The following is a 180,767-nucleotide window of genomic DNA, read 5'->3' on the forward strand; positions in this document are numbered from 1 at the left end:
CCGGTTTTCTCTGTGAGTATCTGCTCGTTCGCAGAGCGCGGCAGTGGTGGTCCGGGGTGCTGCGGAGGCGGGGGACGCCAAGGGATAAAGAGCTTCGGCCAGCCTTTCCTAACTTTGGTTTGGCTGGCCTAAAAACCCTTAACAAAGGCTTTCCTTAGTGGTTTCGCCCACTTCTTGAAAACTTGTTTTCTTTTTAAGAAATGGTACTTTATAAGTACGTTTCTCGGGGTTTTGTGGCTTTAGTCCTGTGGGGCCACCGGAGAAACTTCGGGAGCGTGCTCTGCGCGCTCGACGGCAGAAAGGACACAGCGCAGCAATGAAGGGGACCGTCCAGCTCGACGAACGTCCAGACACGGCACAGCGCACCAGCGACCGCAAGATCCGCAGCGGAGGGCTCGCCCAGCGGCTCAACGCCCTGCGCGCGGGAGTGCTCGGCGCGAACGACGGCATCGTGTCCACCGCGGCCGTCGTCGTCGGCGTCGCCGGGGCCACCACGGATGCGGGGCCGATCCTCATGGCGGGCCTTGCCGCCGCCGTCGGTGGAGCCGTGTCCATGGCACTCGGCGAGTACGTCTCCGTCAGCAGCCAGTGCGACAGTGAACGCCATCTCATCGAGCAGCAGAGCCAGGCCCTCCGCAACGACCCGGAAGGGGAGCTCCTCGCCCTGGCCCGCAGCTACGAGGAGCGCGGCATCTCCGCGGCCACGGCGCGGCGCGCCGCGGAAGAACTCTTCGCCAGCAACGCGCTCGAAGCCCAGATGCGCGAGCGGCACAACATCGACCCGGACGAGGTCACCAGCCCGTGGCATGCCGCAATCGCCTCGTTCCTCGCGTTCGCGGTCGGCGCGCTGCTGCCGCTGCTCGCGATCCTCCTGCCCTCCCCCGAGCTGCGGGTGCCGGTCGCGTTCGGCGCGACCCTCCTCAGCCTGGCCCTCACCGGCGCGATCGCAGCCGGGATCGGTGGCGGCTCCCAACTGCGCGCGGCAGCTCGGGTGACCCTCGGCGGTGCCCTGGCCCTCGCCGTCACCTACGCGATCGGCTCCCTCATCGGCACCACCGGTCTCGTCTAAGGGCCAGCCCGGCGCCTGCCGCACGGGGGCGCGCTCCGCGGAAGGCTCGCACGATCGTAAGCTCAGTACGGCATCGGAGCCGTAGTGAGAGGAGAGGGGAGACGATGGACGTGCGAGCCCACATCGAGGCGCACCGGGACGAGTTTGTCGCCACACTCAGCCAGTGGCTCGCCATCCCGTCGATCTCCGCCGACCCTGCCCACCACGATGACGTGCGCCGCTCCGCCCAATGGCTGGCCGACCACTTCACCCAGACCGGTTTCCCGACCGTAGAAATCTGGGAGACCCCCGGAATGCCCGCGGTCTTCGCCGAATGGCCCGCCGCCGACCCGGAGGCCCCCACCGTCCTCGTCTACGGTCACCACGACGTCCAACCGGTCGACCCAGTCGACGCGTGGCACACCGACCCGTTCACCCCCACCGTGCGCGGAGACCAGCTCGTCGGCCGCGGCGCTTCCGACGACAAAGGACAAATCCTCTTCCACACCCTGGGACTCCGCGCCAACCTGGCCGTCTCCGGTGCCGACGCCCCGCCGGTCACCCTCAAATTCCTGATCGAAGGCGAGGAAGAATCCGGCTCCCCGCACTTCGCGGACCTGCTCACCCGCCACCGCGCCCGGCTGGCCTGCGATGTCATCGTCATCTCCGACACCACCATGTGGAGTGCGGACACCCCGTCGATGTGCATGGGCATGCGCGGCCTCACCGACTGCCAGATCGACGTCTACGGCCCCCGCACCGACCTGCACAGCGGCTCCTTCGGCGGCGCCGTCCCCAACCCGGCGCGCGCCCTCGCCGCCCTGCTCGCCGGACTCCACGACGCCCACGGCCGAGTCGCCATCCCCGGCTTCTACGACGACGTCGTCGAAGCGTCCCAAGCCGAACGCGACACCATCGCCCAACTGCCCTTCGACGAAGCAGCCTGGCTCGCCAACGCCGGCAGCGACGCCACGGTCGGCGAAGCCGGGTACAGCATCCTCGAACGGGTCTGGCTGCGGCCCACCGCCGAAATCAACGGCATGTGGAGCGGATACATCGGGGAAGGCAGCAAGACGATCGTGCCGCGGTCTGCCCACGCCAAACTCAGCTTCCGCCTCGTCCCCAACCAGGAACCGGCGCGCATCCAAGAACTCGTCCGCCGCTACGTCCACGACAACCTTCCCCCCGGAGTGCGGGCGGACGTCCGCTTCAGCGGTGCCGGAGTGCGGCCCTGCGCCTCCGACCTGGACTCGGTGGCGGTGCGCGCTGCCCGCGACGCGATGGCCAAGGCGTTCGGAACCAAGGTCTACTCCACCCGGGAAGGTGGCAGCGGCCCCGAAGCGGACCTCGCCGACATCCTCGGCGCCCCCCTGGTCTTCGTCGCGGTGGGCCTCAACTCCGACCGCATCCACGCTCCCAACGAGAAAGTCGAGATCCCGCTGCTGCTCAAAGGCGCCGAAACCGTCGCCTACCTGTGGGACTCGTATGCCACCGTGCTCCGCAGCGGGGACCGGGCATGACCGGGCGGCCCTTTACTCCCGCCCTCGCCCGCAGCACCCTCGACCGGGCCGCAGACCGGCGCCGCGACGAACGGTGGCTGGCCGACGCCTGGGCCGACGCCCGCACCCGGGTCCTGCTGCTCGACCACGGGGACCCGCAGCGGCACGGCAGGCGGAACCCGGGCGGCATTCCCCTCCGCTTCCTCGTCACCGCGTCCACTCCCACCCCGGAACTGGTGTTCTGCAGCCCCGAGCAGGCACCGGAAGGGGAACGCTACCTGCTCGGCGAGGACTCGGACGGCACCGTCTACTTCGCGGTCCGCCTCAAACCCGGGAAAGAACTGCCCGCCGCGCCCGGCACGCAACCGGTCTCCCTCCGCCGGGTGGGCGCGCTGTTGAACGCCCGCGACGCGGGCCTGGCCACCCACGCCGCGGCACTCGCCCACTGGCACGCCGAACACGGGTTCTGCCCCCGCTGCGGCTCACCCACCCGGATCGAATCGGCCGGACACGTGCGGGTCTGCGACAACGACGGCAGCGAGCACTTCCCGCGCATCGACCCGGCTGTGATCATGCTGGTGCACCGGGAGACCGATGCGGGCGAACAGTGCCTGCTCGCCCACAACCCGGCCTGGCCGGAAGGCCGCTACTCCGTCCTGGCCGGGTTCGTCGAACCCGGGGAATCCTTGGAACACGCGGTAGTCCGCGAAGTCGCCGAAGAAGTAGGCATCCTCGTCACCGACCCCGTCTACCTGGGATCACAGCCGTGGCCGTTCCCGCGCAGCCTCATGGTCGGCTACCTCGCGCGGGCCGTCGGCAGCGCGCCGCGCACCGACCACGAGGAGATCGCCGACATCCGCTGGCTGACCCGCCACGAACTAGGGGAAGCCGTCACCCGAGGCGAAATCCTCCTGCCCGGACCAGTCTCCATCGCCCACCAGCTCATCGAGCACTGGTACGGGCAGCCTCTGCCGCCCGGCAGGTGGGCCAGCCGGTAGCGGCACCGGAAACGGCCTGCGGCCGCTCAACTAGCGCGCTTCGGGGGCCACGCCTGCACCGCTGAACCCTCCCGAGCCAGTTCTTCGGGGAGCGCCACCAACGGATTCCGGGTGCTCTCCACCACCTCGTGCGCGAGCGCGGCGACCTTCTTCCCCCGGCAGCGCGCGGCACGGCGCAACCGTTCGAACGCCGTGCGCGGGGCGATCCGATGCCGTTCCGCGAGCACCCCGATCGCCTGCTCGACCACGACCCGGGTGCGCAGCGCATGCTCCAACTGCTGCACGGTCACCCGGAGCCGCTCGGTCTCCGACGAGTCAGGGGTGGCGCGGGGCGGAGTGGGGAGGTCAGTCGGCGGGGTGCCACCGGCGAGCAGATCGGCGAGGATCATGGCGTTGAGCAGGTCAGGAAGCTGCTCTTCGGTGCCGTCGACCCGCCAGCCCTGCGGCGCCCGACGGATCAGGGTGCCCCGGTTGTGCCCTTCACAGTCGTGTCCACGGCGAACCGATGTGTGTACTCCCACGCCTTTTCTCCCCCGTCCCTCTTACGGTGCGGGGTTGCCGTCCCCCGCACGGGGGACGGCAACCCTCCCTCACGACTGGGCTGCGAGTTTCTGCTTGACCTCGGCCAGCGACGGGTTAGTCAAGGCCGTGCCGTCGGCGAAAACCACGGTCGGAACCGTCTGGTTGCCGCCGTTGACCTGCATCACGAACTCCGCTGCCTTCGGGTCGCGTTCAATATCGACCTCCACGACAGGGATGCCTTCCCGGTCAAGCTGGCTCTTCAGTCTTTTGCAGAAGCCGCACCAGGGGGTCGTGTACATGGTGATCTGCGCGCCAGTGGAGGTCGCCATAACGATGCAGCTCTCCTTTACTCTCCATTGGTCGTGTCGAGGGCTTCGATTGCCCCAACACAGATCACCATGTTTCGCTTCCCTGAGCGGTCCGTATGCCCTCTCTGACGCCGCCAGCCGCGCCGAAGTTCCGGCAAAGTGCAGCCGAACATCTGCGGCCTCCCCGGACCGCATCCCGTGAGGAGGGGGAAGGCACGGGGATACTGGAGAGGCTGACCAGCCGGGTGAGCACACCGCAGGACGCCGGGAGGCCCGGGACCCGGCCGGAGGAAGGGAGAGGCGTTCATGGGGCCAGCAGAGTCCGGCGAACCATGGGGGAGAATGCCGTCCGCCGAGGAGATCCTGCGTGGTCTCGACCCTGAACAAGAGGAAGCGGTCCGAGCCGTGCGCGGCCCGGTGTGCATCCTCGCCGGGGCAGGAACCGGGAAGACCCGCGCAATCACCCACCGCATCGCCTACGCCGTCGCCACCGGGGTCGTCCCGGAACAGCAGATCCTCGCCGTCACGTTCACCACGCGAGCCGCCGGGGAGATGCGCGGGCGACTGCGTGCCCTCGGCGCGCCCCGCGTGCAAGCCCGCACCTTCCACGCCGCGGCCCTGCGCCAACTCTCCTACTTCTGGGCGGATGCGGTCGGCGGCCCCAAACCCACCCTCATCGACAGCAAGATCAAAACCGTGGCCGCGGCCGCACACTCCTGCGGCTTCCAAGTGGACCGGACCGAGCTGCGCGACCTCGCCGCCGAAATCGAATGGGCGAAAGTCACCCAGACCCGGCCCACCGACTACGAGACCGCCGTGGCCAAAGAGGGCCGGACCCCCCCGATGCCGCCCCGCGACGTCGCCCGCGTCTACGAGGCGTACGAGGAGCTCCGCAGCGAACACAACCTGCTCGACTTCGAGTCGATGCTGGAGCTCACCGTGGCGATGATCCACGAACGGCCGGACATCGCGGAACGCATCCGCAGCCAGTACCGCTACTTCGTGGTCGACGAGTTCCAGGACGTCAACCCGCTGCAGAAACTCCTCTTGGACGCCTGGCTGGGGGACCGCGACGACATCTGCGTGGTCGGCGACCCCAACCAGACCATCTACACCTTCGCCGGGGCCACCCCCAGCTATCTCACGGGTTTCCCCGAGGTCTACCCCCACGCCACTGTCGTCCGACTCGTCCGCGACTACCGGTCCACACCCCAAGTGGTGCGGGTCGCCAACGCCGTGCTCCGATCAGGCGGCGCCGCGGCGCTCTCCCCCGACTACCGGATGGAGCTTGTCGCCCAGCGGCCGGACGGCCCCGAACCTACCTACACCGAGTACGACGACGACCTCGCGGAAGCCACTGCGGTCGCCGAGAAGATCACCGGGCTCATCAACGCGGGCACCCCCGCCCGGGAGATCGCGGTCCTGTTCCGCACCAACTCCCAGTCCGCCACCTACGAGCAGGCGCTCGCCGACGCCGGAGTGCCCTACACCGTGCGCGGCGCCGCCCAGTTCTTCGACCGCCCCGAAATCCGCGCGGCCCTGCACACCCTGCGCGGCGCCTCCCGGGCCGATGACGGGGAATCGCTGGTCACCACGGTCCGCCACCTGCTCCAGCCGCTTGGCCTTACCGAACAACCGCCCGAAGGCCGCCAAGCCCGCGAAAAATGGGAGTCGCTGGCGGCGCTCGCCCAGCTCGCCGAGACCATCGCGGCCCAGCGCCCAGAGGCGCGTCTCGCAGACTTCGTCGCGGAACTCCACACCCGCGCCGCCACCGAACACGCGCCCGGATTCGACGGGGTCACCCTCGCCTCCCTGCACGCGGCCAAAGGCTTGGAATGGGACGCGGTGTTCCTGGTCGGGCTCACCGAAGGCCTGCTGCCGATCATCTACGCCGAAACCCCGGAACAGGTGGAAGAGGAACGCCGCCTCTTCTACGTAGGGGTGACCCGAGCCAGGGAGCACCTCCACCTGTCGTGGGCGCTGGCCCGGTCCCCGGGAGGCCGCCGCACCCGCACGCCCTCCCATTTCCTCGACGGGTTGCGGCCCGCCGCTGCGGCACCGGCGCGGCAGCACCGGGAACGGCACCGGAAGAAAGACCGCATGGTGCGCTGCAGGGTCTGCGGCGCCACCCTGCTGGAAGCCGTGGAGCGCACCCTGGGACGCTGCCAGGACTGCCCGGCCAGCGTCAACGAGGAGCTGCTGGAACGGCTGCGGCACTGGCGGCGTGAGGCGGCCGCACTGCAGAAAGTGCCCGCCTTCGTCATCTTCACCGACGCCACGCTGCAGGCGATCGCGGAACAGGAGCCGTCCACCGCCGCGCAACTCGCCCGCATATCCGGTGTGGGGGAGCGAAAACTGAGGCGCTACGGTGAAGCAATCTTGACGCTCTGTGCGGGTGGCACACCCGAGCAGGCCATCAGTGGACTCAGAGAGGAGACACCGTGAGCGGACCACCGGACCACGAGGGCAGCCCAGCGATAGGGGCCGGGGAAGAAGGCCTCCGGGAACTGCTCGACATCCTCGACTTGGAGCAGATCGAGGTGAACATTTTCCGCGGCCGCAGTCCTGCCGAAGGGCCGCAGCGGATCTTCGGTGGACAGGTCGCCGGCCAGGCGCTGGTCGCCGCGGGACGCACGGTGGCCGAAGACCGATTCGTCCACTCGCTGCACGCCTACTTCATCCGCCCCGGGGACCCTTCCGTGCCGGTGATCTACGAGGTGGACCGGGTGCGGGACGGAAAGTCCTTCACCACGCGGCGCGTCACCGCCATCCAGCACGGCAAAGCGATCTTCACCCTGTCCGCGTCGTTCCACCGGACTGAGCCGGGCCTGTCCCACCAGGTCCCGATGCCGCAGGTGCCGCCCCCCGAAGAGCTGCCCACCATGCAGGAACGCCTCATCCACGTCCTCGGACGTGTGCCCCGGTCAGCGGAATGGCACCCGTTTGAACGGCGTCCCGTCGGGCCGCTCTCCTACGAAGTGCAGCAAGACCCGTCCCTCATCCGCACCGAGAACCCGATCTGGATCAAAGTCAACGGGAAAGTGCCCGACGACCCGCTGCTCCAGGTCTGCCTGATGACCTACGCCTCGGACATGACCCTGCTGGACACGGTCCTCCTGGCGCACGGCCGCACGTTCTCCGGGGTCTTCATGGCGAGTCTCGACCACGCCATGTGGTTCCACCGGCCGTTCCGCACCGACGAGTGGCTGCTGTACGCCCAGGAGACCCCGGTAGCGAGCGGGGCGCGCGGCCTGGCCCGCGGACTGGTCTTCACCCGCACAGGAGAACTGGTCTGCTCGGTCGTGCAGGAAGGGCTGATCCGAATCGTGGACGACGCATAGCCCGCACCGCAGGAAAAGACAGGGCATTGACGGCCTAAACCGGACACTATCCCAGGTCAAAAATAGGTTGCTGATTTTCGGTAGCCCGTTCTAGTCTGAAGGCATCGTTCAGCGTCCGTCACGGGAGGAATCCTCGTGACCACACTGCGAAGGAGGTGCTCCGATCTCATGGCATCGCTGACCGCCGGCCTCGAACTGCCGTTGCGCGACGCCTGGGGCATCGCCGATAGCAGTGATACGCGCGCGAATGTGTGGAATGCGTCCGGCCGGATCTCGACCATCGGAGAACCGACAGAGTCGGGAGCGCTTTTGATCAAGCACCGCCGAGGTACGCAGCAATTCGCAGAAGCCCGGCGCCCCGGGGGCGCGGTGGGGAAGTGTCCACTGATGAGACGTCCGGTCTGAGTATTCAGGCCGGGTAGTCCTCCCAGTGGCCGCGGATCCCCACACACGGGGCCGCGGCCTTTTTCGTGTTCCGAGCTCTCCCAGAAGAAAACCGCAGAGCTTGCGGAACTGTGCAGGTCAAGGCCCCGAGAGTGCTGGGCCACAAGCCCAGTCTCCTGTCGCCTACCGCGTTGAAAACCAAAAAGAGAATTTCAGGGAGGACGCCGATGCTCGCGTCGGTCCTTGGGTCCCCGTGGTTGGAGGGAGTCGAGATCCCCTGCCGCTCCCAGCCCGATCTTTTCTTCGCTGAGTCCCCGGCTGAAGTGGAGGCAGCCAAGGCGCTGTGTGTGGACTGCCCGGTGCGGGAGCAGTGCCTTGCCGGTGCGCTCGAACGCCGGGAGCCCTGGGGGGTGTGGGGCGGTCAGTTGCTGGTGAGCGGCAAGGTGGTCGCCCGCAAGCGTCCGCGTGGCCGTCCGCGGAAGAACCAAACCGAGCCGATCGCCGCATAATCTCGACCCTTCTCCCTGTACCACGACACCCCTGAGTCAACCGCGAAAGAGGACCACCATGGCGCTGTACCGACGTGACCAGGCATTGCAGGCAGGCACCGACCCCCGGCAGCGACGGCAGAGCTATCTCCTCGGGGCACGCCAGCTCCGTGCCCGACTGCGGGAGCAGCGCCGCCGGGAAAGGCCAGCCTCACGAATACCGGAGTCGCGCCGGTGTTGACACCACCGGTGTGAGCTGATGAAACGGGGGTGGCCGTGCGCCGCCCCCGCCCTTTTCCCCGCGGATTCAGAAAAAGGAATTTCCGGCGCATCCGAAATGTGGCCGGAAGTGGCCGCTGGAGAAGGGAACGGAAAACGCCTGATGAGGCGTACCTCGTGATCGTGTGCGCAGGTCTGCCGCAGTGCAGAGCACCAGTCCAAGGGGGCAGCTTGACCTCCCCTGTGACGTCAGACACTGCTGGGCTACCGTCGCAACTGTGCCACGAGAACCGCAAATTGAGGTGCGTCGAAGTTCCCGCCGCAGGCGGATCGTCTCGGCCTACCGCAGCGGGAACCGGACAGTCGTGCTGCTTCCCACAGGGCTCTCCCACACTGAGGAACAGAAGTGGGTGGACCTCATCCTGCAGCGGTTGCGGAGCAGAGAAGCATACCGCCACCCCAGCAACCTGGCATTGCACACCCGAGCAGTGGAGCTCGCTGAACGCTACCTAGACGGGAAAGTCCGCCCTTCAAGCGTCCGCTGGGCGGACGACCCGAGGATCCGGTGGGGCGCCTGCAAGCCGGCCGAGAAGACGATCCGGATCGCGCACCGCCTGGCAGGCATGCCCGGCTGGGTCCTCGACTACGTGCTCATGCACGAACTCGTCCACCTCATCGTCCCCGGCCACGGACCAGAGTTCTGGAGACTCGTCAACCGCTACCCGCACAGCGAACGGGCCCGCGGCTACCTGGAAGGATTCACGGACGCTCCGCGGCTGCTCACCGCAGAACACTCCCACACCACCGAACCCGACGAGCACCCCGCACACGACTGACCCCGCACAGACCCCGGCGGCACCCAGGACCCGCACCCTGCCCGCCAGCGACGAAGAACGCACCCCTTTTCCGGGACAGAGCTGACCTGATTTCTCACCGCAGCCAAGAAACCCCGACATGCCGCTGCACGTGGCCGCGCACAGGATCATCCGGCCGTACCCAGACCGGTGAAAAGGATTGGGCGGCCGGATACCCAGCGGGCGCACCACCGGAGTGTCCGAAGCTGCGCTACCGCAGCGGCGGCGGATAGCCGCCCGGACGCGGCACCGGAGGATGGTGGACCGCGCTCCCGGAAATGCTGCGTAACTCCGGAACGAAACGGCGCACATAGTCGCCGCTGGGGTCGTAGCGCTCCGCCTGCCGGTACAGATTGATCCGGCGCGCTGGCCGCGGCACGCCCCCGGTGCCCGCGATCTGCTGCCAGTTGCCGTAGTTGTTCGCGACATCCCCGTCCACCAGCAGGGAGTAGAAGTGGTCCGCGCCCCGCTTCCAGTGGATGCGCAGCACCTGGGTGAGATAGGTGGCGGTCAGCATCCGGATCCGCCCCGGCACGTACCCCTCCCACAGCAATTGGCGCATTCCCGCATCCACGATGGGAACACCCGTCCTGCCCGAACACCACGCCGCAAACGCGGAATCGTCATCCCGCCACTGGATGGGCCGCGGCCGATAGTCGGCCCGGGGCAACCGCGGGAAAGCCTGCAGCACCTGGTGGTGGAAGTCGCGGAGCGCCAACTGCCGCAGGAGCAGCGCACCCCGAGGGTGCTCCCGCGCCACGAGCGCCACCTCCAACGGGGAAAGACAACCGAAATGCAGATGGCAGCCGAACCGGGAATCCTGGTTGGGCTGGGCAAGCCACGCGCGGATCCGCTCCCGCGCGGTACGAGGTCCGCCCTGCTCCCGCTGCGGGGCGAGCACCCCCGTCCCCAGCCGGATCAGTTCAGCGCCGGGCAGCGGCCCCGGCACCAGACCCTCCGGCAGCCTCACCCGCTCCGGGGCGGGCCGCGGGGACCGCCACTGCGCGGCACGCCACGCGTTCAGATACGGGGTGAAGATCTGGTAGTGGTCGCCGTGCGCGGGGCGCAGCGCTCCCGGCGGCACCACGGTCACCCCCGGGAAAGTCCGCACGTGGGCCCCCGCAGCCCTCACCGCCTCCGTCAACTGCCGGGCCCGCCGCACCGCGGCCGCGCTCACATCCGCGCTGAGATACACCGCTTGTGCCCCGGTCTCCGCCACGATACGGACGGTTTCGGCGACCGTGTCCCCCTGGCGGACGACAAGCTCGCCGCCGCGCTCCCGCAGCAGCCCGCGGAGCTCGGCCAGCGCCTCGAGCAGATAGGCGATCCGATTGCGTGCCGAGACCCGCACCAGCGCCGGGTCGACGACGAACAGCGGCACCACCCGGTCCGCTTCGGTGACTGCGGCGTGCAGTGCGGGATGGTCGGACACCCGAAGGTCACGGGTGAACAGCACGACGGTGGTGGACACGATCCCTCCCCGGAGAGCGGCATCCCAATGCGCTCACCCAGTGAAGGCCAATCCCCACCGTCGGAATCAAGGCTCTATCACGGACTGTGGATAATCCGCCGCTGAACGTAGTCGGAGCCTACCCCGCTGCTGCCGCGGCGCGGACCCGCTGGACCGCTGCGGCCACCAGAGCGCGGCAGGCGTCATCAGACGGCTCCGGAAGCGCGGTCACCTCGAACCAGGCCAGACCATCCGACTCAGCCGGATCCACCACGGGCTCAGCGCCAGGCGGTGCGACCGCCACATACTGCACGTCCAGGTGCCACGACCCGCCGCCGCACGGCACCGCATGCCGGTCCAACCGCACCGGCGTGGGCAGCAGGCGGAGACCCGCGATCCCCGACTCCTCCGTCGCCTCCCGCAGCGCTGCCGCAGCTAGCGAAGAGTCCCCAGGCTCGCAATGTCCCCCCAACTGCAGCCACAGCCGTATCTTGCGGTGCAAGGTGAGCAGCACCCGCTGCCCGGTAGCGTCCACGACCGCGGCGCTCGCCGTCAGATGACCGGGCAGGCACGACCGCCACATGGCGTCCGGGTAGCGGTCGAGATGGTCCAGGTAGGCGCGGCGCAGCCGCTCTTGGTCCGCATCCGGGGCGGTCCAGGACGCCAACACCGCGCGAGCGTCAGCGTGCAGGCTCAACGCTCGCCCTTGTCCTCGTCGTCTCCGTCCCGCCGCTCCTCGGACGGCTCCTCGGTCAACTGGGACAGGTCCAGGTCAGGAGAGGACGCGGAGCCGCGGACGAAATCGTCGGGCGCGTCCAAATCCTCCCCGGACGGCATGAGGTCGGGGTGCTCCCACACGGCGTCGCGGCCGTCGATCCCCCGCGCCTCGGTGAGGGCCTGCCACAGCTTCGCGGCGTCGCGCAGCCGGCGGGGCCGCAGCTCCAAGCCCACCAAGGTGGCGAACGTGTGCTCCGCGGGACCGCCCGAGGCCCGGCGCCGCCGCAGCGCCTCACCCAGCGCGGCAGCCTGCGGCAGCCGCTGCGACACCGCCGCATCCACCACGGTGGACACCCAGCCCTCGATCAGCGCCAGCGCGGTCTCCAAACGGGCCAGCGACGCCTTCTGCCTGGGAGTGTCCTCGGTCTGGAACAGCCCTTGGCCTTCCAGGCTGGACAGCGCCTCCTGCAACGACTCGGGGTTGGTGAGGTCGATGTGGCCCAGCTGCTTCTCGAAGCCGCTGATATCGAACGACATCCCGGCCGCATACTCCTCGACCAGGGCGAACAGGTGCGAGCGCAGCCACGGCACGTGCCGGAACAGCCGGTGGTGGGCAGCCTCCCGGGCCGCCAGGTACAAGCGGACCTCGTCCAGCGGGACGCCCAGCCCTTCACCGAACTCCCGGACCCCCTCGGGCAGCAGGACCGCGCGGCCTTCACCCGCCAGCGGCAGCCCCACATCGGTCGACCCCACGACTTCGCGGGCCAACTCCCCGATCGCCTGCCCCACCTGCTGGCCGACCAGCGCCCCGCCGATCTGCCGGAACATGCCCAGCAGCGGACCAGCGACCGCCGCCATCTCCTGCGGCAGGTTCTGCTCCATGGTCTCCACGACCCGGCCGGTCAGCGGTTCGCACAGCTTCGTCCAGGTCGGCACCGTCTTCTCGACCCACTCGGACCGGCTCCACGCCTCCATCGTGTGCAGGCCCGACGGCAGTGCGGTGACCTCGTTCAACCAGAGGTCCGCCAGCCGCAGCGCCTCCTGGACGCGCGCGTAGTCGACCGGGCCGATGCTCGGATCGCCGTGCTGGGAGACGACGTGCCGGGCAATATTCGTGGCAGCAGCCCAGTTGATCCCGCTCGCGCCGGAATCCTGCCCCGATCCAGAAGTCGGCTGCGCGGCGGACATCATGTCGGCGAACTGACGGAGCATCTGGGCGAACTGCTGGGGGTCCCCGAACGGGAAACCGCCCGGCGGCATGTGAGGGAAACCACCGCCGGAACCGCCTTGACCGGCTCCCGAACCGGAATCGTTAGGGCCACGACCGGATTCGTCGTCCGGGCCGTTCGACATGCTGAAACCGAAAGGTAGGTCGTTCACGATCAGACCTCGGGCAGGATAGGAACGTCTCCACTGTCACGTTAGCTGGGAGCCGCCCGGAGTGAATACTCAATCTGGCCAGGTTCGCCCACAGCACAGCCAAATGTCCGAAGGCCTGGTCGTCGCAGTGACAGGCGCGGCCTCCGGCGTTGGCCGTCTACTGGTAGAACGTCTGCTCACCGGGGAGGGTTCCAGAAAAATCTCCCGAATTATCGGCATCGACTCGCGCCGGGGAGACATTCCAGGAGTGTCCTGGCACGTCGCGGACGTGTGCGATCCGCGGCTCGCCACCCTGCTTGCGGGGGTGGACGTCCTCGTCCACACCGCCGACGACCGCTCCCTGGAGACTCCGCGACGGCAGCGCCGCACCCACAACATCCGCTCCGCACAGACTGTGCTGACTGCCGCCGCCGCGCAGCGGGTCCCCCGAGTCATCCTCATCACCAGCACCATGGTCTACGGGGCCGACCCCAACAACGAGGTTCCCCTCGACGAGACCCTGCCGTTCCGCAGCGAAGTCGACACCGGCCTCGTCGGCGACTTCGTCGAAATCGAAGAACTGGCCGCGCTGGCCCGCAGAGCCCACCCCGGACTGTCCGTGACCGTGCTGCGCCCCGCACCGCTCGTCGGCCCCGGCATGGACACCCTGCTCAGCCGGCACTTCTCCGCCCCCCGGCTGCTCACCGTCAAAGGGTGCACCCCCAAATGGCAGTTCTGCCACATCGAAGACCTCGCCAGCGCCCTGGACTTCGTGGTGCGTGCGGAGACCGAAGGCAAAGGCGGCGCCCTCGCCGTGGGCTGCGACGGCTACCTCGACCACGCCGAAGTCGAAGAGATCGCCCAACTGCGCTCCTTCGAACTCCCCGCCAACCTGGCGTTCGGCACCACCCAGCGGCTGCACCGGCTGGGCATCACCCCTGCCCCCGCCAGCGAACTGAAATTCCTCGTCTACCCGTGCGTCGTGGACTGCGCCACCCTGCGGAACGCGGGATGGCGCCCGGCCTACGACAATGTCGCGGCGCTGCGGGCCCTCCTGGAGTCCCGGTCCGGCACCCCCGCACTCGTCGGACGCAACCTCGGCCGCAAGGAGGTCACCATCACCGCAGCAGGAGCCGCCGGCGCGGTCGCCGCGATCGGCACCGCCGTCGCCGCCCACCACCTCCGCAAACGGCGCAAGAACTGAGCGGCACGACTGCGCCGCCGGTTCCGGGAGGGCACGGAAACGCGGCCCGTTGGTACTGTCTGGAGCGTGGAAGCCATCGCGCTCGCGGAGATCCGTACCACTCCGCTGTCCGTCGACGAAGTCCTCGCGGCCGTCAAAGACGACCGGGCAGGAGGGACCGCCTTCTTCGTGGGGACCGTCCGCAACCATGACCACGGCCGCGACGTGGCCGCGCTGTCCTACTCGGCGCATCCCACCGCCGAGCAGCGGATGCGCGACGTCATGGAGAAGATCGTGGCCGATACGGCCGACGGCACCGTGCACCGGGTCGCGGCCGTGCACCGGGTCGGCGACCTCACCGTAGGCGACCTGGCAGTGGTTGTCGCCGCGGCAGCCTCCCACCGGGAGGAAGCGTTCACGGTCTGCCGACGGCTCATCGACGACATCAAAGCAGAAGTGCCGATCTGGAAGCACCAAACATTCACCGAGGGCGACAGCGAGTGGGTGGGCGCTTACTAACCCCTGATCCAGCACCAGAGTCACAGCGGAAGGCTGAGCCGCATAGGCTTTCCGCCATGGTCCGTCGTGCGATGACTCTGCTCACGTCCGCCGTCCTGCTCGTCGGATTGACGGTGGCGGCGCTCGCGATCCCCGTCCCCTACGTGGTGGCCTCTCCCGGCCTGGCATTGAACACGCTCGGGGAAATCGATGGGGAACAAGTCATCCGGATCGAAGGGCAGCCGGTCTACGAGCACGACGGGGCGCTGTCCATGGTCACCGTCCAGTACTCGGGCGGACCGGACTCGCGGATGAACCTGTTCACCACCTTGAGCGCCTGGCTCTCCCCGACCCAGGCGGTGCTGCCGGAAGAGGCGATCTTCCCGCCCAACACCAGTGCCGAAGAGGTCAGCCAGACCCAGGCGGCCCAGATGGACAACTCCCAGGACGCGGCTGTTGCCGCGGCCCTCAACGAGCTGGGGATCGACTACGAGACCACCGCGACCGTGCACGCGGTCAACGAAGGCTACCCGGCCGAAGGCGTCCTGCAGTCAGGCGACGTCATCGTGGAGGTCGACGGCAAGCCCGTCGCCGACAAGAACGAGGTGGTGGCAGCGGTCAAAGACCGCTCGCCCGGGGATACGGTCCGCTTCCTCATCGAACGCGACGGCCAGCGGGAAGAAGTCGAAGTCGGCACGGTCGCTTCCGACAGCGGAGACCCCATCGTCGGCATCACCGTCGAAGACACGATGGTCTTCCCGTTCGAAGTGCAGATCAGTGTCGGCCGGGTGGGCGGCCCCAGCGCGGGAATGATGTTCGCGCTGGGAGTGATGGACCGCCTCGACCCGGAAGGGCTCACCGGCGGGCACCGGATCGCCGGGACCGGCACCATCGACCCGGAAGGCAACGTGGGCGGGGTCAGCGGAGTCCAGCAGAAGATGATCAGCGCCAAGCGGGAAGGCGCCGAATACTTCCTCGTCGCCGCGGAAAGCTGCGACCAGACTTTCGACTCGCCGGTCACCGGCCAGATCGAAGTGGTCAAAGTGGAGACACTCAAAGACGCCGTGGCAGCGCTGGAAAACATCCGCGAAGGCAACCTCGACGACCTGCCCCGTTGCTGAGCCGGGCCCCGCACCCGACTCAGCGCGCGCCGCAGGGCTCTGGGCTCAGTGGCCCTCTTCGAACGTCAACGTGAGGGCCGACGTGAGCCCGGGAATGAGGTCTTCCCCGTTGAGGACCTGGTCGTCAGAGTCGTAGCTGCGCATCCGCAGCGCCGAGTACCGGCTGCCGTCCCGCAGCACGCCCGCCACCATGCGGACCTCCTCGGCCCCCGGCTGCGCCTGGGCCCAGGCCGCGGTGTCCCCGTCCCGCGGCGGGTCCAGGGTCTCATCCGAGCCTCGGACGACCAGGCGCTCCATGACCAGCGCGCAGCCCGCCACAGTCTCGGGCCACATGATCCTGCCCAGCACCTCTTCCAAGGGCATGTCGCTCGGCAGCGGCTCCTGCTCCACGGGGGTGAGCCCGGAAGGGTCCGCCTCTTCGCTGATCCCCAGCAGTTCGGCAAGGTGGGGTTCCCGTTGCACCAGTTCTGCCGTGGGCACCAGGGCGTACATCCGGACGGGCTGGTCCCAGCCCTGCTTGGCGGCGTGGCGCTCCAGGCCCAGCACGGCTTCCCGAAGGTTGAAAGACACGATTTCTCCTGCCCTTGGAACGGTCTTGTGGGGAAAAGGATCGGCACGCACGCCCCCGCAACGCAAAGTAAGGTTCGGGGTGAAGGTTGTCCCAGGGAACCCGGTTTTCCTCGCGGGCGGGGTGTCGAAGCCGTCTCGGTGAGGTTTCGACGCAGTGAAGCGGGAACCCAACGAGATCCCGATAAGTTGCCACTGTAGTAGGGGACACCATGTCCGCATATTCGATCAGCACCAAGTCACCCGGAGTACAGGGACGGCCCTACGTTCTGTCCCGTCCCCTGCCGTGTCCGGGGACCCGTGCCACGATAGCCAGTAGGAACGAGGGGGAGGCGTGAGCTTCCGATCGCCAGGCGCGCCCACTGCGCGCATGCCCCGACGGTCCCGGTTGCTCGCGCCGGTCGGCGCAGCCGTGGTCGTCATCATCGCGGGCATCATGTTCGCCGCGAATTTCTGGACCGAGTACCGGTGGTTCGGTTCGGTCGGCTACACCACGGTCTTCTGGACGGAGCTGCGCACCCGGGCACTGCTTTTTGCCGGGGGAGCGCTGCTGATGGCCCTCGCCGTCGGCCTCAGCGTCTACTTCGCTTACCGGACCAGACCCGCCTACCGGCCGTTCAGCCTGGAACAGCAAGGGCTTGACCGCTACCGGTCCTCTATCGACCCTCACCGCAAAGTCTTCTTCTGGGGGCTTGTCGGCGGGCTTGCACTGCTCACCGGGGCCTCTGCGACCGCGGAGTGGCAGACTTTCCTGCAGTTCGCCAACGCCACGAAGTTCGGAGCCCAAGACGCCCAGTTCGGGCTGGACATCTCGTTCTACACCTTCACGTACCCGTTCCTCCAGGTGATCATCGGCTACCTGTACACGGCCGTGGTCATCGCGTTCATCGCGGGTGTGGTGGTGCACTACCTGTACGGCGGGGTGCGGCTGCAAGCCCAAGGGCAGCGCGTCACCCCGGCAGCGCGCGTGCACCTGTCCGTCCTGCTGGGCGTCTTCCTGCTGCTGCGGGCTGCCGACTACTGGCTGGAGCAGTACGGGCTGGTCTTCTCTAACCGCGGCTACACCTTCGGCGCGTCCTACACCGACGTCAACGCGGTCCTGTACGCCAAGATCATCCTGTTCTTCATCGCGCTGGTGTGCGCGGTGCTGTTCTTCGCCAACATCTACTTCAAGAACGCCAGGGTGCCGCTGGTCAGCCTGGGATTGATGGTGCTCTCGGCGATCCTCATCGGCGGGGTCTACCCGGCGATCGTCCAGCAGGTCACCGTCTCCCCCAACGAGCAGCGGCTGGAACGGCCCTACATCCAGCGCAACATCGAGGCCACCCGGGCCGCGTACGGTATCGACGGCGCCGAGGTGATCGACTACGACGCGCAGACCGAGCTGACCACCGCGGAGCTGGCAGCGGAGGCCGAGACCATTCCCAGCGTGCGCCTGGTGGACCCGGCCGTGGTCTCGCAGACTTTCCAGCAGCTCCAGCAGGTCCGCGGCTTCTACCAGTTCCCCCAGGTCCTGGAGGTCGACCGGTACACCACCTCGGACGGCGAGACGGTGGACACGATCGTGGCAGCCCGGGAACTCGACGGTCCCCCCAGCCAGGAGGACCGGTGGCTGACCCGCCACCTGGTCTACACCCACGGTTTCGGCATGGTCGCCGCCGCGGGCAACCAGGTGGACTCCGAGGGGCGTCCAGTGTTCCTGGAGTACAACATTCCGCCGACCGGTGAACTGTCCCAGGTGGGGGAGGGCTACGAGCCGCGCATCTACTTCGGCCGCGAAGGCGCCGAGTACGTGATCGTCAACGCCGAAGCCGAGTACGACTACCCGGTGGACCCCGACACGCCGGAGGTTCCCACCACCGAAGACGCGGTCGTTCCGACCCCTTCCCCGTCGCCGGAGGCGGACGAAGCTCCAGCACCTGCCGACAGCCGCGAGGAAGGCTCCGCGCAAGAGCAGCAGGACCAGGAAGGCCAGGACGGCGGGGAGGACGCCCAGGGCACTGAGGAGGAGCAGTCCGGCCAGGGCAGCGGCCAGGCCAACAACTACTACGACGGTAAAGGCGGCGTGCAGCTCAAGAGCTTCTTCGACAAGCTCATGTACGCGCTCAAGTACCAGGAGATCAACATCCTCCTCAACAACGCGATCAGCAACGAGTCGCAGATCATCTACGTCCGCGACCCTGCTGAGCGGGTGGAGAAGGTCGCTCCTTTCCTCACCGTGGACGGCAAGGCGTACCCGGCGGTGGTGGACGGCCGGATCGTGTGGATCGTCGACGCCTACACCACTTCGGACCGGTACCCCTACTCCACGCCGATCGACCTGGCCCAAGCCACGACGGACACCTTCACCGAGAGCACCACGGCGGTCAACGCGCTGCCGGGCAACCGGGTGAACTACATCCGCAACTCGGTCAAGGCCACCGTGGACGCCTACGACGGGACCGTGACCCTGTACGGCTGGGACGAGGAAGACCCGGTCCTGCAGACCTGGTCCAAGGCGTTCCCTGGAGTGGTCACCAGCAAGGACGAGATCAGCGACACGCTGCTGTCCCACCTGCGCTACCCGGACGACCTGTACAAGGTGCAGCGGGAGATCCTGGAGCGCTACCACATCACCAACGCCGACGCCTTCTACGGCGGCCAGGACTTCTGGACCGTGCCCAACGACCCGAAGCCGCAGGCGGGCAACAACCCGGAGCCGCCCTACCGCCAGACCATCCGCTTCCCGGGCGACGACACGCCGACGTACTCGCTGACGTCGACCTTCGTGCCCCGGGGCCGGGAGAACCTGGCGGCGTTCATGGCCGTGAACAGCGACGCGTCGTCGGAGGACTACGGCCAGATGCGCATCCTGGAGCTGCCGCGGAGCACCGCGGTCCAAGGGCCGGGGCAGATCCAGAACACCTTCCAGTCCTCGGCTGAGGTGCGTGAAGTGCTGCTCCCCTTGGAGCAGAGCTCGGCCCAGGTCACCTACGGCAACCTGCTCACCTTGCCTTTCGCTGGCGGTCTGCTCTATGTGGAACCGCTCTACGTGCAGGCCGGGGGCAGCGACGCCTCCTATCCGCTGCTGCAGCAGGTCCTGGTCGGCTTCGGCGACCAGGTCGCTATCGGCAGCAACCTCCAGGAGGCGCTGAACAACCTCTTCGACGGGGACGAGGCCCCCTTGGAGGAGCCCACCACAGACGGAGAGGCCCGGGAGGAAGAGGAGCAGCCGCAGGCGAGCAGCGACCTCGCCCAGGCGCTGGAGGACGCCGCGGAAGCGTACGAAGAGGGTCAGGCAGCGCTGCGGGAAGGCGACTTCGCCGCCTACGGCGAGGCCAACGAGCGGTTGAAGGAGGCCCTCGACCGCGCGAAGGCCGCATCCGGAAGCAACGAGGAGAAGGACGAGTAGCCGGCTGCCGCGCTGCTGAAGCCGGGGTGCCGCGGGAATACGTGCGGCACCCCGGCTGTTGTCATCAACGACAGCAGAAAGCGGTGTGACACAGACGGCACGGCGCCGATTTGGCGCTGCTGGGAGATCACGCTAGCCTGTAAAGCGACAGCGACGCGGGGTGGAGCAGTTCGGTAGCTCGCTGGGCTCATAACCCAGAGGTCGCAGGTTCAAATCCTGCCCCCGCTACTAGATGCGCTAGGCATAGCCGTGGTCCCCACCGAGTGTGGGGACCACGGCGTTTCCGGGTCCACCTACCGGGTCCGTGGGCAGGACACGGCAGTGGGCCCGGGCCACACCGGTCGCACGTCCCCCAGCCGGAAGGGGTCAGCACGGCAGGGGATGCCGCAGCCGGAACCCAAGGCCCCGGCGCGCGGTCGTCGCAGACCGATGACACCGGGATTCTGATTTGCTTTCCCTAGCAACCGTGTCTAGGGTTAAGAACAGACCGACGCGGGGTGGAGCAGTTCGGTAGCTCGCTGGGCTCATAACCCAGAGGTCGCAGGTTCAAATCCTGTCCCCGCTACTACGCCATGAGGCCAACTGTGGAAACACAGTTGGCCTCACGCGTTTCTGGGGCCCCTCACCAGTGCCGCCGCTGTCTGAACCCTGCTGCGGCTGCGGGCTCACGTCCGGCGCAGCGGAATGGGGCCGCCGTTGAGCTGGGTGAGCACGGCATCGTGCAGCAGCCCGTTGCTGCACACCAGCGCTCCTCCGTCGGTGAACGGGCCGCCGTTCAGGCTCGTGGCCCGACCGCCCGCCTCCTCCAGGATGAGCGGCAGCGGGGCCGCGTCCCACAGCGACAGCTCCGGTTCCATCGACAAGTCCACGGCGCCTTCCGCGACCATCACGTGGGACCAGAAGTCGCCGTAGGCGCGCGTCCGCCACACGGAGCGGGTCAGGTCCAGGAAATAGTCGAGGCGCCCCTGCTCTTCCCAACCGGTCAGCGAAGAGAAGGACAGGGAAGCGTCCTCCAAACGGGACACGGCAGATACCCGGCAGCGCGTGGCCTTGGCGAGGCTGCGGCCGCTCCACGCGCCACCGCCCTTCGACGCCCACCAGCGGCGGTTCAGCGCGGGCGCCGACACCACACCCACCACGGGCTGGTCGCCTTCCAGCAGCGCAATCAGCGTGGCCCACACGGGCACGCCCCGCACATAGTTCTTGGTGCCGTCAATCGGGTCCACCACCCAGCGACGGGCGCTGTTCCCGCTCGTGCCGTACTCCTCCCCGACAACGGCGTCCCGGGGCCGGGCCCGGGAGAGGATGGAGCGCACCGTCTCCTCCACCGCACGGTCGGCTTCGGTGACCGGCGTCAGGTCGGGCTTAGTGTCGACCTTGAGGTCGAGGGAGCGGAAAAGCCGCAGGGAGATGTCGTCTGCCGCGTCAGCGAGCACATGCGCGAGACGCAGGTCATCATCAAAGGCCGCCATGGCCGGTAACGCTACCGTTCTTTCCTGAGTGGAGGCTATGTTCGCTCCGCGTGGCGCGGCGGGAACTCAGCGTTCAAGCTCGCCTTCGCGGCTGGCGAGCAGGCGGCGGAACGAGGTGACCCGGGCCGGGTTGAGCTCTCCCCGAGCCAGCCATTCATCGAGGGCGCAGCCGTCGCCCAGATGGGAGCAGTGGTCCGGGCAGTCAGCCACGGCGTCGTCCAGGTCGGGGAAGGCCGCGAGCAGGTCGTCCGGGGTGACGTGTGCCAGCCCGAAGCTGCGCACCCCCGGCGTGTCGATGATCCAGCCGTAGTCCAGTTCACTGCGGTCGATGCGGCCTTCCCGCGCCGCGTGCAGTCGCTCCACGCTTTCGGCGCTCGCCGGAGCGCCGATGGGGAGCGCCACCGCCGACGTCGACGTGTGCCGTCCCCGACCCGTGACCACGTTGACGTCGCCGACCGCGCGACGCGCCTCCGGCACGAGCAGGTTCACCAGAGTCGACTTCCCCACCCCTGAGGGGCCGACGAGCACGCTGATCCGCCCCATGAGCTGTTCGCGCAGCGCAGAGAGGTCGCCGTCCCGGCGGGTCACCACCCAGCGCAGCCCGAGGGGAGCATAAATGTCCAGCAGGGCATCGGGGGAAGCCAGATCGGACTTGGTGAGGCACAGCAGCGGATCCAGCCCGGCCTCATAGGCCGCCACCAGGCAGCGGTCGATGAACCGCGGCTGCGGGTCCGGGTCGGCCAGGGCTGTCACGATGACCATCTGGTCCGCGTTGGCGACAATGACCCGCTCCACCGGGTCCGTATCGTCAGCGGTCCGGCGCAGGACAGAGGAGCGCTTCTCTACCCGGACGATCCGGGCCAGGGTGCCCGGCCGTCCGGAAAGGTCACCGACCAGGGCGACGATGTCGCCGACGACAATGCTGCCCCGACCGAGTTCGCGGGCCTTCATCGCCACCACGGAGAGGTCGCCGACCAGGCACTGGTAGCGGCCGCGGTTCACCGCGGTCACGAATCCCAGTCGCGCGTTCTCGTGCTTGGGGCGTTTCCGGGTACGCGGCCGGGAGCCTCCGCGGGCGCGTACCCGGACGTCGTCCTCGTCGATGTCGAGATAGCGGCCGTCTCTCAAGAGAGAACCTCGCTCCACAGACGGGGAAAGTCCGGAAGGGTCTTGCCTGTCGTAGCGATGTTTTCCACCTCCACTCCAGGCACCACGAGTCCGATGACCGCCCCGGAAGTGGCCATCCGGTGGTCGTCGTAGGAGTGGAAGACACCGCCGTGCAGGGGGCGCGGGCGGATGACTAGCCCGTCGGGAAGCTCTTCTGCGTCCCCGCCTAGGCGGTTGATCTCGCGGACCAACGCTGCGATCCGGTCGGTTTCGTGCCTGCGGAGGTGCGCGATACCGGTGAGACGGGACGGGGTGGACGCGAGTGCGGCCACGGCCGCGATGGTCGGGGTGAGCTCTCCGACGTCGCGCAGGTCAGCGGTGAGTCCACGGATTTCCCCGGTGCCGTGCAGGGTCAGCCCTTCGTCGGTGAACTCGACACGGCCGCCCATCTCGGCGAACAGGGTGCGCAATGCGTCCCCCGGCTGGGTGGTGTGCCGCGGCCAGCCGCGGACCGTGACCCGCCCACCGGTGACCAGGGCGGCAGCCAGGAAAGGGGCAGCATTGGACAGGTCGGGTTCGACCGTGATCTCGGTGACCCGGATCGGTCCCGGCGCGACCCGCCACACGTCGGGGGTGTCCGTGTCCACTTCCACCCCGGCGTCGCGCAGCATCTGCACGGTCATGTTCAGGTGGGGCTGGGAAGGAACCGGGGGCCCCACGTGCCGCACCTCCACGCCCTTGCTGAACCGGGCTCCGCTGAGCAGGAGGGCGGAGACGAACTGGGACGAGCCGGAAGCGTCCAGGGTGACCGTACCGCCGGGGAGTTCACCTCGGCCGCGGATCACCATGGGAAGGGCGCCGCGACCCCCGTCGTCGATCTCCGCGCCCAGGGTGCGCAGCGCGGCGAGGAGGGGACCGACGGGCCGCTCCCGGGCGCGCGGGTCGCCGTCGAAGGACACCTCGCCACGGGCCATGGCGGCCAGCGGCGGCACGAACCGCATCACTGTCCCGGCGTTGCCCACGTCGATGGCTGCGGGGCCCTGCGGCGGTGTCGGAGTCACCTCCCAGTCCCCGTCTGCTTCGTGCACGCCGATACCGAGCGCCCGCAGCGCGCCCACCATCAACGTGGTGTCGCGGCTGTACAGGGGGGCGCGCACCACGCTGGGAGTCTCCGACAGCGCGGCCAGGATCAGCGCGCGGTTGGTCATCGATTTGGAGCCGGGCAGGCTGACCGTGGCGTCCACAGGACGGGACACGGTCGGGGCAGGCCAGTGCGACGCGGTTTCAGCCATGCTTGAAGGGTATCCAGGAATACGGTGTGCCGGGGAAACGCGGACGTCACGCTGCGGATACGGAACGTTGCCGTGCCCGCGGGGCCGCGAGCGGCATGCCGCCGGCGAGGGGCGTTGGCTGCCCGTCCCACAGCTCCTCACCGGACGGGTCCTGGCCAGGCCCCTGCTGGCCGGGCAGTCAGGTCCCGTCCGGCCAGCAGCGGGAGGCGCCCCGTGCGGCACAGCCGAGGGTCAGCGCCGCGGACGCGGGATCGGCACGGGAAGCGGACTGGCCTGTCTGCGGCCGCGCGGGCGCTGAGGCATGGCGCGGAGGTGCTGGACCATTCCGGTGGTCTGCTGGCGGTGCTTGCGGGAACACCGTTTCCGTTTCGGTTCGGTGGCCGACAGGACGAGCGCCCCCAGCAGGCTGAGGTCTTTAGCCGTGGCAGCCCGGTGCCCGCCGAGGTCGTCGGGGCGCCCTTCGCGGAAGGTCCGCAGCTCGGTGAGCACGGTCGGCACCGACTGCACTGCCAGCAGCGCGCAGGCGGTGCGGGGCGCGCGGCCGAAGCACAGGAGCGCGCCGCCGAGTACGCCGATGATGCCGTGGAGACGGGCCAGGGCCTCCGGGGCGTTCGGCACGCTCGGGTAGCGCAGGGCCAGGTTGCGGATGAGCGGCGCGAGCTGCTGGGCCCGCGGGGTCGGGTCGCGCAGGACGCTGACTCCGTCCATGACGAACGGGACGCCGAGGAGGCGTCGGGCCTGGGTGCGTAGTATTCCCACGATGTCTCTCCTTGACAGGGGCAGGACAGGATCCTGGAATGCCCACCGGGGTGGTGGATACCGCTCTACCCGCCTCTGTCGGGAACATCCGCATCCAATCGCCGGGTCATGACAGAGATTGCCTGGGTTTTGACCCAATGTCACCGGCCAGCCCTAAGCTGGGAGTATGTGCGGTCGGTACGCGTTGGGACGCAAAAAAGAAGAGATCCGGCGGGTTTTCGGCCTGCCTGAGTCGGAGGTCGACGCGCCCGGCGCGGACGAAGCCCGGCGTTGGCCGCCGCGGGAGGAGCTCGCCCCCGACTACAACATCGCCCCCGGCAAGCACGCCTATGCGGTACTCGGCCGTGCCCCGGGCGAGCCGGTCTCCGGGGCGGCCGGGCCCCGTCATCTCGTCACACTGCGGTGGGGGCTGGTGCCGTCGTGGGCGAAGGACAGCAACGTCGGCTACCGGATGATCAACGCCCGTGCGGAGACGGTGACGGACCGGCCGGCGTTCCGCGCCGCGTTTGCGCGCCGCCGCTGCCTGCTGCCGGCCGACGCCTACTACGAATGGCAGTTGCTGCATACCTCCGGCGAAGCCCAGCCGGGCACGTCCCCGGTGACCGACCCGGAGCACCGGTCGCGTAAAGCGAAGACCCGCAAACGCCCGTTCGCGGTCCGCTACGCCGACGACCGGCCGCTCGCCCTGGCAGGCATCTTCGAGCGGTGGCGGGACCCGGCCGTCCCCGAAGAAGACCCGGCCGCGTGGCTGTGGAGTTTCGCGATCATCACGACCGAGGCTGCACCGGAGCTCGCCCACATCCACGAGCGGATGCCGGTGGTCGTGGGGGAGGAGGACTGGGCCACGTGGCTAGACCCGGAGGCAGACCGGGATGACTTGCTGTCTGTGCTTGACGCCACACCGGTGGAGGATTTCACGGTCTACCCGGTGGGAACCGAGGTGAACGCGGTGCGGAACAACGGTCCGCACCTGCTCGTTCCGGTGTCCGCGGAATCCGAAGGAACTTCGGAGACGCTGTTCTGAACCTGGTCTTGGTGAGCTTTTTACCAGGATTTTTCCTTCCGTGGTGAGCTGTGGAAACCGTGGCCACGGAATGCTTTCGGCGGCGTGGAAACGGTGGAATCCCGTGCAGAGGACCAGTAGGGTTGCCCACGCCTGAAGAAGTGGCGCCGGGCACTGGTGCACCCAGGTACGGAACCGGTATCCGGGTGCCGCCTCAGGCGGAACGCGCGGCCGGTTCCGGTCTTTCAGCGGTAGACCGGAACCGGCTACGGCGCGGCACTCACTCGGGTTTGCGGGCGCTGGCCACCAGGTGCATGCTGACGTCCTCCCCGGACTCTGCAGCTTTCAGCTCCATTTCCACCAGCCGGTTCAGGGCCCGGGGACGCTCGGCGAGCACTTTCTCCACGGTGGACGCCGACAGGACGGTGCGGGGCCTGATCCATTCGACGTCCAGTCCGGCCTCGGTGAGGAGTTCCCGGAGCTGTTCACTGGTGAAGCACCGGGTGATGGTGCCGTCCGGCCAGGGGACGAGGAGGACGTCGGCGTTGGGCGCGTAGCTGAGTTCGGGCCAGCAGTCCTGTTCCGCGAGGACCGACATGCCGAGCACGACCGAGTCCACGCACAGCAGGACGCGGCCTCCCGGACGCAGGACCCGCGCAATCTCCGCCAGGCACGCCTCGGTGGCGAGCTGGTGGGAGAGCATCCGGTTGTCGGCGATGACGCCGTCGAAGACCGCGGAGGCCACGCCGGACAGGAGAGCGGTGTCTCCCACGACCTGGCTCAGCCGTCCGGGACGGCGCTCGGAACGGACCGGGGCATGGCCGTTGACGAGGGACAGGGTCCGTTTTGGGGTGGAGTCTGCCGTGGGGAGCAGGACGAGAACGTCGTGCCCGGCAGCGACCGCACGTGACGTGGCCCGATACCCGGGGCCGGAAAGGTCGAGGAGACGTCCTGGTTCTCGGGGCAGCCAGCGGGAGAGCTGGGCGGCGGCGACCGCCCAGTAGAACCTCCAGTAAGCCGATGGAGAGCCAGCCGTGACGAGATGGCTCGCGGTGAGTCGGGAGATACTCCGGTCTGCCGGGGAGTCGGCTGGCAGCGGCGATGTCGCAGGCTGGGGTGCGGAACCGGTGAGACGCACGCACACTCCTCTCCTGTCCGGTGGGCATGGGTGCCCGACCCCAGGCGACCGCGCCCTGCTTTCCGGGCTGGCCCGCTGAGCGGACCGTGGCGGACGTCGTCTGGGGACTAACCCCACTTTCGCACGATGTATCCGTCAATGCAGCTCACAACGGGAGATTCCTGGAGATTGCGTTGCGGTTGCGGGCTCTCGGGTGGACCGCAACTGTTCAGGAATCAGTCCGTCGTTGATGTTGTTCCTATTCATGTGATCGGGAAACGTCCCTATCTGCATGAGCGAGGTAGGGCACACAGTGGGAGTGGTTGATGCCGGCCTCCGTGGGAACCCTGCTCCGGGAGCGGTCCGTGACTGCGACGGGGATGGCACGTGTGCGGTTCGAACCGCTCCAGCCATATGGTGAGGTTGCGGTTGCCACCGGGGAGAACCGTGCAAGGAGGCCGACGGGGTTGAGTCAGAGTCAGGAGACCATTGAGGACCGGGCGGCTCGGTTCGAGCGAGACGCCATGCCGCTCCTGGACCAGTTGTACTCGGCGGCGTTGCGGATGACCCGCAATCCGACGGACGCGGAGGACCTCGTCCAGGAGACGTTCACCAAAGCCTTCGGATCGTTCCACCAGTTCAAGGAGGGGACGAACCTCAAGGCGTGGCTCTACCGGATCCTCACCAACACCTTCATCAACTCCTACCGCAAGAAGCAGCGCGAGCCGCGGCAGGCCGGTACGGAGGACATTGAGGACTGGCAGCTTGCCCGGGCGGCCTCCCATACCTCCAGTGGCCTGAAGTCTGCTGAGGCCGAGGCACTAGAGCACCTCCCGGACACCGATGTCAAACGGGCGCTGCAGGAGTTGCCGGAGGATTTCCGTATCGCGGTCTACCTCGTGGATGTCGAGGGCTTCGCCTACAAGGAGGCCGCTGAGATCATGGACACTCCAATCGGCACCGTGATGTCCCGACTGCATCGTGGCAGACGTCAACTGCGCTCTTTGTTGGAGGAGTACGCGTTGGAGCGCGGTTTCCTCTCTGTTGCGGAGAGGGAGTCCGTGGGCGCGGTGAATGGTGGGAAGGACCAGCGATGAGCGGTGAGGAACCGTACGCCACTCCGTGCAGCGAGGTGCTAGACAAGGTCTACGCCTATCTTGACGGTGAGCTCGAGGAGGCCAATTGCGCTGAGATCCGGCGGCATTTGGACGAGTGCGCCCCCTGCCTGCGCGAGTACGGCCTGGAGGAGGCGGTGAAGAAGATCGTGGCCAAGTGCTGCGGGTGCGATCCGGCGCCGGCCCAGTTGCGGGCCCGGCTGATGGAGCAGTTGGCTCAGGCTCGGGCTGCCATGAGAGGGCGGGAAGCCGTGGCTGAATGATCGCTGATCTTTCCGGAGTGACGGGAAGAAAAGCTGGGGGGTCACACGGAAATTCCGTGTGACCCCCCAGCTTTTGTTATTTTATGGCTGCTTTGTGGTGATTTCTGCAATGGCTCCGTTGATGACCATTTTGGGGGATATTGTCCGATGTTGCGGAGCGTGTTTTCTCTCTTTGCTTGAGGGTGCTGAGGCGTGGCGCAAACGATCCAATGATCTTTGACCTAAAAGTTACATTTGATTACTCATAGTGATTGTCCATGGTGGTGCTGGGAGTAGTCGGCGTGCCGGGATGGCGTACTGGAGGGAGTTTGGTTCGCTTGTTTTCGGCCTCTCTGTGATTGCAGAGAGTTACATTGCGAATTACTAATCAGATTAGTAATTCCGCATTTTGGAAAAGAAACGCGCTTCTCTGCTGTCGAAGGGGATGAGTTCGTGATGATTGAATGTATCGCGCCGTGATTAGCGTTAAACTGGCCGCCACATCCCCTTCAGGCAGGAAATTTCATGCCTTCTTTTACAGTGCGAAAGCATGGGGGAACGAGAAAGGCGGGGATAGGTATGTTCTGGTTGTTCAACGGTGTCATGATGCACTTGGCTGCCCTAGCCATGTTTGTTACCACGGTTACCGGATGGACCTGGTGGTAGATCCGGATCTCTGCAACCATGGCGGAATGGTCGGCTGCAGAACGACGAGAAGGAGCGGGAATTGCGTGCCCTACCCGTGGCTGCGCGGTTGTACGTGGGTCTTGTCGCGCTCGGTGCCGCCACCGCCATACTCCTGGGAGTGTTCCTCGGACCTATCACCGAGGTTGACCTAGGAACCCTCCTGCTTCTCGCGATCCTGTTCGTGATCGCGGAATCCATTGCCACGATGGTCGACAGCGGCAAGACGGGGATTTCGCCGGCCTCGGCGGCCTCGCTTGCCGCTGTTGTCCTGGTGGGGCCGGTGGGCGCCGCCATCGTCGGTATCGCCTCAGGGCTGGTCATCCGAAGACAGAACCTCGTCAAGCGGCTCTTCAACGGAGCACAGTTCGTCATCGCCGGATACGCCTCGGGAACAGTGTTCCAACTGCTGGGCGGAAGGATGGGCGTCCCGGAACCGGAGATGTTCCCGTGGATCCTCCTGCCCTTCACCGGTGCGGTACTGACGTTCTCGCTATGCAACACCCTGCTGATGGCCGGGCTGATGTGGTCGCTGGGGGAGCTGCGGCTGAAGCGCCCCCGCCACATGCGGTGGCGGCCGCTGGCCACCCTGGAGCTCTCCTCGATCGGCTACGCCATGCTCGGCCTGTTCATCGCCGCGATCTGGGGAGCGGTCGGCCCCTTCGCCGTGCTCCTCGTCCTGCTCCCGTTGTTCATCGCCCGCTGGGCGTTCGACCAGTACGTCTTCCAACAGCGCGCCCATGAAGCCACCCTGGCCACGCTCTGCCAGGCCGTGGAGACGAAGGACTACTACACCCGCGGACACTGCATGCGCGTGGCGAAGGCCGCCGCCATGATCGCGGAGGAGCTCGGCATGTCGGCCGAGCGCGTCCAGACGATGCGCTACGCAGGCATGCTCCACGACATCGGCAAACTCGGCGTCCCCACCAAAATCCTGCAGAAGGCCGGAAAACTCACCGAGGAGGAGTACGCGGCGATCCAATTGCACCCCATGCGCGGCTACGAGATCGTGCGCGAGATCGACTTCCTCGACGAGGCGCTCGCCGGCATCCTGCACCACCATGAACGCATAGACGGCGGAGGCTACCCCAAAGGCCTGGCGGGCGAGGACATCCCCGAGGCGGCCCGACTGGTCTCGGTGGCCGACGTCTTCGACTGTTTGACGTCCACCCGCTCGTACCGGAAGGCGTGGAGCACGGAAGCCGCCATCGCAGAGCTGCGCCGGTGCGCCGGCACCCAGTTCGACCCCCGGATGGTGGAGGCACTGGTCCGCGCCGTGGAACGCGAAGGCTGGGAGGTTCCCGACCTGGTCGAGCCGGTCGAGGACGCGTGCGAACCCTGCACCGCCCAGCCGGTCGGCGCCTCCGAAGCCGCCCCTGAAACAGTCCCGACAGGGGCTGCGCAAACCGCCGCAGACGGTGATACTCAGACCGACACTAACCTCACGGTCGGAGTCGTGGAAGAGACAACCGGATGATGAACAGCGCGCCGACCGTCGCGTCGCACATCCCCCAGCGTGCCCGCCATGGCAGACAGTGGCGGGCGGTCGGCTGGACCCGGCCGCTGCTGATCGGAGCGGCACTGGTCAGCACAGCGGTCTCCCTGCTGTGGACTGCGGTGAGCGGTTTCGAGCAGCCGCGGGTCGCCCTGGCTTTCGGGGTGCTGGTCGCGCTCGGTGAGTTCGCACGGATCACCCTGCCCGGAGGCCGGGAAGCCGCGCCTATCGCCACCGCCTCCGCCATGTCGTACGCCTTCCTCTTCACCATCATCGGCGACCCGGTCTCGCTGCCGAGTCCGCAGGTCGTCGCGGTGGTCGCGGTCGGCATGGGCTTGGGCGAGCTGCCGCACATCCTGGTGGGCCGCCACCCTCAGTGGGGCGACCTCGCCCGCAGGTTCCTCAACATCGCGGTGACCACCCTGCTGTTCCGGCCCCTTATCGGGCACATCGACCTGGACGGTCCGCTGTGGTGGCTGAGCCTGCTCCTCATGGCCGCGATCGTGGTGGTGGTGTGGCTGGCCGACTCGGTGGCCGCCGCGGCGATCCGTGCCGACCGGATGCGGACCCGCTTCGGGGTCACCCTGCGCGACGAGATGCGCGCCCAGGTCGCCATCGGTATGGCCGTGGGAGCCTCGGCCATCCTGATGGCGCTCTCCGTCCACGTCATGGGGTTGACCACCTTGCTGGTGTTCACGGCCCCGCTGCTCGTCACCCAGGTGGCTTTCCGGAGGTTCGCGCAGATCCGACGCACCTACCTGCAGACGGTGCGGGCCCTGTCCCGGGTGACCGAGGTCGGCGGCTACGTGGAGGCCGGGCACTCCCGCCGGGTCAGCCGGCTGGCGCAGGGGATCGGCCGCGAGCTGGGCATGTCGGAGTCCACGCTGCTGGAGCTGGAGTATGCGGCGCTCATGCACGACATCGGTCAGCTGTCCCTCCGCGACCCCATCCCCAGCGGCGCCACCGTGCTGGCTTCCCCCCGGGAACAGCGCAGCATCGCCGAACTAGGCGCGGCGATCATCCGGGAGACCGGGGTGCTCGACGGTGTAGCGGAGCTGGTGCGCCGCCAGTGCGAGCCCTACCTCGGCGACGGCGAGGCTGGACCGCCCCCGCTGGGCAGCCGGATCATCAAAGTAGCCAACGCGTTCGACGACCTGGTCGGAGGTTCTACCGACCAGGAGCGTGTCGACGCGGTGCTGCAGCGGCTGCGCATGGACACCGGGCACGAATACGACCCGGTGGTGGTGGAAGCGCTGGCAACGGTGCTGCAACGTCCAGACTTCGACTGGCGGTCCGGCTGACAGCCCGCCGCCCAGACAAGGCGGGCTGGGAAGCAGCCTCGCCCCGCTGATCCGACGGGAGCGGGGTGCCCAGGGCGGGCCGCTGCGGGAAGCACTATCCTCAGCGCCGAAGCCGAGCCCTACCGGCAGGGACGGCAACAGACCACGAGAAAGGCAGGCCATGGCGATCGACCCCGGACTCACCGGTACCGCGGAACTGACGGTCACCACGGCGGACACCGCCGAGGCACTGGGCAGTGGAGACGTCCCCGTCTTGGGCACTCCGCGCGTGCTGGCGCTGGCCGAAGCCGCCACGGTCGCCGCACTCGACGGCCGCCTCGAGGCCGGCCACACGTCGGTGGGGGCCGAGGTGCACCTCAAGCACACCGCTCCCACCCCGGTGGGAGCGCAGGTGGTGGCCACGGCCCGCCTGGTCCGGGCCGAAGGGAGACGGCTGGTCTTCGAGGTCTCCGTCACCCAGGAGGGCCGGCAGGTGGCCGTGGGAACCGTGGAACGGGTCGTGGTTCCCCGGGAGCGCTTCCTGTCCGGGCTGCGCCCCGGGGAGTGACTCCGGCGGGGCCTAGACCCCCATGGTCTTGCGCGGGTAGACGTTCTCCGGGTCGGTGACGATGTTGACGAGATAGGGCACGCCGGAGTCGAAGGCCCGACGCAGCGCCGGACCGATCTCCGCGGGGTCGGTGACGAGCTCCCCGCCGCCGCCCAGCGCGGTCACCACCTGGTCGTAGCGGGTCTGCGGCGCCAGGTCGGCGAGCACGTCGTAGCCGTAGACCAGTTGCATCGGCGCTTTCTCCAGGCCCCAGATGCCGTTGTTGCCGCACACCATGACCACGGGCAGGTTGTGCCGGACGAGAGTGTCCACGTCCGCGAGCGAGAAGCCCAGCGCCCCGTCGCCGAACAGCGCCACCACCTGGGAGGAGGGGCGGACCAGTCGGGCGGCGATCGCATACCCCATGCCGGTGCCCAGGCAGCCGAACGGTCCCGGGTCCAGCCAGTTGCCGGGGCGGCGCGGCTGGATGTACTTGCCCGCGTAGGAGACGAAGTCGCCGCCGTCGCCGATCACGACCGCGTCGTCGTCGAGGATCCGGTTGAGCTCCCCGTAGATCCGTGCAGGGTGGATCGGGGAGGCGTCGCTGTCGAGGACTTCGCGGTCTTTGGCCGCGGTCGCCGCAGCGGCTTCGGCCACTTCTGTCCGCCACTGGGCGACCTCGCGCTTGGGCTTCGCCTGCTCGGCGAGGGCGCGCAGGATGGCCGACAGGTCGCCGGAGACCGCTCCCGCCAAGGTGAGGTGCGTGGCGAGCTGTGCGGGCGAGTCGGTGATGTGCACGGTCCGGGCCAGGGGAGCGCCGTCACGGCCGCCGAACAGGCCGTGGTTGAGCCGGAAGTCCAGCGGGGTGCCTACGACGATGACCAGGTCAGCGCGGCCCAAGGCGAGCCCGCGGGCCCGGGTGGCCAGCAGCGGGTGGCCGGCGGGGAGCACACCGCGGCCCTGGCCGTTGGTGACGACCGGGACGCCCAACTCCTCGGCTGCCTCCAAGGCGGCCTGCTCGGCGTGGTCCAGCCACACGTCAGAGCCGTACACCAGGACCGGCCGTTCTGCTTCGCTGAGCAGTCGGGCTACCGCGGCCACCGCGTCAGGGTCGGGGGAGCGGTCTTCCGCAGCGGCCTGTCCGGTGACGGTGATCTCGGCCTGGTCGTAGAGGCGGTCCATCGGGATGTCCAGGAACACCGGGCCCCGGTGCGCCGTGTTGGCGAGGGTGAACGCCTCGTCGAGCGCGGGGCCGATCTGGGCGGTGTCGTGGACCGTCCACGCGCGTTTGGTGATGGTGGTGAACAGCGGGGACTGGTCCAGTTCTTGCAGGAGGCCCTGCCCCCAGCGGTTGTCGGGCGCCCGGCCGCCGACGACCACCAGGGGGGAGCCGTTGAAGTGCGCGGTGGCTATGCCGCTCACCCCGTTGGTCACCCCTGGGCCGGCGGTGAGGGCCGCCCAGCCAGCCCGCCGCGTGAGTTTGCCGACGGCTTCGGCCGCGAAGACCGCGGTCTGCTCGTGGCGGACGTCGAGCAGGCGCATCGGAGGGTCAGCTTTGACCGCACCGTCGTAGATCGGGAAGATGTGCCCGCCGGAGAGCGTGAAGAGGGTGTCTACGCCGTGGTGGCGGGCGACCTCCACGGCGTGGTTGCCGCCGTGGCCGGTGAGTTTCCCGGAGAACGAGGGGGAGCCCATGGGCCGTCACGCTCCTTGGTTGTATCGCTGGTTAGGGCAGGGGGAGCCGCCCCACCCACTAAATTACCAACGAGTAGCACGAGTGGGTGAGGTGGTTCACACGTGCCGGTCCATGGGGAAGTGCGGGTCAGGCCCCTACGTCCGCTCCTTCGGCGGGCGGAGCCGGGTGACGAACTTGTACCGGTCGCCGCGATAGAGCGACCGTACCCACTCCACTGGATTGCCCTCGTCGTCAAAACTGTGCTGGCAGTGCAGGACCAGCGGCAGGCCGACGTCCACGCCGAGCAACTGCGCTTCTTTCGGGGTAGCCAGCACCGTCTCGATAGTCGCTTCCGCTTCCGCGAGGTGCACGTTGTAGACGGTCGCCAGCGCTTCGTAGAGCGAAGCATGCCGGTCCAGGCGGCGGCGTAGCCCGGGAAACCGGCGTGCGGGCAGGTGCGCGGTTTCCACAGCCATCGGCTCGCCGTTGGCCAGCCGCAGTCGTTCGATGCGCAGTACCCGGCCGCCGAGCCGGATCGCCAGCAGCCCGGCCAGCTCCTCATCCGCGTTGATGTAGCCCACGTCGAGAATCCGGGTGTCTGGCTGGAGGCCGTGCGAACGCATCTCCTGGGTGTAGCTGGTCAACTGCAGGACCTGGGTCACCTTCGGCTTGGCGACAAAGGTGCCCTTGCCCTGGATGCGCAGCAGCCGTCCCTCCACCACCATTTCGCTGAGCGCCTGTCGCACCGTCGTGCGGGACGTGCCGAATTGGGTCGCCAGCGTCCGCTCCGGGGGGACCGGGTTGCCCGCGGGCATCGTCTCGATCAACTGCAACAGCTGTTTTTTGACCTGGTAGTACTTCGGAACCCGGGGACTGTCCTCAACAGTTCGTTGACCCGTCACGTTGTTTTCCTCCACCACTCCCCGCCAGTTCGCCATTGGACGCATCTTCGCAGTGCCGGCGGTCCGGCACTGCGCCGGGCCGCCCCAACAGCGGCGACTGGTCTAGTCCAATGGTAGAAAAGTGCACCTCTTGAGTATGCCCTCACTCATGGGATGATTTGTGAGTGCCTCACCTCAGCGATCTCATCCGACGGTATACGGCGCTCAGCACCGCAGACCTGGAGTGGCTCCACGCCCTGGTTTCCGACTGGCAGTTGCTCGCTGACCTGTCGTTCGCAGACCTGCTGCTGTGGACGCGGCTGCGCGAAGACAACGGGTGGATCGCAGTCGCCCAGATGCGGCCGACCACCGGTCCGACCGCATACCAGGACGACCTGGTGGAGACGATCCTGTACGACGCGCCCGCTACTCCGGGCGAGGAGGACCCCGTGCCCCCTCCGATGCGGAGCAAGCGTGCGCTGATCGACCGGGCCTGGCGGGAGGGCCGGGTCTGCCGGGAAGGCGACCCGGACTGGTCAGGCGGAGTCCCGGTCCGGGAAGAGACGATCCCGGTGCGCCGGGAGGGGACCATGGTGGCGGTGATCCAGCGGAGCACCAACCTCAGCGCCGCGCGGACTCCCAGCCGTCTCGAACTCACCTATCTGCAGAGCGCGAGCGACCTCGCGCAGATGATCGCTGAGGGCAGCTTCCCGTTCAGCGACCAGGGCCCGCTCATGGTCCGCTCACCCCGGGTCGGGGACGGCCTGCTCCGCCTGGACCGTGAGGGCCGGGTCATCTACGCCAGCCCCAACGCCCTGTCCGCCTACCGCCGCCTCGGGCTCGCCACCGACCTCGTCGGCACGTCGCTGGCCCGGACCACCGTGGAACTGGCAGACGATCCCGACCCTCGGGACGAGTCCTTGAGCTGGACTGCGGGCGGCCGGGTCCCGCTCGAAGCCGAAGTGGAGGCCCGCGGCACCACCGTGCAGCTGCGCGCCATCCCGCTGATCGTCGGCGGGGAGCGGATCGGAGCCCTGGTCATGGTGCGGGACGTGACCGAGCTGCGGCGCCGGGAACGCGAACTGATGACCAAGGACGCGACGATCCGCGAGATCCACCACCGGGTGAAGAACAACCTGCAGACGGTTGCGGCCCTGCTGCGGCTTCAGGCCCGACGGCTGCAGAACCCGGAAGGGCGGGCAGCGCTCGAGGAGGCGGTGCGCCGGGTCGGCTCCATCGCGATCGTGCACGAGATGCTCTCCCACACCCCGGACGAGACGGTGGACTTCGACGACATCGCCGACCGGGTGATCGAAATGGCGGCGGAGGTGTCGTCCACCGACAAGGCGGTTGTGGGGCTGCGCCGGGTCGGTAACTTCGGCATGCTGTCCGCGCTGGTGGCGACCCCGCTCTCCATGGTCTTGGCAGAACTGGTGCAGAACGCGGTCGAGCACGGGTTGGAGTATGGTCCCGGCACTATCGAGGTGCGGGTACGCCGTCAGGCGCCAGCGCCGGGACCAGACGACGGTCGTCGAAGTACCGGACGACTCATCATCGAAGTCGTCGACAACGGAACGGGGCTACCCGCGGACTTCGACCTGGAAACCAGTAGTAGCCTTGGACTGCAGATCGTTCGGACCCTGGTGACGGGCGAACTCGCGGGCCGGATGGAAATGACTCCCCAAGAGGGCGGCGGCACCAAGGTCCTGTTGGATCTGCCGGTAGACCATGAAGTGCAGTACTACAACTGAGACAAGGGGGCAGATCAGACCGCGGTGCTCAACCGGGCAGCGGGACGCAGGGCGCGGCGGCGCTTGAGCGCGCGGCGCTCGTCCTCGCTCATGCCGCCCCAGACACCGCCGTCCTGGCCGGTTTCCAAGGCCCACTCAAGGCAGGCGGTGCTTACGGAGCAGCGACGGCATACTTCCTTGGCTTCTTCAATCTGAATCAGTGCCGGGCCAGAATTGCCGATGGGGAAGAAGAGCTCGGGGTCTTCGTCACGGCAGGCAGCGTGGTGGCGCCAGTCCATGCGGGTCACTCCTCACGGTGAGGCGGTCGGGGCGTCGGACTTGTGAAATACTTCACGAAGTAGGGTGCTCGGATCCGTCGCAAGTGGCGTATTGGACGGGTCCCGCTACCTTCTTCGTGCGCCCCACACGGGCGGCTGCCGTTGGTTCCGGCAGTCGCTGGGCGCGGACATCCCTGAAACACGACAGCCGGGCCTGGGCACCAACGGTTAACACGCCCGTAACGTGCGGCGGTACTTTGAGCGTGGCAGGGTTAAGAGAAGCTTTCAAGAGAGATGGAGCACTAAAGCGCGATCAAGGGTGTCGCGTACGTCACAAGTGCCCTGAACTGGGCTTTTATGTCGCCTTAAGCTACGATTCGTAACGCCTTCGGAACCGATCGGAAATTGACCTGTTGTCGGTGTCCGAGGTATTCTCCGTCGATTTGGAATGGTCTGGGGTGTTGTGACCGGATTGTGAACTCTGCGCAGTTGTGCCAGGTGCGGTAGCCGCGGCCCCGCGGCGGCACCCCTTTCGCGGAGAACATCATCCGCAGCACGTTGGCGGTCGTGATCGTGTCCACCCTGGTCAACGCGAACACGTCCAGGTCCAATTCGAAACGCGACCGAGGAGTCGGCTGCACCGGCGACGGCCCCGCATACGTCCACGGCGTCGTATTCGTCACCAGCACGAAAAACAGGTTCCGCACCGGAGGACGCCCCGGCACCTCCACGCTCAGCGAAGGATCCCCGCCCATCCCTCCGCGCAGGAACAGGCTCAACGCGATGGCGGTGTACAGGGCGGGGGTGGCCCGTCGCCCGCGCTGCCGCTGCCGCTCCACCTCATGGACCACCTCCGCGTCCCAGCCGAACCCCGCACAGAACGTGAAGTAGCGTCCGTCATCCGGTCCGTCGATGTGCCCCAGATTCACCGTGCGGCGTGACCCGCTGTGCAGCGCCTCCAAGACCGCGCCGGTGGCCTCCACGGGGTTGGCGGGAAGGCCCAGGGCACGGACGAACACGTTCGCGCTGCCCCCAGGCAAGGCAGCGTAGAGCGGGCGCTGCTTCGCAGGAAGCGCGAGAATCCCGTTGACCACCTCGTTCACGGTCCCGTCACCGCCGAAGCTGACCACCAGGTCATAGCCCTCTTCAGCGGCCCGCTGCACCAGTTCCCGCGCATGGCCCCGATACTCCGTCAACACCGTGTCCACCGCCATGTCGCTGGCGAGCGCACGGACAATGACGTCGCGCGAGCGGGGGGTAGCCGTTGTGGCCTGAGGATTCCCGATGAACAACGCGCGCACGCCGCCAGTCTATTGACCCTGCCGTCCAGCACGGTAGTGGACCGGAGACCGGTGCTGCGCGCCGAAGGTCCCGCAGAACAGGGGACCAAAGAGGCAGGTTACAGTGAAGCCGTGTCTCGACGACCGATCACCCTTCTCCTCGCGGCAGTGTGCGAAGGACTCCTCGGAGTGCTGCTGTTCATCCTCGGCGGCTACGTCCTGGTCAACACACTGCTCGGCAACGCGACCGACGTGAACTTCGCGCTCCCTCTCGCCGTGTTCGCCTTCGGCGGCAGCGCTGCGCTCTGCTATGTCGCCTGGGGCCTGTTCCACCTCAAGGAGTGGGCGCGCACCCCCATCGTGCTCACCCAGCTCTTCGCACTGGTGATCGCCTACTACCTGTGGACCAGCGACCAAGTCCACCTGAGCCTCGGGCTGGGGGCGTTTGCGGTCCTCACCCTGCTCTTCGTGCTCGCCCCGCCGACGACCGCCACGCTCTTCCCCCCGGAGGGCGCGGCGAAGAAGCAGAGATGACGAACCCGCGTCACCGCGGTGACGCGGGTAGGTCGTAGGCAAGGTCAGTCGTCAGCGGTGAGCGCCTGACGTAGCTGGGCGAGGGTGCGCGCCAGCAACCGGGACACGTGCATCTGCGAGATGCCGAGCTCCGCGGCGATCTGCGACTGGGTCATGTTGCCGAAGAAGCGGAGGAGCAGGATCTTCTTCTCCCGCGGCGGCAGACGCTCCAGGAGCGGCTTGAGGGACTCCCGGTACTCCACGCCCTCGAGGGACTCGTCCATGATCCCCAACGAGTCAGCGACCGCGGGAGCGTCCTCATCACCGTTGTCTGGCGCGTCGAGCGAGACCGTGGAGTAGGCGTTGGCCGACTCCAACCCTTCGAGCACCTCTTCCTCGGACATCTTGAGGTACTCGGCGAGCTCGGCAACCGTGGGCGCCCGGCCGTGCCGCTGGGACAGTTCGCTGACGGCCTTGGTCAGCGAGAGCTTGAGCTCCTGGAGACGGCGCGGAACCCGTACCGCCCACCCCTTGTCCCGGAAGTGCCGCTTGATCTCGCCGACAATAGTGGGAGTGGCGTAGGTGGAAAACTCCACCCCGCGGCTCAGGTCGAAACGGTCGATGGACTTGATGAGCCCGATCGTGGCCACCTGGGTGAGATCGTCGAGCCACTCACCCCGATTACGGAATCGCCGGGCGAGGTACTCCACGAGAGGGAGGTGCAGTTCGACGAGTTCATCCCGGATGCGCTGGCGCTCCGGCGAGTCTGGGTCGAGTTCTCCCAGACGTTCGAATAGCTCCCGCGCACGGGCCCGGTCAGGCGTCGAGTGTTCTGTTTGCGCCGTCAGAGCGGGCCCCCTTTCACTCACACCGACTCCACCGGGTTGCGGCGCTTGTACAGGACGATCGATACTCGGTCATCAGAACCGACGACAGCGTCCACGTCACCGGCCAGCGCCGAGAGTACGGTCCACGCGAACGTGTCGCGTGCCGGTAGTCGCCCGTCTGAGGTGAGCACCGAGACACTGATGCGCATCCCGTCCCCGGTGAGTTCGAACTCCGTGGTCAGATCTGTACCGGGTAGCGCCTGGGTGAGGAGCATCGCGCACGCCTCATCCACACCGATGCGCAAGTCCTCGATCTCATCCAGGGTGAAATCGAGGCGGGCGGCGAGTCCAGCCGTGGCTGTGCGGAGCACGGAGAGATAGGCGCTGTCCGCGGGCATGCGGACGGTCACCGTGTCTCTTACACCCATGGCGTCCGCCGTCGGTACAGCGGTGTCGTTGGTCACGTCCCTCCTTAAGGGAAGCGAGATTGCCGCTTGTAAGCAATCTATCTTGTTCCCCCCTGGTCCGTGCCAGGTGCACACTGATCTGTGGCGACCACGGACGGTGACAATCGGGAGGGTACTGCCGAAACCGCACGGGAAAGCGAAAATTTTTGCGATATCAGTGTCCGGACGTCCGTGAGCGGGGGAATTGCTGCTCCGGGCGCGGCCGGGACAGCGGCAGCAACCCCCCGCAGACAGCGGAAGCCTGCCGGGTGCTTCCCGCTGGGTCACTGCTGGCCGAGGGCGGTCAGCGCCTCCCCGGTGAGCCGGTAGACCGTCCACCCGTCCATCGGCACCGCGCCAAGCGACTTGTAGAACTCGATCGCGGGCGTATTCCAGTCGAGCACCGACCACTCCAGCCGACGGTAGCCGCGGGCTACGCAGATCCGCGCCAGTTCGGTCAGCAGCGCCTTGCCGTAGCCGCGCCCCCGGAACTCAGGGCGTACGTACAGGTCTTCCAAGTAGATGCCGTGGCGTCCGGTCCACGTGGAGAAGTTGAGGAACCACAGGGCCATGCCCACGACCATCGGGGAACCGTCCTCGGCGGTGTGCTCGGCGACGTGCGCGAAGACCGCCGGGTTCGGGCCGAACAGCGCGGCAGCGAAGTCCTCTTCGGTGGCTGTCGCGGACTGGGGCTCCTTCTCATACTCCGCTAGTTCGCGGACCAGCGCGGTGATGACGGGAACGTCGTCAGGCCGGGCCGGACGGATCACAATAGACCTCGCAGCGGATACTCGGGAAGGACGATCTGACCACGCGGCCCCGCACCAGGGGTGATGCGGAGGGCGGCCGCGGGCCGCGCGGACCCCGCACGACGGGGCGGGCGGCGCGGCACAAGAAAATCACGCTGGGACACGATACCCGAGCGTTCTCCCGCAGAATGCCCCGATGCCCTTGCCACCAGGCGGTTCCGGGGCGGACGCGGACCTAAGGTGCACCCGGTGCAAAGCCCACTTGTGGGGTGAGAGATATCAATGGTCCCCTCCTGGCATAGGTCTCCGGGACACCGTTGTGAGATGATGAAGCCACGGGCCACCCCCCGTACCGCTGGCAGCGCTTCCGCACAACCGTTGCGGAGAGTCTGACCGCCGCAACCGATCAAGCCGATCGGTGTGGACGTGTCCCACAAACCGCATCTTCGACCCTCTCCGCTCGCTGCTTCCCATCGCACACTGTCCCCGTCAACGTGGATGGGGACGCGCACGGATTCATTGAGGGGTTTCTACGTGACCAGCGACCGCAGTTCCCGGCTTGACGACGATCCCGCATTTGCTCTCCACCGCGGGGGCAAGCTGGAAGTCCGCTCCACCGTTGAGGTCAACGACCAAAAGAGCCTGTCCCTGGCCTACACCCCGGGTGTGGCGCGTGTCTGCACCGCCATCGCGGACGCCCCAGAGCTGGCGGATACCTACACCTGGAAGAACAACGTTGTCGCCGTCGTCACCGACGGTACGGCCGTGCTCGGCTTGGGGGACATCGGCCCGGAGGCTTCCCTGCCCGTCATGGAGGGCAAGTCGCTGCTGTTCAAGCAGTTCGCCGGGATCGACTCGGTGCCTATCGCGCTCGCGTGCACTGACGTCGACGAGATTGTCGAGACGGTGGTCCGCATGGCCCCGTCCTTCGGCGGCATCAACCTGGAGGACATCTCCGCGCCCCGCTGCTTCGAGATCGAACAGAGGCTGCGGGAGCGACTCGACATCCCGGTCTTCCACGACGACCAGCACGGTACGGCCATCGTGGCGCTGGCCGCGATCCGCAACGCGGCCCGGGTCACCGGCCGCGAACTCAGCGACCTGCGCGCGGTTGTCTCCGGCGCAGGGGCGTCCGGGATCGCGGTCTCCCGCATGCTGATCCGGGGCGGGATCGGCGACATCGCGGTGGCCGACAGCAAGGGCCTGATCTACGAGGGGCGGCCCGGGCTCAACAAGTACAAGGCGGAACTGGCGGCCATCAGCAACAAGGCCGGTCTGCAGGGTTCCATCGAGTCCGCGCTGGCCGGAGCAGACGTGTTCGTGGGCCTGTCCGCGGGCGAAGTGCCCGAGGAGGTCGTCGCCACCATGGCCGATAACGCCATCATCTGCGCGATGGCCAACCCCAACCCTGAGGTCCACCCCGATGTGGCCCGCAAGTACGCGGCGGTCGTGGCGACCGGGCGCAGCGACTTCCCGAACCAGATCAACAACGTGCTCGCCTTCCCGGGTGTCTTCCGCGGGGCCCTGGACGTGCGGGCCACGCAGATCACCGAGAACATGAAGCTCGCGGCGGCCACCGCGCTGGCCGACTTAGTGGGCGACGATCTCGCCCCCGACTACATCATCCCCAAGCCGTTCGACGAGCGGGTCGTCCCGGCGGTGGCTGCCGCAGTGGCCGACCAGGCCCGCAAGGACGGCGTGGCCCGGGCCTAACCGGAGGGCCGGAGGAGAGAGCGTGCGGCCCTGAGGCAATCCCTCAGGGCCGTTCCCGCGCCGGCGCGGCTCACTCCGTGCTGCGCGGTGTCTGCTCCTTGTCCGCGTTGTCTGTGGCGCGCGACGCAGAGTCCGTCGGCGGGGGTCCCCAGCGGGCAGCGTCGCGGCGGATGATGTCGAGCGTCTCGTCCAGGATGCGGCGCAGGTCCGCGATCGCGGCCTCGCTGATCCCGCCGGTTTCGCGGATGATGTCGCGGACCCGGTGGGTGAAGTCGTGCAGGATCCGTTCGAACCCGCTGCCTGCGGCGCGGTCCTTAGGCCCTTTGGGCCAGACCCAGCCGAAGGTGTGGGCGAACTTCTCCCACTCGCGGTTCCACGCAAACCCGTGCTCGCGCTCCCTGTCCCGGCGCTCCTCCTGCTCGTCAGCGGCCCGGCTCCAGACGTCGTCGGCACCGGTCTTCGCGCTCTCCTGCCGCTCCGAGCGGCTCCGCCGCGTGTGCTGGGCGGCGGCCTTCAGCTCTTCGCGCAGGTGGCTGATGGTGTCGCGGACGTCGCGCTGGACCGCCTGGGCGATGTCCCGCACCGATTCGGTGATCTGCCGTTCCAGGTCTTCGAGGTCCCGTTCCCGTTCCCGCAGTTCTGCGCGGCCCTTGTCGGTGAGCCGGTAGACCTTGCGCCCGTTGACCTCTTCGTGGGTCACGAGCCCTTCCTCTTCGAGGCGGGCCAGGCGCGGGTAGATGGTTCCGGGCGACGGCGAGTAGATCCCCAGGAACCGGTCCCGCAGCAGGCTGATGATCTCGTAGCCGTGCCGGGGGCTTTCGTCCAGCAGTTTCAACAGGTACAGGCGGAGTCGGCCGTGGCCGAAGATGGTGGTCATGCGTCCCCCTTCGGGATCGCGGCTGGCGTGTCGGCAGCCCGGCGCAGCAGCGAGGTGGCGCCGGAGACAGTGGTCGTGGTGATCGTGGCGGGGTCGATCCCCGGGCCGATCGTTCCGCTGAGCCGGGTGAATCCGCGCGTGCTCTGCCGGTCCAGGCCGAACGCGGAGTCCAGGCGCCCGGTGGCGGAGCGCAGCTCGACCGTGGCCGAGGTGTCGGCCGGCACCCGGAGCGCGATCTCACCGGAGATGCTTCCCAGAGTGACCCGGGCTGCAGGAGCCAGGTCGATGTCGGCGAGGAGTTCCCCCGAAGCGGTTTTGGCAGACAGTTCGGAAAGCTGGCCGCCCGCGATCTCCAGGTCGCCGCTGACGCTCTTGTAGCCGAGCCGGCCAGTGAGGTTGCGGGCCTCCACATCTCCGGAGACCGTGTTGATCTCCGTGTCCCCGCCTACCCCGTCCAGGGTGATGTCTCCGGAACCGTTGCGGATCTGGGTTTTCGCGGTCAGTTGGGCCACCACGATCGAGGCGGTGGCCGCGGTGACCTCGACCGGGCAGTCGCGGGGAATGCGGAGGTTGATGGTGGCGCTGCGCCGCGGCAGGCCGCGGTAGCTGCCCAACTGGATGGGGCGCAGCCGTTCCAGGAGCCCGTCCCGGGTCAGGTCGGCGTAGGTGATGGTGAGGATCCCGGCTTCGTGCGAGACGAGGAGCGGCTCCCCGGAGATTTCGGAGATCTCGAAGGTCGCCGGGTCGTCGGTGGGCAGGATGTTGACGTGGCCGCCGACGACGCGTACCCGCAGGGCCACGATCCCGTCCAAGGTATGTGTGGTTGGTCGGTCGATGGTCCACCGTGCCATCGCGGTCCCCTTCTCATCGGCGTCTCTGAAAACACGATATGTCGCGATGGCGGTGCTCTCAAGATATGTCGTGAAATACCAGGGGGTTCCCTGACCCGCCCTCAGGGAGCTCCCTACCCCGGCTTCGGAACTACCCGCATGAGCCCGGGAACACGTAAGGCCCCGGCCGAGTCGGTCCGGGGCCTTACGTCGACGATGTCGCGCTACTCGTCGTCTTCGTCGCTGCGGGCCAGCCACGTGGCCAGCCGGTCAACAGCGGTCTCGAACTCCGGGTTCAAGTCGGTGAAGATGCGCAGTTGCTCGGCGAGCCACGCCAACGTGACTTCCTCCTCACCGCGGCGCTTCTCCAACTCCTCGATACCGCGATCGGTGAAGTACATCGGTACCTCGCCTCTACTCGGTCGGCGGGAAGACCGTGTTCACCAGGGCCTGCTGCTCCACCTCGTGCCGCTTGGCGGAACCCGTGGCAGGAGAGGAGCTCGCCGAACGCGAGATCCGGGTGAACGGACGGTCGAGCTGCTCGGCGAAGACCAGCGCCACAAACGGCCACGGCCCCATGTTCGCCGGCTCCTCCTGCACCCACAGCACCTCGCCCGCGTTGGGGAACGACCGGAGCTGCTGGCGGATCTCGTCGATCGGCAGCGGGTAGAGCCGCTCCACCCGGATGATCGCGGTGTGCTGGTCACCGGTCCGCTTCCGGGCCGCGTCCAGCTCGTAGTAGATCTTGCCCGCGCACAGGATCACCCGCCGCACGTCCTCCGGAGCGATGCCGCTGGTGTCCGGGATGAGCGGACGGAACGATCCGGAGGTGAACTCCGACACCGCCGACACGGCCGCCTTGTGCCGCAGCATCGACTTGGGCGTGAACACGATCAGCGGGCGCCGGTACGGCGACTTCACCTGCCAGCGCAGCAAGTGGAAGTAGTTCGCCGGCGTGGTCGGGATGGTGACCGTCATGTTCTCCTGCGCGCACAGTTGCAGGAAACGCTCGATGCGCGCCGAGGAGTGGTCCGGCCCCTGGCCCTCGTAGCCGTGCGGCAGCAGCAGGGTCACGCTCGACTTCTGGCCCCACTTCTGCTCGCCCGAGCTGATGTACTCGTCGATGACGGTCTGGGCGCCGTTGACGAAGTCACCGAACTGGGCCTCCCAGGCCACCAGGGCGTCCGGACGCTCCAAGGAGTAGCCGTACTCGAAGCCCAGGGCCGCGTACTCGCTCAGCAGCGAGTCGTGCACGTGGAACTTGGCGGTGCCCCGGTCGAAGACCTTGAGCGGGGTGTACTCCTCGCCCGTCTTGCGGTCCACGAGGACGGCGTGCCGCTGGCCGAACGTACCGCGGCGGCTGTCCTGGCCGACCAGGCGCACCGGGTGGCCGTCGATCAGCAGCGAACCGAACGCCAGCGTCTCGGCCATCGCCCAGTCGATCGCGTTCTCCTCGACCATGCGGACCCGCCGCTGCAGTTGCGGCAGCAGCCGCGGATGCACGGTGAAGCCCTCGGGGAACGTGACCTGGGTCTCTGCCACCCGCTTGATGACCTCTTCGCTGACCGCGGTCGGGGTCGCGGAGTGGTCGATCGGGGCCTCGGTGAACACCTCGGGCTTGATGACCGAACCCGGTTCGATCGGCTTCTTGGCGGCCTCGCGGGTCTCGGCGAAAGCGCGCTCCAACTGCTCCTGGTAGTCGCGCAGCGCCTCCTCGGCCTCCTCCAGCGTGATGTCGCCGCGGCCGATCAGCGCCTCGGTGTACAGCTTCCGGGTGGACCGCTTGGCGTCGATGATGTCGTACATCAGCGGCTGGGTGAACGAGGGGTTGTCCGCCTCGTTGTGCCCGCGCCGCCGGTAGCAGACCAGGTCGATGACGACATCCTTGTTGAACTCCTGGCGGTAGGCGAACGCCAGCCGTGCCACCCGCACCACAGCCTCCGGGTCGTCCCCGTTGACGTGGAAGATCGGCGCCTGCACCATGCGGGCCACGTCCGTCGCGTACACGCTGGAGCGGCTGTCCTTGGGCGAGGTCGTGAACCCGACCTGGTTGTTGACGATGATGTGGATGGTGCCGCCGGTGCGGTAGCCGCGGAGCTGCGACAGGTTGAGGGTCTCGGCGACCACACCCTGGCCCGCGAACGCGGCGTCGCCGTGGATCAGGATCGGCAGGACCGTGAAGCCCGTGGCCCCCTTGTTGAGGATGTCCTGCTTGGCCCGCACGATACCTTCGGCGACCGGGTTGACCGTCTCCAGGTGGCTCGGGTTGGCCGCCAGGCTGATCGCGATCTTCTCGCCGGTGATCGTGGTGAAGGTGCCCTCGGTACCGAGGTGGTACTTGACGTCACCCGAACCGTGGGCGCTGCGCGGGTCGAGGTTGCCTTCGAACTCGCCGAAGATCTGCGCGTAGGACTTGCCGCAGATGTTGGCCAGCACGTTGAGGCGGCCGCGGTGGGCCATACCGATGACGACCTCGTCCAACTGGGCTCGAGCCGCCTTGGTGATCACCCCGTCCAGCAGCGGGATCAGCGATTCTCCGCCCTCCAGGGAGAAGCGCTTCTGGCCCACGTACTTGGTCTGCAGGAAGGTCTCGAACGCCTCAGCGCTGTTGAGCAGCTTCAGGATGTGCAGTTGCTCTTCCCGGCTGAGCTTCTCCGGCTCCCGCTCCACCCGGGCCTGGATCCACTCCCGCTCCTCAGGGCTTTGGATGTGCATGTACTCAATGCCCACGGTGCGGCAGTAGCTGTCCCGCAGGATCCCCAGGATCTCGCGGAGCTTCATCACCGGCTTGCCGCCGAAGCCTCCGGTGGGGAACTCGCGGTCCAGGTCCCACAGGGTGAGGCCGTGCTCGAGGACGTCCAGGTCGGGGTGGCGGCGCTGCTTGTACTCCAGCGGGTCCGTGTCGGCCATCAGGTGGCCGCGCACCCGGTAGGCGTGGATGAGCTCCTGGACGCGGGTGGCCTTGTCAAGCTGGTTGTCCCGGTTAACCGAGATGTCCTGCACCCAGCGGACCGGCTCGTAGGGGATGCGCAGCGACTCGAAGATCTCGTCGTAGAAGCCGTCCTCGCCGAGCAGCAGCTGGTGGATCCGCCGCAGGAACTCTCCGGACTCCGCCCCCTGGATGATGCGGTGGTCGTAGGTGGAGGTCAGAGTCATGACCTTGCTGACGGCGAGCTCGTTCAAGGTCGCCGGAGAAGCGCCCTGGAACTCGGCCGGGTACTCCATAGCACCCACGCCCAGGATGGTGCCCTGGCCCGGCATCAGCCGCGGCACCGAGTGCACCGTGCCGATACCGCCCGGGTTGGTCAGGGTGATAGTGGTGCCCTGGAAGTCGGCCACGGTCAGCTTGTTGCTGCGCGCCTTGCGGACAAGCTCCTCGCAGGCGGACCAGAACTCCTTGAAGTTCATGGTGTCGGCAGCTTTGATGTTCGGCACCACAAGCTGCCGGGAGCCGTCCGGTTTGGCGAGGTCGATCGCCAGCCCGAAGTTGACGTGCTTGGGCTTGGCCACGGCGGGCTTGCCGTCGATCTCGGTGTAGGAGTAGTTCATCACCGGGACCGACTCCAGCGCCTTGACCATGGCGTAGCCGATCAGGTGGGTGAAGGAGACTTTGCCTCCCCGCGCGCGCCGCAGGTGGTTGTTGATCACGATGCGGTTGTCGAACAGGAGTTTCACCGGCACCGCGCGCACGCTTGTGGCGGTAGGCAGGGTGAGGCTGGACTCCATGTTCGCGGCGGTACGGGCCGATGCACCACGCAGCCGTTCCTGGGACACCGCGAGTGCATCGTCAGAGCCGTCGGGGGTGGTGGCTGTGGCGGGCCGGGCGGCCGCCTTCGATGCCGCGGCTCTGACCGCGCCGCCAGCACCGTTGCCGGCTACGGTGCTCTTAGCAGGGGAGGTTGACCCGTCGGCGGCGGTTCCGGACTTGTAGTCCGCGAAGAAATTCCACCATGCCTTATCAACTGAGTTGGGATCGGCGAGGTACTTTCGGTGAAGCTCGTCGACCAGCCACTCGTTGGGGCCGAAATCTGTCAGGGGTTGAGACGCCTCAGACGACACGGCGGAGATCGCCCTCTTCCGCAGCTCGTTTGTGTATGGGTGGTGAGACGGGTGTCCAGTCAGAGGGATGTGGCTGTACTCCGTATGACTGCACTAGGGCATGCCCAGCAGACCGTCTCGTGGTAACAGGCTACTTTGCCAGAGGCGCCTACGGCACCTCTAGCAGGGTGCCACGCTGGGATATACCTAACATTTATTCACAAATCAAGGGTAGCCCCAGATGGACAGGTCAGCAGCCACGTGCGGGGAGCGGATTCGGGCGGCGTTGTGTCCAGGATCCCCGCCTCTAATGGCGGCTAATCTGTGATCTGATTCACATTTTTGCACAGGGTGGAAGAGCTGGTCGGATCAGCCTCTGCGCGAGCCCGCCTCCGCTGCCAGAAGAGTGTCCTCGCCGGCCGGGAAACCCTGGATTCGGGACGGAGCCGGGCAGCAGAAGCATCCGGGAAACCCGGATAAAGACCCTCTTTCTCGGATGCGCTGCCCGACAGCGCATGCCGGACCGCGGACAGTGCGCTGCCCGCCCTATCGAGCCGCGACGATCGTCCCACAATCCGCATCCCGCAAACAACGGCGGAACATCGCGCGGTGGTTCATCCCCGACGCGACACCATCGGCCCTGCGCCCCGCCCACGTCTGCGGTGCAGCCCGCACCACCCCGGCAGCGCAGTCGTCGCCCTGGCCCGGCGGTCCACCACCTCCACCTTGCGGAGACAACGAAAACGGGTTGCTCGGTCACGAAAACACCGGAGAGATCCCGGCAGCACGGTGAAAACGGCAGTGGTGCCCGAAAGAAAAGCACGGATCGGTGTGTTTCGCTGCGTTTCCCCCTACTTGAGAGGGCTCCGCTCTTAGCATGCTGCCACGGAGGTGGGGGCATGAAGATACGAGAATTCGGTGAGTTGGAATCCGCCATTATGGACGCCCTGTGGAAAGCGGACCGTCCGCTTTCCGTGCGCGAAATACGCGAAACCATGACCTACCGGAGGAATATCGCCTACACGACCGTCATGACCGTCGCGAACATCCTCGTCAACAAGGGGATCCTGGACCGCGAGAAAGTGGGGAGAGCATGGCGGTACCAGCCCCGGGAAAGCCGTGAGGAGCACACAGCGCGCATCATGAGCGAAGTACTGCACTCCGGAGGAGACCGCGGGGCCACCATGATCCGTCTCATCGAACAGTTCAGCGACGAAGAGATGACCCGCCTGCACGAAGCGCTCTCAGAAATGCGAATACGGCGGGGGATCGCCTCATAAACTCCCGTGCGGGATAGCAGAAAACCTCACGGTCCTCTCCGGAAACGGAGGAAAGCGGATTAAGGTAAGGCCGTGAGTGAACCCCTAGTAGCGCGGATGGCCGCATTCGGCGAGACCATCTTCGCTGAGATGACGCGGCTTGCAGAGCACACCGGCGCGATCAACCTGGGGCAGGGCTTCCCGGACACGGACGGGCCGCCCTTCCTCCTCGCGGAAGCCGCCCGGTACCTCACCGAAGGCGTCAACCAGTATCCCCCCGGGTACGGGCGGGAAGAACTCCGCACCGCCATCGCCGCGGACCGGCAAGAGCGCTACGGCCTTGCCTACGACCCCGCAACCGAGGTGTACATCACTGTTGGAGCCACCGCGGGCATTGCGGCGAGCATCCTCGCCCTCGTCGAACCGGGCGACGAAGTGGTGCTGTTCGAGCCCATGTACGACTCCTACTCCGCGGTGATCGCGCTCGCCCACGGAGTGCGCCGCCCGGTTACGCTCCGGCCGTCCCCCGACAACGGCAGGTACACCTTCGACCCGGACGAACTGGCCGCCGCGATCACCCCCCGCACTCGGGCGATCATCGTCAACACCCCGCACAACCCCACCGGCACCGTGTTCACCGCCGACGAGCTGGCGTGGATCGCCCGGCTGTGCCGAGAGAACGACCTCGTCGCCGTCACCGACGAGGTCTACGAGCACCTGACCTTCGACGGGACACCCCACCTGCCGCTCGCCGCCCTCCCCGGCATGGCCGAGCGCACCCTGAGCGTCTCCTCAGCAGGGAAGACCTTCTCCGTCACCGGGTGGAAGATCGGCTGGGTCACCGGACCCGAACCCCTGGTGCGTGCCGTGGCCACGGTCAACCAGTACCTCACCTTCACCGCCAACGGCGCCCAACAGCTCGCGGTCGCCACCGCGCTGCGCCACGGCATGGACTGGGTCTCCGAGCAGCGCGACGCACTCCACGCCAAACGCGACCGGTTAGTGGCCGGATTGGCTGCCGCAGGATTCCAGGTGCACCCGCCCCAGGGCACCTATTTCGTGATGGCGGACATCCGCCCGCTCGGCTACGACGACGGCCTCACCTTCGTCCGCACCCTTGCCCGCCGCGCCGGGGTCGTGGCCATACCGGCTCAGGTCTTCTACGCCGACGAACGCCACGGCCGCCACCTGGTCCGGTTTGCTTTCTGCAAACGCGACGACGTGCTGGACGAGGCAGCCGCTCGGCTCCGCGCATGGGGCGACCGGTAGCGTACCCGCTCAAAGGAGCACCAGCAGTGCTCCCCGGGAACGGTTGACAACAACGGGAGGATCGCCGTGACCACACCCATGCCCGACCACCTCCTGCGCGTGGCCGAGAACACCAAAGGCTTCATGCCCACCGATGAAGGACTGGTCCTGTACGAGACCGCGCTCGCCTACGCGCCCCTAGGACCCGTGCTGGAAATCGGCACCTACTGCGGGAAGTCCACCGTGTTCCTCGGCGCAGCCGTCCAACAGGTCGGCGGGGTCGTGATCACCGTGGATCACCACCACGGCTCCGAGGAACACCAGGTCGGCTGGGAATACCACGACCCCTCCCTCGTGAACCCCACGACCGGCAAACTGGACACGCTGGGCGCCTTCCGGGAAACCATGGCCGCGGCTGACCTGGAAGACCACGTGATCGCGATCGTGGGCCACTCCGCTGCGGTCGCGCGCCTGTGGAACACCCCGCTCGGCATGGTCTTCATCGACGGGAGCCACACGGAAGAAGCCGCCCAAGCCGACTACACCGGCTGGAGTCCGCACGTATGCGTCGGCGGAGCCCTAGTCATCCACGACGTGTTCCCTAACCCTGCAGACGGGGGACGGCCGCCCTATCACATCTACCGGCGGGCGCTGGAGTCGGGAGAGTTCGTCGAAGAACGAGCCCACGGTTCCTTGCGCGTCCTGCGCCGCAAACGGTGACAGGCGTCCCAGCGGGAAGAAACCGGGCACGGCACTCCGCCCCGGAATGGATTTCTGCAGATTTCTCCCGAAACTGGGGGAGTCTGCGGTGGTATACACAAAAGTGCACCAGGCGCACGTCTCGTCCGTGCGTGCGGCGCTGGGAAGAAGAAGCCGCGTGGCCGGGACACGGGCCGCGCTGAGGGCGCTGACGCTAAGACCGTGGCGGGGACGAGAACGGCTGACCACCTCCACCGTGCTTCGTCCTAGGGTTTACGTACCATCCGGGTGAGACCTTCCGCAGCAGCACCTGTTCACTGCGCCGGACCAGCACGCTGCTCACGGACGGGTGAGGGAAACCGTTGAACGCTTGGGCTGGTGGGCCAATGAGAACAGAGCACGGTGACTTCGTGCACTTGCCGACGATGCACTGTATGAGAGGTGAGGTGTCGCTTCCTGTCCTACAGGAGCCCGGATTTTCTTCGACCTGACCATAAGCACATCCCCGGAAGTCCGCAGGAGCGGACGGGGGGCGGGTCCGTCAGTAAGGGCCGGTATCGTAAGGCGTGAGGGAGCAGGCGGCCCCCAGTAACGCCTGTCTCAAAACGACCCTTTCGTGAACCCATCGCCCCCGTCTGCGCGTCAAACCGTTAGCGCTTGCAATGTGTGGGAGCGACGATGCCAGGGGGCGACGAACTGAGCGAGAGCAGTAGAGGCGACACCACTCCGCGCCCTGAGACCGAGGAAGCGACTGTCGCCGATTCTTCCGTAACGAACGACGATGTGAGCGTCGACGAGTCTGGCGTTGACGCTCGTGCTGACGATGTCGACGACGGGAGCGAACCCGAATGGTTCGCTTCCGCTGGGGAATCCCCTTACCTCGAGGCCAGCGCGTTCAAAGACAGCGGCAGTTTCTTTAGAGACAAGGTTGCCCGCAGCCTGGCCGAAGAGTACGGGATCGATCTCGACGACGCCGGAGACCAGGCCGCGGACTCCGCAGCCAGTAGCGGAGCAGACGGCCAGCAGGCCCAGGACGCAGACACGCATGCCGGGACCGCGTCTCCCGCCGAGGACACCGACCAGGCTGCAGCGGCTGCGGCTGGTGCAGAGGAGGACGAGGAGGCGACGGAGCAGCTCCGCCCGGCTGATGCTGTGGGCGGCGATTCTGGTGGTCTTGATGAGGCCACGGTGCAGATAACCCCGACAGATGCGGCGGATGCGTCTGCGGTGGACGAGGAAGGGACCACTGAACGGCTCAGCCCGCCGTCCTCCTCCGGCCCCGGGGCAGACGACGAAGCCACCGAACAGATCAACCTGCCGTCGTCGGCCGCGGCGGACGACGAAGAGACCACGGAGCGGCTCAGTCCGTCTGCTGCGCGAGCGGGAGACGACGAGGCCACGGAACGGCTTGATGTGCCAGCCTCCTCTGCCACGGTGGATGCGGAGGAGACGACGGAGCAGCTCCGCCCGGCTGATGCTGCGGGCGGCGATTCTGGTGGTCTTGATGAGGCCACGGTGCAGATAGCCCCGGTAGGTGCGGTGGATGCGGAGGAGACCACCGAACGGCTCAGTCCGTCTGCTGCGCGAGCGGGAGACGACGAGGCCACGGAACGGCTTGATGTGCCAGCCTCCTCTGCCGCGGTGGATGCGGAGGAGACCACCGAACGGATCAGCCCCGTCACCCCCACCGGTCACGGCAGCGGCGAAGAGACCACGGTCCAGCTCTCCCCGGTAGAGGCAGCGCAGAGCCAGGCCGCACCCTCCACGACCGACCCCTCCGAGAGCACCAAGCTCGAAACCACCGCGGTCCTCCGCGAGAACCTGAAATCGCGGCTCCGGAAGCGCCCCCTCCGTCCGCGGTTCCGGAAGTCGGCTGCTGCCGCAGGCGGTGTGGGACCCGCCAGTCCGCCTCCCCCCACCGCCCCGTCGGGAACCTCGCACTCCAGCGGCCCCGCGGAGAAGAAGGCACCAGCGAAGAAAACCAAGCGGAAGAAACCGTTGTGGTGGCGGATCACCCGCGCCGGACTGATCGTCATCGTGCTGCTCGTGGGGCTGGTGACCGGCGCATTCGCCTACGCCTACTCGATGTTCGAGGTCCCCGACGCAGCCCAGGCCGACGCGACTGCGCAGGGCTCCATCTTCTACTACGCCGACGGATCAGTCCTCACCGAACGCGGCGTCAACCGTAAACCGGTCTCCCTCGACGAGGTTCCCGAGCACGTCCAGAACGCCATCCTCTCCGCGGAGAACCGCGGGTTCTGGGACGAGCCGGGCGTGTCCATCACCGGTACGGCGCGTGCGGTGTGGTCCACCGTCACTGGAAAGCAGCTCCAGGGCGGATCCACCATCACCCAGCAGTTCGTCCGCAACTACTACGAAGGGCTCAGCCAGGAGCAGACCATCGAGCGCAAACTCAAGGAGATCATCATCGCGCTCAAGGTCGACCGCTCCCAGAGCAAGGAGTGGATCCTGGAGCAGTACCTCAACACCATCTACTTCGGACGGAACGCCTACGGCATCCAGGCGGCCGCGGAAGCCTACTACGACAAGGATGTCGGCGACCTCACGCCGGATGAGGCGGCGTTCCTCGCCGCAGCCATCCAGCAGCCCACCAAGTTCGGCTTCGCGGACAGCGACACCACTCCTGAGATGGAGAGCCGCTGGCAGTACGTGGTCAACGGCCTGGTGGACATGGGGTCGATCACTGAAGCCGAGGCGGCAGAGTACAAGTTCCCCAAACCCCTGCCGGAACGGCCGCAGGACAACATCGACCTCAGCGGCTACAAGGGCTACATGTTCCAGCAGGCCATGAAGGAGCTGGAGGAGCTCGGCTACACCGAGGACAACATCAACCGGGGTGGCTACGAGATCCACACCACCTTCGACCCCAAGCTGATGGAGCTGGCCTACGAAGCCGTGCAGGAGACCGTGCCCATCGACGACCTCCCCGAAGGGGTGCGGGTCGGGCTCAGCGTGGTCGATCCGAAGACCGGCGGGGTGCTGGCCTTCTACGGCGGAGAGGACTACTTCGAGAACCAGTACGACAGCGCGTTCCTCGGCACCGCGCAGGCAGGGTCGGCGATGAAGCCGTACGTGCTGGCCGCAGCCCTCAAGGAAGGGTTGAGCCTGCACACGGTGGTGGACGGCCGCGGCCCCCGGTACATCAACGGCACGCGGATCCAGAACGCGGGCAACGCCCCCGGTGGTCCGATGAACCTCATCCAGGCCACCGCGGTCTCCAACAACCTCGGCTACATCGACCTCGCTCAGCGGGTCGGACTGGAGAAGGTCGCGGAAACCGCCTACGCCATGGGGCTGCCCGAAGGAAGCATCGACCTGGTGCCGGTGCTGCCGTTGGGCGCCAACAGTGTGAGCCCCACCGACCAGGCGGGCGGCTACGCGACTTTCGCCAACGGCGGCGAACACATCGAGACCCACGTGGTCGCTTCCATCATCAACAAGGAAGGTGAAGAGGAACGCCCCGAGCCGAAACGCAACCGGGTGCTCACCAAGGAGCAGGCAGCAGACGCCACCTACGCAATGCGCCAGGTGATCACCTCCGGTACCGGAACGGCCGCCAACATTGGGCGTCCGGCAGCGGGCAAGACCGGGACCACCGACGGAAGCGTGGCCGCCTGGTTCGTCGGCTACACCCCGCAATTGTCTGCCGCGGTGGGCATCTACAGCGGCGACAACCAGAGGTTCTACGTGCCGGGCTGGGGCACCCTGTCCGGCGGTACGCTCCCGGCGACCGTGTGGCGCACGTTCATGCAGAAGGCGCTGGCGGACAAGCCGGTGGAGGACTTCCCGTCGCCCTCGTTCGGCGGATCCGCGCAGAACTGGGCGCCCCAGCCGGAGCCGAGCACGCCTGCGGACACCCCGCAGGACCAGGGCCCGAACCAGGACGGCCTGAACCCGGCGCCCGAGCCTGAAGTACCGCAACCGGCTCCCGAACCTGTGGTGCCTGAGCCTGTGGTGCCCGAACCGGTTGTTCCGGAACCCGTGGTGCCCGAGCCGGGAGGCCCGGATCCTGGTTTCCCGGGAGGGGGGCTACCTCCGTCAGGCTGATCAGGGGTGGGGGCCGTCTCGACAGTGGGGCGGCCCCCACCCTTTCACGTCAGGTCAGCGGCTAGGCGAGACCGGCTTCCGCGGGGAGCACGACCGGCTGGTCGCAGCACCCTTCGGCGCTCTGCTCCGCAGCCCTGGGGATACGGGTGAAGACCTGGGAGCCCGGCGTGGCCCCGCACAAGGCGTCCACCGCCAGGATGACCGCCGCCGTCGTCCACGTGCTGCGTTCCACCGGCCACCGCACGTCTTCGACGAACTGGTAGCCCGTCCAGTAGGCGCCGTCGTCCGGGTCGCGGAGGTGCTGGATCGAGGCGAGCAGTTCAGCACCGCGGTCCCGGCTGCCGATCGCTGCCAGGGCGAGCACCAGTTCGGATGTTTCAGCCCCTGTCACCCACGGCTGGTCGCTGACACAGCGGATGCCGAGGCCGGGGACGACGAACGTGTCCCAGCGCTCCGCGATACGTTTCTCCGCTCGGGCGCCGCGCATCGCCCCGCCGAGGATCGGGTAGTACCAGTCCATGGAATAGCGGCTGCGGTCAGCGAACACGGTTTCGTGTTCGCAGATCAGGTGGGCGAGGCGGGCAGCAGCCAGCTCCCAGTCCGGCTGGGGGTGGTCCAAGTGGTCGGCGAGCGCGATTGCGCAGCGCAGCGCATGGTGGATGCTCGCGCAAGCGGTGAGCAGCGCGTGGTCGCCGGGGGACCCGTCGGCGTCCCGCGCCCAGAGGATCTCGCCGCGTTCGGTGCGCAGGCCGAGCACGAAACCGATCCCGGCACGCACGGTGGGCCAGAGCCGTTCGAGGAACGCGTCATCCCCGGTGACCAGGAAGTGGTGCCAGACGCCGACGGCCAGGTAGGAGGCGTGGTTGGCTTCCCGCAGCGGGTTGACGACAGTGCCTTGCCGCAGTTTTGCGGGCCAGGACCCGTCCGGGTGCTGCACTGCCGCCAACCAGTCGTAGGCGCGCACCGCTGCCGTGTAGTGGCCGACGGTGGACAGCGCCATGGCGCATTCGATGTGGTCCCACACGTCGAGGTGCCCGCCGGGGAACCACGGGATCGCCCCCGAAGGCTCCTGGGCGTGGAGCAGGTAGGCGGCGCTGCGCGCGATCTCGTCGGCCCGGAGGACACCCGGCAGCTCGGGAAGGTCGTGCCGGTTCATCCGGTGTCCCCATCATTCCGGGGTTTACGCAGGTAGACCACGACGCTTTTGCCGATCAGCGGGTTGAGGAGGCGTTCGGTGACCCGGGTGATGCGGGGGGCTTTGAGCATGTCCCACACCAGAAGGTTGTGGTAGGCGCGGACGAGCGGGTGGGAGTCGTTGGTGGTGCCCACCGCGCATTTGAGCCACCAGTAGGGGGAGTGCAGGGCGTGCGCGTGGTGGTGCGGGCCGATGATGAACCCCGTGGCTTTGAGTTTGGCTTCCAGTTCCGCACGCGTGTAGATGCGGATGTGGCCGCCTTCGACGGTGTGGTACTCCTCGGACAGCGCCCAGCAGATCCGCTCCGGGAACCAGCTCGGCACGGTGACGACGGCGATCCCCCCGGGGCGGAGGACCCGGTACATCTCGGCCATGGCAGCGGTGTCGTGCGGGATGTGCTCCATGATCTCGGCCGCGATGACCCGGTCGAACGTGTTGTCGTCGAAGGGCATGGCGAGCGCGTCCCCGCGCACCGTCTCGGCGGTGGCCTCAGCGGGGGCTTCTCCTTCGGCGCGCATGGCGGCGAACATGGCGGAGACCGCAGCCAGGTCTTCCGCGTTCTGGTCGAAAGCCACCACGTCGGCGCCCCGGCGGTAGACCTCGAACGCGTGCCGGCCGCCACCGCAGCCCAGGTCCAGAACCCGGTGACCGGGGCCGACAGGAAACAGGGTGAAGTCGATGGTGATCAGGGAAGGCTCCTTCGGGTCGGTGTACCTGCGGTGTTCTGCGTCACACGCGTCTGGGGTGCGTTCCCCGGCCCCGGCTACGAGGCCGCGGCGGAGCGGTCTGCCCGGCCGCGCTGCGCAGCGTCGAGCGCGGCGGCGTAGTGGCGGGCCGTGTTCTCCGCCACGGTGCGCCACGTGAACTTTTCCTGGACGCGCCGCCAGGCGGCCTCGCTCATGCGGGCGCGTGCCGCGTCGTTGTCCAGCAGTTCGGCGATGGCCGCGGCGAGCGCTTCCGCGTCACCAGGCGGGACGAGGCGGCCTGCCCCGTCGTCTCCCACCACTTCGGGCAGGGCGCCCGCTCGGCTGGCGACGAGCGGCGTCGCCGTGGCCATGGCTTCCACTGCGGGCAGGGAGAAGCCTTCGTACAGCGAGGGGATCACCGCGATCTGGGCGCTGGAGAGAAGGCAGGCGAGCTCGGTCTCGTCGATCCCGCTGACGAAGGTGACACGGTCGTGCAGCGACAGTTCGTCGACGAGCTGTTCGGTGGGGCCGCCCGGCTGGGGTTTGCTGACGACCGTCAGTTCGATGTCCCGTTCGGTGGCGAGTTTGGCGACGGCCCGCAGCAGGACGGCGACGCCTTTGAGTGGACTGTCGGCGCTGGCCACGCAGACGATCCGGCCGGGTACGCGGGTGATGTCGGGGCGCGGGTGGAAGACTCTGGTGTCCACCCCGAGCGGGACCACGTTGATCACCGAGGGGCGGACCCGGAATTCGCGGGCCACGTCGTCCGCAGAGGACTGGGAGGGCACCAGGATGGACCGCAGCCGCCGGGCGACCCGGCCCTGCATGGTGACGAAGCTGTACCAGCGGCGTTTGGACCAGCGCTGCCAGCCGGTGGCGGACTCCAGTTCGATGCGGCGGTCCACGGTGATCGGGTGGTGGATGGTGGTGACGGTGGGCAGGATCGCCTGAATGCCGAGGAGGCCGTATCCCAGTGTCTGGTTGTCGTGGACCACGTCGAATTCGTGGCGGCGGGCCCGCAGTTCCCGGAAGGCGCGCAGGGAGAAGGTGAGCGGTTCCGGGAAGCCCGCGGTCCACATGGTCGCGACTTCCAGCGCGTCGATCCAGTCCCGCCATTCGCGCATCGGCGGCGCCTGGAAGGGGTGCTCGTCGTTGTACAGGTCCAGGCTGGGGACCGGGTCGAGGGTGACACCGTCGTCGAGCACGGGGTAGGGCTGGCCGGACAGGACGCGCACATGGTGTCCGAGCGCGGCGAGTTCGCGGGAGAGGTGCCGGACGTAGACACCTTGGCCGCCGCAGTGGGGCTTGCTGCGGTAGGAGAGCAGGGCAATGCGCAGAGGACGGTCAAGAGGCATGGGAACCCATCACAGGCGAGGAGGCGCGGGTCAACCCGCGGGTAGCGGGCTGGTCCGCGTACTCACGATGGCGGTGGAGTCGCTCAGGGCAGCGGGGACGTCGGGCGGTTTCGGGATGCGGTGCGGTTGCTTCTCGTTCCGACATTGTTGATAACCCACCTGTCCGTCACCCGCCTCGCATATTACCCACCAGTTCGCTTGCGGATCTTTTCCGGGGGTACGGGACCACCGGCCGCCGCAGGGGCGAGCGTATTCATTCGATCACACATAGCGACGACTGTCGGGGATTTTCCGGGAGGAACCCCGCACATGCCACACGGGGGCGGCCTGGACCTCCAGGCCGCCCCCGTGGAGATGCGGGCGCGTCAGCGGTTGCCGTGCAAGCCGAGGAGCCCCAGGACTCCTTCGAGGAGCGAGATCACGCCGCTTCCCGGGCGGCGCGGCGGCGGGTCTTCCTGGGCGGGCTGGGCGGGAGCCGGTGCCGGCGCGGGGGCGGCAGGCGCCGTGGGAGCAGGCTGGGGCTGACTGGCCGGTTCCTCGCGCGGTGCCGGGGCAGGCTGCTGCGGAGCAGGCGCGGGAGGGTCGACCGTTGCCGCGTCTTCGCTGGCAGGAGGCGCTGGGTCGGGCTCTGCTGGCGGGGCGGCGGGTTCGGCAGTGTCGTCCTCGACGCTGTCCGGTGCCACCGGTTCGACGGGTTCTTCCGGTGTGGGCTCCAGTGTCGGCTCGGTGAGTTCGATGGAAGGCACCTTGCCCGTGTCCGGGGCGGCGCTCGCGGGGACGTGATCGGACATGGGGGCGACACTCACCCCGTCCACCGGGGGCGGGGTCCCGGCCGCGGTTCCGTTCCCGGGCCGGTTCGTGAACGCGCCCAGGCCCCACAGGCTGAATGCGACCAGCGCGGTGACGAGACCGGCGGTGGCGGGAACCAGCCAGCCGGAGAGCCGGTGCGGCTCCCCTGCAGTAGCGCTGTCCGTGGTTCCGGGCTCGACGGCAGCCGGGGAGGCGTTCGCCTCAGGTGCGGAGGCCGCGGGGACGGCCGCGTCGGCCTGGACGGGCTCGGCTGCCTCCGCTTCCGCGCCGCGCGCCCCCGGCAGCGGGAAGCCGTTGGCTCCGAGCGGGCAGAGCAGGGCAGCAGCCTGCTCCCGCCGCGTGATTGCGGTGGCGTCCGAACAGTCGGCGATGACTCGGGCGCGCAGGGAACGCGGCGGGCCGGGCAGCGCGATAGAGCTCACGACCAGGGGAATGTCCGCGATGAACCACCGGGATCCTGGACTGCCGCCGGGCTGCTGCTCGGTGAGCAGGTCTGCGGCCTGCTGGGCTGCGGAGCGGCAGAGGTCGCTCACCGTTTCAGGGTCGAGGCCGAGGACGGCAGCGATCTGGGTGTGGGTCAGCCCGTGCCGCAGGGAGAGCTCCAGCAGTTCCCGCTGGCTGGGGAGGAGGGCGCTCAGCGCGGCAACGAAAGGCTGCTGCTCACTGTGGACGGTGAGGTGCGCATACGCGGGCTGCGCGGCGAATCCATGCCGCTCGCAGGCGGCCCGGGCGAGCGCGAACAGCCAGGCCCGGAACAGGTCAGGATCGGACAGGCGGGGGAGGAGTTCGACGGCAGCCAGGAAGGTTTCGTAGACGGCTTCCGCCGCAGCATCCTCCTGCTCGGCGCCGAGCAGGGTCCAGCAGTAGCGGTAGAGCGCGGGTGCGAAAGCGTCGTAGCACCGTTCGTACCCTTCGCCCTGCCGCAGCAGCAGGGCGAACGCGTGGTCTTCGCTGATCTGCTGACGCTCCGGTCTCTGCGGCGCTGTCAAGGCCCCTCCGCTTGGATCGTTTCCCCTCACGCCTTCAGGTGTTACGGTCCGGCTCTAACCGCGGAAACTGAAGGTTGTTTGAGACGGTAGCGGACAAGGGCGGCATTGTCTTGGTTTCGTGGAATATTTGCCCAAAAAGGATGATGCGGGGGAGTGCCGCGGAAAAGCCAGTGGGATCCGGACGATTTCCACCGGATCCCACGTGGCTGGAGGGTTTTATTCGCCGCCGCGCGACGGTGAACCGATCGCGATCATGCGCTCCACCGAGGCGCGGGCCCGGGCTGCCACATCCTCGGGAACGGTGATTTCCGTGGTCCCGTCCCGCAGGGACGCCAACAGCTTTTCCGCGGTGATCATCTTCATGTAGTGGCACTCGGCGCGCGAGTTCACCGGTTCGAACACGGTCGACGGGTTGGCGGCGCGCAACTGGTGCAGCATGCCGGTCTCGGTCGCGATGAGGACCTTGCGTGCGGTGGTCTTCTCAGCGGCGCGCAGCATGCCTCCGGTGGAGAGCACTTTGACCCGCTCTTCAGGCACCATGCCGGAGGAAGCCAGGTAGAGCGCCGAGGTCGCGCAGCCGCATTCGGGGTGCACGTAGAGTTCGGCGTCGGGCTCGGCTTCGACCCGCTGCCGCAGGGTGTGGCCGTCGATCCCGGCGTGCACGTGGCATTCGCCCATCCACACGTGGATGTTGTCCCGGCCGGTGACCCGTTTGACGTGGGCGCCGAGGAACTGGTCGGGCAGGAAGAGGATCTCCCGGTCTTCGGGGATGGACCGGATGACGTCAGCCGCGTTGGAGGAGGTGCAGCAGATGTCGACCTCGGCTTTGACCGCGGCGGTGGTGTTGACGTAGGCGACCGCGACGGCGTCGGGGTGCTCGGCGCGCCACGCCCGGACGTCTTCGGCGGTGATCGTGTCCGCCAGGGAGCACCCGGCCGCGGGGTCGGGGAGCAGGACGGTTTTCTCCGGGGAGAGCAGTTTGGCGGTTTCCGCCATGAAGTGCACGCCGCAGAAAACGATGGTGCTCGCCTCAACGGTGGCTGCCAGGCGGGAGAGGGCCAGGGAGTCACCGGTGTAGTCGGCGACGTCCTGGATTTCGGGGCGCTGGTAGTTGTGCGCGAGGATGACCGCGTCGCGTTCCTTCGCTAGGCGGCGGACCTCGGCGGCCCACTCCTGTCGGGTCATCGTGTCCGCGGAGGTGGTGACCGTTGCCATGTCGGTGCTTCTTCCTTCAGATGGACCGGGGAACTGCCCGTTCGGGCAGGTGGGGTTCCGGTGGGTCGGCTAGTTTTTGTCTCATAGGCAAAAACTCAAGGCAGCCTAACATGATTCCCAATGGACAAAAGGAAGCGGGGGTGGAGTATGGACGGGGTCGGAGCAGATCCCGCGAATCTCGCCCAGGTGCGGCACCCAACTGAGAACACGTCCGGGACCGCCCACGAGGTGCTCGCTGTTGTCTTCCAGATCCGCCAGGACCGCCTCTGCGTCCTCATCTGGCAGCGCGGCCGTCCCCCCTACGAAGGGCTGTGGGCACTGCCCGGCGGCAGGCTCGGCGCCACCGAAGGCCTCGGCGAGTCGATCCGCCGCCAGCTCGCGCAAAAAGTCGACGTGCGGGAACTCGCCCACTTGGAACAGCTGCAAACCTGGGGCGACCCGAACCGCCACCCCCTCGGCCGCGTGGTGGCCACCGCTTATCTAGGGCTCGTACCCGCCGGGATCGACCCGCTCATTCCAGACGACACCCAGTGGTTCCCGGTGACCGACCTGCCGCCTATGGCCTTCGACCATGCGGCCATGGTGGGCGCGGCCCGGCAGCGGCTGCGCGCCAAACTCTCCTACACCAACATCGGATTCGCGCTCGCCCCACCGGAATTCACGATATCCGAGCTCTCCCGCTACTACCGGGCTGCCTTGGGGCACGACGTCACAGCCACCAACCTGCGGCGGATCCTGCTCCGCCGGGGGCAGATCGAAGAGACCGGGAGAAGCGTGCCCTCGGGACGGCTCGGAGGCCGCCCAGCCGCACTCTTCCGCTTCCGCACCCGCACGCTGGAGATCACCGACGCTTTCGCGGTGCTCCGCCCGCCGACGTGACCCCGCCACGCCTCGCCCCCACCAAGCGTGGGAAAAGCGTTGTGTTAGCGTCCCCTTTGTGATGATTCGCAGCGTGGTTTTCGACGTCGGCGAGACCCTCATCGACGAGACCCGGATCTTCGGCCGCTGGGCTGACCGGCTCGGAGTCCCCCGCCTCGCCTTCTTCGGCACCCTGGGCGGGGTGCTTGCCGAAGGCCGCCCGATGCTTGACGCCTTCCGGCTCGTCAAACCCGATTTCGACCTGGAAGCCGAACTCGAGGCGTGGCAGCGGGACGAACCCCACTCGCTGCGAGAGAACTTCGACGAGGCCGACCTCTACCCTGATGCCCGCCCCACCCTGGAACGCCTGCGCGGACTCGGCCTGCGGGTGATCATCGCGGGCAACCAGCCTCCCCAAGCCGCGGACGCGCTGCGTGCCATGGACCTGCCGGCGGAAGGCATCTACGTCTCCGCCCAATGGGGAGTGGCGAAACCGGAACGGGAGTTCTTCACCCGCGTGATCGACGTAGCCGGGGTGCCCGCCGAGGAGATCCTCTACGTGGGCGACCGCGTCGACAACGACGTGATCCCGGCCCGGGCGTCCGGGCTGCGCACCGCCCTGGTGCGCCGCGGCCCCTGGGGCTACCTGCACGCGGAACGCCCCGAAGCCGCCCAAGCCGACGTGATCGTGTCCAGCCTGACCGAACTCACCGAGTGGCTGACCGTGCGGCTCGCCCGCCCCTAGCAGCAGGGACGCCTGCCGTGGGTCCCGGCGCACCGGCCGAGCCGGGACAAGCGGGGACGCCCGCCCCGGCTGATAGCCAGCGGCCAGTGCGCCGCCCTCAGCCCAACGTCCGGTAGCGGCTGGTGTAGCGGATCAGCGGGCCGTCCGCCCCGCCCGTCACCGGGGGAAGAGCCAGCACCGAGGCGAGGTAGATCGTGTGGTCCCCGGCCACGACCCGCTGGCTCACCTCGCACTCCAACGCGGCAACCGCGGTGGTCAGCACGAGCGCGCCGGTGTGCTCCCCCCGCTGGTGCGGTTCAGCGGCCAGCAGCAGGCGCGCACTGGGGCGCCCCGCGGCAGCGAACCGGCCCGCAAGAGCTTTCTGCCGGGCGCTCAGCACATTCACCGCGAACCGGCCGCGGCGGTCGATCACCTCGGCCAGATAGCTGGTCGACGTGATGCTCACCATGACGAGCGGCGGCTCCACGGAGATCGACGCGAACGCGGTGATCGTGCTGCCGATGTCGTCCCGGCCGTCCGCCACCGTCACCACCGTCACCCCGGTGGCGAAATGGGCCAGCGCCTCGGTGAACTCCCCGGCACTGATCACCGGATCTCCCACGTGCCCGGCATCACCAGCGGCCCCGCCGCCGGCAGGCCCAGACGTGCCGACAGTTCCGCCAGCGGCCCCCACCCGCTCAACCGCAACTGTGCCTGAGCGGTCCGGTCCTCACTGGACTCCGCCGGAATCAGACGCTCGAGCGGACCCAGCTGGGGGAAGTGCCGCACCGGAGCGGACGGAGGCAGCCCACCCCGGTCCCGTGCGATGCGGATCGCGGTCTCCAATCCGCCGACCTCGTCCACCAGGCCCCGCTCGCACGCGTCCTGACCAGTCCAGATCCGGCCCTTGGCCACCTCGTGGACCTGGTCGCGGGTCATCTTCCGGCCCTCAGCGACCTTGCCCACGAAGTCGTCGTAGATGTGGTCGAGCATCGTGTTGACGCGCTCCCACTCGGACTCGCTGAACGGGCGGTTCGGGCTGAACATGCCCGCGTGGTTGCCACTGTCGATCCAGTCGCTGGTGACCCCGAGCTTGGCGAGCATGGTCGACAGCACGGCCTTGCCGACCACCACACCGATCGACCCGGTGATCGTCCCCGGCTGCGCGATGATGACGTCAGCACCCGCGGCAATGAAGTAGCCGCCCGACCCGGCGACGTCGCCCATCGACACCACGACCGGGGTACCCGCCTGGCTGGTCAGCACCACTTCGCGCCAGATCACATCGGACGCGGTGTAGGAGCCGCCCGGGCTGTTCACCCGGAACACTACGGCGCGGACGTTCGGGTCCTTGCGGGCCGCGCGGAACGCTGCGGCCACCGTGTCCGAACCCATGACTGCGCCCCCGCCCAGCGGTGAGCGGCGGCTCCGCCCAGTGACGATCTGCCCCACCCCGGAGATGAGGGCCACATATCCGCTGCGCTGCGCGACCGACACGCGGTCGGCCAGGGACCGGGTCCGCTGGTAGCGGGAGACGTACTGCAAGTGGGCGGGAGTGCCGTCGGCGGAGTAGCGGTCCAGCAGGTCGGAGTAGATCTCGTCCCGGTAGGCGACCTTGTCGACGAGGCCCGCTTCCACCGCCTCGGTGGCGAGGAACGGCCCCTGGTCGATGAGCTCGCGCACCCGCTCCTCGGACAAGTCACGGCCGCTGCTGATCCCCGCCACCAACTGCTCGGTGAGGGATTCCACGATGCGGCCGCTCGCCTCCCGGTGCGCGTCGGTGAAACCGCGCTCCGTGAACATGTTGAGCGCGGTCTTGTACTCGTGCCGGGCGCCGCCCTGGTAGTCGACACCGAGCTTCTCCAGGGCCTCGGCGAAGAACAGGTTCTCCACCCGCAGCCCGGTCAGCCCCACCGAACCGGAAGGCAGCAGCGCGATCTCGTCGAACGCGGTGGCCAGATAGTAGGGGAGCGAACCGGGGCCGAACTCTCCGAACGACTCGCTCCACGCCACCGTGTGCTTGCCTGCCCGGCGGAACATGGCTACGGCCTGGCGCAGCTCCTGCACCAGGGCCATGCCCAGCGACTGGGAGCCGATCTTGACGATCAAGGCTTTGACCCGGGGGTCGTGGGCCCCGCGCCGAATGCCTTCGACGATGTCGAACAGCCGTTGCCGCCGCATCGCCATGATCTGGCTGAGGGGGTCACCCGGCGGTTCGTCAATCATCCCCTCCGTCAGGTCCAATTCCAGGACCAGCGGGGCAGTGCGCCGACGCCGGATTGTGGTCAGAGGGTCGAACAGCTTTGCGGCATCCACCATGCCCCTCAGCCTAGACGAGCATTTCCCCTCAGGGATTCCCGCGCACAAAACGGAAATCCCGCCTGTCCGTTACCGGTCACCCGTGCATGGCGCGGACCAGGGAGCCTCGGGAGTCGTCGTTGTCCAGCGACCACAGGCTCAACCCGCCCAGCCCCAGGTCTTTGGCGTAGGCGGCTTTCATCCGGATGATTTCCGGGTCGTCGTAGCTCCAGAACTCGTTCCCGTCGTACAGCCACAGCGCCCCGTACTCCCGGTCGCGGAACCGCCGCCCGGGGCGGCGCGCCAAGGTCTTGTAGTCTTCGTCCCCCGGCTCCCAGGTGCCGGGGGCGACTTCCCGGGCTCGTTGGTAGAGGCCGTTGCGGCGGCCGCGGGGCACCCCGCGCCAGCCCCGACCGAAGCCGGGCACGCTGATCACCAGCTTCTCCGGGGGAACCCCCATTTCCAGGTAGGTAACTACGCCGACGTCCAGGCTGAGTTTGCGGGGCGAAGGGTCATCCGGGGGCGTGTACAACTGGGACGCGTGGTTCGTGGTCAGGTCCCAGTCGCCGTTGAAGTCGTAGCCCTGGACGATCCCGAAATCCAGGTAGTCGAAGAGCTCCGGTTCGATCCCTGCCGCGGCCCGCTCCGGGTCGGCGGGCAGGTAGGCGCTGATCTCCACGGGGCGGCCAGTCCGGGCCGTGAACGCGTCCAACTGGCGGCGGGTCTCGGCGACGAGCAGCGTGTAGTTGCGCCGGTCTTCTGCCCGGACCACGTTGTGCTCGTGGCCCGGGGACCCTGGCCACTCCCAGTCGAAGTCGACATAGTCGAAGATTCCCGCCGCCACCCCGGGGCCGCCCTGGGGCTCGCCCGGCAGGATGGGGAGATTGCCGTCGAAGTAGAGGGAGACCAGGGAAGAAGCGAACGCGGCCCGTGACGCGGGGGTGCGTGCGGCGTTGGAAAAGTAGCGGGAGGCGTTCCAGCCGCCGAAGGAGATCCCCACCTTGAGGTGCCGGTGCCGTTTCTTCAGTTTCCGGAGCTGGTTAAAGTTTCCGGCCAGGGGCTGTTCATAGGAATCGCCCCGGCCGTCTACGCTTTGCGCAGTGCTGAACCGACATTGGTAGTCCGCCCAGGCGTCCCCGGTCGCCTCGTCGGTCATGACACAGACGCCTTTCTCGTCCAGCTCGCCGAAAGCGTAGGTGAGGTGGGTGAGTTTGGCTGCCTGTCCGCTGGAGTGGACGTCACGGAGAAAGTAGTGACGGTCGTAGATACCCCATTGGGGAAAGTAGCCGATGATACGCACCGGGGGTCCTCTCGCATCTGGGCGGTCGGTGTCACAGAGTGTGGCGCAGAACGTCAGATTCGCCCGCTATCGTCGTTGAGGTCAAGCGTGTAGAGAAGGGAATCGCATGTCCGGCATCCCCAGCCGATCGCGGTTCGAAGCCCCTCGGAGACGTCTCCCCGTCCGCCTGATGGCGGCTTTGGCCGCCGGAGCCCTGGCAATGACGGGGTGCAGCGACGACTCCGACTCGGCCTCGTCGGAGCGTCCCCCCGTTCCCGAACCGGAGGCCACCTACGGCGGTGTCCTCGAAGCTGCCGAGGCGCCCGCACCCGCGGGGTTCACCCAGCTCAACATTGAGGGCGTCAAGATCAACGCGCCCCAGGGGTGGGAGGTCGACCAGGGGGAGGGAATGCTGTGCATGCGGCCCCCCGGTCAGGACACGTGCGGCTACGGCGCGGTCGAGGTACGGCCCAAAGCCGCCCAGCGGCACCCCGACAACTGGCCGAAACGAGACAGTTCCTTCCACAAGGACGACGGGTGGGCCGCGGATCCCACGACCTGCCGCAGCCTCACCACCGCCGAGGCAGGCAACGTCGGCATCAAAGAGTCCACGCTGCACCTGATCGGCGACGGGCTGACCACCCACGCCGACGGGCTGAAGTCGCACTACTCCACCTGGAAGGTGACGTGCGAGAACGACGACACCTTCGAGGTGCGGCTGTGGTTCCTCCCGGAAAGCGACGTCCTCGTCTACGTCTGGTCGGTGGACCAGCGCTACGACAGCCTCTACCTCACCATCGCCGAGTCGATGGACGTCACCGAGTACAAGCAGCGCATCAGAGAAGAAGAGGAACGGCGCAACAGAGACCGGGACCGGGACAACGACCGGGACCAGGACCAGGGTGACAACCAGGACGACGACTGACGGGCATGCCACCGCTGGAGGTCTCCGGGACGGGAGGCGGCGGGCAGCCCGGACGCGGACAAGGGACGCGCCCGGGGCTCACGTCCCGTCGAACACCAGCCAGGACACCCCCAGCGGCGGGTAGGTCACCAGAGCGGAAGCGGGCTGGCCCTGCCACGGCGTCTCCTCGGAGGCCTCGATGATCCCCGGCTGCGAGACGCCGCTGCCGCCGTAAAGCACGGCGTCCGTGTTGAGGATCTCCCGCCACCGGCCCGCATAGGGCAGGCCGACCCGGCGCTCCGGGTGCGGGCGGCCGCTGAAGTTCACGAGGCAGGCCAGGACCGACCCGTCGTCTCCCCACCGCAGAAACGACAGCGTGTTGCCGCTCGCGTCACCGCCGTCCAACCAGGTGAACCCCTCCGGGACCGTGTCTTGGCTCCACAGCGCCCGCGTGTTCCGGTACAGCCGGTTGAGGTCGGCGACGAGCCGGCGCATCCCGGCATGGTGGGGGTAGCGCAGCAGCCACCACTGCACCCCGGCGTCGTGCGACCACTCGTCGCCTTGGGCGATCTCGTTGCCCATGAACAGGAGCTGTTTGCCTGGGTGCGCCCACATGTAGGCCAGGAGCGCCCGCAGGTTCGCGCAGCGCTGCCACTCGTTCCCCGGCATCTTGTACAGCAGCGACCTCTTGCCGTGCACGACTTCGTCGTGGGAGAGCGGCAGCACATAGTTCTCGCTGTAGGCGTACACCATGGAGAAGGTGACTTCGTTGTGGTGGTACTGCCGGTGGACGGGGTCGTGCTGCAGGTAGGACAGGGTGTCGTGCATCCACCCCATGTTCCACTTGAACCCGAAGCCGAGCCCTCCCGTATCGGTGCTGCGGGTCACCCCGGGCCAGGCGGTGGATTCCTCGGCGATCATCGCGATTCCGGGGTTGCGGCGGTAGGCGGTGGCGTTGAGCTCCCGCAGGAAGTCGATGGCATCCAGGTTCTCCCGCCCGCCGTAGGCGTTGGGCTCCCACTGGCCGGACTCCCGGGAGTAGTCCAGGTAGAGCATGGAAGCCACCGCGTCCACGCGCAGCCCGTCGATGTGGAACTCTTCCAGCCAGAACAGTGCGTTGGCGACCAGAAAGTTGCGGACCTCGGTGCGGCCGTAGTTGAAGATCAGCGTGTCCCAGTCGGGGTGGATGCCGCGGCGCGGGTCCGGGTGCTCGTACAGGGCGGTGCCGTCGAAGCGGGATAGCGCCCAGTCGTCTTTCGGGAAGTGCGCGGGCACCCAGTCCAGGAACACCCCGATCCCCGCCTGGTGGAGGCGGTCGACCAGGTACCGGAAGTCGTCGGGGGAGCCGAACCGGGCGGTGGGCGCGTAATAGGAGGTGACCTGGTAGCCCCACGAGCCGCCGAACGGGTGCTCCGCGACCGGCAGGAATTCCACGTGCGTGAACCCCAGCTCGCGGACGTAGTCCACGAGCTGGTCGGCAAGCTCCCGGTAGGACAGGCCGGGCCGCCACGAACCGAGGTGCACCTCGTAGATGCTCATCGGCTTGCGGTGCAGGTCAGCGGCGGCGCGCTGCGTCAGCCACTCGTCGTCCTGCCAGGTGTAGCGGGAGGTGAACACCACGGACGCGGTCTCTGGCGGCGCCTGGGTGGCGAACGCCACCGGGTCGGCTTTCTCCCGCCACACTCCGTCGGCGCCGAGCACCTGGTACTTGTACCGGGTACCGTCGCCGACCCCGGGGATGAACAGCTCCCACACCCCGCAGGAGCCGAGCGAACGCATGGGGTGCCCAGTGCCGTCCCAGTGGTTGAAGTCCCCAATCACCCGTACCCCGCGGGCGTTGGGCGCCCACACGGTGAACGCGGTCCCTTCCGTGTCGCCCAGGACAGAAGGGAAGCGTTTGGTGTGCGCGCCGAGCACGCGCCACAGTTCTTCGTGCCGCCCTTCCTGGATGAGGTGGATGTCGAGCTCTCCGAGAGTGGGCAGGTGCCGGTAGGGGTCGTCCACGGTGAGCTCGGTGCCGTCGTCGTAGCGCACCACCAGCCGGTAGTCGGGGACTTCGGCACCCGGAACCACCCCGGCGAACACGCCTTTGTGCAGGTGGGGAAGTTCGACCCGGCTGCCGTTGGCGAGGAGCACGTGCACGGAGCGGGCGAGCGGGCGCAAGGCACGCACCCACACCCCTTCCGGGCCGGGATGCGCGCCGAGCAGGGCGTGCGGGTTGTGGTGGGTGCCAGCGACCAGGGCGTCGATTTCAGCGAGGAGTGCGTTGGTCATCGGATATCCGTACCGGTTGCAGGGTTGCGGGCAGGACAGGCCAGCGGGTTGGCGGACTGCAGGCCGGGCGGTCACCCGGTCAGCGCCGTGATCGAGTCCAGCGGAATACTGATCCAGTGCGGCCGGTGGCGGGCCTCGTACAGGACTTCGTAGACCGCCTTGTCGTATTCGAACGCGCGCAGCACCACCTGGTGCAGGTCCGGATCGATCCCGCCGCCGCGGGTGTATCCCGCGCAGAACGCTTCCCGGTTGCGCTGCGCCCACGCCCGTGCCGCGGTGACCAGGGCGGGGTTGTCGGTGCGGCCGACGAGCTGGTACCGGGCCGCGTAGTCGAAGGACCGCAGCATGCCGGCGACGTCCCGCAGCGGGCTGCTGAGCTTCTGCCGTTCGCTGACCGGCACCGCGGGTTCGCCTTCGAAGTCCAACAGCACCCATCCCGCGTCGGTGCGGACCACCTGGCCCAGGTGGTAGTCCCCGTGGATGCGTTGGACCGGCAGGTCGGTGCTGGTGTTGCCCAAGGCTTCGAACGCCGAGTACAGCGTCTCCGCGTACGGGGCAAGCTCCGGGACTTCGTCCACCGCGGTGTGCAGCCGCGCCATCATGGTGGCGGCCAGGTGGGCTTGGCCTTCCGGGCTGAGCACGCCCGTGGGCAGGACCCGGGCCAGGTCTCGGTGGACGGCAGCGGTCGCCGCCCCCAGCCGTTGGGCTTCCCCGGCGAAGTCGCCGCCCGCCTCGCTGGGCGCCAGCTCCGGGGAAGCGTAGAGGTCGCGCACGCTGGTGGCGGCCAGCACCCACCCGTCGGTGGCGCTGCGCAGATACGTCTGCAGCATCGCCAGCGTCGTCGGCACGGTGCGCCCGCTGGCCGGGTCGACCAGGTCGACGTCGATCCAGCCGTGCGGCCGCGCAATGTGCGGCGAGTCCACTGTGGCCAGCGCAGACGTCAACTCCAGGTCGGGGTTGGTCCCGGGCCACAGCCGCCGGAACATTTTCAGCACGTACTCTTCGCCGTAGACGAGGCTGGTGTTGGACTGCTCCCCGGTGATGACGAGGCTGCGCAGCCCGGTGCGCACCTCGGTTCCGGGGGCAGCGCGGAAACGCACCGCGCCGACGTCCCGGTTCTCCGCGATCCAGCTCAGCAGGTGCCCGGTCATGGCCGCGTCGTGCGCGGCGTCGTAGACGACCACGGGTGCCGGACTGTCCAGGTCGGCGGGGGCCGGGCAGGTGCCGATGACAGCGTGGACGAGTTCGTCCGGGACCGCTCCAACGGCTCTCATCCCGAGAAGTACCTGGTAGCGGTCGGTTCTGCTGCCTTGGACGACCTCGGCTACGAGCAGGCGCAGCCCGGGAAGGCCGGGCAGCAGGATGTGGTCGGAGTCGATTCGCAGCGTGTCGATAGCCGTCCCCTTGCCCGCGAACCAGCGCTGGGCGGGCAGCCACGTAGCCAGGAGCTCCTCGAGCTGAGTCATGACAGATCGATCCGTTTCTCCTCAGGACCGCTGGGTCGGGTCGGACGCGGGACGGTCTGCCGGAGCAGGAGGCTGCGGGGCTGCGGGGACGGTGGTGACGGGCTGGGCGAGCGGCTGCTCTTCGGCGACGGGCGGAAGCTGGAACCAGTAGAAGCCGTGCCCGGGGAGAGTCAGCAGGTAGGGCAGTTCCCCGATGGGCGGGAAGTGCACTCCCCCCGTGCATTCGATCGGGGTGATCCCTTCGAAGCGGCGGAGGTCCAGTTCCACCGGTTGGGGAAACCGGGACAGGTTGTTGACGCACAGCATCCGGTCGTCGCCGTATTCGCGCACGAACGCGAACACGCTGGGGTTGCTCGCGTGGAGTTCGGTGAAGTCCCCCGTCCCGAACACCGGGTGCTGCTTGCGGATCTGGATCATGTTGCGGGTCCAGTTCAGCAGCGAGTTCGGGTTGTTCTGCTGTGCTTCGACGTTGATCGCCTGGTACCCGTAGATCGGGTCCATGATCACCGGCAGGTAGAGGCGGCCCGGGTCGCAGCGGGAGAATCCGGCGTTGCGGTCCGGGGTCCACTGCATGGGGGTGCGCACGCTGTCGCGGTCCCCCAGCCAGATGTTGTCGCCCATCCCGATCTCGTCGCCGTAGTAGAGCACCGGGGAGCCGGGCAGCGACAGCAGCAGCGCGGTGAACAGTTTGATCTGGTTGAGGTCGTTTTCCAGGAGGGGTGCCAGCCGGCGGCGGATCCCCATGTTGGCGCGCATCCGCGGGTCTTTGGCGTATTCGGAGTACATGTAGTCCCGCTCTTCATCGCTGACCATCTCCAAGGTCAGCTCGTCGTGGTTGCGCAGGAAGATCGCCCACTGGCAGTTGCGCGGAATAGGCGGGGTCTGCGCGAGGATTTCCGAGATGGGGTAGCGCTGTTCGCGCCGGACCGCCATGAACATGCGCGGCATCAGCGGGAAGTGGAAGTTCATGTGGCATTCGTCGCCGCCGGATTCGTAGTCGCCGAAGTAGTCGACGACGTCGGCGGGCCACTGGTTGGCTTCGCTGAGCAGGACCCGGTCGGGGTAGAGCCGGTCGACTTCGGCGCGGATGCGTTTGAGGAACTCGTGGGTCTCCTTGAGGTTCTCGCAGTTCGTGCCTTCCCGCTCGTACAGGTAGGGCACGGCGTCCAAGCGGAAACCGTCGATGCCAAGGTCCAGCCAGAACCGCATCACTTCGAGGATGGCGTCCTGGACGTCCGGGTTCTCGAAGTTGAGGTCGGGCTGGTGGGAGAAGAAGCGGTGCCAGTAGTACTGTCCGCGCACTTCGTCGTAGGTCCAGTTGGACTGCTCGGTGTCGATGAAGATGATGCGCGCGTCGCTGTAGCGTTCCGTGGTGTCCGACCAGACGTAGAAGTTGCCGTACGGTCCGTCGGGGTCGTGCCGGGAGGCTTGGAACCACGGGTGCTGGTCGCTGGTGTGGTTCATGACCAGGTCGGTGATGACCCGGATGCCCCGCTGGTGGGCTTTTTCGACGAGTTCCACGAAGTCGGAGATCCGGCCGAACTCGGGCAGGATCTTCATGTAGTCGGAGACGTCGTAGCCGCCGTCGCGGAGCGGGGACTCGTAGATCGGCAGCAGCCAGAGGCAGTCGATGCCGAGCCACTGCAGGTAGTCCAGTTTTTCGATGAGGCCCCGCAAGTCGCCGGTGCCGTCCCCGTTGGAGTCGTAGAAGCCGCGGACGAGGACTTCGTAGAACACCGCGTGCTTGTACCAGTAGGGGTCGCGCGGCTTTGCGTGGGTGAACGTGTCGGGAACGGACCCGGTCGGCGTCGGGCGGGCACCAGGAGCCGGCTGTGTGGTCATCGACTTCTCCACCAGGGTTGGCTGTCCACTGTGTTCTCGCAGGACCCCGGGTGCGGGGCCGGGGTCTTAGGCCGGGGCGACGGTGAATATGTGAGCGGTCTGCACGTGCGGGTCGAGCCGGACGTAGTTGGCCTCTACCCAGTGATACGAGTGCCCCGACAACTGGTCTGTGACGGTGATGTGGTCGCCGGGGGCGAAGCCGAGCGCAGGCATGTCCAGCCACACTGTCGCCTCCCGTGTGTGGTGGGGGTCGAGGTTCGCGACGACCAGGATGGTGTCGTCAGCTCCGTGGTTGGCTCCGGCCAGCCGTTTGGAGTAGCAGATGATTTCCGGCTGGTCGGCGTAGTGGAACCGCAGGTTGCGCAGCTCTTGGAGCGCGGGATGGCTGCGCCGCAGGGAGTTGAGTTTGCGGATCAGCGGGGTGATGGTGATCCCGGCGGCCTCCGCTGCCTCCCAGTCGCGGGGCTTGTACTGGTACTTCTCCGAGTCGAGGTACTCTTCGCTGCCGGGTTTGAGCGCGCGGTTCTCGCACAGCTCGTACCCGGAGTACATGCCCCACGTGGGGGAGAGCGTGGCGGCGAGGATCGCCCGGACTTCGAAGGCCGGACGTCCCCCGTGCTGCAGGTAGGCGTGGAGGATGTCGGGCGTGTTGACGAAGAAGTTCGGGCGCATGTACGCGGCCGCTTCGCCGGTGAGCTCGGTGAGGTACTCCTCCAGCTCCTGCTTGGTGTTGCGCCAGGTGAAGTACGTGTAGGACTGGTGGAATCCGATCTTGGCGAGGGTGTGCATCATCGCGGGCCGGGTGAACGCTTCGGATAGGAAGATGACATCGGGGTCGGTTGCGGCGATGTCGGCCAGGAGCCGTTCCCAGAACGCCACCGGTTTGGTGTGCGGGTTGTCGACGCGGAAGATGCGCACCCCGTGGGACATCCAGTACCGCACGATGCGGCGCACTTCGGTGAAGATGCCCTCCGGGTCCTTGTCGAAGTTGATCGGGTAGATGTCCTGGTACTTCTTGGGCGGGTTCTCCGCATACGCGATCGACCCGTCGGCGCGGACCGTGAACCATTCGGGGTGTTCTTTGACCCACGGGTGGTCGGGCGACGCTTGGAGGGCCAGGTCCATGGCGATCTCCAAGCCGAGTTCGCGGGCGCGGGCCACGAAGGCGTCGAAGTCGTCGATGGTGCCCAGGTCCGGGTGGATCGCGTCGTGCCCGCCTTCGTGGGAGCCGATGGCCCACACGGATCCGGGGTCGCCCGGCTGGGCCACGGTCGAGTTGTTCCGTCCTTTGCGGAACGAGTAGCCGACCGGGTGGATGGGCGGAATGTAGACGACGTCGAACCCCATGTCGGCGATGGCGGGCAGCCGGCGGGCGGCGGTGGCGAAGGTCCCGGAGCGGGGTTCGCCGTCCTCGGTGTCGAGCACCGCGCCTTCGGACCGTGGGAAGAACTCGTACCAGGAGCCGAAGAGTGCGCGTCGGCGGCTCACCATGACGGGGAAGCGCTGCGACCGGGTGACGAGTTCCCGCAGTGGACGTTCAGCGAGCTCGTCGCGGACCAGGTCGGACAGGGCGAGGTCGAGGCGCTCGTGGGCGGAGCGGGACCCGTCGCGCATGGCTGCGGCGATCTCGGCGAGCGCGGGGCGTCGGGGCACCCGCCGGGCGGCGCGCTCGAGGAGACGCGCACCTTCTTCCAGCATCAGCTCGACGTCTTGGCCGGCAGGGATTTTGATGCGGGCGTCGTGGCACCAGGTCGCGTACGGGTCGCTCCACGCTTCGATAGCGAAGTGCCAGAGTCCTTCCGAGGTGACGGTGACCTCGGCTTCGTAGCGGTCCGTGCCCGGGGCGATCTCGCGGAGCGGGACGAGGGGCTGGCGCTGGCCTTCGGGAGTGTAGAGGACGACACCTGCGCCGAGCGCCTCATGCCCTTCACGGAACACGGTTGCGCGCACGGGAAAGGTCTCGCCGACGACGGCTTTGGCGGTGCCGATGTCGACGACCGGTGAGACGTCAAGGATGGGAAATCGTCCGATCACGGGTACACCATCGAAAGGTTGAGGTATGGGTGTTTTCTGTGGATTGGCATAGATGGTGAGGGACAACGGTGAATCGTGAATAGTGGAAGAGAGTAAAAATCTCTAAAAGGAGTATTTTGTGAGGAATCTGGATGAGTTGTCCCGATCGTTGCTGTCGGACTGAATTCCCCGTTCTCCGGCAGTCCGCAGCGAGGTATTTCTGTGAGGCTAGTCACAGGGCGATCGGGTGGACAAGAGGGACACTCGGAGGCGAGAGAAACAAAGACCAGGGAAGGGGCAAGAGGGGCACGGTGCTCGAAGTGCCCCACGCCACCTGCAGGTTTGGTGCAAACTAGGCGGGACAGTCGCGAGGAGATGAGAAACTCCTCGTCGCGGATACCAAGATCAGACTTGGAATTCTCGAAGGATTAAACCGCTTCTCCCAATGCGCCCCAATCCGCAGGGAAACCTTTGGCAAAAAATCCTTTTTCGGGGATTGGTTCACGGGGGAGGAAATGAAGACTACGCGTCTGCGGTGCAGCGGCGTGGAAGGCTCGCATACAGCCGTTCTGTTCGTTAGCCTCCCGATTCGTGAAGGCTATTCGTAGGTTTACCGTCCGTACCGTTCTGCCTGACGAGCTCGCTGCATTGTGCACCCTGGCCGCCAACCTGCGGTGGACGTGGCACGCCCCTACGCGCGCCGTATTCGCTGCGGTGGAGCCCCGCCTCTGGGAAGCCGTGGGCCGGGACCCCATCCGGCTGCTCGGAGAAGTCACCCCGGAACGGCTCCGGGGGCTCGCCGCCGACGCAGAGTTCCGCGCCCGGCTCGACGCAGCCGCCGCCGACCTCGACCGCTACCTCACCGCTCCGCTGTGGTACCAGCAGCTCACGGACAGCTCCGACACCCCGCCGCCGGCAGCGATCGCCTACTTCTCCGCCGAATACGGGCTCGACGCCACCCTGCCCCAGTACTCCGGCGGTCTGGGCATCCTCGCGGGAGACCACCTGAAAAGCGCCAGCGACCTGGGCATCCCCGTGATCGGCGTGGGACTGCTCTACCGGCACGGCTACTTCTCCCAGACCCTGTCGCCCGACGGATGGCAACTGGAGCGCTACCCCGAGATCGACCCGCACTGCCTGCCGATGACCCGCCTGGAGGACCGCGGCACCCCGGTGCGCATCACCGTCGACCTTCCCGAGAACCGCACGCTGACCGCGCACGTCTGGATCGTGCGGGTGGGCCGCGTGCCGCTGCTGCTGCTCGACACCTACCACGACGACAACGACCTCGACCTGCGCGGTGTCACCGACCGCCTCTACGGCGGCGGCACCGAGCAGCGGCTCCGCCAAGAACTGCTGCTCGGCATCGGCGGACTGCGCGCGGTCCGCGCCTACTGCCTGCGCACCGGGTATCCCGAGCCCGAGGTCTTCCACATGAACGAAGGGCACGCGGGATTCCTCGGCCTGGAACGGCTGCGCGAATACATCGAGACCGCAGGACTCGACTTCGACCAGGCGCTGGAAGCCACCCGGTCCGGAACCGTGTTCACCACCCACACCCCGGTGCCCGCCGGAATCGACCGGTTCCCCAAGGAACTCGTGGAACGCCACTTCAGCGGCCCGGTGGCGCTGCCCGGGCTCCCCGTGGAACGGGTGATGGCGCTCGGCGCCGAAACCTATCCGGGCGGCGACCCCAACGTGTTCAACATGGCTGTCATGGGTATGCGCCTCGCCCAGCGGGTCAACGGCGTCAGCGCCCTGCACGGCGCGGTCAGCCGGGAGATGTTCGGTGGACTGTGGCCGGGATTCGACGTCGACGAAGTGCCCATCACCTCCATCACCAACGGCGTGCACGCTGCGACCTGGATGGCAGAAGAAGCGTGGGACGCGGCACAGGCCATGGGCCTCGGCCTGGAAGAGCTCGAAACCCCCGCAGGCTGGCAGCGGCTGGTGGAACGGGACGCAGAAGAGCTCTGGCGGATGCGCCGCGCCCTGCGCGAACGGCTGATCATCGAGGCCCGCAAACGGCTCCGCGCCTCCTGGCGGCAGCGGGGGGCCACCGACGCGGAACTCGCCTGGATCGACGAGGCACTCGACCCGGAGGTGCTCACCGTCGGTTTCGCCCGCCGCGTGCCCTCCTACAAACGGCTCACCTTGATGCTGCGCGACCCGGAACGCCTCACCGCGCTCCTGCGCCACCCGGAACGCCCCATCCAGATCATCATCGCGGGCAAAGCCCACCCCGCTGATGAAGGCGGCAAACGGCTCATCCAGGAGATGGTGCGGTTCAGCGACGATCCTCGGGTGCGGGACCGCATCGTCTTCCTGCCCGACTACGACATGGCGCTGGCCGCGCTCCTCGTGCAGGGCTGCGACGTGTGGCTGAACAACCCGCTGCGTCCCCTGGAAGCGTGCGGCACCTCAGGCATGAAGTCCGCGCTCAACGGCGGACTCAACCTGTCGATCCGCGACGGCTGGTGGGACGAGTGGTTCGACGGCTCCAACGGGTGGGCGATCCCCACCGCGGACGGCGTCGACGACCCGGACCGGCGGGACGACATCGAAGCGGCAGCCCTCTACGAGCTGTTCGAGGAGCAGGTCGCCCCCTTGTTCTACGAGCGGGACGACCACGGACTGCCCCGGCGGTGGCTGGAGACGGTCAAGCACACCATGGTCTCCCTGGGACCGAAAGTGCAGGCCACCCGCATGGTCCGCGAATACGTCGACCAGCTCTACCAGCCAGCCGCGCTCGCCATGCGGCGGCTCGCCGCAGACAACTACCGCGGAGCCCGGGAGCTCGCCGCCTGGAAACAGCGGGTGCAGCACGCCTGGCCGGGGGTGCGCATCGAACACGTCGAAACATCGATGAACGGGGACACCCCGCAGGTCGGCGGGGAACTGGAGGTGCGCGCCACCCTGGTCCTGGGCGGGCTCGACCCGGACGACGTGTGCGTGGAGGTCGTCCTGGGACGCGTCAACGACGACGACGAACTGATCAACCCGACCACGACCGAACTCGCGCCGCTGCCCGCCTCGGACGTGGTCTACCCGCTGGTGCGCTTCGGCGGGACCGTCCCACTGGACCGCGCGGGCACGTGCGGGTACACGGTCCGCATCCGCCCACGGCACCGGCTCCTCACCCATCCCGCAGAAGCGGGGATGGCCGTGGTAGCCGAACCCACGATGGGTATCGGCACCCTCGTGCCGCACTGACCAGGACACCCGCACCGCAGCGGCAGGCCGGGTACGGCGACCCTGGTGCGGTACCCGGCGGTTGTCCCCGGGGCAGCGGCAGCCGCGGCCGCCGTCTCGGGGAGACCGCCTGGCGGCGGGCACCATCGCAGCCGAAAAAAGGGAAGGGAAGCGGCCGCAACCGGCCACCGCGGCCGGAGAAGAGCTGCGTCGACCCGTGGTACGGCGGGGAGCGGCGCACCCCGGATCCGGGGCGGGTTGACGCGCGCCGCCGTCCTGCGGCCATAATGAGGCCCGACAGCACAACCAAACGACAGGGGAGCGCCTCTAGCGCTGAGAGTGCGGCACAGCCGCAGACCCTTACTACCTGATCTGGGTAATGCCAGCGAAGGAAGTCGTGGGAACCGCCACCGGTGGCGTGGTCTCGCGCACCGGTGCTTCTGGTGCGTGTCATAGCGGCCGGTGTGCGCTCTTGGCCAAGAGCCCTCCGTGACTCCGCGAAGGGACGTGACCAATCATGAGCCCGGCCGAGCCGCAACCCGGCCAGGATCGTCAATCCCTCCTCCACTGGCGCACCGTGGACATCGTGGTGGCTGCCGTCATCGGTGTCGCCGTGGGGATCGTCTTCTGGGTGTGGAGTGTCCTGTGGAACGCCACCACGGGACTGTTCGCGTTCTTCCCTCCGGCCCAGGCCATTCTCTACGGCATGTGGATGGTCCCCGGTGTCCTCGGCGGACTCATCATCCGCAAACCCGGGGCCGCCGTGCTGACGTCGATCGCCGCCGCCTCCCTGGAGATGCTGCTGGGCACCGGGTGGGGCGTCTCGGTCCTCATCTCCGGCGCCCTGCAAGGACTGCTCAGTGAACTGGTCTTCCTCGCCTTCCGCTACCGCAGCTGGGGCATGGGGGTGGCAGTCCTCGCGGGAGTGGCCGGCGGGATCTCCCCCGCGATCCGGGACAACCTCACCTACCATGTCACCTGGCCCCTCAGCTACCAGGTCGTCTACGGGGTACTCGTCCTGATCAGCGCCGGCCTCATCGCCGGGGCGGGCTCGCGTGTGCTCACCACGCGCTTGGCCGCCGCCGGAGCGCTGTCCCCCTTCGCCTCGGCGCGGGGATAGGCCGATGGGTACCGGAAACCGCGACGGTCACGGCGCGCGGGTGGAACTGTCCGGCTGGGGCTGGCGGCACGCCGGCCGCGCCGACTACGCCCTGCGTGGCGTCGACCTGGTGATCGAACCAGGGGAACGCGTCCTGCTGCTGGGCGCTTCCGGGGCAGGGAAGAGCACCCTGCTGCACGCGCTGGCGGGACTCACCGGGCCCAACGGCGCCATCACCGGCGAAGAGGAAGGCCGGCTCCTCGTCGACGGGAAACCCGCGACGAGCCAGCGCGGCCGGATCGGCCTGGTGGCGCAGGACCCGGAGAGCCAGCTCGTCATGGCCCGCGCCGGGGACGACGTCGCGTTCGGCTTGGAGAACCTCGGCGTGCCCCGCGAACAGATCTGGGCACGGGTAGACGAAGCCCTCGCCCGGGTCGGCTTCCCCTATGGGCGCGCCCATCCCACCGCGGCCCTCTCCGGCGGGGAGAAGCAGCGCCTGGTGATCGCCGGGGTGCTCGCCATGCGCCCCCGGCTGCTGCTGCTCGACGAACCCACCGCCAACCTCGACCCGCCCGGGGCACGCCTGATCCGCGACGTGCTGGCCCGGCTGCTCGCCGACACCGGGGCCACCCTGGTACTCGTCGAACACCGGGTCGCCGACGTCGTCGACCTGGTTGACCGGGTCGTAGTCGTCGAACCGGGCGGGGGAGTCATCGCCGACGGTGCTCCCCGCACGGTGTTCGCCCGGCACGGGACTGCCCTGGCCGAGCGGGGCGTGTGGGTCCCCCACGCAGACCCCGTCCCCTGCACCACGCCGGCCCCGGGAGGCCCCGTCCTCATCGAAGCGGCGGACTGCACTCTGGGCACTCCGCGCACCCCGGGGCGAAGACGGCCGAAAACCGTCCTCAATGCGGTGGACGTCACCGTGGCTGCGGGGACCGCGACCGCGCTCACCGGAGCCAACGGCGCCGGAAAATCCACCCTGCTCACCGCGCTAGCGGGACTGGCGAAACCGCAGTCAGGACAGATCCGCCCTTGCGGGCCGCTCGCCGCAGCCGACCCGCGTCCGCTGGTGAAATGGCCGGCGCGGCAACTCGCCCGGCACGTCGGTACCGTGTTCCAGCACGCCGAAGACCAGTTCGTGACCGCCACCGTGCGCGACGAGCTCCGGTTCGCGCCGCTGCGCCTGGGCATGGGCGAGGCAGAGACCGCGGCCTGGGTGGACGAACTGCTGGAACGGCTGCGGTTGACCCACCTGGCCGACAAGCACCCCTACACCCTCTCCGGCGGGGAGAAACGGCGGCTGTCCGTGGCAACCGCGCTCAGCTCCGGCCCGGCCCACGCCCCCGACGTGCTGGTGCTCGACGAGCCCACGTTCGGCCAAGACACCCGCACCTGGGTGGAACTGGTGGAACTGCTGGATGCGCTGCGCGGCCAAGGCCGGGCGATCGTGCTCGCCACCCACGACACGCTGCTGCTGCGCCACCTCGCCGACGTGGAACTGCGGGTGGCGGACGGCTCGGTCACGGAGACAGCGCGCACCGGGATGGAGGAGAGCCGGTGAACCTCACCTCTGCCCCTGCGGGCCGCGCCGCACCCGGCAACGGACAGCCGGGCGTCCGGTCCTGGCTGCTCGGCATCAACCCGGCCGCCAAACTGATCGCGGCCTGTGTCATCTCCTTCGGCCTCATCCCCGCCGTGGACCCGGTCACCGGCGGGATCGTCCTCGCCGTCACAGCCCTGCTGCTGCCGTTCAGCGGGATCAACCGGGCCACCCTGCTGGTGCTCAGCGTCCCGTTCTGCCTCATGGGGCTCTCCACATGGGTGGTCAACCTGCTCTACGGCGAAGAAGGCCTGTGGGGGGCGTCCGGCGCGGCAGTGCGCATCCTCGCGATCGCCCTGCCGGGGATGCTGGCCGCGGTCAGCAGCGACGCCACTGACCTTGCGGACGCGCTCGTGCAGCGCCTCAAAGTCCCGGAGCGGCCCGCGATGGGGGTGCTTGCCGCGCTCCGGCTGGTCCCGCTGCTGGCCGACCAGTGGCGTACCGTCACCCTCGCCCGGAGGGCCCGCGGCCTGGAAGCCGGGCGCAACCCGCTGGCTGCGCTCTCCATCTTCTTCGGGAAGCTGTTCGCGCTGCTGGTCCGTGCGGTGCGCACCGGCACGCTGCTGGCGACAGCAATGGACGCCCGCGCGTTCGGCACGGGGCCGCGGTCGCACGCCCGGGTCAGCCGGTGGCGTCTCGCTGACACGGTGCTCGTCGCGGCCAGTCTGCTGCTGCTTGCCGCCGCCTACACGGTCTCCGCCCAGCTCGGCACGCTGCGGCTGCTGTTCACCTGATACAGGCAAGGATGCCCTGGGGTCACCGACCAGGGCATCCTCCTGTGCCGTGCATTCTGCCCGGGGCCTGCCCGCGGGAGGAGGCCGCCGTGCCCCAGATGGTCTTTTTTGGGGCACCTCAGGGCGAGCGTTGACGTTCCCGCTGAGAAGCGCCCGGATGGGAAGCGGCAAGGGCGGGGCGCTGCCCAAGCCGGGCACGGCGGAGTGATAGGGAGAGGGACAGACAACAGTCCACATCGGGAAGTGGAGAGGGAGAACCCATGGGGGAGTTTGTTCGGGTCGAAACGGATGCGGACCATCCAGCCGTCGCCGTCATCCGGCTGGACCGGCCGAAGATGAACGCGCTCAACACCCAAGTTCAGCGGGAACTCGCGGAAGCCGCCGCCCAGGTCAGCGAAGACTCGGCGGTCGCCGCCGCCGTCATCTACGGGGGAGAGCGCGTGTTCGCCGCCGGAGCCGACATCAAGGAGATGGCGGACATGGACTACGCGGCAATGGCCGCGCACTCCCGCACCCTTCAGGACTGCTTCACCGCGGTGGCCCGCATCCCCAAGCCCGTGATCGCCGCCATCACCGGGTACGCCCTGGGCGGCGGATGCGAGCTCGCGCTGTGCGCCGACTTCCGGGTCGCCGCGGACAACGCCAAACTCGGCCAGCCTGAGATCCAGCTCGGCATTATTCCTGGCGCGGGCGGCACCCAGCGGCTGCCGCGCCTCATCGGCCCGGCGAAGGCCAAGGACCTGATCTTCACCGGCCGGCACGTGGATGCAGCGGAGGCCTTGGAGATCGGTCTCGTGGACAAGGTGGTGCCCGCCGAAGAGGTGTACGCGACAGCGGTGGCCATGGCAGCCCGCTACGCGAACGGTCCGGCGCTCGCGCTGCGCGCCGCCAAACAGGCCATTGACGCCGGGCTCGAAGTCGACCTGGACACCGGGCTGGAGATCGAACGGCTGCAGTTCTCCGCGCTTTTCGCTACGGAAGACCAGAAGACCGGGATGCGGAGCTTCATGGAGCACGGTCCCGGCAAGGCCACGTTCTCTGGGAGGTAGGCCACTGATGTGGCAACTGACCGAGTATCCCGCCGCGGAGCGGACCGACCTGCTCGCCGCCCCGGTTGCCGCCGCGGTGACCGAGTGGAAGCACGACACCCCGGTGGACCGGCTCCGGGTCGCCGCTATCGACCCGGAACTGGCTGACACCGCGAACTTCTGCGCGGCCTACGGGGTGCCGCTGGACGCGTCGGCCAACTGCGTCATCGTCGCGGCCCGGCGCGGCGGGGAGACCCGGTTGGCGGCCTGTGTGGTCCTTGCCACGACCCGCGCCGACATCAACGGGGTGGTCCGCCGCCACTTGGGGGCGCGCAAAGCGAGTTTCGCCCCCCAAGAGGAGGCGGTGCAGCAGACCGGGATGGAGTACGGCGGGATCACCCCGGTGGGACTGCCCCCGGAGTGGCCGATCCTCATCGACTCCGCCGTGGTCGCCCAGCCCGAGGTTGTGGTGGGCAGCGGGCTGCGCCGCTCTAAGCTCATCCTTCCGGGAGCGGCCCTCGCCGAACTGCCGGGCGCGGAAGTCCTCGACGGTCTCGCCCGACCGGCGTGACAGGGAGGCGGGATCCTCCCGCCTCCCTGTCACTCAGAATAAGAATCCTTCTACTGTGCGTACTGTGTGCAGGCTAGAAGCGGGGGACGGCAGCATGGTGGTTCAACCGTAACCTTGACCGGAACCTCACTTCGACTTTTTCCGTCATACTCATTGAGTCGCTTCACCAAAGACGTGGGGTCAGCACGAACGCCCCGTTTGCGGCCGTGCGTGATCCGACTAGCGTGAGAAAACTGCGGTGGTACCGCTCTCCGTCAGTCTGGTGTCACCGAGAAGCTGTGTCGTCGGGCCTGTGCGGTCACGGCTCCGAAGCGGTCGGGTCAACACCGCACAGTCCGGTGGATCCCGGCCGAATAGGCTGCACCAAACGGTGTTCGAGGGGATGAGATCACTATGGCAATGGCGGCAGGTTTCCCCGATGGTGAGGAGCTGCCGGAGTACATCGGCCCGTACAAGATCCGCCGGCGCATCGGCCAAGGCGGTATGGGCGTTGTGTATCAAGCCGTAGACCCTCAGGACCGTCTGGTCGCGGTCAAGGTGCTGCGTGCAGAGGTGGCGGGGGATGATATCGCCCGTGCCCGGCTGGCCCGCGAGGTCATGACCATGCGGCGGGTACGCAGCCGCAACGTGGCCGAGGTCATCGACGCCGACACCACCGCGCCGCTGCCCTGGGTCGTCACCGAGTACATTCCGGGCCCCACGCTGGACTCCACGGTGACCAACCACGGCCCGCTGCGCGGACGGGCCCTCACCCGTGTCGTCACCGGGTTAGCGCGCGCCCTGCGGGACATCCACGCGGCCGAGATCATCCACCGCGACCTCAAGCCCGGCAACGTGATCATCTGCAACGGCGAGCCGATCATCATCGACTTCGGTATCGCGTACGCGGTGGACGGCTCCAAACTCACCCAGACCGGCACGTTCGTCGGCACGCCCAGCTACCTGTCCCCCGAGGTGATCGAAGGCTCGGACCTGAGCCCGGCCACGGACATCCACGCCTGGGGTGCGACGGTCGCGTTCGCCGCCACCGGCAACCCGCCGTACGGCGCGGGCGCGTTCGAAGTGATCTTCTTCCGCATCCTCAACGGAGAGATCAACCTCGACGGGGTTCCGGAGCCGCTGCGCCCGATCGTTCAGGACGCGGTCCAGCGCGACCCGCGGAAGCGTCCCACCGCTGAAGAGCTGGTGGCCCGGACCGAGCAGCTCAACCTCGACTTGCCGTGGATGGAGGACGAGTACCGCTCGTCGGGGATGACGGGCCTGCACACGGTCTCCGCTGACCTGCCGACGAGCACCCCCCAGCCTGCCCCGCCGGAGCCCGAAGAGAACCAGGCCACTGCGGTAGCGGAGGCTGCCGCCCCGGACCGCACCATGGTCGCCCCCGAAGGCTTCGGTGACGACGAGGAGGAGCAGCAGGACAGCGGGCGCCGCTACGACCACTACTACGACGCCACGCTGCGCCCCGAAGAGTTCCGCGACATCCTGACCCCCGTCGACTACGAAGGGCGGAATCGGGACTCTGCCGACTACGACGACGAGCCGCCCAGTCTGCTGGAGCGGTTCCGTGCCTACCGCAGGGGCGAGGACCGGCTCTCCGACTACTTCTCGGACGACGAGGACGACTACTACGACGAGTACGAGGCAAAGCGCCTGCCGTGGGTGATGGTGGTCCCGGTGGCGTTGGGGATCGTCGGGCTCACGCTCATGATGCCGACGATCGGTCTCATCCTGGGGACTCTCGCTGTCACCGTGCTCGGCGGTCTCGACCTAGCCCGCCGCGAGCATGCCCGCCGACTGCACGAACGCGGGCCGCGCAGCTCCGACAACGTGGTGATCGCGTTGAGCATGCCGTGGGCGCTGCTCCGCACGCTGGGCCACGCCGCGCTCTACGGCCTTGGCTACTTGCTGGCCGGAATCGTGGTGGGTATCGCGATCGGAATGGTCAGCGGCAATAGTTCCGCCAACGTCGTGGGCTCGTGGGCACTCGGCGTCGTGGTGTTGATGAATTTCTTGTTCGGCCCGCATGCCCGGGGTGCGCAGCGCCAGTCGCGGTGGCTGGTCAGCAAGATCACGATCCGCAACCCTTACGTCTACTGGGGCACCATCATCGCGATCAGCCTGCTCGCCCTGTTCCTGGTGGTATTTGGTGTCCAGTTGGTGCCAGCATGGGACCCCATTCCCGGACCTTCGGAGTGGTTTGGCTCCTGACCTGGTCATAGCCTTCCCAATAAGGGTGCCTGTTCGCGGTCGCGCCTCATGCTACTAGCCAGTAACATTTGGTGGGGAGACAAGAACACCACACGCCGCGGCAGCGGTCGGTGCTAACACCGACCCGGCTCCGAATTCTGTTCGGCTGTTTGGCACTCTTGGGGAGAAACCACGGACGCGCCCGCGTCCCGACCGTTCACCAGAACGGTGCAGACAAGGGCAGGGAGGTCGACCACCGACATGAATATTGTCGTCTTGGTCAAGCAGGTCCCGGATACCGAGACCGAACGCAAGCTCGACCCCGCGGACAGCACGGTAGACCGTGCTGCCTCCGACGGTGTGATCAACGAGCTCGACGAGTACGCCATCGAGGAGGCGCTCCGGCTCAAGGAGAAGCACGGCGGCGAGGTCACCATCCTCACCGTCGGCCCGGAGCAGGCCACCGACTCGATCCGCAAGGCGCTCTCCATGGGAGCGGACAAGGCGGTCCACGTCTGCGACGACGCCCTGGCCGGCTCTGACGCGCTGCAGACCGCCTACGCGATCGCGCAGACCCTGGGCACCCTCGAATACGACCTGGTCATCCTGGGCTCGGAGTCCACCGACGCCCGAACCGGTGTGGTGGGTGCCGCCCTGGCCGAGTACCTCGGCCTGCCGCAGCTCACCCTCGCGAACAAGGTCGACGTCGACGGCACGTCGGTGAAGATCCAGCGTCAGACCGACGACGGCTACCAGGTGGTCGAGGCCACCCTTCCGGCCGTCATCTCGGTGGTCGAGAAGATCAACGAGCCGCGCTACCCGTCGTTCAAGCTGATCATGGCCGCCAAGAAGAAGCCGGTCACCAAGCTCAGCATTGCCGAGGCGGGGATCGACGCGGACAAGGTCGGCCTGGCCAACGCCACCACTCAGGTTGTCGACTTCGCACCGGCTCCGCCGCGTACCGCGGGCACTGTCGTCAAGGACGAAGGCAACGGCGGCGTCCTGATCGCCGACTTCTTGGCCAGCAAGAAGTTCGTGTAGCGGCGAGACGAGAGAGGGGAAGAGAACATGGCTGAGGTCCTCGTCCTCGTCGACCACGTCGACGGGCAGGTCAAGAAGGTCACTCTGGAGCTGCTGACCGCGGCTCGCCGGATCGGGGAGCCCGCGGCGGTGGTCGTGGGAGAGCCCACCGACGAGCTGAAGGCGAAGCTCGGCGAGTACGGCGCGGAGAAGATCTACACGGCTCCCGCTGAGCTCGACGACTACGTGGTGGCGCCCAAGGCCGAGCTGCTGGCCAAGCTCGCCAACGACAAGTCCGCTGCCGCCGTCCTGGTCTCGGCTACGCCGGAGAACAAGGAGATCGCCGGCCGCACCGCGGTCAAGCTGGGCTCCGGTGTCCTCACCGACGTGGTGGACATCAACTCCGAGCTGGTGGCTGAGCACTCCATCTTCGGTGGCTCCATCATCACCCACGCGAAGGTCACCAAGGGCGTTCCCGTGGTCGCCGTGCGACCCAACGCCATCCCGGCCGAGCCGTCGGCTGGTGCCGCCGCGGTGGAAGCCGTCGAGATCGAGCTGTCCGACGCCGCCAAGGCCGCCCGGATCACCGACCGGGTCAAGCAAGAGAAGGGTGCCCGCCCCGAGCTCACCGAGGCCGCGATCGTAGTCTCCGGCGGCCGCGGTGTGGGTGAGGACTTCTCCGTGGTGGAGAACCTCGCGGACGCGCTCGGCGCCGCCGTAGGTGCCTCCCGGGCCGCGGTTGACGCCGGGTGGTACCCGCACGCCTTCCAGGTCGGCCAGACCGGTAAGACCGTCTCGCCCAACCTGTACATCGCTCTGGGCATCTCCGGCGCGATCCAGCACCGGGCTGGTATGCAGACCTCCAAGACGATCGTCGCGGTCAACAAGGACCCCGAGGCTCCGATCTTGGAGATCTCCGACTTCGCGGTCATCGGTGACCTGCACAAGGTCGCCCCGCAGTTGACCGAGGAGATCAACAAGCGCAAGTAAGCGCACCGCACTGATTGCGGTGGCCCCTACCGGAGTTCCGGTGGGGGCCACGCTGCTGGAGCGGGCAGTCGAGGCGGGTGAGGCACGCTTCCGTCCGCAGCACCGGGGAAGGCCGGGAAGCAGACCCCTGCGCCGGGTTGGCCGCCCCGGACCTGTCCGGGCATCCCGGCCGTATCCTGAAAACGCCATGGTTTATCTCGATCACGCCGCCACGACCCCGGTACGTCCCGAGGTGCTCGCCGACCTCACGGACGCGTTCGGCCTCCTCGGCAACGCGTCCTCGCTGCACGAAGCCGGACGGCATGCCCGGCGAGTGGTGGAAGAAGCCCGGGAGACCCTTGCCGAAGCGATGGGCTGCACCCCGCACGAGGTCGTGTTCACCAGTGGCGGCACCGAGGCCAACAACCTCGCGCTCAAAGGCCTCTACTGGGCGCGGAACGCCCAAGATCCGACGCGGCAGCGCATCCTCGTCAGCGCGGTCGAACACCACGCGGTCCTCGACCCGGCGCGGTGGCTGGCCGACCACCAGGGGGCCGTCGTGGAAGAACTGCCCGTGGACTCCTACGGGCGGCTCCACCCGGACACCCTGCGGGAAGCGATCGAACGCGACCCCGCGAGCGTGGCACTGGTCTCCGTGATGTGGGCCAACAACGAGGTCGGCACCCTCCAGCCGATCCCGGAGCTCGCCGCGATCGCCGCCGAGCACGGCATCTGGTTCCACACTGACGCGGTCCAAGCCGTGGGCCTCGAAGACATCGACTTCGCGGCGAGCGGCGTGTCCGCGCTGACCCTCACCGGGCACAAGCTGGGCGGGCCTGTGGGGGTGGGGGCGCTACTGCTCGCCCGCGGCGTCGACCCGGTCCCGGTGCTCCACGGCGGCGGCCAGGAGCGCGACGTCCGCTCCGGGACCCTGGCCACCCCTCTGATCCGCGGGTTCGCTACCGCGGTGCGGCTCGCGGTAGCCGAGCGGGAAGAGCACGCAGCTCACCTGGCGGACCTGCGTGACGAGCTTGTCGCCGCGGTACGCGGAGTCGTGCCCGACATCCGGGTCAACGGGCATCCCACCGAGCGGCTCCCCGGCCACGCCAATATCGGTTTCCCCGGCTGCGAAGGGGACGCGCTGCTCATGCTGCTGGACGCCCAAGGCATCTACTGCTCTACCGGGTCAGCGTGTTCCGCTGGCGTCTCCCAGGCCAGCCACGTGCTCCTGGCGATGGGCGCCGACCCGGACACAGCGCGGGAATCGCTGCGCTTCTCCCTGGGCCGCGGCTCTACTTCAGCCGACATCAAAGCCCTCGCGGACGCGATCGGCCCGGCCGTGGCGCGCGCCCGGCAGGCGCGGGCCCGCCGCCGCGCCTAACCGCAGCGCGTCCTTCTCCTCGGCTGCTTCCGCGACTGGCGGGGCGCACGCGTCCGGCACGCGTGCACCCCGCCAGGGCGGGCATCAGCGCCCCAACTGCTTGCGGATGGGTTTGAGGAGCTGCTCGATAATGCGCCACTCAGGGTCCAGTTCACTGGTGACGGAGGCCTGGCCTTCCGACCACTCCCGGGCAGCCTTCTCGAACTCGGGGAAGATGCCCGACTCCGGGTCGAGGTAGAAGTGGAAGACCCGCTGACCGCCGAGAGTCTGCACCGCGAACAGGGCACCGTTGGCGCCGAGCATTTCCCGCAGCCGCAAGGCGTAGGACTCCAAGGCCGCCGCTGAGGAGCCCGTGGGCAGGCGGTCCTTGTCTGCCTCCGTGTAGGAGGCCACCACTTGGACGTACAAGGTGAGCGCGGGATAGTCGCGGCGGTGCAGGGGATGGCGTGCCGACAACTGCATGGCGCCCCGCAGCGGAATCCGCCCCTGCAAGGTGACCCATCCGCCTCCCCCGCTCATCCCGGAGAGCTGCCGGACCACGGCAGGCACCGACGTCGGGGGGAGCGGGTCGAGGGGTTTCTCCACGAGCGGCTTGACCGAGTCGACCCAGCGCACCATGTCGTCTTCGCCGACAGCCAGCAGCATCACATGCTCGGCGACCTCGCGCTGGGTCTCCTCCGGGAGGAACATGAAGTCAGGGTGGTAGACGCCCGCCTCGATCTTCCCGGTGGCGTGGTTCACCCGCATCGACACCGAGACGTGCGACAGGTCGAGCTCGTGGTCGTGCCACGTGATCGTGCGGGACAGCTGGGCGTGGTCGGCGGGACGGGCCGGGAAGAACGTCCACTCGGCGTCCTCCGGCGCGGCGCGGTACCAGCGTTCCGCGAGCACGCGGGCCTCGTCGTCGTCCCCGGCCCGCAAGGTTAGCGCATATGAGGCGCGTGCGGAGGCCGGTTCGGCGTCCAGGCTGGCCAAGAGCGCTTCCGGGCTGTCCAGGGACTCGAACGGGGAGGAGGCGAGGTTGGTGGGCGCGGGTTCAGGTGCGCGCGACACCTCCCAGGTGAGGGAGGGGTGGATACGCTGCACCCTCTCATCGAGCTGCTGGGCGACCTCGGCGGGAACCGGGGCCCCTTCGTCGATGGACGCGGCCAAAGCGCTGCGGAGCTCACCCCACCCGGACCAGAAGTCGTCGATGGCGACAGCGGACTCGTCGGAGCGGCGGCGACGGAACAGAGCCATACCCTGATTTTCGCAGAGTCTCGCGGTGTTCTCGCCGGGAACACCGCGCTGCCGCCCCTGGTTTCCTTTTCCGGTAAGAGGGGTGGGAAAGAACGTTTAGGCTGGAAGATGTTATGACTCTGCGAGTATTGGCCGCCATGTCGGGCGGCGTGGATTCCGCCGTGGCCGCCGCACGGGCCGTCGAGGCCGGGTACGACGTCACCGGCGTGCACCTGGCGTTGTCGTCCAACCCCCAGTCGTATCGGACGGGGGCACGTGGCTGCTGCACGATCGAGGACTCTCGGGACGCCCGCCGGGCTGCCGACGTGATCGGTATCCCGTTCTACATCTGGGACATGGCCGAAGAGTTCGACCGCGACGTGGTGCAGGACTTCGTCGCCGAGTACGCGGCCGGCCGCACCCCCAACCCCTGCCTGCGCTGCAACGAGAAGATCAAGTTCCAGGCGGTGTTGGAGCGGGCTCTGGCTCTCGGCTTCGACGCGGTGTGCACGGGGCACCACGTGCGTTTGGAGAACGGCCGGCTGCGGCGGAGTGTCGACGCGGCCAAGGACCAGTCGTACGTGCTGGCGGTGCTCACCCGCGAGCAGCTCGCCCACGCCATATTCCCGTTGGGTGACTGCACGAAGGAGGAGGTGCGGGCCGAGGCTGCGCGACGCGGGCTCACCGTGGCGGACAAGCCGGACAGCCACGACATCTGCTTTATCGCGGACGGGGACACGAGCGGTTTCCTGGAACGCCGGCTCGGCAGCAACCCGGGTCCCATCGTGGACGAGACCGGCCAGGTGGTCGGCGAGCACCGGGGAGCGCACGCGTTCACTGTCGGCCAGCGCCGCGGGCTCAACCTGAGCGGTGCCCCCCACCGCCGGTATGTCCTGTCGATCGAACCGGTGAGCAACACGGTGCGGGTGGGGCCGCGCGAGGCGCTCAAGGTGGACCGTATCGTCGGGGAGCGTCCCGTGTGGTCGGGGTGTGAGCCGCCGGAGGAGTGGACGCCGTTCCTCGTCCAGCTGCGGGCCCATGGCGAGGTGTACTCCTGCCGGGCACGGCAGTACGAGGGGCGGGTCGAGATCCTGCTGGACGAGCCAGCGCTCGGCGTGGCGAAGGGGCAGGCAGCGGTGTTGTACGACGGCGACGTGGTGATGGGCTCGTCGACGATCGCTGAAACCTCCCGGGTGGAGCAGGCGGCAGCGAACCACGCCGAATGAGCGGGGCGAAAGTCCTAAAAGTTCTTTTCGTCCGACTCTGTCGCTTTAAGTTAGGTAAGGCATAGCATAGTTCTCCCTGGGAGTGTTGGGAGGGCTTTGCATGCCGTACGAGTTCCTGGAGGGCCGTCCCTTCTGGGTGGTCTACCTCTCCCTGCTCGGCATCGTCTTCGCGAGGGCACAGGCCACCTATTGGCTCGGTCGCGGGCTCGGCGCCGGAGTGCACCGCTCCCGCCTCGGCCAGCGCATCGGACCCCGTCTGGAGCATGCCGAAAACCTCATCAACCGGTACGGCCCTCCCGCGGTCACCCTCTCCTTCCTCACCATAGGAATCCAGACCGCGGTCAACCTCACCTCCGGGGCGATGCGCATGCGCTTCGTCCGCTACCTGATCGCGATGTTCGTGGGCTGCCTGGCCTGGGCCGCGATCTACAGCCTCGGCGGAATGGCAGTCCTCGCTGCCTGGTGGGGACTGTTCCTCCACTCGCCGTGGGCGGCCACAGCGGCGGCAGCAGCCGTCATCGCCGCGGTAGTGGGCGTGAAAACCTGGCGGAAGCGGCGCAGCGCGGCGGCACCCGCAGGCCTATCGCCGACGGCACCGGCCCCCGCACCGGTGCAAGCGCAGCAGCCGGCAGAGTCGGCGCCGCAGCACGCCGAAGCCCCCACCCTGCCACCAGCGCCGTAGCCCCTGTGCCGGGGACGCGTCCAGCCGGACCCGCAGCCAGCGGGACGATGCCCTCGGCGGCCCTCGACACCGTGCTCCGGCCCGGGCCGCCCCGCGGCGACCGTGCCGCGGCTGCGCGGCCCCAGGGCCTGGGCAGACCGCACGCCTGCGAGCGGTGCACTACCGCACCGCCACAGCCGCAGACCACGCGGAACCCCGCACGGTCGGGAAGATTCCCAGTGCGGGGAAGCGAGTCGTCTACTCTGATGCCTCGTGAATGAGGAGCAGCGCCATCCCTGGCAACCGGGGGCCTACACCGGTATCGGATCCTGGCCCGGCACCGATCCGGGCGAAGCCATCCGCACCATCCTCGGGGAGCTTCCCCACCTGCCGCACCTCCCGGAACTCCCGGGACGCGGCCCGGGAGCCGACATGATCGGCCGCACCGGGGCCCTGCTGGTGGAACTGCCGATCGAGGTGCAGCCCTCAGGGTGGCGGGTCACCCAGCGGGCAGGCCGCGACCTGACACGGGCCCGCAGCTTCCTCTCCTGGGACCTCGACGCCCTCGAAGAGCACACCTCCGGCTATACGGGTCCGCTGAAAATCCAGGCGACCGGGCCGTGGACCATGGCGGCCTCGGTAGAGCTCCGCAACGGCGAGAAGATGATCGCCGACCTCGGAGCAGTCGCGGACCTGTGCGAATCCTTCCGCGAAGGACTGCTCGCCCACCTTGCCGAAGTGCGCAAACGGGTCCCTGAAGCGACAATCCTGGTCCAGGTCGACGAACCGTCGCTGCCCGCCGTGCTCACCGGCTCAGTACCCACCGCGAGCGGATACGGGCGGCTGCGCGCCGTGGACCGAGTCCTCGTGGAAGAGCGGCTGCGCGCCCTGTTCTCCGCGATCGACACCGCCGGAGGGTATCCCCTCGTGCACTGCTGCGCCCCCCGAGTCCCCGTCGACCTGCTGCGCCGGTGCGGGGCCCGCGCCCTCAGCCTCGACGCCACCCGGCTCACCCGCGAATCCGATGAGGCCATCGGCACGGCAGTGGAGTCCGGGGTGGGACTCCTCCTCGGCGTAGTACCCGCGGTCGACAGCCGGATGTCACCCCCGGTCGATACGGTCGAACCAGTACGTGAACTGTGGCACCGCATCGGTTTCGACCCCGAACACGCGACCCGTGACGTGGTCATCACCCCCGTGTGCGGGCTTGCCGGAGCATCCCCCCGGCATGCCCGAGCCGCACTCGACCTGTGCCGCGAGGCCGCTCGGGTGCTGCGTGAGGAACCACGGCCCCGGCAGTGAACGAAAGGACGCGTGCGTGAGCGCACCAGACCCGACCTTCTCTGACGACGTCCCCGCTGACGTGCGGGAAAGGCACGCCCGGCTGAGCCAGGATCTCGACGACTACAGCTACCGCTACTACCTCGGCTCGCCGATCATCTCCGATGCCGAGTACGACCAGTTGATGGCGGAGCTGCGGGACCTGGAAGCCCAGTACCCGTCCCTGGTGACCCCTGATTCGCCCACCCAGAAGGTGGGCGCGCCCATCAGCAACGAGTTCGCTCCCGTAGAGCACCTGGAGCGGATGCAGAGCCTCGACAACGCGTTCAGCGACGCGCAGTTGGAGGCGTGGGCGCACCGGGTCAGCGCGGAAGTCCCGGTTGACGCGTTCCTGTGCGAGCTCAAAATCGACGGTCTCGCCGTGGCCTTGGTGTATGAGAAGGGGCGCCTGGTGCGTGCCGCCACCCGGGGAGACGGCCGGATCGGGGAGGACATCACCCTCAACATCCGCACCATCGACACGGTGCCGCTCCGCCTGGACGAGTCCCGCTATCCCGCGCCCGAACTGCTTGAGGTGCGCGGTGAAGTGTTCCTGCCGGTCAAGGCATTCGAACAGCTCAACTCCCGGCTCGCTGACGAAGGCAAGCCCCCGTTCGCCAACCCCCGCAACGCCGCGGCCGGGTCCCTGCGGCAGAAGGACCCGCGGGTCACCGCGTCCCGGCCGTTGAGCATGCTGGTGCACGGGATCGGCGCGCACCGCGGGGTGACCATCACCCACCAGTCGCAGTCCTACGAGCTGCTGGCCGCATGGGGACTGCCGGTCAGCGACCGGGTCCGGGTGGTCTCCACCCTGGACGAGGTGCGCGAATATATCGCCTACTACGCGGAGCACCGCCACGACCCCGAATACGAGATCGACGGGGTCGTCGTCAAAGTCGACGATGTCTCCCTGCAGCGCCGCCTCGGCTCCACCAGCCGGGCCCCGCGGTGGGCGATCGCCTACAAGTACCCGCCCGAGGAAGTGACCACCAAGCTGCTCGACATCAAAACCAGTGTGGGCCGCACCGGGCGGGTGACCCCCTATGCGGTGCTGGAGCCGGTGAAGGTCGCCGGATCCGAAGTCGAGTTCGCCACCCTGCACAACGCCCAGGAAGTGGCCCGCAAAGGCGTGCTGATCGGCGACACCGTGGTGGTCCGCAAAGCCGGGGACATCATCCCGGAGGTCGTGGGCCCGGTGGTGGAGAAGCGCACCGGCACCGAGCGGCCGTTCGTGATGCCCACCGAGTGCCCCGAGTGCGGCAGCCCGCTCGGCCAGCAGAAGGAAGGCGACGTCGACCTGCGCTGCCCCAACACCCGCTACTGCAAAGGGCAGTTGCGGGAGCGGCTCGCGTTCATCGCCGGACGCAAAGCCCTCGACATTGAAGCCCTGGGCTACGTGGCGGCCACCGCCCTCACCCAGCCGTTGGAGCCGGCCGAACCGCCGCTGCGGGACGAAGGCGACCTGTTCAACCTGACGGTTGAGCAGTTGCTGCCGATCCGCACGCTTGTCCTCGACCCGGACACCGCCGAGCCGAAGATCGACCCGAAGACCGGCAAACCCAAGGTGGTGAGCTTCTTCGCTAACCAGAAGGGCGAGCCGAAGAAGATCGTCGAGAAGCTGTTCCAGCAGCTGGAGGAAGCGAAGAAGCGTCCGCTGTGGCGCGTGCTGGTCGCCCTGTCCATCCGGCATGTGGGCCCGCGCGCTGCCGAGGACCTTGCCCGCCACTTCCGCTCCTTGGATGCTATTGCTCAGGCCAGTGAGGAGGAGCTGGAGGCAGTCGAGGGGATCGGTCCGACCATTGCCCGGTCCATCGTCGACTGGTTCTCCGTGGACTGGCACCGTGAGATCGTGGAGAAGTGGCGGGCCGCAGGGGTCCGCATGGAGGAGGAGGGCGCCGACGATGGTCCCCGCCTGCTGGACGGCATTACCACGGTGATCACCGGCACACTGGAGAAGTACAGCCGGGACGGAGCGAAGGAGGCGGTGCAGAAGCTCGGTGGCAGGGTCACCGGGTCGGTGTCCAGGAAGACTGACTTCGTCGTGGTCGGAGCAAACCCCGGTTCGAAGTACGACAAAGCTGTGAAGCTGGGGGTGCCGATCCTTGACGAGGCAGGGTTCGAGGTGTTGCTCACTCAAGGTCCGGAAGCGGCCAGGGCAGCCCGTCTCTCCGAGGATGAATCCGTCCTGAGCTGAGCATTCCCGGCCAAAAAGTCGGTCTGATCACCACCAGGACCTGATGTCAGTCTGCTAGGGGAGTAATACGATACGCGATCGAAAGGTCACCGCTGCGGTGTCGTTTGAAGCGGAAAGGGACACCCGCCACAACCATCGGTTTACTGAAAGTCTGCAATCAGCGACACTTGGTGACGAAACGGCGTAAGCTGACCAGCAGCGGTCCAAGCCGTTCGCGACCGTTTTCCGGGTCCGGACATGTCCGGAAAACCGTCGTGTCAGAACCCGTGCGGGGCGCGAAGGGCGGAGGGGAATTCGGCCGTCCGCGCGTTCCACGAACCATCCCGAGGACGTCATGAAAGATCCCACCAGCACCCGGGATGTCGGCCCCCGGGTCGGGACGCCGCTGTGGCTGTACTTCGCCAGTACCACGGTGGCCGGTTGCGTTCTCCTCGTCGTGTCCCTGATCTGGCTGGGGGCTGACCGACTCCAGGTGTTCGCTACCGAGCCGCTCGTGTGGGTCCTGCTGTGCATGGTGATCATCGGAGAGTTGCGTCCTATCGCCGCGCAGCGGCCCACGGGCGGGAACGCCCCTACGTCCCTGCCGTTCTCCTTCGCCCTCGTCATCTACCACGGCCTGCCGATCGCCGGGCTGGTCCAGGCCGTGGGCTCCCTCCTGGCAGGGGTCACGCGCGGACAGGAGCCGCACCGCATCGCGTTCAACATCGCCCAGTACACGCTGAGCTTCGGGGTCGCGGACGCTGTCATCCAACTGGCCTACCCCCGCACCCCCCTCGTGCCGTGGGTGCCGCAGGGGGCGGGGCTGGTGATGGTCGTCCTGGCCGCGGGCGCCTATTTCGTCACCAACCTGCTGCTGGTCGAGTGCGCGGTCGCCATGCACGAGCGCATCCCGCTGCACCGGGTGCTGATGAAGGACCTCGGCTACCGCCTCTTCGTCGCCGGGGTCCTCCTCAGCTTGGCGCCGCTCGTCGTCATCGCCATGGCGCACTCGATCTGGCTGGTGCCGCTGTTCTTCTTCCCGCTTGCCGCGCTGTACAGCAGCGCCTCCCTGTCGGTGAAGCGCGAATACCAGGCCAACCACGACGAACTCACCGGCCTGGCCAACCGCAAGCTGCTGATTCTGCGCACCCAGGAGGCGCTCAGCGAAGCCCAGGAGCGCCGGCAGTGCGTCGGACTCCTCCTGCTGGACCTCGACCGTTTCAAAGAAGTCAACGACACCCTGGGCCACCCCACCGGCGACCGGCTGCTGCAGACCGTCGCCTACCGCCTCACCCACAGCGTGCGCCCCGGAGACCTGGTGGCCCGGCTCGGCGGGGACGAGTTCGCGGTGCTGCTGCCCCAGGTGCGGGACGCGGCTTCGGCCCGCGAAGTCGCGGCGCGGCTGCGGGTCGCTTTGGCGGAACCCCTGCGCCTGGACGGGATGGACTTCGACCTGGAAGCCAGCATCGGCATCGCGCTCTACCCCGACCACGCCCCCGACTTCGAACTGCTGATGCAGCGCGCCGACGTGGCCATGTACGTGGCCAAGGAACAGCGCACCGGGGTGGAGCTGTACGCTCCGCACAAGGACCGGAACTCCGCGGCCCGGTTGAGCCTGTTCGGGGAACTGCGCCGCGCCCTCATCGAAAACGAGCTGGAGATGTTCTACCAGCCGATCGTCGCGCTGGCCGATGAGCGCGTGGTCGCGCTGGAAGCCTTGGTGCGCTGGCGGCACCGCCGGAGGGGGATCCTCCCGCCGGAGGAGTTCGTCCCCATGGTGGAACAGTCCTATCTGATGCGGAGCTTCACCCACGAGGTCATCGAGCAGACGTGCGCGCAGGCTGCCCGCTGGTGGAGCGAGGGCATCACCCTGCCCGTGGCGATCAACCTGTCTGCCCGGGAGCTGCTGGACCCGACCCTGCCGGAGAGCATCGAATCCGGGCTGCGGCGGTACCGGCTCCAGCCGAAGGCCCTGCGGCTGGAGATCAGCGAACGCGCCCTGGTCTCGGACGCGGAAGCGATCATTCCCGCCATCATGTCCCTTGCGGAGCTGGGAGTCACGGTCGCGTTGGACGACTTCGGCACCGGCTATTTCACCTTGGCCCGCCTCAACGGCCTGCCCGTCGGGGAAGTCAAGGTGGACGGGTCGTTCGTCCGCCACGTGATCGATGATTCCGACAGCAAGGTGGTCGTAGAAGCCGCTGTGGACCTGATGAACACGCTGGGACTGCGGGCTATCGCCGAAGGGGTGGAGAATGCGGAGCAGGTCGAAGCGGTCCGCGCCCTCGGCTGCTATGCGGCCCAGGGCCGGTACTTCACCCCGCCGCTGGATGCGGGTGCGGTCACCGGATGGCTGCTGGAGCATGGTGACTTGGCGATCTCGCCGTCGGCGAGCAGCACCGGGACATCCTGGCCGCACAGCGGAATGAGACCACCGACCACCCCGCAGCAGCCATAGGATTGACCTGTCCGAATCTGCCGAAGGAACGGTTTGCAATCCATGTCCGCCATCACCCGTGATGAGGTCGCGCACCTCGCCCGGTTGGCGCGGCTGGCGCTGCCCGAGGACGAGCTCGACCAGCTCGCTGCCCAGCTTGATGTGATCATTTCCGCTGTGGCCAAGGTGCAGGAGGTCGCCAAGGGCGACATCCCACCGACCTCGCACGCTCTGCCGTTGACCAACGTCTACCGTCCTGACGAGGTCAAGCCCGGCCTCACCCCCGACCAGGCGCTGGCGGAGGCTCCAGCGGTGGAGGACGGCCGGTTCCGGGTCCCGCAGATCCTGGGGGAGGAAGGATGACCGAGCTGCTCAAGCTGAGCGCTGCTGAACTCGGCGCGGCCATCGCTTCAGGGGAGACCTCCGCGGTCGAAGCCACCCAGGCCTACTTGGACCGGATCGCGGAAGTCGACGGCCAGATCCACGCGTTCCTCCACGTCGCCGCCGACAAAGCGCTGGAACAGGCCCGCGCGGTGGACGCCCGGCGCGCCGCAGGGGAGAAACTCGGCCCGCTGGCCGGGGTGCCCGTGGCGCACAAGGACGTGTTCACCACCAAGGACATGCCTACCACCGCGGCGTCGAAGATCCTCGAGGGCTGGCAGTCGCCCTACGACGCCACGGTCACGGAACGTCTCCGGGACGCCGGGCTCGTCATTCTCGGCAAGACCAACCTGGACGAGTTCGCCATGGGGTCCTCGACGGAGAACTCCGCCTACGGTCCCACCCGCAACCCGTGGGACACCGACCGGGTGCCCGGCGGGTCGTCCGGAGGCTCCTCTGCCGCAGTAGCCGCTTTCGAAGCCCCGCTGGCGACCGGAACCGACACCGGCGGCTCCATCCGGCAGCCCGCGGCTGTGTGCGGCCTCGTCGGCGCCAAACCCACCTATGGCACGTCGTCGCGCTACGGTCTGATCGCTTTCGCGTCCTCGCTCGACACGCCCGGGCCGATCGCCCGCAATGTCCTGGACGCGGCTCTGCTGCACGAGGCGTTCTCCGGGCACGACCCGCGCGACTCTACGTCGGTGAACGAGCCGGTGCCCCCGGTGGTGGAAGCGGCCCGACGCGCCGACGTTTCCGGAATGCGCATCGGCGTGGTCAAGGAGCTGTCCGGCGAGGGCTACCAGCCGGGTGTGATGCAGCGTTTCACCGAGGCTGTGGAGCTCTTCGAGTCGCTGGGCGCCAAGATCGTCGAAGTGTCCTGCCCGAGCTTCACCGCCGCGCTCGCGGCGTACTACCTCATCGCGCCCAGCGAGTGCTCGTCCAACCTGGCCCGCTTCGACGCCATGCGCTACGGCCTGCGGGTCGGCGACGACGGGACGCGGAGCGCCGACGAGGTGATGGCGCTGACCCGCGCCCAAGGGTTCGGTCCCGAGGTGAAGCGCCGCATCATCCTGGGCACCTACGCGCTGTCGAGCGGCTACTACGACGCCTACTACGGGTCGGCGCAGAAGGTGCGCACACTCATCAAACGGGACTTTGAAGCCGCGTTCCAGCAGGCTGACGTGCTGGTTTCGCCGACGACGCCGACTACGGCGTTCCGGCTGGGCGAGCGCATCGACGATCCGATGGCGATGTACCTGGCCGACCTGTGCACGATCCCGACGAACCTGGCGGGGAACGCTGCGCTGTCGGTGCCGTGCGGGCTCGCTCCGGAAGACAACATGCCGGTGGGCCTGCACATCATGGCGCCGACGCTGGCCGACGACCGCGCCTACCAGGCGGGTGCGGCCGTGGAGGCGGCCCTGCGGGACAAGTGGGGCGGCGACCTGCTGTCGCAGTGCGCCTACGCGGTCTAAACACGTCCTGAAGCCGCTGCAGCGCCTCCGGGAGCCTCCCGGAGGCGCTGTGTGTTGTGTGCGGGGCACGGCACCCCGCACACAGGAGGAAGGCCCCCGCCGCGGCTGCGGCAGGGGCCTTCGCGTCAGGTAGCGTCTCTCAGCAGAGCGGAGACGGATCAGGCGTCGTCAGCGTTGCTCTTGCGCTTGCGGGCCAGGTACATTGCGGCACCGCCACCGCCGACGGCGACGACCGCAGCGGCGATCAGACCGCCGAGCGCAGCACCGGTCACGGGCAGGCCGGGCTTGTCGTCAGCCGGAGGAGTGGGCTTCGGCGACTCCGTGGCAGGCGGGGTCTCGTCGTCGCCCGGGGTCGGGGTCTCGTCATCGCCCGGGGTCTCGTCATCGCCCGGGGTCTCGTCGTCACCCGGGGTCTCGTCATCGCCCGGGGTCTCGTCGTCCGAGGGGGCGGGAGCGGTCCAGGTGACCTTGACCTCAGCGCTGGCGGTGGTCTCGGCCTTGTCTGCGGTGATCAGGGTCTGGGTGGGCGGGTCGCCCTGCAGGCCCTTGAACAGGCGGCCGATCTCCACGGTCGCGGAGACGGAAGCGCTGACGGTGGCCTCGCCGTCCGCAGTGCCTTCCGGCACCAGCACGCTGAACTTGTCCTCGTTGCCGACCTCGGTGACCGGGTTGCCCTCGAGGTCAACGGTCTGGACGCCCTCCGGGCCGTTCAGGGTCAGCGGCACCGAGCTGGCGGTGGTGGAGACCGTGAACTCACCGATAAGGCCGCCGGACTCACCCGAAGCCTCGTTGGGGCTGATGGTCAGCGAGGCCGGAGCCTGCTGGATCTCGGTGGCGTTCTCGATGAGGTAGTTGTAGAGCTTCCAGACCTTCTTCGGGGTGCCCTTCTCCTTCAGGTTGACACCGTTGCTGAAGTGCCAGATCGCGGCCTGGGTGGCGGAGAGGGCGTCCTTGGCGGTGAGGTCCTTGATCCCGGTCCGCTCGCTGAGCTGGTCCGCGGAGAGCTCGGGGTAGGAGTTCTGGAGGATCCAGAGGACCTTGCCCGGCTGGGAGTTGGCGAACTCGCCCTCACCGGGGTATTCGCTCCAGTCCCCCTCCTCGTACTTCGCCTTGGACCGGATGGGGGTCTCGAAGTCGATGCAGTAGGCGGGGATCTTGGTGCCGTCGCTGAGGGTCAGCTGGAAGAGGACGGTGCCGACCGAACCGCGGTCGAACGACAGGGTGTGACCGCTCGCGACGTTGCCCGTGTACTGGGCGTCGGCACCACCGGAGTAGTGGTCAGCGAACGCGGGTGCGGCCGACATGCCGAAGGCGAGGAACGCGGCGGTCGCCGTACCGGCGACAGTGACCAGCGCGCGCCGCACACCGCGGGGTGTACGGGAGGAAGAGTCTGTGGTCAACAAGTCGTATCCCAGAGTTGTTGAGGGGGTGGACAGGCGATCCGACCGTGCGGGACGCCGCGTGCGGCCAGGGGTCGCACGGGGACCGCGTTTGAGGAAAGCAACTCGATCGTTGGTGCTTCGATGCGGGTGCCCGGTCGCAGCAGAGAGTGGACGTGTGGCGTCAGGCCGCTCACCAGACCACCGGCACCAAAGCCGCGGGCGGTGGGTATCACCGCACGGCAGATAATAGCCGTCTTTATCCGATCTTTCTACGGTAGGAGAAAACCCCGGAAGTGCTTTTGGTTCTTGAGGTATCAACCATGAGGTGATATATGCACACAAACTTCCGCGGGTTTTTCTTTTCCCGCGGCGACCTGCGGTAATAGGAGTAATGAACCGGACATCTCCGGCGTGGGTCATCAATTTTTATGATGCCGGATAGTCTCCAGGGGAAGAGGACGCGCAGAACAGGTGTCCGGATTACCTAAAGTTGATGATTTTTCTGGGGAAAGCGGAAAGCTCTGGTCGGTCTCGGTCACCTCACTGTGTGTGCCGTCTCACGTGCGGGAAACGTCAGCGCCGCCTACGCCAGGTCACCAGGATCAGTACTGCGCCGAGGCCCAGCAGTGCCAGCGCGCCGGCCAGGACAGCACCCAGCCAGGTGCCGGTGAGGGGCAGGTCCGCTTCGATGCGCTTGTCCTCGGCGACGATCGGCGCGGCAGGCTCAGCAGGCGGCGTAGGGGCAGGCGCTGAGGCGGACTGCTCGGGGGCGGGGGCATCCGAGGGCGATCCGGAAGGAGACGCGGAGGCGGCGGAATCAGGCGCGTTCCAGCTCACGCGCGCCGCGACAGTCAGGGCAATGGTCGCCGTATCAGCGACGACCAAAGGCTGGGTCTGCACCCCGTCCTTACCCGTGTAGACCAGGCCGGGCAGGATTTCTGCCTGGTCGGTGCGCGCATACACGGTGGCCGTGCCCTCCTCGACGTCTGCGGGGAGCGCGAGGAGGATTTCATCGCCGTCACGGGCTTCAAAGACCGGGGAGCCGTCGGCGTCGACCAGCGCGGCTTCTCCAATCCCGTTCACGGTCAGCCGTACCGGTGCGTCACCCGTGGTGTGCACGGTCAGCGGGCCCAGCGAGGACGACGTCTCCCCGACGACCTCGGTCGGGACGAGCCCTAGCGGGGCGTCGGGTTCGGCTACGGGAGTCGCATGGTCCAGCAGGTACCGGTAGAGCGCGTGCACGTGTGCGGCACCGGAGTCCCCGAAACCAGGCGGACGCAACTGGATGCCGTTGCTGAAGTGCCAGATCGCCGCTTGGGTGCCCGCGATCGCCTGTTCGGCGCTCAGCCCGTCGATGCCGCTGTGCTCCGCCACTTCCTCCAACGGCAGCACAGGGTAGGAGTTGCGCACGATCCAGACGATCTTGCCGGCGTGGGCGGCCCCCGGAAGCTGCGGCCACTCCGCCATGGTGTAGGCAGCCGTGTAGTCGACGTTGCGGCTGACGTCCACGCAGTAGGCGGCCACCGTCGTGTCGTCGTCCACTCGGAGTTCGAACAGCGTGGTGGTGGCGGATTCCCCGTTGGTGAAGTGGACGTTCTCGCCAGGGGTCCCGTTGCGGTCGACACGTGCAATAGACGTGGACTCCGCGGCCGCGGGAAGCGAAGGCCCCCAGCAGGCGAGGAGGATGGCTGCGGTGGCGGCGCACAGTCCGGATCGCACGCGGGACAGCAGACTCGGCACGATGTCTTCCAGGCGAAAACAGCGGGTGGCGGGGAAGTGGCTCCCGGCGCGAGCTCAGGGCTGGCTGGCGCGGGGTCGGAACGGTCGAAGGAAAGCCTAACCTCTGGGGCGGGACCCGCTGGCGGTCCCGGCGAAACCGCTGAACAATCGTACGCTTCCCGTAATATCCCAGAAGCCTTCGCCGATGCGGCCCTAAAAAGTCATCCCTGTGTTCGGCCCTCGGTAGGCTCGGAAGGTGCCCGTCGGTGCGCTGCCCGGACGGCGGGCCACGAGGTGCTCAACGACAAGTGACCTGTTCGGTGGGGCAGCACCGGACGGGAACGGTTCGAAACGAAAAACAACGGAAGCGGGTTGTGCGGCGATGGGTAGCGCGGTGACGAGTGACCACTCCGCCAAGGGCGGTGCTACGGCGCTGATGCCCTACGACGAGGTACTGCGCGGGTACGAGCCGGTACTGGGATTGGAGACCCACGTCGAGCTGGGTACCCGCTCGAAGATGTTCTGCTCCTGCGCCACTACTTTCGGCGCCGAACCGAACACCCAGGTGTGCCCGGTGTGCCTGGCGCTGCCGGGTGCGCTGCCGGTGGTCAACAGCGCGGCAGTGGAGAGCGCGATCCGGCTCGGTCTTGCGCTGAACTGCTCTATCGCCGAGTGGTGCCGGTTTGCCCGGAAGAACTACTTCTATCCGGACATGCCGAAGAACTACCAGATCTCGCAGTACGACGAGCCGCTCTGCTACGACGGGTACCTCGACGTCACGGTGGACACCCCGGAAGGGCCGCGCGAGTTCCGGATCGGTATCGAGCGCGTCCACATGGAGGAGGACACCGGTAAGACGTCGCACGTGGGCGGGGCTGACGGCCGGATCCACGGCGCCGAGTACTCCACCGTCGACTACAACCGCGCGGGGATTCCGCTGCTGGAGATCGTCACCAAGCCGATCGAGGACGCCGGGGAGTGGGCTCCCCAGGTGGCCCGCGCCTATGTACGGGAGCTGCGTGACCTGATCCGCGCCCTGGGGATCTCCGACGTGCGCATGGAGGAGGGTTCGCTCCGCTGCGACGTCAACGTTTCGCTGAAGCCGCGCGGGAGCACGGAATGGGGCACCCGGACTGAGACGAAGAACGTCAACTCGCTGCGTTCGATCGAGCGGGCGGTCCGCCACGAGATCGAACGGCAGGGCGGGGTCCTGTCCGCGGGCGGCCGCGTCGTGCAGGAGACCCGGCACTTCCAGGAGAGCACGGGAACCACTGTGGCGGGGCGCAGCAAGGAGGAGGCGCAGGACTACCGCTACTTCCCCGACCCTGACCTGGTGCCGGTCGCGCCCGACCGCGAATGGGTGGAGCAGCTCCGCGCCACCCTGCCGGAACTGCCTTCCGCGAAGCGGCGCCGGCTCAAGGCCGAATGGAACCTGACCGACAAGGAGCTGCAGGACCTCGTCAATGCGAACGCGGTCGACCTGGTCGAGCAGACTGTTGCCGCGGGCGCTCCCCCGGCTGAGGCGCGCAAGTGGTGGTTGAACGACCTGTCGCGGCGGGCCACGGAGACCGGTGTGGAGCTGAGCGAGCTGCCGATCACCCCGGCCCAGGTCGCCCGGGTCGTGGAGCTGGTTGCCGAGGGGTCGCTCACCAACAAGCTGGCCCGGCAGGTGGTCGACGGGGTGCTCGCAGGAGAAGGCGAGCCGGACGAGGTGGTGGAAGCCCGCGGGCTGCGGGTGGTCAGCGACGACGCTGCCCTGGGCGCGATCGTCGACCAGGCGATCGCGAACAACGCGGACGCCGCCGAGAAGGTCCGCAACGGCAAGATCGCCGCGGTGGGCGCCCTGGTCGGTGCGGTCATGCGGGAGACCAAGGGCCAGGCGGACGCGGGACGGGCACGGCAGCTCATCCTGGAGCGGCTGGGGGTCTCGGGCTGACGGAGGAGTGCTACGGCACGGGCCTCCACCGGGGATGACAGACATGTTGATCACCAAGAGTGATCAACATGTCACATATTCTCGCTATGCTCTCAACCTCCCCGTGACCTTGGTTGACTAGCGTGAGACAACCTGAAGAAGCCGTGAGAAGACCTCGCACCCCTATCGGGAGCGTGGTCTGCCTGGCCCCGCGGCCTTCGGGTGCGCAAGGTCGGGAGAGAGCGACGCAAGCCCGGCAGACCACCTGGACGTAGGTCCTGTCAGTGCACCGGGGCGCATCCCGGGACGTGAGCCCGAAGGACTCCACTGCCGTCAACGGAGGGGTGCCCATGGCTGCGGTCAACACCACCAGGAAAAGCCTCCGCAGAAGCGGAAGCGCCCTTCAGGGAGCCCTCCAGGCGAGGAGGGCGCCATGAAGGGCGGGACACGGGTATGGCTGAGCGCGATCCTGGGCTTGTTCATGAGCTACGTGTTGGGCACCCTCGTCCGTGTCGGTGAGGTGCCCTTGACTGTATGGGCGGGGACGTGGCCCACAGCGGTGGCGGCCGCAGGAGCGGCAGCTGCACTGCTCTACGCTGCCCGCGCCCGGATGCGCGTCGAGGGTGCGGACGGCGACGTCCCGGACAGTGCCGGGGCGCTGCGGCTGTTCGGGTTCGCTGCCCTGGCCTGGTGTGCGGGGTCAATCACTTACGGGGTCACCGGCCTCCTCAACGCGGGCGCGTTCTCACTGACCTTCGGCGACCTGTTCTCCCTGGTGGCGCTGCCCCTGTTCACGGTGGGCTTCCTGCGGTTCGCGCCGCTGCCGCGACGCCCCCGGGCCCTGGTCCGGCATGTCACAGACAGCTACGTGTGCGCCGCCGCGGTGTTCAGCACCGTGTGGCTGGTGCTCTTCCAACCGCTCTACCAGGAGCTGGGCGGCAATGCGGGGGCCATGGCGTTCGCGCTGGTCTATCCGGTCACGGACATCGCCGTGGTGTGCCTGCTGGCGCCCCTGGTCCTCACCTCACCGCACAGCACCCGGCGCGCGGTGCTGCTCGCGATGGGCGCGTTCGTCACCATCTGCGCTGCCGACCTCATCGGGGCGGTGGGCCGACTGTCCGGGGAGGCGGTCGCGGGAGGAATCGAGTACCCGGTGCGGCTGCTGGGCTTCCTGCTGCTGGGCGCGATCCCGGCAGTGGTGAAGCGGAAGCCGGGAACGGCGCCCCGGCGGATCACCGGACGCGGCCTCTACCGGGTCGCCCCGGAGATCGCCGCGGTCACCGCGTTGAGCACGGCGGCCGTGGTCATCACCATTGCCGGGCTGCGCGCGGAAGGCATCGCCCCGGTGCTCCCGCTCACCGCGGGATCCGCGGTCCTCGTCCTCCTGGTGCGCATGGTCGGCTTGATGGACGAGACCACCGTCTTGGCGCGAATCGTGCAGACCCGGGAGCGACACCTGCACGATCTGGCGGAGCACAGCGGCGACATCATCGTGATCCTGGAAGAGGACTGCCGGATCTGCTACATGAGCCCGGGGGCGGGCGCCATGTTCGGGTACCGCGACGGCGATCCGCTGCTCGCGGAGCCGGTCACGTCGCTCGTCCACCCCGAGGACCTGCCCGACTTGGCCGCTGCCGCCGCCGAGCTGCGGAACGGGGCGGAGAGCGCGCGGGTGCGCGCCCGGGTGCGTGCCGCCGACGGCACCTGGCGGCACACCACGTCCACCGTCTCGGTATACGAACGCCCCGGTGAGCCGGTCCGGTTCCTGTTGACCACGCGCGACATCAGCGCCCAGGTGGAGCTGCAGAAGCAGGTCGACCACCTGACTTTCCACGACGGGGTGACCGGGCTGCCGAACCGCGCCTACCTCGAAGAGCGGGTCCGGGAGGTGCTGAGCGGGCACGCTGAGGCGGAGGGCGGCCGGGAACAGCCGGAGGTCGCCGTCATTTTCCTGGACCTGGACGGGTTCACCGCGGTCAACGACTCTGCGGGGCACGCGTTCGGCGACTACCTGCTCGCCCAGGTCGGACACCGGCTGCGCGCAGTTTTGGACACGGGTGACACGCTGGCCCGGTGGGGCAGCGACGAGTTCGTGGCGCTGGTGGAGGACCGTCCGCGGGCCGACAGCGTGGTCGACTTGGCCGAGCGGATGATCCAGGTGATCGAGGGCGAGCCTTTCCCGGTGGCGGACCGCGACGTGATCGTGACCGCCAGCGTGGGGGTCGCGTTCGCGGAGCCGGGGATCGACGGGGCGGAGCTGCTGCGCAACGCGGACATGGCGATGGCGCGGGCCAAGGAGCACGGCGGCGGCCGCGTCGAGGTGTACGCGGCGCACATGCACGCCCAGGTGGTGGAGCGGCTCGAACTGCAGACCGAGCTGCGGCAGGCGCTCGCGGAGCACGCGTTTGTCCTGGAGTACCAGCCGGTCGTCAGCTTGGAGACTTCCCAGGTGACCGCGGTGGAGGCGCTCGTGCGGTGGCGGCGGGCGGACGGGTCGCTCGTGCCCCCGGAGGAGTTCCTCGGCCCTGCTGAGGAGTCGGGGCTCATCGTCCCGCTGGGCGAGTGGATCCTGCGGGAGGCCTGCCAGAAGGTCGCGGTGTGGCGCGCCACGACAGGGTTGGACATCGGCTTGTCAGTGAACGTGTCGGCCCGGCAGGTGCTCTCCGCGGGGTTCGTGCAGAGCGTGGAGGAAGTGCTCGCGGAGAGCGGGCTCAACGCGGAAGCGCTGACCGTGGAGGTCGACGAGGAGGTCCTGCTGGAGAACCCGGTGGTCGCGGCGGAGCACCTCACCAAGCTGCGCGAGCTGGGGGTCCGGCTGGCCGTGGACGACTTCGGGATGGGCCACGCGTCCCTGTCCCATTTGCGGCGGCTGCGCGTGGACGAGATCAAGATCGACCCGTCGTTCGTCCGAGACTTGGACGCCGATGAGACGGTGACCCTGTTGACGCGGACTCTCATCCGCCTGGGCCAGGACCTGGGGGTGCAGGTGGTCGCTGAGGGGATCGAACACCCGTGGCAGTTGCGGCGGCTGCGGGAGATGGGGTGCGCCTACGGCCAGGGGTTCCTGGTGGGACGGCCGATGGACGCTGCCGGGGTGGAAGCCTTGGTGGGCGGCGAAACGAACGCCGCCGCGCTGTGAGATTCCCGGCACAGTCCGTCCACGGCGGCCGGAGAATGCCGGCGCTTACCCCAAGAAAGTCCAGGTCAGACGGGTGTGGGGGAGAGGGTGCCCATCAGGCGCCCCCGGTTCGAATAGCGGAGTGTGTATCTCACATTGTGAGACGAATGGGCGTTCTGTTTGACGTGACACCCTCAGCTCGGTCATTGTTGTTGACGTGCAGAGCAACTTTCTGATTCTCGTACTTGGTCAGCGCGCAGCCCGCTGACCGAGTCGACGCTGCGCGCTCCCCTCAACCGCTACGCGGTGGGGGTTTTTTTGTTGCCAGTCACGCGTTACCCGCCCTCTCCGAAGGATCTAGTGATGACCGAGCAGATGACCGGAGCCCAATCGCTCATCAGGGCGCTGGAGCATGTCGGCGTCGATGTCGTGTTCGGAATCCCTGGGGGGGCGATCCTCCCCGCCTACGACCCGCTGTACGACTCCACCAAGGTGCGCCACATCCTCATGCGCCACGAGCAGGGGGCCGGGCACGCAGCCGAAGGATATGCCTACGCCACGGGACGACCAGGGGTGTGTATCGCCACCAGTGGCCCCGGCGCGACCAACCTGGTGACCCCGCTTGCAGACGCCTACATGGACTCGGTCCCCGTGGTCGCGATCACCGGGCAGGTGGCCAGCCCGGCGATCGGCACCGACGCGTTCCAGGAAGCCGACATCTGCGGCATCACCATGCCGATCACCAAGCACAACTTCCTGGTCCGGGACCCCTCCAAGATCGCCAGCACCATCGCCGAGGCCTTCCACATCGCCTCCACCGGCCGTCCTGGCCCGGTCCTCGTGGACATCGCCAAGGACGCGCTGCAAGCACAGACCCGCTTCGAATGGCCGCAACGGCCCGAACTGCCCGGCTACCGCCCCGTCACCAAACCGCACGGTAAGCAGGTGCGGGAGGCGGCACGGCTGATCGCCGAAGCCAAACGCCCCGTGCTCTACGTCGGCGGCGGAGTGTTCAAATCGGGTGCGTCCAAAGAACTGCGTGTACTGGCTGAACTGACAGGGATTCCGGTCGTCACCACCCTCATGGCACTGGGCACCTTCCCCAGCAGCCATCCCCAGAACCTCGGCATGCCGGGAATGCACGGCACCGTCGCCGCGGTCGGCGCCCTGCAGCGCGCCGACCTGATCGTGGCGCTGGGCGCCCGGTTCGATGACCGGGTCACCGGCAAGCTCAGCTCGTTCGCCCCCCACGCCACCATCGTGCACGCCGACATCGACCCGGCCGAGATCTCCAAGAACCGGTACGCCGACGTGCCGATCGTGGGCGACTGCCGGGAGGTCATCGCGGATCTGATCGTGGCGGTCCGTGCCGACCAAGCCGCCGGACGCCAGGGCGACTACACCGCGTGGTGGGAGCAGCTCAACCGAATGCGCGAGACCTACCCGCTGGGCTACACCGAGCCGGAGGACGGTTCGCTCGCCCCCCAGTACGTGATCAAGCGCATCGGCCAGATCGTCGGCCCCGACGCCACCTACGTCGCCGGAGTGGGCCAGCACCAGATGTGGGCTGCCCAGTTCATCGACCACCAGCGTCCCGGCTCCTTCGTCAACTCGGGCGGCGCCGGAACGATGGGCTTCGCCATCCCCGCGGCCCTCGGCGCCAAGGTCGGCGACCCCGATCGGGTCATCTGGGCGATCGACGGCGACGGCTGCTTCCAGATGACCAACCAGGAGCTGGCCACCTGCGCGATCGAAGGCATCCCGATCAAGGTTGCGGTGATCAACAACGGCAACCTCGGTATGGTCCGCCAGTGGCAGACCCTGTTCTACGACGGCCGCTACTCCAACACCAACCTGCACACCGCGCCCACCCCCGAAGACGGGAAGGTGCGCATTCCGGACTTCGTCCGCCTCGCAGAGGCGTACGGTTGTGTCGGGCTGCGTTGCGACCGCGCAGAAGACGTGGACGCCACCATCGAGAAAGCCATGGCCATCAACGACGTGCCCGTGGTGATCGATTTCACGGTCCACCACGACGCAATGGTCTGGCCGATGGTCCCGGCTGGAGTCAGCAACGACGACATCCAGTACGCGCGCGACATGGCGCCTGAATGGGACGACGAGGAAGAATAGGAGAGGTTGACGAATGAGTCTGCACACGCTGTCCGTCCTGGTGGAGGACACGCCTGGAGTGCTCGCTCGCGTAGCCTCCCTGTTCTCCCGTCGCGGCTTCAACATCCACTCCCTCACGGTGGGACCCACCGAATATGAGGGGCTGTCCCGCATGACAATCGTGGTCAACTGCGACCGCCATCCCCTGGAGCAGGTGACCAAGCAGCTCAACAAGCTGGTCAACGTCATCAAAATCGTCGAGATGGACCCCGAGGCGTCGGTGCGTCGGGAACTGCTGCTCATCAAGGTCAAAGCCGATTCGAGCAACCGTTCCCACGTGCTGGAGACGGCCCAGTTGTTCCGCGCCAACGTCGTCGACGTGAACCCGGACGTGGTGGTCATCGAGGCCACCGGGCAACCGGAGAAGCTCCAAGCGCTGATCCGTAACCTGGAGCCGTTCGGGATCAAGGAACTAGTGAAGTCGGGAGTGGTGGCTCTCGGCCGCGGTCCCAGGTCCATCACTGACCGGTCGCTGCGCGTGGTCGAGCGCAGCGCCTGACCCTGTATCCCGGGGATTCCCGCCGGGGATTCCACAAGTCCCGGCGCGGCGGCGTCCGGCCCGGTTCCGCCCGTCGCGTCGTACGGACGACAGATCTCTCAGCAAGGAGTTAAGCCGAAGTGGCAGCACAGATGTACTACGACGACGACGCAGACCTGAATATCATCCAGGGGCGTACCGTCGCCGTCATCGGCTATGGCAGCCAGGGGCACGCGCACGCGCTGTCGTTGCGGGATTCCGGCGTCGACGTGCGGGTCGGGCTCCCCGAGAGCTCGAAGAGCCGGGCCAAGGCCGAAGAGGACGGCCTGCGGGTCGTCACACCGGCGGAGGCGGCCCAGGAAGCCGACCTCATCATGATCCTGGTGCCCGACCACATCCACCGCGACCTGTACGCCAACGAGATCGCCCCGCACCTCAACGAGGGCGACGCGCTGTTCTTCGGGCACGGTTTCAGCATCCGCTACGGCCTCATCACCCCGCCGGAGGGTGTGGACGTGGCGATGGTCGCCCCCAAGGGCCCGGGCCACCTGGTGCGCCGCCAGTTCGAGGCCGGCCGCGGCGTTCCCGTGCTGGTCGCCGTGGAGAAGGACGCCTCCGGTTCGGCCTGGGACCTGGCCCTCTCCTACGCCAAGGCCATCGGCGGCACCCGCGCCGGTGCGCTGAAGACCACCTTCAAGGAAGAGACCGAGACCGACCTGTTCGGCGAGCAGGCCGTGCTCTGCGGCGGCGTTTCCGAGCTGATCAAGGCCGGCTTCGCCACCCTGGTCGAGGCGGGCTACCAGCCTGAGGTGGCCTACTTCGAGTGCCTGCACGAGATGAAGCTCATCGTCGACCTCATGTACGAGGGCGGCATCTCCAAGATGTACTGGTCGGTGTCGGACAACGCCGAGTACGGCGGCTACACCCGGGGTCCGCGCGTCATCACCGAGTCCACCCGCGAGGAGATGCGCAAGATCCTCCAGGAGGTCCAGGACGGCACCTACGCCAAGGAGCTGGTGGAGGAGTTCGACAAGGGCCGTCCGAACTTCCTCAAGCGGCGTGAGGCCGAGCAGGGCGAGCAGATCGAGAAGGTCGGCACTGAGCTGCGCTCGCTGATGAGCTGGCTGAAGAACTGATCCGGCTACGGCAGTCGCTCACGGGTCCCGGGTGTGTGACACTCCGGGACCCTCCTCGCGTGGAGGGGTGGTCCACACCAATCCCGGGACAGGGGGTCGGTTAAGCTGGATTCCTGTCACGGTAGAGCCACCCAGCGCTAGACTTCTCCTCGTTCTGGCGCCTGGCCGGAGCCGACGCCGGCAATGTCGTGGCTGCGACCGCAGTCGAACCCACACGCACTCCCTCTAAGGAATTCGTTGTGCCCAAGCCAGTCGTCCTGGTCGCGGAAGAACTTTCGCCCGCAGGAATCGCGCTGTTGGAAGAGGACTTTGAAGTCCGCCACGTCAACGGCGCCGACCGTTCCCAGCTCCTTCCCGCGCTCGCCGGAGTCGACGCGCTGATCGTGCGCAGCGCCACCAAAGTGGACGCTGAGGTGCTGGCCGCGGCGCCCTCCCTCAAGGTTGTGGCGCGTGCGGGCGTCGGACTGGACAACGTGGATGTCGAGGCCGCCACCAAGGCGGGCGTGCTCGTCGTCAACGCGCCCACCTCCAACATCATCAGTGCAGCGGAACAGGCCATCAACCTGCTCTTGGCCACGGCCCGCAACACTGCTGCTGCCCACGCGGCCCTCGTGCGCGGCGAGTGGAAGCGTTCCAAGTACACCGGCGTCGAACTGTACGACAAAACCGTCGGCATCGTGGGCCTGGGACGGATCGGCGTGCTCGTCGCCCAGCGGCTCCAGGCGTTCGGCACCAAGCTGATCGCCTACGACCCCTTCGTGCAGCCTGCCCGGGCCGCGCAGCTGGGGGTGGAGCTCGTCGAGCTCGACGAGCTGCTGGAGCGCAGCGACTTCATCACGATCCACCTGCCCAAGACGAAGGACACGATCGGCCTGATCGGCGAGGAAGAGCTGCGCAAGGTCAAGCCGACGGTCCGGATCATCAACGCTGCGCGCGGCGGGATCGTGGACGAGACGGCCCTCTACCACGCGCTCAAGGAAGGTCGTGTGGCCGGCGCTGGGCTGGACGTGTTCGCCAAGGAGCCTTGCACGGACAGCCCGCTGTTCGAGCTGGAGAACGTGGTGGTGGCTCCGCACCTGGGGGCCAGCACGCACGAGGCGCAGGAGAAGGCCGGGACCCAGGTGGCCCGGTCCGTCAAGCTTGCGCTCGCCGGCGAGTTCGTGCCGGACGCGGTCAACATCCAGGGCAAGGGCGTGGCCGAGGACATCAAGCCGGGGCTGCCGCTGACGGAGAAGCTCGGCCGTATCCTCGCCGCGCTCGCCGACGGTGCGATCACCCGGGTCGAGGTGGAGGTCCGGGGCGAGATCGTCGCCCACGACGTCAAGGTGATCGAGCTGGCCGCGCTCAAGGGCCTCTTCACGGACATCGTGGAAGAGGCTGTGACCTACGTGAACGCGCCTCTGGTAGCCAAGGAGCGCGGTATCGAGGTGAGCCTGACCACCGAGGAGGAGAGCCCCGACTGGCGCAACGTCATCACGGTGCGGGCCATCCTCTCCGACGGCCAGCGCGTGTCGGTCTCGGGCACGCTGACCGGGCCGCGCCAGTTGGAGAAGCTTGTCGAGGTCAACGGCTACACCATGGAGATCGCGCCCAGCGAGCACATGGCGTTCTTCTCCTACCACGACCGTCCCGGTGTGGTCGGCGTAGTCGGCCAACTGCTCGGACAGGCGCAGGTGAACATCGCCGGCATGCAGGTCAGCCGGGACAAGGAGGGCGGTGCGGCGCTGATCGCGCTGACCGTGGACTCGGCGATCCCCGACGAGACCCTCGAGACGATCTCCAAGGAGATCGGCGCCGAGATCAGCCGCGTGGACTTGGTTGACTGACCGGCAGCAGCGTGCCAGGGCCCGCTCCTTCGGAGGGGCCCTTTTCTTATGCCGGGCATCAGGGTGCTTTGTCCGGTATGGCGCTATTTTCCGGGCCCTGGACCGCCCTTTTAGTTGGGCGTCCGATATTCTGTCTTCCTAGCAGATAGCGTTGCGTGCCTGCTGGGCGACGGACCACGAGAACCGCCCGCGGCGCGAACGGTGTGCCACTACCTCACCCAGGACGTTGGCACTGCGGACCGGTCAGGTGATCCCACCGGAGGCGTTGTCACGCCGGACCCGGCCCCACTCCTCAAGCCCGGGAGTCCGGCTTCTCCACGCTCACCCATCGGGGCGTATGCCTGAACCCGATGGGTTCCCGGATCAGGAATCGAGGACTGACCATGGACGAAACCACGACTGCTGAAGCCAACGAGGCACGCGAAGCCGTGCAGCGCGCCCTGGACCGTCGGGACAACGGCGGCCCCACCGGCCACTGAGGGCCCGGTCCGTGCGCGGCCGACTCCCACTGGGCGGCGCGCCCTCCACCCGGGGGAAGGGTGCTGACCTCACCGACAACCCGCCTGCTTCGGTACTCTTGTCTCATCCCTGTTGTCGCTCGTCTCAACTCATGAGACACCGGGTCGCGTGTCCGCCGCTGGGAACCCGGCGTGTCGGCCGCACCGTGAAGACACCATCAGACTGAAGGCAGGCAAGGCTCCCTATGTCCGCTCGTACTGTGAAGCTGGCCGTGATCCCCGGTGACGGCATCGGGCCCGAAGTCGTTGCCGAAGGGCTCAAGGTCCTCTCCGCCGTCGCCCCCCGGCACGGACTCACCCTCGACACCACCGAGTACGAGTTGGGTGCCCAACGGTGGCATGCCACCGGTGAGGTCCTGCCGGACGCGGTCGAGGAGGAGCTGCGCCAGCACGACGCCATCCTCCTTGGAGCGGTCGGCGACCCCACGGTGCCCAGTGGAGTCCTGGAGCGTGGCCTGTTGCTGCGGTTGCGCTTCAACTTCTCGCACTACGTCAACCTGCGGCCGGTCCGGCTCTACCCGGGGGTGACCACCCCGCTGGCCGGTGTCGCACCCGAAGACATCGACATGCTGGTCGTGCGCGAGGGAACTGAGGGCCCCTACGCCGGCATGGGAGGCGTGCTGCGCAAGGGCACCCCCCACGAGATCGCCACCCAGGACAGCGTCAACACTCGTCTCGGTGTGGAACGCGTCGTCCGCTACGCCTTCGCCAAAGCCGCTGAGCGTCCCTGTCACAAGCTCACCCTGGTCCACAAGGACAACGTGCTGACCTACGCCGGCGAACTGTGGCAGCGCGTGGTCCGCGAGGTCGGCGCCGAATACCCCCAGGTCGAAGTCGACTACCTGCACGTCGACGCAGCCACCATGTTCTTCGTGACCCAGCCGCGGCGCTTTGACGTGGTGGTCACCGACAACCTCTTCGGCGACATCATCACCGACCTCGGCGCGGCCGTGGCCGGCGGTATCGGCCTGGCCGCTAGTGGCAACATCAACCCCGAGGGCGACTTCCCCAGCATGTTCGAGCCGGTGCACGGATCCGCACCCGACATCGCAGGACAGGGCAAGGCTGACCCCACGGCGACCATCCTGTCTGTCTCCCTCATGCTGGAACACCTGGGCTACGCCGACGCAGCAGCACAAATCGACCAGGCGGTAGCCGAGGACCTGCAGGAACGTGCTAAGAACGGTGGAGTCCGCTCCACCACCCAGATTGGCGACGACATCGCTCAGCGAGTAGCGGAGCAGGGCTAGGCGGACACCACCGCTCATGCCCTGCTGTTCACGCGCGGCGCGGCTGAGCACCAGTACCCCTTGATGCGACGGGCGCGCCCAGGGCGCGCCCGTCGCCGTGTCCACGGTTTTGGGTCTGGCTCTGGCTCCGGGTGCGTCGTTTCCGTCACACTAGAGTCCTCGGGACGGCAGCGTCGCCGTTCCGACGTATCCGAGAGGATCGGCAGCACATGAGCAACGGCACCACCACAAGCGGGTTGACGTTCGATATTCGACTCTCCACCGAGCGGAAGACCCCGCAGGAGCGAGAGGCGATCCTGGAAAACCCCGGGTTCGGCAAAGTGTTCACCGACCACATGGTGACCATCCGCTACACCGCAGACCGCGGCTGGCACGATGCCCGACTCGAGCCCTACGGGCCGCTGTCGCTGGACCCGGCCACCTCAGTCCTGCACTACGCCCAGGAGATCTTCGAAGGGCTCAAAGCGTACCGCCACCCCGACGGCAGCATCGCCTGCTTCCGGCCGGAAGCCAACGCCGCACGGTTCAACTCCAGTGCGAAGCGCATGGCGATGCCGGAACTTCCCGAAGAACTGTTCCTGGGGGCGATCGACACCCTGCTCACCTACGACGGCGACTGGGTCCCCACCCAGGCTGACACCAGCCTGTACCTGCGCCCCTTCATGATCTCCACCGACGTCGGCCTGGGCGTCAACAGCCCGTCCAGCAGCTACCTGTTCGTGCTGATCGCTTCCCCGTCCGGCGGCTACTTCGCCAACGGGGTCAAACCGGTCACCGTGTGGCTGTGCGAGGACTACACGCGGGCTGCGCCCGGCGGAACCGGTGCGGCCAAGTTCGGCGGCAACTACGCGGCCAGCTTCCTGGCCCAGGCCCAAGCCGTCGAACAGGGCTGCGACCAGGTCGTCTGGCTGGACGCAGTGGAACACCGCTGGGTGGAGGAGATGGGCGGCATGAACCTCTTCTTCGTCTTCGGTTCCGGAGAGAACGCCCGCCTCCTCACCCCTGAACTGACCGGCACCCTCCTGCCCGGCATCACCCGTGACTCGCTGCTGAAGCTCGCCCCCGACCTCGGCTACCCGGTGGAAGAGGGGCGGATTTCTACCGACGAGTGGCGGGAGGCCGCGGCCAGTGGAGAGCTCACCGAGGTGTTCGCCTGCGGTACTGCCGCCGTCATTACCCCCGTCTCGCACGTGAAGAGTCGGCAGGGCGAGTTCCAGATCGGTGACGGCACCCCCGGCCCCATCACCATGCGCCTGCGGGAGGAGCTCGTCGGCCTGCAGTACGGCACCCGCCCCGACTCCCACGGCTGGATCCGCAAGTTCGGCCGCTAATGGGCGCGGGTGAGCGAACCGGCCATAAGCCCAGCACACCGGTGTGACGATCCTGGGGTTTCCCGAGCTACCCCCGCTCGGGAAACCCCAGGTGCATGTGGGGCCTGGGTGCACCCAGAGAACAAGATGTGGCACACTTGGTGCTATGCCGCCTCAGGCGATCATTATCGTGAGGCGCGCTGGCTGAAACGGACCCCGCCAGCGCGCAGACCTCTCGTGTCCACGAGAGGTCTTTTTTGTTGGCGGGAGCGGGTCGGCCACCAGGTGACACAGACCAGACCCGGGAGTTCCCACATGCTGGACGACAGTTTCCACGTATTCGACACGACCCTGCGTGACGGCGCTCAGCGCGAAGGCATCAACTTCACCGTCGCCGACAAACTTGCGGTCGCGAAGCTGCTCGACGAGTTCGGTGTGGGTTTCATCGAGGGCGGCTGGCCCGGCGCGAATCCGAAGGACACAGAATTCTTCCGACGGGCCCAAACAGAACTGTCCCTCAAACATGCGCAGCTCACCGCGTTCGGCTCGACCCGGCGGGCGGGAACCACGGCTGCGAAGGACCCCCAGGTGCTCGCGTTGCGCGACTCCGGGGCGCCCGTCGTCACCCTCGTGGCGAAGAGCGACGACCGGCACGTCGAACTGGCGCTGCGCACCACGCTCGAGGAGAACCTCGAGATGATCGCGGACACGGTCTCCTTCCTGCTGGGCCAGGGACAGCGCGTCTTCGTTGACTGCGAGCACTTCTTTGACGGGTACCGGCACAACCCCGAATACGCACTCCGTGTGGTGCGCACCGCGGCCGAGGCGGGGGCCTCCGTGGTGGTGCTGTGCGACACCAACGGCGGCATGCTGCCGTCCGACGTCTTCCAGATCGTCAGCGAAGTCCGCGAAGCCACCGGGGCCCGGCTGGGCATCCACGCCCAGGACGACTCGGGGTGCGCCGTGGCCAACACGCTGGCCGCGGTCGACGCGGGCGCCACCCACGTCCAGTGCACCGCCAACGGGTACGGGGAGCGGGTCGGCAACGCCAACCTGTTCTCGGTCGTCCCCGCCTTGGTGCTCAAACGCGGCCGCAATGTGCTGCCCGAAGGCTGCCTGCGCGAGATGACCCGGGTGTCCCAGGCTATCGCCGAGATCGCGAACATCGCTCCAGCCACCCACCAGCCCTACGTCGGCATCTCCGCCTTCGCCCACAAGGCCGGGCTGCACGCTTCTGCGATCAAGGTGGACCCGGACCTCTACCAGCACATCGACCCGGCGCTGGTCGGCAACGACATGCGCATGCTGGTCTCCGACATGGCCGGGCGGGCCTCGGTGGAGCTGAAGGCGAAAGAGCTCGGCGTGGACTTGTCCGGCGACCGCGAGACCCTGGGCCGGATCGTGGAGCGGGTCAAGGACATGGAGATGGCCGGGTACAGCTTCGAAGCGGCCGACGCCTCCTTGGAGCTGCTGCTGCGCGAAGAGATCGGCCAGCCGGTGCGGTACTTCGAAGTGGAGTCGTGGCGCACTATCTCCGAGCGGCGCCCCGACGGGTCCAGCGCCAGCGAGGCCACGGTGAAGCTCTACGTCAAGGGTGAGCGGGTGGTGGCAACCGGGGAAGGCAACGGTCCGGTCAACGCCCTGGACCGGGCACTGCGCTCGGCGCTGGAGAGCGTCTACCCCGACCTGGCCACGATGGAACTAGTCGACTACAAGGTCCGCATCCTGGAGGGCACGTCCGGAACGGACGCGGTCACCCGGGTGCTCATCGACTGCAGTGACGGGCAGGGCGAGTGGACGACGGTCGGAGTGGGTGAGAACGTCATCGAGGCGTCGTGGACGGCGCTGGAGCAGGCCCTCACCTACGGGCTGCTGCGCCGCGGCTACACCCAGCAGTGACGTGGCGGGCAGCCGGGACAGGGCGCTGCCCGGCTGCCCTTGCCGCGCGGGCGGCCCCTGACCCTGGTCAGGGGCTCACCCACCCGTTCTTCTCACACCCCTGCAGCCCGAACGTCTGCTGCTGCATGACTGGCGCGGGTTCCCCGGGGGCAGGGCAGTCCACGTGGCCGTAGCCGAGCGCGTGGCCGACTTCGTGGTTGATGACGTAGGCGCGGTAGGTCTCCAGGTCGCCGTCGAAGTGCGGCACGCCGGACACCCAGCGGTTCTGGTTGATCATCGCGCGTTCCCCGGAGAAGCAGGAGACGTAGCCGTTGGTCTGCAGTGGCGCGCACTGCTGGTCTACGGTCTCGGGGGAGGCGAGGGTGACCCGGAAGTCCACTGGTTCTTCGTCGACCCGCTGGAAGGCCAGCGTGCCGTCGTGGGTCCAGCTTCGGGGGTCGCTGAGCACGTGCTCGACCGCTGCAGCGAAGTCGGCGGGGTCTCCGGGAAGCCCTTCTTCGACCTCCACCAGGTAGCGCAGGAGCGTGCCTTCGCCGACGACCTCCCCGTCACCTTCGACGACCCGCAGTTCTCCGCTTGCGCTGGGCACCTCTTCGACCACGGAGCGCAGCAGCGGGGGTGCCGGGGACGGCGAGGGCTCCGGCGTCATGGGAGAACTGCTGCCCTGCGAGGTGGCGGGGACCACGGATGCCGGGTCCGACGGTTCCCACGGGAGCACGTTGGCCGAGACCATCCCCACGCCTGACAGCGCGACAATCAGCCCCGCGATAGTCCCCACTGGCAGTTGACGCCGTCGATGTCGACCGGTACGGCGTGGTCGTCCTGCCTTCTGCGCAGTCATGGACACGATCGGCCTTTCTCAAGAATCGCAAATTCCATCATTGCAGATCAAAAGGGGTGCGGGGGAGAAGAAAAGGGATGAAGGGGGTGGGCGGCCCCCGGTGAAGAACCGAGGGCCGCACCGGGATCAGTCCTGGGCCTGGACGTGCTGGACGACTTCGAAGGACCAGAGTTCACTCGCGGACGCGGCCGGGCCGCCCTGGCTGCTGCGGCGGGAGTCTTCAGAGGCCTGGGCGTGTCCGCGCTGGAAGGCCTCGCTGTTCAGCCAGTTCTGGTAGTCCTCTTCGGAGCGCCAGCGCGTGTAGACGATGTACTTGTCGGTCCCGTCGACGGGACGCAGCAGTTGGAACTCCTCAAAGCCGGGCTGGTTCTCCACGAGGCCTGCGCGCTTGGCGAAACGCTCCTCCAGGGTGGCGCCGGCACCGGGAGGAACCGTCAGCACATTGAATTTCACCACACTGGCCATGGTGATACCTCTCGTTGATGGTGGGTTGGGTTCCGGCCCACGAAGCCATAGGCCGGACTGCGGCCCAACCTAATGCAGGGATGGGAGAGGACCGTTTCGGGGCAGTCTTTCTCGGCGTTTCCGGGTGCTAGGGCGACGTGACCGACATCGCCGGAATAGGCCGACCCGTGCCCCTTGCGGCTGGGGCACGGGTCGGCATAAAAGCGGCGCCCGCCCACGGGGAGTGGACGGGCGCCGTCTCCGGCTAGGAGGTGCTGATCAGTTCCTCGTCGAGGTTGTCAGCCGTTGCCTCACTCCGCTTTACAGAGGCGGGTAGGCGTTGGCCAGCAGCTCGCGGAACTGGGCAGAGAACCAGTGGCCGGAGATGGGGGCGTTGGGCAGCGCACCCGAGGGGTTGTTGCCGTTGCGGGCGTTGCCCTGGTAGGTCGGGTCGCACATGCGGTCGAAGCCCTTGCCCTCGTTGTTCGGGATCTCCTCGCTGGCGCCGTCGGACTCACCCGGGGGCTTCACCCAGACGTAGGCGTCAACACCGGGAGCCGGGTTGACCGTGGGCCGCTCGCCGAGGCCCGCACCGGCCTGGTTGCACCAGTTACCGGGGTGGATACGGCGGTCGATACGGCTCTCGTCAACGTAGGTGTTGAGGTCGGTGGAGGAGCTCGGTCCGGTCGGACGGTCCGGGCCACCCCAGCCGTTGCGGGAGGTGTCGATGAGCATACCGATGTCGGACCGGAAGCCCTTGGCGATCAGGGCCTGACGCAGGTCCTGGACGAAGGAGAGCTCGTCGACGTACTGGTTCCAGTCAACCCACTTGGACTGGCGGATGAGCTGGCCGTTAACGGTGCCGTTGACGTCCAGGTACGGCTCCACAGTGGCCGAGTAGTTGGCCGTGTTGGAGATGAAGCCGTGCACGTAGTCCACGGTGGAGCCGGAGGCGTTGGCGGCCTCGTAGAAGATGTCCACCGAGGGGCCGAAGTTGGAGTCCCAGCCGATCCAGCCGTGGTGGGCGGCGTCGATGTAGTTGTAGACGTTCGGGATCTCGCCCAGCTTGCGGAGGGCGTAGCCGACACCGTTGACGTAGCCGCCGTTCTGCTTCATGTAGGCGCAGAGCTCGGTGCCGCCGCTCCCGCCCACGTTGGTGACGAGGTTGGGCAGGGAGTCGATCTCGATGATGGCGACGATCCGCAGGTTCTCGTAGTCTGCGAAGTCCCACATGATGTCGGCGATCGGGTCGATGTACTCGCTCTTGTAGCGGTCGAGTTCATCGGGACCCAGCTCACCGTTGGAGGCCAGCGCGGCGCAGTCGCGGCCGGGCAGGTTGTAGATGACGACCTGGATGGTCAGCGGGTCGCCACCGGACTGGCGGACGGCCTCCTCCAGGTGGTCGCGCAGACCCATGGAGCCGGTGGTCGGGCTGTCGTTGCCCTCGATGGCGCCGATACGGTCCAGCCAGACAGCGGTGGACTCGTTGGCGACCGCGGAACCGCCCGGCTCAGCGGCGGCCTTGGCCGACCAGACCGGGTTCACGTACAGCTTGGCGCCCTCGAACGGGTTGTCGACCTTCTCGCCGGGGTTGGTGGGCGGGTTGGTCGGGCCGCCCGGCTCATCCGGGTCTGTGGGGCTGGGGGAAGGGCTGGGGGAGGGGCTGGGCTCGGGGTCGGGGTCGTCCGAGCCGTCGCAGGTAACCCCGTTCAGCTTGAAGGAGGAGGGGATGTCGTTGCTGCCCGAGTAGGAGCCGTTGAACCCGAACTCAACCGTTCCGTTGGCCGGGATGGAGGCGTTGTACGGGGCGTTGCTGACCGACACGTGCTGCCCGGACTGGGTGTAGGTCCCGTTCCACAGGTTGGTCACCTGCTGGTTGCCGGGGAAGTCCCACTCCAGGGTCCAGCCGTTGATCGCACTGCCGAGGTTGGTGATGGTGACGTTGGCGGTGAACCCGGTACCCCAGGAGTTGACCGTGTAGTCCACCGAGCAGCCGGCGGCGTTGGCCGGAGCAGCGAACGCCACCATGGAGGCGCCAAGCGCCAGTCCAGAGGCGGCTGCCAGGCCGCGCCGCATCCACGAACGTCTGTTCGTGGCACGAACTTTACTCATATCGGTGTCTTCCTTGGTTGGAGGATGTTCTCTCGCAAGGGGATGGTCGAGAACCGGACGCTGCAGTGTTCAGCCGACCGGTCGGCGTGGTTGCGCGGACGACGGCCGGGCGCCCCGGAGGGGAGCGGGGGATGGTGAACACTGCTGCCTCCGTTTGAGCGCTGGGAGAGTGGCGTCGGACGGTTGGTTGTGTGGGAGTTCTCCCGAAGGCTGGGAGCGCTCCCACTTAGGGACTTAAAGCAGGGTCGAAAATGCGTGTCACACGACGAGCCCTACCGTGACGCCATTCACGTCCCAGTGTGACTAGCGGCACGGGAGCGCTCCCAAGAGAGAGTAGCCACTTCATGACCGGTTGTAAATACCGCGTTAAATGGGCTTTTGTGACGGGGGTCGGAAACAGGCCGTGGCGGAGCCATCTCGCGGGGTGCTTTCCCCCCTCCGACAGGACGCGCAAGGATGGTGACGGAACGGAACAGGAAACGGTCTCAGGGCTCGCGCAAGAAAAACGGACCGAAATTCGGTTCTCGGTAGCCTGGGGGAACTAACCGCACCTGAAATGATGAGGGGGAATCCCGTGCGTATCGCGAGATTCTCGGCCGGTGATGACGTAGGTTTCGGCTTGGTCGATACCGACGATGAGGGCAACCAGTTCGTCACCCGGATGAAGAGCCACCCGTTGGTGGGGCCGATCCAGCTCACCGGAGAACGCACCAAACTCGAAGACGTGCGGCTGCTCTCCCCGATCCTGCCCACCAAGATCGTGTGCATCGGCAAAAACTACGCCGACCACATCGCGGAGATGGGAGGCAGCGCTGAGGACGAACGGGACCCCAAGGAGCCGGTCGTCTTCCTCAAGCCCTCCACCGCCGTGGTCGGGCCCAACGACCCCGTCTTCCACCCGAAACTCTCCTCGCGGGTGGACTACGAGGGAGAACTGGCTGTGATCATCGGCCGGCTCTGCCGGGAGGTGCCGGCCGAACGCGCCAAGGACGTCATCTTCGGCTACACCATCGGCAACGACGTCACCGCCCGCGACCTGCAGCAGGCCGACCACCAGTGGACCCGCGCCAAGGGGTTCGACTCGTTCTGCCCGCTCGGACCGTGGATTGAGACCGGGCTCAGCGTTGAGGAAGCCTCGCAGCTGCGCATCACCACCACCGTGGACGGGGAGGTCCGCCAGGACGGCAACACCGGGCAGATGATCCACAGCATTCCCGAGATCATCTCCTACGTGAGCTCTTTCATGACGCTCCTGCCGGGGGATGTGATCCTCACCGGCACCCCCGCAGGGGTCGGACCGGTCCGGGTAGGCCAGCGGATGACCGTGGCGATCGACCGGATCGGGGAACTGAGCAACCCGGTGGTGGCCCGCGACTGAGCCGCTGCCGGCCCGCAGCACTGCGGGGAGGCGCACCGTCGTGCGGTGTGCAGGAAGCCCGCACCGACACACCGCATCCGCAGGAGCAGCCGGGGCCGCGCTGTCCGTGGATGCCCCTCGCCGCCGCAGGCCTCACACGCGTCGGACCCGTGGCCCCATCGTGCCTTGCGGAGGCACCCGTCTGGGCCACGGGTCCAGGGCGACGACGCCGACTAGCTGTAGGAGGCGCGGTAGGAAAGCCGCCGGAGCAGGACCTCCGCGGGACCGCGCTGGCCAGCCCGTTCCTGCAGGTAGGAGAGGAGCGCCGTGACCAGCCACACCCCGGTGGCGAACAAGGCCATGGTGGCGCTGTGCAAGTGGGCGCCCAACCCCAGGCCCCAGGCCGTCAGGACGGGGGCGCAGAGCACCGACTGGGCGAGGTAGCACGACAGAGAGCGTTTGCCCACCGCGGTGAGAGCCGTGAGCACGGGGCCGCGGCTGGTGCGGCGGCTGAGACGGTGCGCGATGAGGCCGAACAGGGCGACGTAGCCTAGCCCGGTAGCGATCCCCGTCGTCGAAGCGATCGAGGCCACTGCGACGCTCTCCTCCGCAGACAGGGACAGGATGCCGACGTGGTCCAGAGCGTGCAGCAGTCCGGTGAGCCAGCCCAGCGGGATGCCCACGGCAGCGGTGATGCGCAGTAGGCGCAGGTGGTTGCCGGGCTCCTCCAGGATGCGGCGGCGGGCAGCCCAGAAGCCCAGCAGGATCGCGATCGGGACACTGATGGTCAGCAGTCCTTGGCCGACCACCAGGAAGGCCCAGACCTGGATCCGGAGCACCATGGAGGCGAGGTAGTTCTCTTCGGCGTTGAGCTCACTGGACGGGAACCACGAGGGGGAGCCGGACTCTGCGGGCTCTGCGGGCGCGGCGCCTTCCGGCGCGACGATGAAGGCCAGCACGGACAGCGCGGTCAAGGCCGCGAGGAGCCCGGTGAAGATGCCGGACCAGACGAGCAGGGTCCGGTCGGTGCGGCGGAGGAAGAGCCAGCCGAAGATGAGACCGGCGAAGCCGTAGGCGCCGAGGACGTCCCCCAGCCACAGCAGTGCGGCGTGGACGAAGCCGAACACCAGGAGCCACAGGTTGCGACGGCGTAGCAGGGCGCGTACGTCCCGCTCCGTAGCTCCAGCGGCCCGCTGCCGGAGCCACAGTTGCACCATGCCGTAGCCGAATAGGAAGGCGAATATGGGGTAGGTACGAGCGTCCACCGCGGTGATGAGCACGCCTTGCACGATCCGGTCGAGGAGCGAGCCGTCGGAGGGGTGGATGCTCAGCTCGCCGGGGCTCGCGGCCCACAGGTACCAGGTCGAGTTGGCGAGCACGATGAGCAGCAGCATGAAGCCGCGTGCCAGGTCGGGCGCCAAGGCGCGCTCCCCGGGGCGGACCGGGCCTCTCAGCGACGGGGGAGCAGGCTGGGCGGGAGCGGTCGACTCCCGGGGCTCGTGGGTACCCGCGTCGTCGGATGTCGGTGGTCCGGTGGGGTCGTGTCCGGTCATGATTCCCCTTCCCCCGTCGGTCAGACGGCAGCTATTGTCTCCGAGCTAAACGGACATAGCGGGCGCACGTTCAGAAATCCATTTTTATATAGATTGCGGCGGCGTGTCCCGGTCTAGGGAAGCCTTCGCGGAAGACAGCGGCCGCTTGGAGCGCTATCGATGCTGGTCACAGCGGTGCAGTGGGACGCTGGCGCAGTTCTGATTGCGGAGGAGAGAAAACAGGGAAACCGAGGAGAAAACGATTCTGTTGCGCCTGCGGATAACCGAGAGGCCGCAGCGTTTTCTTGATGTTTTCTGACAATTTCCGTTCCGGTGCCCCGCTGGCACCACGTGTCACCTACTCCGAGACAGGAGCGGTGGCCAACGACCGCGGCCGCGGCATCCCGACGCTGAGGACAGGCCCAGCCCTGGCTTGCGGGCCGCCGCACCGCCCGGAGGCGGGACACCGCGGGCAGTTCGTTGCATACCGGCGCGGGCGACGCCCCTCGATAGGCTGAACTCCGTGACTGACAAGGCTATTCGTACCCGCTTCGCGCCCTCTCCGACAGGGATGTTCCACGTGGGCGGCGCGCGTTCGGCGCTGTTCAACTGGGCGCTCGCCCTGCAGCAGCCGGAAGGCAAGTTCGTGCTCCGGATCGAGGACACCGACGCCGCGCGCAACCGCCCCGAATGGACCGAGGGCATCCTGCGCGCCCTGTCCGCGCTGGGAATCGACGAACGCGACCCGCACTTCGAAGGGCCCTACTTCCAGTCGGCCTACGCCGACAAGCACCGGGAGGTCGCAGAGGAGCTCTACCGCAAGGGCCGCGCCTACTACTGCGACTGCACCCGGGAACAGATCCAAGAGCGGCGGGGCAACCCCCACCTCGGCTACGACGGGTACTGCCGGGACCGAGGGCTGGAGCCGGGGCCGGGCCGGGCCCTGCGCTTCCGGGTACCCGAGGGCGGGCCCACCGTCGTGGACGACAAGATCCGCGGCCGGGTGGAGTTCGACCACAGCGCGATCGAAGACTTCGTGATCGCGCGCTCGGACGGCTCCCCGCTGTTCGTCCTGGCGAACGTGGTGGATGACGTGGAAATGGCCATCACCCACGTGGTCCGCGGCGAAGAGCACCTGTCCAACACGCCCAAGCAGCAACTGCTTTGGGAGGCGCTGGGCCAGACTCCGCCGGTCTGGGCCCACCTGCCGGTGATCGTCAACGAGAAACGGCAGAAGCTGTCGAAGCGCCGCGACAAGGTAGCGCTCGAGGACTACCTCGCCGAAGGCTACTTGCCCGAGGCGATGGTCAACTACTTGATGCTGCTGGGCTGGGGCCCGGGCGACGACCGGGAGATCATGCCGTTCTCCGAAATGGTGCCGCTGTTCCGGCTGGAGGACGTCAACAGTTCGAGCGCGTTCTTCGACGAGAAGAAGCTGCGCGCGTTCAACGGCGAGTACATCCGCGCGCTCGACACGACCGAGTTCGTGGAGCGGTGTGCGCCCTGGCTGGGATCGGAGAAGGCGCCCTGGCCGGCGGAGAACTTCGACGCCCAGGTGTTCGAGGCCGTGGCGCCGCTGGCTCAGACCCGGATCTCGGTCCTCAGCGAGATCGTCTCCTACGTGGACTTCCTCTTCCTGGACCGCCCCGTGGAGGACGAGAAGAGCTGGGCCAAGGCCATGAAGCCGGGGGTGGGTGAGGAGATGCTCACCGCGGCCTTGGAGCGGTTCTCCGACCCGAACCTGGAGTGGCGGGCCGAGCCGCTCAAGGCTGCCTTGGAGGAGGTTGCCGCGGCACAGGGGCTCAAGCTGGGCAAGGCCCAGGCGCCGGTCCGTGTCGCCGTCACTGGACGCACGGTGGGGCTCCCCCTGTTCGAGTCGCTGGAACTGCTGGGCCGGAGCCGGGTCCAGGAGCGTCTCCGCGCGGCGTTGGAGAAGCTCAAAGCTGCTGGTGAGTGAGCCCGGGGTGGGGCGGTGGAGCGCCGCCCCACCGGCTTTGCCGGGTATCCGTTCGCACCTGCGCAAAATGTTCGCTAGAGTTATGCATGGCCGCGGGGAGCGGATCCAAAGGAACCGGTCCCTCGTGAGCACTGGGGTATGGTGTAATTGGCAGCACGACTGATTCTGGTTCAGTTAGTCTAGGTTCGAGTCCTGGTACCCCAGCGGTGGTCCTCCTCGGAAGATTTTCCGCGTTGAACCTCCACCACGGCTTTGAGTTGTCCACGGCCCCCGTCGTCTAGCGGCCTAGGACGCCGCCCTCTCAAGGCGGTAACGCCGGTTCAAATCCGGTCGGGGGTACTCGACAGAAGAGACTCTCACGCGGAGTGGGAGTTTTTTTCTGCGATGGGGACCTCGAGTCCCGCGGAACACTGCCCCGGCAAGACCGACGGTGCCGTTCCAGGACGCTCTCAGCCCGCAGCCCCCGTCGTCTAGCGGCCTAGGACGCCGCCCTCTCAAGGCGGTAACGCCGGTTCAAATCCGGTCGGGGGTACCACACGGGGAAGCCCCGCCTCACGTGAGGCGGGGCTTCCCCGTTTTCTCCCTCCCTGCCTCTCAGGTGGCGCAGGAAGCCGCACCTGTGCCGCGCAGCCGGGTCTCGGGACGTGTGAGGGCGCGTCCACCGGGCACAGGCCCGAAGAGCGCAGCGCGACACTGGAGAGGGCACAGCCATGGGGAGACGAGTGTGGGCAGCAGCGGCCGTGCTCCTACTGGCCGCGGGATGCACCACGGATACGGGGCAGGCCCCAGGCCCTGCGACCCCGTCCGCCGCACAGTCCACGGAAGGCCACGCCAGCGTGGGGGAGGCGACCACGGTCGCCTCCGGGCTGCACGTGCCCTGGGCGGTGGCGTTCCTCCCCGACGGCGCGGCACTGGTTTCAGAGCGCGATTCGGGGCGCGTCCTCCGAGTTGCTCCGGACGGCGCCGTCGCCGAGGCGGGGACCGTACCGGGAGTCGTCCCGCAGGGGGAGGGCGGTCTGCTCGGGCTCGCGGTCTCCCCGGACTTCGTCACAGACTCGCTGGTCTACGCCTACCTCACCACCGAATCAGACAACCGGATCATCCGCATGCCCTACGACCCGGAACGCGGATTCGGCACGGCAGAGGTCGTCGTGGACGGTATCCCCAAAGCCGACCTGCACAACGGCGGGCGGATCGCGTTCGGCCCCGACGGGACGCTGTACGCGGGAACCGGTGACGCGGGCCGCCCCGAGCTGGCCCAGGACACGGACTCCCTGGCCGGGAAGATCCTGCGGATGACCCCGGACGGCGCGCCCGTTGCCGACGCCCCTTTCGGCAACCTCGTGCACAGCTACGGGCACCGCAATGTGCAAGGACTGGCCTGGGATGAGGACGGCACCCTGTACGCCACCGAGTTCGGGCAGAACACGGTCGACGAGGTGAACGTGATCGTCAAGGGCGGCAACTACGGGTGGCCGGAGGTGGAGGGGATCGGCGGTGCTCCCGAGTACACCGACCCGGTGGTCACCTGGAGCACCGAGGAGGCGTCCCCCAGCGGGGCAGCGATCGCGGGCGGGGCGCTCTGGGTGGCCGCACTGCGCGGCGAACGCCTGTGGCGGGTACCGCTCACCGGGGACGCCGCAGAGCCGGTCCGGGCCCCGGAAGCGCTCCTCGTCGGCGACTACGGCCGGCTGCGCGCGGTCGAAGCTGAACCGGGCGGGCAGGCGATCTGGGTGACGACCAGCAACCGGGACGGCCGGGGAGACCCGGACGCCGACGACGACCGGATCCTGCGCCTTCCGCTGGACACCGGGTCGTAGTCCTTGGCCGCGGCCGGTCCAGGCAACCCGGGTCAGGTGTGGCGCAGCGCTTCGCTGATCTTGTTTGCGGCCGCGAGTACAGCGGGGGCGTGCAGCCGGCCTGGGGAGCGGGTCAGCCGTTCCAGCGGACCGGAGACGGAGACCGCGGCGATGATGCGCCCGCTCGGCGCGAAGACCGGCGCGGACACGGAGGCGACCCCCGGCTCCCGTTCGCCTACACTCTCTGCCCACCGGCGGCGGCGCACCTGGGCCAGGGTCGCCGCGGTGAAGTGCGCGCCGCGCAGCGTGCGGCGGATCCGCTCAGAGTCCTCCCAGGCCAGCAGGACCTGGGCGGCTGAGCCCGCGGTCATGGGAAGCTCACTGCCCACCGGGACCGTGTCGCGCAGTCCGCTCATGCGTTCCGCGGCGGCCACGCACACCCGGACGTCCCCTTGACGGCGGTACAGTTGCGCGCTTTCCCCCGTGTGGTCGCGCAACTGGGCGAGGATCGGGGTGGCGACGGCCAGCAGCCGGTCCTCCCCGGTGGCGATGGACAACTCGGTGATCCGGGGCCCCAGGATGAAGCGCCCTTGGCTGTCCCGAGCGACCATGCGGTGCCGCTCCAAGGCAACCGCCAGCCGGTGCGCTGTAGGCCGTGACAGTCCCGTGAGCCGTACGAGCTGGGCGAGGGACGCGGGACCGGATTCCAGGGCGGTGAGGACGGACATGGTCTTGTCCAGCACACCTACCCCGCTGGATGGGCTAGAGTTGTCCATGGCTTGATATTGCCGTCTCGCTATTTGGAATGCAAATCCGCCAGCCCGTACGTGCGGACCGCGCGGGGAGGATGTCCGCGCCGGTCGCCGAGGGGATCGGCGTACGGCGGCGAGAACCCCACGACAATCATCGAGACGCGAGGAGGCGTCCATGGCCCGCACGATGGCCGAAAAAGTCTGGGAGGAGCACGTCGTCAGGCGAGCCGAGGGTGAACCCGACCTGCTCTACATCGACCTGCACCTCATCCACGAGGTGACCAGCCCTCAGGCGTTCGAAGGGCTCCGCCTGGCCAACCGGAAGCTGCGCCGCCCGGACCTCACCATCGCCACCGAGGACCACAACGTCCCCACCGAGAACATCTTCCTGCCGATCGCTGACCCGGTGTCGCGCACCCAGGTCGAAACCCTGCGCAAGAACGCCGCGGAGTTCGGGGTGCGCCTCCACCCGATGGGCGACATCGACCAGGGCATCGTGCACGTCATCGGCCCGCAGCTGGGCCTCACCCAGCCGGGGATGACCATCGTCTGCGGCGACAGCCACACCAGCACGCACGGCGCGTTCGGCGCGCTGGCCTTCGGCATCGGTACCAGCCAGGTCGAGCACGTCATGGCCACCCAGACGCTGCCGATGACGCCGTTCAAGACCATGGCGGTCAACGTCGAGGGCAAGCTCAAGCCGGGGGTGACCGCCAAGGACATCATCCTCGCCGTGATCGCTCAGATCGGCACCGGCGGCGGCCAGGGCCACGTGATCGAGTACCGGGGCGAGGCCATCCGGTCGCTGTCCATGGAAGCCCGCATGACCATCTGCAACATGTCGATCGAGGCGGGCGCCCGGGCCGGCATGATCGCCCCCGACCAGACCACTTTCGACTACCTCAAGGGCCGTCCGCACGCCCCCAAGGGCGAACTGTGGGACCAGGCCGTCGAATACTGGAAGACCCTGCCCACCGACGAAGGCGCAGTGTTCGACAAGGAGGTCTTCCTCAACGCCGACGAGCTCAGCCCGTTCGTCACCTGGGGCACCAACCCCGGACAGGGCGTCCCCCTGGACTCGGTCGTCCCCGACCCCGAGTCCTTCACCGACCCGGTCGAGCGTGCCGCCGCCGAGAAGGCCCTGGCCTACATGGACCTGAAGCCCGGCACCCGGATGCGGGACATCAAGATCGACACGGTCTTCCTGGGCTCCTGCACCAACGGTCGGATCGAGGACCTGCGCGCCGCCGCCGAGGTCCTCAAGGGCCGCAAGGTGGCCGACGGGGTGCGGATGCTGGTCGTCCCCGGCTCCCAGCGGGTCAAGCAGCAGGCCGCGGCCGAGGGCCTCGACGAGATCTTCAAGGCTGCTGGCGCCGAGTGGCGTGAAGCGGGATGCTCGATGTGCCTGGGCATGAACCCCGACACGCTCAAGCCCGGGGAGCGCAGCGCCTCCACCTCCAACCGCAACTTCGAGGGCCGGCAGGGCAAGGGCGGCCGCACCCACCTGGTGTCGCCGCTGGTCGCCGCCGCCACCGCGGTGCGCGGCACGCTGTCCTCTCCCGCCGACCTGTAGCCCGCCCGCGACTGTCGAGGAAACGTCACCATGGAGAAGTTCACTGTCCACACCGGCCGTGCGGTTCCGCTGCGCTACAGCAACGTGGACACCGACCAGATCATCCCCGCCGTCTACCTCAAGCGGGTGACCCGCACCGGGTTCGAAGACGGCCTGTTCGCCGCTTGGCGTACTGACCCCGACTTCGTCCTGAACAAGCCGGAGTACAAGGACGGCACCATCCTCATCGCCGGACCCGACTTCGGCACCGGCTCGTCGCGTGAGCACGCCGTGTGGGCGCTGCAGAACTACGGGTTCAAGGCCGTGCTCTCCTCACGGTTCGCCGACATCTTCCGCGGCAACTCCCTCAAAGGTGGTCTGCTGACCGTGGTGCTCCCGCAGCCGGTCATCGAGCAGTTGTGGGAGATGGTCGAGGCCGACCCCGCTACCGAGATCACCGTGGACCTGGTGAATCGCGAGGTGCGCGCCAAGGACATCGTCGAGCCGTTCGAACTGGACGACTACACCCGGTGGCGCCTCATGGAAGGGCTCGACGACATCGACCTGACCTTGCGTCACGTCGACGCGATCGCCGAGTACGAGAAGCGCCGCAAGCCATGGCTTCCGGTCACCCAATAGGACCTGATGCGACCGACGATGACCCGGAATTCGCGGCGGAGTGGGAATTTTACCGAGATTTGGCAAAGCGGCTTAAAGATGCCCATCGCAAAGCCAATGCTCTTCCGGAATCCGTCCGAATTCCGGTGATTCGTAAGCTTTTAATGGTGACAGAGCGGGTCAAAAGAGACCCAGTTCAAGCTTCAGAACGCCTAGATCGCATGCTGGCTGAGCTGGGTCAGACGGCGAAAGAAACCCCGACACGCTGATCAGATCGGCGTTGAGTGTTTGTACCCGGCCACGGTTTCCCCTAGTTTCAAGCGAGCAAGGGGGAACCGGAGGAACTATGAACAAACGTGATCTGATCGACGCAATCTCGGGGCGGTTGGGGGACAAGAAGACCGCCACCGAAGCCGTCAACGCCGTGCTGGAGACCATCCAGCAGACTGTCGCCAAGGGTGACAAGGTGGCCATCACCGGGTTCGGGGTCTTTGAGAAAGCCCAGCGGGCGGCCCGGACCGCGCGAAACCCTTCCACCGGCGCCACCATCCACGTTCCGGCGAGCTACGTTCCGAAGTTCCGTCCCGGAGCTGACTTCAAAGCCTTGGTGAACAACGGCAAGAAGTAACCACCACGACACTCGGCCACAGCCGTTGCCCGGGAGCCCGTCAAGGCCCCGGGCAGCGGCGTCTTTCTGCCCGGATCAGCCGCCGGTCCGCGCCAGACCCAGCGAGTCCAGCAGGGCAGCCGTGTGCGGGCCCACACCGAGCCGTGCCGCAGCCCACAGGTCCTCCGGAGTGTCCACGTCGTGCCGGACCGTGGGCACCCCCGCCAGTTCGAGCTCCACCGCACCGCTCTGCCGGTGCCGGAGCCGCGACCACCCCTCGAACGCGGGAGCGAACACCGCCCGCGGCAGAGCGCTGTACACCGTGGTCCCCACCCCGTGGGCGTCCGCGAGAAAAGCGTTGGGGTAGGTTGCCGCTGCGGCCAGCACCTGGGAGAGTTCCGCTGGGCGCAGTGCCGGAAGGTCAGCGGAGAGCGCGCACACCCCCGCGTCCGGATAGGCCAGGCGGGCCCGGGCCGCACCGTGCCGCAGCGCGGCGTTGAGCCCCGTGCCCGGCTCCCCGGTCACCACGTGCGCCCCGAACCGTTCCAGTGCCGCGGCTGCCGTGGCATCCTCGGTGACCACGAAGATCGCCGCCACTTCGGGGGTGGCCGTGACCGCGCGTACCGTGTCGCAGGCCACGGCCAAGGCCATCTCCGGTCGGCGTTCGCCGGCGAACTCGGCGAGTCGGGACTTGGCCATGGACAACCGCTTCACCGGTATCACCACCGACCAGCGCTGACGTGTGTCCACAGCGTCACCATCCCCCCGCCCGGTCGATCGGAACCGGTAGAAGAGAGTATGTCCCAGCCAGAAAACGGGGGAACGGGCCCTTCCCATAGCCCGGACAATGGAGTGCTGGAAGATGACGCGGACACCCGCGACGGGGCGGGCGCCCAACATCAACCGATCGGAGGAGTCCACATGAAACGCCGCGAGTCGCGCTGGCTGAAAGCGGTCGCCGTCACCGTCGTGCGCCCCCTCATCGCCGCGGTCACCAAACCCACCTGGCGCGGCCAAGAGCACATCCCCCGGGAAGGCGGGGTGATCATCGCGGCCAACCACCTGTCCGTGGCGGACCCGCTGACCGTGGCGCACTTCCTCTACGTGGCCGGGCGCCGCTGGCCGACGTTCACCGCGAAGGAAGGGGTCTTCCGCATCCCCATCGTGGGACCGGCGGTGCGCAAGCTCGGCCAGATCCCCGTGCACCGCGGCACCACTGACGCGGCTAAAGCACTGCACGAAGCGGAGGAGGCGCTCACCCAGCACGGTGCTGCGGTGATCTTCTACCCGGAAGGCACCTGCACCCGGGACCCCAACCTGTGGCCCATGGTCGCCAAGACCGGGGTGGCGCGGCTCGCGTTGCGTACCGGTGCCCCGGTGATCCCCGTCGCCCACTGGGGGGAGCAGCACCTCCTGCCCTACGGCACCGCAAAGCTGCGGCTCTTTCCCCGCACCCCCGTCGAAGTAGTGGCTGGGCCGCCGGTGGACTTGTCCCGCTACCGGGAGCAGCCGTTGACCGCGACCACGCTGCGTGAGGCGACCGCGGAGATCATGACCGCCATCACGCGGCTCCAGGCCGAGATCCGCGGCGAAGAGCCGCCGCTCGAACCGTACGATCCCAAGAAGGCGCGCGGACAGAACCTGGGACCCAACAACAGCGAGGGCGCGAAGTGACCAAAGTGGCGGTGCTCGGCAGCGGTTCGTGGGGAACAGCCTTCGCGAACGTGGTGGCCGATGCGGGAATCGCGGAGACAGTCCTGTGGGGCCGACGGCCCGAAATCGTCGAGGCGATCAACACGAAACACGAGAACCCCGACTACCTGCCAGGGATCACCCTCAACCCCCGGCTGACCGCTACGACCGACGTGGCCGAGGCGATGGCGGGCGCCGACTTCACGGTGATCGCCGTCCCGGCGCAGACGCTCCGCACGAACCTGGCCGCCTGGTCTGAGGCACTGGACCCCGGCACGGTTGTCGTCAGCCTGATGAAGGGGATCGAGGTCGGCACCTGCCTCCGGATGAGCGAAGTCATCGCGGAGGTGCTGGAACTCCCCGACCACCGCATCGCGGTGCTGTCCGGCCCCAACCTGGCGCGGGAGATCGCGGAACGGCAGCCCGCCACCGCCGTGGTCGCCTGCACGGACGAGCAGACTGCTGTCCGTTTGCAGCACCTGTGCAAGTCCCCCTACTTCCGCCCCTACACCAACACCGACGTCATCGGCGTGGAGCTGGGGGGAGCGGTCAAGAACGTCATTGCGCTGGCGGTGGGCGTGGCCGTGGGCATGGGTTTCGGGGACAACGCCAAGGCTGCGCTGATCACCCGGGGCCTGGCGGAGACGGTGCGGCTCGCGGTGGCGCTCGGCGCCGACGAGCACACGCTTGCCGGGCTGGCCGGCCTGGGGGACCTGGTGGCCACGTGCAGCTCTCCGCTGTCCCGCAACCGCACATTCGGGGAGAAGCTGGGCTCCGGGATGACCGTGGACGAGGTGATCGCGGAGACGAAGCAGACCGCGGAAGGCGTCAAGTCCTCCACGTCGATCCTGGAGCTGGCGCGCGCCCACGGCGTAGAGATGCCGATCACCGAGGCGGTGGTAGCGATGATGTACCACGGCCTGCCGCCCGCTGAGGCGCTGCTGGCGTTCATGTCCCGCAGCGCCAAACCGGAACGCTACGGGGTCTGAGCCGGGCATAGGCTGCACCTTCGCGGAGGCAGGCGGTGCCTGCGGTGCGGGGCTGCCGGGCTTCACGCAGGGCCGTGCCCGCGGCCTGTCCCCCTCCTCCCTGCAACCTTCGCTGTCGTTATCCGGTTTTATGTCATGGGGGCGTATTCGGGAGCAGCGTTCCAAGGAGGCGACATGGCACAGCACTACGGCGAACACACCAGGGCGGTCCGCGCGGCTGCCGCAGCCCCGGCACCGGGCACTCCGATGCGCATCCCGGTATACCGCGCCTCCACCTACGCTTTTGCGACCTCCCGCGACTATGCCGCGAGCCTGACCGGCGATGGGCAGTACGCCTATGCGCGCATCGACTCCCCCAACAGCGACGCGTTCGCCGCGGCAGTCGCCGCCCTCGAAGGAGCACACCTGGAGGGTGAAGTCCACGGGCAGGGGTTCGCCTCCGGCATGGCCGCGATCAGCACCACCCTGCTGGCCCTCACCCATGCCGGAGCCCACGTTGTAGCCTCCCGCGCCCTCTACGGCAACACCTACAAACTGCTGGACGTCGTGTTGCGCCGGTTCGGGGTGGCCGTGGACTTCGTGGACATCACCGATCCGGCCGCGGTGCGCGCTGCGTTCCGCCCCGAGACGGTGCTCGTCTACACCGAGACGCTGGCCAATCCGACCATGACCGTGTCGGACCTGCCCGTGCTCGCCGCGCTCGCCCACGAGGCGGGGGCGCTGCTCGTGGTGGACTCCACTTTCGCCTCCCCCGTGGTGTGCCGTCCCCTGGAGCACGGCGCCGACGTCGTGCTGCATTCGGCCACCAAATACCTTGGCGGGCACTCGGACGCGACCGGGGGAGTGGCGGTGGGCCGCCCCGACCTGCTGGCCCGTATCCGTGAAGCCCGCATCGACTTGGGGCCGCACCTGGCCGCCGATGAGGCGTTCCTGCTCCACCGCGGTTTGGAGACCCTGCCGCTGCGCATGGCCCGCCAGTGCGCGACCGCAGCCGAGTTCGCCGCTGCTCTCGCCGAGCACCCGGCCGTGGCCCGCGTCGACCATCCGAGCCTGCCCACCCACCAGGGGCACGTACTGGCCCGGAAACTCTTCGACACCGGGCCTGAAGGCCCCCGCTACGGCGCGGTCGTCACGGTCACCCCGCGCGGGGGCCGGGAAGCGGGCATCGCGTTCGCGGACCGGCTCCGCCTGGCGACGATCGCCCCCTCCCTGGGCGGGACCCACACCGTCGTCAGCCACGTCGCCTCCACTACCCACCGGCAGATGAGCGACGAGGCCCTGCACGCAGCCGGGATCGACCCGGGAGCAGTGCGGTTCTCCATCGGCGTGGAAGACCCTGCCGACCTGATCGCCGATGCCCGGCAGGCCCTCGACGGACTGCCGGTCAAAAAGTGACAAATCCCGTGTTTCTGTGGGCCGCGACCATTGTCACGGGTGGGGTGGAGCGGGATAAGGTCAAGCATCATGGGTGAGCAGCGAAAGATCCGGGTTGCCGTCATCTTCGGCGGACGCAGTTCCGAACACGAGATCTCCTGCGTGACCGCGGGAAGCGTGATGTCCGCCATCGATACCGACCGCTACGACATCCTGCCCATCGGAATCACGCGGGACGGTGACTGGAGGCTGGTCACCGCGGATCCCAGCGAGTTGGCAATCGTTGACGGCAAGCTTCCGGCCGTGCCCGACAGCGGCGCGCGACTGGCCCTGGCCCTCGACACGCCCGGCGCTTTCCTGGAGGTCGCCCCGGACAGCCTGCCGCGGCTCGTCGGCCAGGTCGACGTGGTGCTGCCGCTGCTGCACGGCCCCTTCGGGGAGGACGGCACCATCCAAGGGCTGCTGGAACTCGCCGGAGTCCGCTACGTGGGTGCCGGAGTGTTCGCCAGCGCCGCTTCCATGGACAAGGTCTTCATGAAGGCGCTGCTCACCGCGCAAGGCCTGAAGACCGGCCCGTATCTTGCGGTCAGTGACCGGGCGTGGACCCGCCACCGCAAACGCGTGCTGGACAACATCGCCGCGCTCGGCGGGGTGGTGTTCGTCAAGCCTGCCCGCGCCGGGTCCAGCATCGGCATCAGCCGGGTGCCCGACGCCACCGACACCGCCGCGGTCACCGAAGCCATCGAGGCCGCACGCGCCCACGACCCGAAGGTCATCGTGGAAGCCGGGATCCAGGGCCGGGAGATCGAATGCGGCGTGTTGGAGAGCCTGGACGGCGGGGAGCCTGACGTGTCGCTGCCCGCGGAAATCCACGTGGCCGAGGGGTACGACTTCTACGACTTCGAGGCCAAGTACCTCTCCAACAGCGGTCTGAGCATCCCCGCGGACCTGCCTGACGAGGTGACCCAGCGGGTGCGGAAACTCGCCGCGGAAGCGTTCGACGCGCTGGGCTGCGAAGGACTGGCCCGCGTGGACTTCTTCTACGGCGACGACGGGGAGATCTACATCAACGAGATCAACACCATGCCGGGCTTCACGCCGGCTTCGGCGTTCCCGCAGATGTGGGCGGCGAGCGGTCTGGACTACCCGGCGCTGGTGGACCGGCTGATCCGCACCGCGCTCGTGCGTCGCACCGGCCTGCGTTAGTCCTGCCGCAGCGCAAAGAGCCCCGGGACACCGCTGTCGTGCCGCCGGGGCCCGCGCCTCACTCCGCCCTCACGGGCGGGAAACACCGTTCGGGTGGCGGGAAGGTTCCGTTTCCGCCTGCGGTGTGAGTGAGGGCGGAAGCAGACTGCGGGCCAGGATGGTGCCGCCCGCCGTGGCCGCCGGGAACACCAGGACTGCCACGAACGGGATGGACAGCAGCAGGAAGGCGGGCACAGCAAAACCGAGGGACAGCAGCCGGCGCCGCCGCAGTCCCGCGAACCGGTCCCGGAGCCGGACCAGGCCGCGCCGGTCGAACGCCGAGCCGATGAGTTCCGCGCCCAGCAGCCAGCCGCCGACCAGGGTGGAGAGCACCGGCACGACCGTCTGGCCCACGACGGGAATGAACCCGGCGAAGAACAGCGGGATCGCCGCGGCCACGGAGAGGGAGATCAGGGCCAGCGAGATCCGCAGCGCGCGCAGGAGTGACCGCAGCAGCGGTTCGTCTGGTGCCTTGGGGGCGTTGCCCAGCTCCTCCTCGACCTCTTCGGCGATCATGTCGTAGAGCGGGGAGCCGAGGGCGAGCGTGACCGTGGTGAACCCGATGACCATGAGCAGCACGGACGCGGCCACGACGACGATGCCGAGGATGACGCGCACCGTCGTGGCCCAGCCGGGCGCCCAGTCCGCGGCGAACGGTGTCATCCAGGTGGTGAGGTCGTCGAGGCGCACCAGCAGCGCGATCAGCGCGATGACGAACAGGATGGACGTGAGGAAAGGCGGCAGCGCTCCCAGGAAGAACAGTTTGGGCCGCCGCAGGATCATGCTGAACCCGCGGAGGAGCGTGCCGATGCCGGTGAAGATTTCGCGCAGCAGAGTCACGGGGCGACAATAACGGGGGACGACAGTTCAGCCACCAGCGGGGCTCGCAGACACCCATCAACCCCGGCACGGTGGGCATGACGGTCTCAACCGTAGCGGGACCGGCCTTGGGGTGCGAACCCTGTCCCCGCGGACCCGCCCGGCCGTACCGGGCAGCCCACCGCGGCCGCCCCGGGTCAGCGCACAGCCCGCAGTCCGCCGCGCGGCGGGTCGCCCAAGCCGTGGGCGTTGCGGTACCAGCCTTTCTCCGCCAGCAGTTCGTCGTGGGAGCCGCGCTGCACCACCCGGCCGTCGACGATCACATAGATCTCGTCCATCTCCTCCAGCCGCGCCAGGTCGTGGGTGATGAGGAGCGTGGCATAGCCCGCGGACGCCGCCAGCAGGTCGTCGAGGACCGCATCCCGGGTGTCCGGGTCCAGATGCGCGGTGGGCTCGTCCAGCACCAGGATGCGGGGCTGCGCCAGCAGTGCCCGGGCCAGGGCCAGCCGCTGCCGCATGCCCCCGCTGAGCCGGGCCCCGTGCGCGCCGACCTCGGTGTCCAACCCGTCAGGCATGGTCGCGCGGATGTCGTCGGCCAGCCGGGCCCGCTCAAGGGCCGCCCACAGTTCCGCATCGTCCGCGCCGGGCCGAGCCAACCGCAGGTTCTCGCGCAGCGTGCTCGCGAAAATGTGCGGGTCCTGGGGCACCCCGCTGATGAGGCGGCGCACCTCGTCCACGGGGTAGTCGGTGATGTCGGCACCGTCGAGGGTCACCGTGCCCGCATCCGGGTCGCGGAACCGGAACAGCACCGAAGCCAGAGTGCTCTTTCCTGATCCGCTCGGCCCCAGCACCGCGATCCGCTTGCCCGGAGCAAGGTCGAGGTCCACGCCGTCCAGTGCCCACGGCTCGTCGGGACCGTAGCGGACGCGCAGGTCCCGCACCCGGAGGGTGGCCGCCTGGTCGGGCAGCCCAGACTGTTCGGGAGCGGCCGCGGCTTTCACTTCGGGTTCGGTGTCGAGCACGTCGAACAGGCGGGCGCCTGCCGTGCGGATCGCCTCGAGTTTCGCGGCGACTGCGGGCAGGGGCGCGACGATTTCGAAAGCAGCCAGCGCGGTCAGCACCACGACCGCGAACGCGATCGCGTCCAGGGTGCCTCCCGCGACCGCTGCGACGCCCAGCAGCAGAGTGGCCCACACTGTCAGCCCTGCCACGAGCGCGCTGGCACCCGTGCCGAGGCCCAGCACCGCGGCGTCCCGCCGCGCCAGGCGGGTGAGTTCGGCGTCGGCCCGCTCCACGCGGCGCACCGCCTGCTCCATAGCCCCATAGGCCACCAGGTCCGGGGCCCCGTAGAGCGTGTCGACGAGGGCGCTGGAGAGTTCTCCCCGCGCTGCGGCCTGGTGGCGCCCCGACGTGCGGCCCAGCGCGGCCGCGAACAGCGGCACCGCCAGCCCGCCGAGGAGCAGCCCGGCAGCGAGCAGCAGTCCGCCGGGCACGAACAGCACAGTGCTCAACAGGACGACTGCGCTGCCGACGGCGAGGGCGGACAGCGGTGGGGTGAGGCCGCGCACCAGCAGGTCCTGGGTGGCGTCGGTGTCGTTGACGAGCCGCGACACCAGGTCACCGGAGCGGAAGCGGCGCACGGGTTCGCTGCGGGCCAGCCGCTCGTAGACCCGCACACGCACCTCGGCGAGCGTGCGGAACGCCGCATCGTGGGTGACGAGGCGTTCCAAGTAGCGGGCCACCCCCCGGGTCACGCCCAGGGCCCGGGTGGCGACCACGGCGACCCCGAGCGCGGTGATCGGCGGGTGCGTGGCCGCGGTGGCCAGCAGCCACGCGGACACGCTCAACAGGCCGACGCCCGCACCGGTGGCCAGCGCCCCCAGCAGCACTCCCAGCACGAACCGGGTGGTGCGCGGGCGGGCCAGCGCGATCATCCGCAGCAGTGGCCGACAGGCAGGTTTCGGTGCGGGAAGGTTCATAGTGGGGCTCCGATCCGACCGCCAGCAAGGTGCACGGTCTCGTCCACCAGTTCCGACCATCCGGTGTCGTGCGCGACGATGACTCCGGTGCGGCCCTCCAGGAGGCGGGCGACCGCGCGGCGGACCGCAGCGGCATGGTCCGGGTCGAGGTGGGCGGTGGGCTCGTCCAGCAGCACGATCGGCGCGTCGCGCAGGAAAGCGCGGGCCAAGGCGATCCGCTGGCGTTGTCCCGCGGACAGGCGCGTGCCACGCTCTCCGAGCCGGGTGCCGTAGCCCAACGGCAAGGTGGAGATGAAGTCGTGTGCTTCCGCGAGTTCCGCGGCGCGCCGCACTTCGGCGACGCTCGCCTCGGGTTTGCCGAGCCGGATGTTCTCGAGGACCGTGGTGTCGAACAGGTAGGGGTGCTGGGGCACCCAGGCGATGAGCTGCCGCCACAGGTCGGCGGGGATGTGGCTGAGCGGCGCACTCCCCGTCCCGCCGGGGCGTTCCACGAGGATGGCGCCTTCCGTGGGTTCGACGAAGCCGAGCAGCAGCGCCAGCAGGGAGCTCTTCCCGGACCCGCTGGGACCGGTGAGCAGGAGCCGCTGCCCGGGGCGGATGACCAGGGAGACCTGGGAGAGCGCGGGCAGGTTGCGCCCCGGGTAGGTGAGGGAGACGTTGGCGAACCGGATCTGCGGGGCGGTGCAGCCGTTGTCGAGGCAGGGGCGCACCAGGGCGCGGGAGGCGGTTTCCCGGGCCGGGGCGGAGTCCGCTTCGGGTTGCGTCCTGGCCTGGTCGGCGCGTTCGTCCAGCACGGCGAAGACCTGTTCCGCCGCGGCCACCCCTTCCATGCTGGCGTGGAAGCGGGCCCCCACTTCCCGCAGCGGCAGGTACGCCTCGGGGGCGAGGATGAGGACGAGCAGCGCGGTCTGGTAGTCGAGCAGCCCGTACATGAGACGCAGGCCGATCTCCACGGCCACCAGGGCGACCGCGATCGTGGACAGCAGTTCCAAGACCAGCGCGGACAGGAACGCGATCCGCAGGGTGCCCATCGTGGCGTGCCGGTGCTCGTCGGTGATCCGGCGGATGATCGCGGCCTGGGCTTTGGCGCGCCGGAACACGGCGAGAGTGGGCAGCCCTTCGACCACGTCGAGGAAGTGGCCGCCCAAGCGGTTGAGGAGCCGCCACTGGCGCTGGGTGCGGGCCTGGGTGTGCCAGCCGACCAGCGCCATGAAGATCGGGATGAGGGGCAGGGTGAGGGCGATGACGAGCGCGGAGATCCAGTCGGCTTGGGCGACGACGGCGAGGACAGCGAGGGGGACGAGGACCGCGAGCACCAGTTGGGGAAGGTACCGGGCGAAGTAGTCGTCCAGTGCATCGAGGCCACGGGTGGCGAGTGTGGCCAGTTCCCCGGCCCGCGGGGTGCCCGTCCCCTCGCCGTCGGCGGGACCGCTGGCCCCTGACAACCAGACCGGTCCCGGTGCCGGCCCTCCCCGGGGCGGTTCGGGAGAGCCGGGGACCGCGACGCCGGTGACGTGGGCGATGAGGCGTCGGCGGAGCTGGGATTTGGCGCGGGCCGCCGAGTGCAGGGCGGCGGCTTCGGTGCCGTAGGACACCGCTGCCCTGCCCAGGGCGATCGCGGCGACGGCAGCGATCGCCCAGGACAGTTCGGTGAGCCCCTCGCCCGCGGCCGCGCCGGAGATGACACGGGCGATCAGCCAGGCTTGGGCGAGGACGAGCCCGGTCGTGGCGACCCCGCACAGCACGGTGACGGCGAGGTGGACCCGGACCGCGCTAGCGGTGCGCACCAGCCGAGGGTCGAGGGGTTTCATACAGCGGCTTCCTCACGGAGTGATCAGGCGTCGCCGGGGCGTCCGGCGGGGACAAGGGTCGGCTCAATGTGTTCCCGGGTGATGCGCTTGCGGAACACCCAGTAGCTCCAGCTCTGGTAGCCGAGCACCACGGGGAGGAAGATCACCGCCACCCAGGTCATGACGGACAGCGTGTAGTCGGCCGACGCCGCGTTCTCCACGGTCAGGCTGTACGCCGGGTTGGTGGTGGAGGGCAGCACGTTCGGGAACAGCGAGCCGAACAGCACTACCGTAGCGACGGCGATGGTGGTGGCGGTTGCGGTGAACGACCAGCCTTCCCGGCCCCGCAGGGCGAGCGCCACGGCCGCAACCAGGGTGAGAGCGGCGATAGCGACGAGCGGGAGCGTCCACGTCGTCCCGTAGGAGACCTGGGTCCACAGCAGGAATCCGGCCGCAGCGGGCACCGCGACCAGCGCGATCATCGGCACGGCGCGGCGCGCCTGGAGCCGCACTTCACCGCCGGTCTTGAGGCTGAGGAACATGGCGCCGTGCAGGGTGAACAGGGACAGCGTGGTCAGTCCGCCGAGCAGCGCGTACGGGTTGAGCAGGTCGAGCAGGTTGGCGGTGACGATGTGGTCGGCGTCCATCGGCACACCGCGCACGATGTTGGCGAAGGCCACCCCCCACAGCAGGGCGGGGATGGCGCTGCCCCAGAAGATCGCCTGGTCCCAGCGGGCCCGCCACTGCACGCTGTCGACCTTGCCGCGGTATTCGAAGGCCACGCCGCGGACGATCAGGGCGAGGAGCACGAGGAACAGGGGCAGGTAGAAGCCGCTGAACAGGGAGGCGTACCAGGCGGGGAAGGCGGCGAACATCGCGCCTCCCGCGGTGAGGACCCACACCTCGTTGCCGTCCCACACCGGGCCGATCGCGTTGATCATGACGCGGCGGTCGGTGTTGGTCTTGCCGAGGAAGGGCAGCAGGATGCCGACGCCGAAGTCGAATCCTTCGAGGACGAAGTAGCCGATCCACAGCACCGCGATGGCGGCGAACCAGAGAGTTGGAAGATCCATGCCGGGCTCCTAGTAGACGAACGCGGGGACAGGGGCGTCGCGGTCTTCATCCGAGTCGTCGTCCTGCGGGGGCACCACGTGGGTGGGCCCTGCCTTGACGTAGCGCCACAGCAGCCCGGCCTCGATGACGGCGAGCACGCCGTAGACGAGCGTGAACAGGGCCAGGGAGAGCGCCACCTCGGTCAAGGAGACACCGGGTGAGACGCTGGCCGCGGTGAGGAGCTCCCCGACGACGGTCCACGGCTGGCGGCCCATCTCGGTGAGGATCCAGCCGCAGATGTTGGCGGCGAGAGCCGCGGGCAGGCCGAGGATGGCGGCCCAGTACATCCAGCGGTGCTTGGGCAGCCGGCCGCGGCGGGTGAGCCACAGGCCGATGAAGCCTACGGCGACTCCGGCCAGGCCGAAGCCCATCATGAGCCGGAACGACCAGTAGATGACCGGGACGTTCGGCACGTACGATCCGGGACCGAACTGGGCTTCGTAGCGTTCCTGCACGTCGTTGATGCCCTGGACGTTGCCGTCGAGGCTGTTGGTGGCGAGGATGCTCAGCAGGTGCGGGATCTGGATGTTGATGTGGTTGCGTCCGTCGACGACGTCGCCGACCGCGAAGATCGAGAAGCCCGCGCCGTCTTCGTCTTCCCACAGCGCTTCCGCGCTGGCCAGCTTCATGGGTTCGTCTTGTGCCATGAGCTGAGCCTGGTGGTGGCCGGAGAAGGCGACGAGGATGCCCGCGAGAGCGGTGACGGCCAGGCCGGCGCGCAGGGTCTTGCGGAACAGTCCGTGTTCGCTGGGGTGCGGGGCCTGTCCGGGGGTGCCGGTGTCACCGTGGAAGCGGGCGCGCATGAGTTTGAAGGCGCTGACCGCGACCACGAACAGGCCTGCGGCGATGAACGACCCGGCGACGGTGTGGAGGTAGGTGGACCAGGCCTGGTCGTTGGCGAGCACCGCCCAGATGTCGGTGAGTTCCGCGCGTCCGGTTTCGGGGTTGACCTGGTAGCCCACCGGGTGCCGCATCCAGGCGTTGGCGGCGAGGATGAAGTAGGCGGACAGGTTGGTGCCGATGGCCGCTGCCCAGATGGTGGCGAGGTGGATCTTGCGGGGCAGCTTGTCCCAGCCGAAGATCCACAGGCCGATGAAGGTGGACTCCAGGAAGAAGGCGAGGAGGGCTTCCATCGCCAGCGGGGCGCCGAACACGTCACCGACGAATCGGGAGTATTCGCTCCAGTTCATGCCGAACTGGAACTCTTGGACGATGCCGGTGACCACGCCCATGGCGAAGTTGATGAGGAAGAGCTTCCCGAAGAATTTGGTCGCCTGCAGGTATTCGTGCTTGCCGGTGCGGTACCAGGCCGTCTGCAGGCTGGCGACGATGACGGAGAGTCCGATCGTCAGCGGGACGAATAGGAAGTGGTAGACGGTGGTGATGCCGAATTGCCACCGAGCAAGGTCTAGTGCGTCCATACCGCCTCTCCGAAAGCCGGAACGGCCCCGTGGCCCGTACTACCTCGCAGTCTACTACTACAAGTTGTAGTTCTACGATGTGTAGTAGATCGCAAAACCCTGCAACGACCGGGGAAAACAGCAATCCGGCCCTGCCCGGCAGACCGTGCCGTCCGCCAGACAGGGCCGGATGACGCGAGGCGCGCGGCCGCTATTCGAGCGGCTCAGCGCCCCTTTCCACCAGCATCTCGTTCATCAGGTCGATCTCGCTCTCCTGGGCGTCGATCATGCCCTGAGCCAGCGAGATCACCTTCTCGTCAGTGGCGAATCTCACCGCCGCCTCGGCCATGTCCACCCCGCCGCGGTGGTGTTCGATCATCAGCTCCAAGAACAGGACCTCCGCCTCCAGGCCGGTCGCCTCCCGCAGCTGCGCCATCTGCTCGTCCGTGGCCAGCCCGGGCATCCGGTCCGGGACTTCGCCGCTGCCCCCGCCGCCGTGGTCGTGCCCGGCCATCCAGGCCATGGGCGGCTGGTTGCTGCGCATCGGCAGATCCCACGCGGCCAGCCACCCGTCCATCCGCCCGATCTGCCCCTGCTGGGTGACGGCCATGTCGTAGGCGACCGTCTTCAGCTTGGGGTCCTCAGTCTTGTCGTAGATGATCAGCGCCATCTCCACCGCCTGGGCGTGGTGTGCGCTCATGTCGCGCAGGAAGCCCACGTCAGCGGAGGTGTCCAACGGCCTGTCGGACCGGTTGGTGAACAGGAAAGTCGCCGCTGCGGTCAGCACGACCAGAAAGAGGACGACCGGCAGCGGAACACGTCGCGATACCCACGGTAGTGGGCCTGTTACGGCTCTGGCATCGCCTTCGTTACCCAACGGAACCATCCTGGGGGGAAATTGCGTTAAGGGTGCGTATGTTCCCTAGTGGAGCATAAGTGACAAAATTTACAGTCCTCATCGAGGACAACCACGAGGAGTAACGGGTGGGCAAGAGTTCAGCGGAACGGCGCCGCCAGGTAGCCCTAGAAATGCGTGCACGGCGGGAGCGCGAAGCCCGGAACCGCAAGATCACCAAGATCGCCGCGATCATCGCGACGGTCAGCCTGGTGGCGGGAGGAATCGGCTACCTCTTCTACCTCGACTACCGCGACCGCAACATCGAAGGGCTCAAGGAGTACACCGGACTGACCCGGAAGCACGTCACCGAAGACGTCGACTACGAGCAGAGCCCGCCCGTGGGCGGCGACCACCACGCGGCCTGGCAGAACTGCGGCGTCTACGACGCCCCGCTGCGCGACCTCCACGCCGTCCACTCTCTGGAACACGGCGCGGTCTGGATCACCTACCGGCCCGACCTGCCCGAAGACGAAGTCAAGAAACTCGCGGAGTTCTACACCCCAGGCAGCTACGTCCTGGTCAGCCCGTACGAGGGCGACATGCCCGCGCCCATCGTGGCCTCCGCCTGGGGCCTGCAACTGGGCGTGGAGAGCGCCGACGACCCCCGACTGCCCCGCTTCCTGCGTGCCTACGAGCGCGGCCCCCAGACCCCGGAACCCGGGGCTGCCTGCCACGGCGCGGTCGGTCTGACCACCGCCGACTCGGACGAAGAGTGGGAAGCCCTGCTCGGAGAAGTCCAGACCATGGAGCAGAGCGAAGACCAGTAGCTCCCCAGCCGTGTCCCACGGTACGGCGGCGGTCAAGCGGGGCGCCAAGGCGCCCCGCTCACAGTTCTCCCGGGGGTAGGGCCGGAATCTCCTGGTCGATCAGTGCGCTGAGCGTCGTCAGCGCTTCGGCGGCAGGGGAGTATGTCGCCGGCAGGGTCAGCTCCACGTACGCTTCGCGGCCCACCGCAGTGAACAGGGTCGGCGCATCCGCGGGCTCGGGAAGCCACGCGATGTCGTTGACCGACAGCAGTTGCGAGTCGGGACGCAGCCCCGCGGGACGCTCCACCCCGCACCGCACCGCGATGGTCGGCGACCCCCAGGCCGCCACCAACTCGGAGTCAGGCTCGACTCGGATGCGTTCCTGCTCATAAAGCGTGTCGGGCAGCCGTGCCATCATCGATCGGCACAGTTTCGCGGTGTGCGCATCCGGAGTGGGGGGCTCCATCCGGACCACACCGCACCCGGTGGCCGCAGCCAACAGCACGACCAGCAGCGAAACGCCGCGGACCGCACGAGACGCAGGGTGCATCAGAGATCGACTCCACACACGGGACTAGGACTCCACATTCACAACCGGGCACGTCAAAGTGCGGGTGATGCCGTCGAGCCGCTGGATGCGCGCGATCACCAGGCGCCCCAGGGCATCGATGTCTTCGGCCTGTGCGCGCACGATCACATCGTAGGGTCCGGTGACGTCGTCCACCTGGGTGACCCCTTCTACCGTGGAGATCGCCGACGCTACCTGGGCTGCCCTGCCGACCTCGGTCTGGATCAAAATGTACGCCTGCACCATGGGTGAGCCTCCGCGACTCTGCGTTGGAGCGTCTGTCGTGTGGGGACCCGCACGGACCGCACCGCCGGCAATCCCGCGTCCGGAACGGGGCACGGGTCTAGACCACTGTGACCGGAAGGGTCACCGTACCCTGGAGACCGTGTCAAGCACTATCGGAAATCTCGGTGAATTCGGGTTGATTGCTCGGGTCACCGCCCGTTTCCCCGCCACCGAGAACGTTTTGCTCGGCCCCGGCGACGACGCAGCCGTCGTCCGGGCCGCTGACGGCCGCGTCGTTGCCACCACCGACCTGCTCGTGGAGGGAAGGCACTTCCGCCGGGACTGGTCCAGTGCGCGCGACGTCGGCCACAAAGCCGCCGCGCAGAACCTCGCCGACATCGCCGCCATGGGGGCCTACCCCACCGCGCTCCTCGTCGGCTTCGCAGCCCCCGCCGACCTCCCCACCGCCTGGGCCGACGAGTTCAGCGTCGGGCTGCGCGACGAGTGCGCCGCTGCCGGAGCCGCGGTCGTGGGAGGGGACGTCGTCAGCTCCGACACCCTCACCATCGCCATCACCGCGCTCGGCGACCTGCGCGGCGCTGCCCCCGTCCGCCGGGACGGGGCCCGGCCTGGCGACCTCGTCGCCGTCACCGGTAATCTCGGACTCGCCGCAGCAGGCCTCGCCCTTCTCCACGCCGGTCAGGCTGAAGGGCACCCTGACTGCCTGACCGCACACCGCCGCCCTGCACCCCCCTATCCAGCGGGGCCGGAAGCGGCGCGGCTGGGCGCCACCGCCATGATCGACATCAGCGATGGACTGCTCCAAGACCTCGGCCATATCGCTGCGGCCTCCGGGGTGGGAATCGCGGTACGCAGCGCTGACCTGCACCCGCCTGCCGGGCTGGTCGAGGCGGTTGAGACACTGATCCGCGGCGGAAACGCCGTACGCTCGCCGCTCGACTACATGCTCGCTGGCGGAGAGGACCACGCGCTCGCCGCCACCTTCCCTCCCCGCACGTCACTGCCCCGCCAGTGGACCGTGATCGGCACCGTGGTCGACGGCGACGGGGTCACGGTCGATGGGGCAATCCCGAAACTTTCCGGATGGGACCATTTCCGAAGAACGCCAGACAACAGTGATCGGTCATGAGTAAGTCACCCAGAGGCAAGATTCCGGTTTTGGGTGACTGGCCGCGCTAAGCTCTGGCGACCGACGGCTTGTCCGTTACCGGAAACGCCAAGGGCACGGATCCGGTCGACAGGAGTGCGGAAAGGCGCGGAAGCTATGCGGAGGCACGGACGGGGACGGGGGCGACGCGGCGCCCACCGCGCAGAGCCCACCGGCAGCGGCCCACTGGCCACAGTGGGCCATGTGCTGGGCAGCACCGTTCCCAAACGCGTATCCCCACCGCGGCCGCTGCGCGTCGCGGTGGTCTCCGGAGCGATCGTCGGCGCGTTGCTGTTCAGCTACAGCACCACCCAGATCTACCTGCGTTTTACCGAACCTGACCAGACGCCGCCGGCACCGAGCGTCACCACGTCGGCAGCCCCGCCGACGGACGGACACGGCAGCCCGCAGGCAGCGATCTCCACGCAAGTGGAGATCACCGTGGGGGCCGAGGAGAGCAGCGCCCCCTCCCCGTCACAGGACGCACCCGACGGAACGGAGCGCACGGCACCGGTTCCAGATCCCGGAGAAACGGCCCCGCCCGGCGGACACCAGTCTTTCCCCGTCCCGCAGAGCGCGCCCGGAACCCCGCGGGTTTCCTACCAGAAAATCGCCTACGACGAGACCCATTTCATGGGGCATGTGACGATCACCAACGCCAGCGATGCCGTGGTGGAGAACTGGGAACTGCGAGTGAAGTTCAGCGACGCCCGCATCGTCTCCGCCTGGGGCACCGAATGGGAACCGGTCCCCGGCGGGTTCATCGCCCGCCAGCCGCACTGGTCCAACGGTATTCCCCCGGGGCAGTCCATCACCATCAGCTTCACGGCGCGGGGCACCAGTCACACCCCGGAAAGCTGCTCGTTCAACGGCGTGCCCTGCTCCCTGTGAGCGGCAAGCCGTCTGTCTCCCGGCCCGGGGAACTCCCTTGTCGCACACTGCCCAGAAAAACGATCGAGCGCCACGACAGTTCGTCTGTGACGCTCGACGATGGTGCGCACGCGGAGTGCGCGCTGAAAGGGCATTCAGAAACGATCGACTTTGCCCGCCTTGATGCAGGAGGTGCACACGTTCAGCCGCTTCGGCGTACCCCCCACCCGGGTACGGACAGTCTGGATGTTCGGGTTCCAGCGGCGGCGGGTACGGCGGTGCGAGTGCGAGATACGGTTCCCGAACCCCGGTCCCTTGCTGCAGATGTCACAGACGGAAGCCACGGTAACTCCATTCACGCGCTCGGGCCGGCTGTGCTCGCACGCACGTCGATGACCCGAGAAAGGTCTGATGGGCAAGCAGGTCGACGCGGAACGCCAACCGTGGAAGCGTACCCGAAGACAGGACAAGACCCCACACCAGGAATCCATGTCTCCGGACGAGCGCCGGATCACCAACCGGAAGGGAGAATCCGGCTCAGGAAGTCCCCCGCTGAGGAGCCGTCCCAAGACACAACGCTTCCCCAAGTATAGCCCTGCGACGATCCGTAAGATGCCACAGTGGCGGGCCGCACGGCCAGGGAACGAGGCTGGGAAGGCGGGGGACCATGACCGACTTGACCGAGTCGCTGCGCGTCGTCGGGGACCGCACCGCGAAGGTCCTGGCTTCCGCACTGGGCTTGCACACCGTGGGAGACCTGCTGCGCCACTACCCCCGGCGCTACGACCGCCGCGGCGAGCTCACCGACCTGGACGGGCTGGTCGAAGGGGAACAGGTCACTGTCCTTGCCGAAGTCCTCACCTGCACGGTCCGCCCGATGCGCCAGCGGCGCGGCTCCATCCTCGAAGTCGTCGTCACCGACGGCCGCGGCCGGCTCTCCCTGCTCTTCTTCCACCGGGTCGGCTGGCACCGCGACCGGCTCCTGCCGGGCCGGCGCGGGCTGTTCGCCGGAAAAGTCTCCGTCTACCGGGGGCGCCGCCAACTCGCCCACCCCGAATACGAGCTGTTCGAGTCCGACGACGCGATCCAGGAACGGGCCCGCACCTACGCGGACACGCTCATCCCCATCTATCCGGCGACCGAAAAGATCACTTCGTGGAAGATCGCCAAAGCCGTGGCCACGGTCCTCGACATCCTGGGGGACCTCCCCGACCCGCTGCCCGCCGACCTCCGCGCCCGGCACGGCCTGGTGAGCCTGTCCGAGGCCTACCGGCTCATCCACACCCCGAAAGACTGGGATGATGTGCGCGCGGCACGGAAGCGGCTGAAATGGGACGAGGCGTTCGTCATCCAGGTGGCGCTCGCCCAGCGGCGGCGTACCGCCCAGCGGCAGCCCGCCCAGCCCCGCCCCCGCATCTCCGGCGGGATCCTCGACGCCTTCGACGCGAACCTGCCGTTCACGCTCACCGACGGACAGCGCGAGGTGGGCGAGGTGATCTCCGCCGACCTCGCTTCCGACCACCCCATGCACCGCCTGCTCCAAGGCGATGTCGGCGCAGGCAAGACCCTGGTCGCCCTGCGCGCCATGCTCCAAGTGGTGGATGCGGGCGGGCAGGCGGCTCTCCTCGCCCCCACCGAGGTGCTGGCCCAGCAGCACCACCGCTCGATCACTGAGATGCTCGGCCCCCTGGCCCGGGCTGGCCAGCTCGACGGCGCGGAACAGGCGACCCGCGTCGCCCTGCTCACCGGCTCGCTCGGCGCGGCCGCCCGCCGGGAAGCGCTGCTGGACGCAGCCTCCGGCCGGGCCGGCATCGTCATCGGCACCCACGCCCTGCTCCAAGAACAGGTCACGTTTGCCGACCTCGGCCTGGTCGTGATCGACGAGCAGCACCGTTTCGGCGTAGAACAGCGCGACGCGCTGCGCGACAAGTCCACCCGTGGCCGGCCGCACGTGCTCGTCATGACCGCGACCCCGATTCCGCGCACCGTGGCGATGACGGTCTACGGCGACCTCGACGTGGTGGCGCTCCGGCAGCTCCCCGCCGGGCGGTCCCCGATCGCTACCCACGTGGTCCCGTCCCGCGACAAACCGCACTACCTGGCCCGGGCCTGGGAGCGCATCCGCGAAGAAGTCGCGCAGGGCCGCCAGGCCTATATCGTCTGCCCCCGGATCGGCGGGGAAGCCGAAGACCCCGAGGAGAACGGACGGCTCTTCGCCGAACCGGACGGCGGGGAGACCGCGGGGCGGCGCGCCCCGCTCGCCGTTGTCGACCTGCTCGCCGAAGTCGAGCAGGGGCCGCTTGCAGGCCTGCGGCTGGCCGCGCTGCACGGCCGGCTGGCCCCTGACGAGAAGGACAAGGTCATGCGGGCCTTCGCCGCGGGCGAAATCGACGTGCTCGTGGCGACCACCGTGGTCGAAGTCGGCGTGAATGTGCCCAACGCCACTGTGATGATGATCATGGACGCGGACCGGTTCGGGGTCTCCCAACTGCACCAGTTGCGCGGCCGGGTCGGCCGGGGCAGCCTGCCCGGACTGTGTCTGCTGGTCACCGAGGCTGAAGAGGGCAGCCCGGCCCGGCGGCGCCTGGACGCGGTGGCGTCCACCACCGACGGGTTCGCCCTGTCCCGGCTGGACTTGGAGCAGCGCCGCGAAGGCGACATCCTCGGCGTGGCCCAGTCCGGCCGCAGCGGCACCCTGCGGCTGCTCACCATCACCCACGAGCAGGACGAGGAGCTGATCGGCCAGGCCCGTGCGGAGGCCACCGCCCTGGTGGACGCCGACCCGGAGCTGTCCGACCACCCCGTGCTGGCCCAGGCCCTCACCGAACTGCTCGGCGACGACCGCGCAGAGTACCTAGAGAAAGCCTGAGGGGAGCCGCCGCAGTGCGGCACCGCGCTGCGGCCCGTCCCGGCGCCTGCGGGACCCGGTCTAGGGTGGGCGGAAAACAGCGCACAGACGAGGGAGCACACCACCGATGACCCGCATCATCGCCGGTACTGCGGGAGGCCGTCGCCTGGCTGTCCCCCGAGGCCGGACCACCCGGCCCACCAGCGACCGGGTACGCGAAGCCCTGTTCGCCTCGGTGCTGTCGGAACTGGGCACGCTCGCGGGACTGCGGGTGCTCGACCTCTATGCGGGCTCCGGCGCAATCGGGCTGGAAGCGCTCTCCCGGGGAGCCGCGCACGCCCTGCTCGTGGAGGCCGACCGGCGCGCGGCCGCGGTCATTGACCGCAATATCGCCCAGCTCGGACTGCCCGGGGCGCGGCTGGTCGTCGACCGGGTGGAACGCGTCCTGTCCCGCGGCCCGGACGGCGGCCCCTACGACTTCGTGTTCGCTGACCCGCCCTACGCGATTGAAGACCGCGAGGTCACCGCGGTATTGGAGGCACTCCGCGACCACGGCTGGCTGACCGCGGGCACTCTCATCGTTGTGGAACGCTCATCTCGAAAGGAACCCATGGGATGGCCTGACGGTTACCAAAAAGGCAAGGTCCGTCAATACGGCGAAACGTCCCTTTGGTACGGTCACGCCGCGAGCCTCCCTGATCGGGACTGACCTGGTGGGCAGAATCCTGTGATACCGGCTCGCTGATCCGCAAACCAGTCAGAGAGGAGCGGTCCCGTGCGCCGTGTCGTCTGCCCTGGATCTTTCGATCCCGTCACCAATGGCCATATCGACATCATCCGCCGAGCGGCGAAACAGAACGAAGAAGTCATTGTCGCGGTGCTGGTGAACGTCAATAAACGTGGGCTTTTCACGGCGGACGAGAAGCTCGAGATGCTCCGGGAAGCGACCAAGGAGTTCGACAACGTCACCGTCGCCAAGTTCGACGGGCTGCTCGTCGACTTCTGCCGGGCCCACGACGTCTCCGCGATCGTGCGGAGCCTCCGCTCGGTCAGCGACTTCGACTACGAGCTGCAGATCGCCCAAATGAACTACCAGCTCTCGGGGATCGACACGCTGTTTTTGACCGCGAATCCCAAGTATTCGTTCCTCAGCTCCAGCCTGGTGCGGGAGATCGCCCAGTACAACGGGGACGTGAGCGCGCTGGTCCCGCCCTATGTGGAGGAGCGCCTGCGCGCCAAGTACGCCGAGCTGGCCAAGAAGAACGGCTAGGGCTAGAGTCCTCAGGTTCCGCGGTTTGGGACGGAAGGACCCCGCAGGTAGAATCGGTGACTGGCTGGTTCCGGGGCAAAGTGTGCCCTCGGGACAGCCATCCGGCGCCGGTCTCCGGCTGCCGGTCCGGTTAGTCCCTGTTCCCACCGCGTGTGGGCCGTCTCAACCGAAAGCGCGATCACTCTGTCTCGTCTAGACTCCGAATCTCCGCTTGTGGTCGACACCCGACCGCTCGGCAGGCAGCCCGGTTCGATGCGGAAGGAAACCCGTGTCGTCCCCGCGCCTCCGCCGATGGCTGTCGGCATGGCCGAGGTGCCCGCGGGCAGCGACATCGAGCTGGATCTGCGGCTCGAAGCTGTCATGGAGGGCGTGCTCGTGACGGGTGAGGCGCGGACCCGGTACGCCGCCGAGTGCGCGCGCTGCCTGGATCCGCTGTCCAGGGAGCTGGAGGTCGACTTCCAGGAGCTGTTCCGCTATCCGCTCGACGACGACCACCCTCTCGTAGACGAGGTGGACGTCGGCGATGAGGATGAGGACTACTATCTTGAGGACGATCTGCTCGACCTCGAACCGGTGATCCGCGATGCGGTAGTGCTTGCACTGCCGCAGTCGCCGCTGTGTCGGGACGACTGCCCTGGCCTGTGCGTGGAGTGCGGCGTCAAACTAGCTGACGTTGGCCCGGAGCACAGCCACGGCGAGAGTTTCGACCCCCGGTGGGAGGCGTTGCGTCAACTGCGCGAGGAGTCCGGAGGGAGCTGAGCGTGCCACCGACGGGCGCCGGGCGGGTTGGCCGGCGAAGCCCGGTAACTCCGTGCTCTTCGTACCGGGACCTCTCCTGCGCCGCGGGCGGGCAGGTCATCGAGGAGCACACGCACCCCCGCGAAAGCGGGCCATGACCCAGGAGGATTGAAGTGGCCGTCCCGAAGCGGAAGATGTCGCGGAGCAACACGCGTGTCCGCCGTTCTCAGTGGAAGGCAGCGCGCCCGCTGTTGACCAGTTGCCCGCGCTGCCGTGACCCGAAGCTCCCGCACGTCGCCTGCCCTACGTGCGGTACCTACAGCAACCGCCAGGTCATCAACCCGGCGTGACAGCACGAAGGCGGGTCCGCAGATGGTCGGGCCCGCCGTTCCGTACCTCCGCCAGCGCGCTGCCGGTGCGTGCTGTCTTTTTCCGACATGGTTCGGGAATCCCCGAAGCCGTGGTGGTTGCCGTGCGCGCCCCACGACGTCCACCTCGTCTTCGAGCGTTCTCGACCGGATCGGAGTCTCCCGGTCCTGCAGCCGGTGCCAACGGTCAGTTCATCCTGCGGCGGTTCCTGCCTCAGGCGGGAGCTCCGCATGATCCGTAAGGATGTGAAGGTCGATGGGAACGCAGCTTTCCCCTGCCGAAGTCCGTGAGTTCCAGGAGACTGTCGGGGTCGAGATCGCTCCCGACATTCTCACCCGCGCCCTCACCCACCGCTCCTACGCCTACGAGAACGGCGGTCTTCCCACCAACGAGCGGTTGGAGTTCCTGGGCGACTCAGTGCTCGGCCTCGTGGTCACCGACACCCTCTACCGCACCCACCCGGACCTGTCCGAAGGGCAACTGGCCAAGCTGCGCGCCGCGGTGGTCAACATGCGGGCGCTGGCCGATGTGGCCCGCGAACTGGGGATCGGCCGCTATGTGCGACTGGGACGCGGCGAGGAGGCCACGGGCGGCCGCGACAAGTCGTCGATCCTCGCCGACACGTTGGAAGCCTTGATCGGGGCCGTCTACCTGGACCGCGGACTGGACGAGGCGTCTGAGCTGGTCCACCGGCTGTTCGACCCGCTGATCGCCCGGGCTTCCGGCTTGGGCGCGGGACTGGACTGGAAGACGTCCCTGCAGGAGCTCACCGCGGCTGAACTGCTCGGTGTTCCCGAATATGTGGTGGAAGAGAGCGGCCCGGACCACCAGAAGACGTTCCGCGCCACGGTGCGGGTCGCCGGGCAGACCTACGGCTCGGGAGAGGGCCGCAGCAAGAAGGAAGCAGAGCAGCAGGCCGCGGAATCCGCGTGGAAGGCGATCCGCGCCGCCACCGAGAAAGCCAAGCAGGAGAGCTGAGGGCATGCCGGAGCTGCCTGAAGTCGAGGTGGTGCGGCGCGGCCTGGAAAAGTGGGTGGTCGGCGCGTCGTTCGGCGAGGTCGAGGTCCTGCATCCGCGTGCGGTCCGGCGCCACGCGTCGGGTGCGGCGGATTTCGCCGCGCGCGTCAGCGGGTGCGGGGTCACGGAGGCGCGCCGCCGCGGCAAGTACCTCTGGTTGACCTTGGACTCCGGGGAGGCGCTCCTCGCCCACCTGGGGATGAGCGGCCAATTGCTGGTCCAGCCGCGCCATGCCGCAGCCGAACGGCATCTGCGGGTCCGCCTGCCCCTGACGGCGCGTCAAGGCCACGACCCGGAGGCCCCGCAAGAGCTGCGTTTCGTCGACCAGCGCACGTTCGGCCACCTGCTCGTGGACCGGCTGGTGGATGACGGCACCGGTACCGGGCTGCCTTCGGTGATCTCCCACATTGCGCGCGACCCCCTGGACCCTGCTTTCGACGAGGACGCGTTCGCCGCGGCGCTGTGCCGCAAACGCACTGAGCTGAAACGCGCCCTCCTCGACCAGTCCCTCATCAGCGGGATCGGCAACATCTACGCCGATGAAGCGCTGTGGATGTCCCAACTGCACTGGGCGACCCCTACCGAGGCCCTGTCGCGCTCCCAGGTCGCCACGCTGCTGGCCGCGGTCCGCGAGGTGATGGGCGCGGCCCTGGCCCAGGGCGGGACCTCGTTCGACAGCCTTTATGTGAACGTCAACGGGGAGAGCGGCTATTTTGCGCGCAGTCTCAACGCCTACGGCCGGAACGACCAGCCGTGTGCACGCTGCGGCACGCCGATCCAACGGGAGACGTTCATGAACCGCTCGTCGTACAGTTGTCCGCGGTGCCAGCCGAGACCGCGGCACGCGCGAGCGTGAGCGCTTGTTTTCCCGGGTAAGCGCACCGAGAGTCACCAGGGGAGTCATGGAGAAGGTTCGTCTGACCGCATGGGTGCGCGGGCACGTCCAGGGCGTAGGTTTCCGGTGGTGGACGCGAGCACGCGCATTGGAGCTCGGACTTACCGGAGCCGCGACCAATCTGGATGACGGCAGAGTGGAAGTGGTCGCGGAAGGGGATCGCACGGCCTGTGAACGGCTCCTCGAGTTGCTGCGCAGCGGCCAGACACCGGGGCGTGTGGATTCCGTCGTTGAGCGTTGGACAAACCATAGGGGTTCTTTCACCGGATTCGAGGAGCGGTGAGTATCCTGGATATGGGGACGCGATTCGTGTGAGAACCCGGAACGCGACACGGGACTGCTGAGAGGGCTCTCACCCCGCCCCGGGGATAGAGCACCACCCACCCGGGGGATCACCGACGAATCGCGTGACCTCGCATGCCCAATAACGGTGTACAGACACAGTTGTCGCCGGCTTTTTCGTCCAATTCTTGACCGACGGCGCGCACGGTGAGACGCTGGAAGGTACATAATGCGCTTATCCACCTTCACGCCAGGCTGACTCAGGCATTTCTCCTACCTGGCCGTGGCGTCATTTCCGTGTGCGATTCCCGTTGGTCACTCAGTGTGGAGGACCCGTAATCATGGCAAAAGCTCTGTTTGGTCACGTCGGAGGTCCGGACCCTCGTATGGTCCAGGAACTGCGGCGTTTGCAGAAGCGCGTACGCGACCTCGAAAACGAGGTCATGAGGCTCCAGGCCCAAAACGACCGGCTTTCCGAGACGATCACGGATCTCACCGTCTCCACCTCCGATCGCGAGCCGGCTCTGGCCTGATCCAACCCCACCAGCGCTGCGCGGATCCCAGTCGACGAAGGGCGCCTGCACCTCAAATCTCCTGGCGCCCTCGAAAACGCGGGAAACCGCAGAGCACTGTGAAGATCTTTCTTTCCCTTGGAATTAACCAGGTTTTACCCGGAAATCCTTTTCCGTAATCCTGAAAGATCATATTCCTCCCGACGTTGCCAACACACCAGGTCCGGGCAGCGCTCCGTATGATCCCAGTGGCGGCCATCCCGGTGTGTCGCAGCGGGAGAAGAGGCCGTTTCCGGTCGCCTCTTCGTCTTCCGACCCGGTTCTGACGCCCCGCACCGCGCCGCGTTATAGGGGCCAGAACAGACCTTCCGCCACGCAGGGTTCTCCGCTGTCGTGGGTCGACCGACATCCTGTCGCATACCGCGCCCTGCCCCATGAAAGGCAAGGCCACAGCGTCCCGAAAGCGTGCCATGCACTCGCCAAGGCATGGCACGCTTGACAGCGACAAAGTCGGGAGACCGCGGAGGTGAACGCGCAACCGTGTACTTGAAGACCCTCACCTTGCGCGGATTCAAATCCTTCGCGTCGGCCACCACACTCCGCTTCGAACCCGGGATCACCTGTGTGGTCGGACCTAACGGGTCGGGAAAGTCCAATGTGGTTGACGCCCTGGCGTGGGTCATGGGGGAACAGGGCGCGAAGACGCTGCGCGGCGGCAAGATGGAGGACGTGATCTTCGCGGGAACGTCGTCTCGCCCTCCGCTCGGCCGAGCCGAAGTCAGCCTCACTATCGACAACACCGACGGTGCGCTGCCCATCGACTACTCCGAAGTCACCATCAAGCGGACCATGTTCCGCAACGGCGGCTCAGAGTACGCCATCAACGGCGACCCCTGCCGCCTCCTCGACATCCAAGAACTGCTCAGCGACTCCGGTATCGGCCGGGAGATGCACGTCATCGTCGGCCAAGGGCAGCTCGACACGGTGCTGCACGCCGGACCGGAGGAGCGCCGTGCGCTCATTGAAGAAGCCGCGGGCATCCTCAAACACCGCAAACGCAAAGAGAAAGCGCTGCGGAAACTCTCCGCGATGCAGAGCAACCTCGACCGGGTGAGTGACCTGGTCGCGGAGCTGCGCCGCCAGCTCAAACCGCTCGGCCGCCAAGCGGAACTGGCCCGCCGCGCCACGGTCATCCAAGCGGAACTGCGGGACGCCCGGCTCCGGCTGCTCGCCGACGACATCGTCACCCTGCGGGAAGCCCTCGCCAAGGAGGAAGCCGACGAGGCCGAGGTCCGCGCCCGCCGCGCCGCTGTCGAAGCAGAGCTCACCCAAGCCCAGGAGCGCGAAAACCAGTTGGAGCAGGCCGCAGCCGAAGCCGCTCCGCTGCTCGCCCGCGCCCAAGAGGCCTACCACGCCCTGCAGCGGCTCAAAGAGCGGCTCAGCGCGGTCGCCAGCCTCGCCACGGAACGCCACCGCAACCTCAGCGCCGCCAGCAGGGAAGAGCACCGCGGCCGCGACCCGGAAGAGCTGGAAGCGGAAGCCGCGGAGATCCGCGCCGAGGAGGAAGAGCTCCGCGCCCAACTGGAAGAGGCGCGCCTCCGGCTGGAAGAGGTCGTCGTGGAGCGGGCCGAAGCCGAGGCGGCGCTGCGCGACGAAGAGCAGCGGGTGGCCGCGGCCGTGCGTGCCGCCGCCGACCGCCGGGAAGGCCTGGCCCGGCTCCACGAACGCGCCGCAGCGCTGCGCCGCACCCTGGAAGCGCAGGACGCTGAGATTGAACGCCTCACCCAGGCTGCCGCGGAAGCCCGGGAACGCGCCGCCCAAGCCCAAGAGGAGTTCGCGGACGCCCGCGCCGACGCGGAAAGCCTGGACCTCGGGGACAGCGAACTCGACGAAGCCTACGAGCAGGCCCGCGAAGAGCTCGCCGCCGCGGAGGCCCGCCTGGCTGAGCTGCGCGACGCAGAACGGAACGCGGAGCGGGAACGTGCCGCCTTGGAGGCCCGGCGGGACGCCCTGCAGATGGGGCTGGAGCGCCGGGACGGTGCTGCCGCCCTCCTCACCGCGGACGGGGACGCGCTCGGCCTGATCGGCGCCCTCACCTCCCTCATCGACGTGGCCGCGGGCGACGAGAGCGCGATCGCCGCGGCGTTGGGCGCGGCCGCGGACGCAGTGGTCGTCGGCACGCACGACGCCGCCCGCAGCGCCCTGGACCTCCTCAAACAGCGTGACGCCGGCCGAGCCGGGATCGTGGTCGCCGACAGCGCTGAGGTCCAGCCGCGGGAGCAGTGGCCCGACCCGCCCGCGGGCGCCCGCTACGCGGTGGACTCCGTCACCGTCCCCCCGCGGCTCCGCTCCGCCGTCACTGCGCTGCTCGCCGATACCGTGCTGGTCCCCGACATGGCGACGGCTGCCCGTGTCATCGCGGAACGTCCCGCCCTGCGCGCTGTCACCCCGGAAGGGGACGTGTTCACTTCCGCGTTTGTGCACGGCGGCGCCGCCACCGGGCCCAGTCAACTGGAAGTGCGCGCTGCCATCGACGAAACAGCCAGCCAGTTGGCCGCGGCCGAGGAGGTCTGCAAGCGGATCACCGAGGACCTCGGTGACGCCCAGCTCGAACGGGAGCGGGCGGCGGCAGCCGTGGACGCGATCACCGCCCGCCGCCGGGAGGCGGACCGGCGCCGCAGCGAGATTGCGCAGCGCGTGGGCCGTCTCGGCGCTCAAGTCCGCTCAGCCACCCAGGAAGCCGAACGGTACACCGCTGCCGTGGAGAAGGCCGTCCGTGAACGCGAAGCCACCCGGGCAGCCCTTGCGGAACTCGAGGAACGGGTCGCCCAGGCGGAGAGCGAACCCGTGGACGAAAGCGAGCCGGACACGGCCCGCCGTGACCAGTGGGCCGCGGAAGCCGCTCGGCTGCGGTCCGTGGAAATGGAGGCGCGCCTGGCCGTGCGCACCGCTGAAGAGCGGGTCCGCGCGATCACTGGGCGGGCAGAAGGGCTCCTGCGGGCCGCAGCCGCGGAACGCCGGGCCCGGGAGGAGGCGGCCCGTCGCCGACAGCGCCGCGCCGCCCAAGCCAAGGTCGCCCAGGCGGTCGCGGAAGGCGCCTCCCAGGCGCTGGCACGGATCACCGTCTCCCTCGCCGAAGCCGACGGGGAGCGTCGGCTCGCCGAGGAGCAGCGCGACGCCCGGGAAGCCGAACTCAAAACGGTTCGGGTGCGGATCCGGGAACTTTCCACGGAACTGGAGAAGCTGCGCTCCGCCGTGCACAGCGGGGAGATGGCCCGCGCCGAGCGCCGCCTGCGGCTGGAACAGTTGGAGACGCGCGCCCGTGAAGAGTGGGGCATGGAAGTGGAGACGCTCGTGGCCGAGTACGGCCCGCACGTGCCCGTGCCCCCGCCCCCCGGCACCCCGGAGGACGAGGCTGTCCCGGTGCCGTATGTGCGCGCAGTGCAGGAGAAGCGCGCGAAGACCGCGGAACGCCAGCTCAACCAGCTCGGCAAGATCAACCCGCTGGCGTTGGAAGAGTTCGCTGCCCTGGAGGAGCGGCACAACTTCCTCAACGCCCAGTTGGAGGACTTGAAGAAGACCCGCCGCGACCTGATGACCGTGGTCAAAGAGGTCGACGACCGGGTTCAGGAGATCTTCTCCGCCGCCTACGCCGACGTGGCACGGGAGTTCTCCCGCGTCTTCGCGCGCCTCTTCCCCGGAGGGGAGGGGCGGCTCGTCCTCACCGACCCCGACGACATGCTCACCACCGGGGTCGAAGTGGAGGCCCGCCCGCCCGGGAAGAAGGTGAAGCGCCTCTCCCTGCTCTCCGGTGGGGAGCGGTCACTGACCGCGGTCGCTTTCCTCGTCGCGATCTTCAAAGCCCGGCCGTCCCCGTTCTACGTGATGGACGAGGTGGAGGCCGCGCTGGACGACATCAACCTGCAGCGGCTGCTCGTGGTCTTCGAAGAGCTGCGGGCCACGTCCCAGCTCATCGTCATCACCCACCAGAAGCGCACCATGGAGATCGCTGACGCCCTGTACGGCGTGACGATGCAGGGCGACGGGATCTCCCAGGTGATCAGCCAGAAGCTGGAGCGGAAAGCGAGCTGACCTGGCCTGCATTGCTTCGGGGCGACAGCGAGGAGACCACGGCAGACTCCAGGGGAAAGCCCTTTTTGCCCTTTTGGTCCACCCTTCCTGGCGGACAAGATCAGCGGCGGCCTAAGATGGCCTGGTCGCGTCGTACTACGGCGGAAACGCACAGGTACGAGGCGATGGCACCACGTAAGCGAAGTCCGGTCTGAAACCGGCGCTGTCCCCGCAACTGTGACACTCCGCTCCCGCCCCGGCGGGAACGGAGTGGAGCCAGGTCGCCTTGCGTGGTCGCCGACGTTCACTGTTCTCGTGGGAAGAGCGGTCCGTCATTGCTGCGGGCTCTATTCCCCTGACGTGTGCCTAAGGAGCCCCAAGTGCGTGTTGCACGTCGCTTCACCGCGCTGTCGCTTCCTCTCCTGCTTGCCCTCGCCGCCTGCGGCTCCCCCGCTGAAGAACCCGCCGCGGACCAGTCGTCCAGCACAGGAGAGTTCCCCGTGACCGTCGCCGACGCGCGCGGTGACGTCACCATCGAAGAAAAGCCCACCCGCATCATCTCGCTGTCCCCGTCCCTGACCGAGATCCTGTTCGAGGTGGGAGCCGGCGACCAGGTCGTCGCCGTCGACGAATACTCCAACTACCCGCCGGAAGCCCCCACCACCGACCTGTCCGGGTTCACCCCCAACGTGGAGGCGATCGCCGACTACGAACCCGATTTGGTGGTGCTCTCCGACGACAGCAGCGACATCACCGAACAGTTGGAGAAGCTCCACATCCCGGTCCTGCTGCTGCCCGCCGCCGAGAAACTGGAAGACACCTTCGCCCAGATGGAACTGCTGGGCGAAGCCACCGGCAACGCCGACGAAGGCATCGACGCAGCCGAAGAACTGCGGGAACGCATGGACGCCATCGTCGCGGAGGTCGTCGACGACGGCGCAGCCGGGCTGAGCTACTACCACGAGATCGACGCCCAACTGTACTCGGTGACCTCCGACACCTTCATCGGGCAGATCTACGACCTGTTCGGCCTGGTCAACATCGCCGACGAAGCAGAAGACCCCGCGGGCGGCTACCCGCAACTGTCCGCGGAGTTCATCGTCGAACAAGACCCCGACCTCATCTTCGTCTCCTACCCGGGCGGCGTGGACGACGTCCTGGGCCGTCCCGCGTTCGCCACGGTGACCGCGGTGCAGCAGAAGAACGTGGTCGAAGTGGACGCCGACATCTCCTCCCGGTGGGGGCCGCGGGTCGCCGACTTCGTCGAGGAAGTGGCTGAGGCCATCGAAACGGCGCGCAGCGAATGATCAGTGAGCCCTTCCGAGCTGGCCCCCAGGCAGGGCTTCGGATGGGCGTCGGACGCCGGGACCTACTCGGCCCGCTCTGGCTCGGGGTGGGGCTGGTCGCCCTGTGCAGCGCGATGGTCCTGGGGATCAGCGCGGGCGCGGCCTCCCTCACCCCGGCCGAGATCGTCCGGGAGTTCCTGAGCCGCATCCCGTTCCTCGACGTGGAGTCCACGCTCAACGACCGGCAGCGGGCCGTGCTCGACCAACTGCGGGTGCCCCGGGTCGTCCTCGGTGCCCTGGTGGGCGGGCTGCTGGCCAGCGCCGGCGCCGCCTATCAGGGAGTGTTCCGTAACCCGCTGGCCGACCCCTACCTGCTGGGCGCGGCCAGCGGGGCCGGGCTAGGCGCGACCCTGGTCATCGTGGGCGGCGGATTCCTGCCGAGCGGGCCGCAGCTCATCCCGGTCGCCGCGTTCCTCGGGGCCCTGGTCGGGGTGATGTCCGCCTACCTGCTGGGACGCACGGCAGGGGGCGGAGGCACGGCATCCCTGCTGCTCGCCGGGGTCGCAGTGTCGTCCTTCCTCACCGCCACCCAGACGTTCATCCAGCAGGCGCGGATCGACGAGCTGCGGCGCGTCTACGCCTGGATGCTCGGCGGTCTGGGATACAGCGGCTGGGAAGGCCTGGGGCTGGTCGTGCCGTATGCGGCCGTGGCCATAGCGGTCCTGCTCGGCAGCGGATTCCTCCTCGACCTGCTCGCCCTCGGCGACGAGAAAGCCGTCAGCCTGGGAGTGCGGCCCGGCCTCGTCCGGATTGTCGTGATCTTCGCGGCGTCCCTGGCCACCGCCTCAGCCGTCGCGGTCAGCGGCCTGATCGGCTTCGTGGGCCTCGTCGTCCCGCACATCGTGCGCCGCCTGGCCGGCCCCGGCTACCGGCGCATCCTCCCAGTGTCGCTGCTGTTCGGCGGAGCCTTCCTCGTCGTCGCGGACATCGCGGCCCGCACCCTGCTCGCCCCGGCCGAGCTTCCCCTCGGCGTGGTGACCGCGTTCGTCGGCGCCCCCTTCTTCGTGCTCGTCCTGCGCGCCACCCGGTCGCGGGCCAGGTAGCTGCCCCGCAGCACCGCGAAGACGCCACGACGAGGGGATACCGGCACATGACCCGCGGTCTGGAAGACTGAAGGCGCTATGGACTACACGATTGTTGTCATCGCGATCGCCATCGTGGCACTGGTGGCGGTCGGGGGCGCGCTGCTGATCGTTCCGCGCCGCCGGGTGGGGAAAGCGGAGCAGAAACCCGAACTCGACCAGCCGGAAGGCCGTTCGGGTGCGGGGGCCACCGCGGTGCTCGAACCGGAAGAGACCGAGGGGGCCACCGCGGTCGCCGAACCCGAAGCCCCTCCGGTGCCGGCACCTCCCCCGGCACCGGAGATCGAACTCCCGCCGCCCTCGGCCGGGCGGATGGTGCGGCTGCGCGCCCGTCTCGCCAAGTCGCAGAACGTCTTCGGCCGCGGCCTGCTGAACCTGCTGGCCAGCGACAAACTGGACGAGGACACCTGGGAGGAGATCGAGGACACCCTCATCACCGCCGACGTCGGTGTCACCTCGGCCACGCAGATCACCGAAGGGCTGCGCACCCGGGTGCGTGTGCTCGGCACCCGCAGTGTCGACGAAGTCCGTGCCCTGCTGCGAGAAGAACTGCTCGCCCACATCAACCCGAAGCTGGACCGTACCGTCCGCACCAAAGGGCCGGGGGAGCGTCCCGCCGTGATCATGGTGGTGGGCGTGAACGGGGTCGGTAAGACCACCACCGCGGGCAAACTGGCTCGGGTCGTGATCGGCGACGGCGGCAGCGTCGTCCTGGGCGCTGCGGACACGTTCCGGGCAGCCGCCGCAGACCAGTTGCAGACCTGGGGAGAGCGCGTCGGCGCAACCGTGGTGCGCAAACACGAAGGCGCGGACCCGGCCAGCGTGGCCTTCGACGCGGTCTCTCAAGGCATCGAGCAGGGGGCCGACACCGTCATCATCGACACCGCGGGACGGTTGCACACCAAGACCGGCCTCATGGACGAGCTGGGCAAAGTCAAACGCGTCGTGGAGAAGAAAGCCCAGGTCGACGAGGTCCTGCTGGTGCTGGACGCCACCACTGGGCAGAACGGCCTGCGGCAGGCGCGCGTGTTCGCCGAGGTCGTCAACGTCACCGGCATCGTGCTGACCAAAATGGACGGCACGGCCAAGGGCGGCATCATCATCCAAGTGCAGCGGGAGCTCGGGGTGCCGGTCAAACTCGTCGGGCTCGGTGAAGGCCCCGACGACCTGGCGCCGTTCGACCCGGAAACCTTCGTCGACGCCATCTTGGAGACCTCCTGAACCACCGCGGCGCGGGGCGACCCGCGCCGCGCCGAACAGCCCCACGGGCACACCGCGGGCAGCCAGCAGACAGCAGACCGGTGGGAGCCGCATCCCGCACGGTCTTTTTCTTTATCCCGTCCCGCTCCCGCCCGTCCCCACCCCACACTGGCCGCAGCCGGCGGAAGCCCGGCAGGGTCCAGCACGTTTCACACGCCTGTAACGCACCGCTTCAGGTCTTCACGTGCGCGCAACAGTCCGCAGCACACCGTGTAACACGCCCGGCGGAAGCTTTCAGGGCAAGGGCGGAACGCGCTTGAGGGCACACCCGAGCGAAAACCCAAGCCCTGGACCCCAACCATCCCCGCGCGCACCATCATGGAGGCAACGTGCTCGATACCGGTACCACTGCCTGGCTGTTAATGAGCGCCGCACTCGTCATGCTCATGACCCCCGGCCTCGCCTTCTTCTACGGGGGCATGGCGCGGGCCAAGAGCGTCCTCAACATGATGCTGATGAGCTTCACCAGCATCGCCATCGTGAGCGTCCTGTGGGTGCTGGTCGGCTACTCGCTGACCTACAGCCCGGGCTACGGCCCGCTCACCCACCTCATCGGCGGTCTCGGTGACTTCGGCTCCAGCGGTTTCGTCAACGCTGTCGACGAGGAGGGCGGCTACCCGCTCCTGGTCGACGTCGGCTTCCAGATGATGTTCGCCATCATCACCGTCGCCCTGATCAGCGGTGCCATCGCCGACCGCGCCAAGTTCGGCGCCTGGCTCCTCTTCGTCCCGCTCTGGTCCCTGTTCGTGTACTTCCCTGTGGCCCGCTGGGTGTGGGGCGGCGGCTGGTTCGACCAGTTGGCTGACTGGTTCGGTGCCAGCGTCGTCGACTTCGCTGGCGGGACCGCGGTGCACATCAACGCGGGTGCTGCCGCGCTCGCCCTCACCTTCGTCCTCGGCCGCCGCAAAGGGTTCGGCTCCGAGTCCATGCGCCCGCACAACCTGCCGTTCGTTCTGCTCGGCGCGGCACTGCTGTGGTTTGGCTGGTTCGGATTCAACGCCGGATCCGCCTACGGCGCCAACGAGACCGCCAGCCTGGCCCTGGTCAACACCCAGGTGTGCACCGCCGCAGCGACCGCCGCGTGGATGCTGGTGGAACGCGTCCGCTACGGCAAGGTGACCGCGCTCGGATTCGCCTCGGGGGCCGTCGCCGGGCTGGTCGCGATCACCCCGGCCGCCGCCAACCTCACTCCTGTCTGGGCAGTGGTGCTGGGCCTGGTCGCCGGAGCGGTCTGCGCCTACGCGATCAGCTGGAAGTTCAAGTTCAAGTACGACGACGCCCTCGACGTGGTGGGCATCCACATGGTCGGCGGCATCATCGGTTCGCTGGCGCTGGGCGTGTTCGCCTCCGCCACCGTGGGGGAGGGCGCACCCGACGGCATCCTCTTCGGCGGCAGCCCGATGTTCCTCCTCGTGCAGTTCATCGCCGTGGCGGCCACGACCCTCTACTCTTTCGCGGTCACGTGGCTCATCGCCAAGGCCATCGACATGGCGATGGGCTTCCGCCTGCCGGAGCACGTGGAGACCAACGGGCTGGACACCGAGCTTCACGCTCAGTCCGCCTACGCCTTCGACGAACTCGACACCGTGGAACTCTCCTCGTCGCTGCCTCCGGGCGAGGAGAAGCCCTCAGCGCAGGTGCGGGTCTAGCGTCCCCAACGGAGAGGACGCAGCCTAAGCCGTAGGCGATGGGGACGGCAGGCCGGTGAGGAAAACCCTCACCGGCCTCGCTGTCGTCTGCGACCATAATTCTTCGGCCGGGACGCGACCGGGGGTCGTCCAACCGCTGCGAGAACCCTGGTGAGGTTGGATAGGCTCAGAACCCGACTCGACGCCGTGCCGGTCGGAACTTAGTCCCCGCGCGTGGTGGACGGGAGGCACACGGCACGATCGCGATCCTCCGGGTTTCTCGGTTCCCGCAGAACCAGAGCAGACCCCGGTACGTCCAAAAACTTCGAGTACACCCCCATCCCCCTTCAGTGAAGGCCAGGAGGCACTATGGCGCGGGCGATTCGCATGCCTTGGCGATCAGTGAGAACGACAATCCCCGTCGCGGGGGTCGCGGTGTTCGCACTCAGCACCACCGGATGTGGGTTGCTCGGCATGGGACCAGGAGAAGGGCCGGAGCCGTCGCCCTCCCCGACTCCGGTGAGCGCGGGGCCGCTCTTCGAAGAGGCGGTGGCCGCGTTAGAAGAAGCCGCCGCGATCCAGATCCAGGGACAGTTCTCCGACCCCGACGACACCAGTGACGTGGTGAGCACTTCGGTGACGGTCACCAACACCGGGGCGGCACTCGGCACTTTCCAGGCCCGTTCGGGCAGTGAAGCCGACTACTTCGAAGCCGACGGCAAGCTCTTCCTCAAAGCCGACTCCGACTACTGGCTGACCCACGACGTGTTCAACCCGGACGGGGACGCCTACCCCGACCACTGGGTGCGGGTCACCCAAGAACAGTTCGGGCTCGACCCGGGAGGCGTGCTGGCACCGCCGAAGCTCGCCGAGAGCCTGCGCGCCCAGGCCCCCAGCGACAACGCCGAAGCCGTCGAGGAGAAGCTGGACGGGGTTGTCGTCTACCGCGTCGACTTGGCGGGCGGCACGGCGTGGATCACCTCGGAAGCCCCGCACACGCTGGTCCGCATGCAGATCGAGGAGCTCGCCCCGGCAGACGGGGAAGGGGTGGCCAGCCGGATCGACGCGAGCTTCGCCGAGGTGGACACCGCCACCGTGGAACAGCTCTACGACGATCTCGTCGCCTACGCCGAAGAGGAGCTGGGATCTGCGCGGGATGCCCGTTTGGAGGTAGCCTGGGCAGAAGAGGAGCTCGGTGGTGACTGCCAGACCGGCGGCGCGTGCACCATGATCGGCAAGGTCAAGGAGATCAGCGGGGCAACCGAGGGCTCCATCCTGGTGCGCATGGACGGCTCCTTCACCAACGACGAGCTGGGAGAGAAGACGTGCAACACGACCGGCAGCCTGAAGGCCGGCGGCACGCTCGAACTCTCGTGCTCGATCGACTACGCGTTGGCGCCGAGCCCGGACCCGGTCACCTACCAGATCGAGTTCAAAGCCAAACTGTCCACCCGTGCACTCTCTGGGGATGCCCGCGAGGAGCTGGTCGCCGCGCTCAAGGAGCAGCGGGAGGCCACCCTGTCCGGTGACGCCGGGGAGGACGCGGACGAGGGGGAGGAAGCCTGACCCGGCACGGCTGGCGCCACTGCAAGGGCTTCTCACACCGTCACCACAGCCGGCGCGGCCCTCGCCCCCCGGCGGGTACCCTGAGGGTCTAACCCGAGAGACGAAGGACAGAGCTCACCCGTGTTCGAGACGCTTTCCGACCGCCTGACCACGGTCTTCTCCTCGCTGCGCGGCAAAGGCCGTCTCTCTGAGGAGGACATCAACACCACCGCACGCGAGATCCGTGTCGCCTTGCTGGAGGCCGACGTCGCGCTGCCCGTCGTGCGCGAGTTCATCGCACGGGTCAAGGAGCGGGCCCGCGGTGCGGAGGTCTCCAAGGCGCTGAACCCGGCCCAGCAGGTCATCAAGATCGTCCACGAGGAGCTCATCGAGGTCCTCGGCGGGGAGACGCGGACGATCCGGTTCGCGAAGACCCCGCCGACGGTCATCATGCTGGCGGGTCTGCAAGGTGCCGGTAAGACGACCTTGGCCGGCAAGCTCGCCAAGTGGCTGGCCGACCAGCGCAACACTCCGCTGCTGGTCGCAGCCGACTTGCAGCGCCCCAACGCGGTCACCCAGCTCCAGGTGCTGGGGGAGCGGGCGAATGTCGCGGTGTACGCGCCTGAACCGGGCAACGGCGTGGGCGACCCGGTCGAGGTGGCCCGTTCGTCGATCGACTATGCGCGGCGCAACAACTACAACGTCGTCATCATCGACACCGCGGGCCGCCTGGGCATCGACGAGGAGATGATGCAGCAGGCCGCCGACATCCGCGACGCGGTCTCCCCGGACGAGATCCTCTTCGTCGTCGACGCGATGATCGGTCAGGACGCGGTGACGACGGCGCAGGCGTTCCTGGAAGGTGTCGGCTACGACGCGGTCGCGCTGACCAAGTTGGACGGCGACGCGCGGGGCGGTGCCGCGCTGTCGATCCGGCACCTCACCGGTCGGCCGATCATGTTCGCGTCCACGGGGGAGAAGCTCGAGGACTTCGACCTTTTCCACCCCGACCGCATGGCGTCGCGCATCCTCGACATGGGTGACGTGCTCACCCTGATCGAGCAGGCGCAGCGGACGTTCGAGGAAGAAGAAGTCGCGAAGATGGCCAGCACGCTGGCCTCGGACGAGGACTTCACTCTGGAAGACTTCCTCGAGCAGATGATGATGATCCGCAAGCTCGGCCCCATCGGCAAACTGCTGCAGATGATGCCGGGGATGGGGCAGATGCGGGAGCAGATCGAGAACATCGACGAGCGCGAGCTGGACCGGGTGGCGGCCATCATCCGGTCGATGACCCCGGAAGAGCGAGCCAACCCCAAGATCATCAACGGCTCCCGCCGCCTGCGGATCGCCAAGGGTTCGGGAACCCAGGTCAGCGACGTCAGCGGCCTGGTCACGCGCTTCTTCGAAGCGCAGAAGATGCTCCGCCAGCTCAAGCAGGGCGGGCTCCCCGGCATGCCCGGGATGCCCGGCTTCCCCGGCATGCCCGGCATGGGGCCCGGCCGGAAGAAGGCGGCCAAGGCAGCGGGGAAGAAGGGCAAGAAGAACAAGCAGCGCAGCGGCAACCCGCTGAAAGCCCGGCAGCAGGAGGCCGAGCGCGCCGCACAGCGCGAACGGAAGCGGGCCGAGGAGCCCGCTCCCCCCACCCTGCCGCCGGGGCTGGGCGCCGGAATGCCCCAGTTGCCTCCCGCGTTCGGGGGCGGGCTTCCGGACCTGTCCGCTCTCAAACCGCCGAAGAAGAAAAAGTAGGACCGAACACCCTGGCTGCCGGAGTGGCAGCGTTGTGCCGCTCCGGGCCGCGGAAACGGCCGCGCCACGGTTTGGGAGCCTGCACAACCCGCGTCCGATTATCTGGCACAATTGGGTGGTGACTAACGGCGTGCGGAGTCAGCCCTCTATCTCACTCCTCACGCCCACGTCCCACCCGACGCGGCACCGCAGCCCCACGCGGTGTGTCGGCCAGGGTGTTTCCGCTTAACCGGGAGAGACCACACCAGTGGCTGTCAAGATCAAGCTCAAGCGTATGGGGAAGGTCCGTACGCCCCAGTACCGGATCGTCGTGGCCGACGCGCGTGCCAAGCGTGACGGGAAGGCGATCGAGGAGATCGGCAAGTACCACCCGAAAGAGGAGCCGAGCCTCATCGAGGTGAACTCCGAGCGGGTGCAGTACTGGTTGTCCGTGGGGGCTCAGCCCACCGACCCGGTGCGGCACATCCTCAAGCTCACCGGTGACTGGCAGAAGTTCAAAGGGCTGCCCGCACCGACCAAGCCGCTCAAGGTCGCCGAGCCCAAGGACAAGGAGGCTCAGGAGGCCGCCTTCCAGGCTGTGCTGAAGGAGCTCGTCCTGCCGGGCAGCGAGAACAAGGGCGGAAAGTCCAAGAAGGCCGAGGAGAAGTCGGCCGAGAAGACCGCGGAGAAGTCCGAGGGCGAGGCCTGACGTGCTGGAAGAGGCGCTTGAGCACCTCGTCAAGGGGATCGTAGAGAATCCCGACGACGTTCACGTGCGGTCCCGCAGGATTCGTAAGGGCAAGGTACTCGAAGTCCGGGTCCACCCTGACGATCTCGGGAAGGTCATTGGTCGCAACGGCCGTACCGCCAAGTCGCTGCGGACCGTTATTGGTTCTCTGGCAGGCAACCGGTACGTCCGGGTCGACCTGCTCGACCTGAACGAGGTGCACTGACTCGCGCCCACGACGCCGGAACGAGCGGCGTCCCCATACTTGTGATGCGAGCGCGAGGACAGGGGACTGCTCTGTCCGCGCGCTCGCTTTGCCGTCTGTTCCTCCACTGGCGTGTTCTGCGGCATCGGCTGTGACGCGCAACCACACGTTGCCCGGGAGACAAGAGAGTGCGTCTCGTCGTTGGACGAATCGGCCGCCCGCACGGGGTCAAAGGCGAAGTGACCGTTGAGGTGCGGACCGACTCACCCGAGGAACGCTTCGTGGTGGGCAAGGCACTGGAGACCGACCCCGCTGACGTCGGACCGTTGACGATCACCGCGCAGCGGTGGCACAAGGACCGGCTGCTGGTGCGTTTCGAGGAAGTTCCCGACCGCACCGCGGCTGAACAGTTGCGCGGCGTCTTCCTGGTCGTGGACTCTGCCGAGCTGCCCCCGTTGGACGACCCCGACGAGTTCCACGACCACGAGCTCATCGGCTTGCGGGTGGAGACGGTCGACGGCGAAGCGGTCGGAGAAGTCGTGGACGTCCTGCACCACGCCCAGGACATGCTGGTGGTCAGCGGGGAGAAAGGCTCGGAGGTCCTCGTGCCGTTCGTCCGCGAGCTGGTCCCCGACGTCGACACCGCGGCAGGCCGTGTCGTCATCGACCCGCCCCCCGGCCTGCTGGAACTCGGTCGCTGACCGTGCCCTGCGGGCCTTCCGCCGGGGAGCGTTGCTGTCTGCTGCCCGGGGAGCAGTGTCGGGACGCAGAGCCCGGCCGGGGGCGAGAGAGATTAGGATGCGGGCCTGGTCCGCGTGTGCTGCCGCAGCGCGCTACCGGATCGGCCCGGGAGCCGGAAAGGCCGCCCTGAGCCTATGCGCATCGATATCATCACGATCTTCCCCGACTACTTCACCCCGCTCGACCTGTCCCTGATCGGCAAGGCACGCCGTTCCGGGCTGATCGACGTGCGCCTCCACGACCTGCGGCGGTGGACCTACGACCGGCACCACACCGTGGACGACACCCCGTACGGGGGCGGGCCCGGCATGGTGATGAAACCGGAGCCGTGGGGGGAGGCGCTGGATGAGATCACCGCTGACGCGGACGCGGGGACTCCCCGGCTGATCCTGCCGACGCCGAGCGGACTGCCTTTCACCCAGCAGGACGCGGTCCGGTTGGCGAAGGAGCCTTGGCTGATTTTCGCGTGCGGGCGCTACGAGGGTATTGACGCGCGGGTGGCGGTGGATGCGGCCCAGCGCATGCCGGTCGAGGAGCTCAGCATCGGCGACTATGTGCTCAACGGGGGCGAGGTCGCGACGCTGGTGATCGTGGAGGCGATCTCCCGGCTGCTGCCCGGCGTCCTCGGCAATGTGGAGTCCATCACGCAGGACTCGTTCGCGCCGGGGACGATGGACAATCTGGTAGAGGGACCGGTCTACACTAAGCCTCCGGTCTGGCGCGGCCACGAGGTGCCGCCGATACTGCTGTCCGGGCACCACGCGGCGATCGACCGCTGGCGGCGCGACGAGGCCCTGCGCAAGACCGCCCGCAACCGTCCCGACCTGATCAGGCGCCTGGACCCGGAGAGCCTTGACAAGCGGGACCGCGAGGTCCTTGCAGAGGTGGGGTTACAGGAGACCTCGGAACCTGTGGCAGACTAGGAAGGGTTGTCCCTGACAGCCGATCTGTGTCGGCGTTCCGTGAGCCCTAGGGTTTCCTCACAGGGATCGGGCTCGGGTAGCAGGGGCGACATTTCCACCCAGCAATCCGCCCGCGCGAGCGCAACCCGTCGGCGCGGCGCGCTGTCGATGAGGAACCGCTGAGATGCACACCGCCATTCAGGAGCTTGAGAAAGCCCAGTTGCGCTCCGACGTGCCCGACTTCCGTCCGGGCGACACGCTGAACGTCCACGTTCGGGTCACTGAGGGCAACCGGACTCGGATCCAGGTCTTCAAGGGTGTGGTGATCCGGCGGCAGGGGTCGGGGATCCGCGAGACCTTTACCGTCCGCAAGATCAGCTACGCCGTGGGCGTGGAGCGGACGTTCCCGGTGCACAGCCCGGTGATTGAGAAGATCGAGGTTGTCTCCCGCGGCCGGGTCCGCCGTGCCAAGCTCTACTACCTGCGCAACCTGCGCGGTAAGGCCGCCCGGATCCGCGAGCGCCGCTAGTCGGTCCGTGCGGTGCCGCGACAGCGGCGGGGTGGTGCCCGCGAGTCACGGCATCGCTAGCGGCGGAAGTCGTTGCGCTCGGCTAGGCTTCAGATTCGATGAGCAACGACGAACGGTCTGGCCCAGCCAGGAACGACGACACAAACGACGCTGTCGGCCGTCCCGCTGCAGGTGATCCGGTCGACACCCCGGGCTCCCCCGTGCCTGCGCACGGGGGAGCCGACGTGCTTTCCGAAAGGGCAGCCGCAGGGCGCGACGACACCGCAAAGAATTCGGATGACACCATGAACGCGAAAAAGAAGGGCGAAGAGAACCAGGGATCCTTCTGGAAGGAACTCCCCATCTTGATCGTGATCGCCCTAGTGTTGGCGTTCGTCATCCAAAGGTGGGTAGTCCAGCCCTTCCACATCCCGTCCCGGTCGATGGAAGAGACGCTCATGGTGGGCGACCGGGTGCTGGTGAACAAGCTGGTCTACCAGTTCCGCGACATCGAGCGCGGCGACGTCATTGTCTTCAACGGCGGTGGAAGCTGGGACGAGGGCAGCGACGTTGTCGTTCCTTCAGGCGGCAACCCGATTTCGCGGTTCTTCACCTGGGTCGGCCAGCAGATGGGGGCCGCTCCCACCGGCAAGGACTACATCAAACGGGTGATCGGTCTGCCCGGCGACACCGTGGAATGCTGCGATGAGCAGAACCGGCTCATGGTCAACGGGGTGCCGCTGGACGAGGACTACCTCTACCCGGACAGTCTCGCTACGCACCAGGAGTTCGGCCCGGTCACGGTTCCGGAAGGCCACCTGTGGGTGATGGGCGACCACCGCGCCATCTCCTACGACTCCCGTATGCACCAGAGCGACAACGGGGGCGGCAGCATCCCCGAGGAGTCGGTGGTCGGCCACGCGTTCGTCATCGTCTGGCCGCCGGAGAACATCGGGCTGCTTTCGTCGCCGGACACGTTCGCTGAGCTCAACGAGAACAGCAAAGTCGCAGACCAGGCTGCAGCAGCGCTCCCCTTGGCACTGGGGCTCGCCGGTGCAGTCCCCGTGCACCTGCTGGGACGGGGTGTGATCCGCAGGTGGCGGAGCGGCGGAGCAGACGGGCATTGCCAGAACTAGCTGCGGGTAGTTGACATGTGCCTCACTATGGTGCTGTGGGTGTATTTCCGTTCACCGCAGTGATGAGGCATATGCGTCCCGCGGCGTGACCGATAAGGGGGTCGGGTCACCGTACCGGAACGGCACAACGAAAGCGAGCTGTGTGATGAGTTCTGAGGACCTGGAAAAATACGAAGCCGAGATGGAGCTCCAGCTCTACCGCGAGTACCGGGACGTCGTCGGACTGTTCAGCTACGTGGTGGAGACTGAGCGCCGCTTCTACCTGACCAACCACGTGGACCTGCAGCCGCGTTCCGCCGAGAACGGCGAAATGTACTTTGAGGTCACCATGCGGGACGCCTGGGTTTGGGACATGTATCGGCCGGCCAGGTTCGTCAAGAACGTCCGGGTGGTGACCTTCAAGGACGTCAACATCGAAGAGATCACCAAGACCGACTTGGAGATCCCGCCGCACCATCCCGGGGACTGAGCTGGCGTTCGCGGTTGCCCCCCTCTCCCGCGAAACCGTGGACATGACCGCCGTCGTGCGGCCTCCTGGGCAGGCAGCAAGGACGCATCACCTCGGAATTGCTCCGATGATGGGAAGACCCCCTCACCAGGTCGGGAACGGCGACACCCCGTGAGGACCTGCAGCGGGGCTGTGCGGCGCACGGCACGCCTACCCCGCCTGGTCACTGGTACGTGACGGTTGTCCACAGCTGAAGAAAGCTCACGCTACGCCCCGTGCTCGTCCACCACCGTAGCTGGGGGAGGTGGTGCGGGTGCGCACACGAGCACGGTTGGCGGACCAACGCCGTACATTGGGCCAGCGCGGCGAGGAGCTTGCCGCGCGCTATCTGACCCGGCACGGGATGCGCGTCCTCCAGCGCAACTGGCGGTGCCGTGACGGCGAGATCGACATTCTCGCCCGCCAGGACCGCACTCTCGTGGTGGTGGAAGTGAAGACCCGGGCGGGGAGACGCTTCGGTACCCCGCTCGAAGCAGTGGACGAGACGAAACGCGCCCGGCTGCGCGCTCTGGGATACCGCTGGGCGCGGGACCACGGCTGCTCCGCCCGGATCCGGGTGGACGTGGTGGGGATCCTCGTACTCCCCGGCAACCAGTGGTTCCTCCGCCACCAGCGGGGGGTGGCGTAGCGATGGCGCTCGCCCGCACCCGTTCTGTAGCCCTGCTCGGGGTGGAAGGCTACGGCATCGACGTTGAAGCCCACATTGGGACCGGCAAACCCGGGCTGACACTCGTGGGCCTGCCGGATGCCGCGCTACGGGAGGCCCGCGACCGGATCAGGGCCGCGATCGTCAACAGCGGCGAGCACTGGCCGGAAACCCACATCACGGTCAGCCTGTCCCCCGCCAGCCTGCCGAAACGCGGCAGCGGCTTCGATTTGAGCATCGCGGTGGCGATCCTCGCGGCCAGCGGCGTCGTCCCCGCAGCAAAGGTCCAAAAGACCGTGTTCCTGGCGGAGTTGAGCCTGGACGGGCGGACCCGCCCTATCCACGGGATCCTCCCCATGGTGCTGGCCGAGACCGTGCACGGCTGCCGCACGTTCGTGGTGGCGCGGGCCAACGCAGCGGAGGCCCGGCTAGTAGGTGAAGCCGACGTCCACGCCCTGGGGTCGCTCGCCGAAGTCGTCCAGTGGCTCCGAGGCGAACCCGTCGAGGCCACCGAGCCAGCCGACACCGAGGAGCAGGCCAGTGCCCTACCAGAGTCCCGGGAGGGCACGGCCGGGCCGCGCCCCGACCTCGCCGACGTGCTAGGCCAGCCCGTGGCCCGCAAAGCAGCGGAGATCGCCGCGGCCGGGGGACACAACCTTTTCCTGCTGGGGCCGCCGGGCAGCGGCAAAAGCCTGCTCGCGGAACGCATTCCCACGATCATGCCCCGTTTGGAACGCGAGGAGGCGCTCGAAGTCACCGCGATCCACTCGGTAGCGGGCAGCCTGCCCCCGGACAAGCCGCTGATCACCCGGCCGCCGTTCTGCGCCCCGCACCACACGGCGACCCGCGCCGCCATCATCGGCGGCGGCAGCAGCATGCTGCGGCCGGGCGCGGTGAGCCTCGCCCATCGTGGACTGCTGTTCTTGGACGAGGCCCCCGAATTCGCCCGGGGAGTGTTGGACTGCCTGCGCCAGCCGTTGGAGAACGGGGAGGTGACGGTGGCGCGCGCCGCCGCCACCGCCCGGTTTCCCGCCCGTTTTCTGCTGGTCATGGCGGCGAATCCGTGCCCGTGCGGCACGTCGGGCCCCCGGTGCGTGTGCCCGTCGGCGGCCCGTCGCCGCTATCTCGGCCGCCTGTCGGGGCCGCTGCTGGACCGGGTCGATCTCAAAGTGGAGCTGCACCCGGTGTCCCGCGCCGAGCTGCTCGCCGACCAGGCGTTCGTGGAGTCTTCCGCCATGGTTGCCGAGCGGGTCGCCCAAGCCCGGGAGCGGGCAGCGTCCCGCCTGCAGGGAACCCCGTGGTCGTGCAACGCGGTAGTGCCAGGGACGGAACTGCGCCGCCGCTTCCCGCCGCAGCCGGAAGCGCTGCGCGTGCTCGGCGAAGCCATGGACCGGGGCACGTTGAGCGCCCGCGGCGCCGACCGGGTCCTCAAACTGGCGTGGACGATCGCCGACCTGGCAGACAAAGACCGGCCCACTGCCGAAGAGGTCGGGTATGCGCTCGCCTTGTGGACGGGGAGCGCCCAGTGACCCCGGCGGAACAGCCGCAAGCAGCATGCTCGGCGGGGGAGGCGGCAGCCCGGGCCGGGTGGAGCGCAGTCGCTGAACCGGGGGATCCGGTGCTTGACGCGCTGCTGCGCACGTATTCTGCCGCACAGGCATGGGAGGCAGTGCGTGCAGGAACACCGCTCCCGCTGCCCGGCACGGCGGTGAGCACGACGGCCTACCGCCGATGGGAACGGTGGCAGGCCTGCGCCCGTGACACCGACGTCGATGGGATGCTCACCCGCGCCGGGGAGCTCGGTATCCGCCTGGTCGTGCCGGGGGATCCCGAGTGGCCGAGCCAGCTCGACTTGCTCGCGGAACGCCGCCCGTACGCGCTGTGGGTTCGCGGTACGCACGACTTGCGGAACGCGTGCCTGCGCTCGGTGTCCATCGTAGGGTCGCGGGCCGCGTCCGCCTACGGGCTCCACGTGGCGGTGGAGATGGCTGCGACACTGGCCCACCACGGCTGGTGTGTGGTGTCGGGCGGAGCGTACGGCATTGACGGGGCAGCCCACCGGGGCGCGCTGAGCGGGGACGCGGCCACGGTGGCTGTCTTAGCGTGCGGGGTGGACCTGGCCTATCCGAAAGGGCACGAGCAGCTTTTCGCGGAGGTCGTCAACCACGGGGTGGTGGTGAGCGAGTATCCCCCGGGTACTGCGCCGACCCGTCACGCTTTCCTGGTGCGTAACCGGCTGATTGCCGCGCTCACCCCGGGAACGGTGGTGGTCGAGGCCGGGCAGCGCAGCGGGGCGATGAACACGGCCGCGCACGCCCAGGAGCTGGGCCGCACGCTGATGGCGGTGCCCGGACCGGTCACTTCGGCGCTGTCAGCGGGATGCCACCGCCTGCTCCGCGACTACCAGGCGGTGTGCGTGACCGGTGCCCGCGACGTCATGGAACAGCTCAGTCCGCTGGGCGCAGCGGAGGGCGACAGCAGCGGGGGAGTCCAGGTGAGTGCCGACCTGCTTGACGACACTGCACAACGCGTGCTGGGCGCGTTGCCGGAGCGGGGCAGCGCGGGCGTGGCGCGGATCGCGGCAGCCAGCGGGCTGGGCCCGGACGCGGCGCTGCGGCAGCTCGGCCTGCTCGCCGCCGCGGGGCATGTGGAACGTACCCCCACAGGGTGGCGGCGACGAATCCCCGGTGCACGTCGGCCCCGCGGATAGCGCACCGGGGCAGCCAGGAATCTCCGCGTACCTTTCTCCCCCTGGTGCTGCTCTCCTGTTGTTCCGCCATTCCGCAGCGGCCTGTCTTCGGGTTATTTCCTCAGCGGGAGGGGAGCCGGGTGAGTAAAAGCCGGGAAAGGTGAGGATATGCGCTCGGCATGCAGGTATTCTCTGGAGCTTTTGTTCTGCCCTATGGCAAAATTTCAGTCATGTCGTGGAAGCAGATCAGAAAACGCCAAGAGACCGAACGTCTCGGGCCGCTCAGACTCTACCGGGATGACCTGGAAGCTATCGCTAAGACATTGGATGAATTCGGTGACTTGGAGATCACCGTCAACGGAGAAGTGCGGTGCAGCGATCCCGGGGGATTCGCTGAACTCGGCAACCAGCTCCCCGAACGGCTCGAGAGCGTGGTGATGGAGGCCGCTGCAGGTGAGGCCATGGTCAGAGTCGAGCTGGGCCAAGGGGCAAAGATAGAGGTCATCGAGCCTGGGCTGGCAGCTCGAGGGGCGCAGGCAAGGATCAAGGAGATCTGTGCTCCTCGTGTTGTCCGGCGCGGGTGGAGGATTTTCCTCTATTTCTTGCTCTTCGTGGTATTCGCCTTGTTGAGTCCTCTGCTTAAAGAGCAGCTAAGCTCTTCTCAGTGGACCGTGCTGTTTTCTGTTGTTCTCGCTATTTTTGCGTTTTTCTCTCTGGCTGATATAGCCATCATGGAGAAGAACAAGCTTGAGGACGTCATCCTCAATGTGCCCAGATCGGAACGCCCTCCCTTCATAGAGCGGCTTTTCGCTGACCGCGGCGTGTCTGCTTTCTGGACGCTGGTCGGCGGGGTGATCGGCTACCTCGCCAATCAGATTCCGGGATGGGGATAGGGCACGCGACGGGTGTTCTTTCCCACGGCAGAATTCCCTCGCCTGACCGCGGCTGCTGTGCCGCGCACGTTGGCTTTCCACTGGCCCAGCCTGCGCAGCCACGGGCGGTTCTCCGGCTTTGCTGCCGCACCCTCTCCACGGTCGAGGCTTACTCCACCACCGAAGAACAGGCGCCCTGCTGACGGAATCCCCGGTTGGCGCCGTCCTCGTGGGTAGGGTGCTGAGCGTGAGCAGGTATTCCAGTCCCGTCCGGCTCGCCGAAGGACCGCTGATTTTCGTCTCCGGGCAGGTGCCCGAGGCTGCGGACGGCAGTGTGGCCGAAGGCGATGCGATCGCGCAGACCCGGCAAGTCTTCGCGAACCTCAAAGCCGCCTTGGCCCCGTACGGCGCGGACCTGCGCCACGTCGTCAAACTCACCTACTATCTGCGCCACATCGCCGACTTGCCCGCGCTGCACCTCGTTTTAGACGAAGAACTGGTCTACGAACCCCGCCCCGCGGGAACCCTGGTGGAGAGCAGCGGACTGGTGGATCCCCGCTACCTGGTGGAAATCGACGCGGTGGCGGTCCAACCGGCCCCGTCCACGGACACCGCGTCCTAACGCCCCTGGCCGCGCAACAGACCGGCGAAGACCCGGTTTCCTCCCGCAGTGCAGCCGGAAAGCTGGTGGTGATGACCGACTCTCCCACGACAGCGGACACCGCGCGCATCCTCGCCGAATTCGACCGGCATCTGCGCGTGGAACGCGGCTGTTCGCCACACACGGTGCGCGCCTATCTCACCGACGTGCGCAGCCTGCTGGACTATCTCGCGGACACGGGCGCAGGAGGCCTGGAGGACCTCGATCTGGCAACGCTCCGCGGCTGGCTAGGGACACTCCACGACGCGGGGGCGAGCCGGGCCACGATGGCGCGGCGCACCGCCGCGGCACGGGTCTTCACCGCCTACCTGCACCGCAGTGGACGGCTCGCCACCGACCCAGGGCTGCGGCTGGCCACGCCGCGGCGGCACCGCCGCCTGCCCGCCGTCCTCGACGAGGACCAAGCCGCCCGCGTGTGCGCAGCCGCCCGTGACGGGGAGGAATCACCGCTCGTGCTGCGCCGCAGCGCCGTGGTGGAAGTCCTCTACAGCACTGCGATCCGGGTTGCGGAACTGTGCGGGCTGGACCTTGACGACGTGGACTGGGAACGGCACACCCTGCGGGTGCTCGGCAAAGGCGGCCGGGAACGAGTGGTGCCCATCGGGGTTCCCGCGCTCGACGCTGTCGACCGGTGGCTGCGGGACGGCCGCCCCCAGTGGGCGACCGCGCACAGCGGTCGCGCCCTTTTTCTGGGGGCCCGCGGCGGCAGGCTGGGGGAGCGCACCGCCCGCCGCGACGTCTACGCCGCCACCGCGGCGGTGGCGCGCACCGGTCCGCACGGGCTGCGGCACAGCGCCGCCACCCATCTGCTCAACGGGGGTGCTGACCTGCGCAGCGTGCAGGAGATCCTCGGCCATGCGTCGCTGGCGAGCACCCAGATCTACACGCACGTCTCTATCGGGCGGCTGGCCAGCGTCTACCAGCAGGCCCATCCGCGGGCGTGATAGGTCGCAGGTGAGGGGGAGCAGCCGCACAGCCGCTTCCCCGAGCAGGGAGAGCGGGTCCATGTAGTCGCGGCCGAGCAGCAGCCCCCAGTGCAGGCAGGGCCGCGGAGCGCAGTGGCGGGGATGCTCGGCCAGGTGTCCGATCGGCTGCCCGGCGTGGACTTCCTCACCTTTGCGGACGAGTGGCGCCACCGGAAGATACGTGGTGCGCAGCGTGCCGTGGACGACGGTCACTACCGGGACCCCGCCCACGGTTCCGGCGAAACCCACCCGGCCCGCTCCCGCGGCGAGCACGGGATCCCCCGGCTCCGCGGCGAGGTCGACCCCGCGGTGGCCAGCAAGCCAGCGCTGCGCGGGCGGGTCGAAGGCTCGCAGCACTACGGGGGTGCCGGACAGCGGCCACGTCCACGGGCCGGTGTCGGCCGCGGCATGGCGAGCCGGGACGGCTGCGACCGCTAGAGGCAGCAGAACAGTGGGCACGAGCACGCGGAGCAGTACAGACATGGCTCCAGCGTGGGGGATCGTTTCGGGACGGCGAGCAGTGGACTGCGCGCCTGTGGACAGACGCGGAGGCGCGCCATGCAGCAACGCGCCCGGCCCGACGGAGGGCTAGAATCCGTTAAGTGGCCCGTTCACGGGCCGCCTATCACGCACGTCCTTTAACCTCCCCTAGGTGGAGGGATCGGACTTACGGTCCGTGTCCTACCTCAGGG

148 protein-coding genes, 5 tRNA genes, 1 pseudogene and 1 riboswitch are annotated in these 180,767 nt (G+C 68.0%); of the genes and pseudogenes, 101 read left to right on the forward strand and 53 right to left on the reverse strand.

Going from position 1 to position 180,767, the window contains the following annotated elements; all coding sequences use genetic code 11:
- The first annotated feature begins 316 nt into the window (after positions 1-316).
- The 3 genes from TF1_RS06555 (at position 317) to nudC (ending at position 3,545) form a co-directional block, all read left to right on the forward strand.
- Positions 317-1,069, forward strand: coding sequence for a VIT1/CCC1 transporter family protein (locus TF1_RS06555; protein ID WP_061783748.1), 753 nt, complete (start codon positions 317-319; stop codon positions 1,067-1,069).
- 104 nt (positions 1,070-1,173) lie between these two features.
- Entirely contained in the window at positions 1,174-2,568 is a 1,395-nt protein-coding gene (locus tag TF1_RS06560) for a dipeptidase (protein WP_061783749.1), read from the forward strand.
- Positions 2,565-3,545, forward strand: coding sequence for an NAD(+) diphosphatase (nudC, locus tag TF1_RS06565; RefSeq protein WP_011290974.1), 981 nt, complete (start codon positions 2,565-2,567; stop codon positions 3,543-3,545). The genes TF1_RS06560 and nudC overlap by 4 nt, the downstream gene beginning before the upstream one ends.
- Positions 3,546-3,571: 26 nt before the next feature.
- On the opposite strand, the gene TF1_RS06570 is transcribed toward nudC, so the two are convergent.
- Together TF1_RS06570 and TF1_RS06575 are read right to left on the reverse strand one after the other, a co-directional pair.
- Positions 3,572-4,066: an ANTAR domain-containing protein gene (locus tag TF1_RS06570; RefSeq protein ID WP_011290975.1), complete on the reverse strand. Its 495-nt coding sequence runs from the start codon at positions 4,064-4,066 to the stop codon at positions 3,572-3,574.
- A 69-nt stretch (positions 4,067-4,135) separates the two neighbouring features.
- A complete protein-coding gene (locus TF1_RS06575; protein ID WP_011290976.1) occupies positions 4,136-4,396 on the reverse strand; it encodes a mycoredoxin in 261 nt (86 codons plus the stop codon).
- Between the two features lie 285 nt (positions 4,397-4,681).
- On the opposite strand from TF1_RS06575, the gene TF1_RS06580 reads away from it, so the two are divergent.
- The 4 genes from TF1_RS06580 to TF1_RS06595 all read left to right on the forward strand — a co-directional run bounded on the left by TF1_RS06580 (position 4,682) and on the right by TF1_RS06595 (position 9,643).
- Complete coding sequence (locus TF1_RS06580; protein WP_011290977.1) at positions 4,682-6,820, forward strand: ATP-dependent DNA helicase UvrD2; 2,139 nt, start codon at positions 4,682-4,684, stop codon at positions 6,818-6,820.
- Entirely contained in the window at positions 6,817-7,716 is a 900-nt protein-coding gene (gene tesB, locus TF1_RS06585; RefSeq protein WP_011290978.1) for an acyl-CoA thioesterase II, read from the forward strand. Before TF1_RS06580 ends, tesB begins: the two co-directional genes overlap by 4 nt.
- Positions 7,717-8,327: 611 nt before the next feature.
- Entirely contained in the window at positions 8,328-8,609 is a 282-nt protein-coding gene (locus TF1_RS06590) for a WhiB family transcriptional regulator (RefSeq protein ID WP_011290979.1), read from the forward strand.
- 563 nt (positions 8,610-9,172) lie between these two features.
- A complete protein-coding gene (locus TF1_RS06595) occupies positions 9,173-9,643 on the forward strand; it encodes a M48 metallopeptidase family protein (protein ID WP_016188228.1) in 471 nt (156 codons plus the stop codon).
- Between the two features lie 229 nt (positions 9,644-9,872).
- Here the strand turns inward: TF1_RS06595 and TF1_RS06600 are convergent, their stop codons facing one another.
- The 3 genes from TF1_RS06600 to TF1_RS06610 form a co-directional block, all read right to left on the reverse strand.
- Complete coding sequence (locus tag TF1_RS06600) at positions 9,873-11,132, reverse strand: cryptochrome/photolyase family protein (protein ID WP_016188229.1); 1,260 nt, start codon at positions 11,130-11,132, stop codon at positions 9,873-9,875.
- 118 nt (positions 11,133-11,250) lie between these two features.
- Positions 11,251-11,808: an NUDIX hydrolase gene (locus TF1_RS06605; RefSeq protein WP_016188230.1), complete on the reverse strand. Its 558-nt coding sequence runs from the start codon at positions 11,806-11,808 to the stop codon at positions 11,251-11,253.
- On the reverse strand, positions 11,805-13,208 hold the full coding sequence (locus tag TF1_RS06610) for a zinc-dependent metalloprotease (RefSeq protein ID WP_082797699.1): 1,404 nt from the start codon (positions 13,206-13,208) through the stop codon (positions 11,805-11,807). The genes TF1_RS06605 and TF1_RS06610 overlap by 4 nt, the downstream gene beginning before the upstream one ends.
- A 103-nt stretch (positions 13,209-13,311) precedes the next feature.
- Between TF1_RS06610 and TF1_RS06615 the strand changes: the two genes are divergently transcribed.
- The 3 genes from TF1_RS06615 (at position 13,312) to TF1_RS06625 (ending at position 15,989) form a co-directional block, all read left to right on the forward strand.
- Complete coding sequence (locus TF1_RS06615; protein WP_038043264.1) at positions 13,312-14,391, forward strand: NAD-dependent epimerase/dehydratase family protein; 1,080 nt, start codon at positions 13,312-13,314, stop codon at positions 14,389-14,391.
- Positions 14,392-14,457: 66 nt separating this feature from the next.
- Positions 14,458-14,889 (forward strand): molybdenum cofactor biosynthesis protein MoaE, encoded by a 432-nt coding sequence (locus TF1_RS06620; protein ID WP_011290985.1) that lies wholly within the window; start codon positions 14,458-14,460, stop codon positions 14,887-14,889.
- Positions 14,890-14,945: 56 nt separating this feature from the next.
- The gene (locus tag TF1_RS06625; protein WP_011290986.1) at positions 14,946-15,989 is read left to right on the forward strand and encodes a YlbL family protein; all 1,044 of its coding nucleotides are present in this window, start codon (positions 14,946-14,948) and stop codon (positions 15,987-15,989) included.
- 45 nt (positions 15,990-16,034) lie between these two features.
- Here TF1_RS06625 and TF1_RS06630 read toward each other — a convergent pair whose 3' ends face one another.
- Complete coding sequence (locus tag TF1_RS06630; protein ID WP_082797700.1) at positions 16,035-16,559, reverse strand: PPA1309 family protein; 525 nt, start codon at positions 16,557-16,559, stop codon at positions 16,035-16,037.
- Positions 16,560-16,926: 367 nt separating this feature from the next.
- Between TF1_RS06630 and TF1_RS06635 the strand changes: the two genes are divergently transcribed.
- From TF1_RS06635 to TF1_RS06645, 3 genes are all read left to right on the forward strand, one after another.
- The gene (locus TF1_RS06635) at positions 16,927-19,947 is read left to right on the forward strand and encodes a UPF0182 family membrane protein (protein ID WP_049754916.1); all 3,021 of its coding nucleotides are present in this window, start codon (positions 16,927-16,929) and stop codon (positions 19,945-19,947) included.
- A gap of 154 nt (positions 19,948-20,101) precedes the next feature.
- Positions 20,102-20,175: transfer RNA gene (locus tag TF1_RS06640), tRNA-Met, on the forward strand.
- A gap of 263 nt (positions 20,176-20,438) precedes the next feature.
- A tRNA-Met gene (locus TF1_RS06645) sits at positions 20,439-20,512 on the forward strand.
- A 100-nt stretch (positions 20,513-20,612) separates the two neighbouring features.
- On the opposite strand, the gene hisN is transcribed toward TF1_RS06645, so the two are convergent.
- From hisN to TF1_RS06665, 4 genes are all read right to left on the reverse strand, one after another.
- Complete coding sequence (gene hisN / locus TF1_RS06650; RefSeq protein ID WP_011290989.1) at positions 20,613-21,419, reverse strand: histidinol-phosphatase; 807 nt, start codon at positions 21,417-21,419, stop codon at positions 20,613-20,615.
- 66 nt (positions 21,420-21,485) lie between these two features.
- Positions 21,486-22,547 (reverse strand): ribosome small subunit-dependent GTPase A, encoded by a 1,062-nt coding sequence (rsgA, locus tag TF1_RS06655; protein ID WP_011290990.1) that lies wholly within the window; start codon positions 22,545-22,547, stop codon positions 21,486-21,488.
- Positions 22,544-23,818, reverse strand: a complete 1,275-nt coding sequence (gene aroA, locus TF1_RS06660) for a 3-phosphoshikimate 1-carboxyvinyltransferase (protein ID WP_011290991.1) — start codon at positions 23,816-23,818, stop codon at positions 22,544-22,546. The genes rsgA and aroA overlap by 4 nt, the downstream gene beginning before the upstream one ends.
- 231 nt (positions 23,819-24,049) lie before the next feature.
- Complete coding sequence (locus tag TF1_RS06665; RefSeq protein ID WP_016188235.1) at positions 24,050-24,577, reverse strand: DoxX family protein; 528 nt, start codon at positions 24,575-24,577, stop codon at positions 24,050-24,052.
- Between the two features lie 166 nt (positions 24,578-24,743).
- On the opposite strand from TF1_RS06665, the gene TF1_RS06670 reads away from it, so the two are divergent.
- The gene (locus TF1_RS06670; RefSeq protein ID WP_011290993.1) at positions 24,744-25,601 is read left to right on the forward strand and encodes an SOS response-associated peptidase; all 858 of its coding nucleotides are present in this window, start codon (positions 24,744-24,746) and stop codon (positions 25,599-25,601) included.
- 259 nt (positions 25,602-25,860) lie between these two features.
- On the opposite strand, the gene TF1_RS06675 is transcribed toward TF1_RS06670, so the two are convergent.
- Positions 25,861-26,718: a class I SAM-dependent methyltransferase gene (locus TF1_RS06675; RefSeq protein WP_016188237.1), complete on the reverse strand. Its 858-nt coding sequence runs from the start codon at positions 26,716-26,718 to the stop codon at positions 25,861-25,863.
- 446 nt (positions 26,719-27,164) lie between these two features.
- On the opposite strand from TF1_RS06675, the gene TF1_RS06680 reads away from it, so the two are divergent.
- The 5 genes from TF1_RS06680 to TF1_RS06700 all read left to right on the forward strand — a co-directional run bounded on the left by TF1_RS06680 (position 27,165) and on the right by TF1_RS06700 (position 32,081).
- Positions 27,165-27,794: a sigma-70 family RNA polymerase sigma factor gene (locus tag TF1_RS06680; RefSeq protein WP_038043278.1), complete on the forward strand. Its 630-nt coding sequence runs from the start codon at positions 27,165-27,167 to the stop codon at positions 27,792-27,794.
- Entirely contained in the window at positions 27,791-28,075 is a 285-nt protein-coding gene (gene rsrA / locus TF1_RS06685) for a mycothiol system anti-sigma-R factor (protein WP_011290996.1), read from the forward strand. The genes TF1_RS06680 and rsrA overlap by 4 nt, the downstream gene beginning before the upstream one ends.
- A 784-nt stretch (positions 28,076-28,859) precedes the next feature.
- Positions 28,860-30,215, forward strand: a complete 1,356-nt coding sequence (locus TF1_RS06690; RefSeq protein WP_081430445.1) for an HD-GYP domain-containing protein — start codon at positions 28,860-28,862, stop codon at positions 30,213-30,215.
- Positions 30,212-31,534, forward strand: coding sequence for an HD-GYP domain-containing protein (locus tag TF1_RS06695; RefSeq protein WP_011290998.1), 1,323 nt, complete (start codon positions 30,212-30,214; stop codon positions 31,532-31,534). The genes TF1_RS06690 and TF1_RS06695 overlap by 4 nt, the downstream gene beginning before the upstream one ends.
- Positions 31,535-31,694: 160 nt before the next feature.
- Entirely contained in the window at positions 31,695-32,081 is a 387-nt protein-coding gene (locus TF1_RS06700) for a thioesterase family protein (RefSeq protein WP_011290999.1), read from the forward strand.
- A 12-nt stretch (positions 32,082-32,093) separates the two neighbouring features.
- On the opposite strand, the gene TF1_RS06705 is transcribed toward TF1_RS06700, so the two are convergent.
- Positions 32,094-33,755, reverse strand: coding sequence for an acetolactate synthase (locus TF1_RS06705; protein ID WP_011291000.1), 1,662 nt, complete (start codon positions 33,753-33,755; stop codon positions 32,094-32,096).
- A 135-nt stretch (positions 33,756-33,890) separates the two neighbouring features.
- Positions 33,891-34,637 (reverse strand): GntR family transcriptional regulator, encoded by a 747-nt coding sequence (locus TF1_RS06710; protein ID WP_011291001.1) that lies wholly within the window; start codon positions 34,635-34,637, stop codon positions 33,891-33,893.
- A 164-nt stretch (positions 34,638-34,801) separates the two neighbouring features.
- Here TF1_RS06710 and TF1_RS06715 point away from each other — a divergent pair, with 164 nt between their 5' ends.
- On the forward strand, positions 34,802-36,367 hold the full coding sequence (locus TF1_RS06715; RefSeq protein ID WP_011291002.1) for a sensor histidine kinase: 1,566 nt from the start codon (positions 34,802-34,804) through the stop codon (positions 36,365-36,367).
- Positions 36,368-36,381: 14 nt separating this feature from the next.
- Here TF1_RS06715 and TF1_RS06720 read toward each other — a convergent pair whose 3' ends face one another.
- Both TF1_RS06720 and TF1_RS06725 read right to left on the reverse strand, forming a co-directional pair.
- The gene (locus TF1_RS06720; RefSeq protein ID WP_011291003.1) at positions 36,382-36,645 is read right to left on the reverse strand and encodes a WhiB family transcriptional regulator; all 264 of its coding nucleotides are present in this window, start codon (positions 36,643-36,645) and stop codon (positions 36,382-36,384) included.
- Between the two features lie 344 nt (positions 36,646-36,989).
- Positions 36,990-37,925, reverse strand: a complete 936-nt coding sequence (locus TF1_RS06725; RefSeq protein WP_061783750.1) for a diacylglycerol/lipid kinase family protein — start codon at positions 37,923-37,925, stop codon at positions 36,990-36,992.
- Between the two features lie 111 nt (positions 37,926-38,036).
- Between TF1_RS06725 and TF1_RS06730 the strand changes: the two genes are divergently transcribed.
- Positions 38,037-38,438, forward strand: coding sequence for a hypothetical protein (locus tag TF1_RS06730; protein WP_227480999.1), 402 nt, complete (start codon positions 38,037-38,039; stop codon positions 38,436-38,438).
- Between the two features lie 44 nt (positions 38,439-38,482).
- Here TF1_RS06730 and TF1_RS06735 read toward each other — a convergent pair whose 3' ends face one another.
- The 3 genes from TF1_RS06735 to TF1_RS06745 form a co-directional block, all read right to left on the reverse strand.
- Positions 38,483-39,286, reverse strand: coding sequence for an RNA polymerase sigma factor SigF (locus TF1_RS06735; protein WP_011291006.1), 804 nt, complete (start codon positions 39,284-39,286; stop codon positions 38,483-38,485).
- Positions 39,283-39,708: an ATP-binding protein gene (locus TF1_RS06740; RefSeq protein ID WP_011291007.1), complete on the reverse strand. Its 426-nt coding sequence runs from the start codon at positions 39,706-39,708 to the stop codon at positions 39,283-39,285. Before TF1_RS06740 ends, TF1_RS06735 begins: the two co-directional genes overlap by 4 nt.
- A gap of 266 nt (positions 39,709-39,974) precedes the next feature.
- Positions 39,975-40,460 (reverse strand): GNAT family N-acetyltransferase, encoded by a 486-nt coding sequence (locus tag TF1_RS06745; protein ID WP_011291008.1) that lies wholly within the window; start codon positions 40,458-40,460, stop codon positions 39,975-39,977.
- A 477-nt stretch (positions 40,461-40,937) separates the two neighbouring features.
- Between TF1_RS06745 and TF1_RS06750 the strand changes: the two genes are divergently transcribed.
- Positions 40,938-42,152, forward strand: a complete 1,215-nt coding sequence (locus tag TF1_RS06750) for an NAD(P)-dependent malic enzyme (protein ID WP_061783751.1) — start codon at positions 40,938-40,940, stop codon at positions 42,150-42,152.
- 70 nt (positions 42,153-42,222) lie between these two features.
- Here the strand turns inward: TF1_RS06750 and TF1_RS06755 are convergent, their stop codons facing one another.
- From TF1_RS06755 to TF1_RS06765, 4 genes are all read right to left on the reverse strand, one after another.
- A complete protein-coding gene (locus tag TF1_RS06755) occupies positions 42,223-43,029 on the reverse strand; it encodes a PadR family transcriptional regulator (protein WP_016188244.1) in 807 nt (268 codons plus the stop codon).
- Positions 43,026-43,880 carry a DUF4097 family beta strand repeat-containing protein gene (locus tag TF1_RS06760; RefSeq protein ID WP_011291011.1) on the reverse strand — a complete coding sequence of 285 codons (855 nt, stop codon included), beginning with the start codon at positions 43,878-43,880 and terminating at the stop codon, positions 43,026-43,028. Before TF1_RS06760 ends, TF1_RS06755 begins: the two co-directional genes overlap by 4 nt.
- Before the next feature lie 203 nt (positions 43,881-44,083).
- A complete protein-coding gene (locus tag TF1_RS16240; RefSeq protein WP_011291012.1) occupies positions 44,084-44,260 on the reverse strand; it encodes a DUF6104 family protein in 177 nt (58 codons plus the stop codon).
- Between the two features lie 13 nt (positions 44,261-44,273).
- Entirely contained in the window at positions 44,274-47,918 is a 3,645-nt protein-coding gene (locus tag TF1_RS06765; protein WP_011291013.1) for a multifunctional oxoglutarate decarboxylase/oxoglutarate dehydrogenase thiamine pyrophosphate-binding subunit/dihydrolipoyllysine-residue succinyltransferase subunit, read from the reverse strand.
- Between the two features lie 878 nt (positions 47,919-48,796).
- Here TF1_RS06765 and TF1_RS06770 point away from each other — a divergent pair.
- From TF1_RS06770 to TF1_RS06785, 4 genes are all read left to right on the forward strand, one after another.
- On the forward strand, positions 48,797-49,177 hold the full coding sequence (locus TF1_RS06770; protein ID WP_011291014.1) for a BlaI/MecI/CopY family transcriptional regulator: 381 nt from the start codon (positions 48,797-48,799) through the stop codon (positions 49,175-49,177).
- A gap of 72 nt (positions 49,178-49,249) precedes the next feature.
- Positions 49,250-50,425 carry a pyridoxal phosphate-dependent aminotransferase gene (locus TF1_RS06775; RefSeq protein WP_011291015.1) on the forward strand — a complete coding sequence of 392 codons (1,176 nt, stop codon included), beginning with the start codon at positions 49,250-49,252 and terminating at the stop codon, positions 50,423-50,425.
- A gap of 78 nt (positions 50,426-50,503) precedes the next feature.
- Positions 50,504-51,124, forward strand: a complete 621-nt coding sequence (locus TF1_RS06780; protein WP_016188247.1) for a class I SAM-dependent methyltransferase — start codon at positions 50,504-50,506, stop codon at positions 51,122-51,124.
- A 657-nt stretch (positions 51,125-51,781) separates the two neighbouring features.
- On the forward strand, positions 51,782-55,171 hold the full coding sequence (locus TF1_RS06785; RefSeq protein WP_061783752.1) for a transglycosylase domain-containing protein: 3,390 nt from the start codon (positions 51,782-51,784) through the stop codon (positions 55,169-55,171).
- A 61-nt stretch (positions 55,172-55,232) separates the two neighbouring features.
- Here TF1_RS06785 and TF1_RS06790 read toward each other — a convergent pair whose 3' ends face one another.
- The 5 genes from TF1_RS06790 to nadA all read right to left on the reverse strand — a co-directional run bounded on the left by TF1_RS06790 (position 55,233) and on the right by nadA (position 61,421).
- Entirely contained in the window at positions 55,233-56,327 is a 1,095-nt protein-coding gene (locus TF1_RS06790; protein WP_011291018.1) for a prenyltransferase/squalene oxidase repeat-containing protein, read from the reverse strand.
- Positions 56,324-57,055: a class I SAM-dependent methyltransferase gene (locus TF1_RS06795; RefSeq protein ID WP_011291019.1), complete on the reverse strand. Its 732-nt coding sequence runs from the start codon at positions 57,053-57,055 to the stop codon at positions 56,324-56,326. The genes TF1_RS06790 and TF1_RS06795 overlap by 4 nt, the downstream gene beginning before the upstream one ends.
- Before the next feature lie 74 nt (positions 57,056-57,129).
- Complete coding sequence (locus TF1_RS06800) at positions 57,130-58,407, reverse strand: glycosyltransferase family 4 protein (protein ID WP_011291020.1); 1,278 nt, start codon at positions 58,405-58,407, stop codon at positions 57,130-57,132.
- Between the two features lie 365 nt (positions 58,408-58,772).
- Positions 58,773-60,206, reverse strand: a complete 1,434-nt coding sequence (locus TF1_RS06805) for an RNA polymerase sigma factor (RefSeq protein WP_061783753.1) — start codon at positions 60,204-60,206, stop codon at positions 58,773-58,775.
- Positions 60,207-60,422: 216 nt separating this feature from the next.
- Complete coding sequence (gene nadA, locus TF1_RS06810; protein ID WP_011291022.1) at positions 60,423-61,421, reverse strand: quinolinate synthase NadA; 999 nt, start codon at positions 61,419-61,421, stop codon at positions 60,423-60,425.
- A 147-nt stretch (positions 61,422-61,568) separates the two neighbouring features.
- Here nadA and TF1_RS06815 point away from each other — a divergent pair, with 147 nt between their 5' ends.
- Positions 61,569-62,300, forward strand: coding sequence for an NUDIX hydrolase (locus TF1_RS06815; RefSeq protein ID WP_011291023.1), 732 nt, complete (start codon positions 61,569-61,571; stop codon positions 62,298-62,300).
- A gap of 73 nt (positions 62,301-62,373) precedes the next feature.
- Positions 62,374-63,024 carry an HAD family hydrolase gene (locus TF1_RS06820; protein ID WP_255266154.1) on the forward strand — a complete coding sequence of 217 codons (651 nt, stop codon included), beginning with the start codon at positions 62,374-62,376 and terminating at the stop codon, positions 63,022-63,024.
- 97 nt (positions 63,025-63,121) lie between these two features.
- Here TF1_RS06820 and TF1_RS06825 read toward each other — a convergent pair whose 3' ends face one another.
- From TF1_RS06825 to TF1_RS06835, 3 genes are all read right to left on the reverse strand, one after another.
- Positions 63,122-63,613 carry a flavin reductase family protein gene (locus TF1_RS06825; RefSeq protein ID WP_016188253.1) on the reverse strand — a complete coding sequence of 164 codons (492 nt, stop codon included), beginning with the start codon at positions 63,611-63,613 and terminating at the stop codon, positions 63,122-63,124.
- Positions 63,610-65,322, reverse strand: a complete 1,713-nt coding sequence (sppA, locus tag TF1_RS06830) for a signal peptide peptidase SppA (protein WP_061783754.1) — start codon at positions 65,320-65,322, stop codon at positions 63,610-63,612. Before sppA ends, TF1_RS06825 begins: the two co-directional genes overlap by 4 nt.
- Before the next feature lie 76 nt (positions 65,323-65,398).
- Positions 65,399-66,601 carry a glycoside hydrolase family 18 protein gene (locus TF1_RS06835; protein ID WP_011291027.1) on the reverse strand — a complete coding sequence of 401 codons (1,203 nt, stop codon included), beginning with the start codon at positions 66,599-66,601 and terminating at the stop codon, positions 65,399-65,401.
- 106 nt (positions 66,602-66,707) lie between these two features.
- Here TF1_RS06835 and TF1_RS06840 point away from each other — a divergent pair, with 106 nt between their 5' ends.
- Positions 66,708-67,505: a hypothetical protein gene (locus TF1_RS06840; protein WP_011291028.1), complete on the forward strand. Its 798-nt coding sequence runs from the start codon at positions 66,708-66,710 to the stop codon at positions 67,503-67,505.
- Between the two features lie 78 nt (positions 67,506-67,583).
- On the opposite strand, the gene glgB is transcribed toward TF1_RS06840, so the two are convergent.
- From glgB to TF1_RS06860, 4 genes are all read right to left on the reverse strand, one after another.
- A complete protein-coding gene (gene glgB, locus TF1_RS06845) occupies positions 67,584-69,758 on the reverse strand; it encodes a 1,4-alpha-glucan branching protein GlgB (RefSeq protein ID WP_041427663.1) in 2,175 nt (724 codons plus the stop codon).
- 71 nt (positions 69,759-69,829) lie between these two features.
- Positions 69,830-71,224 (reverse strand): maltokinase N-terminal cap-like domain-containing protein, encoded by a 1,395-nt coding sequence (locus TF1_RS06850; RefSeq protein ID WP_041427665.1) that lies wholly within the window; start codon positions 71,222-71,224, stop codon positions 69,830-69,832.
- 21 nt (positions 71,225-71,245) lie between these two features.
- Positions 71,246-73,066 (reverse strand): maltose alpha-D-glucosyltransferase, encoded by a 1,821-nt coding sequence (treS, locus tag TF1_RS06855; protein ID WP_011291031.1) that lies wholly within the window; start codon positions 73,064-73,066, stop codon positions 71,246-71,248.
- Positions 73,067-73,132: 66 nt separating this feature from the next.
- Positions 73,133-75,100: an alpha-1,4-glucan--maltose-1-phosphate maltosyltransferase gene (locus tag TF1_RS06860; protein WP_011291032.1), complete on the reverse strand. Its 1,968-nt coding sequence runs from the start codon at positions 75,098-75,100 to the stop codon at positions 73,133-73,135.
- A gap of 570 nt (positions 75,101-75,670) precedes the next feature.
- Here TF1_RS06860 and glgP point away from each other — a divergent pair.
- The 10 genes from glgP to TF1_RS06910 all read left to right on the forward strand — a co-directional run bounded on the left by glgP (position 75,671) and on the right by TF1_RS06910 (position 88,863).
- A complete protein-coding gene (gene glgP / locus TF1_RS06865) occupies positions 75,671-78,292 on the forward strand; it encodes an alpha-glucan family phosphorylase (RefSeq protein WP_061783755.1) in 2,622 nt (873 codons plus the stop codon).
- 284 nt (positions 78,293-78,576) lie between these two features.
- Positions 78,577-78,682: riboswitch (TPP riboswitch) on the forward strand.
- 106 nt (positions 78,683-78,788) lie between these two features.
- A complete protein-coding gene (locus tag TF1_RS06870; RefSeq protein WP_011291034.1) occupies positions 78,789-79,391 on the forward strand; it encodes an ECF transporter S component in 603 nt (200 codons plus the stop codon).
- Positions 79,392-79,395: 4 nt separating this feature from the next.
- Complete coding sequence (locus TF1_RS06875) at positions 79,396-80,934, forward strand: ABC transporter ATP-binding protein (protein ID WP_016188259.1); 1,539 nt, start codon at positions 79,396-79,398, stop codon at positions 80,932-80,934.
- On the forward strand, positions 80,931-81,707 hold the full coding sequence (locus TF1_RS06880; RefSeq protein ID WP_011291036.1) for an energy-coupling factor transporter transmembrane component T family protein: 777 nt from the start codon (positions 80,931-80,933) through the stop codon (positions 81,705-81,707). The genes TF1_RS06875 and TF1_RS06880 overlap by 4 nt, the downstream gene beginning before the upstream one ends.
- 260 nt (positions 81,708-81,967) lie before the next feature.
- Positions 81,968-82,756: an enoyl-CoA hydratase/isomerase family protein gene (locus tag TF1_RS06885; RefSeq protein ID WP_011291037.1), complete on the forward strand. Its 789-nt coding sequence runs from the start codon at positions 81,968-81,970 to the stop codon at positions 82,754-82,756.
- A gap of 7 nt (positions 82,757-82,763) precedes the next feature.
- Complete coding sequence (locus TF1_RS06890) at positions 82,764-83,306, forward strand: YbaK/EbsC family protein (protein WP_011291038.1); 543 nt, start codon at positions 82,764-82,766, stop codon at positions 83,304-83,306.
- Between the two features lie 393 nt (positions 83,307-83,699).
- Entirely contained in the window at positions 83,700-85,514 is a 1,815-nt protein-coding gene (locus TF1_RS06895) for a serine/threonine-protein kinase (protein ID WP_061783756.1), read from the forward strand.
- 240 nt (positions 85,515-85,754) lie between these two features.
- On the forward strand, positions 85,755-86,534 hold the full coding sequence (locus tag TF1_RS06900) for an electron transfer flavoprotein subunit beta/FixA family protein (RefSeq protein WP_011291040.1): 780 nt from the start codon (positions 85,755-85,757) through the stop codon (positions 86,532-86,534).
- Between the two features lie 27 nt (positions 86,535-86,561).
- The gene (locus TF1_RS06905) at positions 86,562-87,503 is read left to right on the forward strand and encodes an electron transfer flavoprotein subunit alpha/FixB family protein (protein ID WP_011291041.1); all 942 of its coding nucleotides are present in this window, start codon (positions 86,562-86,564) and stop codon (positions 87,501-87,503) included.
- 187 nt (positions 87,504-87,690) lie between these two features.
- A complete protein-coding gene (locus TF1_RS06910; protein ID WP_011291042.1) occupies positions 87,691-88,863 on the forward strand; it encodes a cysteine desulfurase family protein in 1,173 nt (390 codons plus the stop codon).
- 84 nt (positions 88,864-88,947) lie between these two features.
- Here the strand turns inward: TF1_RS06910 and TF1_RS06915 are convergent, their stop codons facing one another.
- A complete protein-coding gene (locus TF1_RS06915) occupies positions 88,948-90,102 on the reverse strand; it encodes a DUF695 domain-containing protein (protein WP_011291043.1) in 1,155 nt (384 codons plus the stop codon).
- Between the two features lie 113 nt (positions 90,103-90,215).
- On the opposite strand from TF1_RS06915, the gene mnmA reads away from it, so the two are divergent.
- The 7 genes from mnmA to gatA all read left to right on the forward strand — a co-directional run bounded on the left by mnmA (position 90,216) and on the right by gatA (position 99,754).
- The gene (gene mnmA / locus TF1_RS06920; protein WP_173668168.1) at positions 90,216-91,307 is read left to right on the forward strand and encodes a tRNA 2-thiouridine(34) synthase MnmA; all 1,092 of its coding nucleotides are present in this window, start codon (positions 90,216-90,218) and stop codon (positions 91,305-91,307) included.
- A 100-nt stretch (positions 91,308-91,407) separates the two neighbouring features.
- Positions 91,408-91,989 (forward strand): DedA family protein, encoded by a 582-nt coding sequence (locus TF1_RS06925; RefSeq protein WP_082797703.1) that lies wholly within the window; start codon positions 91,408-91,410, stop codon positions 91,987-91,989.
- Between the two features lie 252 nt (positions 91,990-92,241).
- Positions 92,242-93,270 (forward strand): methionine synthase, encoded by a 1,029-nt coding sequence (locus tag TF1_RS06930; RefSeq protein ID WP_016188264.1) that lies wholly within the window; start codon positions 92,242-92,244, stop codon positions 93,268-93,270.
- A 16-nt stretch (positions 93,271-93,286) separates the two neighbouring features.
- On the forward strand, positions 93,287-95,482 hold the full coding sequence (gene ligA / locus TF1_RS06935; RefSeq protein WP_061783757.1) for an NAD-dependent DNA ligase LigA: 2,196 nt from the start codon (positions 93,287-93,289) through the stop codon (positions 95,480-95,482).
- A 334-nt stretch (positions 95,483-95,816) separates the two neighbouring features.
- Positions 95,817-97,919: a putative bifunctional diguanylate cyclase/phosphodiesterase gene (locus TF1_RS06940; RefSeq protein WP_061783758.1), complete on the forward strand. Its 2,103-nt coding sequence runs from the start codon at positions 95,817-95,819 to the stop codon at positions 97,917-97,919.
- 42 nt (positions 97,920-97,961) lie between these two features.
- Positions 97,962-98,261 carry an Asp-tRNA(Asn)/Glu-tRNA(Gln) amidotransferase subunit GatC gene (gene gatC / locus TF1_RS06945; protein ID WP_011291052.1) on the forward strand — a complete coding sequence of 100 codons (300 nt, stop codon included), beginning with the start codon at positions 97,962-97,964 and terminating at the stop codon, positions 98,259-98,261.
- Positions 98,258-99,754 carry an Asp-tRNA(Asn)/Glu-tRNA(Gln) amidotransferase subunit GatA gene (gatA, locus tag TF1_RS06950; RefSeq protein WP_011291053.1) on the forward strand — a complete coding sequence of 499 codons (1,497 nt, stop codon included), beginning with the start codon at positions 98,258-98,260 and terminating at the stop codon, positions 99,752-99,754. The genes gatC and gatA overlap by 4 nt, the downstream gene beginning before the upstream one ends.
- 158 nt (positions 99,755-99,912) lie before the next feature.
- On the opposite strand, the gene TF1_RS06955 is transcribed toward gatA, so the two are convergent.
- On the reverse strand, positions 99,913-101,157 hold the full coding sequence (locus TF1_RS06955) for a thioester domain-containing protein (protein WP_011291054.1): 1,245 nt from the start codon (positions 101,155-101,157) through the stop codon (positions 99,913-99,915).
- Between the two features lie 552 nt (positions 101,158-101,709).
- Positions 101,710-102,876 (reverse strand): thioester domain-containing protein, encoded by a 1,167-nt coding sequence (locus tag TF1_RS06960; RefSeq protein ID WP_011291055.1) that lies wholly within the window; start codon positions 102,874-102,876, stop codon positions 101,710-101,712.
- Positions 102,877-103,237: 361 nt separating this feature from the next.
- Between TF1_RS06960 and gatB the strand changes: the two genes are divergently transcribed.
- The 9 genes from gatB to cimA all read left to right on the forward strand — a co-directional run bounded on the left by gatB (position 103,238) and on the right by cimA (position 118,477).
- On the forward strand, positions 103,238-104,791 hold the full coding sequence (gene gatB, locus TF1_RS06965) for an Asp-tRNA(Asn)/Glu-tRNA(Gln) amidotransferase subunit GatB (RefSeq protein ID WP_011291056.1): 1,554 nt from the start codon (positions 103,238-103,240) through the stop codon (positions 104,789-104,791).
- Positions 104,792-105,203: 412 nt separating this feature from the next.
- Positions 105,204-107,909 (forward strand): putative bifunctional diguanylate cyclase/phosphodiesterase, encoded by a 2,706-nt coding sequence (locus tag TF1_RS06970; RefSeq protein WP_011291057.1) that lies wholly within the window; start codon positions 105,204-105,206, stop codon positions 107,907-107,909.
- Positions 107,910-108,251: 342 nt separating this feature from the next.
- Positions 108,252-110,021 carry an acetolactate synthase large subunit gene (locus tag TF1_RS06975; protein WP_011291058.1) on the forward strand — a complete coding sequence of 590 codons (1,770 nt, stop codon included), beginning with the start codon at positions 108,252-108,254 and terminating at the stop codon, positions 110,019-110,021.
- A gap of 13 nt (positions 110,022-110,034) precedes the next feature.
- The gene (gene ilvN, locus TF1_RS06980) at positions 110,035-110,559 is read left to right on the forward strand and encodes an acetolactate synthase small subunit (protein WP_011291059.1); all 525 of its coding nucleotides are present in this window, start codon (positions 110,035-110,037) and stop codon (positions 110,557-110,559) included.
- A gap of 119 nt (positions 110,560-110,678) precedes the next feature.
- Complete coding sequence (gene ilvC, locus TF1_RS06985) at positions 110,679-111,674, forward strand: ketol-acid reductoisomerase (RefSeq protein WP_011291060.1); 996 nt, start codon at positions 110,679-110,681, stop codon at positions 111,672-111,674.
- 239 nt (positions 111,675-111,913) lie between these two features.
- On the forward strand, positions 111,914-113,500 hold the full coding sequence (gene serA, locus TF1_RS06990) for a phosphoglycerate dehydrogenase (protein ID WP_011291061.1): 1,587 nt from the start codon (positions 111,914-111,916) through the stop codon (positions 113,498-113,500).
- A 703-nt stretch (positions 113,501-114,203) separates the two neighbouring features.
- On the forward strand, positions 114,204-115,268 hold the full coding sequence (locus tag TF1_RS06995) for a 3-isopropylmalate dehydrogenase (protein WP_011291062.1): 1,065 nt from the start codon (positions 114,204-114,206) through the stop codon (positions 115,266-115,268).
- Between the two features lie 209 nt (positions 115,269-115,477).
- Positions 115,478-116,599, forward strand: a complete 1,122-nt coding sequence (locus TF1_RS07000) for a branched-chain amino acid aminotransferase (protein WP_011291063.1) — start codon at positions 115,478-115,480, stop codon at positions 116,597-116,599.
- 294 nt (positions 116,600-116,893) lie between these two features.
- Positions 116,894-118,477 carry a citramalate synthase gene (gene cimA, locus TF1_RS07005; protein ID WP_011291064.1) on the forward strand — a complete coding sequence of 528 codons (1,584 nt, stop codon included), beginning with the start codon at positions 116,894-116,896 and terminating at the stop codon, positions 118,475-118,477.
- 67 nt (positions 118,478-118,544) lie between these two features.
- On the opposite strand, the gene TF1_RS07010 is transcribed toward cimA, so the two are convergent.
- The 3 genes from TF1_RS07010 to TF1_RS07020 form a co-directional block, all read right to left on the reverse strand.
- Complete coding sequence (locus TF1_RS07010; RefSeq protein WP_061783759.1) at positions 118,545-119,318, reverse strand: DUF3152 domain-containing protein; 774 nt, start codon at positions 119,316-119,318, stop codon at positions 118,545-118,547.
- A gap of 126 nt (positions 119,319-119,444) precedes the next feature.
- The gene (locus TF1_RS07015) at positions 119,445-119,783 is read right to left on the reverse strand and encodes an antibiotic biosynthesis monooxygenase family protein (protein ID WP_011291066.1); all 339 of its coding nucleotides are present in this window, start codon (positions 119,781-119,783) and stop codon (positions 119,445-119,447) included.
- 300 nt (positions 119,784-120,083) lie between these two features.
- Positions 120,084-121,874, reverse strand: coding sequence for a glycoside hydrolase family 6 protein (locus TF1_RS07020; protein ID WP_061783760.1), 1,791 nt, complete (start codon positions 121,872-121,874; stop codon positions 120,084-120,086).
- A 574-nt stretch (positions 121,875-122,448) separates the two neighbouring features.
- Here TF1_RS07020 and TF1_RS07025 point away from each other — a divergent pair.
- Positions 122,449-123,252, forward strand: coding sequence for a fumarylacetoacetate hydrolase family protein (locus tag TF1_RS07025; protein WP_011291068.1), 804 nt, complete (start codon positions 122,449-122,451; stop codon positions 123,250-123,252).
- 212 nt (positions 123,253-123,464) lie between these two features.
- Here the strand turns inward: TF1_RS07025 and TF1_RS07030 are convergent, their stop codons facing one another.
- Positions 123,465-124,784, reverse strand: a complete 1,320-nt coding sequence (locus TF1_RS07030; RefSeq protein ID WP_061783761.1) for a DUF418 domain-containing protein — start codon at positions 124,782-124,784, stop codon at positions 123,465-123,467.
- Positions 124,785-125,286: 502 nt separating this feature from the next.
- On the opposite strand from TF1_RS07030, the gene gltX reads away from it, so the two are divergent.
- From gltX to TF1_RS07055, 5 genes are all read left to right on the forward strand, one after another.
- Complete coding sequence (gltX, locus tag TF1_RS07035) at positions 125,287-126,720, forward strand: glutamate--tRNA ligase (RefSeq protein ID WP_011291070.1); 1,434 nt, start codon at positions 125,287-125,289, stop codon at positions 126,718-126,720.
- 132 nt (positions 126,721-126,852) lie between these two features.
- Positions 126,853-126,924, forward strand: a tRNA-Gln gene (locus TF1_RS07040).
- 62 nt (positions 126,925-126,986) lie between these two features.
- A tRNA-Glu gene (locus tag TF1_RS07045) sits at positions 126,987-127,059 on the forward strand.
- Between the two features lie 120 nt (positions 127,060-127,179).
- Positions 127,180-127,255 (forward strand) — tRNA-Glu (locus TF1_RS07050).
- 175 nt (positions 127,256-127,430) lie between these two features.
- Positions 127,431-128,540: a PQQ-dependent sugar dehydrogenase gene (locus TF1_RS07055; RefSeq protein ID WP_061783762.1), complete on the forward strand. Its 1,110-nt coding sequence runs from the start codon at positions 127,431-127,433 to the stop codon at positions 128,538-128,540.
- A gap of 32 nt (positions 128,541-128,572) precedes the next feature.
- Here the strand turns inward: TF1_RS07055 and TF1_RS07060 are convergent, their stop codons facing one another.
- The gene (locus TF1_RS07060) at positions 128,573-129,247 is read right to left on the reverse strand and encodes an IclR family transcriptional regulator (RefSeq protein ID WP_038043346.1); all 675 of its coding nucleotides are present in this window, start codon (positions 129,245-129,247) and stop codon (positions 128,573-128,575) included.
- A gap of 199 nt (positions 129,248-129,446) precedes the next feature.
- Between TF1_RS07060 and leuC the strand changes: the two genes are divergently transcribed.
- The 4 genes from leuC to TF1_RS07075 all read left to right on the forward strand — a co-directional run bounded on the left by leuC (position 129,447) and on the right by TF1_RS07075 (position 132,069).
- On the forward strand, positions 129,447-130,844 hold the full coding sequence (leuC, locus tag TF1_RS07065) for a 3-isopropylmalate dehydratase large subunit (protein WP_011291073.1): 1,398 nt from the start codon (positions 129,447-129,449) through the stop codon (positions 130,842-130,844).
- Positions 130,845-130,874: 30 nt separating this feature from the next.
- Positions 130,875-131,462, forward strand: coding sequence for a 3-isopropylmalate dehydratase small subunit (gene leuD / locus TF1_RS07070; RefSeq protein WP_011291074.1), 588 nt, complete (start codon positions 130,875-130,877; stop codon positions 131,460-131,462).
- On the forward strand, positions 131,441-131,710 hold the full coding sequence (locus tag TF1_RS16670) for an SCO5555 family protein (protein WP_081430388.1): 270 nt from the start codon (positions 131,441-131,443) through the stop codon (positions 131,708-131,710). The genes leuD and TF1_RS16670 overlap by 22 nt, the downstream gene beginning before the upstream one ends.
- Before the next feature lie 77 nt (positions 131,711-131,787).
- Complete coding sequence (locus TF1_RS07075; protein ID WP_011291075.1) at positions 131,788-132,069, forward strand: HU family DNA-binding protein; 282 nt, start codon at positions 131,788-131,790, stop codon at positions 132,067-132,069.
- A gap of 75 nt (positions 132,070-132,144) precedes the next feature.
- Here the strand turns inward: TF1_RS07075 and cofC are convergent, their stop codons facing one another.
- Positions 132,145-132,798, reverse strand: coding sequence for a 2-phospho-L-lactate guanylyltransferase (cofC, locus tag TF1_RS07080; RefSeq protein WP_081430389.1), 654 nt, complete (start codon positions 132,796-132,798; stop codon positions 132,145-132,147).
- A gap of 171 nt (positions 132,799-132,969) precedes the next feature.
- On the opposite strand from cofC, the gene TF1_RS07085 reads away from it, so the two are divergent.
- From TF1_RS07085 to TF1_RS07100, 4 genes are all read left to right on the forward strand, one after another.
- Complete coding sequence (locus TF1_RS07085) at positions 132,970-133,722, forward strand: lysophospholipid acyltransferase family protein (RefSeq protein WP_011291077.1); 753 nt, start codon at positions 132,970-132,972, stop codon at positions 133,720-133,722.
- A complete protein-coding gene (locus TF1_RS07090; protein ID WP_011291078.1) occupies positions 133,719-134,729 on the forward strand; it encodes an NAD(P)H-dependent glycerol-3-phosphate dehydrogenase in 1,011 nt (336 codons plus the stop codon). Before TF1_RS07085 ends, TF1_RS07090 begins: the two co-directional genes overlap by 4 nt.
- A gap of 174 nt (positions 134,730-134,903) precedes the next feature.
- The gene (locus TF1_RS07095) at positions 134,904-136,124 is read left to right on the forward strand and encodes a trans-sulfuration enzyme family protein (protein ID WP_061783763.1); all 1,221 of its coding nucleotides are present in this window, start codon (positions 134,904-134,906) and stop codon (positions 136,122-136,124) included.
- 69 nt (positions 136,125-136,193) lie between these two features.
- Positions 136,194-137,309, forward strand: a complete 1,116-nt coding sequence (locus tag TF1_RS07100; protein WP_011291080.1) for a D-alanine--D-alanine ligase family protein — start codon at positions 136,194-136,196, stop codon at positions 137,307-137,309.
- 69 nt (positions 137,310-137,378) lie between these two features.
- Here TF1_RS07100 and TF1_RS07105 read toward each other — a convergent pair whose 3' ends face one another.
- From TF1_RS07105 to TF1_RS07130, 6 genes are all read right to left on the reverse strand, one after another.
- Positions 137,379-138,188, reverse strand: coding sequence for an EI24 domain-containing protein (locus tag TF1_RS07105; protein WP_011291081.1), 810 nt, complete (start codon positions 138,186-138,188; stop codon positions 137,379-137,381).
- A 176-nt stretch (positions 138,189-138,364) separates the two neighbouring features.
- On the reverse strand, positions 138,365-140,146 hold the full coding sequence (gene cydC, locus TF1_RS07110; RefSeq protein WP_011291082.1) for a thiol reductant ABC exporter subunit CydC: 1,782 nt from the start codon (positions 140,144-140,146) through the stop codon (positions 138,365-138,367).
- The gene (cydD, locus tag TF1_RS07115) at positions 140,143-141,957 is read right to left on the reverse strand and encodes a thiol reductant ABC exporter subunit CydD (protein WP_061783764.1); all 1,815 of its coding nucleotides are present in this window, start codon (positions 141,955-141,957) and stop codon (positions 140,143-140,145) included. Before cydD ends, cydC begins: the two co-directional genes overlap by 4 nt.
- Before the next feature lie 23 nt (positions 141,958-141,980).
- Positions 141,981-143,009: a cytochrome d ubiquinol oxidase subunit II gene (cydB, locus tag TF1_RS07120; RefSeq protein ID WP_011291084.1), complete on the reverse strand. Its 1,029-nt coding sequence runs from the start codon at positions 143,007-143,009 to the stop codon at positions 141,981-141,983.
- A gap of 9 nt (positions 143,010-143,018) precedes the next feature.
- Complete coding sequence (locus TF1_RS07125) at positions 143,019-144,470, reverse strand: cytochrome ubiquinol oxidase subunit I (protein WP_011291085.1); 1,452 nt, start codon at positions 144,468-144,470, stop codon at positions 143,019-143,021.
- Between the two features lie 190 nt (positions 144,471-144,660).
- Complete coding sequence (locus TF1_RS07130) at positions 144,661-145,236, reverse strand: DUF305 domain-containing protein (protein ID WP_011291086.1); 576 nt, start codon at positions 145,234-145,236, stop codon at positions 144,661-144,663.
- A 197-nt stretch (positions 145,237-145,433) separates the two neighbouring features.
- Here TF1_RS07130 and TF1_RS07135 point away from each other — a divergent pair, with 197 nt between their 5' ends.
- Positions 145,434-146,114, forward strand: a complete 681-nt coding sequence (locus TF1_RS07135) for a DUF3105 domain-containing protein (RefSeq protein ID WP_011291087.1) — start codon at positions 145,434-145,436, stop codon at positions 146,112-146,114.
- Positions 146,115-146,172: 58 nt separating this feature from the next.
- On the opposite strand, the gene TF1_RS07140 is transcribed toward TF1_RS07135, so the two are convergent.
- Positions 146,173-146,643 (reverse strand): DUF3515 domain-containing protein, encoded by a 471-nt coding sequence (locus TF1_RS07140; RefSeq protein WP_011291088.1) that lies wholly within the window; start codon positions 146,641-146,643, stop codon positions 146,173-146,175.
- A 24-nt stretch (positions 146,644-146,667) separates the two neighbouring features.
- Positions 146,668-146,907, reverse strand: coding sequence for an Lrp/AsnC family transcriptional regulator (locus tag TF1_RS07145; RefSeq protein ID WP_011291089.1), 240 nt, complete (start codon positions 146,905-146,907; stop codon positions 146,668-146,670).
- Between the two features lie 139 nt (positions 146,908-147,046).
- On the opposite strand from TF1_RS07145, the gene TF1_RS07150 reads away from it, so the two are divergent.
- Both TF1_RS07150 and TF1_RS07155 read left to right on the forward strand, forming a co-directional pair.
- Positions 147,047-148,036, forward strand: coding sequence for a thiamine-phosphate kinase (locus TF1_RS07150; protein WP_011291090.1), 990 nt, complete (start codon positions 147,047-147,049; stop codon positions 148,034-148,036).
- Between the two features lie 135 nt (positions 148,037-148,171).
- Positions 148,172-148,945 (forward strand): cellulose binding domain-containing protein, encoded by a 774-nt coding sequence (locus TF1_RS07155; protein ID WP_104612521.1) that lies wholly within the window; start codon positions 148,172-148,174, stop codon positions 148,943-148,945.
- 134 nt (positions 148,946-149,079) lie between these two features.
- Here TF1_RS07155 and rpmB read toward each other — a convergent pair whose 3' ends face one another.
- Complete coding sequence (rpmB, locus tag TF1_RS07160; protein ID WP_011291092.1) at positions 149,080-149,268, reverse strand: 50S ribosomal protein L28; 189 nt, start codon at positions 149,266-149,268, stop codon at positions 149,080-149,082.
- Positions 149,269-149,591: 323 nt separating this feature from the next.
- Here rpmB and recG point away from each other — a divergent pair, with 323 nt between their 5' ends.
- The 29 genes from recG (at position 149,592) to TF1_RS07295 (ending at position 180,054) form a co-directional block, all read left to right on the forward strand.
- The gene (gene recG / locus TF1_RS07165) at positions 149,592-151,793 is read left to right on the forward strand and encodes an ATP-dependent DNA helicase RecG (RefSeq protein ID WP_011291093.1); all 2,202 of its coding nucleotides are present in this window, start codon (positions 149,592-149,594) and stop codon (positions 151,791-151,793) included.
- A gap of 106 nt (positions 151,794-151,899) precedes the next feature.
- Complete coding sequence (gene rsmD / locus TF1_RS07170; RefSeq protein WP_011291094.1) at positions 151,900-152,481, forward strand: 16S rRNA (guanine(966)-N(2))-methyltransferase RsmD; 582 nt, start codon at positions 151,900-151,902, stop codon at positions 152,479-152,481.
- Between the two features lie 66 nt (positions 152,482-152,547).
- Positions 152,548-153,042 carry a pantetheine-phosphate adenylyltransferase gene (gene coaD, locus TF1_RS07175; protein ID WP_011291095.1) on the forward strand — a complete coding sequence of 165 codons (495 nt, stop codon included), beginning with the start codon at positions 152,548-152,550 and terminating at the stop codon, positions 153,040-153,042.
- 213 nt (positions 153,043-153,255) lie between these two features.
- Positions 153,256-153,801, forward strand: coding sequence for a YceD family protein (locus TF1_RS07180; protein WP_016188281.1), 546 nt, complete (start codon positions 153,256-153,258; stop codon positions 153,799-153,801).
- 152 nt (positions 153,802-153,953) lie between these two features.
- A complete protein-coding gene (rpmF, locus tag TF1_RS15825; RefSeq protein ID WP_011291097.1) occupies positions 153,954-154,130 on the forward strand; it encodes a 50S ribosomal protein L32 in 177 nt (58 codons plus the stop codon).
- Positions 154,131-154,404: 274 nt separating this feature from the next.
- Positions 154,405-155,127, forward strand: coding sequence for a ribonuclease III (gene rnc, locus TF1_RS07185; RefSeq protein WP_011291098.1), 723 nt, complete (start codon positions 154,405-154,407; stop codon positions 155,125-155,127).
- Positions 155,128-155,131: 4 nt separating this feature from the next.
- Entirely contained in the window at positions 155,132-156,022 is an 891-nt protein-coding gene (gene mutM / locus TF1_RS07190) for a bifunctional DNA-formamidopyrimidine glycosylase/DNA-(apurinic or apyrimidinic site) lyase (protein ID WP_061783765.1), read from the forward strand.
- Between the two features lie 46 nt (positions 156,023-156,068).
- Complete coding sequence (locus TF1_RS15830) at positions 156,069-156,344, forward strand: acylphosphatase (protein WP_011291100.1); 276 nt, start codon at positions 156,069-156,071, stop codon at positions 156,342-156,344.
- 340 nt (positions 156,345-156,684) lie between these two features.
- Positions 156,685-156,876: a hypothetical protein gene (locus TF1_RS07195; RefSeq protein ID WP_038043324.1), complete on the forward strand. Its 192-nt coding sequence runs from the start codon at positions 156,685-156,687 to the stop codon at positions 156,874-156,876.
- A 519-nt stretch (positions 156,877-157,395) separates the two neighbouring features.
- Positions 157,396-160,947 (forward strand): chromosome segregation protein SMC, encoded by a 3,552-nt coding sequence (gene smc, locus TF1_RS07200; RefSeq protein WP_011291102.1) that lies wholly within the window; start codon positions 157,396-157,398, stop codon positions 160,945-160,947.
- A 359-nt stretch (positions 160,948-161,306) separates the two neighbouring features.
- Positions 161,307-162,233: an ABC transporter substrate-binding protein gene (locus tag TF1_RS07205; RefSeq protein WP_011291103.1), complete on the forward strand. Its 927-nt coding sequence runs from the start codon at positions 161,307-161,309 to the stop codon at positions 162,231-162,233.
- A 41-nt stretch (positions 162,234-162,274) separates the two neighbouring features.
- Positions 162,275-163,315 carry a FecCD family ABC transporter permease gene (locus tag TF1_RS07210; protein ID WP_011291104.1) on the forward strand — a complete coding sequence of 347 codons (1,041 nt, stop codon included), beginning with the start codon at positions 162,275-162,277 and terminating at the stop codon, positions 163,313-163,315.
- 78 nt (positions 163,316-163,393) lie between these two features.
- A complete protein-coding gene (gene ftsY, locus TF1_RS07215) occupies positions 163,394-164,575 on the forward strand; it encodes a signal recognition particle-docking protein FtsY (RefSeq protein WP_011291105.1) in 1,182 nt (393 codons plus the stop codon).
- Positions 164,576-164,943: 368 nt separating this feature from the next.
- A complete protein-coding gene (locus TF1_RS07220) occupies positions 164,944-166,263 on the forward strand; it encodes an ammonium transporter (RefSeq protein ID WP_011291106.1) in 1,320 nt (439 codons plus the stop codon).
- A gap of 453 nt (positions 166,264-166,716) precedes the next feature.
- Positions 166,717-167,808, forward strand: a complete 1,092-nt coding sequence (locus tag TF1_RS07225) for a LolA-like protein (protein ID WP_152436221.1) — start codon at positions 166,717-166,719, stop codon at positions 167,806-167,808.
- A 120-nt stretch (positions 167,809-167,928) separates the two neighbouring features.
- Entirely contained in the window at positions 167,929-169,536 is a 1,608-nt protein-coding gene (gene ffh, locus TF1_RS07230; protein WP_011291108.1) for a signal recognition particle protein, read from the forward strand.
- 247 nt (positions 169,537-169,783) lie between these two features.
- The gene (rpsP, locus tag TF1_RS07235) at positions 169,784-170,224 is read left to right on the forward strand and encodes a 30S ribosomal protein S16 (protein ID WP_011291109.1); all 441 of its coding nucleotides are present in this window, start codon (positions 169,784-169,786) and stop codon (positions 170,222-170,224) included.
- Between the two features lies 1 nt (position 170,225).
- Positions 170,226-170,468 (forward strand): RNA-binding protein, encoded by a 243-nt coding sequence (locus TF1_RS07240; protein ID WP_011291110.1) that lies wholly within the window; start codon positions 170,226-170,228, stop codon positions 170,466-170,468.
- A gap of 167 nt (positions 170,469-170,635) precedes the next feature.
- Complete coding sequence (gene rimM / locus TF1_RS07245; RefSeq protein WP_011291111.1) at positions 170,636-171,148, forward strand: ribosome maturation factor RimM; 513 nt, start codon at positions 170,636-170,638, stop codon at positions 171,146-171,148.
- Between the two features lie 174 nt (positions 171,149-171,322).
- Complete coding sequence (gene trmD / locus TF1_RS07250; RefSeq protein ID WP_011291112.1) at positions 171,323-172,111, forward strand: tRNA (guanosine(37)-N1)-methyltransferase TrmD; 789 nt, start codon at positions 171,323-171,325, stop codon at positions 172,109-172,111.
- 163 nt (positions 172,112-172,274) lie between these two features.
- Positions 172,275-172,619 carry a 50S ribosomal protein L19 gene (gene rplS, locus TF1_RS07255; protein ID WP_011291113.1) on the forward strand — a complete coding sequence of 115 codons (345 nt, stop codon included), beginning with the start codon at positions 172,275-172,277 and terminating at the stop codon, positions 172,617-172,619.
- A gap of 284 nt (positions 172,620-172,903) precedes the next feature.
- Positions 172,904-173,734: a signal peptidase I gene (gene lepB, locus TF1_RS07260; RefSeq protein WP_370492426.1), complete on the forward strand. Its 831-nt coding sequence runs from the start codon at positions 172,904-172,906 to the stop codon at positions 173,732-173,734.
- Between the two features lie 145 nt (positions 173,735-173,879).
- On the forward strand, positions 173,880-174,203 hold the full coding sequence (locus TF1_RS07265; protein WP_011291115.1) for a DUF2469 domain-containing protein: 324 nt from the start codon (positions 173,880-173,882) through the stop codon (positions 174,201-174,203).
- A 292-nt stretch (positions 174,204-174,495) separates the two neighbouring features.
- Positions 174,496-174,870 (forward strand): YraN family protein, encoded by a 375-nt coding sequence (locus tag TF1_RS07270; protein WP_011291116.1) that lies wholly within the window; start codon positions 174,496-174,498, stop codon positions 174,868-174,870.
- A gap of 2 nt (positions 174,871-174,872) precedes the next feature.
- Entirely contained in the window at positions 174,873-176,417 is a 1,545-nt protein-coding gene (locus TF1_RS07275) for a YifB family Mg chelatase-like AAA ATPase (protein WP_011291117.1), read from the forward strand.
- Complete coding sequence (gene dprA, locus TF1_RS07280) at positions 176,414-177,598, forward strand: DNA-processing protein DprA (RefSeq protein ID WP_051122458.1); 1,185 nt, start codon at positions 176,414-176,416, stop codon at positions 177,596-177,598. Before TF1_RS07275 ends, dprA begins: the two co-directional genes overlap by 4 nt.
- A 158-nt stretch (positions 177,599-177,756) precedes the next feature.
- On the forward strand, positions 177,757-178,470 hold the full coding sequence (locus TF1_RS07285) for a hypothetical protein (RefSeq protein WP_061783766.1): 714 nt from the start codon (positions 177,757-177,759) through the stop codon (positions 178,468-178,470).
- Positions 178,471-178,696: 226 nt separating this feature from the next.
- Positions 178,697-179,071, forward strand: a complete 375-nt coding sequence (locus TF1_RS07290) for a RidA family protein (protein WP_011291120.1) — start codon at positions 178,697-178,699, stop codon at positions 179,069-179,071.
- Positions 179,072-179,142: 71 nt separating this feature from the next.
- On the forward strand, positions 179,143-180,054 hold the full coding sequence (locus TF1_RS07295; protein ID WP_011291121.1) for a tyrosine recombinase XerC: 912 nt from the start codon (positions 179,143-179,145) through the stop codon (positions 180,052-180,054).
- Positions 180,055-180,168: 114 nt separating this feature from the next.
- On the opposite strand, the pseudogene TF1_RS15835 reads toward TF1_RS07295, so the two are convergent.
- Positions 180,169-180,558: pseudogene (locus tag TF1_RS15835) on the reverse strand (peptidoglycan DD-metalloendopeptidase family protein); the annotation flags it as partial.
- Between the last annotated feature and the right edge of the window lie 209 nt (positions 180,559-180,767).

The organism is Thermobifida fusca NBRC 14071 = JCM 3263 (assembly GCF_001592045.1).
Lineage (GTDB): Bacteria > Actinomycetota > Actinomycetes > Streptosporangiales > Streptosporangiaceae > Thermobifida > Thermobifida fusca.

Excerpts from the sequence above, each read along its gene's own strand:
- cimA (WP_011291064.1), top strand. The coding sequence starts at position 116,894 with ATGCTGGACGACAGTTTCCACGTATTCGACACGACCCTGCGTGACGGC.
- TF1_RS06720 (WP_011291003.1), bottom strand. The coding sequence starts at position 36,645 with ATGGACTGGCGCCACCACGCTGCCTGCCGTGACGAAGACCCCGAGCTC.
- TF1_RS06905 (WP_011291041.1), top strand. The coding sequence starts at position 86,562 with ATGGCTGAGGTCCTCGTCCTCGTCGACCACGTCGACGGGCAGGTCAAG.
- TF1_RS07225 (WP_152436221.1), top strand. The coding sequence starts at position 166,717 with ATGGGACCAGGAGAAGGGCCGGAGCCGTCGCCCTCCCCGACTCCGGTG.
- TF1_RS06780 (WP_016188247.1), top strand. The coding sequence starts at position 50,504 with ATGCCCGACCACCTCCTGCGCGTGGCCGAGAACACCAAAGGCTTCATG.
- rsrA (WP_011290996.1), top strand. The coding sequence starts at position 27,791 with ATGAGCGGTGAGGAACCGTACGCCACTCCGTGCAGCGAGGTGCTAGAC.
- cydB (WP_011291084.1), bottom strand. The coding sequence starts at position 143,009 with ATGGATCTTCCAACTCTCTGGTTCGCCGCCATCGCGGTGCTGTGGATC.
- TF1_RS07155 (WP_104612521.1), top strand. The coding sequence starts at position 148,172 with ATGCGGAGGCACGGACGGGGACGGGGGCGACGCGGCGCCCACCGCGCA.
- TF1_RS07145 (WP_011291089.1), bottom strand. The coding sequence starts at position 146,907 with ATGGTGCAGGCGTACATTTTGATCCAGACCGAGGTCGGCAGGGCAGCC.
- TF1_RS06770 (WP_011291014.1), top strand. The coding sequence starts at position 48,797 with ATGAAGATACGAGAATTCGGTGAGTTGGAATCCGCCATTATGGACGCC.
- nadA (WP_011291022.1), bottom strand. The coding sequence starts at position 61,421 with ATGGCAACGGTCACCACCTCCGCGGACACGATGACCCGACAGGAGTGG.
- mutM (WP_061783765.1), top strand. The coding sequence starts at position 155,132 with ATGCCGGAGCTGCCTGAAGTCGAGGTGGTGCGGCGCGGCCTGGAAAAG.
- glgB (WP_041427663.1), bottom strand. The coding sequence starts at position 69,758 with ATGACCAACGCACTCCTCGCTGAAATCGACGCCCTGGTCGCTGGCACC.
- TF1_RS06885 (WP_011291037.1), top strand. The coding sequence starts at position 81,968 with ATGGGGGAGTTTGTTCGGGTCGAAACGGATGCGGACCATCCAGCCGTC.
- TF1_RS07295 (WP_011291121.1), top strand. The coding sequence starts at position 179,143 with ATGACCGACTCTCCCACGACAGCGGACACCGCGCGCATCCTCGCCGAA.
- TF1_RS07125 (WP_011291085.1), bottom strand. The coding sequence starts at position 144,470 with ATGGACGCACTAGACCTTGCTCGGTGGCAATTCGGCATCACCACCGTC.
- TF1_RS06615 (WP_038043264.1), top strand. The coding sequence starts at position 13,312 with ATGTCCGAAGGCCTGGTCGTCGCAGTGACAGGCGCGGCCTCCGGCGTT.
- TF1_RS06625 (WP_011290986.1), top strand. The coding sequence starts at position 14,946 with ATGGTCCGTCGTGCGATGACTCTGCTCACGTCCGCCGTCCTGCTCGTC.
- TF1_RS06915 (WP_011291043.1), bottom strand. The coding sequence starts at position 90,102 with ATGGCTCTGTTCCGTCGCCGCCGCTCCGACGAGTCCGCTGTCGCCATC.
- TF1_RS07055 (WP_061783762.1), top strand. The coding sequence starts at position 127,431 with ATGGGGAGACGAGTGTGGGCAGCAGCGGCCGTGCTCCTACTGGCCGCG.
- TF1_RS07210 (WP_011291104.1), top strand. The coding sequence starts at position 162,275 with ATGGGCGTCGGACGCCGGGACCTACTCGGCCCGCTCTGGCTCGGGGTG.
- TF1_RS06705 (WP_011291000.1), bottom strand. The coding sequence starts at position 33,755 with ATGGGCTCCCCCTCGTTCTCCGGGAAACTCACCGGCCACGGCGGCAAC.
- rnc (WP_011291098.1), top strand. The coding sequence starts at position 154,405 with ATGGGAACGCAGCTTTCCCCTGCCGAAGTCCGTGAGTTCCAGGAGACT.
- TF1_RS07265 (WP_011291115.1), top strand. The coding sequence starts at position 173,880 with ATGAGTTCTGAGGACCTGGAAAAATACGAAGCCGAGATGGAGCTCCAG.
- TF1_RS06970 (WP_011291057.1), top strand. The coding sequence starts at position 105,204 with ATGAAGGGCGGGACACGGGTATGGCTGAGCGCGATCCTGGGCTTGTTC.
- leuC (WP_011291073.1), top strand. The coding sequence starts at position 129,447 with ATGGCCCGCACGATGGCCGAAAAAGTCTGGGAGGAGCACGTCGTCAGG.
- TF1_RS06850 (WP_041427665.1), bottom strand. The coding sequence starts at position 71,224 with ATGACTCAGCTCGAGGAGCTCCTGGCTACGTGGCTGCCCGCCCAGCGC.
- gatA (WP_011291053.1), top strand. The coding sequence starts at position 98,258 with ATGACCGAGCTGCTCAAGCTGAGCGCTGCTGAACTCGGCGCGGCCATC.
- gatC (WP_011291052.1), top strand. The coding sequence starts at position 97,962 with ATGTCCGCCATCACCCGTGATGAGGTCGCGCACCTCGCCCGGTTGGCG.
- TF1_RS06800 (WP_011291020.1), bottom strand. The coding sequence starts at position 58,407 with ATGCCTCTTGACCGTCCTCTGCGCATTGCCCTGCTCTCCTACCGCAGC.
- TF1_RS07100 (WP_011291080.1), top strand. The coding sequence starts at position 136,194 with ATGGGTGAGCAGCGAAAGATCCGGGTTGCCGTCATCTTCGGCGGACGC.
- TF1_RS07010 (WP_061783759.1), bottom strand. The coding sequence starts at position 119,318 with ATGACTGCGCAGAAGGCAGGACGACCACGCCGTACCGGTCGACATCGA.
- TF1_RS07060 (WP_038043346.1), bottom strand. The coding sequence starts at position 129,247 with ATGTCCGTCCTCACCGCCCTGGAATCCGGTCCCGCGTCCCTCGCCCAG.
- TF1_RS06555 (WP_061783748.1), top strand. The coding sequence starts at position 317 with ATGAAGGGGACCGTCCAGCTCGACGAACGTCCAGACACGGCACAGCGC.
- TF1_RS16670 (WP_081430388.1), top strand. The coding sequence starts at position 131,441 with ATGGCTTCCGGTCACCCAATAGGACCTGATGCGACCGACGATGACCCG.
- TF1_RS06560 (WP_061783749.1), top strand. The coding sequence starts at position 1,174 with ATGGACGTGCGAGCCCACATCGAGGCGCACCGGGACGAGTTTGTCGCC.
- TF1_RS06760 (WP_011291011.1), bottom strand. The coding sequence starts at position 43,880 with ATGGCACGGTGGACCATCGACCGACCAACCACACATACCTTGGACGGG.
- TF1_RS06790 (WP_011291018.1), bottom strand. The coding sequence starts at position 56,327 with ATGAACCGGCACGACCTTCCCGAGCTGCCGGGTGTCCTCCGGGCCGAC.
- TF1_RS06575 (WP_011290976.1), bottom strand. The coding sequence starts at position 4,396 with ATGGCGACCTCCACTGGCGCGCAGATCACCATGTACACGACCCCCTGG.
- TF1_RS07195 (WP_038043324.1), top strand. The coding sequence starts at position 156,685 with ATGGCAAAAGCTCTGTTTGGTCACGTCGGAGGTCCGGACCCTCGTATG.
- TF1_RS06695 (WP_011290998.1), top strand. The coding sequence starts at position 30,212 with ATGATGAACAGCGCGCCGACCGTCGCGTCGCACATCCCCCAGCGTGCC.
- TF1_RS07285 (WP_061783766.1), top strand. The coding sequence starts at position 177,757 with ATGCAGGTATTCTCTGGAGCTTTTGTTCTGCCCTATGGCAAAATTTCA.
- TF1_RS15830 (WP_011291100.1), top strand. The coding sequence starts at position 156,069 with ATGGAGAAGGTTCGTCTGACCGCATGGGTGCGCGGGCACGTCCAGGGC.
- TF1_RS07030 (WP_061783761.1), bottom strand. The coding sequence starts at position 124,784 with ATGACCGGACACGACCCCACCGGACCACCGACATCCGACGACGCGGGT.
- TF1_RS06995 (WP_011291062.1), top strand. The coding sequence starts at position 114,204 with ATGTCCGCTCGTACTGTGAAGCTGGCCGTGATCCCCGGTGACGGCATC.
- TF1_RS06975 (WP_011291058.1), top strand. The coding sequence starts at position 108,252 with ATGACCGAGCAGATGACCGGAGCCCAATCGCTCATCAGGGCGCTGGAG.
- TF1_RS06895 (WP_061783756.1), top strand. The coding sequence starts at position 83,700 with ATGGCAATGGCGGCAGGTTTCCCCGATGGTGAGGAGCTGCCGGAGTAC.
- TF1_RS06910 (WP_011291042.1), top strand. The coding sequence starts at position 87,691 with ATGGTTTATCTCGATCACGCCGCCACGACCCCGGTACGTCCCGAGGTG.
- TF1_RS07085 (WP_011291077.1), top strand. The coding sequence starts at position 132,970 with ATGAAACGCCGCGAGTCGCGCTGGCTGAAAGCGGTCGCCGTCACCGTC.
- TF1_RS06755 (WP_016188244.1), bottom strand. The coding sequence starts at position 43,029 with ATGACCACCATCTTCGGCCACGGCCGACTCCGCCTGTACCTGTTGAAA.
- TF1_RS06940 (WP_061783758.1), top strand. The coding sequence starts at position 95,817 with ATGAAAGATCCCACCAGCACCCGGGATGTCGGCCCCCGGGTCGGGACG.
- treS (WP_011291031.1), bottom strand. The coding sequence starts at position 73,066 with ATGACCACACAGCCGGCTCCTGGTGCCCGCCCGACGCCGACCGGGTCC.
- TF1_RS07140 (WP_011291088.1), bottom strand. The coding sequence starts at position 146,643 with ATGCACCCTGCGTCTCGTGCGGTCCGCGGCGTTTCGCTGCTGGTCGTG.
- TF1_RS07015 (WP_011291066.1), bottom strand. The coding sequence starts at position 119,783 with ATGGCCAGTGTGGTGAAATTCAATGTGCTGACGGTTCCTCCCGGTGCC.
- lepB (WP_370492426.1), top strand. The coding sequence starts at position 172,904 with ATGAACGCGAAAAAGAAGGGCGAAGAGAACCAGGGATCCTTCTGGAAG.
- TF1_RS06635 (WP_049754916.1), top strand. The coding sequence starts at position 16,927 with ATGCCCCGACGGTCCCGGTTGCTCGCGCCGGTCGGCGCAGCCGTGGTC.
- sppA (WP_061783754.1), bottom strand. The coding sequence starts at position 65,322 with ATGGTGGATGCCGCAAAGCTGTTCGACCCTCTGACCACAATCCGGCGT.
- TF1_RS06840 (WP_011291028.1), top strand. The coding sequence starts at position 66,708 with ATGTCCGGCATCCCCAGCCGATCGCGGTTCGAAGCCCCTCGGAGACGT.
- TF1_RS07075 (WP_011291075.1), top strand. The coding sequence starts at position 131,788 with ATGAACAAACGTGATCTGATCGACGCAATCTCGGGGCGGTTGGGGGAC.
- TF1_RS07095 (WP_061783763.1), top strand. The coding sequence starts at position 134,904 with ATGGCACAGCACTACGGCGAACACACCAGGGCGGTCCGCGCGGCTGCC.
- TF1_RS06750 (WP_061783751.1), top strand. The coding sequence starts at position 40,938 with ATGGGGACGCGCACGGATTCATTGAGGGGTTTCTACGTGACCAGCGAC.
- TF1_RS06670 (WP_011290993.1), top strand. The coding sequence starts at position 24,744 with ATGTGCGGTCGGTACGCGTTGGGACGCAAAAAAGAAGAGATCCGGCGG.
- TF1_RS06700 (WP_011290999.1), top strand. The coding sequence starts at position 31,695 with ATGGCGATCGACCCCGGACTCACCGGTACCGCGGAACTGACGGTCACC.
- TF1_RS06590 (WP_011290979.1), top strand. The coding sequence starts at position 8,328 with ATGCTCGCGTCGGTCCTTGGGTCCCCGTGGTTGGAGGGAGTCGAGATC.
- trmD (WP_011291112.1), top strand. The coding sequence starts at position 171,323 with ATGCGCATCGATATCATCACGATCTTCCCCGACTACTTCACCCCGCTC.
- cydD (WP_061783764.1), bottom strand. The coding sequence starts at position 141,957 with ATGAAACCCCTCGACCCTCGGCTGGTGCGCACCGCTAGCGCGGTCCGG.
- recG (WP_011291093.1), top strand. The coding sequence starts at position 149,592 with ATGACCGACTTGACCGAGTCGCTGCGCGTCGTCGGGGACCGCACCGCG.
- TF1_RS07020 (WP_061783760.1), bottom strand. The coding sequence starts at position 121,874 with ATGAGTAAAGTTCGTGCCACGAACAGACGTTCGTGGATGCGGCGCGGC.
- TF1_RS07275 (WP_011291117.1), top strand. The coding sequence starts at position 174,873 with ATGGCGCTCGCCCGCACCCGTTCTGTAGCCCTGCTCGGGGTGGAAGGC.
- rsmD (WP_011291094.1), top strand. The coding sequence starts at position 151,900 with ATGACCCGCATCATCGCCGGTACTGCGGGAGGCCGTCGCCTGGCTGTC.
- aroA (WP_011290991.1), bottom strand. The coding sequence starts at position 23,818 with ATGGCTGAAACCGCGTCGCACTGGCCTGCCCCGACCGTGTCCCGTCCT.
- TF1_RS06815 (WP_011291023.1), top strand. The coding sequence starts at position 61,569 with ATGGACGGGGTCGGAGCAGATCCCGCGAATCTCGCCCAGGTGCGGCAC.
- ftsY (WP_011291105.1), top strand. The coding sequence starts at position 163,394 with ATGGACTACACGATTGTTGTCATCGCGATCGCCATCGTGGCACTGGTG.
- leuD (WP_011291074.1), top strand. The coding sequence starts at position 130,875 with ATGGAGAAGTTCACTGTCCACACCGGCCGTGCGGTTCCGCTGCGCTAC.
- TF1_RS06875 (WP_016188259.1), top strand. The coding sequence starts at position 79,396 with ATGGGTACCGGAAACCGCGACGGTCACGGCGCGCGGGTGGAACTGTCC.
- TF1_RS06900 (WP_011291040.1), top strand. The coding sequence starts at position 85,755 with ATGAATATTGTCGTCTTGGTCAAGCAGGTCCCGGATACCGAGACCGAA.
- hisN (WP_011290989.1), bottom strand. The coding sequence starts at position 21,419 with ATGGCGGCCTTTGATGATGACCTGCGTCTCGCGCATGTGCTCGCTGAC.
- cydC (WP_011291082.1), bottom strand. The coding sequence starts at position 140,146 with ATGAACCTTCCCGCACCGAAACCTGCCTGTCGGCCACTGCTGCGGATG.
- TF1_RS06785 (WP_061783752.1), top strand. The coding sequence starts at position 51,782 with ATGCCAGGGGGCGACGAACTGAGCGAGAGCAGTAGAGGCGACACCACT.
- TF1_RS16240 (WP_011291012.1), bottom strand. The coding sequence starts at position 44,260 with ATGTACTTCACCGATCGCGGTATCGAGGAGTTGGAGAAGCGCCGCGGT.
- mnmA (WP_173668168.1), top strand. The coding sequence starts at position 90,216 with ATGACTCTGCGAGTATTGGCCGCCATGTCGGGCGGCGTGGATTCCGCC.
- rplS (WP_011291113.1), top strand. The coding sequence starts at position 172,275 with ATGCACACCGCCATTCAGGAGCTTGAGAAAGCCCAGTTGCGCTCCGAC.
- TF1_RS06870 (WP_011291034.1), top strand. The coding sequence starts at position 78,789 with ATGAGCCCGGCCGAGCCGCAACCCGGCCAGGATCGTCAATCCCTCCTC.
- nudC (WP_011290974.1), top strand. The coding sequence starts at position 2,565 with ATGACCGGGCGGCCCTTTACTCCCGCCCTCGCCCGCAGCACCCTCGAC.
- TF1_RS07000 (WP_011291063.1), top strand. The coding sequence starts at position 115,478 with ATGAGCAACGGCACCACCACAAGCGGGTTGACGTTCGATATTCGACTC.
- ilvN (WP_011291059.1), top strand. The coding sequence starts at position 110,035 with ATGAGTCTGCACACGCTGTCCGTCCTGGTGGAGGACACGCCTGGAGTG.
- TF1_RS06925 (WP_082797703.1), top strand. The coding sequence starts at position 91,408 with ATGCCGTACGAGTTCCTGGAGGGCCGTCCCTTCTGGGTGGTCTACCTC.
- gatB (WP_011291056.1), top strand. The coding sequence starts at position 103,238 with ATGGGTAGCGCGGTGACGAGTGACCACTCCGCCAAGGGCGGTGCTACG.
- TF1_RS06580 (WP_011290977.1), top strand. The coding sequence starts at position 4,682 with ATGGGGCCAGCAGAGTCCGGCGAACCATGGGGGAGAATGCCGTCCGCC.
- TF1_RS06890 (WP_011291038.1), top strand. The coding sequence starts at position 82,764 with ATGTGGCAACTGACCGAGTATCCCGCCGCGGAGCGGACCGACCTGCTC.